Origin of the sequence: Bartonella rattimassiliensis 15908 (genome assembly GCF_000278215.1) — a bacterium.
Lineage (GTDB): Bacteria > Pseudomonadota > Alphaproteobacteria > Rhizobiales > Rhizobiaceae > Bartonella > Bartonella rattimassiliensis.
The window spans coordinates 416601-617574 of record NZ_JH725064.1 but is presented as its reverse complement, the minus strand read 5'-3'; the positions used below and the strand labels follow the sequence as shown (position 1 = coordinate 617574).

The window sequence follows — 200974 nt, the reverse complement described above, 5'->3', positions numbered from 1 at the left end:
TTTTTCACTAAATGAATTTAAAATTTTTTGTAAATTTTGTTTATAACACATTTGCAACTTAACAGCCTTTTATAGGGACCGTCTTTATAATCAATGATTTCATTTGTATTATGATTATAAAACCTTCTCTATAGCTGTTATATGCTTTATAACCGTGGCATTATGTTTCATTTTCATATTCATAAGAGGAATTGAAAAATGGTGAACAAAAAAAGTTTAAACAAAAAAGAAAATTTTGCTGTTTGTGCACATCATTATAATGCGTTAATACTAAAAAATGCCTCATTTAAATGCCCATCCCGGAACAAGAAAAAGAAATAATAAGTTTGGGAGAAGGTTTATATCTGTGTAAACATAGTGATGAGATATTATTCACTTGTTTGGAATGTATTATTTGGCTAATTTAAAAATTGTTTATAGTGTGTAGTATATCGTTTTAATAAAGATTTTACTGTAAAATTGGATTATCTAGCAGAGCTGATAAAAATAGTTGAATTATCTATAGCTTTTAGGTCTTCAAAGATTTTTCATTAAAGAATCCTCCTTAAAACTTCATTGATGGCTGTTGAGCAGGTGTATAATGATGTGTTGAATTTTTGTTGGTGTGGATTACAGATATCTACAGTTAAAATTCTTATTTAGAAGTGATGATATGAAAGATTCTTATAAACAAAAAGTTCTGGCATCGAGGATTGATGCGAGAATACGGCGTTTAGTAATTTTAGCTCTTGCAGTGGGGAGTTTTGCTATTGGTACTGCGGAGTTTGTTGCAATGGGGTTACTGCCAGAGATGGCACGAAGTTCGTATGTTGATATTCCTACTGCTGGTCGATATATTTCTGCTTATGCATTGGGAGTTGTGATTGGAGCACCTCTTTTGGCTGTTGTAACAGCTCCGGTATCACGTAAAACTGTTTTAATAGGGTTGATGTTTTTTTATGCATTAGCAAATATTGCCACTGCCTTTTTTTCTGATTTTAGCCTATTAGTCGTATTACGTTTTCTCAGTGGTCTTCCCCATGGAATCTATTTTGGACTTGCGGCTTTGATTGCTTCTTCAATGGTGGAAATAAATAAACGTTCTAAAGCTGTTGGATCTGTTATGCTTGGTTTAACAATTGCAACCGTTTTGGGAGCTCCAGGGGCTACTTGGATTGGCCAACTTATTGGTTGGAAGATTGCTTTTATCCTTGTGGGTATGATTGCTTTATTGTGTTGTTTGCTTCTTTGGAATTTTTTGCCTTGTGATTCAAGTACACCAAAAACAAGCCCTTTACGTGAAATGAGCGCATTAAAGCAAAAGCAGGTGTGGCTTCTTTTGGCAATGGTTTCGGTGGGAGCAGCAGGATTATTTTCTATTTTCACTTATATCAAATCAACATTAATGCATATTTCGGGTGTACCACTCGAATGGGTACCATTTATCATGCCATTGGTTGGATTGGGGATGGTGGGAGGAAATCTTTTGGGGCCTAAGTTGGCTGTTAAAATTGGCATTTCGCCGATGATATTTTTTTCTATGCTTTGGAGCGTTTTTGTTTTTTTTCTTTTTTTCTTTTTTTCTTATGCTTCGTTAACAGCAACAATAGGATGCTTTTTGGTTGGTACTTCTTTTGCTGCTATGCCTTCTATACAAACAAAAATTATGGATGTTGCAATACAGGGACAGATTTTGGCAGGAGCATTAATGCAGTCTGCTTTTAATATTGCCAATGCTCTTGGTGCGGAATCTGGAGCATTGGTTTTAAAATTTGGCTATAGTTATGAATATACAGCTATTTTAGGGAGTGTTTTAACTTTTTTAGGGTTAATGATTTTTTGTGTCTCATGGTCTATGGAGAAGCATGCTTAATATTTTTTTCTTTTGAATGAAGAAAGCATTTTTATGTTTATTTAATTATTAGAATGTCCTGTTGGATTTTTTAATATGCAGTAAGAAATGCGCAGCGCTAATGGGATAGCAAGAAAAAATAAAAGACCAATAAGTACTATAAGAAGAGTTTTGGCGGCTAAGATCATTCCTATTGTTCCTCCAGGATTAAAGAGACCGGCAAGATTGGTGACGATTCCTGCTAGAGTTGCACTTAATGCAGCTGAAAATAGTTGTACAGAAGTAAGGGATTCGCTAGCACGTAGTGCATCTTCGTTATTTGCACATTGTAAGATTCGTGTGAGCAAATGTGGCCATGCTAAACCTGCACTGATTCCAATAGAGAATAGTGCTAAGCAGATAATAAAAATATATTCAAGTGTGGAAACTTCTGTTGGAATCAGCCATAAAAGGGTAGCTATACCTAACAATTTTAATAGGGGGGAGTACACAATGATACTGCGAATTTTTTTGGCTGATACACCAGCACTTGAGAGGGCGCCACATGTCCATCCTAAGCTCATAAGTGCTGCTATATAACCAGAAATAAGTGGCGTTTGTCCATGAAGCTCTTGAAGAAAAAGAGGAAAATAAAATTCTATACTATATACGATTGCCGTCATAACAAGTATTAATGCGTAAACATGAAAAATTTCCGAAGAGAAAGAAAAAGATTTGCGTGGCAACATAGGATGAAGACTAGATGACTCGATTTTTGCTAGAGCAAAGAGAAGACTCAGTCCGATAATTAATCCACAAATTTTTGCCATTGTAGTGTCCATAGCTCCTCCAACGGAAATGATAAAAATCAATAAGGTGAGTGTGAGAAGCTGGAGAAGAGGGAGGGGGGGGACTGGAACATAGTTCTCATTCTTTTTGGGTAAAGTTTTAAAAGCTATGAGTGAGAAAAATATAGCTAATGCTCCAATGATCCAAAAAGATGCTCTCCATATGCCATAATATATAGAAACTCCTCCGATCGCTGGTCCTAACAAGGTTGATATTCCCCACATTCCAGAGATAATACTTAATGCGTGTGACCATAAAGATGGATTAAAAATAATACGTACCATGGAATAGGATAGAGACAACAAAGCACCACTTCCAAATCCTTGAATAAAACGTCCTATTAAAAATAATGGCATAGATGAAGAAATGCTGCACATGAAGGTACCTAGGGTAAAAATAAGTCCAAAGATAACATAAGTATTGCGAGGACCTAGTTTCCCTAATATTTTTGTTGCAAGTGAGGTACCAAGGAGTGAAGCTGTAATAAAGACAGTCGCTACCCAGGAATAATATATTTTATTGCCAATATGATTCATAAGAGAGGGTAAAATAGTAATAACACTATAAACATTGGTGGCGTGTAATACAACACCGCCTGTAAATGTCAAAAAGCAGAGACCATTTTTACCTAACAAGAGCGCAGACCAGTTTTGTTTTTTCACTGTTTTTGCTACTTAAAAAATTTTACTCTCTTCCCACTTATAAGACAGTTTTTTAAATTTGCCAAGAGAAATTCAAAGCTCTATTTAGAGCTTTGAATTTTATTTAAATAATAGTTTAATTGCTCATGGCTTTTTTGAGATTTTCATCAACTTTATCAAGGAAACCTGTTGTAGAAAGCCACTTTTGTTTAGGCCCAATTAAGAGCGCAAGATCTTTAGTCATAAAACCTTCTTCAACGGTTTTAATACAAATTTCTTCCAATGTCGTGGCAAAGTTTTTTAATTTCTCATTGTTATCCAGTTTGGCACGATGTGCCAATCCACGTGTCCACGCAAAAATAGAGGCAATAGAATTTGTTGATGTTTCGTCACCTTTTTGATGTTGACGGTAATGGCGTGTTACTGTTCCATGTGCTGCTTCTGCTTCAATAATTTTACCGTCAGGTGTCATAAGAACAGAGGTCATGAGACCAAGAGAACCAAAGCCTTGGGCAACAATATCAGATTGAACATCACCATCATAGTTTTTACATGCCCACACGTATCCACCTGACCATTTTAATGTAGAAGCAACCATATCATCAATGAGACGGTGTTCGTAATATAATTTACGATTTTTAAATTCATTTTTAAATTCTGTATCAAATATTTCTTGAAAGATATCTTTAAAACGACCATCGTAAATTTTTAGAATGGTATTTTTTGTTGAAAGATAAACGGGAACATCCCGCTGTAGTCCATAATTAAAGGATGCTCGGGCAAAATCGCGAATTGACTCATCAAGGTTATACATCGCCATGGCAACTCCTGCGCTTGGAGCATCAAAAACATCATGTTCAATAACTTGATTATCATCACCTACAAATTTAATACTTAATTTTCCTTTGCCTGGAAATTTAAAATCTGTTGCCTTATATTGATCACCAAAAGCGTGACGTCCGATAATAATTGGTTTTGACCAATTAGGAACAAGGCGAGGGACATTTTTACAGATAATGGGTTCGCGAAAAATCACTCCTCCTAGAATGTTGCGGATGGTGCCATTGGGTGATTTCCACATCTTTTTTAGGTTAAATTCTTTAACGCGTGCCTCATCAGGTGTGATGGTTGCACATTTTATACCAACCCCATATTTTTTGATAGCATTGGCAGAATCAATAGTTACCTGATCATTGGTTGTGTCTCGATTTTTGACGGAAAGATCATAATATTTGAGATCAATGTCGAGATATGGATGGATTAATTTATCTTTGATATATTTCCAAATGATGCGGGTCATTTCATCCCCATCAAGTTCAACAACGGGGTTTTCTACTCTGATCTTTACCATTAGAAGTCCTTTTTCTTTTAAGTGATATTACTTTATATCACTTAAAAGTTTATAATGAAAAGGGAAAACAAAGGAAAAGAGTATTCAAATATGGGCATATGATCAATAGAGTATAAAATTTTGTTGGAAAGGTTAATTTTTGAAAAGAAGTGATGTGGTTACAAACCTGTAGTTATTGTATGATTGATGAGAAGCTTGTTTGATAAAAATAAAATAAGTAGATTACTAGGTAACAAGTGTACATCTTTGTTATCAAAGTTTTATTTAATAAGTTAATCGTATTCTAAATTATGGTTTCTTGAGCTTTTGTGTTCGGTAAATAAGCATTTAATTTTTATATTGCTATTTCAACACTAAAACGACGGTCTGTTAAAACACACTTTAGATAAATTCCAGTTTTGAAGGTTGATAGAAATGTACAAATAACAACGCTGATATTAATTTAAAAATAACAGCAGATACATGAATATGATTTATATAAAAGAGAATTTTCTATTATTTATTAATCTCTATTTTATTAATTGTGCATAACAAAATACTCTCCTCGAAATGGAACAAAAAAACTAATCACATTACAATCCCTGTACCCCTTTTACGAAGAGATCCCTTTAAAAATCCTACTCCTGAACCTTTATCATTATCCCGCACCTTAAAAAAGGCCGATAAAATCAATAGATTACGTATGATAAAGAGATATATGGTACGCCCAAGGGGAATCGAACCCCTGTTTCCGCCGTGAAAGGGCGATGTCCTAACCGCTAGACGATGGGCGCAAACCAATGATGAAGCTTATAGAGAGGATCTTTTTACTTCGCAAGCCCTCTATGTCGTTTTTTTTGAAAAAATGTGTTTTGTTGAATAATTTTTGCGCGGCTCTTACTTTGGGTCATTTTGTTTTCTAAGATTTTTTGTAGAAAAAATATAGAATTATCATGGTTGATAAAAAATTTAATGTGAGCGTTATCTCAGTGAATAATATTTTTATTGATTTTTAGTTTGAGGAGTAGGCGAAACTAATCAAAACACCATTTAAATATGTTTATTTTTTGCATATTTTATCGTTTTGTTATTTTATGTTTACACATGAAATAAGAATATTATTTAACTTGTTGAAGAGAGGTTTATACAGAAGGCTATTCATTTGAGCTGATCAATAAAGCGAGAACTGTAGAATTTATGAAGCAAAAAGTCGATATTGATCATCAAATTAAAAAATAGCGCGAATCATATCAGAAGGAGCTTCCAAGCATAAGTTATAGGTTCTTTTCAGTTTAGCAAACTATAAAAGAGAGTCTCTGATAAATATGAAAAATATTAAAACGATATTAAAACAAGTGTCACAGGATATATTAAAAATTATTTTTTTTACATCCTTACTTTTAGATATCGGAAAATTTATAATTAAAAGCTTTTTATTTGTTCTTTCACTTATGTGACAAGGTTTTTTTATGCTGCGTCATTTTGACGTTGCTGTTTTGCTTGCTCGATGACATTCAAAAGATCCGATTGTAACCAACGAGATAAAAAACCAAATTTTAAAGGTTTTGGGAGAGAGCCATTGGTAACATGACGGCGGAAAGTTGAGACACTCATATGAAGCAATTTTGCACTTTCACGGTCAGTTAAAAGAATATCATTTTCGGTCATTTTAAAATCCTTTCATTCTCAAAAAATAGAACCAAATCATGCCTATTTATTAAGCACATTTTGGTTTGTTTTTGAAGGTATTTTATTTATAGAAAACAATATCTTATCATATAATTTGTGATGTGATAAATTATGCTTCTTATTGAGAGCGAATGAGAGAGAAGAGAGAGAAAGTTATCCACAGATCATGGGGTTATGCACCCCATATCTTAAGATTGACCAGTGATATAAGCGGCCCATTTATCCATATAGACACGGCGCTGTTCTAGATAGTCAGTCCGATGATAGGCACGCTCTACTTTGCCGCCTACCGTATGACTTAGAATAGTTTCAGCGACCTCATAGGGGGCATCGGTTGTTTCAGCAAGCCAATTGCGTAAACTAGAGCGAAAGCCATGGGGGCAGGCGTTCAGTCCAGTTTTTTGCATATCGTACATATATTGAGACATACACTTCTCACCAAGCGCCCCCCGACCTGTTGCAGAAAAAAAGAAATCATTGCGTGAAAGCGAGCGCGCTTGTTTCAAAATGTCTAATGCTTCAGAAGATAAAGGCACGCGAAATTCTGTTGTAGCATCACGCTTTCCTTTCATATTTTCAGCAGGAATAGTCCATATATCCCCATCAATTTGATCTTTATGAATATGGCGTATAGGATTTGTACGAACCCCTGTCAGAATAAGCAAACGCAAAGCCAGTTGTGTGGTTTTTGTTGTTTCGCAAAGTGTTTTATAAAAAGTCGGAACCTTTCTCCAATCCATAGCTGGAAAATTTTGCGTTTTATGGCGTTGTTTGCCTAAGAGCGCGCGTGCTTTTGTTGTTGCTTGTAAATCAACATCCAATCCCAGTGCAGCCGCATGTTTAAGACAAAGATTAAGACGTATCAATGCTGCTTGTGCTGCTCCAGCTTTTGTATGCCAAATAGGAGCGAGGGTATTGCGTATCTCTGTTTGGGTAATCTCTGAAACGGGTAAACAACCTAGTTTTGGTAAAATGTGAAGTTTTAAGGGTACAAACCAGTTCCCATTCTTACCATCTCCTTTTAATTCAGCTTTACGACTTTCAAAAGCATCTAGTGCAATATCTTTTAAATAATGGAGATTGCTTATTGCCTCACGCTTTTGTTTTTCACGTTCTTTAATGGGGTCACGACCCTCATGCAAAACAGAACGCCATTGATTTGCCAATTCACGGGCTTTTTTTAAAGAGACATGTCTTAATGCACCCAAACCCATTTCACAACGGCGCCCGTGAATGGTATACCGTAAAATCCATTGAGCACCACCATCTTTACGCTTGTGAAGAAGCAAGCCGGCGCTATCATTATATTTGCCAGCCCCCAATGTTGCGACAGATCTTGCATTAAGACGGTTCATAAGAGCCATTTTTAGTCCTTTCTTATATAAATTTGATCCACACATTCATCCCGCTTGTAACGTGCAAGCGAATGGTTTTGATTGATTCAAGATAAACCGCTTTGAAATGAGACAATCTTACGTTATTCGGGACTCTCATTCAATATGCAAAACAGTAAATTATCATTATAAATCAATATCTTGCTCTTATTGGGAGGGGGCCCTTTTATTTGAAAATAAATCAGCTTAGGTAAAGGCTTGATTTAAGTTCTTATTATTTCAATTCGATAGTTTTTTAGGGATGCTAATGTATTTATGTTAAGGTAAAATATTCGAATTTGTTCTGCATATTTATAATATTTTGGAATTATAATGTATACACATTAAGTTTTTATGTATGTTCTATCCTGATATATGAGAATGTTAAGATTTTTTCATTCTTTTTTGATAGAGTTCCGTTTTTGTAAAAAGATTTCTGTTTTTTGAAAACAAGATAATCTTTGTGGCAATTTGCATTTATCAGTTTTGCAGATTTTCATTCTGAATGAGATATTTTATAAAAGTCCTGAAATATTTGTATTATAAGGAATTTTGATTAAACAATTGGGGAGAGTTCTATTAGAGAAAATGGTGTGAATAGAGTAAGACATTTCTTTTGTTCGTATGGATATAAGTGCTCTTGGCCTTAATTGATATATCATTTCAAAGATTTTTTAATAAAGATAGGGATTAGTGATTCGATAATGGCAGAAACTTTAAGAGTTGGAGTGGCGGGACTTGGGACGGTTGGTACTTCAGTTGTGCGAGTTTTATGTGAAAAAGCCAATAGTTTAGCTTGTCAATGTGGGCGATTAATCAAAATCGTTGCTGTTAGTGCGCGCGATAAAGGCCGTAATCGTGGAATTGATCTGAGTGGTATAAAATGGTTTGATTCTCCTATCGAGATGGCAGTTTCTGATGAGATTGATGTTTTGGTGGAGTTAATTGGTGGTGAATTGGATGTTGTGTATATTGCTGTTAAGAAAGCGCTTGAGGTGGGACATCATGTTGTGACGGCCAATAAAGCTCTTCTTGCTCGATATGGAGTAGAGCTGGCTACAATTGCAGAAAAAAAAGGTGTTTTTCTTCATTTTGAAGCAGCCGTTGCAGGGGGAATTCCTGTTATTAAAGCGATGAGGGAATCACTTTCCGGTAATCACATATCGCGAATTTATGGTATTCTCAATGGAACTTGTAATTACATATTAACACGGATGTTCATGGAAGGTCTTTCATTTAAAGATTGTTTAGCAGATGCACAGAAACTTGGGTATGTTGAAGCAGATCCAACTTTTGATATTGAGGGAAATGATACGGCTCATAAATTAGCTTTGTTGACAAGTTTGGCATTTGGAACAGCTGTTTCGTTAGATGATGTTTATGTTGAAGGAATTCATAATATTTCGCAAATTGATATCCGAGCGGCTGATGAATTGGGATATCGGATTAAGCTTTTAGGGATTGCATTAAAAACGGATGCTGGAATAGAACAACGTGTTCATCCTACAATGGTTCCAACATCTTCAATGATTGCTCAGATAAATGGTGTAACCAATGCTCTTTCCATTCAAAGTGATTTATTAGGTGAATTACTATTTTCTGGTCCTGGTGCTGGAGGAATGGCAACAGCATCAGCCGTTATTGGTGATTTGACAGACATAGCAAAAGCACGTTCTGGTTTTCATTATGCACCTGTTTTAAGACGTCCAGCTTTAGAACTTGTTCCTCATAAAAAAGCACGTATTTCGCGTCATGCAGGCGGTTATTTTATCCGTTTAAATGTTCATGATCGCGCTGGTGTTTTTGCTGCGGTTGCAAAGCATATGGCTGATAATCACATTTCATTGGAGTCGATTGTTCAAAGACCTTTTGTAGAAGATCAGATTGAGAAAACAATTATTTTAATCACGCATGAAACAACAGAAGTGGATGTACGACAGGCACTTGCAGAAATCGAAAAAGATGGACATCTTATTGCAAAATCTCAATTCATTCGTATTGAACGTATGGCAGAGAATTGATAACCTGCTTTAATAATAACAAAAAAAGACAAGTCTGAATGCTTTTATCTCTTGTGAAAAGTTTGCATTTTTGCCAAACGCTTTATTCTTAGTGCTTTAATAAGGACATATATTTTTTCTGGTATTCATTCGGTAGGATTTTTTCATATGCCCATAACTCAAAAGATTTTAAATAAACTTGATCGTAGTTTAACGCTTGAATTGGTACGTGTTACTGAACGTGCTGCTGTTGCTGCTGCCCGCTGGCGCGGACGTGGTGATGAAAAGGCTGCAGATCAAGCTGCTGTAGATGCAATGCGGAAGGAACTTAATCAATTGCCTATTGAGGGTACTGTAGTGATTGGAGAAGGTGAGCGGGATGAAGCACCTATGCTCTATATTGGAGAAAAAGTAGGTTTGAAAAATGGGTTGGCGATTGATATTGCACTTGATCCACTGGAGGGAACAACACTCTGTGCTAAAAATCTTTCGAATTCTTTGGCGGTCGTTGCAATTGCTGAAAAGGGTAACCTTCTTTATGCTCCTGATGTTTATATGAAAAAAATTGCTATTGGTCCTGGTTATCCAGAGGGAATCGTCGATATAGATGCTTGTCCTGCTGATAATATTCATGCTTTTGCAAAGGCTAAAGGAGTGGCTGTTAATCAAATTACTGTTTGTATTATGGATAGATCGCGTCATGAAAAATTAGTTAATGAAGTACGAGCAACGGGAGCGTCGATTCGCTTGATTGGTGATGGAGATGTTGCCGCTGTTATTGATACAACTGATCCAGAAGAAACAGGGATTGATATGTATATGGGGATTGGTGGAGCGCCAGAAGGTGTTTTAGCTTCTGCTGCTTTACGCTGCATCGGGGGACAAATGCAAGGGCGTTTGCTGCTTGATACAGAAGAGAAAATTGCCCGTGCTGCTAAAATGGGAATTAGTGATCCTAATAAGGCTTATACAATGGAAGAAATGGCAAAGGGCGATGTTTTATTCTCAGCAACAGGGGTGACTGATGGTAATATGCTTTCTGGTGTTAAATTTACTCCTCACTATATTCAAACGGAAACTATCGTAATGCGTTCTCATACGGGAACAGTCCGTAAGATTAAAGCAAAGCATAAAGATCATTCAAAATTTAATTAATGTTTTCTTTTTGTTGCTACTAAAAATTACACGCTTCCATGAAGGCAGATACATTCATGGAAGTGTTTATAAATATAAGAATATTTTCATATTATGAGAGTTGGACGGAATGTACCCAGCCATTTTTATCTTCTATATCTCCTTTTTGGAGGCCGACTAACTGTATACAAAGCCGCTTTGTAATTTCTCCAATTATCTCATTTCCGATAATAAATTCTCCCTCTTTATATCTAAAACGGCCAATCGATGTAACAACGGCAGCTGTACCACAAGCAAAGACTTCTTTAAGATGTCCACTTTCAGCATCTTCTTGAAGAGATTTAAAAGAATAAGGACGCTCTTCTATCTCTAATCCCATTTCTTTTGCCAATGTTAAAAGAGAATGACGTGTTATTCCTGGAAGAATTGTTCCAGTAAGTGGAGGCGTTACGAGTGTATTATTGTTCATAATAAAGCAGACATTCATACCACCAAGTTCTTCAATCCATTTATGTTCAACCATATCAAGGAAGAGTACTTGGCTACAATCATTTTCAATTGCATTTTTTTGTGCAAGTAGGCTCGCTGCGTAGTTTCCACCACATTTGGCAGCACCTGTTCCTCCTGGACCAGCTCGACTATAATCTGTTTCAATCCAGACGCTGATAGATTTTTCTTCTCCTTTGAAATAGGATTCAACTGGAGAAGCTATAATACAAAAAAGATATTTCTGGGAAGGGCGAACTCCCAAAAAGTTTTCATTGCCAAACATAAATGGGCGTATATAGAGGCTAATATTAGGATGATCGGAAACCCATTTTTGATCAATCTTTACTAATTGATGCACGGAATCTACAAAAATATCTTTTGGTAATGCCGGCATAGCTAATCGTTGCGCTGACTCTATAAATCGTTGGGCATTGGCATCGGGACGGAAGAGCAAAATGCGCCCATCTTTTGCTCGGTATGCTTTTAGACCTTCAAAAATTTCTTGCCCGTAATGTAAGACGGTACTTGCAGGGTTAATTTCTAAATTTTTGTATTGAGAAATAATAGGATTGTGCCAACCTTTGTCTTCAGTCCACTGAATAGTACACATGTGGTCTGTAAAAAATTGACCAAAACCAGGACTTTTTAGAATATTTTCACGTTTTTCGTCTGACAGAGGAGATGGGTGTTTTTCTATTTTAAATGGAAGCGACGATACGGGAGATTTCATAAGAAAAACCTTTTGAATATGTTTTATTTTTATTAATAAGAATAATGAGATATTCTGATCATAACTTTATTATTAGCAAATCCTTTGTGTCAATGTTTTTATTATAGAATTCAAAGGTTAGGGTAGATATCTTTTATTCTTGGTTCTTTTTCTCAACTTTATGAATTAATCTGGAACCTTTATCTAGAATTATCGTTTTTTCAAAATAATATCTGAATAATTTCGTATATGCATATTTTCTAGAATTTTAAAGGTAAGGGAATTGAGAAAAGGAATCCACTATGATTGATAAAAATTATCACACATATGAAGAACAACGTATGGCTACAGAAAGAAAAGATCGTGAACAGCGTGTTGCAATCGCTAAGGGAATTTTTGCTATTCTTCTTGCACTCGTTATTATCTGGTTTATTTTTGGTTTTTTAGGATCTTTTTTTGCAAAATCTCCTGAACATATTTCACATTATAACACTCCAGAGACAAGTCAGACCATAACAACGCCCAAAAAAGATTTAAACCCACTCCCTCCTGCATCTTATATCTATAAGGATACGCAGTGATTTTTTTGTAAACACCATTTTTTAGATGATCTAAAAATCAACATAGCTTAAAAAATAAAGTCAGCGCAAACACATAAGCAAAAAAAATGAGACAATTTTCATTTTTGAAGTTTTTGATCAATAATTAACTAGTATTAAAATAAATCATGCAACGGTTTTAATAACCGTTGCATGATCGGTTTAGCGTGTGATGAAGCAACTTCCACCGGAATTTTTAATGCTTTCACAAAGGGTTATGGCTTCATTACGGTTATGTGTTTGAATACGAACACGGTAATAGGTTCCCTTTCCTGGTATAAAAGCCGGTTGAATATTAAAAGGACGGTCATTGATAAGGAAGCCAAATTTAGATTTCATATTTTTCAATGAATCTCTAGCCAACTCATGTGTTGGTTGAGATGAAAGTTGTACGTAATAATTTTCTGAATTTTTTGGTACAACTTTGTTTGGTGATGTGGTGTGAGACGTGGTATGTGTTTCGATTTGTGCATTTCTTTCTGCATGAGAAGGAATTGGGATAAATTTTTCCTCAATATCTAAGTTAGAAGTATTTTCAGCTATTATTTTATCAATGTTATTTTTGAGATCATGTTCTACTTCTTGATCGTTTATATCGGAATCATGCGATGATACAAGGGGTGAATCTTGAATCTCATCAGGAGTTTGATCAATGATTTGTTCAGATTGAACGATAGTTTTGCTCTCTGTTTGATTCACGGGCGCTAATGTAACTGTACCATCTTGATTTACAATAACAGTTTGTACTTCTTGCGTGGGAATAGTATGATTGATGGCTTCTGTAACAGCCTTTTCAACATCAGATTCATGTGGTGAAGATGATGAAAAGTTGGAAGATGCTTCAGAATTTAATCGCTCTAAATTTTCAGGTTGTTCAGAGTTATCAATAAGAAATTGTTGTGTATTTTCTTGTTTTTCATTTTGTTCAGTTGTTTGTTTATAGATATCTAAATTATGTGCAATATTATTTTGGGGTTCAGTTGTTTCTGGTTTGAATTTAAAAGGTGTATTATCAGCGTGAATAATAACCGTTTCCTCATTTTTTTGTGATGGCGTAAAAAAATGAGAATAACCAGAAAAACCAATTGCTATTAAAATAAGAAGAAAAATACCTCTGATAAAAGTTTTACCAAAAATAAAACTTTTAAAGGAAGATGGAGATGATGGATGCGTAGAGACTTCATCTGAGTTTGTGTATGGCGAATTTTTGGTCAAAGAGGGAGAATTATATTCCATATTGCCAGTAGAAAAATAGCCGGCATTTTGTTCCTTAGAGTTTATATAAACACTCTCTTTTGAATTTTGTATAGTTTGATGAAAAACTTCATCAAAAATCTTATTTTTCTGTTGTTTTTGAGAAAAATTGTCGGTTGGGACATTTCCTACATTGAGCACATCAGCAAATTCTTCTTCTAAACTACCATTGGTTGCTATATCATATTCTGGGGCTTCGTATGGAATTTCTGGAACCATAATAGGGCCAGTTTTTTCTACGGTTTCCTCTGAAAATCTATAAGTATCAACATTGGGAGGAGGAGTATCTCTGTGCGTATAGTTATGAACAAAAGAGTTATCTGTTTGTTTTACATTAAGAGAGGCTGATGAAGAAAGAAACTGATCTAAATTATTTTCATTATATGAAACTTCTTTACTTTGATTAGAGATATTTTCAGTATTATTGATGTATTGGGCTTGAGCATCATTATAGGTTGGAATTTTTTCGCTATAAATTTCTTGTTGTGAGGGATTTTCTTCAAAAAAATAGGGATAATTGGTTGTATGATTTTCTCGTACTTCCTGTTTTAAATAAGGCTGTTTGTCAACTTGCGTAGAATCCGAAACAGAAGAGAAGTCACTTGTTGTTTTATTTTGGGCAGTGTTTTGTCTTTCTGAGACAGGATTAAAAGATGAGAAAAATTCATTTTCCTGCATAGGAGAAGAAACATCAGTATAATTTTTTTGTATATTCTGAGCTTTTAGCTGTTGTAAGGTTGTTGGTGAAAAGCGATTGGTTTGTTCAACAGCTTCTGTTGCATTTCTCTTATTTTCACGTCTTTCAGATTTATCAAAAAAGAAATTTTCTGATTCTGATTGTGAAATAGGATTACTTTTCGCAAAAAAAGAATCAGCACTGCTTGTTGTCATTTTCTGTTGCGGTGATTGATTTTTGGGGATTGGTAATGGAGAAAGCGCATCTAAAATTTGTTCTTCATCATGATTTATAGATGAAGGATATTCCTCTTCAGATAAATTATTTTGTCTTACATGGTTGAAAGAAACAGTTTGTGCAATATCTGAGGTTGGTGCGTTACTGGTTGTGTATAGGTTACATTGTTTTTTTTGATCATCAAATGGTAAGTTATGTGTTAAATTATATTTAAGTTCCTCTTCTAAAAAGGACAGATCAAAATCATCGTCATGGGATGATGTTTCAGGATGAGGTGTTGATCGATCTGTCTGTAAAGAAGTTTGCTCATTTGGGTTTCCGAGTTGTTTGTTCGGATTAAAAATGCGCGTAAGTCTTTCTAAAGAATCATGGTGTTCATGATCGTGTTTTGTTTCGTGCGGATTTTTGCGATCGTTATCGCTCATAGCTTTTCTCACATGGTGACTTGCATTTTCGTGCAATCAATGGTTAATTTTGATTTGTTATTCAAATTCCCCCTCTCATGCAAAGATACATGAAAAAGTTGATCAATAAAGTATCTATTGTATGTATTTATAGAACTTTTTCAACGCATTTCTATGGGGGCTTCAACTCCTATGATGGTAAGTCCTGATGATAAAATATTGATAACAGCTTGTATCAAGCCCAATCTTGCGAGGGATAATTCTTTATCATCAGGTTGAATAAAGCGTAAATTAAGATCTTCACTTCCTTTATTCCAATGGGTATGAAAGATGGAGGCAAGGTCGTAAAGATAAAATGCTAATCGATGTGGTTCCTTATGAGTTACGGCTTGTTCAATGATACGTGGATATTCAGAAAGTTTGCGTATTAACAATATCTCATTGTCATCTGTTAGTCGATGAAGATGGGCGATCAATGTCTCATTTGAAAAGCTTTCAATATGAAGGGCTTCTTGTGCTTGACGAAAGACTGAGTGACAACGTGCACTTGCATATTGTACGTAAAATATGGGGTTATCTTTTGATTGTTCTGTTACTTTTGCAAAATCAAAATCAAGAGGTGCTTCACACTTACGGTATAGCATCATGAAACGTACTGGATCACGACCAACTTCCTCGACAACATCCCGTAGCGTAACAAATGATCCTGCTCTTTTTGACATGCGTATAGGTTGACCGTTGCGAAAGAGTTTTACCAGTTGACATAAGAAAACACTTAATTTGGCTTTATCACCAGAAATCGCTTTTGCCATTGCCTCTAGCCGCTTTACATAGCCTGCATGGTCTGCTCCTAGAATATAAATCATTTCATCAAAATGACGATTAAATTTATCTCGAAAGTAAGCAACATCAGCTGCAAAATAAGTGTAAGAGCCGTCAGATTTGACCAAAACACGATCTTGGTCATCACCGATATTTGTAGAACGGAATAAAGTTTGTTCGCTTGATTCCCAGTCTTCTATATTTTGTCCCTTGGGAGGGGGGAGTTTGCCTTTGTAGATATAACCATTTAAAGTGAGGTCGTTGATTGTGTGACGAATAGCGCGCGCATTATCTGCATAAAGCATTCGCTCAGAGAAAAAGATATCATGATAAATATTAAGAGTGGCTAAATCTTCACGAATCATGGACATCATTGCATGAATTGCACGTTCTTTCACGATAGATAAGGCTTCATCTTTATCCATTGTAAGTAGTTGGTCATCAAATTCTTGAGCAAGCGATTGACCCAATGGTATCAAATATTCTCCAGGATAAAGTCCTTCTGGAATTTCATTAATTTTTTGTCCAAGAGCCTCACGATAACGCAACAGCACAGAGTGAGCGAGGGCTTCAATTTGTTGACCAGCATCATTGATATAATATTCTTTTGTAATGTTATAGCCAGTAAATTGCAATAAATTGGAAAGAACATCTCCAACAACGGCTCCGCGGCAGTGGCCTACATGCATTGGTCCTGTCGGATTTGCTGAGACATATTCAACATTGATACGTTTGCCTTGTCCCATTGAGAGGCGACCATAAGAAGTGCCTAATTCAAGCATGGATTTTATAGTATCTTGCCAAAATAATTTTGTAAGCTTGATGTTGATAAAACCAGGACCAGCAATATCAATATTTTCGATGGAGAGATCATTTTTAAGGAGTCCTGTGATTTTATCTGCAAGTGCACGCGGATCAAGCCCAATAGATTTTGCAAGCACCATAGCAGCATTGGTTGATAAATGACCATGGGAGGAATCACGTGGAGGATCAACGGTGATTTTTGATAAATCTAAATCCTCTCCATTTTTTCCTTTTATATCAGATAATTCAATTGATCTTTTAATTTGTTTTTCGAAGCTTTTAAAGATATTCATATTTAACTTCCATGATGATACCAAAAACCATTAAACGAAATTATCTGTATGGTCAAATAAACGGTGATATTCACGTAGCGCATAGTGATCGGTCATACCTGAAAGAAAGTCAGCAATTAAACGCGCTAACTCTTGATTTTTTAAGTGCACTGTTTTGCTGTGCCAATTTTCAGGCATTGTATTCGGATTTTCATAATAACAATTGAATAATTTTTGTATAATGCATTTTGCTGCATTGCGGCGATAGAGAACTTGCTCATGGTAATAAAGATTTTTAAATAAAAAGTTTTTTAGTTCTTTTTCGTAAAAGGTCATTGTTGGTGAAAAGGTAACAATGGTTTGTTTTGCTTGGTGAATATCGTTTATGCTTGTTGGTTTGATACGTGCTAAATTTTTTTGTGATTGTTTTATAACATCTTCAACCATGGTTGTTATTTGTCTTCGTACAAGTGTGTAACCGCGGCGCGCTTGGTCAAGGTGGGGATGCTCATCTGTTATATTTTTTAATATTGCAGCTGTTAGTGAAACGTGTTCAAATTGATCGAGTGTTAAAAATTGCGACCGTAAACCATCATCAATATCATGGGCATTGTATGCGATATCATCTGCAATAGCAGCACATTGCGCTTCTAATCCTGCAAAACAATCGAGCGCAAGATCTTGCTTTGCATTGTATTGTAAAATATCGATAGGAATCTCTTTATTCTTTGCGTAAGGGCCTAAAAGAGGACCATTGTGCTTTACAAGGCCTTCAAGAGTTTCCCATGTGAGATTAAGTCCATCAAAATTTGCATAGCGCTGTTCTAGTTTTGTGACGATGCGTAATGCTTGTGCATTATGGTCAAAGCCGCCATAATGTGTCATGGCTTCATTAAGCGCGTCTTCTCCTGCATGGCCAAAGGGCGTGTGTCCAAAGTCGTGAACAAGGGCAATGGCTTCGGCAAGATCTTCATCAAGACATAGGGCACGGGCTAATGTTCGTGCAATTTGAGAAACCTCTATGGAATGGGTTAGGCGGGTACGGTAATGATCGCTTTCATCAGCAATAAATACTTGCGTTTTATGTTTAAGACGTCGAAATGCATTAGAATGGATAATACGATCTCTATCTCTTTGAAAAGGTGAGCGCATGCTGTTCATCGTTTCATGGAATAATCTGCCACGGCTTGTTTGCGGATTTGCACTATAGATCGCGCGAGATTGGTAACTGAAGTTGATATTGCCTATATCCATTGCAAGCTGTCCATTATTCTCTTAAAATCGAGAGCGGTTTATGAAAAATAAACTTCTCTTTATAAGACTGGGATACTCTTTCTTGATGGTTTAATGCAAGGATATATAAAAATGAGTGTAAAAATTTCAGATGTTGCTGCCAAGCAAATTGCACAGATACTTTTGCGTGAATCCGATAAAATAGCATTACGTATTTCTGTTGAAGGTGGTGGATGTTCTGGTTTTTCTTATAAATATGACTTGGTTTCTGAAATGTGTAAAGATGACCTCGTTTTCAAAAAAGATGGGGCAATTGTATTTATTGATTCACTATCGCTCCCTTTCATGAAAGGAGCGGAAATTGATTTTGTTGATGATCTTATGGGGCAGTCTTTTCAAATTCATAATCCCAATGCTGTTTCATCGTGTGGCTGTGGTGTGAGTTTTTCAATTTAGAATGGCGATTTTGTGATATTGTTTTTTGAAAAAAATATCATGTTGGTCAAGAGTATAAAAATGGGTATTCTTATAAAAATAGTGCACCGATGTGGGTGGTTATGCGTGGTGCTTACTTTATTGATTTGGAGCCATTGTGCTTTTTCTGAAGAAGAAGGCTCACAGCAGGACAAATCAAGGAGTTTTATTGTAAAGTCTCAAGAGCAGGAAAAAGAAAATTTAGTATCTCAGACACAGCTCCTTTTAAATGCTCGATTAACAAATAGTCATCAGGATATTGAAAAAGGACTTGTTTGGCGGGTTTATGCTCCTATTCTAGGGATTGATAATAAATTACCATTAGTGGCAACCTATAAGGGGGGAAGTGCACGTTTTGATCTAGAACCAGGAAGTTATCTTGTTCATGTCTCATTTGGTCATATGGGTGCTGTGCATCATATTCGTCTAGAAAATGGCCAGAGTCTTGTGAAAAACTTTAATCTTGAGGCTGGTGGTGTTATTTTAAATGCAACACTGCTCAATGGTATAATTAATGAAAAAGAATTACGTTTCACGATTTATGAGGATGAAAAAGAAAATGATGACACGGGGGTGGTTTTATCAAATGTTAAACCTCAATCAGTTGTTCGTTTAAAAGCTGGCCGCTACCATGTTGATTCCCATTACGGTTCCATTAATGCCACTGTTCGTTCGGATATCCAAGTAGAGGCTGGTAAAATGATGGCAATCACTTTGGAACATCAGGCAGCTCAAATTGTCTTAAAGTTGGTACGACAGGAAGGAGGAGAAGCTCTTGCAGATACAAGCTGGTCTCTTGCCAATGATTCTGGTGATATCGTTTATGAAACAGTTGGTGCTTATGTTTCTCTCGTGTTGGCGGAGGGAGAGTATATTGCAATTGCTAAAAATAAAGATAAAATTTACCAAAAGGTTTTTTCGGTCGTGTCTGGTCATGATGAGGATATAAGTGTGGTGGCAAATGAACAAAATATGCAACAAATTGAGGAAGACATGAATTGATCGTTGTTCCTGGGATTAAACTATGATGAGAGACGGGGTATGAGTTTTGATTGAAATTTCAAAAGTTGGTGTTTTTTTTGCTGGGGGGCTCTCTTTTTTGTCGCCGTGTGTTTTGCCGTTGGTTCCTCCTTATTTGTGCTATATGGCAGGGATTAGTATTGATGATTTTCGTTCAGAAAATCGTGATGAGAAAGTATTTATAAAGTGGGCTTTATTGTCTTCTGTTATTGCTTTCGTTCTTGGATTTACTACTGTTTTTGTGGCCTTAGGTGCTAGTGCAAGTACAATTGGTAAGTTTATTGGCTATTATCGTGATTGGTTTGCCTTTGCTTCTGGAATTATTATTATTATTTTTGGTTTAAATTTTTTGGGACTTTGCAAGATTACTTTTTTATTTCGTGAAGTGCGTTTTCAGACCCATAAAACACCTGCTGGTCCTTTAGGGGCGTATATTATGGGTTTAGCTTTTGCTTTTGGTTGGACACCGTGTATTGGCCCCATTTTAGGGCCTATTATAACACTTGCTGGAACAAAAGAAACTGTGGGCGAAGGAGCTGTTCTATTAGCGGTTTATGCATTAGGTCTTGCTATTCCTTTTGTGTTGGCAGCTTTATTTTCGAGCAGTTTTATGCGGTTTTTGGGAGCTTTTCGTATTCATTTAGGAAAAGTTGAAAAAATTATTGGTATTTTTCTTATTCTTACAGGGATTTTGTTTTTAACAGGCTCTATGCAGGATCTTTCATTTTGGATTTTAGAACATTATCCTTCGTTGAGTTATATTGAAGATATTTGTTGGCAGAATATTATGAATTTTTTTGGATTTTCTCGTTAGTCTTATGTGTTGTTATGGTTAGAAGTTGTCTTTCTATTGTTCTTGCTGCAGGTGAAGGGACGCGCATGAAATCGTCTCTGCCTAAGGTCCTGCATAAAATTGCTGGACTGCCTCTTATATGCCACGTTCTAAAGCAAATAGAATTAGTAGGTTCTTCACAATTAGCCGTCGTTGTGGGGTTTGGTGCTGAAGAGGTTGTACACGTTGTTCAGTCATTTGTAAAAGATGTGATGATTTTTGAACAAAAAGAGCGTTTAGGAACGGCTCATGCTGTTTTATCGGCTCGTTTAGCTTTGCAAAAAGGAGTGGACGATGTTCTCATTATTTTTGGTGATACCCCTCTCATTCAGAAAGAGTCGTTGTATCAAATGCGTGCGCAGCTTGCTGATGGAGCAGATGTTGTTTTTGCAGGCTTTCATACCCAAAATCCAACAGGTTATGGGCGTCTTCTCGAGAAAAATGGTCAATTGATCGCAATTATAGAAGAAAAAGACGCTAGTGATGAGGAAAAAAAGATTTCTTTTTGTAATGGTGGAATACTCGCTATGCATGGAAAATATGCACTTTCTCTTTTAGAGAAGGTTGATAATAACAATATGAAAAAAGAGTATTACTTAACAGATATTGCTTCGCTTGCAACGCATGAAGGATTAGATGTGCGTGTTGTAGAAATTCCTTTTGAAGATATTGTAGGAATTAATAACTGCTTTGAGCTCTCTGTGGCTGATACTTTGTGGCAAAAACGTAAAGCACACGATTTAATGTTATCCGGTGTTACACTTTTCAAACCAGAAACAATCTATTTTTCTTATGATACAGAGATTGAACCAGGTGTGGTGATAGAGCCAAATGTTTATTTTGGCTTAGGCGTAAAAATACAATCTGGTGCTGTTATTCACGCATTTAGTTATCTAGAAGGTGCGGTGGTTGGTATGGATGCACAAATTGGTCCCTATGCACGTTTGCGTCCTAGAACAGAATTGGCGGATTCTGTAAAGATTGGAAATTTTTGTGAAGTCAAACAAGCAAAAGTAGGAAAAGCTTCTAAAATTAATCATTTGAGTTATATCGGTGATGCTGAAATTGGTGCACATACCAATATTGGAGCCGGTACGATTACTTGCAATTATGATGGGTTTAACAAATATAAAACGATGATTGGTGATAATGCTTTTGTTGGATCTAATACAGCTCTCGTTTCTCCATTAGTGATAGGGACTGGTTCTTATGTTGCCTCAGGAAGTGTTATTACAGAAAATATTCCTATGAACAGTATGGCTTTTGGGCGTGCGCGACAAGTTATAAAAGAAGGTTATGCAACAAAATTTCGAGCACGTTTGTTAGAGCACAACTTATCGGAAAATAAACAGAAAAAATGATTATTTTCAGTCTATTCCTTTGTTTAGCGCTGATCTAACAATGTATAGGAGGTTTATTCTTAAAGATTGTTGTCCTTCAGGTTTAAATTATTTTATTATTTACAGTTTTAAATAAAGGCTGTTGAGTGTTTTATAGGATTTAAATCTTAAATGTGGGTTGGAGTTTTTTTAAATGTGTGGGATTATTGGAATTCTTGGAAAGAGATGTGTTGCATCCTCTTTGGTTGAGGGATTAAAACGTCTTGAATATAGAGGGTATGATTCATCTGGGGTGGCAACAGTTCATAATGGACATCTTTATCGTATGCGTGCTGAAGGAAAACTTGTTCATTTAGAAGAAAAATTAAAAAAAACTCCTTTAAAGGGGAATTTAGGGATTGGGCATACCCGTTGGGCTACGCATGGAATTGCTGTTGAACGCAATGCACATCCTCATGTAACTGAAAAGCTTGCAGTTGTTCATAATGGTATTATTGAAAATTTTGTAGAATTGCGAAGGGAGCTCATTGAGGATGGTTATATCTTTGAAACAGAGACCGATACGGAGGTTATTGCGCATTTAATAACACGTGCATTAAAAAGTGGTCTTTCTCCGCAAGATGCCATGCGTACAAGTTGGAAAAGATTGCAGGGGGCTTTTGCTATTGCTCTTATTTTTGAAGGTGAAGATAATCTTATGATTGCGGCTTGTTCTGGGCCGCCACTGGCAATTGGTTACGGAAAAGATGAATTTTTTGTGGGGTCAGATGCCATTGCTTTGGCGCCATTCGTCGATCATGTTAGTTATATGGAAGATGGAGATTGGGCTGTTCTCAAACGTGAAGGTGTCACAATTTACGATGGATACAATCAACCGGTCATGCGTCCCGTGACAACATTACTTGAGGGAGCTTTATTGATTTCTAAAGGTAATCATCGTCATTTTATGCACAAAGAGATGTTTGAACAACCTGAAGTGATTTCTCATAATTTGGCGCATTATCTGGATCTTGGAAATTATGCAGTTCGATCACTTGAGAATTTAATTGATTGGAAAAATATCAATCGGCTTCTTTTTGCGAGTTGTGGAACGGCTTATTATTCAACCTTAGTTGCGCGCTATTGGTTTGAGAAATTTGCTGCTTTAAGTGTTGATAATGATGTTGCTTCCGAGTTTCGTTATCGTGAACCTCCGATAACCTCTGATGTGTTATCGCTGTTTGTTTCTCAATCTGGTGAAACAGCTGATACATTGGCTTCTTTGCGTTATTGTCGTGAGCGAGGTATAAAAACAGCAGCGATTGTGAATGTTGATCAATCAACAATGGCAAGGGAAACTGATTTTATTCTCCCAACACTTGCTGGATTTGAAATTGGTGTTGCTTCAACAAAAGCTTTTACCTGTCAATTGGCAACGCTTGCTTCACTAGCACTTAGCGCTGGTAAACAACGTGGTTATCTCTCAGCTCAAATGGAACAGCAATTGGTTCAACAGTTGGCAGAAGTTCCACGTATTTTAAATGAAGTGCTCAAATTAGAGAGTAAAATTGAATCTGTTTGTCGTGGTTTGGTGAATGCAAAAAGTGTTCTTTATCTGGGACGTGGAACTTCTTATCCGATTGCTTTGGAGGGAGCCCTTAAACTGAAAGAGCTTTCTTATATTCATGCTGAAGGTTATGCAGCAGGTGAATTGAAGCATGGGCCAATTGCGTTGGTGGATGAGACAATACCTATTATTGTTGTGGCTCCTTATGATCGGTGGTTTGAAAAAACTTTTTCTAACATGCAAGAAGTGGTAGCGCGCAATGGTCATATTATTTTGATAACCGATAAAAAAGGCGCAGAAGTAACTTGTTTTAAGACTTTATCAACGATTATTTTGCCAGATGTTCCAGAATTTATTGCTCCTATTATTTATGCTCTCCCCATTCAGTTAATCGCTTATCATACGGCTGTTTTATTAGGAACAGATGTTGATCAACCTCGTAATTTAGCAAAATCAGTTACCGTTGAATAAAAATATATTTTTTATTTCAAATCTTTATGACAAAATAAAAAATATTTTCTTACTTGTCAAAAAATGGATCAGCTATGTGAATATAATGATAAAAAAACGCGATATTGCTTCTGTTGTTTTAGTATAAAAGTAATTGAGTTTTTTAATGCAAAATTAAATAGAGATTGAGAGAAAAAAGACAGCTGTTGGTTTATTATTCTTTCATGAAACATAACGATGATGCAGGGAATATGTTAGATCATTTATGGGTAATTGCAAGAAAGAAAATCATATTTGAATAGAAGAGTGTTTTTATTCTTTATAAAAAGTTCTTTTCTATTGTTATCCTGCTCGTAAGAGGCGTATAGCATTGTCGTGTCTGAAAAGATAAAGGAGCAACTGTAAAGCTTGTCCTTGCTGAGAAGAAAGATGAGGATCGTGTTGTAAAAATAAACGGGCATCTTTTCTTGCCATTGATAAAAGATCACTGTGAACGGCAAGGTTTGCTATATGAAACTCAGGTACACCAGATTGTTTTGTTCCTAGAAGTTCTCCTTCGCCTCGCAGGCGCCAATCTTCTTCAGCGATTGCAAAACCATCTTCTGTATTGCGTATAATATTAAGGCGTGCTGCTGCTGTTTTTGTTATTGGATCTTTGTAAAGCAGGATGCAGGAAGATTTTTTATTGCCTCGTCCTACACGTCCACGTAATTGGTGCAGTTGTGAAAGGCCAAAATGTTCCGCATGTTCAATAATAATAATCGAAGCATCCGTAATATCTACTCCGACTTCAATGACTGTGGTTGCAACTAAAATACGTGTATTTCCGCATTTAAAAGATGCCATAGCGGCTTCTTTTTCTGTTGTAGGCATTTTCCCGTGGATCATACCGACGCATGCTCCAAAGCGCTCATGGAGAAATGCAAAGCGATTTTCAATGGAAGTGAGATCAAGAGTTGTCGATTCTTCCACTAAAGGACAAATCCAATAGAGCTTTTCCCCTTTTTCTAATGCAATTGCAATTCGCTCTATAAGTTCATGAATACGTTTCAAAGAAAGTGTTGCTGTTGTAATGGGTTGTCGTCCAATTGGTTTTTCTGTAATTTTAGATATATCCATATCACCAAATGCTGTTAAGACAAGTGTGCGAGGAATGGGCGTGGCGGTCATGACCAACATATCAGGTTTATTGCCTTTTTCTGTAAGAGCAATTCGTTGATGTACGCCAAAACGGTGTTGTTCATCGATAATGGTTAAAGCGAGATTGTTATAAATAACGCTATTTTGTATGAGAGCATGGGTTCCGATGATAATAGAAACTTGACCTGATGAAATATCATTCAAGATATTTGTACGCAATTTTCCTTTTTCTCGTCCTGTTAGAAGCGTTGTTTGTAATCCGATTTTTTCGGCGAGAGGGGTAATGGTAGCAAAATGTTGCCGTGCAAGCACTTCAGTTGGTGTCATCAAAGCTGATTGTCCTGAATTTTCAGCAATTTGTGCCATTGCCATCAATGCAACGACAGTTTTTCCTGCGCCTACATCACCTTGAAGCAGTCTTAGCATTGGTTCCGGTGAAGCAAGATCATTCGCGATATCTTCTACTGCTTTTGCTTGTCCAGTTGTGAGTTGAAAGGGGAGGATATTGAGCAATTTTTTAGTATAAATTCCTGTTGATGGCCGAGAAGTGCCAACAAGAGATTTTGTTTTTAAACGCACGAGACCTAGCGCCAATTGACAAGCGAGCAATTCATCATAGGCAAGACGTTTACGTGCTGCACTTTCTAAGGATAGATCACCAGGATTAATAGGTGCATGGATACGGTGTAAAGCAACAGAAAAAGAAGAAAAATTTTGCTGCTTTTTTACATTTTCATCTATCCATTCTGGTAGAAGAGGAATAAAATCGAGAGCGTTTTGTATGGCGCGCCTTAGTATTTTTGCAGCTAATCCTGCGGTAGATGGATAAATAGGTTCGATGAGAGGTATCTGATTTAGTTGTTCGCTTGAGATGATATGGTCGGGATGCGCCATTGAAAGTTGTCCATTAAACCATTCAACTTTTCCTGATACAATGACCTTTTTTCCTTCAGGAAGTTGTTTCTTTAACCAAAGAGGTTGAGCATGAAAAAAGACTAAATTTATTTTTCCTGTTTGATCATGGGCAATAACGCGATAGGGGATTCGATTATGACCACGGGGTGGTGGTTGGTGTTGGTCGATGACAATTTCGAGCGTAACAGTATTTCCTTCTTTTGCACAGGCAATACTAGGACGCATTCTGCGGTCTATAACGGAATGGGGCATTAATTGCAGAAGATCAAAGAGGGTTGCTTCACGGTGTGTAGGATTAACATTTAAGAGTTTGGTCAGTAAGCCGTAGACTTTAGGTGTAACACCAGAAAGAGTTCGAATAGAATTAAAAAGAGGAATAAGAAGACTTGGAAGCATGATGAAATTTAACCTGCTCTTTTTGTTTTTTCTAGATCTTTAAAAGAGCTTTTTGGGGATAAAGTCATTAAAAAGGGAGGTATTTACACATTGAGTTTAAGGAAGGGAAATTAACTTTTAAAAGGGGAATACAACGAAAATAAAAGAGTGCAAAAATTACAGTACCTCTATATGAAATATATTTTTCTTATTTTTATTTTAGGTTTTTATTTGCTGTTAATAGAAGCATTTTCTTGATAGAACTCTCTTATAAACATCAATAAAATCGGAGCGTTTCTCTTATGTAGAATGAAAAATTTATAATTTTAAAATTATAATAAACTGAAGTTTTTTTATTTTATAAAGGGTGCTGTTTGGCATTTATTTTGTAGTGGGAAATCTATGAGAGTGGTAAAAGATAAAAATAAAATGCAAAATAAAAATTCTCTTCCTCGCTTTATTCATTTGAGAGTACATTCAGCTTATTCCTTGCTCGAAGGGGCTTTAAAAATTCCCCAAATTATTCAACAGGCAATTTCAGATCATGCACCAGCAGTTGCTATTACTGATACCAATAATTTATTTGGTGCTTTGGAATTTTCGCAGCATTGTCTTTCTCATGGGGTCCAACCTATTATTGGGTGTCAGCTTACTGTTGATTTTTATGATGAAAATGATCATTCGCGTTTGGTGAAATGGCGTAATCCTTCTGATTTCTGCTCTATCGTTCTGTTGGCTGCTAGCGAAACTGGTTATACTCATTTGGTTCGTCTTGTTAGCCGTGCTTATCTTGATAAATGTGATACTGATCCTCCTCATATTAAAGCTGATTGGTTGTCGGCGCATAGTGAAGGAATAATCGCTTTAACGGGAGGTAAGGGAGGACCTATTAATCTTTCTTTGGCAGAAGAGAAAAAAGAAAATGCTGTTGAGCGCTTAATCTATTTGAAAAAAGCTTTTGCTGATCGTCTTTATGTGGAATTACAACGGTATAGTTCTTATGATCGGAGAGTTGAAGCTGATCTTATTGAATTGGCTTATGCGTATGAAATTCCTCTTGTTGCAACAAATGAAGCCTTTTTTCTGAAGAGAGAAGGGTATGAAGCGCATGATGCGCTGATGGCTGTTTCAGAAGGACAAATCGTCTCTAATCCAGATCGTAAACGTGTGACACCAGATCATTATTTGAAGTCACAGGATGAAATGGTTGCAATGTTTTCTGATCTTCCAGAAGCTTTAGAAAATAGTGTTGAAATTGCTTTGCGTTGTCATGTTGCCACGCCCGTTCGACAACCAATATTGCCTCGCTTTATAGAACAATCTACTGATTCAAAAACTACTTTAGAAATAGAAGATAGTGAATTGTTAAATCAGGCTAAAAATGGTTTAAAAATGCGGTTTGAAACAATCGGATTGGCTGAAGGATATACGATTGAAGATTATGAGCAGCGGCTTGACTATGAAGTTTCAGTTATTACGCGTATGCAGTTTTCTGGCTACTTTCTTATCGTTTCAGATTTCATAAAATGGGCAAAGATTCATGATATTCCTGTTGGACCAGGGCGTGGTTCTGGCGCAGGATCACTTGTTGCTTATGCATTGACAATTACCGATGTCGATCCATTGCGTTTTTCTCTTCTTTTTGAACGTTTTCTCAATCCAGATCGTGTTTCAATGCCAGATTTTGATATCGATTTTTGTCAAGAAAGACGCGAAGAAGTTATTCAATATGTTCAAAAAAAATATGGGCGTGATCAAGTTGCTCAAATTATTACCTTTGGTAAGTTACAGGCACGTGCAGTTTTGCGTGATGTAGGGCGTGTTTTAGAAGTTCCTTATCGTCAGGTGGATTATCTGACAAAATTAGTTCCTGCCACGCCTGGAAGTCAGGTAGAGTTGGCTGATGCTATTAAGGATGAACCTAAATTTGAGGAGGAAAAGAAAAAAGATTCCGTCGTTGGACGCGTATTAGATATAGCACTTCAGTTGGAGGGGCTTTATCGTCATGCTTCAACTCATGCTGCTGGGATTGTTATTGGAGACCGACCGCTTTGGAATCTTGTGCCGATGTATCGTGATCCTCGTTCTGATATGCCTGTTACACAATTTAACATGAAATATGTTGAACAAGCCGGGTTGGTAAAATTTGATTTTCTTGGGTTAAAAACACTTACTGTGTTGAAGATGGCAGTCGATTTTGTTGCTAGAAAAGGGATCAAAATAGATTTGTCAAATATTCCTTTGAATGATGAAATAACCTACGATATGATGGCACGTGGTGAGACGGTTGGCGTGTTTCAGGTGGAAAGTTCTGGTATGCGCAAGGCGTTGATTGGAATGAAGCCAGATCGTATTGAAGATATTATTGCGCTGGTTGCGCTTTATCGTCCTGGCCCAATGGAGAATATTCCAACCTATAATGCACGAAAACATGGGGAAGAAGAGGTTGCTTCTATTCATCCGAAAATAGATCATCTGATTAAAGAAACACAAGGTGTTATTGTGTATCAAGAACAGGTGATGCAGATTGCTCAGGTGCTTGCTGGATATTCGCTTGGGGAAGCTGATTTATTACGTCGGGCTATGGGAAAAAAAATTCATGCAGAAATGCAAAAACAACGTATACGTTTTGTCAATGGAGCTGTTGCTGGAGGTGTGGATAAAGATCAAGCAGATATTATCTTTGATCTTTTAGCAAAATTTGCTGATTACGGTTTTAATAAATCACATGCTGCTGCTTATGCAATCGTTTCTTATCAAACAGCTTATATGAAAGCAAACTATCCCGTTGAGTTTTTAGCTGCTTCAATGACGTATGATATGACGAATACGGATAAGCTCAATGATTTTCGGTGTGAAGCATTAAGGCTGGGCATTGAAGTTATTGCACCTTCTATACAAACCTCTCATCGTGTTTTTGAGGTTGGTGATAACTGTATTTATTATTCTCTTGCTGCCATTAAAGGTGTAGGAGAATCGGTTGTCGATCACATCGTCTCTTGTCGTGGAAATAAGACTTTTAAAGATTTAGAAGACTTTTGTACGCGTGTTGATCTCCGTATCGTTAATAAGCGTGCGATGGAAAGTTTAATTTGTGCTGGCGCTTTTGATTGTTTTAACATTGCACGTGAGGTTTTACTAGAGAATCTTGGAACCATTCATGCGCGGGCACTTCGTATTCTCGATGACAATTCTAGCGGGCAGAGTGATATATTTGGAATGGTAGGTGGCTTAAAAGAGCCTTTGATCTTATCGCAAACATCTCCTTGGTTGCCGGCTGAGAAACTTTATAGAGAATTTCAAACTATAGGTTTTTACTTTTCAGCTCATCCATTGGATGAATATCAAGCTATTCTTACTAAAAAACGTGTTCAAACTTGGAGTAATTTTGCCAATGCCGTTAAAGGAGGCGCAACGGCTGCACGGCTTGCAGGAACTGTTGTGGCAAAAAACGTGCGTAAAACAAAATCTGGTAAAAAAATGGGAATTATTCATTTTTCTGATACAAGTGGACAATATGAGGCCGTTCTCTTTTCTGAGGTACTCTCGGATTATGAGGAGATGCTAGAACCTGGGAAATCTTTTATTATTACTGTGAGTGCAGAAAATCGCTCTGAAGGAGTTAGTTTGCGAATTGAGGCAGTTCAATCTTTGGAAAAGGAAGCATTACAGCAGCATAAAATGATGCGCCTTTTTATAAAAACAGTTGATATGCTTCCACAAATTGAGCAAAATTTAAATCTTGGGGGAAATGGAGAGGTTGGCCTTATTTTAATTCAAGAGAACGGCTTGCGAGAAGTCGAAATTGCACTTCCTAAGCGATATAAGGTAAATTCACATGTCGCAAATGCTATGAAATTAATTCAGGGCGTTGTTGATGTAGAATTAAGTTAAAGGAAGATTAAAAGTATTGATTATTTTGGATGAAATTTCTTCTTTTATTTTAGTAAGTTGTTATGATATTTTAATGTCATAAATTCAAAAAAGCTCTTTTCTGTTTCATGTTAAAAGCACTAAAAGAATTTTATAAGTTTTTATCATTATTTTTTATGGAATTCATAGCATCATACATATAAAGCCAATTGAGATTTGATATAATGCTCTCTGATGTGCGAATTTTCATCATGAGATTACGTGCAATTGCTATGGGACCCGTTGCATGATAGATTAGTCTGTTGAAATCTCCACGTTTTTTTATTGCTTCAATACGAGGGGTGCGTGTTTTTTCATAAAGCAAAAGGGCTTTCGTTAATGAAATATTTTTCAATGAAAGTGCTTCTGCTAATGTGGCGGCATCTTCGATGGCCATAGCAGCACCTTGTGCTGCAAAAGGTAAAGTTGCATGTGCACAATCACCAACGAAGACTTGTCTCTCCAAGCCTAAAAAACGATTTTGTTTCATTTGAAAGAGTGGCCAATATCTCCATTCATCAATATGATCAAAGATTTGTAAGATTTTTGAATTCCAAGTTTTAAAAAGAGATTTAAGTTTTTCTTTATCTCCTTTATGGGCCCATTCTTCTTTGGAATTTTCTCCGTGCGTAATAGCGACAAAATTTACAATTTTTTCTGATGATTGAATAGGATAGACAACAAGATGATTTTTGGGTCCCATCCAAGCCGTAATTGTTTTCATATTTTGCAACGAAGAACGAAAACTTTGAGGAAGGCTATCAAACGCTGTTGTTGCACGCCAAGCAATAAAACCACTAAAATTTGCTTTTTCATGAAAAGGAGATTGTTTCCGTAATGTTGACCAAACCCCATCACATCCGATCAGGAGGGGCGTTGAATAAAGTTGTTTGGTTGCTGTATCTGTTTTTATTGTTGTTATTTCAATTTTGGTGGCAGATTGGGTAGAAGATATAATCGTTTCGCCTGCTTTGTATTTGATTAAAGGATTTTCAATCACTGCATCATATAAAATTTTTTGTAAAGCCGCACGGTGAATCGTTATATAAGGTTTTTTCCAATATTTTTCTGTTAGATTGACAAGATGAACACGTAGTCGTATTTTTAAAGATATTCCATCTTTTAACTCAAGAAAATGTGGGATTGTACCAACTTCAGTGAGTTTATTGAGAATTTTCCAGTGTGCGAGAATAGATGTCGCATTTGGAGTCAGTTGAATACCAGCACCGATCGTTTCAGGTTGTTTACACTTTTCGATAATGGTGCTTGCAATTCCTTTATGAGCGAGCGCTAAAGCGGTACTTAAACCAGCAATTCCCCCTCCAACAATAATGGGTGATTGTCCCACAAATGATTTCATATTAAACCAGTAGAACTAAAAGAGTGGTAGAAGATCTTAGAACATATTCTCATAGTTTATCTGAATGATATAAACATCCTGTTGGGTTTGTTTGATCGTATGATAGTGAGGAAACATAACGATAAAGAGTTGAGCAATAAGGGCAAATTTTCTCATCAGCTGCTCCCATGTCGAGAAAGATATGAGGATGATCGAACGGTTGTGTTGCTCCTACACACATAAACTCTTTCACACCAATTTCGATTGTTTTGTATCCACGATCATTTTGAAAATGGGGAATATTGTGATCGGCCATAGTTTACAAACTCCAGAATATATTGTCTCATCAGCTATGATTGGATTTTTCTATTTTATAAGAATGAGTTTGTAATAAAGCTTATAATAATGCAAGATGCTTTTAAAGACACACCGCTCTTTTTTTATGCTATACGGAATAATTATTATGTTTTTAGCCCTTAGCACATGGAACTTGTTTTAAGTATTTTTAAATATTAAATGGAGACATATTATAAAAATATTATAAAATATGATGTGAGATATTGCTTCATAATAATTTTAGAAAAAATAAAAGAAAATTAGTTAAAATATATGGAAAAGAGGGTGGCCGATAAAATTTCTATATCAGATATAACAATGGAAAATCCGGTACGATTTATTAATCGAGAGTTTTCATGGTTACAATTTAATAATCGTGTTTTGATGGAAGCGGTTAATTCGAAACATCCTTTATTGGAACGTCTACAATTTATTTCAATTTCAGCAACAAATCTTGATGAGTTTGTTATGGTTCGTGTTGCAGGGCTTGCGGCTCAAGTTCGTGCTCATATTACAGCGTGCAGTGCAGATGGGCACACTCCACAGGAGCAACTTGATATTGTGCTTGCTGAGATTTCACAGTTGCAGGCTGATCAATTACGGAAATTGAATATTTTACGGGATGAATTAAAAAAGAATGATATTGAAATTATTTGTTCTGATGATCTTTCAGAAACCGAAAAATCATGGCTTGAAAAATATTTTCATAATAAAATCCTTCCTATTCTAAAACCTTTATCTGTTGATTCTATTCATTCTTTTCCATTTATTCCTAATTTAGGTCTTTCTCTTGCGCTTCAATTGTCTGGAGAGACGGAGCAACATTCACGCACAGTGTTGTTGCCTATTTCAATGCTTTTGAGGCGTTTTATTCTTCTTCCTCAAAAGGGTAATTGTTTTCGTTTTATTGCATCTGAAGATGTTATTTGCCTTTTTATTAAACAAGTATTTCCTAATTATGAGGTTGGTGAAATTGGTGCATTTAGAGTGATCCGAGATAGTGACATTGAAGTGGAAGAAGAAGCTGAGGATCTTGTTCATTTTTTTGAAAATGCTCTTAAAAGGCGGCGGCGTGGGCAAGTTATTCGAGTTGAATTTGATACAAAAATGCCAGAAAATTTACGCCAATTTATAGCGAATTGTCTTGCGGTTCCTGATAATTGCATTAGTGTTCTTGATGGATTTTTGGCGCTTAATATGGTATCAGAGATCATTTCTATTCCCCGTGATGATCTCAAATTTATTCCTTATATTCCTCGTGTTCCGGAATGTATTCGTGAACATAATGGAGATTGTTTTGCGGCTATTCGTGAAAATGATATCGTGATTCATCATCCTTATGAGACATTTGATGTTGTTATCCAATTTTTACGTCAAGCTGCTTGCGATCCTGATGTAGTAGAAATCAGACAAACTCTCTATCGTACATCAAATGATAGCCCAATTGTGAGTGCTTTGATTGAAGCAGCTGAACAGGGAAAATCTGTGACTGCTTTGGTAGAACTTAAGGCACGTTTTGATGAGGAGGCAAATATTCGCTGGGCACAGGATCTTGAACGTGCTGGGGTTCAAGTCATTTTTGGTTTTATTGCATTAAAAACACATGCTAAAATGTCACTTGTTGTGAGACGTGAGGAAAAACGTCTTTGCTCTTATGTTCATCTGGGAACAGGAAATTATCATCCCGTTAACGCTAAAACTTATACTGATCTTTCTTTTTTCTCCACGGATGATGATATCGCTCATGATGTTGTATTATTGTTCAATTATATTATGCGATATGAGCGTCCAAATAAAACAATGAAGATTGCTTTTTCGCCCTTAACATTGCGTGGTCGTATTTTGCAGCATATTGAAGGAGAAATTGCTCATGCACAACAGGGAAAGTTTGCCGCTATTTGGATGAAAGTTAATGCATTGGTTGATCCTGAAATTATTGATGCTTTATATCGCGCCAGTCAAGAAGGGGTGCAAATTGATTTGGTTGTGCGGGGGATATGCTGTTTACGTCCTCATATTCCAGGAATTTCGGATAATATTCGTGTAAAATCAATCGTAGGACGTTTTCTTGAACATAGTCGCATTTTTTGTTTTGGAAATGGTCAAGATTTGCCCAATGAAAATGCACTTGTTTATTTAGGCTCTGCTGATATGATGCCTCGTAATCTAGACTATCGTATTGAAATATTGGTTCCAGTTTTTAATAAAATGGTGCGTCAGCAGATTCTTTCACAAATTATGTTGGCTAATATCATTGATAATCAACAAAGCTTTGATATACTCAAAGACGGAACATCAAAACGCATCACACCGCAAGAAGGTGAAAGTCTGTTTAATGCGCAGGAGTATTTTATGGCCAATACAAGTTTTGCGGGGAAAAATGATTCTTTTGAATCTTCTATTTCGCGCTTAGTCGCGTTGCATCGGCAACAAGCTGCAATACATAAAGACTGAAATCCAATGACATATAGAGATGCTCAAGGTCGGCTAAAAGGACGTAAGCCTGTTGCTGTTATTGACATTGGATCAAATTCTGTTCGGTTGGTTATTTATGAGGGGCTGGTTCGCTCTCCAACGGTTTTATTTAATGAAAAGATTCTTTGTGGTCTTGGTCATGGTGTGGCAAAAACAGGATTTTTAGAAGAAAAATCAATGAAAATGGCGTTGCAAACACTGAAGCGTTTTCGTACGCTTTGTCGACAGATCGGGGCAGATGAGGTCTATACTTTAGCAACGGCGGCAGCACGAGATGCAAAAAATGGCATAGTATTTATTCAACATGCTGAAAATATTTTGCAAAATAAAATATATCTTCTTTCAGGAAGTGAAGAAGCTATGTATTCAGCATATGGAATTGTTTCTACTTTTTATCAACCAAAAGGCATTTCTGGAGATCTTGGTGGTGGAAGTCTTGAACTAATTGATATTGATCATTCTGATGTCGGTGAAGGAATAACACTTCCATTAGGTAGCCTACGGTTACAGTATATATCAAATAATGATAGTGCTGTAGCCAAAGAAATTGTGTATGAGCAATTTTGTAAATCTTCTGTTACATGTACACGTAAAGGTATGGTGCGTTATTTTTATGCCGTAGGGGGAACATGGCGTAATTTGGCAAAACTCCATATGGCAATGAAACATTATCGGCTCCCTGTTATGCATGGCTATGAAGTTGAAGCTGCTGAAATGGAGAACTTTTTACGTCTTGTAGCAAATGGCAATATTGATAATATGAAAGGGATTGCAGCAGTTTCACAGAATCGTCGGAAGCTTTTATCGTATGGCGCGATAGTTCTTATTGAACTCATTCAATGTATGAAATTTGAAAAGATAATTTTTTCTGGTGCTGGGGTTCGTGAAGGTTTTCTTTATTCACGATTGCCGCGGGAGATTCGACTTTCAGATCCTCTCATTGCGGCATGCACAGAAATGGCTATTTTACGGGCACGTTCACCAAAACAAGCAGAAGAACTTATTGATTTTACGACGAATGCCTTTGAAGTTTTTGGAATTTCAGAAACTGAAAATGAATACCGTTATCGGCAAGCTGCTTGTCTTCTTGCTGATATTGGTTGGCGTATACATCCAGATTATCGAGGCAATGAAGCGGCAAATCAGATAGCATTAGGATCTTATCCAGGAATTTCTCATGAAGGGCGTCTTTATGCGGCACTTGCCGTTTTTTTTCGCAATACGAGTTTACTGGTTGATAAGGAATCTCTTCCCATTTTTCAGTTAGCAACGCAAAATATAATTGAGAAAGCACGTATTTTGGGTGAAACGATGCGTATTGCTCATCTTTTTAGTGCTTCTGTTGGAGGGATTTTACCTCATTTATCGTGGTATAAAGAAGCAGATCGTATTACCCTGCAGATCCCAAAGAATTATGCTGGATTATTGGGAGAACGCCCTCTGGGACGATTAAAGAAGTTATCAAAAATAATAAAACGACCTCTCGCTTTTGAAATTTTTTGATTTTTCTCCCTAATTTATTCGCGTTTTATATCTTATAAAGGTATTATTATGAAAGTGTTTTAATTGCTACGCTGGCTCATTTTTGATTGTTAGATAGCAATTTCGATAAGAATTTTTATATGATAGAATGATGTAATACATCTTCTTTTCATGTTTTTCTATTACGCTAAGCTACTATTTTGGTATGAGGCACGCTTTTATTATAATATTTTTTTCTTTTTAAAATTTTTATGAGAAACTGTTTGTTTTTTTAGGTTTTTCTCAATTAAAATTGCTATTTTCTTGAGCAGACTTTATTTATCTTATTGCGTTTTCCTAGAGCGCATCCCAATTAATGTAGATAAGTAGCGTAATAGATTTTTTAAAATAAAAACGTTTTAAATTAACTCAGAGTTTCTTCGTGCTTATTTTCCCGTTGTTAAAGTAAAGACCTGTCTGGCCCTTGAGCAGTTGTTCGGCTTTTTGACCAAATATTTCATAGCGCCAGCCATTCATAGCAGGTATATTTTTCTTTACTTCTCCAGTGGCGATTTTTTCTAAATCATTTGATGTTGCTATAATTTTAGAAGCAATCCTGTTTTCATTTGCAACAAGTTTTAATAACACTTTGAGCAGATCAATAACAGCGACTGTCGTATCATTGAGTGGATAATGTTTAGGAATGAGGGGTAATGTCGAAAGATCTACTTCTAAGCCTTCGTGGACAGCTTTGATTAATGATTGTGCAATTGAAAGTTTATCCCAGTTCTTATGAAGACTGCGTAACCGTTTTAGTGCAGATTCATCTTTTGGTTGTTGAGTTGCTATTTCTATAAGACATTCATCTTTCATGATATGACGACGTGGCATATTGTGTTTACGTGCTTCACGTTCACGCCAAGCCGTGATTTTTTGTAGTACAGCAAGCTCACGCGGCTTTTTAACTTTTCCTTTCACTTTTTTCCATGCTTCATTTTCTGGTATATCATAGGTTTTTGGATTTAAAAGAATCGTTATTTCATCATCCATCCAGTGAGTACGTTGATTTTTTTCTAATTTTTTTTTCAATAATAGATAAACATCTCTTAGATAGGTTACATCGGCAAGTGCATAGAGCAGTTGTTTTTTAGACAGAGGACGACAACTCCAATCTGTAAAGCGGGAGGATTTATCAAGATGATGCCCCGTACAGTGCTGTACAATTTGATCATAGGAGATAGAATTACCGAAGCCACAAAATGATCCTGCTATTTGTGTGTCGAAGAGAGGGAAAGGAATAATTCCTCCAAGATGATAGATCATTTCAATATCTTGGCGGGCTGCATGAAAAACTTTTACAACTTTTTTGTCGATCATAAGGTCAAAAAATGGTTGCAAATCAATATCTGATGCTATCGGGTCAATCAGAACCGTAACATCTGGCGATGCAAGCTGGATTAAACACAGTTGAGGCCAAAAAGTTGTTTCGCGGATGAATTCAGTATCGACTGTTACAAAATCAGAGGTACGTAGAGCATTAAGTGCAATTTTAAGATCTGTTGTTTGTGTAATAAGATTCATCAAATTAAATTTGTCCTTTATTGATATTGACTTTATTTTCGAGTTTTTATTCTCATATCTTGACAAATGGTTCTTAAAAAGCGTTTTTAGCGCATGTGAATATTATAATCAAAGGTAAAAAACATGCACCGTTATCGCAGTCATCATTGTGCGGCTCTTCGTAAATGTGATGTAGGGACACAAGTCCGTCTTTCGGGATGGGTTCATCGTGTTCGTGATCATGGAGGAATTCTTTTTGTGGATTTACGTGATCATTTTGGAATCACACAAATTGTTGCGGATCCTGCTTCACCAGCTTTTAAAGTGATTGAAAAAGTGCGTTCTGAATGGGTTATTTGTGTGGATGGAGAAGTGTGTGCACGTTCTGATGAGGTTATTAATGCAACGCTTCCAACAGGTGAGATTGAAATTTTTGCACAAGAGGTGGAAATTCTTTCAAAATCTGATGAGCTTCCTTTACCAGTTTTTGGTGAGCCTGATTATCCAGAAGATATTCGACTGAAGTATCGTTTTCTTGATTTGCGTCGGGAGACTATGCACAAAAATATCATGCGTCGGACTGAAATTATTGCTGCTATGAGACGGGCTATGCAAAATAATGGTTTTACGGAATTTACGACGCCGCTTTTGACAGCTTCATCGCCTGAAGGTGCGCGTGACTTTTTGGTTCCAAGTCGTGTTCATCAGGGGAAGTTTTATGCATTACCGCAAGCACCACAGCAATATAAACAGTTATTGATGATGTCAGGTTTTGATCGTTATTTTCAAATTGCTCCATGTTTTAGAGATGAAGACCCGCGGGCAGACCGTCTTCCTGGTGAATTTTATCAATTAGATGTTGAAATGAGTTTTGTTGAGCAGGAAGATGTTTTAACAACTATGGAGCCCATTATGCGGTCTATTTTTGAAGAATTTGCAGATGGAAAAACTGTGACACAAAACTTTCCTCGCATTTCTTACGATGAAGCAATGCAGAAATATGGTTCTGATAAGCCTGATCTACGTAATCCGATCATTATGGAAGATGTTTCTCAGCATTTTTATAATTCTGGTTTCAAAGTTTTTGCTCAGATTTTAGCGAATGATGAAAATGCGAAAGTGTGGGCTATCCCTGCTAAAACGGGTGGAAGCCGTGCTTTTTGTGATCGTATGAATGTATGGGCACAAGATGAAGGGCAACCAGGACTCGGTTATATTTTCTGGCGTGAAGAAGAAGGAAAATTTGAGGGAGCTGGGCCTATCGCCAAAAATATTGGTAAGCAAAGAACTGAAGCGCTTCGTATACAACTTGGGCTTGAAGGTGGTGATGCCTGTTTTTTTGTGGCTGGAGATCCAAAAAAATTCGCATCTTTTGCTGGAGCAGCTCGTACAAGGGTAGGGGAGGAATTGGACCTTCTCGATAGAGAGAGTTTCTCTTTGGCGTGGATTGTTGATTTTCCATTTTTTGAATGGAATGAAAATGAGAAAAAGATTGATTTTGCACATAATCCTTTTTCCATGCCTCAAGGGGGAGAAAATGCTCTTGCTTGTCAAGATCCTCTTACTCTTAAAGCTTTTCAATATGATCTTGTTTGTAATGGTTATGAGATTGCATCAGGTGGAATTCGTAATCACTTACCAGAAATGATGCTTAAAGTTTTTGAACTGGTAGGACTTTCTAAAGACGTTGTGAAAGATCGTTTTGGTGGTCTTTATCGTGCATTCCATTATGGGGCTCCTCCCCATGGTGGTATGGCTGCGGGAATTGATCGTATCATTATGCTGTTGCAAGGTGTTAAAAATTTGCGTGAAGTTGCTTTGTTTCCTATGAATCAACAAGCGCTTGATCTTTTGATGAGTGCTCCATCTGATGTTTCTCCTATACAATTAAGTGATTTAGGAATCCGCATGACTTCTACTCAAAAAAATAGTTTATAAAGTTGATTGTAGATTATTGACATCTTTCTACTGAGAGTGAATTTTGGATATCCTTTCTCAGGGGTGTCAGAGTGTTTGTTGTCTAAAGTTTAGATAGGTTGGCAATCCTCTCGTGTTGGTTTTTCACAAAGCATTATTTTTTTAAGAAATATTTCTCCAATGTAGTCAATTTCATTTTATGATGCTAGCTTTAGTTTACGATGCTTAGTTTGTGTGAAACGGATAACTATAAAAGTCATTGTGTAAAATCATCTTTACTTAATACAGAGGAAGGCCACTATTCTACTTTCTATATTTCAATGTTGTCGATAGTTCTTGCATTCAAATGTCCATAAGAGTCCCTTTTATTTTTTTGAGAGTAGCTCTGCTTTTTGTGATAAGTAGGGAAATGTTTCTGATTGATTTATCATGAATGAATTGAAAATGAGAGAATTCTATAATATTCGAGAGTTTTTTTTAATTGTAAAAAATCAATTCTCTTTATACATCAATATATTATTTATTTTGAAAATGTTTATTGCTCTATTTAAAAATATTGTTTACTTCTTTGTTTTTTATCATTTAAAATTGCTTAGGATAAGAGGGAAGAACGTGTATAAATTTTTCAAATTGATATAATTTTCTGTTCATGTTTTAATTGTGGTATTTATTTTTTATGTAATTGACTTTTAATAAAAAATTAGAACCATAAAAAGTTGCTTTAAATAAATCCTATAAAATAATTGCTATTATTATGGGAATTATTGTTTTAATATTATGTCTGATAAAATGAATTTTCCTTTTGATAAAGAACATATTGAACCAATAGAATTACGTTCTGCTTTACAGGAACGTTATTTGGCTTATGCGCTTTCTACAATTACGCACCGTGCATTGCCTGATGTCCGTGATGGATTGAAACCTGTTCATCGGCGGATTGTTCACGCGATGCGTCTTCTCAAACTCAATCCTGGACAGTCTTATGCGAAATGTGCACGGATTGTCGGTGATGTTATGGGAAAATTTCATCCTCATGGGGATGCATCTATTTATGATGCTTTGGTACGTTTGGCTCAAAGTTTTGCAGTTCGTTATCCGTTGGTCGATGGACAAGGCAATTTTGGTAATATTGATGGTGATAATGCTGCTGCTATGCGTTATACGGAAGCACGCATGACTGAAGTGGCTGCATTATTGCTTGAAGGAATTAATGAAAATGCTATTGATTTTCGTTTGACCTATAATGAAGAAGATGAAGAGCCTGTTGTGTTACCAGCCGCTTTTCCTAATCTTTTAGCAAATGGTTCTTCTGGTATTGCTGTTGGTATGGCAACATCTATTCCTCCCCATAATGTTGCTGAACTCTGTGATGCAGCACTGCATTTGATTGAACATTCTGATACACGTGATGAGGATTTAAATCAATTTGTGCTGGGACCTGATTTCCCAACAGGTGGTATTTTAGTTGAACCTAAAAAGAGTATTGAGGAATCTTATCGTATAGGGCGGGGTTTTTTTCGATTGCGTTCGCGTTGGTATCAGGAAACCGGCAGCCGTGGTTCTTACGTGATCGTTGTGACTGAAATTCCCTACCAAGTTCAAAAATCACGCCTTATTGAAAAAACGGCAGAATTGTTGCTTGCGCGGCGTTTGCCAATGCTTGAGGATATTCAAGATGAGTCAGCAGAAGATATCCGCATTGTGCTTGTTCCCAAGAATCGTACCGTAGATCCTGAACTTCTTATGGAATCCCTTTTTAAATTAACGGATTTTGAAGTGAGGTTTCCTCTTAATCTTAATGTTTTATCTTCTGGAAGAATACCCAATGTTCTCTCTTTGCGCGAGAGTTTACAGCAATGGCTTGAACATCGGCAGGAAGTGCTTATTCGTCGCTCTCATTATCTGCTTGAGCAAATTGATGCTCGATTGGAAATACTCAATGGGTATCTTATTGCCTATTTAAATCTCGATGAGGTCATTCAGATTATTCGTGAAGAGGATGAGCCTAAAAAGCAGCTGATCCATCGTTTTGAATTAACAGAAAATCAAGCTGAAGCTATTCTTAATATGCGGTTGCGTTCTTTACGTAAGCTTGAGGAATTTGAAATTCGTAAGGAGTTTGAAACTCTTAAAGTTGAAAAAGAAAAATTACAGAATTTGTTAGACTCTCCTATAAAACAATGGAAAATAATTTCAGAAGAAATCAAAAAGGTTCGAAACATTTTTGGTCCTGAGACACTCTTAGGAAAAAGGCGTACAACATTTGAAGAGGCACCAAGACATGATATTGACGATATTCAACAAGCAATGATCGAAAAAGAACCGGTTACTATTGTTATTTCTGAAAAGGGATGGGTACGTGCTTTAAAGGGGCATTTGAACGATTATAAAACACTTTCTTTTAAAGAAGGAGACAGTTTAAAGTTAGCATTTCCAGCATTTACGACCGACAAGATTGTGTTGATAAGTACTGGTGGAAAGTTTTTTGCGATTAGTGCAAATAGTTTGCCTGGTGGGCGGGGACATGGTGAACCCATTCGTCTTTTAGTGGATATGGATGATGAGCATGATGTTCTTACAGCTTTTGTGCATCAGGCAGAGGAAAAATTGCTTTTGGTTTCATCTCATGGAAATGGCTTTATTGTACTTGCTACAGAAGTGATCGCCAATACACGAAAAGGAAAGCAAGTGATGAATGTGAAATCTCCTGATAGGGTAAAACTTTGTGTTCCGGTCAATGGTGATCATGTTGCAGTGGTTGGTGAAAACCGCAAAATGCTTATTTTTTCTATTGAACAAATACCAGAAATGAATCGCGGTAAAGGTGTTCGCTTACAGCGTTATAAAGATGGTGGTATTGTTGATGTCAAGACTTTTAATTTGTCAGAAGGCTTAAGTTGGCAAGATACAGCTGATCGAATCTTTAATCGTCGAGCTGATGATCTCATGGAATGGATAGGAACGCGTGCGGGTGTCGGGCGTTTTGTTCCAAAAGGATTTCCAAGATCAGGAAAATTTATCAATTAAATGGATTTTATCCGTGAGAAAATTCCGTATTGGTTCTATGATATACAAGACACTAATTTATAATAGATAATTCATTATTTTTATATTGAAAAAAACTAAGGTGTGAGTTTTTCTCTTATTTAGATCTTGTTTAGATTAAATCAGTCAAAACTGTTTTCTTGCATACCATCATGCTATAATGAGAGAGAGCGTGTGCATAAAAACTATTGAAGAAAAAAATAAAAATATTTCTTGTACACTGTTTCAAATACAAAAGTTTGTATAATAATAGGTGTGTTTGTTTTTTTAACATTATGTCATTCATCGGTACTGTCGGTGAAAAATGTGTTTTTTATGATAATATGCAGCTTCATTTAGGAAGAATGTAAAGACGTAAAGATAAAAAATAGTTTCCATCTTTATCATCATTCTTTCGTTCAACTTTGTGGCCTTCAAGAATTTTTAGAGCAATGTCTTTTTATGATGAAGTTACACATTGTTTTGTGTTTTTGTTTCTGACGTTCTTTAATGGGACTGCGTTTCTCGTGAAAAATAGAACGCTATTGTGTTGCTAATTCACGTGCTTTTTTAGAGATATGTTTTAAATCATCTTAATCCCATTTCACGATGGGTGGCTATGAATGGCATAACGATAATAAAGTTTCATGAATAAGATAAAATTTATAGAGAACCACCATCTTTACGTTTATGAAGTAAAAAACAACACCATCAATTATATTTACAGCTCTTGGGTAGATGCTACAGGCCTTGGCATTAAAGAGCCATTCATAAGAGGCATTTTTATTCCTTTCTTATACGATTTTTACCTACACGCTAGCCTCGCTTGTGATGTGCAAGCAAGTGATTTTAATTGATTCAACATAACCAAATTCGGAATAAGGGAACCTTACAATACTTAGGGGCTTAATTCAATATGCAAAATTACAAATTATTATTATAAATCAATATATTGACTTGATAAGTGCATCTTTAAAAAAAGATACGAATATTTAACACTAAAGTATTTGATGTGATAGGCATTTTCTTATTGTTCAAGAGAGATGTTACTGGTCTTTTGTGGCAATATTTATTTGTTAGGATTACTATGATATTGCCTAAAAAGATGACCTCGTTCAGCCCATAAAACAAGAAGTATAGCAATAAGACTTAGAAAGAAAAAACCTGCTGAGTTTGGAATGGTTGTTTCATCAAATCGTTGCGCAATAAAAAAACTTAATCCTGCACCGATAGATGTTTGGAGAAAGCCGGATACAGAAGAGGCTGTTCCAGCAATCTCCCCCATAGATTCTAGAGCGAGTGTATTGAAATTGGCCAAAATGCCACCGCAGGTAAACATTAATATACAATATAATGCCATATAAAAAGGAAAAGGGATAACTCCATCTGCTAAGATGGATCCAATAAACCAAATGCATGAAGTGGCACAAAAGAGCAAAAGCATAGCATGAGCAATACGCCGCATTCCAAGACGTCCGACAAATTGAGAGTTCATGAATGATGAGAAAGCCTGAAATGCAGCACCGATTGCAAATGCTATAGGAAACCAAAAGCCTAAGTTATAAATTCCTTCATAGATTTGTTGTGATGTATTAACAGCAATAAAAATACAGCCTAAAACGATTGAAGTTGCAAGTGTGTAGCAAAGTGTCGTACGGTTTGTTAAAATGACCCATAAGTTGTGTTTTACGGAAAAAAAAGAAAGAGGACGTCGCTCATAAAGTGTTTCAGGCAAGCGAAATTGAATCCAAATCATCAGCCCAAAACCAATCATTGCCATGAAAATAAAAATAAATTGCCAATGGCCAAGCAATAAAATGATCTGTCCTGTTGCAGGGCCAATCATTGGGGCAATAAGAAAAACCATCATAACAATAGACATGACTTCTGCCATTTTTCGATCACTATAGAGATCACGTACAACGGAAACCGTAAGAACGCGCATAGCTGCTCCTCCAATACCTTGTAAGATACGCAAAATGAGTAAGAGAGAAAAATCAGTTACAAAAGCACAGCCAATTGCCGTAAATGAATAAAAAGCAAGGCCAAGAAGAATAAGTTTACGTCGTCCATATCGATCACTTATTGGACCAAAAAATATTTGAGCAATACCATAGCTAATAAGATAACTCGAAATAATATAATGTTGATCATTTTCATTGAGAACATTTAAGCCATCCAAAATATTGGGCATAGCTGGTAGCATAATGTCAACAGCTATAGCGTTAACAGCCATAAGTGAAGCAATAAGAATAACAAATTCTTTATAGCCAATTTTTCTGCTAATTGTATCACTATGCGCTTGTTCATCAACTGAATGTGACATACGGTATCCTTGAAATAAAGATTTCTTCTGAAAAAACTCTTTTTTAAAGAGTTTGAATAAAGTGAAAGATACCTATGATCGGTTACAGGGAATATCTTTTTCTTTCAAAAGCTCCTGTAACTCATTGTTTTGAAACATTTCTCTAACAATATCACATCCCCCAACAAATTCACCTTTAACATAAAGCTGTGGAATTGTTGGCCAATTTGAGTAATCTTTGATCCCTTGTCGTAATTCATCAGAAGTTAAAATATTAATCCCTTTATAACTCAATCCCAAATAGTCAAGGATTTGAATAACTTGTCCTGAAAATCCACATTGTGGAGCTTCAGGTGTTCCCTTCATGAATAAAATGACATCGTTTGTTTTAATCTCGTTATCAATAAAATCATGAACAGTGGTCATTTTTATCCCTCGATATTTCAGATTTTTAAGTGTGTGATTTATACTCATACTATTTTTAATCGTATTGGGTAGATGAATGCAAGAAGAAATTTTAGATTATTTTGGGATATTAGTTTGCAACATTAAGGCGTGAAGATCATTTCCCATATTGCCTTTAAGAGTATCATAGACCATTTTATGTTGTTGAATACGGCTTTTACCACGAAAACTTTCAGAAATAACTTCTGCAGCATAATGTTCTCCATCGCCAGCAAGATCACGAATTCTTACAGTAGCATCGGGAATACCTTCACGAATAAGCATTTCAATTGCATGGGCACTCATTGCCATCATTATTCTCCTATGTTGTTCATTTTTTATAAGAGCTGTTTCACGAGAAAAAATAATTTTACTTTTCACCCATAAATTTTGGAAACCAGTTTTCATAGGCTTGCGTAAGTTTTTCTACTGACAGTGTTAATATCTCATCTATATTAAGACAATTTCCTTCAACTCTACCAAGTTCTGTTAAAGAAATAGCATTGATTTGTGCATGTTTTTTAAGACTGTTGAGAGAATGGGGCTTGACAGCTAAAAGATAACGTCCCTGGTCTTCTCCAAAAAGTTCTGCGTGGTGTGGTGATTTATTGCTTAATTTTACTTTGATTCCTTTCCTTGCTTTAATCACCATTTCGGCAAGTGCAATCGCTAGTCCCCCATCAGAAATGTCATGAGCGGCATGAACAAAACCGCTATTAATGACATTTCGAACAAATTGACCATGTTTTTTCTCAAGTTGTAAATCTACAGGAGGAGGGGCACCTGCATCAATATTTAAAATGTTACGCGCATAGATTGATTGTCCTAAATGAGAACCACAATCTCCTACTAAAATGATACTATCTCCATTTTCCATACCACTTATCGTTACCATTTTAGACCAATCACTAAGAATACCTACACCAGCAATTGTGGGGGTTGGAAGAATAGCTTCTCCATTTGTTTCATTGTAAAGGGAAACATTACCCGAAACAATAGGGAAGTCGAGGATTCTACAAGCTTCCCCTATACCTTTAATAGCAAAAACCAATTGTCCCATAATTTCAGGTTTTTCAGGATTACCAAAATTGAGATTATCTGTAGCAGCTAGTGGCGTTGCACCTGTCGTACTAATATTTCGCCAGCATTCTGCGACAGCTTGCTTTCCTCCCTCATAAGGGTCTGCTTCACAATAGCGAGGTGTTACATCAGAAGAAAAAGCAAGAGCACGTTTGCTATTATTACTCACACGGATAACGCCTGCATCACCTCCTGGACAAACAAGGCTATTTCCCTGAATAAGGGTATCATATTGCTCATAAACCCATCGCCGTGAACTTTGATTAGCAGAATCCAATAAGGTCAGAAGTGCATCACCAAGATTTTCGACCTGTTTAATTTCTTCTGCTTTCAAGGATGTCTTTTTTGCAGGTTCACTCCAAGGGCGATCATAAACAGGTGCTTCGTCACCAAGTTCTTTGATGGGCAAATTGACAACTTCTTCTCCTTGATGAAATACGCGGAAACGTAAATCATCGGTTGTTTTCCCAATAATGGAAAAATGTAGCCCCCACTTGTGAAAAATTGTTGCTGCTTGGCTTTCTAGTTCTGGTTTAAGGATCATGAGCATACGCTCTTGACTTTCAGAAAGCATCATTTCATAAGCTGTCATGTTTTCTTCACGAACTGGAACTGCGTCAAGATTAAGTTGTATTCCTAAATTTCCTTTTGCACCCATTTCAACGGCAGAAGAGGTGAGGCCTGCTGCACCCATATCTTGAATAGCAACAACAGCTCTAAGTTCCATAAGTTCTAAACATGCTTCGAGGAGACATTTTTCTGTAAAAGGATCACCTACTTGAACAGTTGGACGTTTTTCACTGACTGAATCATCAAATTCAGCAGAAGCCATTGTTGCTCCACCGACACCATCACGTCCTGTTTTTGCACCAAGATAAACAACAGGGAGCCCGATACCTTGTGCTTTAGAATAAAAAAGGGCATCTGTCTTGGCAATACCCGCTACAAAAGCGTTAACAAGGATATTGCCATTATAACGCTCATCAAAATTTACTTCTCCACCAACAGTTGGAACGCCAAAAGAATTGCTGTAACCACCAATTCCAGAAACAACACCAGAAACAAGATGGCGTGTTCGCGGATGATCAGGAGCACCAAATCGCAATGCATTCATAGCAGCAACAGGACGGGCCCCCATTGTAAAGACATCACGTAAAATCCCCCCAACACCTGTTGCTGCACCTTGATAAGGTTCAATATAAGAAGGGTGGTTATGGCTTTCCATTTTGAAAACAACACATTGCCCTTCACCAATATCCACAACACCGGCATTTTCACCAGGCCCTTGAATGACACATTTTCCTTCTGTTGGAAGAGTTTTTAGCCATTTTTTAGAGGATTTATAGGAACAATGTTCGTTCCACATTGCAGAAAAAATTCCCAGTTCAGTAAATGTTGGTTTTCTACCGATTAACGTTAGGATACGTTGATATTCATCCTCTTTTAGGCCGTGTTGTGCAATGAGCTCTGGTGTAATCGTGATGTTATTGCAAGGATTCATGAGTATTTATCCGTCAAATTAATCGAAATTTAGCATTTTTATTTTCTAAAGCTAGCAGCTTAATTATAAGAGATCATATTGTTTAATAATAAAGATATTCGCACAATATAAGCTTAAAGATTTTGTTTGGTGAGATTTAAGACCAAAAACGGTCTTAAATAATTATGTGTTTAAAAATAATATCCACTCTTGTTTGTGAAGAATACAGATTTATGATGTGAGATATAGATCTTTGTTTTTTTATCATTATGGAGCACGAGCATTTTTACGTCATTATACATTTACTAACTCTAAAGCACTTTGAAAAAGTAAACGGCCGTCACTGCCTCCATGAGCGGGTTCAATAAAGTTTTCGGGATGCGGCATCATACCAAGAATATTACCAGCTTCATTAACAATACCAGCAATATCTTTTATTGAGCCGTTAGGATTTGTATTTTCTGCATAGCGAAAAACAATTTGTTGATTGTCTTCCATTTGTTTTAATGTTTCACTGTCAACAAAATAGTTTCCATCATGATGAGCAACAGGACAACGAATAATTTGTCCTTTAGAGTAATATCGAGAAAATCTTGTCTTGGCGTTAACAACTTCAAGTTTGATTTCACGACAAACAAATTTTAAGGAAACGTTACGCATCAAAGTACCGGGTAATAATCCTGCTTCTAACAGAATTTGAAACCCATTACAGATACCTATGATTGTAGTTCCTTTTTGTGCTTTTTCACGAATGGCTTTTAAGATAGGGGTTCGTGCTCCAATAGCACCGCATCTTAAGTAGTCGCCATAAGAAAAACCACCAGGGATAATAATAATATCTACATCTGGAATTGCTGTTTCTGTTTGCCAAATTTTCAGTGGCTCGACTCCCGTTATATGATGTAATGCTGCAACCATATCTCGATCACGATTTAATCCAGGAAGTTGAATGACAGCAGTTTTCATGAGCTTTCCACTTAAAGAAGTTCGATTGTATAATTTTCAATGACAGTATTTGCAAGTAACTCTTCACACATTTTCTTAAGTTTTTTCTTTGCGGTTTCAGAAGGTTGATCATCAAGAACAATATCAAAAACCTTTCCTTGACGAACGGAGTGAATACCTTCGAAAGCTAAATTTTTTAAAGCACCAGCAATCGCTTTTCCTTGTGGATCAAGAACGCTTTCTTTTAAAGTAACTGTAATGCGTGCTTTCATTTTTTTGCTTCCTATTGTTAACAGAACTTCTCTTCTTGAAGAGGAGTATTCATATAAGGCGATATTATTTTACTTTTTTACTTTACGAGAACGGGACCACTTGGTCGTGTTGGTTCATTTTCATTCATAATACCAAGACGTTTGGCTACCTCTTGGTAGGCATTAATAAGCCCTCCCATATCACGACGAAAACGGTCTTTATCCATTTTTTCTTGTGTTTGCATATCCCATAATCGTGCAGAATCGGGTGAAATTTCATCGGCAAGAACGATGCGCATTGTTTCATCTTCCCACAGGCGACCAAATTCCATTTTAAAATCAATTAATTGGATATTAACACCGACAAAAAGCCCAGAAAGAAAATCATTAATACGAATTGAAAGTTGCATAATATCTTCTATCTCTTGTGGGACTGCCCATCCAAAAGCAGTGATATGTTCTTCCGTCACAATAGGATCATCGAGAGAATCATTTTTATAGTAGAACTCAATGATGGATTGTGGGAGTGGGGTTCCTTCTTCCAGTCCTAAACGTTTAGCAAGAGAGCCGGCGGCAACATTCCGAACAACAACTTCCAATGGAATGATTTCCACTGCTTTAATAAGTTGTTCACGCATATTTATGCGTTTGATAAAATGTGTTGGGATGCCCAAACGCCTAAGATGGCTAAAAATATGTTCCGAAATTCGGTTGTTTAAAACCCCTTTCCCATCAATAATTTCATGTTTTTTTGCATTAAAGGCAGTTGCATCATCTTTAAAAAACTGAATATAAGTCCCTGGTTCAGGTCCTTCATATAAGATTTTGGCCTTGCCTTCATAAATACGGTGACGACGATTCATTATAATTCTCTATTTATTTTAAGAGGCTTTTAATAACATTGATAAATAATACTAGCCTAGTTGATAAAAATTCTCAATGATATTGCTATGGTACTTTTATAATTTTTGTCATGATACGCCTTCTCAAAGATAGAGATATATAAGAGAATTACCTCTTTTGGATCAAATTTTTGCAAGAAAATGAGAGAGAACCATCAGCCCTTCAGGCCAAGGTCCGTGTCCAGATTCTACGTTAATATGGCCAGAATATCCAGCATCAACAAGGAATGCTCCCCAGTCATTAGCAATTTTTTCTGCTACTGAAAATTGACAAAATTCATCGTTACGACTGGCTATGACAACAGAGGGAAAAGGCAACTTTTTGCGATGATAAGGGCCAAATGTCATTAGATGTTTGGGACGTATTTTCTCATTGCTGACATCAGGAGGCGCAACAAAGAAAGCGCCACAAATTTTTGCTGCATTTTGTATAGTTGCATGAATAACGGTAGGAACTCCTAGTGAATGAGCAATAATCATAACAGGCTTTTGAGCTTGTATGATGGCAGTCTTAACTTCTTTAACCCACTCTTCACAAACAGGTTTTGACCAATGGGTTTGTTCAACGCGGCGGGCTGTCGATAATTTTTTTTCCCAGCGTGTTTGCCAATGATCTGGACCAGATCCTTTGTAGCCAGGAACAATAAGAATATCGAGTTGATTTGCTTTCATGAATTATTTTCTTTAATTATAGCAGTTTTTTGATCATAGGTGGGATAGATTTAGGTTTTCTATGTCATTCTAGTGTCTTTCAAAAACACGTTTAAAAATTGTATTGATATGTTTGGTATGGTAAGAAAGATCAAATTTTTCGCGAAGGTCTTTTTCACTTAAAACTTTGACAACATCTTTATCATTGAGCAATTCTTCTAAAAAATCTTTTCCTTGTTCCCAAACTTTCATCGCATTTCGTTGTACAATTCGATAAGAATCTTCACGACTGATTCCGGCTTGTGTGAGCGCTAAAAGTACTCGTTGTGAATGAACAAGACCGCGAAATTTATTCAGATTTTTTTGCATATTTTCTGGATAGACAATGAGATTTTCAATGACTGATGTGAGGCGAAAAAGAGCAAAATCAAGTGTAATCGTTGCATCAGGGCCAATATAACGCTCAACAGATGAATGAGAAATATCACGTTCATGCCAAAGTGCTACATTTTCCATGGCAGGGAGTGCAAATGCACGAACCATACGTGCTAATCCAGTTAAATTTTCTGTTAAAACTGGATTACGTTTATGAGGCATTGCCGAGGAACCTTTTTGCCCAGGTGAGAAATATTCCTCTGCTTCAAGAACTTCTGTTCGTTGTAAATGGCGTATTTCTATCGCTAGCCGTTCAATGGAGGAAGCAATAACACCAAGTGTTGCAAAAAACATAGCATGACGATCCCGTGGTATAACTTGGGTGGAAACAGGTTCTGCACGCATTCCTAAGGCTTTTGCTACGTGTTCTTCAACGCGTGGATCGATATTGGCAAAAGTTCCTACAGCTCCTGAAATCGCGCAAGTAGAAATTTCTTCCTGTGCTGCAAGAAGACGTTTGCGACAACGGGAAAATTCAGCGTATGCAAGAGCGAACTTGATGCCAAATGTTGTTGGTTCAGCATGAATGCCATGACTTCGTCCAATGGTAATTGTTTCTTTATGTTCAAAAGCACGTCTCTTTAATGCCTCAAGAAGTTGGTCTATATCCTTTAGCAATATATCACTTGCACGCATCAATTGAATGCTCAGCGTTGTATCGAGAATATCAGATGATGTCATGCCTTGGTGGATAAAACGTGCTTCTGGTCCAATGAATTCAGCGAGGTGGGTTAGAAACGCGATAACATCATGTTTGGTAATTGCTTCAATTTCATCAATACGATTGACATCAAATTCAGCAGAATCCCCTTTTTCCCAAATGACTTTTGCTGCTTCTTTAGGAATAATTCCTAGTTGAGCAAGGGCATCACAGGCATGTGCTTCAATTTCAAACCAAATACGATATTTCGTTTCAGGAGACCAAATTTTTACCATTTCAGGGCGGGAATAACGTGCGATCATTATTTTTTCCTTATTGTGAGAAGATTGCGGCTTGGCGCAAGGCATTTATGCGTGTTTTGTAAAGCTCTTTGTTTCCATTTTTATAAATTGCAGAGCCTGCGACAAATACATTTGCTCCTGCTTTTGCAGCTATCCCAATTGTATCAACAGTGATACCGCCATCAACTTCAAGATCAATAGGGCGGTTTGCAATCATGCTTTTAACACGCTTAATTTTATCTTTTATTGCCGGAATGAAACTTTGTCCACCAAAACCAGGATTGACTGTCATGATGAGGATGAGATCTAATTGATCAAGCAAATATTCAAGGATATGTTCAGGGGTGCTTGGATTGAGCGCAATTCCTGCTTTTTTTCCCATGGCTTTGATTGTTTGTAATGAACGATGAAGATGTGGATTTGCTTCAGCATGAATGGTTATAATATCTGCACCCACTTTTGCAAAAACTTCCAAATAAGGATCTACCGGTGCGATCATCAGGTGAACATCAAATATTGCTTTGGTTAATGGGCGCAGAGCTTTGATGACTTCAGGACCAAAGGTGATGTTAGGAACAAAGTGCCCATCCATGATATCAAGATGGAGCCAATCTGCACCAGCATCAACAACATCTAAAATTTCTTGTCCAAGTTTAGAAAAATCAGAAGCCAAAAGCGAAGGTGAAATGAGATGAGAATGGGGCATTAAAATCTCCTTGATTGGCGGTTTTTATATGTCGCTGTGTATACAAAAATATCTTTTATGTTATGACGAAAAAAAGAAAATATGTGTTATAGATCCTTTTATGGAAAGATTGCTTGAAATTTTAAAGCTTTATAAGTGAAAGATATGTCGAATCATAAAACATATTTGATGCCTAAACTTCAACATAATATTACAGTCTCTTCGCAAGAATATCGAGATGCTATGAGTCTTTTTGCAGGAGCTGTGCATATTGTGACGACAAATGGCATTAAGGGAAGACGTGGGATAACTGTTTCGGCATGTTGTTCTTTGTCGGATGATCCTCCAACCATTCTTGTTTGTCTCATGCGCCATAATTTGAAGAATAAGGTGTTTATGGAGAATGGGAATTTTTGTGTTAATAGCTTGGCAGGAAAACATCGTCCATTGGCAGATGTTTTTTCAAGGCGTTGTAATTCTACACAAAGTGAGCGTTTTGATGTTGCACAATGGGAGACTTTGCAAACAGGAGCACCTAGTCTTTCAGACGCTTTAGCGTCTTTTGATTGTCGATTGATTTGTTGGCACGAGCATGCAACTCATTGTATTTTAATTGGTGAGGTTGTTGCAATCAACTGTAATCAAGAAAAAGATGCTTTGATGTATTTAAAACGTGGATATCGCACTTTGCCTTTATAAAGATTTTATTTTTTAGGTATTTGTAAAATGATTTACTATTGCTTCATTTAAATTTCAGCCTAGTAAGGCAGGAGAGAAAAAGGCCTTGATATTTGAATTTTCTTCTTTTGAGCTTTCTTAAATAAACGAGAAAAATGATTTTGGGATGAGATTTGATCAAGTAACCATCTCCTCAAAAGAGCGATTAAGATCAAGCAGCGCATTGAGACATATTTGTAGATTGTTATGAAAAAACATTTTACTCTTGTGTTGATGAATATTGCACAATATATAGACCGCACAGAGCATATGTGGAGGTTTTTTATTGCATGAGTGAAGAGATTGATGATCAATATCACCCTAGTGAAGATGAGCCTTTTATGAATGAGCGGCAAAAGGCATATTTTAGGGCTAAATTGGTTTCTTGGAAAAATGATATCTTAAAAGAAGCGCGTGAGACTTTGGAAAATTTGCAAGAAGAGAATGCTGGTCAGCCTGATTTGACCGATAGGGCGTCTTGTGAAACTGATCGTACAATCGAATTACGTGCTCGTGATCGTCAGAGGAAACTTATTTCAAAAATAGATGCTGCTTTAGAGCGCATTGATAATGGGACATATGGTTTTTGTGAAGAAACTGGTGAACCCATTAGTATAAAGCGTCTTGAGGCACGGCCGATTGCCGTTTTGTCGTTGGAAGCACAAGAACGTCATGAAAGACGTGAAAGAGTTTATCGCGATGATTAAAACCATTAAAAATAATAAATAAACGAAGTTTGTGGTGATAAAATTGTCTATTTTTTATTTTTGAGAGGTAGGAATAAATAAAGATGGTTCTTGTCGCCCTTCGATTTCAGCCGTAATTGCTGAATCTTGTATGGGGTGATTCGTAAAGGGAGAGGGGCTTTTATCTGATGTTTCGTTTTTTTTTGAAAGGTAGGAGTTTGGATGGGTGTGTGTTTCTTTCCCTTGTTGGGCTGTATTGATAATATCGGATTCCACAACCACGTCTGTTAATCCGCCAATAAGGAGTAAATATTCTTTATTATCGCAGCGAACTAAAATAAGGCGACGTACTCTATCTATAGAAATTACTTCACATATTGCTAATCGTGATAGTCTTTTTTTCCTGTTAGTGCTAAATCTTCCTGTATTTAAACAGCGTAAAAACACGATAATTATGGTAAGAGCTACGGCTGTTATTATAAAAAGCAAAAAGCTAATTATTATGTTCGCAGCAAATACACCTATTTGGTCTGATAACCAGATATACATAAATTTTCTCCCATCTTGGCATGGAAATACTATTTTTTATTGAGATAAATTTATTAAACTTACCCTCAAAAGGTTTACTTAAATACAAGAAATAAACTTTTAAATATTAAGTGAGCTTTCTTAGATAGATAATATCATAATATATACTTTATAACAATGAATATAAAGGAACTTTCGTGACATGAGAAACAGCTGTGATCTAAGGTAAAGAGCGATGGATAATGGTTTTGAAAATAATAAAAGATCAGCGTCTACATCTTTTTTTCATCGGGGAGTTGTTATTTTTATCTTAGTTTTTCTTTTCATTATAGATATTTTAGGTTTTTTTTATCCACAAAGCTATTTGCAAAAGGCTACGTTGGTATCTTTTTTGATTCTAGCAATTATTGGTGTTGCAACACTCGTTTTGAGTGGAATGGGCATTTTAAGATACCATGAATTGTGGTTGCATGAAGATATTGATTTTAGCATCTTTAATAGTAGTGATGATGCAATTGTTATCTCTGATCTTTCTGGTATTGTTTATTATTCTAATCAAAACTATCGAAAAATCCTAACCTATAAGCCTGAAGCGTCTTGTTATATGGTTATTGCTGATCTTCCAGGGGCTGGTGCACTTTCGTATCGCTTAAAGGTTGCTGCCTGTAATAATCTTGCAGCGCAAGAGGAATTAAGAGTAGAGCGACCAATTTTTGCCGATTCTACATCCCAAAAATCTAGTTGGTACAATATCTCCGTGCAGCCTATCACAAAACAGAAAAAAAATCTTTTATTTTGGCGTATTGCTAATATATCGCATTTACAACAAACGCGAGAAATTTTTTTCTCAAACCTTCAAGAAGCTATCAATCATTTGGATCAAGCCCCTGTTGGTTTTGTATCCGTTAATACACAAGGAACTATTCTTTATGCCAATGCGGTTTTTGCCGAATGGTTTTCAATTGATTTAGCAAATTTCTCGGTTGGTCAATATAATTTTAATTCGTTATTTGATAGTATTGGCGCTAAGAGCTCGTGGCGTGATATTGGTTTGCAAATCAATAAATATCAAAATTCAGGTTACCCTTTACCCTATAGATTTTCGTTATGTTTAAATTCACAGACGACTTGTGAGAAAATATTCCATTGTTTTATATCTGTTTCTTCTCGCTTAGAGGAGGAGATCATTTATCGTATTGTGATCATTCCACAACAAATACAAAAAAAAGAGAATGATCAAGCAAAATTGCCTAGTATACTAAGTGAATATTTTGATGCGAGTCCTTTTGCAATAGCCGTAGTGGATCAGGAAGGGCAATTGGTTCATATGAATAATGCTTTTTCAGCACTTACGGGATGTATGGATAAAACGATCAGTTTTTATGATGTTATTTCTCATCGTGATCATGTGCTGTTAGAGCGTGCCTTTCAGAAAACTGCAACAAATAAAAATTATTTTGTTTCTCTCGAAACAGTTTTAGAAAAAAATGAAGAACGCCATTTACGTCTTCATGTTATGTCTGTATCGCCATATCATGGTGATGCATTGCAAGATTTGGTCATTATCTCTGTCATTGAAACAACAGAACAAAAAACACTTGAAGATAAAATGATGCAAAGTCAGAAAATGCAAGCTGTTGGACAATTGGCAGGCGGCATTGCTCATGATTTTAATAATGTTTTAACAGCAATTTTAATGTCATGTGATCTTCTTTTAAATACGCATCGTAGTTCTGATCCTGCTCATGCTGATCTTATCAATATTAAAAATAACGCTAATCGAGCTGCTGCTCTTGTACAGCAATTATTAGCTTTTTCTAGAAAGCAAACACTTCGACCTGAAGAAGTTGATTTTACAGAGTTTTTATCAGATATTCGTAATCTTCTTTTACCACTTTTGGGTAATAATATTCAGTTAAAAATTATCCATGGAAGAGACTTATGGAGTGTTGAAGTCGATCAAGCGTCTTTTCAGCGTGTTATTATGAACTTGGTTATTAATGCGCGGGACGCTATGTTAGATAGAGGTTTGATTACAATTGCGACAAACAATATTACAAAACAACAAAGTGCTGAATTTAATCATCTTGGCTTAGTAATGGGTGAGTATGTCCAATTGACTGTTTCAGATACAGGGAGTGGGATATCTGCTGCTATACAAGAAAAAATGTTTGAACCATTTTTTACAACAAAAGAAGTTGGAAAAGGAACAGGCCTTGGTTTATCAATGGTTTATGGAATTATCAAGCAGACAGGTGGGTACATTTATTGTGAAAGTAAAGAGGGAGAGGGGGCAACATTTCATATTTTTTTGCCTCGTTATATTCCTGATATAAAAGAAGAAACTGCTCAGAATATTGAAAAAGATGAGGAGAAAGACAAAAATATAGATTTAACAGGATCTGCGACTGTTTTATTGGTTGAGGATGAAGATTCTGTCAGAATGGGGGGGATAAGGGCTCTTCAAATGAGAGGATATACGGTTTTAGAGGCGGCAAGTGGGGTAGAAGCACTTTCTGTTCTTGAGGAAAAGAAAGGAGTTATTGATATTATTGTTTCCGATGTGGTGATGCCAGAAATGGATGGGCCTACTTTACTTAAAGAAGTCCGTAAAAAATATCCTGATATAAAATTTCTTTTCGTTTCTGGATATGCAAAAGATGCTTTTACTAAAAATCTTCCACAAGATGCTATTTTTGGTTTTTTATCTAAACCTTTTACGCTCAAACAGTTAGCTCAAACAGTTAAAGAAACACTTTCGTCATGATACAAAAATTTATGCAATAGAAAAATTGCGTATTTTAAGATTTTTTAGATGAAATATGAGAGTATTTTGATAAATAAAATTCATGGTAATGTTAGAAAACTGAACAAAGAAGAGAATTTTAGAAATTTAACTAAAATTCAAAAAAACATGTATTTTGCGAAACTTTATGAAAAAATAAAGTTGCTCATATCAATATTTCATAGGGCTTAACTTAGGGATGAGGAAGATAAGTTGTGTGCACAACGTTGGAGAATGCTGATTAATAGATTTATTGATACATTCAAAAAGATAAAAGTTGTTGTTGCGTATCGATCATTTTGCTATTTCCTTCAATAAATACTTTTAAGGCTTTCGGGTAAAGTTTATGCTCTGCTTTAAGAACTCGCTGTGCTAAACACTCTGCGGTATCATGAATACAGACTGGAACAGCTGCTTGAGCAAGAATTTTTCCTGCATCTATATCTTCTGTAACGATATGGACAGTGCACCCTGTGATTTTTACACCTGCGTGTAGAACTTTTTCATGTGTATTTAAACCTTTAAATGAAGGTAAAAGAGAAGGATGAATGTTTAAAATTCGTCCTTCGTAACGTTTGACGAAATGTGATGAGATAAGGCGCATAAACCCCGCAAAGCAGAGAAAATCTGGCTTATATTGATCTAAAATCGTAAAAATATCTTCTTCATGCTCTTCTCTTGTTCTGTAGATTTTGCGATCAACAATATGAATAGGTAAGTTATAGTTTTCTGCCTTTTCAATACCTTTTGCATGCGGATTATCACAAATAACAGCAACAATTTTAGCAGGGTATTCCTTTTGTTGACTTGCTTGAGCAAGAGCAACCATATTAGATCCATTTCCAGAAATGAAAACAACAATTTGCTTTTTCATAAATGCAGTTCTCCTTTATAAAATATGCCTTTATTTGGGTCTTGGCGTTTTGTTAAAATGCCAAGTGGAGTCACAATTTCTCCATTTCTTTCAAGAGCTTTCGTAATTGTTTCAGCTGCATGCTGCGTTACGATAATAATCATGCCAATACCACAATTGAATGTTCTTAACATTTCTGTTTTTTCTATTTCACCTTGTTTGTAAATCCATGAAAATATTTCTGGAACATTGATGGTAGAAAGATTAATTTCAGCACAGAGAGAAGATGGAATAACACGTGGAACATTTTCGGGAAAGCCGCCACCCGTAATATGAGCAAGGGCTTTGATTCCTTCATACTTGCGCATGATGGGAAGAAGAGGCTTCACATAAATGCGGGTTGGTGTAAGAAGTGCTGTCCCAAGACTGTTTTGGGGAGCAAATGGGGCAGGGTCGTTCCACTTTAGATGACTTTGATGGATGATTCGTCGAACAAGCGAAAATCCATTGGAATGAATTCCGGAGGCGCTTAGACCTAATATAATATCACCTTCTGTCAGGTTTTTTGAAGGGAGAAGCATGTTGCGTTCGCATGCTCCTACAGCAAAACCTGCTAGATCATAATCTCCTTCTGCATACATTCCTGGCATTTCTGCAGTTTCTCCTCCAATAAGAGCAGTACCAGCTTGTTTACATCCTTCTGCAATTCCAGAAATGATTGCAGCACCTTGTTCGGGATCAAGCCTTCCAGTTGCAAAATAATCCAGGAAAAAGAGAGGTTCAGCACCTTGTACAAGTAAATCATTGACACACATAGCTACGAGATCAATACCTACAGTGTTATGGTGACCTACTTCAATGGCAATTTTTAATTTTGTGCCCACACCATCATTGGCTGCTACTAGGATAGGATCTGTAAAGCCGGCTGCTTTTAAGTCAAAAAGGCCACCAAATCCACCAATTTCTGCATCTGCTCCAACTCGTTTTGTTGCGCGTATAAAGGGTTTAATCTTTTCTACCATGGCATTACCCGCATCGATATTTACACCGGCTTTTGCGTAGGTAAGACTAGCCTTGGATTTATTCTTTGTAAGGTCTTGATTACTCATTGGAGCCTTCCTTTAATGGAAAATCAGATTTTGATATTACGCAATGCCATGATAGAGTTTTCTCTGCAAGAGATCTTGATAAGAAAATAACTAACTTTTCTTGTAGCTTATTTTGAAGATGTTTATAACTTTTTGTGAAGAGTTTTTTTAGGATATTTTTAGGGTATTTTATGAATAAGATATCAGATGACCACAAACAGTCTTCTTGGCAATTTATGAAAAAAAAAGTAAGTGAAAATACATCCCGTGATTATTATAAAACTTATGTGCCAGCATATACTCAATTACCGTTACCGAATAATATGAAAAAGCAAATTCTTTTTTGGCTTAGTACACTGGTTTTTTTCATTATTTTTATGTTTGTTTTGGGATCAGTTTTGCTTCCTTTTGTGGCAGGGATTGTGTTGGCTTATTTTCTTAATCCCAGTGTTCAATTACTTGAAAGATTTGGTATTCGTCGTGTGTTTGGGACTGTCCTCATTACTTTATTTATTGTTATTATTTTTGTTGCTGCTTTAGTTATTTTGATTCCTATTATTAGTTCGCAAATACAGCAATTTGTGAGGGATGGTTTACCCGTTTATATTAATCGTATTCAAATCTTTTTTGTTAAGTATGATTTTGATTGGATTAGACGCTATTTTGGAAGTGATCCGAATGAATTACACAGTAATATTAAGGGATTTTTGGGGGAAGGCTCTGATTTTATTACATCTCTTTTGAATTCACTTTTAAAGTCAGGAAAATCTATCGTTAATATCGTTAGCCTATTTGTTGTGGCGCCTGTGGTGGCATTTTATATGTTATTAGATTGGCCACGTATGGTGGCAGCAATTGATTCGTTAATACCGCGTGATCATCTTGAAACTGTTCGTAGCATTTTTTATGAAATGGATAGAGCTGTCGCAGGCTTTGTTCGTGGACAAGGAACAGTTTGCCTGATATTGGGAGGCTATTATGCTATTGGTTTAACGATTGTAGGACTCAATTTTAGCCTTTTGATTGGTATGTTTATTGGCCTTATTAGCTTTATTCCTTATATTGGCACATTGAGTGGTTTGATACTTTCTGTTGGTATTGCATGGGTTCAGTTTTATCCCAATAATTGGGAGGGAATCATCGTTGTGATGGCACTTTTTTTGGTTGGTCAATTTATTGAAGGTTATATTCTTCAACCAAAACTTGTAGGGTCATCAGTGGGGTTACATCCTGTGTGGTTGATGTTTTCACTTTTTGCTTTTTCTTCACTCTTTGGTTTTACTGGTATGCTTGTTGCTGTTCCTTCAGCGGCTGCTGTCGGGGTTTTAGTTCGTTTTGCTCTTCATACTTATCTTAGTTCTCAGATGTATTCGCGAAGTGGAAATTCGGAGCCGCTAAAATGAATGGATATGAAACGCAATTATCTTTAAATTTTCCTCATAATCCGGTTTTTCAATTTGATGATTTAGTGGTAACAGATAGCAATCGTATGGCTTTTCAGCTTATTGATCATTGGCCAAACTGGAATTTACCTATTGCGGTTCTCGTAGGAAAAGAAGGATCTGGAAAAACGCACTTTTCGAGTATATGGCTTCAAAAAGCAAATGCATTCAAGATTGAGCGCAATAAAATTGATCAGGCTGTTGCTATGGCTTCTTTAGGGCGGTCATTTTTAATGGAGGATATTGATGCAGGGGAAATTAGTGAGATAGAACTTTTCCATTTAATTAACAGTATTAAGCAAGCAAATCTTGATGTACAACAAGCTACTTTATTGATAACGGCACGTACACTTCCTTCAGCTTGGAATTTAAAGTTAAATGATCTAAAAAGTCGTCTTAATTCGGTTATGTTAGTTGAAATTAATCAGCCTGATGATGCATTGTTAACAGCTATTGCCTTCAAGCTTTTTTCCGATCGGCAACTTATTGTACATCCAGATACGATTTATTATCTTGTAAGCCATTGTGAACGTTCTTTATTTTCATTGAAGTATGTTATTAAGTCCGTTGATCAATTGGCATTACAGAGAAAAAGAAAAATAACACGCGCTGTTATTGCTGAAGTTTTGAATAAAGAAATTCCGTAAACGCGTCCTTAATTATAGCTTCTTTGTTCTTTTCTTAGTTCAATATCTGAAAACACAAGCAGATTTTCTGCTTTTTTGATAGCCGCTAAAAGTGAAGAATAGTATTTTTCACTTTTGTAATGTATCTAAGTTAAGTGGTCTTGAGATTTTGTTGTACTCTTTTCATAGCATGTACAAAATCTTTATATATTTTTGCATTTGAAAATGATTCTAAAAAAGCTCTTTACTTTATTTATAATGAAACTTTGATGGTTTGAAGAATATTTGTTGTTTATGGAGAGATTATAGGAAAACTTAGAGTTTTTGAATAAGAGCCCTTGAGAGGATAGAAAAAAGAATCTTAGTTTCTCATGATACAGCTGGATTTTAGGTGAGCAGAGTGTAAATATTTAGCTTAACTTCCTTTTAAAAAAGTTTTTTGTGATATTTGGTTTTTTTTCTAAAAATTATATCTGTAGGATATGTTTTGATACAGTGAGAGCTTGCTTAGCCGTATAAATTATCAAATCTTTATCGAGATGTTCATTAATTTTTATAATATCGATTGGATTTTTATACGGATGTTGTTTTTTATTTCTGTCGATAAATATATTATTGAGTAAGAAAAAATTTTAAAATGTTCTTTTTTGTAAAGAAATGTAACAAAAATAAAAAAATGTGTTTTTTGCTCTTGCACTTCCGCTGTGAAAATTTTAGGAAGTGTGCATTAAATAAATGTGAGTGGCGGAGCGTAGCGCAGTCTGGTAGCGCACCTGATTTGGGATCAGGGGGTCGTAGGTTCGAATCCTATCGCTCCGACCATATTTTGAGGTGTGTGAGAGTGATCCAACTGGGTGAGTCTGGTGAAAACGATCATTCAAATATTCTGTAATATGAAGGGAAAAGGCATGATCGCACGTATTTATAGTCCTGCTAAGACAGCTATGCAGTCAGGTAAGAGGGGAAATACAGTTTTTTGGATTCTGCAGTACGAACCAATGAAAGCAAAAATGCTAGAACCTCTTATGGGATACACTGCGACATCTGATATGAATAATCAGATAAGCATCCGTTTTAATAGCAAGGAAGAAGCAATTGCTTTTGCATGCAAGAATGCTATCCCTTATCGCGTAGAAAAGACACATATGTCAATTCGACGTGCTGTTTCTTATTCTGATAATTTTCGCAGTGATCGGCAGCAAGCTTGGACACATTGAGTTAAAGATGCTATTTTGAATTGGGAAAATAATCATTTGGGTCCCGTAGCTCAGCTGGATAGAGCAACGGCCTTCTAAGCCGTGGGTCACAGGTTCGAATCCTGTCGGGATCGCCAAGTTTAAATAAAATCAATAGGTTATATAAAAGTTCGGGCATTTTGAGTCTATTGATTCTTTTGACTTATTTTTATGTCTATCCCGAACCTTTTTGTAGCTTTTTTATTGCTTCTATTGCTAATCGTTTTCTATCTGCTGTTTTAGTATAAAGGGATGCCATTTTATCTTCTGTCCAGCCAAAAAGCGCTTTCATTTGGGAAACTGTAGCACCAGCATTGGCGGCGCGTGTTGCTGCTAATTTTCGCAAGCCGTGAGCCGATTTTTTAATTCCTGCTGCATTACATGCTTCACGAAACAGATTCCCAAAACTTTCTTTTACGAGCTTATTTCCACCTTTTCCGCAAATGAATGTTTCATCACCTACGGGACCAATTTTAAGAGTTTCTGCGAGTTCAGGCAAAATAGGGAGAAAAACATCTGTTTTAAATTGGCTCTTTTCTGTTTTGAGATGAATGATATTATCTTTTACATCTTTCCAACCGATACGAACGGCATCTCCACGGCGCAAGCCCGTATAAAGAAGCACATCAACCCATACGCGTTCATGGGTACCAATAGCCCATTGTTTATAATATTTATCGATATCCTCTTCTAGCCATGGCGCTAATCCTTCGCTGTTAAGAGATTTTGGCGCTTTTATATTAAAAGCAGGATTTCTGTTTAAAAGAGCATTATCAACCGCCCAATTAAAGAGACCGTTTAAAGAAGTCAAAAAATGTTTTGCTGCTGCGGGAGTCTCACGTCTTCTATCTACGGCATCAAGAATATGATGTTTTCCTATGCTTTTATATGCGCGTTCACCGATATGTTTAGAAACATTGTTCAGAATTCTATACTTAACTTTTTTAGTAGATTCTGATTGATTATGCCATTGCATGCTTTGTAAATATTGATGCAACAACCAATCGAAAGAGCCCTCTACAAGTCTGGTTTGTTTTCTTTTCTTGGAGGTGCCATTTTGCGCTTGCTTAAGAGCAAGCGTATAATTATCGACAAACTCTTGCGTTCCATAGGTTCCTTCAATCCGAAATCGTGGTCCGTGACCAATACGTACATACCATATGATTTTACCATGGCGTGTGCGTTCACAAACAAGATATGGTGGACGACGTTTTGGCATGGCTAAAACTTTATACCGTCGACAGAACGACAAGTTTTGCTGGTATCGTAGTCTTCTTGTTCATTTTCAAGCGGTGGAAAATCATCAATGCTATAAGTATTATCTGTCGTTCTGGGTGTTACGATTTTATTGATATGAATTAATAATTCACCAGTAGGCTTGATTTCTACAACCTCTGCTCCTTGCTTTTTAGCTTCTCGTAAAGCACGTGCAATGGCTGGTTGCGTGATAGTAGGTGGACGGTGTGCCATATCTGTTCCCCTTGATTTTAGATGTAATTCACATGTGGCGTGAAACACGCATGTTCTGAAAGTTGTGGTAAGAGGGTGGGGGTGCTGGGAGGAGAGAGCACCCCCATAACGTCAAGCGGCTTTTGTCAAAATCTTTTGCATCTCTTGTTCTATTTCTGCTAAAAAAGCTTCGACCGCTTGATTAATCTGTTCAATGTGTTCTTCATCACGGTGAATGCGTTTGATTTTCATGCGCAAGTATGTTGATTGCCTCGTGAAACGCGGGTCGTAACTGATAAAATCACACCATTTTCGCCCCGTACAAGCCATTTGGAATTGCATTTGCGCACGATATTCAGGCTTTATATTGTCATCTATAAAGAAGCGTAAATGGTTTGGGGATTGTGGGCATTTGACTTCAACTAAACCGTCATCACCAACAAACCCATCAGGACTTGCACCAGCCATTTCTATTGTGGGATGTGGGATGAAACCACATGGAGTGACCTCTGTATCATAAATGAATGCATATTCTCTCAAGGCATCTTCTTCATGTTCAATGCCCCATTGCATAGCAGGTGTTAGATAAGATTGGCTTACTTCTCCTGTTAAACGCTCTGTAATGAGTTTAATTTTATAGTCTTCATATTTTTTTGTTGGGGTTCCTTTGGCTGTTTTACTCAGGACATTGTAAATATTTGATGCGGTGACTTTTCCCAAGCGGGCTTGAAACCATTCTGCTGTTCTTTGGTCCATTTCACACCACCGTTTGTTGGTCTTGTGATGGTAAAGAGTGTTCCGTTTCTATCTTTTTCTTGTTTTGTTTATTTTTCAAAAGATGTAACACCGTCTGTGCTTGTCTATCAGACATATCGTCAAGCTTTTCAACGTTTGCATAAGCAAGGATTTTTTCCTCTTCTGTTTGGGTTTGTGACATGAGGTTTCTGATTTCAGTGATCTGTTGTGGAAAAGCAGATTTGATAGGTATATTTCCATCTGTGTCATCTTCTTTGCTGGCTACATTAAGGAGCATGCTTAAAAGATATCTGCGTGCATAAGTGATGGTGGAGCCTACCGATTGGATGGTTGATTTGCATCCTTTAACATCATAAGGAAATTTCCCTTCTGTTGATATTTTGTTTCCTGATGGATGTGTCAACGTCATTTCTATAATCATAGTATCATGACCTTGTTCTTTAATACGAGAAAACAAAGCGAAGTGGTATTTTGACAAGGTTTCCTTTACAGCATCAATGTGTTGGTCAAGGGTTGCATATTGGCTATTTGTATGGGCATTCTTAGCGTTTTTTTGAATGTTTTGATATTCCATTTGCATAGCTGAAAGATCAGAAACAAAGTATTGGTAGTTTTGTCTTTCTATTTCTTTTTCTCGCAATGCAATGAGCCGCTCGAGACGATCCATATCGATGTCGTTTTCTAAGGCTCTGGTTAAAATGAGATCCATAGCCGTAGATTTGACTTCACAATCGTTTGTTTTGTTTACTGCTGTTAGGTTCGTGTTTGGTTCACTCATTTTGCTTTCCTCCATTGAAGCGCATTCCCCCGTGGCGTGAAGCACGCTTGTGTTAAAAAGGTTGGTTGTTGTTATGAAAAGCCTGTCTAGAAAGACATTATAATTTGATGAGTCAGTTCGTATTTTTTTTTCATAAGACGCCTCCCCTTAATGCATGCTTTGTTGTTTAAGTTCTTGAGACAACACACCAATGCCTTTTGCTGTAATTTTTGCGCAAGGAATGACTTTTTCTATTCCACTAGCGGTTTGAAGTGTGATGGTTGGACAATCCATCAGTTGCTTTTGGATTTTGTCTTGATACGGTAGCAAATTTCCACCCGCTGCACGTCTGTAAATCCACCCTTTTTGCCGTAAGAATTGAATGAATTGTTTTGGTTGCATCTCGAGTATTTTAGCGGCTTCTGTAAGACCAAAGAGCCCGTTGTGTCGTTGCAAGCTTTCAAGAGCAGCTGCTTTTGGTTTAAGGGTATTCACTTCGCTTTTTAAGGTCTCTAATTGTGTGACGCTTTCTAAAAGTAATTTCTTAACAAAGAGAGGGTCTTCTAAAGCATTTGCAAGATTTAATTGAGGGAATTGTTTTACACGCCGCTCGCATTCAATGAAATATTGACGGGCTTCTTTACCTTTTTCATTACGCTCGATCATGGAAAGTTCTTTTGCCATGTCTAAGGTGAGATGGTATTCCATGCTTGGTCGACCTCTTAAGGATTTCGCTAAAATTTTAGCGAAAATTATATTCTTTAATACGATTTTTAATCCAATCTCTAAAATTGGAATTAACTTCCAAAAATGCATGCAATTCACGAGCGTTGACCGTTTGAACGGTTTCGTGTTTGATTGTATTGTGTTGGATAGCAATAGGCTTTTCCATGACAGACCTCATACTGATGGAGTTGAAAGGGGCGTTTGAAAAAACGCCCTTTAGAATTTTTAAAGCACATCACAAGAACGCAAACGGTGTTGTTGTTCGTAAGAGCCATACATTACATCATCATATTCGCGCTGTTTTATATCATCTAAAAAAAAACCGTATGCAGTGCTGTGTAAAATAAAGTCGTGAGGTATGTTTCCGTTAAAACACTGTTCTTCACATTCTCTGAGATAAATTTCTGCGATATCTTCAGAAATATCTTCGCAACTTTTTTCAGAAGGATTTATGCGAAAGATTTGGATTGCATCATCTGCCTCGTCAACAATGCTTAGAATTTGGCTTGCATCAAGTGGTCCAGACTCTGCAATGTGTTGATCTTTATCGTAGGCAACTAATAAAATTTCATTGGAATGAATGAGAACTGGATTTTCCATAATTTCCCCTCCCTAACGCCTTTTGGCAACTGTTTGTGTTAATTTATAATATATTTATATAACTATAATTATAAATTATCAAGCAAAAAATTATAAAAAATTATATTTTTTGTAAAAATTATTATAACATCTTGTAAAATAAGAAGAGAAAAGTGCTTTTTAATATGGCTAATAATTAGCGATAAGAGCGAATCATTTTACTGTAAGAATCCATTGGCAATATAGCAAAAATTTCCCCAATCCATGCAATTTTAACATTTTTAATGGGGAGTGCATTCCAAGAAAGCAAATCTATTTCGCCATTCATTCCCCTGCTAATCTTCTTTATATATCTTTTATTATCATGTGTGAGAACAACGGCTTCTTTGCCAAAAAAGGATTCTATCGTTTTGATTTGGCGCCGTCTTACAATAACCATATCTCCATCTTTATAAGCTGGAAGCATGGAGTTCCCTTTAACTTCAAAAGCAATCATATCATCAGGTAAAGCAAAAGGAATTTCTACTTGTTCAAGACCATCTTCTGGGATTTGTTCAAAGCTTGGATCTATCTGCGTCCCTGCTCCAATATAGCCCATAAGAGGAACAAAAGTTGTTAAGTGATTATCCCCTGTTAGTTCTTTATATAATTCTAAAATAGCATCCCGATTAGAACCGCGCGGATCAGAATCTTTTAACCACTTAGACACTGAAGCCTGCGTTACATTTAGCCGTTTGGCTACATCTTCTTGTGTTAAGTTAAACTCAGTTAAAATTTTTTTTAATGTGCTTATGATATTAGATTTATTACTCATACTTTTGCTTACCTTATTTTTTTATCGTTGATAAAGATAAATTTCCTTGACTTTATATAACTATAATTATATGAATAAATTAAGGCAAAGCTATAATTGGAGCTTTTAAATGGATCAACGAGAAGATTTTAAGAATTTGACTAAGTCAATACGGGTCAAATTTAATTGGACACAATCAGAAATGGCTAAAATGCTTGGTGTAACTCAAGCCGCTGTTTGCAAGTGGGAAAAAAGGGGATCTATCTCCGTAATAAATTATCTCAAGCTGCAAAAGTTGAAAGATGGTTCTAGCTCTCTGTCTGCTTTTATTACTGCTCCTACGGATGATAACGAGCACCAGCAGCACAATTTTTAAAAGCTTAATTACAATACGCTTTGTCATAGCACACATATAGATATGTAGAGCTTAAGGGGGGATTATGATCACTAACGCACAAACCATTCTTTGTCTTGATCTAGGGACCAATACTGGCTGGGCGCTTCGTGATGCAAATGGTCACATAACAAGCGATACAGAATATTTTCAATCACGCCGTTTTGAAGGCGGGGGGATGCGTTATCTGCACTTTAAGAAATGGCTTTCTGAACTAAAGAGATCTGTTGATGAAATTGATGCGGTGTATTTTGAAGAGGTACGCCGGCATGTGGGTACAGATGCTTCTCATGTTTATGGGGGCTTTCTAGCAACATTAACGGCGTGGTGTGAACACCATCAGATACCCTATGAGGGCATTCCCGTTGGTACCATTAAAAAAGCAATGACAGGAAAAGGGAATGCCTCAAAAGCAGAAATGATAAAAGCGGTGTGTGCAAAAGGACATGCACCGCAAGATGATAATGAAGCAGATGCTTTAGCAATTTTATATTTAATGAAAGAAGGGAATCTGCATGTCTAATGCAATGCCATGGATAAGATTTTATTTGTATGACTGGATAAGTGGTACAAATGGAATGACATCTGAACAACGGGGGGTTTATATAACCCTTCTCGTTTGCATGTATGAAAAAAAAGAACCACTTAAAACAGACTTTCAAACGCTTGCACGTGTTTGTCATTGTTCGCAGAAAAAATTTGCAGCTATTGTCGAATATCTCATGAAGAATGATAAACTTGTTGAGACAGATAATGGTTTGTGGAATACACGTGTTGAAGAAGAGCTGAAAGATTTTGCTGATAAAAAGGACCACATATCACAAGTTCGTAGTGAGGCTGGCAAAAAAGGTGCACAAGCAAAAAACAATACAAAACAGCATGTTAATAATTTTGCTAAAGCAAATGACAAGCAAAACGTTTTTTTTGCTGAAGCAAACGATAAGCAAAATCAAGCTATAAAGAACCAGAATAAGAATATATATAAAAAAACTAAAACTATCGTTTTAGCAAAAAAAGAAATTAGTTCTGAAAATTTAGAAATGAACGATTTGGTTCACGAGCCAATCGAGGTTGATGCTGTTGAGAGTCAATCAGAGCAAATCGAAACGGTAGAAACCAACCAACTACCCATTCACGAGCAGACAAGCGTTCTCAAAAAAGCCAATCAGTCAAAAATTAATCGGGGTTGTCGATTGCCTGAAGATTTCGAACCCGATTACGATTTTGCAATCGAAGAGGGCTTGCCTCCAGAGCGCGTCAAAGTCGAAATCGCTAAATTTCAAGATTACTGGCGTTCAAAAGCTGGAGCAAATGCAACCAAAATCGATTGGCAAGCAACGTGGCGTAATTGGGTGCGAAAGGCGATCGAGGATTTAGAAAAAACAAAAAATACGAACAAAAATGGTGGAAACAATGGAAACTTTTCAAAAAATCAAAGAACTTGTGGTGGTACCGGAGAAACAATCCGTAATCTTATCCGTAAAGCAGGATTTAGTGAATCCGCTTCAAAACATTACAGATCAGATGATACGATGTGTAACAAGGGATTGTCCATGGACCTTGATCAGTGGCATGAAATTGACACCAGCACTAGAGGAGCAAGCTTTCGGAGTGTATCAGACAGTCCAAAACTTGCTTACCTTGAAAGCGTCTGTTGAAGATATTGCTGAGGCTCTTGATATGCTTGAAAGCGGTTTGACAATGCAAAAAGTTTCAAATCCAGAGGCACGTGCAAAGGCTTATATCACAGCTCTTGACGGCATTTCACTCTGGTCTTTGTTGCAAGCTGTTAAAAATCTTATACGGGGAGAAGCCAAAAGCATGTCAACAACCTTTGTCCCCTCTTGTGCTGATCTTGTGCAATATTGTCGCGATTTAGAAAGCAGGCTTTATGGCACTGCTGAGAAAGTTTTTATAGCTGTTGAAAATACGCGCAACAAAGCATTGGGAGGTAAACCCATCTCATTCATGAGAATAGGCAAGCCTAGTGAAGAGTATCATGACAGTAGCAGTTCCAAAGCAGCCTAAAAACAGCAAAATAGTGAAAAGTGCTGATGGTTTTGTAATTGGATATGCGTTTAAATCGATAAAAAGGTACCGTACAAAGCGATTTAAAGATTTTATGATTAATAACACATCTGTAATATAAAACGCTCTGTATGGTCAAATTTGAGATAAATTAACCTATTGGTAAAAAAATGGAATTAAAACATGGAAATTTTAAAACAACTGTTCTTAACACAACGTAAAAAACCAATGCAAAAAAAGTTTATCGCAACGGCTGTTGGGTATGTTCCCTGGGGAGACGGAGCGGCAGAGTATTTTTACAACCTCTACGAATATGAAGACGGCACAAGAGAGTGTGAAAAGTTTGACGGTGGTCAGTATTACACCATACCCAAAAAGGCAGATTTTAGCACCAAAGCGCAAGTAAAAGCATGGGTTTATGGGGGTGCTGTTCCTAAAAGCGTATTGAGTTATGAAGCGTTGATAGACAGTGCAAACAAGAAGAGAGCAAGGCGTGGTCAAGATACACTGATTTGTGAGATTACAGATGATGGTGAGAAGTGTTATTCACAAGTTTACGATATAGATAGAGAATTAGAAAAAGCGCTTGATATTCAATTGAGTAGATACAAAAGAAGCAAACAAACTATAAAGCCTTAACCAAAGAAGCAAACCCTTCCTTTGCTTTTTAGCGAAGGGAGTGATCAACGCATTGAACGAAGCATAGCATCACGTAAAATGGCGTTAATCCGCGTCTGGTAGCCTTTTCCTTGACTCTTAAGCCATGCTAGTACGTCTGAATCTACACGCACTGTTGTGACAGTTTTCGTTGGTTTATAGAATGGATTGCGAACAGCGTTTTTCCAGAATGCATCATCTAACGTTGGAATATCACTATGATCAATTGCACTGTCTGGCATTGCCGCTAGTTCATCAATTTCGACCCTTTGTTTATCTGTCAAAGGCGATAAGTGGACTATGTCCATCTCATAACGAATTTTCTTCTTCATAACATTTCCTCTCTTTCAAGTTAGCGCGCCGCGCTGAAATAATACGGATGACCCCTATATTCTCCGTTTTCGATACGGTCTTGTTTAACCATAGCGAATGGGTCGGCAAAAACACGTGCAGCTATTTCAAAACTTACACGGTGTTTTCTAAGATTACTTTTCGCTTTAGCTTCATCCCATTCAAATCTTATTTTCATATCTTATGTTAATACATTTATGTATGTATATCAAAAGTTTTAAATACAAGACTGAAGTAACTATATAACGCGTCTTCTTGATGAATAATTTATTAAATAAAATTATAAAGTAATGCTTTAAAAAATTGTTATTAATTAACTGAAATAATTGAAAAATAATAAAATTGTGCTAAGATTTTTCACATATTTAAATACAAACTTAAGGTAACTAAAACATGCTGAATAAAGTGATGTTAATTGGCTATTTAGGGGATGATCCCGAAAGTAAAACGATGACTTCTGGAGTAGAAATAGTCAATTTTCGTATGGCAACTTCTGAAAGCTATACTGATAAAAAGACTAATCAAAAAATAGATAAAACGGAATGGCATTCCATTGTGGTTTTCAATCCACATTTGGCAAAAATAGCACTTCAGTATCTCAGTAAAGGTTCAAAGGTTTACATAGAAGGTAAATTACAAACCCGTAAATGGCAAGATAAAAACGGTCATGATCGTTACACAACAGAGATTGTCTTGTCACAATATAAAGGCGAGTTGTATTTGCTTGATGCAAAGAGAGAGCAATCTGCACACTCCTCACCCACTACTTCTCAAAGTTATGCTATCGCTTCAGGTGCTGATGATTATGGCATATCTGCTCATGACAGCATGCCATTTTGATTAAAAAATAGAGCAAAAATAAGAATGTGGATTTCCACGGATAAGGGGGATGTATGAGAAAGAAAGATGCCTACATTTCACAAGTGAAAGTACGTCAAGATCCTCTTAATCAACTGGCAATTGAAATGCGTGCTAAACGCTTTGGTTTGACTATAGAAGAGGCTAAAAGTCCGCTTGCTGGGTCTTATGTTGGGCGGCTATGTTTGCAAGGCGTGCTTACTCAAGATCAGTATGATGCTGCGCAAAAATATCTTGAAGTGAGAAATGACTATTCGTGTGCAAAAGGTTTGCCAAGCGCTGTTTATGATGAAATGCCATCATCTTCTGATGACAAAGCAAGAAAGAAATGGGTTGAACGTGCAACAGAACAGTTTTGTAGCATGCAAGAGGTAATCAAAGAAACACAATGCCTCTATAAACAGTATAATCTTTATGCAGCTCTACAATATCTTGTTAGTGAGGATCAAACATTACCACATCTTATAAATTCATTGCAGATCGCTCTGAATGCGCTTCATAGACATTTTACGCAAAAGCGCAAAAAAGACTATTGAATAGTAGGCTTTAGAGTGTTATATTTTTATATAATACTGAAGGGAGCGTTTTATGCACACAACAAAATTACGTAAAGTTGGAGGATCAGTGATGCTCTCCATCCCACCTGCATTGCTTGAAGTTCTTCACTTGACTGAAAATACCGAAGTTGGTTTGGCTATTGATAATGGTCGTCTTGTCGTGGAACCATCAGTCCAGCCGCGATACACGATGGCTGAGTTATTAGCTGCCTCCGATTATTCGCAACCACAATCACCTGAAGACCGTGAGTGGGTTGATTCCTCTGCTGTAGGGGGCGAGCTTATATGAGGCGTGGTGATATCTATATGGTAGATTTGGAACCAATCCAAGGACGAGAGCAGCGTGGGTATCGTCCTGTCGTCATTGTTTCTCCTGATGATTTTAATCAAGCAACAGGTTTACCAGTTATTTTGCCGATCACAAGCGGTGGAAATTTTGTTCGCCGTATTGGATTTGCAGTGCCGCTTACGGGTACAAGAACGAGGGGTGTTATTCGTTGCGATCAGCCTCGTGTTCTCGATTTGGTGGTGCGCAATGGGCGTAAAGTAGAAAGTTTGCCAACAGCTATTATGAATGAAGTATTAGCGAAGGTTGTCACGATCTTTAGTTGATCAATTATATGTAGGATCCAGTCTTTCAGATAAGATATTACCACATGTTGTAAGTTCATTACGGATTGTTCTGAATGCTCTACAGAAATATTTTGACAAAAAACTAAATGGTAAATGTTTTATGCTGTTTCTTTCGCTTTGACGTGAAACGTTTTTCTGTACAATTCGTTGTATTTGTATTACAATGAATACAAAGGTGGGGACTGCGTTATGACGATATCTATTCGGTTGCCAAGTGATCTCGAAACACGTTTGAATAATTTAGCTGCTAAGACAGGACGTACAAAGTCTTTTTATTTACGCGAGATTATTGAACGTGGAATAGAGGAAGCGGAGGATTATTATTTAGCTTCACAAGTAAGAGAGCGTGTTCGAAGGGGAGAGGGTACTTTTTATAGCTCTGAAGAGGTGAGGAAAGAGCTTGGCTTGGACGATTAGATATGAAAAAAAAGCTCTTAGTTTTTTAAAAAAATGCGATAAAAAAGAAGCACGGAGGATTGTTGATTTTTTAGATCAATACGTTGCTCCTCTTGAAGATGTGCGTGTAATAGGTAAGCCCTTAAAAGGACAATTATCAGGTTTATGGAGATATCGTGTAGGAGATTACAGGATTTTGTGAACTCTATGATAAGGAGCTTGTCGTATTAGTTTTGGCTGTTGGACATAGAAAAAATATATATAAAGGTTAAGGTAAATCTTTTATAAAATATTTTGGTTCTTAATCAAGGACTAAAAGGAGTAATACCGCGCAACTAATTAGAGCGGTTGTTAATAAAAAGAAATAAGCAGGAATTTTCAATTTAAAACGCCAAAGTAAGTTAATGATGATGGACATTATACTAATAAATATGAGTACTGCTATTACAACTATGAAATCATCAAATGTTATGCGCCTCTGAGGTTTTTCATAATCAGAAACAGTAGAAAACGAAATGTTATATTGATTAATTCCACTATCTGACAAAATCTTTTTTGGGTGGTGTTCTACTACATATTGCTTTTGTAAAACTTTAATTCTTTCATATAAACTTTGATAAATATTAGCAGACTGATAATGAATAGGGAGTTCACTATTGGCATAATCAGAAAGAAAAAGCCCACTGATTACTATGATTAATAAGTAACTTATTTTTTTTGCTGATAAATAATTCATTATTTCTTTTATGGCTGGAGTTTAAGTATATATTAAAGATTAAGGGAAAATGCTTAGTAAATATTTTGATCGTTAGACAATTTTCCAAATAAATTTGATCAATGCTATAAACGCTATAAGACAAATTAATATCAGTGCTATAATCGCTACGATCCCTATAATTTCATCTAAATTTTGTATTATAGCAATAAAAATTAACACTCCTAAAAATGCTATTCCTAATACAGGATAAAATACAAAGGCTGCTGCCATAGCTGTATAGCATCCTGTTTGGAATTGGAGGGACAAGAGCTCATAAAATGCGCTGTCAATATTTTCATCTTTTAAACTTAGCTTTTTTTCTCTTGCACATGCACTTAGTATCAAAAAATACGATACAAATGCTACAAATATTGGTACGGCTAATTTTTCTACTTGTTGGTCATCTAATCCGAAGGGATTAAAAGCAAGTATCATAAGACTAATTATAGCAAAGAACGGTAAAAATAGAATTAGTGTAAATGTCTTTTTAATTCTATATGAAACTTCTTTTCTGAAAAATAACATTATTCCCCCCACTTTTGCTAATCAATAATTTAGTGCTTCCATATAATTGATTCGTTTAGAGGATACAATTGTGAGTGGTTGGTTGTTAAAGACACTATATTTAGGTAATAAAATAAAAAAATATACAATATCGTGATTTTTTTGTTGACATGATGTGAATAATAGTGTTTTATGACGCTGCTGTACTGGTCGAATTGCGTCTAAAATTACAGCAGAGAATTTTTCATTAACTCCTTTTATTAAATTGACATGATGATTTAGAGCCCTGCGTTTTGTGGGGTTTTTTGTTATTTGGAGAAAGTATTGGATGACAGCAGAAAATACAAAGCAGGCGTCACAATCCAAAAAAACGCCACCCAATGCTGGAAAAGGGCGAATAAAAGGCGTGCCAAATAAAACAACGAGCCTCTTAAAAGAGTCAGTCATTGAAGCGGCTGAACGAGCAGGCAGTAAATATGGTAAAGAGGGTTTGATCTCTTATCTTGAAAAGCAAGCACTTAAATGTCCTGCTGCTTATTTAGGTTTGCTTGGTAAGGTGTTGCCTTTGCAAGTGACAGGCGAGGATGGGGGCGCCATTAAGATGATAGGGCGTGTAGAAATAGCGCCTTTGGTTCATGACAACGAGACAGATTAAGATTGTACCAAAACTTATCCCTCTTTTTGCAGGGGATGCTTTGGTACGGGCGGCTTGGGGTGGACGAGGGTCTGGGAAGACAAGATCCTTTGCCTTGATGGCTGCTTTAAAAGGCTATCAATTTGGTCTGCAGGGGATATCAGGGACTATCCTTTGTGCACGGCAATTTCAAAATTCGCTTGCAGAAAGTTCATTAGAAGAGATTAAGCGCGTCATTGAAGCCCATGATTTTTTAAGGGACTATTACAAAGTTGGAGAGGCTTCGATTAAATCAAATGATGGTCGTATAGCTTTTCAGTTTTCTGGTCTGGACCGTAATATTGCTAGTATCAAATCCATGGGGCGCATTTTGCTTTGTTGGGTTGATGAGGCAGAGCCCGTTACAGAGACCGCTTGGCAGACGCTTATTCCAACGTTACGAGAAGAGGGAGAGGGGTGGCGTGCAGAGTTATGGGTGACATGGAACCCGTTACGAGAGAATGCACCGGTTGAAAGGCGGTTTCGTTTTTCAGACAATGAAGCCATTAAGCGTGTAGAGATCAATTGGTTAGACAATCCGAAGTTTCCCAAGATCTTGAATGAAGCGCGGCTTGATGATTTGAGAAACCGTCCAGAGACTTATAAGCATATATGGGAAGGGGCTTATCTTACCGCGGTTCAAGGTGCTTACTATCAGAGGGAAATGTTGGCAGCGGAGCAAGAGGGTCGGATAGGGCGTGTTGCGCGTGATCCTTTAATGCAGATACGCGCCTTTTGGGATATTGGGGGTACGGGTGCTAAGGCAGATGCGACAGCGATATGGATAGCGCAATTTGTAGGTAGAGAGATCAGAGTGCTTGATTATTACGAAGCGCAAGGGCAGCCGTTATCCGAACATATCGGTTGGTTGCGTCAAAATGGCTATGAGAAGGCACTAATGGTTCTCCCTCATGATGGTGCGACCAGAGACCGTGTGCACAATGTGAGTTTTGAGAGCGCTTTAAATGATGCGGGTTTTGAAACGCAAGTCATTCCTAATCAAGGGGCTGGTGCTGTCAAAATGCGTATCGAGGCAGTGCGACGGATTTTGCCTTCAGTATGGTTTAATGAAGAGACGACCGTAGCGGGTCGTAAGGCACTGAATTGGTACCATGAGAAATGGGATGAGAAGCGGGGTATTGGTTTGGGAGCAGAACATGATTGGTCCAGTCATGGTGCGGATGCCTTTGGATTGATGTGCATTGTTTATGAAGCACCACGCATTAAACCGCAACAAGAACGTTATCGCGCTATAGAAAGAGAAGCGGCATCATGGATGGCATTCTAAGTTATAATTCTAAAAAAACGGCAGATTTTGATGAAGATGAACTCTATAGGCGCTTAAAATCTTGGTATAAGGAAGATGTTGAACACGTCAATGAATGGCGTGAACAAGCGCGTGAAGATTTTGATTTTTATAATGGTCGTCAATGGGCTGAGGAAGATCTTGCGGTTTTGAAGGCACAACGCCGCCCTGTTATGACCTTTAATCGTATTGCACCCCTTGTCAACGCAATTGTTGGGGCAGAGCGTAATAACAAGCGTGAAGTGCAGTTTCAACCAAGGCAAGCAGGAGCCGCAATATCTAATGAATTGCTCACTGGAGCAGCAGAATGGTTTCGTGATGAGGCAGAGGCGGAATATGCCGATTCCGATGCTTTTCAAGATATGGTCATTTGCGGCATGGGCTGGACAGATACACGGCTTGATTATGAAATAGATCCTGAAGGAATTCCTGCTATTCAACGCTTAGATCCACTGAAAATGGTTTGGGATGCCAATGCTGTAAGACCCAATCTCATTGATGCGCAGCGTATGTGGTATGTTGATCGTAAACCCATTGAGGATGCTAAAAGTCTTTTTCCTGATGTAGCAGTTGAAGATCTCCATGCTGATTGGGCAACAGATAATACAACCGCTTGTGAGGAATATCATGTCTCACTCGATGCTTATAATGATCATGCCAATGCAGATTCTTTCTCACAGTCGGCTTCTGAAAAACGCTATGTTACGCTGGTTGAATGCCGTTGGTTTGAATATGAAGCTTATTACAAGGCACCTGATCTTCAAACTGGACAGATGCGCAGTTATAGTAAACAAGAGTTTGAACAGCTTCAAAGGGTTTCACCACAACTACAAGGGGTGCGTTTTAATAAAAAGGTGGTCAAGCGCGCTTTTCTGGGACGGCGTCTTTTAGCAAAGCCCGATAAACCCTTAGCACCAGATGGACAGCTTGGCTGGGAATGTATCACAGGCACACTGGATAAGCTTAAAAACCAGTTTTACGGGATTGTTCGCCCCGCAAAAGATCCGCAAAAATGGTCGAATAAATATTTTAGCCAAGTCATGTATATTTTAAACAGCCAAGCCAAAGGTGGTTTGATGGCAGAGCGTGACGCTTTTGATGATGAGCGCCAAGCATTAGAAAATTGGACACGAACCGATACGATTACGTGGGTTAAAAATGGGGCGCTTACAGGAGGAAAAATCCAACCAAAGCCAAGTGCACAGTTCCCTAATGGCTTCTTTCAGTTGTTTAATGAATCGCGTGAAGCGATAACACATGTCACAGGACTGTCGGCAGAGTTTATAGGCACAAGAGAGGTTAATCAAGCGAATGTATTGGAAAATACACGCCGGCAATCAACGCTTAATTTGCTTGCAGGTTTATTTGATAATCTTAAGCTCTATCGATGTCGACAGGGAAAGATTATCCTTTATCTGATTCAAAACTATCTTTCCGATGGGCGTTTGGTTCGGATTTCTGGACCAGAAAATGCACAGTATGTTCCCTTAACACGTGAAGCTGTCACAACGCTTGAATACGACATTATTGTTGATGATTCACCAACAAGCCCCAATGAAAAAGAGAGAACTTTTGCGGCAATTACGCAAATGTTGCCGTTGCTTGGTGGTTTCTTAACACCGGAGATGATTCCAGATCTTTTAAAGCTTTCTCCACTACCGGCAACATTGGTGGCAAATTTAACGGCAAAAGCACAGCAGGCACAACAAGAACAACAGCAGCAGCAAATGATGCAACAAAACCAAGGAGCACAATTAACTCCAGAGCAACAAGCAAAGATTGCTGCTCTCCAGCAAGAAGCACAAGCAAAGGGCACACTTTATCAACTTGATGCACAACAAAAGCAGGTAGCGTTGCAGCAGAAAAATATTGAACTTTTCTTGAAACAAGAACAAGCCCGCATGCAGCTAGAACTTCAACAGGCAAAAAATGAGATAGCGCAGCGCGACCTAGAGCGAAAGGCGTATCGAGCGCAGTTGGAACAGTATCGAGCAACAACAGCAAGAGCGCAAATCTATTAAAGGAGCAAAAGAGAATATGGAAGAAGAGTTTACACCTGAAGAACAAGCAATTTATGACGAACATTTTGCCAGTGATCATGCTGTTGAGTTAGTCGAGCCTGAGCAAGTTGAAGAGGTGTTTGAAGCAGAAGAAAGTTCTGAACAGCCCCCTGTCGAACCGGTTGGCGAAGAGCCCCATTCTGGTGTGATAGAGCAAGAACGACAAGCACGCCAAAAGGCAGAGCAAAAGGCTATGGAAGCGCGTGAACTTGCCATTGAGTTTGCGCAAAAATATGCACAAATGCAAGAAGAAGCGGTAAGACGCCGCGATGAAAATATCCCTACCCTAGAAGATGATCCAAAAGCACATGTTGCATGGCTTAGTCATAAAGTACAGGAACAACAGAAATTGCTTGATGAGTTTTCTCGCATAAGAGAAAGCCAAGAACGTTTGATCCAAGAGGAATATGAACGGCAGAAATTAGGGGATTATTTTGAGGAAGCCAAAGCGCAGGTACAAGATAAATATCCCGATTTAGACAGTATCACCGATTATCTCTATGAAAGGGCAGATAGTGTCTTACAAGCGCAGGCAGATCTTTATCCACAATGGAAAGATCCCGCAGCACGGCAACAGCAAATTGGTGCTGAATTGCGTCAAATATGTCAGCAGTGTCAGAAAGCCGGTATAAACCCAATAGAGGTGCTGGTGCAAAAAGCAAAGGCTTTTGGCTATAGTGGAGCACCAATAAAGGATGAAGTGGAACCCCTTCAAGAGCGCTCTCAAGCAGCGCGGACACTTACAGCGCGCAGTGGACAAGTTCCAACAGGTGGTATGGATGTGAGAACACTCTTTTCCATGCCAGAAGCTGAATTTGCTGTATGGGTGGAGAAAAATCCCGAAAAATTTGAACAAATTATGAGCAGAGCGTGAGATGTGCGTGGTGGCGCAACAGAGATAACCAAGTGATTGTTATCGTTTGGTTATGCCGCAAGGCGAGTTTTAAAAACCAAGAAAGGCATTAATTAAAATGGCAGTAACAGAAGTAAAGCTCAATGACCCATTAGCCGTTGGCGTTTGGGCTAAGATGCTAAACACAGAAACTTCAAAAGCGTTGCCCATTGCACCGCTGATGGGAAAAGGCAAAAACAGCATTATTCAAGTATTGGATATGCTAGGAAAATCCGCTGGTGACTCTGTGACGAGCGGATTAAGAGTCCAACTTATGGGGGATGGCGTTAGCGAGGGACAAACACTGGAGGGGAATGAAGAAGCACTCCAATTTATGAATGAAACGGTGCGTATTAACGAGCTTTCTCATGCTGTACGCGTAAAATATGAAGGCACCATTGATCAACAACGTGTCTTATTTAATTTACGAACAGAAGCAAAGGATGGACTTGTTGATTGGTATGCAGATCGCTTAAGTTTGATGTTCTTCATTCAGGCAGCAGGTTATACAGCACCATGGATTCACTTTGAAGGACGCACCATAACCCTTAAACCCGTACATTATGGTTTTAATGCTCCATTAGAGCCAAGCAAATTGCGCATTATTCGCCCAGCTAAGAAAAAGACAGATGAAGAACTTACAAAAGAGGATGTTTTTACATTAGATCTTATAGATCAAGCTGTTGAACGTGCTAAACTTGCTAATCCACGTTTGCGCCCTGTTCGTGTTGATGGAAAATCTGCTTATGTGATGTATCTCCACCCAACACAAGTGACCCAATTACGGACCAATACCAAGAGCGGGCAGTGGTTAGACATTACCAAAGCAGCTTATGATGGTTCACGGTCTCAGAACCCAATTTTTGATGGCTCTTTGGGGATGTATAACGGTGTCATCTTACGTGAAGCTGAACATGTTCCCAATGGTATCAATTCAAAGACACAAGAGCCTATAACATCTGTTCGCCGTGCTGTGTTGCTTGGTGCGCAAAGCGTTATCATGGCTTATGGGCGCGTTGGTAATGGAGCTACAGGAGGCGATGGGAAAGGGGGAACACGCTATAAACTTGTTGAAGAACTGTTTGATTATCAACGTGAATTTGGGGTTGCCGCAAAAACCATTATCGGCATGAAAAAGTCACGCTATACCTTGCCGCATTCTGATCAAGGGGGACAAGACTTTGGCACGATTGTTATCCCTTCTTTTGCTGAAGCAGGCTAATAATTTTAACTTCATTAAAGGATGATAATTATGGCAGAAAAACCGCCAATTACACAGAAACCTGTTGAAACTATTGAACCTATTGAAACTGTTGGCATGATAGATGAGGGATTGCCACCTCCTTTGCAAGGACGCAACAATTGTACACAGCAGGTTAGTTTTTTGCGGGCGCGTATTAAGTGTACAGATCAAGGGTTGATAACGAAAATTGGTGTTCTACCCCGAGGGGCTTTTATCAAAAGCATTAAAATTTACGCCGTGGAGTTTTTTGAAGATGTAACAGCTACATTTGGAAAAGAGCCTCATGGTAATGATTATGGACAGTTAAGTTTTTCGCAACCTTACAATAGCAATGTGGACATTCCTATGGAGGAACGAGATGTTCCGTTAGAAGCAGAAAATGCGATTTATGTGACACGAAACAAGAAAAGCAGCAAAGGTGATGTTGAGGTGATTGTTGAGTTTTACACAAATCGTTAAAGGCATAAGGGGGCGTTTGTTTTTTTGCGTCCCCTCTTCTCTCAAGATATTCTAAGACATTTGGAAGAGAGTCATATGACAATAATAGTACAGACAAGTGGTCCGATTGGAGACAAACAGACCATTGTTCCTCATGATAAAAATTTCATTCAGATGGTGAATGATATTCAGGATGAAATTGATGATCAAACAGATGAATATGTTGATCAAGTTCAAAAGGCGATATTTTCGGCACTTCGGTTTTGTGAACGATTGCCCTTTTATTTTAATGAAAGTCGCGAAGTTGTTTTGACCACTTTAAAGGGGAAAAGCCGTTATGGAGCTGAGGAAAATCCAGTTATTCCAGCTGCTGTTCGCATTGTTGATGCTTACATTTATGAAGATAATCACAGCAAATCAAAGCTTTTGCATACAGATCCGCTTGTTATTGAGAGTCTTGTGAATGATTGTAACCATAGCATGCCTACGCGATACAGTTATTTTGAACAAAAGCTTATTTTGTATCCAATCCCAGACCGAATTTATTCTATCAGGCTTATTCTTGATCCTATAAGAATAAAAGACATTGAGAGTGCGCAAGAAGCTTCAATATGGTTTTTGGAAGCCTATGAACTGATTAAAACCCGCGCTAAATATGAAATTTATACCAATATTATTAAAGAACCACAGATGGCTGCGGCAGCCTTTGCTATGTTTCAAGAGCAACTTGATGCGCTACAAATTGAGACTTCACGGCGCAAGAATTTGTTGAGAGTTCAACATACGGATTTCTGATGACCTTTATTCCTATTGCTGAGTTTAGACCAGATGTTGCATTTATTAATAGTGGTTATTCTTGCGAGATTGTGAACGTTTTACCAGCACCCAATTCCTATATTCCAGTTCCCAAAGTTGCACCGGTTTCAGAACCTTTTCCGGATGTTATTTTGGGGGTCTATGCAGTAAGGTCATTGAGTGGTGTGCGGATTATTGTAGGGACATCAACAAAGCTTTATGAATATGATAACAGCACACGCGGTTGGAAAGATATTAGCAAGCTTGGGGAACAATATCACGCCAATGAAACGGCACCTTGGTCTTTTGCGGTCTTTGGTGATTATATCATTGCCGTTAATAACAATGATACACCGCAAATATTTGCCTTAAAGACAGCAGAGAGATTTGAAGATTTGGGGGGGAATCCCCCGCGTGCTGGACTTGTTCGTATTTGGGGAGATTTTGTCTGTTTAATGAAATTAACAGATAAGCCAAATCGTGTTCATTGGTCAGGTCTCAATGATGCAACACACTGGAAGGTTGGTGAGAAAAGTTGTGATTATCAGGATTTTCCAGATGGAGAATATATACAAGGAGCAACGCAAGCAACCAATCCGCTTATTTTTATGCGTTCTGCTATTTATCATGCAACCTTCGTTCCAGGATCTAAAATAATATTTAGTTTTGTCAAAATAAAAGACAAAATAGGGGCAAAAAGTAGTACGGCGATTACAAGTCGTGGAGACTATACTTTCTTTGTTTCTGATGATGGTTTTTATCAAATCAACAATACCGGCGAGATGTTGCCTATTGGTTTTGGCAAAGTCGATAAAACAATCTTTACGCTTTACAATAACTTTGCCATTGATGAGATGAGAGCCTGGATTGATCCGGTCTATTCACGCGTTTATTTTTCTATAAATGACGATATGATGGGAATGAATATCTATGTTTATGATTGGCTTTTGCAAATATGGAGCGTCATCAAAGGTCAGAGACTTCTCTTATTTCCTCTCTTTGCGGCAGGTTATACATTAGAAGGTTTAGACGAAGTACAAGAATGCTTGAGAGATTTACGTGCTTCTCTTGATAGTAAAATGTGGCAAAATGGCGCGCCAATGTTGGGAGCGTTTACAGAAGACAATAGATTTGGTTTTTTTGCTGGTTCTCCTATGGAAGCTGTCATTGCTTCACAAACTGTAGGGGATACAGGCAGACAGATTAATCTGATGAGTGAGGCTTTTGTTCAAGCAGATACGACCAATGGTCTTTTAAGCGTTGGAGCTGCTTTTATCATTGATAATAGAAGTCAATTAAATTGGGCGAAAGAACGTTATGCGGGCTATAGCAGCGGGATGTACAATATTCGCTCTAGGGCACGTTATCACGCTTTGCGACTTAGGATACCAGAAGGCACACCATGGACTCATATAACAGGCTTTGATGTGACGCTAAAACCCGCAGGCATAAGATGAGTTTTAAAATTTATAACACCGAAAAATGGAGTGTTGAACAAATGGCGCCCTATTTGGATAAGGTTATAAAATCAATATCTTATTTTCATAAAAAATTCCCTGATGATTATACTCCAGAGATTATTTTAAAGGATATTTTAAAAGGGGAAAAACTTCTCTGGATTATTGTGGATGAGCAGGAAAATTTTATGGCACATGTCACAACAGAGTTACAAAAACTTGTCACTGGAGTGTTGCGAGCGGTTATTATTACGCTTGGGGGAAAAGGAGGAGCGCCCTTAACGAAGCTTATTCCCCAAATTGAAGCCTATTACAAAGAAAAAGGGGCGAAAGAACTTATCATTATCGGTCGGCGTGGGTGGGAAAAATCCCTTAAATCGCATGGCTATTTCGTTAATCTTTTAGAATATAGAAAGCAGCTTTAACATGGGAAAAAGTTCAAAACCAATTCAGACGACGCAAAATACCACGCAAACAAATGCACCACCTGAATGGGCAAAAGGCATCTTTGAACGTGCTGCTAAAGATGCCATGAATTTTTATAATCAAGGCAGCGGAAAAGCTGTCTATGATGGGCAGCGTGTTGCGGGTTTAAGTGATCAAACAAAGAATGCAATTAATGGACTTGCCAATAATACGCATAACTATGATAACAACACTTTAAATGGATTAGCCACAGGGCAAAATTCAACCAGCCAGAATTTAAAGAATATGGCTTCAGGGAAGCAAATAGGCAATAATCCTTATTTTAATGAAGCACTTCAAAACACCTTAAATAAAGCTTCAGACACGATTAACAGTTCATTGGCAGGGGCGGGGCGTTATGGTTCTGGTGCACATACGGGTGTTTTAGCAGATGAATTGGGCGGCATAGCAACCCAAGCTCTCTCACAGCAATATAACCAAGACGTCAACAATATGATGCAAGCCAATGGAATGATTGATCAAGCTAATCAAAATCAGTTGGCGGGCGCTAATAACTTTTTTCAAGGTCAAAGTCAGGCGAATATCAATGCATTGGCGGGAGGCGGTTTGCTTGATGCCAATCATCAACAGCAATTAGATGCAGAACGACAGAAATGGGAACAGCAGAATAATCTTGATTGGGAGCAGTTAAGTAAGTTGCTTGCAGCTGGTACGGCTTCTGCTGGAAATTACGGGATGCAAACGGGACAAGGGACACAGTTTACACCGCGGGCAAAACCAAATCCATGGGAAATTGTTGGAAATGTTGGAACCATACTTGGTACGTTTGCTGGACTTAGTGACATCAGAGCAAAAGAAAACATCAGAGAAGTTGGGCAGAGAAATGGCTATACACTCTATGAATACAACTACAAAGGTTATCCAGAGCGCTATCGCGGGGTGATGGCGCAGGATGTTTTGAAGACAAATCCTAAAGCTGTTTTCTTGCATAAGACGACAGGCTTTTTGCATGTGGATTATAGCAAGCTTGGCTTTGAAATGGAAAGGGTGCAGTGATGGAACAAAACAGCTTTAATACTTTATCACTATTTATGAATCCAAAAGTTTTGCGTCCTTTAATACATCAGGGTCTTTTTCAGTTACCTAAATATTTTTTTCAAAAACATTCCACGCCTTCAAACACACCGTTTGAAGGACGATACAAGCCTAGTTTTATAGAACGGGCTGCTTTTAGCACAAACCCTTTTGATGCGAGCAATGGGGCTGATACGCCACAAAAATTAAGTCCTACAGAGCTTATTCGCGGCTCTTATGGGGGAGGAGGAGAAGTTGGGAAAAAAACGCCAGCAGAATTGATTATGTCTACGGATGATTTAAAGCGCCAAATGCCCCCTTTGCCGGATGCTTCAAAGGATACTGTTAAGATACAAGAGGCGCCAGAGCAACAAAAGCATGACTTCTCAGAGCAGGGAGGTATTGCATCAATGATTCCTCAACCTCCACTTGTTGGGAACATTGATCAGTCTAGTGGGGATGAAGCTGGGCGACAGCAAAAAAATGTGATGGATTATATTGCTCAACTTAATGAGAAATCTATCGCGGAAAACTCTTTGAAAAACGATTCTGGAAATGATGAGGAAAAGCTTTTTGATGCACCTATAGGAGAAGAAAAACATTTGAATGCACACTTACCAGAAGAGGAACATTTAAAATCAAATGATATGCCAGAACAGGCAACAAATTATGTAAACGCCGTTGGGAACTTTATTCATAAAGACGCAAATCCAAGCAGCTTATGGGAGCGTTTTAGAAAATCAGAATTTTCCGAGCATCTCATGGATTTTTTTGCGGGGTTAGCATCAGGAAAAACACCGCAAGAAAGCTTTTCAAATGCGGCGCTTGTTATGCGGCAGGGCAATAATGTACGTGCTCAAAATAGACCAATTTTTGAGTTTTTACGCTCTAAAGGATACGATGATAAAGATGCACAAGCAATCATGCAATATCCAGATCTTGCCATGAAAGTGATTGGTAGCACGTTAAACTCTCAAGCTGGCTCTAGTCAACAAACTTTAGACTTCTTGCGTTCAAAAGGATACAGTGATGAAGATGCAAAAGCAGTTGCGCAATATCCAAATCTTGCTCAGAAAGTCATAGGCAGCATATTAAGCCCTCAAGAAGGCTATAGAACACTCACAGTAGAAGAAAAAGCAGAGCAGGGATTGCCTGAGGATATGGTTTTCCAAGTTTCAACAAGCACAGGGAAAATTATACCTGTCCAAGGGGGACAACGTTCTACTGCTTCTGGATTAGGAGGAAATACTGATAGCATGCTGTCAAAGCCTGAAGTGGGTTATATGTTTGTTAAGGATGAAAATGCACCTCATGGCATACGTGCGTTGCCAATTGCAGGAAGTGCTGCAGAACATAAATTAATCCAAGAGCAGAAGGAGGAGAAGCGTAAAGAACAGCAATTACAAATGCAAATTTTGGATTCAGAGGAGAGATTCAATCGTATACTCTCGGCATCTAAAGAATTGCTAAAAACTGTTGAGGAACACCCGCATGTTACTGGTTTCCTTGGTTATTGGGGGTCGTTAATACCTGGTTTTAAGGCAAAAGATTTTGGGCATATGCTTGATTCATTAAAGGCGAATATTGGGATTGATGCCTTGAGAAAAGCGAAAGCATTTTCACCAAATGGCGCATCTGGCTTTGGGAACTTGTCTAATATGGAGTTGCAAACCTTGCAAAACTCTGTAGCGGCATTGTATCAAAATCTTTCCGCAGAGCAAATGAAGAAATCTTTAAAAACCGTTATCGATACTTTCAATAAATCGAATGCGGCAACGCGCGCAATTCTTTTTGGTGGTGCAGAAGCAACAAGCGAACTCGTCCGAGCAGCCTATGGGGAAGATGCTTATAAGAAAAATAATACGCAGTCAGATGTTTCACTAGAAAAACAGATAGAAGCATTGCCGGAAGGTGTATTGTTTATTGATAGTGATGGACGCATTAAGGAGAAACAAACCAATGGCTGAATTAATTCCTCCTCTCATTCATAGAAAAAATACGAGAGTCATTGGGTATGTAAGTGACTATACACCAGAACAGCTTCAAGAGCTTTTTTCAAAAAATAAGGAAAAGTTGAGTGGTTCTTTTACAGAAAATAAAGGTACCACAAAAGAAACAGAAGAAGATGGTCCACATCCAAGTGCTGCGGGTGCTTTTGGATGGGGAGCTCTTCATGGGTTAACTATGGGCTATGATGATGAACTAGCTGGAATATTAGAAGCAGGGTTTTGGGATTATTGGAAGGGAGATGAAAAGGCGGTTAAAAAATATAATGAAGTGACAAAGCGATGGCGTGACTATCAAAGGGCGGCGAACAGAGATCAGTTTTATGCGTCTTTTGCGGGGAATTTAGCGGGTGCTGCGGCCCCCATAATTGCTTCTGCCCTCTTTCCACCCGCGGCAGGGGCTACTGCTGCTGCTCGTGCGGCAATGGGGGCTGATGTTGTGTTGGGAGGTAGAGCAGGTGTTGCAGGAGCACAAATAACCAGTAAAGCTTTAGCAGCAGGAGAAAGGGCGGTGCAATCTGCTTTGGCAGAAGGTGCAGAACGCACAGCAGCAAAAGCGGCAGGTGAAGCAGCAATAAAAGCCGCAGCAAGTAAAGAGGCGGCAAAGTTTAGTTTGGGGCGTGCAGCAAAAACTGGAGCTATTTATGGTGGAATAGCCGGCAGTGGTGAGGGAGAAGGGTTTGAAGATACTCTCATGTCTGCTGGGTTTGGTGCAGGGCTAGGTGGTGCAACGCCATTTGTTGCCAGTGGTGTGTCAAAAGTGACACCTTTTGTGACAAAATCACTCAAAGCAGCATTGAGAGGACCGATAAGTTCAGCTGAAATGGCGGCAAAAGCCGCGCAAATGGCAGAAAAAGAAGCATTTCAAATAAGCGATAGAGCGTTTAAGTATGTAAGCCGGACTTTAGGGGATGAAGGCGTTGATAAGCTTGAGAGGGCATTAAAACAGCGTGGTCCTGATTCAATGATTATTGATCTTCATGAGGGGCTTTCTGCGCGAGCTTTTGATGCAGCCAAAAAAGATTATGATACCTATTCAATCGTAAAAAACCGTTTAGGAGCTCGGCAAGATGAAATTGCTCGACGGGTTAACGACGGAATAACAAAAGTGCTTGGTCCGAAAGTTAATACAAATGATTTAAAGCAAGAGATTATTAACAAAGCACAAGAAAAGGCTGGTCCTCTGTATGAGAGAGCAAAGGCAATGCCAATTGCTAAGACTGCTCAAGAGAAATTATCGCTTTTACAAAAAAGACCTGCATTTCAAAAATCCTCCGGCAAAGCAATGGAAAGAGTGCTTAATGATGTAGATCCAAAGATCTTAGCAAGCAAGAGCAGTCCACAGTTGGATATGCGGCTTTTACACAAGGCGAAAGAAGTGCTGGATGATAAGATTAATTCTGCTGCTATAAAAGGAGAACGAGGATATTCTAGAGAGTTGATGAATGTTAAGCAAGAACTTCTTGATGTTTTGGAAACCTCTTCTCCAGAGTATGCTAAAGCGCGGAACCTTTATCGAAGCGAACTCGAAATTGGTGATGCATTTGATCTTGGGAAAAAAGCACTGGAGAAGACAGTTGATTTAGATATGATTAAAAGTCAGCTTGCAGGAATGGGTTCATTGGAACGAGATGCCTTTAGAAAAGGTGTTCGTGAACAGATAGAATATGCATCAAAAAATGCCAATAATCCAGAGCATAGTTTGTTAAGTTTATTTAATGCGCAAAATGCTCAAGAGAAACTACAGCATATTTATAGTAAGGATCAAGCGGATCAGCTGATGAAAATGTTGAGACCAGAGGTGGAGCGATCAAAGCTTTTTGCACAACTGCCAAAACATATGGGTGAAGTGGAAGAGAGGGGGGCACAACAGACTATGGGGATAGGAAAGATTGCTTTCATCAAGGCAGTTGTAAAAAATTTCTTAGGGAAATTTGGACGCAAACTCTTAGGCGTTCATAAAGAGACTGAAAGAGATATTGCGGCTCTCATAACAGCGCGGGAAAAAGGAGATTTTGGGTTAGCAAGAGAAAAAGCCGTTGAATTAATTAAGAAGTTTCACGAAGCAGAAAAGAAACGCTTAATAACCAAAGAAGATCACACAAAATTCATCAATTTTGTTGGCATTCTTTTGAATAGCAGTATTGATAGAACGGTTATAAACTAATGATCAATTTTCATCCCAATGTGAAGCGTGCTATTTCACAGGCAGCACAAAAATATGGTTTGCCAGAAAGCTTTCTTGAACGCGTGGCTATGATAGAAAGTAAGGGTAACCCAAATGCAAAAAATAAAAACAGTAGTGCAGGGGGACTGTATCAATTTATCGATTCAACAGCAAAGCAGTATCAACTGAATAATAAGTTTGATCCCTTTCAAGCAACCGATGCTATGGCGCGATTAACGAAGGACAATACGCGTTATTTAACCACAGCATTAGGTCGAGAGCCATCCCAAGCAGAACTTTATTTGGCACACCAACAAGGACCAGCAGGGGCTGTAAAACTTATCAAAAATCCCAATGTGCCAGCAAGCCAGCTTTTGGGGCGTCAAGCAGTTGTCCTTAACGGAGGAAATGCGGAGGCAACCGCAGGGGATTTTATGAATCATATTTATGGGCTTTACAATAAAACGGGAGATGCTTCGAAGGGTATGACACAATCCCCCCAAGGCAATTGGCTAAATGCACAAAATGAAGTGGTTCCATTGCGCGGCGTTGAGAGATTTCAAAAGGCGATTCAAAGTGATCAAGCAAGAGAGCCATTGATAGCATATGACACGACATTACCAAACAGAATGCATGCCTCTGAAAGTGGAGATACTCTCATAGGACGGTCTATGGGAAATATGCCATTGCAGAAAAATACATCATTGCAAGCGCAAGGGATTGATGCTGGTGCGCTTAAAAAGGGTGTGATGAATCTGGTTGATTTGATGAGACGGAATAAAGATACGCAAGATCAACAAATAGAGATGGCACATCAACAAATGATGCAACAACCAATGATGGCGGGGTTTTCACAATCAAGTGCACACCCGATAGATTTAACGCCTCTTATTGATCCTTCAAGGAGAAATTCTGTTCGCTCATATGGGCAGCAAAAAGAGCAACAATTACGGGAAGAATTATTAAGAAGAACGGGGGCTTATCATGTCTGATATTTATGATTGGTCGTTAACAGCTGATAAAAATGCGCATTCAGATAGCATGATTAATTGGGCAGAGGGACAACCACCTAGTTCTGTCAATGATAGTGCGCGGGTCATGATGCAGCGTATACGTGAATATCTTGCCGATAATGGTGGTTCTCTTGATACAAAATTTATGGTGAATGGGGAAGATAAAACAACATTCATAACGTTAACAACGGTTTCACCTCTAGAAAAATATAAAAATGATATCATTCTACGCTTTAAAGCGCGTGGTACAAATGTGGGACCTGCGACAATCAATGTGAATAATATAGGAGCAAAGTCACTCTATAAAGCAACCAATACGGGGATAGTGCCATTGATAGGCGGTGAGTTACAAACGGGGGGTATTTATGAAATAGTCTATAATGATGGTGTATCAACAAAAGATCTTGATGGTTGGTATCTTTTAAATCCTACCCCCATTCCACCACCAAAGGTCGAAACCTTTCCTTGCGGGTTTATTGCAACTTTTGCTATGCAAGAAGTACCAAATGGTTGGCTCTTGTGTGATGGTGCAAGCTATAAACGAAAAGATTATCCGCAATTATTCAAGACAATAGGGGATAAATGGGGAAAAGATAGCGATACAACATTTAAAGTTCCAGACTTTAGAGGAATGTTTTTACGGGGCTTTGATGATGGACGCGGTTTAGATAGGAATAGACAATTTGCCGATATACAGCAAGATTGCCTTAAATCGCATACGCATGTTGCCACCATTGAAGAAGCAGGGCAGCATACACACGGGTTTCAGTATAATGGAGTGGGATGGAGTGCCAATGATATTGGTAGAAGAAATCCCTCTTATCACTATGCCGTTCTTGGAGGAACAACACAACCTGCTGGAGTGCACACGCATAAGATAACGATTTCTTCAACAGGCGAGGCAGAAACACGCCCTGTTAATGTACCGGTTGTCTATGCCATAAAATCATGAAGTTTTCCAATGATCAATAATCCGTCTGCTATTGATGATATTGCGGACGCGGAGCAAATTCGCGTCCTTTTTTATGCAAGCAATAGAATGGTTCATGCACCCTTAAATAAGGTGCTTGATCTTGTCAAAAGCGACATACAGCATGATCTTTTAAGCGCTTTGGCAGAATATAAAGAAGCGACAGATAAACGCATAGAGACTATGCAAAAACTTATTGATGAATTGCAATCCTATCTCACACACAACAAGACAACGAACTGATTAAGGAATGAAACGCGATGCCATTACCCTATCACACGCATATATTTAAGCTTGAACCAGCAACAAAAGAAGAAGTCAAAGAAGGTGTTTTAGATAGTAAGGTTCTTGCACCGGTTTCAGTGGGGAGTGCAGCGGCTTATGAGGTAGAATACTTTGCGAGTGCTGCTCAGGGAAAAAAGGCTGATGATGCGGTTGCAAAGAGAGATATTGGAGCCCTTGCTTACAAAGATAAGGTAACTGTTCATGATATTGAAGCAAGTGGGAAAGCCCATGAAAATACGATTTTATCAGGGGATGGTTGGATAAAAATATCACCTTTAGGAATTGGCGATATGAAGGCTGCTACATATGACCCCGATAATGTGAGGTCAAATGTGTTTTCCATGGAAAATATGCATGAAGGTCCTACCAAAAAGATCTTAACTCCAGAGGAAAGATTGAAGTTGCAATGGTTGAGTCCTACTCAGCCAACAATGGAAAAGTGGCGTCTTGGAGATGAAGGTGTTCATTATCCTATCTCTCCCGTAGAACTAAAAAATACCATTAATTATTTTGTAGGCTCAAAGTCTTTTGGTATGTCAAAATCAGTCTATGATCCAGATAAAATAGAAAAAGATGTATTTGATATGGAGAATATGAAGGAGGGGCAAAAGCATCTTATCTTAACCCCTCCAGAACGTGCACAGATTGCAAAAATTGATCAAGTTGAAGATATTGCACAACAAGGGATTCATGTTGCAAGTGAGGCAAAGAACGTTGCAGATAGTGCATTAAGGACAGCAAATGATACAAAAGCTTATGCTGTAGATGCGAAAACAACGGCTGAGACAGCACAAAAAACGGGAGACAGTGCAAAAGCTGAGGCAAATATTGCACAAACAGAAGCCGATAAAGCGCAAGATATAGCGCGCAGTGTACAGAAAAAAGTTGATCTCATTCAACCTCTTGCAGAACAAGACTGGATTGATGGCACAAAAACAATAAATGCGCTTATTTCACCAGCTAATCTGATGGCTTCAATCAAAGCCAATAGTAGCAATAGCAATGGCGGTGGCAACAATGGTGGTGGGGTTAGCAAACCTGTTGAAATTCTCATGACAGAAAGTGGAGACATTCCTTGGCCAGAGGGTGTTACTGATGAGACAGAACTTGAAATATGGGCTTGGGGTGGCGGCGATGCTGGGAGTGATAGTGTTTATGGTGGCACTGGTGGCGAAGGTGGTTTTGGTGGTTGTTGTACGTACGTAAGAACAAGGAAAAAATTTCTTGGAAAGAATTCGGTCAGTATTGGAAAAGGCGGAAAAAATCCTAATAATCCTGGAGGCGGCCGCACAGTAGTTGGTCAATTTATTATAGCTTTTGGTGGACAGAATTCAATTAAACCTTATCAAAAAGGCGTGTTTAAAGGTGAGGACGCTACAGGCAAAGATGGCGATTATAATGGTAAAGATGGCTTTCTTGGTGGTCATGGTGGCCGGGGTGGTTATGGTGGTTATGACAACGGTCTTGGCAATGGTGGCATTGGCGGTCGTGGTGGTGATAATTTTTTATCCGATGGTGGTTGGGGCGGTTATGGTGGCGATGGTGTTGATTTTAAAGGCGGTAGAGGCGGTAAAGGTGGTAATGGTGGAAGTAGTGTTTATGGTTTAGGTGGTAGAGGCGGTAAAGGTGGCGATGGTGGCACTGGCGGTAAAGGCGGTAAAGGTGGCGATGGTGGCGATGGTGGAAGTAGTGTTTATGGCGGCGGAGGCGGTGGTGGCACTGGCGGTAAAGGCGGTAGAGGTGACATTGACAAACCTGTCGGCATGAGCGGTAAAGGTGGTGATGGTGGAAGTAGTGTTTATGGCGGTGGTGGCGGTGGTGGCGGTAGTTATTCTAATGGTCAAGTCGGTCATGGTGGCCATAGCATGTGGGGCGGTCATGGAGGTAAAGGCGCTTTAAGTCCTAAAGAGAGTAAGGTCCTTTATGGCGGTGGTGGTGGTGGTTATTTTCCCGGAAAAAATGCAACAGACTCATCAAGTGGTGATGGCGGTGACGGAGCAGTACTCATAAAGGTATATTTATAGGATGGAACAAAGCAATGGCACGGAGAATAAGTGAAGATTGTTTAGACTGTTTGAAAAAGTGGGAAGGTTTGCGCTTGCAGGCTTATCAAGATGTCTCTGGTGTTTGGACGATTGGTTATGGACATACAGGAAAGGCTGGCAAACCAATAGTTATTGAAGGGATGGTGATTACAGAAAAAAAAGCTGAAAACATGCTTTTGGCAGATTTGCGGCAATATGAACAAGCTGTAGAAAAAGCAGTTGATGTGATTTTAAGTGACGAGCAGTTTGGTGCGCTTGTTTCCTTTTGTTATAATGTAGGCATTTCAGCTTTTCAAAATTCTACATTACTTAAAAGACTCAACAAAGGCGATTATGAAGCAATACCTGCCGAATTACAAAAATGGACCAAAGCGGGTGGGAAGCGTTTACAAGGTCTCGTACATCGGCGTGCAGCAGAAGCAGGATTATGGGCAAAAGGTGCTTTTGTTTCCTCGAACTATCAAACGGTAGAAACAAAGGATTCAACAGTTTTTTTTAAAGCAGAAGCATTAGCACCCATTATTGGTTCTTTCTCAGGTCTTGGTGGTTTTTTAGCTGGCAATGGTCCCATTCAATGGGCTTTCGCTGTTATTATGGTTTTAGCAGCAGGCGCTGGTATTTTCTTTGTTGCTAAGCGCTTTAAGGAACACTGTTTATGATCTTATGGATGAAAAAAAATCTGATGCTAACAGGTGCGGCTTTAGCCGCTTTTTTTATAGTTTTAGCCAAAGCTTTCACTCTTGGAAAAAAGGCGGAACAGCAAAAGCAAACAGAAAATATTTTACAGACAGCAACAGCACGACTTGAGGTGGAAAATGAAGTTAACAAAAAAAGTGATGCTGATGTGCGTGCTGCTCTCTCTGACTGGTTGCGTGACCCATAAATATGCTTCTTCTTGTGTTGGTTGGTTGCCCATTTATTTAGACAAGAGAGATGTGAAGGTTATCAGTTCCAACCTAGCAAGAGATATATTGAAACATAATCAACAGGGAGCACGCTTATGTGGGTGGAAACATGGTAAGAAAAAAAGCTGAAAAACACACAGAGCTTACAGAAGCGGAAAAAGAAATGCTTCAAGAAATCATCATTACCTATCAAAGTGTGAAAGTGATGTCTCGTTTCATGAAGTGGATAGCCTTTTTTCTTTTTTTGCTTATCCTCGATTTTGCCCGCTTCATAGATGCGATAGATAATGTCATTGCACACTTAAAGCAGTGGTTTTCAAAAAATTGAAGAATTTTTATGGTGGAGAGAAAGGTTTTGCAAAGACTCCACCTCAAAAAATTATAGGTTCAATCATAAACGTAGTTCAGAGTGTGAACCAAGTCGTAAAAGCTCTAACGTTTTGGTATCTGGTTTTCGATAGATCAAAACCAAATCTGGTTTGATATGACAATCGCGGCAATTGCGCCATTGACCTGTTAGCGCATGATCTCGCCAATGCACCTTTAGTGGAGCATTCTCTGCTAATGCTTGAATCACAAGCAGCAAATCCTCTTCTAGTGAATTAGCGTATCTGCCTTTACTTTCACGTTTGAGATCACGTCTAAATGATCGAGTATAGACGATTTCACGCATAGCAAGCTCAGGTTCGTTTTTCAGATTTACATACCCTAGCTTTGTCATTGCGGATCATAGTTCGTAAGCCATCTAATGATGTATGCTTAACACGTCCCATATCAGCGTCCTCAATAGCTTGTAATGTTTCTGGGTTAGGTTGAAATAGATCAAGTGGTAGTGCTCTATCTCTAGCAATGCGGGTCATAAACATGCGTACCGCATCTGATACAGTCAAACCCGTTGAGTTAATAACTGTACTTGCAATTTCCTGAATTTCATCAGGTATGCGTGCTTGAATTTTTCCCATTTCTAAAATCTCCTTTTATTGTACTACAATGTACTACACATTGAATGGTGTCAAGAAATTTATTCAAAGATTTTGATTTTCTAGAAAATGAAAACATTTTTGGCTTCTTGTGTGACTGCGAAAAGCAATCTTGATTCGTAATTATTTAAAGAAATAGTTTTTAGATTCTGCTAGAATTGCAATGCACAGTCATTCTTCTAATAGGATTTTTTAGATGATCACACCTTTTGGCAAAACCTTACGCAAACTTCGTATTGATCATTCAGAACGCCTTTTAGATATGGCTAAAAAATTAGATATATCTTTAGCGTTTTTGTCTGCTGTTGAAATTGGCAAAAAATCTGTTCCTGTAGGAATGGAGGAAAAGATCATTGAACTCTATGCGTTAGATCAAGAAGCAGCAGAACGTTTGAGAAGAGAATCGGATGCTTGTCGTACGAGTTTTACAATAAAGCCTTCTGATTCATTTGAGCGTGAAGCTGTTGGTATGTTTTCTAGAATAATCAACACTGTTTCACAAGCAGACTTAGAATTACTCAAACAATTTTTAGAGAAAGTTGGCAAAAAAAAACGCTCTTTGCAAAGGCAAGTTTGAAAATCCTATTCCCGAACCTTTATTTAATTATCCCGAACCTTGAAAAAAGATATGTAGAATCAATAAGTTACACACTAGTAAAATTTGGATGGCAGAGCTGTCGGGATCACCATGTTTAAATAATATATAATTAGGCTATAAAAAAATACGGTTTTTTTTTGTTTTAATTCTATTGCTAAGTGTTGTATATTAGTTGCTTTAGTATAAAATCATGTATGATTCCTTTTGTATAGTCAACAAAATGCTTTAAAGTGCGATATACGGTAGTTCTTGCAGTTTAGCATGTGTCGCAGCTAACTTTCCTCACCTATTGCTGATTTTAGTGTTTCCTCCATAATATGCTTTATAAAACAGATTACCAAAACTCTCTTTTACGAGTTTTTTATTTTTCTGAAAATGAATGTTTTATCTCTTAGATGAAATTTAAGCATTGCGGCTAATTCCAATAAAATTGCAAAAACAACATTTCTTCTAAATTGATTCTTTTTCGTTTTTAGATGGATAATATTATTACGTTTTTCTGTAGGATTCTTGGTAAGATGGGTTTTCAAGGCATGATGAGGTTCATTTATAACTGTTGTATGGAACGTGATACTATATATCATAGATGGGAGTTGTTTACAGATGGTCCCCATAAAGGCATGAAGGATATTTTCTCGTATTGAAATCTGTGTTTTATAATGGGCTATGAATGCAGAATTTTTTGTATAAAAAAGCGCGGTATAGATAAAATTATTTTTTTCAATGAGATATATTTTCAGCTAATTTAATATAGTTATCACTATGAATTTTTCTCAGGTAGGGTTATAAATCTCAGCAACGCTGAGTCTAGAGACCTTTATGGGTTTGAGAATTTATTATGCTGGGTGCTCATAGGTTATTTGCACATAATTCTGTTTGAATTGTGAGTGAAGATGGATTGTTTTTTGGAGAGTTAAGTTTTTAAATCCCGATTTACATTTTCGAATAGTTTATTTATCTTATTCCTTATAGTTTGTACGTTATACTAGAGGTATTGTGGTATTGAACAACGACTTTTAGCGCCACACTAAAATGTTATGCGATAAGATTTGCTTCTTTTAAATTCGTACGACTTAGGGTAGTCATTGCTGTTTTTTATTTCAGTAGGAATGCAGTATGAGTGGAAAAAATCGTTTGTATTTTCCACCTTTTGGCAGATTTTATTACGAGCTGCAATTGGTAAACTTAAAATACTGAATTTGAAAAACTAAGTATTTTAGATATCGAAGCTACTGTAGTCGGAAATAAACGATATTTTTTAAAAAGCAAGAGATGTTTGTCGTAAGACTTTTTATAATAAAATTTTTTAGATTCATTGTTTGTTTGTTAAAAATGTGAATCATTTATTATATAAGAACTAAATAAATGAGATATTAAGATAAAAAAAACTAACAAAACATACATTTTTTAGAGTGCATGTTGGAAAACTCTATTTCTTCGCTTTTATTTTTATGTCCTTCATATAAAATCCAATGGTGGGCGTGACAGGGATTGAACCTGTGACCCCTACGATGTCAACGTAGTGCTCTCCCACTGAGCTACACGCCCATTCATTGATGTTGCATACACCATATAGAACAACAAACGTCAATACCTAATTTCATTTTATCCTTATATCAGATGCAAATAATTTAAAAAAGCGTTCTTTTAAGCAGCTATAAGGATCTTTTCAACCTCATTTACAAGCTCACGTAAGTGAAATGGTTTAGAGAGTACTTTTGCATCAGGAGGAGCATCATTATTTGAATTGAGTGCAACCGCTGCAAAACCTGTAATGAACATTACGCGTAAATCAGGATCAATTTCAGTAGCGCGTCGTGCGAGTTCGATTCCGTCCATCTCTGGCATTACAATGTCAGTAAGTAGAAGAGAAAATGGTTCTTCTTGTAAACGTTCATATGCGCTAATACCATTATCAAAATCGGCAACTTCGTAGCCTGCACGCTCTAAAGCTTTTACGAGAAAGCGACGCATATCGTTATCATCTTCTGCGAGAAGGATTCGTTTCATGATTATATTCCAATGGCTCCATTTGTCAAAGTTTCTGCCGCATCAATTATACAATATAGAGTATTTGTAAAAAAGATAGTAAAATGCTCATAATTGAAATGAATGGTAAAATGGTTAATTCTTACATTCTTATTCAGAATACACCATATTCGTTGTGAGTTGGTTAAATTCAAAATGATATGGTTTTGAAAAAGGATGGATTATCTAATATTTTAAGATGATTCTTTGCTATTTTTTTTCTTCTCAGAACTCCATTAAAAAATTTATGAGAATCATGATTGTAGAGATTACCTATATTAAAAATTTAGAAGAGTATTATGTTAATTTGTTGTTTTTAAAAAATATATGACAAACTGTATTTTTTATAGTTATTAGATATTTTAAATAAATATTATAAATATATTTATTTTTATAGTGTTTTACCTGAATATATAAGGGATATTATTTCCTTCATATCATATAAAACTACTGCTTAATAAACAATAAAAAATATTATTTTATATTTTTATGAATTTATAGTATTATATTAATGTAATTTTTTATATTTATGTTAATTATAAAAAAGATAAAATAGTATTTATATAAACGTTTTAATTAAATTTAAAGCTTATTATTAATAAAATATATAATTATTATTTTACTAAAGTTATATCATACTAAAATTATATTATTTAATATAATTTTAGTATGATATATTTTTGTTAGAATATGTGACGAATATTTAGGTAATGGCTTTCATAGCAGAGTCTATAAAACAAATTATTTGAGAGGTTAAAAGAGATAATCCATTATATAAGAAGTATTTATAGATTAACGTTGCTCGTAGAAATCTTCATTTTAGATGAGATGAAGCGGAAGGTGAAGTTTAGTGTTATTTTACAGATATATCGTTAGGAATAAATGCATCAAATGCGGCCCAAAACTGTTTTTTATGATCTTCTTTATACATAATTGTATCAAGTTCAGCACCTCTAATAGTAATATTTTCTGTCAGACGTATATTTTGGCATAATTGCCGCACTTCAATATTGTTCGCAATATTATTTTGATTGGCAAGAATAAATAGTGTTGGGATTTGTAAATGTCCGTGAAGTAGATTTTTCTTTACAGAATCAATCGCATTAAATGCTGATGCCATCCATCTGGATGTTGCAGATGAAATAGAAGGGGTGGGCACTTTATGAGTGTGTCTCAATTGTTTTATTTTTTTTCCATCTTTCACTGGTATGAAGCCAAGACCTATATCAGAAAAAAATTGTGTTAATTTATGTTGAAAACTATTCGTTTTATTGCCGAATGGAGCAAAAAGAGGAGAAACACAGAGCAATCTATTAAAATGACGGTTAATGAAATCTAATCCGCTAAGTGCTATCAATCCACCTATGCCATAGGCTAATATAGAGTAAGGTGGCGGACAATGAGGATAAACTATATTTTTAAAAAATTCATATAAGTCATTAATATCATTATTTATATCAAAATAATAATATCGGTTTTGTTTTCTTGTCTTGAAAGATGTTTTTTCTTTATCAAACCAATTAAATATTGCCGTATAAAAGCCGCGTTTAGAAATTTCATTGATTGGTAAAAAATATTTTTCTAAAGTATTTGCGCAGTTTTCAAGAATAATAATTGTTCCATTAGATTTTTCCGTTTCAGGATATGTGATCGCAAAACAAATTTTGCGATCCATTGTTGTTTTAAAGCTGCTATAATGAATATTAGAAGGTGTAGATTCCCAGTTTACTTGATGAAGAGGCGTTTCCAAGTGATATCCTTTACAGTGTATTTTGCAACTTAGGGCGATGTGAGATTATGAAAGGGCTTTGATATTTATGTAATGGGGAAAAAGGATTAAGAAAGAGGGATGCTTCAAATAGTTTTTATCAATTCAAATACAAAAAAGTTGAAATGAGAAAAAACGATTACCAAATAGTATATATGGTTGCCATTATGGGACCATGGTTTCACAAGTAAGTTTGCCATTTGGGAACTTTGTGAATTAATTATAAATTACAGTCGCTCTAGAGGAGGGCAATATTATGCGTCAAGTAGATTTTTCACCATTTTATCGTTCCACAGTAGGTTTTGATCACCTTTTTAACTGGTTTGATTCTAGAACACAACTAGATGAAGTTTCTTCTTATCCCCCTTATAATATTGAGCGTTTAACTGAGGATTCTTATAGAATTTCTATGGCTGTTGCTGGTTTTTCTCAAGATGAAATTGATATTGAAACGCATTGTAATCAGCTGATTGTTAAGGGAGACAGGAAGCATGAAAAGGATGACGAAGAACGAGAGTTTCTTTATCGAGGTATTGCTTCGCGTGCTTTTGAACGGCGTTTTCATTTGGCTGATCATGTTAAGGTTATTGGAGCAGAACTTGGAGATGGACTTCTTCATATTCAGCTTAAAAGGGAAATGCCAGCTGAATTAAAACCAAAAAAGATAACTGTGCAAATGTCATCATCCATTACAAAAAATGATAACAGCGATATTATCGCGTAAAGAAAGTTTAGAAAATATGAGAACCGAATAATTATAAATTTTTTTTAAGACAAAAAACGCGAGGCGAAAGTCTCGCGTTTTGTAAGTGTTTTTGTAAGAAAGAAGATTATTTTAATAAAAATAACTTACCTCAAACTTACAATAAAAAAATCACTATATTAGACTGCATTGAGAAAAAAATCATGAACCATGTATGTGCAATTAAAATTCATAATAATTCAACTTTTAAATAATCCTATTTTTTTATTTATAGCACTTTAAGGATGGTCGGAGCGGCGGGATTTGAACCCACGACCCCTTGACCCCCAGTCAAGTGCGCTACCAAGCTGCGCTACGCTCCGATCTGCGTAAAACGATTAAATGACTGTTCCTTTAAAGGCAAGAGAAAAAATAAACCGAATAAAATCTAAAAGTCTCTTACATTTAGAAATTTTGAAAATAAAAAATTTTGCACATCAATATTTTGTGGTTAATTTAAGATAAGTGAGAAATCTGGAAAGTTCTTTGTTATTGTTAAATTTTAGCTCTATAGTTCATCGATGTAGATATTTAACTACTTTTATAGATTATGAAAGGGTAAGATTTATGATTTTCGGATTATAGATTGAAAAATGGTGAACGCGAATAAGTGCCGGAAATATATTTTCTTTATCTAATCGATAGTTTGATAAAAATATTAATTTTCAAAATCTTAGTTGTTAGTCTATAGTATTGAAATGTTTTTTTGTAGAGTTTTTATAAAAGAGATATTTTACATTTTATGTGGACAAAAATTGTGTATTCTAAAAATTTTATATTCTAAATTGTACAATCATAAATTTCATTTTATGAGTATACGCTTTTATCCCAAGAAATTTTTATCTTAAGAAAAAGATCAGGATATTTTGATTTATATCTTGTTGTTTTTCTTCTAAAAGATCAAATAGAATATTGTAGGATAAAAATTTTTAAAGTGTTTATTGAGCCAAGAAAAGAGTAAATGATGAGCCGTTTTTCGGTAATAAATTTAACACAAGCAGCAGTGAATCGTGTTAAAGAGATTATGGATACAAAAGATGCACGAGGTATTCTTGTTGGTATCAAAAAAGGGGGGTGTGCAGGGATGGAATATACAATTACTCTTGTTAAAAAAGAGAGGATAGATGCGGATGTTGTTGAAGTGAATGGTGCTCGTGTTTTTATAGCACATGATGCGGTCTTGTTTTTATTAGGGACACAGATGGATTATGAAGTGACAACCCTTCGTTCTGGTTTTGTCTTTAAAAATCCTAATCAAGTTTCAGCATGTGGGTGTGGTGAATCGGTAGAGCTACGTCCTGCTACACAGAATCAATACAATACAAACTGAGCTTAGTGAAATTGTAATTGAGTGATTCTAGGCGGCTTGTTTTCTTGATATAAGAAACCTAATATCATTTATTTTTAGCTTGCTGCCAAAGTTCTTCCATTTCATTTAAGGATGCATCCATGAGTGTTTTAGATTGAGTGGATAGCTTTTCTTCAATATAAGTAAAACGATTTCGGAATTTTGTATTTGTCTTTTTTAGTGCTTTTTGTGAATCAATTGTTAAGTGGCGTGCCAAATCGAGGAAAACAAAGTAGAGATCTCCAAATTCTGCTTCTATCTCTGGGTTCTTTTTATTTTTGATGGCTTCTTTGAGCTCTTCGAGTTCTTCTTCTATTTTTTCAAAAACTTTATCACTTTCTTGCCAATCAAAACCCACTTTAGCTGCAGCTTCTTGTAAAGCAAGGGCCTCTTGGTGGGCTGGCTGAATTGGTTTTACTGTTGCAAGAATGCTTGAATTGTTATTTTTTTCTTTGCATAATTCCTTTTGATCAGTTTGTTCTCTTTTTTTTATATATTCCCACTCTTCTTTTATAAATTCTCGTTCTTTTTGCTTAGAATTTCCAAAAATGTGGGGATGGCGTCTGAGCATTTTTGCTGTGATTGCATAAACAACATCTTCAAAAGTAAAGCTGCCTTCTTCTTGTGCAATGGTAGCATGATAGACAATCTGTAAAAGAAGATCACCAAGTTCTTCACAGAGATCTTTTCGATTTTTTCGTTCAATGGCATCGATGACTTCATAAGTTTCTTCGAGTATATAGGGTATGAGGGATTCAGCAGTTTGTTCCTTATGCCAGGGATAACCATTATCAGGATTTCGTAATGCAGTAATAATTGCGGTGAGATCTTTGATATCTTTTGAAGCTAACATTTGTCCTTCCTCTGTAAGAAATAGAGCTTATGTTAGATATCCCAACGTCTATGTAACCACATCCATTGTCCGGGATATTCACGAACCCAATTTTCAACAATATCATTTAATTTTTGCGTAGAAGCAGCTATATCAATATCATTTTTTTCATCACGTGGGAGTTCTACATGTTCATATAATTCTAAACGATGTCGTCCTTCAGGCAGACGAATACAACGCGCTGGATAAATATCACAGTTATATTGTCGCGCAAGCTTTATAATTAAGGGATTTGTTTTAAGGGGTCTGTTAAAAAATATTCCCATGATACCGCGGCGAAATTTTTGATCGACAAGCATACCAACATTTTCACCTTCCGCTAATTTTCCTGCTAATGCCCATGCTGCACCGGCTTTGGAGGGAACAAGATGTCCCATATAAGTTTGTCGTGCTTTAAGAACGCGTTTGGCAATATAAGGATTGTTGGGTGGTCTAAATAATACCGTAATATTTAAATCAAAACTTTGTGCACAAATGGGGAGAAGTTCAAAATTTCCAGTATGTGCCGTGAAAAAAATATGTGGTTTTTTTTCATTTTTTAATCGTTCAAAAATTTCAGCTCCTTTAACTTCAATGAAACCTGGTTTGTCTGAATGAGAATCAAAGTCAAAAATTTTATCAAGAAAAATATATTCGGCTAGGAAGCGCCCTATGTTTTCCCACATTTCTATTGCAATCGCATGGAGTTCTTTCTCTGTTTTTTCTGGATATGCCTTTCTAAGGTTTGAAAGTGTAATTTGATGACGATGTAAAAGGGGACCGATTTTTTTCATTAACCAAGAAAAAAAAGAAATTCCTGTGTTGGCTGGAAAACATTTTAAAATAAATAAAAAACCAAAGAGCAGATATGCCCATAACCAATAAGATACTTTTTTTGCTGTAATTTTAATATGATATACAAAGTTTTTAAGAGAATATTTCATTAGAATTTAATCGATTTTAATAATAATTTTACCAAAAATATCACGGCTTTCCATTCGTTTTAAGGCCGTATCAATTTCATCAAGCCCAACAATTGTATCAATGACAGGATGGACAACTTTTTGTGCCATTTTTTGCATGGCATTTTTCATATTTTCCATACGGCAGCCAAATGAACCGAATATTTTAAGTTGTTGCTGGAATAATTGCATGAGATTTAATGGTGCTGAAACACCTGAAGTAGAACCGCAAGTAACTAAACGTGCTCCTTTTTTCATGCACAATAGAGAACCATTCCATGTATCGACACCAACATGCTCAAAAACAACGTCAACACCTTTTTTTTGGGTTAATTTACGCACGACACCTTCAAAACGATCTTGACGATAATTAATCACATGATCTGCTCCAAGAGAGTATGCTTTTGCCATTTTTTCATCTGAGCCTACAGTTGTGATAACTGTACATCCCATGTGTTTTGCAAGTTGAATAGCTGCAGAGCCAATACCTGAACCACCGGCTTGTATCAGAATTGTTTCTCCTGCTTGAAGTTTTGCGTTATCGAAAAGCATATGTTCTACAGTACCAAAAGTAATTGGAGCAACAGCTGCTTGCAATTCATCACATTGGGCAGGTGCTGGAACTAATAAACGTGCTGGCAAATTAACAAGCTCACAAGCGAATCCATCAAGATGAAAACCATAGACACCCTTTACATGACTGCACATATTATCCTGTCCCTCATGACAAGCTTGGCATACTCCGCAGGTTTGTGCACCATAAATTGAGACAATCTGTCCGAGTTGGAGATGTTTAACGCTATCCCCTACCTGTATAATCTCACCTGAGGCTTCTGCACCAATGATGAGTGGTATTTTTCTTTTCGCAAAGGCCATGCCACGCCATCCCCATACATCAATATGATTAAGTGCAACAGTTTTTATTCGTACAGTTACTTCATCAGGAGAAGGTGAAGAGGGCGGAGGAATATTGGTGATTTCAAGCCAACGATCATTGAAGAGTTGCAGTGCGCGCATTATTATTCCCCTTAAAATATGTGTTAGGTTAATCTTATAAAATTTTCTTATATTTTAAAGAATTATCCTTTATATGCTGTGATAACAAGACTCGTATTTTGACCACCAAATCCAAATGAGTTTGATAAAACTGCATTGACACAGGCTTTACGGCTATGATGAGGAACAACGTCTAAGGGGATAGCAGGGTCAGGATTATCGTAATTTATTGTAGGTGGAAGTATCCCTGATTGAATAGTTAAAAGCGAAAAAACAGTTTCTATGGCACCAGCAGCAGTTAAGGTATGCCCAACCATTGATTTATTAGAAGAGACTGGAATATGTTCTAAAAGATCACCGAAAACTGTTGATAAGGCAAGATATTCCATTTTCTCATTTTCAGGTGTTGAGGTTCCATGGGCATTAATATAATCAATTTCATTGATGGTTATTTTTGCATCATTTAAGGCTTTGCGAACGGATTCAATTGCGGGTGATGCATCGGGTTTTGAACGTGTACGGTGAAAATCATCGGCTGTTTCTCCACAACCAGCTAAAATTCCTAAAACTGGAGCATTACGGTTTAAGGCGCTTTGAAGCGATTCAAGAACAAGAGCACCTGAACCTTCTGCCATAACAAATCCATCTCGATCACGGCTAAAAGGTTTCGCTGCTTTTTCTGCAGGATCATTCTGAGTGGAAAGAGCCGATAGTAAAGAAAAACGGATGAGAGATTCTGCTGAAACTGAACCATCTGTCGCAACTGTGAGAGCACGATCTGTCTCTCCTCGTCGAATAGACTCAACACCTAATTGAATGGCTGTTGCACCAGATGCACAAGCAGTGGAAAGTGTCACAGGAAGTCCTTTTGTGCCAAATGCTTTTTGCAGTTTTTCTGCGATTGCACCAAATTGTGTGGTTTCAAAAAGTGCTTCATGGAGTTTATGCTTGCAGACTTTAAGAAGATGGGCATAAGAAGGCTCATTATTGAATTCTTCTTCTTGATCAAGACTAAAACGTGCTTTCCATTCTAGTTCAACAGGAGGAGCTGCTAGAAAGAGTGGTCCATTAAAATTTGTTTTATCAATAGCAGCTTGTTCTAAAGCTTCTTCAGCAGAAAGATGTGCAAGTTTTTCAGAGAGAGCTGAAGTACCAAGATTACTTTCTTTGAGGAAATCAATTGTTCCAGCAATATATGTATTTAATCCCTCAACGGGAAAACGTGTTATTTTATGGATGCCGCTTATACCTCTTGTTAATTTTTGCCAATTTTCATGTTTGCCTTGTCCTAGTGATGTGACAACGCCTGCTCCAGTTATTGCTACAAGTGGACGTCCAAAATGATCATGATATTTCACTATAGAAATTCCCCTTCAAACAGCTGTAAGATGTACAATACCTTCAGCTCTTTTTATGCCAATAGTTGTAACAAATATTTCATGTACTTTTTTAGAAAAAGGTTTTTCATGATGGCTTAATGCTGGAAAACAGTGCTTTTTTTTAATTGAAAGTGCCGCAATAGCAAGTGCTAGAGGAAATTGTGCTTCCCGCATATAACCAAATAATGTTGTAATACCGCGGTAAGATAGACCAGCATCAACAAGAGCATTTTGTTCTGCTTTTGTTGCTCCGTGAGCACCTGAGGCTGCTGAAATGGCTAAAGAAGATTTAGCGCCTACAACTTTTAGCATTGTTGTAATTGATTCTCTAAGTGGAGTTTTTGTTCTATCTATTTGGTCTGTAACAATTTGATTAATTTTAGCATAAACACGTGCGTTACGCTTTTTTGCATGTTTTTCACTTTCAAGAACCAAGAAGATACCACCAGAACCGGGTATAATACCACCGCCAGGATAAATTTCACGCTCCCATACCGAACTCCATCCATTATGAGTTAAAAGACCGCCAAGCTCATGCGCCAACAACATATCATAACTTTGTGCATTATAGGAACTTCCTACGAGAGCATGGGTACTTTGTCCAGACTTAATACGAGCTACAGCAACTTGAAGCGCAGAAAGCCCACTGCCTTCTTCTCCCATAAATGTGCGAGATGATCCAGTGACTTTATGAACAATTGAAATGTTTCCTGCTAGAAGGTTTGAAAGTTGCGACAAAAATAATGTTGGGCGAAGTTCGGTTGAAAGAGCAATATTTAACATAGAAGCATAATCGGTGATTGCGCGCGCTTTAGAAAGAATCTGTGTATCAACAGCGATATCACGTTCTCCTCCACTTGCTGCTACGATCATATCCATTGTTGAAGTGAATTTTTCATTATTTTTCATGCCGGCATCATCAAGAGCAAGACCAGCTGCATAGGTACCAAGACGTTGCCATGTTCCCATTTGTCGTTGATCACTTTTTTTAGGAATTTGTAAGCTCCAATCAACTTCAGGCAATTGATGAACCGTGTAGGGGAAAAAAGTTGTACAATCTAGGTTTGCTGTACGAATTGGAGCATTTAAGAGATTCCAATGCTGTTGAACTCCTTCCCCCAGGGAACTTATAAGGCCTATACCAGTGATGAATACAGATTGATCATGCATGGTGAAAAAAATCACTCCGCCTGTTTTAAGGCAACAAGATCATCAATTTTTGCACAAAGGTTTTTAAGAACAAAGTATTCTTCCGTTGTAACGGAACCTTCATTGACTTCTTGAGTCCATTGTTCTAGTGGAATTTTTACTCGGAAAGCTTTATCAATAGCGAAAACAATATCAAGAAAATCAAGACTGTCGATTCCCAAATCATCAATTGTATGACTTTCAGGTGTAATTATATTGCGATCAATTTCACTAATTTCTGCAATAATATCAGCAACTTTATCAAATGTAGAAGGCAATGTACAGATTCCTTATTATAGAGTTAGTCAGTTCAAAATACATTTAATACTATCCTTTTAGCCTTTTTTCTCTTTAAAAAAAAGACTTAATCCAAAATATAACTGTCTTTTCTATAGAGAAAAGAAGTTTACAGTACATGAAATACTATATCTCAATATTAAAAAAACTTTGAAATTGTACTGTACATTTATTTTATGAGTCTATTTTTTCTATTTGCAGCAAGAACGGCAAGGGCTGTTATATTAACAATTCCCCGTGAAGTTACTGAAGGTGTTAAGATATGAGCGGGACGTGCAGCACCGATCAAGATAGGACCAACATGGAGTGCGTTTGTGAGGCTTTTAACAGTGTTGAGTGTGATATTGGCTGAATCAAGTGTTGGAAAGACAAGCAAATTAGCTTCACTTTTAAGACGAGAATTGGGAAAAATACGATCACGAAAAACTTTGGAAAGGGCAACATCACCGTGCATTTCACCATCTGCTTCTAAATGAGGGTGTAATTTAGCAAGAATTTCTGTTGCACGTCGCATTTTACGTGCACTTTCTGTGTTTTTAGAACCAAAATTTGAGTGTGATAATAAAGCTGCTTTAGGGATTATTCCAAATGCTTCAACTTCATGAGCTGCTAAAATAGTCATTTCAGCGATTTCTTCTGCAGAAGGATTTTCATTAACATAAGTATCCGTAAGAAAAAGAGTACGCTGTTGAGAGATAAGTAAACTCATAGCAGAAAAACGGTGAACATGAGGATCAAGTCCGATAATTTGTTCAATTAATTCGAGTTGACGTTCAAAATGCCCTTCTAAGCCGCAAATCATTGCATCTGCTTCTTCACGCATGACAGCGAGGGCAGCAATAGCTGTTGTGGATGTTCTCACTATTGTTTTTGCCATTTCAGGCGTAACGCCACGTCTTCCTGTATAATGAAAAAATAAATTAACATAATCACGGAAACGGGGATCATCTTCAGGATTTGTTAATTCAAAATCTATACCAGGACGAATTCTTAAACCAAAGCGTTTTAATCTTGCTTCTACGACATGTGGACGGCCGATAAGAAGAGGTATTGCTGTTTGTTCTTCAATGACAACTTGTGCTGCACGAAGGACGCGTTCATCTTCACCATTGGCATAGATGACACGTTTACGTTTTGCTGTTTTTGCTGCAGCAAAAACAGGTTTCATTGTTAAACCAGAAAGAAAGACAAATCGATTGAGGATATCATAGTAGGCTTCCATGTCTTCAATGGGACGAATGGCGACATCCGTTGCCATTGCTGCTTTAGCAACAGCGGGAGCAATACGCAGTATTAGACGCGGATCAAAAGGAGAGGGGATTAGATAATCTGGTCCAAAACTAGGCGGTTCTTTTGAGTATGCACGTGCTACAACATCTGAAGTTTCTTCACGTGCAAGGGCAGCAATCGCATGAACAGCGGCCATTTTCATCTCTTCATTAATTGCAGTAGCGCCTACGTCTAATGCACCACGGAAGATATAAGGAAAACAGAGGACATTGTTAACTTGATTAGGATAATCAGATCGACCTGTGCAGATCATTGCATCGGGCCGTATAGAGTGTGCTTCTTCAGGCATAATCTCTGGTATTGGATTAGCCAGCGCTAAAATTAATGGATTGTGGGCCATTCTTTTAAGATATTCAGGCTTTAAAACACCACCTGCTGATAGGCCTAGAAAAATATCTGCATCATCAATAATATCGGATAAAGTTCGTGCGTCAGTTTTTTGTGCATAATTGACTTTCCAACGATCCATAAGAGTCTTGCGACCTTCATAAACAACGCCCTCTAAGTCACTAAGCCAAATATTTTCAACTTTTGCTCCAAGACGGACCAGAAGATTAAGACAAGCTAGGGCAGCCGCACCTGCACCTGAGGTAACTATTTTGGCATTTTCAATTTTTTTTCCTGAAAGATTTAAGGCGTTTAATACTGCTGCAGAAACAATAATGGCCGTTCCATGTTGGTCATCATGAAAAACTGGAATATTCATCTTAGCGCGCAGTTTTTCTTCGATTTCAAAACATTCAGGAGCCTTAATATCTTCAAGATTAATACCACCAAATGTCGGCTCTAAGGTCGCTACCGTTTGTACCATTTGTTCTATATCGGATGCATCAATTTCAATATCAAAAACATTAATATTCGCAAATTTTTTGAATAAAACAGCTTTGCCTTCCATAACTGGCTTTGAAGCGAGTGGGCCAATGTTGCCTAAACCAAGGACAGCTGTTCCATTTGATATAACAGCAACTAAATTAGAACGAGACGTATACTGAGCAGCAAGATTAGGATCTTCATGAATTGCAAGACATGGTGCTGCAACGCCTGGGGAATAAGCAAGAGCTAAATCACGTTGATTATCAAGAGGTTTTGTTGCTTGTATTTCCAATTTTCCAGGTTTGGGGTGTTGGTGATAAAAAAGTGACGCACTGTCAAGTTCAGCTATTAGTGAACTGAAATCATTATTTCGTTCTCTAGACATTTTTATGATATCCAAGTTAGTGTATATTTATATAAGTGTTCCATCTACGAATTTTATCCACTAATAGAGCTTCATTTCTCTGAATATCAAAATGCATGAGCGTGAGAATATCCTTCTGGATCATACAAACCAGTTGATGTTTCTTTTCGTGTGTGCGCATAATAATTTCATTGAATAGCAGCAGGGTTGTTTTTCTTTCTTTAGTAAAATGCGTAAAAATTGATTAGTCTACAAACAAATAAAATATTGACTAATGATTACATTACCAAGCCATTATTTTTTTTGCAATGCTTACAGAATAAAGAAACAACTGAAGAGTATTTATTGTTTATTTCATTCGTTTTTTATAGAATATAATATTTTATTAAAGTTCTATACGTAGGTAAAAGAAACTTTAAAATAACAATTTGAATATTATAAATAGTTTGTTTAGATATTTGAACGTTGAAAATGAAAATTGTGTTATGTATTTTTTAATTGAATTATTAATTATTTAGAGCTGTATTTTTTATACACTGACAATATGTATTTTCAATAAACGGATGTCACTGGAGAATTTATCATTGCGCATTTTAGACATGAAATCCATATATTCTGGATAATGCGTGACTTATAATTTGTAATAAAACCTCTCGTATGTTGAATGGGAAATTTAAATACAATAAGAATTCATTTATTTCAAATTCGCTTATAGAATATAAAAAATATTTACGGACATATGTCAAGAAAGAGTAATATAAAAGAAATAGAGATATTTCTTATAGATTGTTTTAATAAAAGGCACGAAAAATTTTGAGATTTAGCAACTAAAATAATATTATCGATTTTGTGCCTTTATGAAACCATAAAAAATAAAAGGATTAAGGGAAAAATAAAGAAGTAAGAAATAGCTTTATCATTTTTAGAATGATAGGCTGTTTGGTGAGTTACTATGCTTTCTTTAGGGTTATCGTTTAGGCTATATCGAAGAAAAACGCATGCTAATATCAATCTTTGAAGTATAAAGCTCTAGTTGATCGTAAAGCACTCTACGACAACTGGAGAAAGAAAAAGTGGAAAATATCTTTTTCCACTTTTCTTGTTTATTTATTGGATGCGGTCACTTGCATGAGCAAGCATGGTATAAACTTTTCCGGTATCTGATATCAGATATTTGCGAACTGAGTTGGATGAACTAGAACTGCGTGATACATCCCGTAAGAGCTTTTCGAAATCTGCAACATATTGATTTACTGAATGTTTAAACTCAAAATCGCTCATATATTTTCTTTTAATCATTTCAAATATTGTTTTTCCATTTAAGGTATAAAGACGTTCTGTTATAATATTCTTTTTTCCACGTTGATAATGATCCCATAACTCAACAATGGCATTATGATTAATAGCTTGTACTATACCTGATGCTAATGAGTTAAGGGAGCTATTTGTAGGACGTGGCTTTGTTTGCACTGACGTTAAAACAGCATCATCATTAGGGATTTCATCGTAAAACGTTTCTTCACGTGATGCTCTTTCTAAAAGATTTGACACCCATTTATTGGGTCTTTTTTTGCTTTGATCTTGTTGCAAAATAGGTTTAGGTGGTATGATCTTTTTAATTGTCTCAGAAGAATTATCACCTTTTTTATTAAGCATTGATGATGTAGGAAATGCAGATACTAACTGTTCTTTCGCGCTCTTTTGATCATTTTGTAGAACACTGATGAGATCTTTTAATGCTGCAATTTGTTCATTCAAAGCTGTGCGAATTGTTTGCGTTGTTTCCTTTGTCTTTTCTGGAAGTTTTTTAACGCTTTCATTAATATCATTATTAATCTTTGAAAGCTCGAAACGAACTTCATCAGCAGAGCGACGTATTTCTTCTGCTGCTCCTGAAAAGCGCGTCGATGCTTCACTAATAAGCCTATTAAGTGATTGTTGAAATGAATTTGTAGAGTTACGCGCATTCTTATCAGAGCGCTCAAGTGCTAAGTTGAAGATTTTTTCATAATGCTCAATCATTTGATTTATTTCATGAGATTTTGAAATAAGAGCATCACTTAATAGAGAAAGCGTATTATGTTTTTCTTCAAGGGTTGTGCTCAATGAATTTTCGGACTGTTCAAGAACGTGAATAGTTTGGGAAAGTGTTTTTGTATGTTCACCAAAACTGCTCATTATATGATTAATTTGTTCAAAGGTGTTCTTTGATAGCCCTTGCAGAATTTCAACATTATTATTGAGTGCTTGATTTGAGGACGATAAACGCTCTGCTACTTGATTAGTCTTGCGGAAAAAATCATTCGTAGTATCATTAAACTGACTATCAATATTTTGAACGGCTGATAATAAAACATTATTATTTTGGTGGAAGTTGTAAATTGATTGGTTCAGCTGTTTTAAAATGGAGGAGACATCGTTAACAAGCTCTTCTTTCATAGCCGTTACTGTTTGGAGAGTTTCAGAGTTAGCTTTGGTCAAGCTATTCACTAAAGATTCATTATGAGCATAAATTTTTTGTTCAGCATCTTGTGTGGAGAGAGAGAGCTGTTCGCCGATATGCTGCGTTAAAGAATCAATTGATTCTGTTGTATTTTTCGCTGCTTGATTTAAGTGATTTGTCAGCTCTGTTATTTTTCCAACATGTTCTGAAATTTGTGTTTCTGTTTGATTTCTTGCATCTTCCAGACGGCTTGTTACATCAGAGAGTTGATAGCCTAAATTATTTTTAAGATTTTGCATAGAGTGATGAAGAGTATCACAGCGTTCGTTAAGGACTTGCTCTATTGCTGTTGTTGATGTGTGGATAGTTTCATTCAATAATGCTTGTGCATTATGGCTCGCTGTTGTGAAAGCTTCAATAGTATGCACTGTTTGTTCAGAAAGAATCGATAGAACCGTTTCACTGGTATCATAAACTGTTTGTTTAACGTTTGATACAATGCGATTGCCTGACTCTGAGAGAATATTTTCTGCTTGTGCAGTAACATTTGTAACAGATGAAAGAATTTGTTCACTTGTAGAAGAAAGAATATCAGAAGCTTTTATAATCTGATTATGCAGGTTATCTACAACGGTATTAATAGAATCTTCTAAGGTAATACGCATATTGTCAACACTGCTTTCCAGCGCTTGTTGAATTATCTGATTTTGCTCATTATTAAGCATGAGCGATGTTTTTAATGTGTCAGAACGCTCTTCAATAACAGATGTTTGCACATCAATAGCTTCACATACTTGGTTAAACTTTTCAGATAATGTTTCTTCTAGTGTTATTGTGCGTTCAAAAATTTTGTGTGCGCGAACCTCTAGATTTGTATCGAATGATTCCATACGCGTTTCAAGGGTTTCAAAGAAAATACCACTCGATTGAGAGAGAGTATTCTTTAAAACTTCAGCATGGCTTTCAAGATTTTTGATATGATCTTGAACCGTTGCAGTAATATTTTTGTTATTAGCAGCAATTGCACTTTCAACTAAATCTATCTGTTGTTTCAATGCAACATCGACACGTATATCACTTTTTGCGATGAGATTATGGATTGTTTCCATGCGTTGCTCAAGTGTACGTGCTTGATCGGCAAGAACTTCATTGAGAGAAAAACTATTAATTGCCAAAGAATCACGGAGAGCATCGGCACGGATATCAATATTTCTCGCTTGTGCTTCTAAGGCATCTTGTGTTGTATTGCAGCTTTGTACAATGACTTCCTGTAGTTTTTCAGTGCATTGAAGGATATTTGCAATATGATCTTCAGCTTTTTTATCAGAGGCTTGAATATTATCAGTCAAAACTTTTTCAATATGAGAGGTATTTTGAGCTAAGAGATCAATCTGATTTTTTAATGTATCAGCAATTTTACTTTTCTCGTTATCGAGCATGTCTGCCATGAGAGCTCGTTGATCAGAAAGCTGTAATTTAAAATCTTGTGAACGTTCTTGTATGATATCAACAATGGTGTTGTCGATATCTTGAATTTCTTTTCTCAAATTTTCTTTACTTTCATCAATTGCAGAAAGAATAACTTCATGTCCATTTGTAAATGCGTGAGTAATGTCTGCTGTTCTTTCTTGGAGATTTTCATTTATTTTCAAAACATGACCTTCCAAGAAGTTACCAAGTTTTTCAGCATTATCCTCTAAAACTTTACTGCGTTCTATGAAGGACTCAATAATGGAGTTACTGTGTTTTTTAAGAGAAAGATCAATAGTTGCTAGACGTTGTTCAAAGGCTCCAATTGCTTGCGAAGTTACGTTATCAAATTTAGAAGAGAGTTTATAAGCTTGTTCGTCGAGTTTTAAGATCTTAGCATCAAAATTCTGTAAAGATTGATTATTACGATCAATAAGAGCCTTATCGATTGTTTTAAACTTCTCATCGACTGCGTGTAAAGTTTGATCCGTTACTGCTTGTATATGTGTTGCAATTTTACTAACATGCGCTTTCGCTTTGGCAGCTGTTTCATTAAAGGTTTTTTCTATTTGTTTCTCATTATAATCAAATCGTTCTGCAAAACCATCAAAGTTTTTTCCTAATTCATGGAAAAAATCTGTGTTTTTCTGCTGAATTTGTGTTGCTGTTTCATGGATTTTTTCAACAAGTTGATTTGTTACGCCATTACCGGCATAGGAAAGTTTTTCAACTAGGTCTTCGCCTTGTTTTTGTAAAGTTTGAGAAAGGGTTTGGGCAAGCTTTTCAACATTGGTGACAATTTTAGAAGTAACTAAGCCAAATTCATCGCTCAGCTGTTCTTGGGTTCCTTTAATTGTTGATTGTACACGTTCTGCGTGATTTAAAATAGCTATGCGTTCATTGCTCAATTCTTTGATTAATGTATGAATGCGTGATTCATTCTCAGCATAAGCTTGTTCTAGATTGTGAACTTCACCTTGTATGATTGCTTCAAGTTCGATAGCACGCCCGAGAGTACGTTCAATACCTTCGTTCATTGCCGCTACTTCTTCACGAATAGTTTGCCCGATAGCAATAGCTTGTTTTTCAGATAGGTGTTGTGGTTCACTAAGGCGCTGTGCAGCATTTGTCATAAGAAGAGCAATATTGTGCAATTCGTTTGAACGTTTGGTTAGTTGAGCAACACCCCACGATATAAGAATAGGAATAGCCGTTCCTGCTGCTACTGCAATCCCTGTTGGGGATGTAACAAAATTGCTAATGTTGGATAAGGAGCTGAGTCCGGTGGGGGCGAGCTTATGCGCAATGAAAGCTCCTCCTGTTGCCCATAAAGCACTAAGCGCTGTTGTGTACCAGTAGACTCGAAAGGAGGAATACTGCTTTAAGGGTCCAAAATTTACAGAGGGTGTTATATCATCATTTGCAGGAAGAGGTTTTGTAGACAACAAGGTATTATGAACAGTTCCGCCTGAAATATCAGGCGAAGGTTTTTGAGCAAAAAGCTGTTCAACAACAGATTTATCAATAACAGCGTCATCATGAATATTAGAGACAAAAGCTGAAGGATCGTTTTCAGCAAAAAACTCTTCTTCTGCTTTTGCGATTTTTTGAATCAAATCATCAACATTAACAACATTTTCAGAATTATTAGATGATATCTTTTCAAATCCCGTGTCATCAAAATCAAAGTTCATAGCTTTTGTGAGTGCTTCCTCAACTTCAACTTCAAATGTTTGCAATTTGGTCCTGCGTGCCATACTCGCCTCGTACTCTTACAGACGGAAAAGGAATACGTTCTCTTCCACATAACTTCCGCATACTAGCTGTTAATTATTTAGAAAGGAATATGCTTAGGAAAAAATTTTAAAAACTTATCAAGATAAAGTTAACGTGGTTTCTTATGCCTTGTTTAAAAAGGCTATAAAATATAACAAAAACAATTTATTAATTGAGTATAATAAAAATAAAAATATTGTTTACAACTTGTGCTCATAAAAAGCTCTATAAACCTATCGTCTGTGAGATAAGGATAATTCAATGGCGGTTATATATTCAGTGAGGTGCAAATGCCTTTCTGTTAATACTAATGGTTGTAAAAATATCGATAATTGTTAATAAATGTTGTGGTCCACTTAATTTTTATTGATTCTCAACGAAGGAGAATTCATATATCATACATATAGTCTGTAATAGCTTATATTATATATAATGGAGTTGTCCTTGAATTGTAAGTTCGTGAACAAAATAAACGTGGAAAATTTTGAATTTAATGATAGATTTTAGTAAATCGTACTTTAAATTGAACCGTTTTTTCTCTAATTTCAGTTGTTTGTTGCTAAATTTTGAAGCTTCTACGTTGACAATTGGATGTTTTTCAGTCGATATGCATGCAAGAATATTTTATGCAATCGATATGAAGGTGTAAGAATAATGGCAGAGCGATCACAACACCTACAAGATGTTTTTTTAAATACGGTACGTAAACAAAAGATTTCCCTTACAATTTTTCTTGTTAACGGCGTTAAACTCACAGGTATTGTAACTTCATTTGATAATTTTTGTGTCCTTTTGCGCCGTGATGGACATGTACAATTGGTTTATAAGCATGCTATTTCTACGATTATGCCTGGACAACCTGTACAGATGTTTGAAGATGAAAATTCTGAGTAAATGCGTCAAAGATAGTCCTCTTATCCCATTTTAAAAGTGTTTAAATTGCTATGGCAAATGAAAATGAGAGATTAGGAGGTGTATTTTCGCAGATTACAAAGCAGGTACGTGCACTTGTTTTAATACCGATTTTTCAAGAGAATAGAAATGAAAGCTCTTTAAGAGAATATTCGATATCTTCTCGTGTTAAAGAATCTTTGGGATTAGCGCGCGCTATAAGGTTAGAAGTTGTTAGTTATGAAACAATTAATATTGTAAAGCTTCGTTCTGCAACTCTCTTTGGAAAAGGTAGAGTGGATGCACTAGCCCATTATATAGATGAATATTCTATTGAGCTTGTGATTGTAGATCACCTTTTAACACCAATACAACAGCGTAATTTAGAAAAATTATGGAATTGCAAAGTTATTGATAGAACAGCCTTGATTCTTGAAATTTTTGGTGATCGTGCACGAACAAAAGAAGGAGTTTTGCAAGTACAGTTGGCACACTTATCCTATCAAAAAGGGCGGCTTGTGCGTAGTTGGACGCACTTGGAAAGACAACGAGGAGGACGTGGCTTCTTAGGTGGACCTGGTGAAACCCAAATTGAAGCAGACAGACGCCTTTTACAAGAAAAAATTGTTCGTATCCGCCGCGAATTGGAAACGGTTATTAAAACACGTGCACTTCATAGAGCCAAAAGAAAAAAAACATCTTATCCTGTTGTTGCTTTGGTAGGATATACGAATACAGGAAAATCAACTCTCTTTAATCGTTTAAGCGGAGCAGATATTTTAGCAAAGAATATGTTGTTTGCAACACTGGATCCGATTTTGCGCAAAGTTGTTCTTCCGCATGGAAAAACTGTTCTTTTGTCTGATACTGTAGGTTTTATCTCTAATTTGCCAACCAATTTGATTGCAGCTTTTAGAGCAACTCTTGAAGAAGTGGTTGAAGCAGATCTCATTCTTCATGTAAGAGATATGTCGGATCTTGATCATCGTGCACATGCCCAAGATGTCTTAGAAGTACTTTCAAGTCTTGATATCGATGTTGATGATACGGAGCATATCATAGAAGTTTGGAATAAGATTGATACGGTGGATGAGCAGGCATTAAATGTTTTACAAACGAGCGCGAAGACACGGTTGAATCCTGCTTTCATGGTATCTGCACTTAAGGGGGATGGACTAGATAAATTATTAAAAGTCATTGAAGAAAAAATTTTTGGAGAGGTGCAAAATATTGAATATCTTTTAAAACCTCATGAAATGTCACTTATTGATTGGTTTTATGAAAACTCTGCTGAAATAATGCAAGAAGGACATGATGATGGGTCTGTTACCATTAAAGCGATTGTTACTTCTGAAGCAAAACAACAACTAGAGAACATCAAAAAAACTTGAATTAAGCTCTTTAAAGCTATTGTTGAACATTTATGCTTAAATTTTATGTTTTTCTTATCGTAAAATAGTATAGCAGCAAGTTAAGATGATAGTTACTACTTTCTCTTAATACAACAATATAAAGAAGTATTTTGCTGGTTAAAATAAAAATGAGTATTAAATGTAATAAAAGGCTGTTCGTATGTACAGTATGGCAAAACATTTCGATTGTTTTGCTGCTACAAATGTTGTGCGTATCTTTTATTTGGTTGTATTATTTTATTCAGCCTCGTGGTTATCAAGCAACTTTAGTATTTTCATTATCTGATTCTGTAGAAAAGACATTACCGATTAAAAAACAAGACAATCTTATCGCTTTTTTATTTTCACAACCTATATTTTCAGATGATTCGCATTTTTCTTTAAGGACTTCTTATAAGAAAAAAAAACACGAAAATATCCGTTTATCGCGTCATGGTGATCTCATCAATCTTACTTTTGAAGCTGAGACACCTGAAGCAGCCCAACAGGGTTTGGAAACTTGGTTTTCCGCATTTTCACAAGTAATCATAAAACAGAAGCCATTTTTGCTAAATGATAAATCAGGAGATAAACAACATGATAATACTGCGATCATTAATATCGTCCAGGAGTTTCGTGCATCCGTTGATTCTTTTATTCAGCATGGTGTAAAACAAACAGAGCTTCATGAGCTTTCTATGCAATTAACGGAAGCAACTTTAAAGCGTCTTCATTTAACAAGTTTGAATTCAACGATTAATGTGATGCGTGAAAAGGGGCAGTCTTTACTATCTTTATCGTTTATCGCAGGCAATTCAGCAATTGTCGCTCTGGAATCTAAACGTGACATTTTGGAAACACAAAGAGCACATATGGTTGCACAATTGGGGTGGACACATCCTCAAATTAAGGCAATGACTGCGGAATTAGAGGCAGTTTCTGATCAATTAAAGAATAAAATTTTACAAATCATTGATCAAGTTCATTCAGATGAGATTATTGCAACGGAATTGGAAAAACAGCTCAAAAAAAGGGTGAGCTTTTTTGTAAAAGATCAATCCCAGTCTTTGAATCAATTATTTAACGAGTTTGAAAATAAAATAAAAATAGAAATCGATGCACAAAATAAAATGATGAGTAAGTCTGCTCAAGGGAGAGAAAAAGTTATTGGTTCATATCAGGGATTGAATGATAATTCTCTTCTCTTGCAAAATGTAAAGATTCACGTGGTTATGCCAACAACGTTAGCGCCAATTTCTTTTATGGCTCTTTATGGAAGAAATATTCTTGTGAGTGCATTGGCTAGCTTCCTTACTCTTTTGTTTGGAATAGTGTTATTTTATTTGTGTTTTAGAAGTAAAAAAAAGCAACTCTCAGAAGAGAATTTGAGATTAAAAGAAAATGTTCTTAAGAAAAATAAGAGTACTTTAGTCTCTCAAGAAATGAAAAATCTTGAAGCTTTTATTACGATAGAAGGATTATCTGATGTTTTGAAATGGCGTGCTTCAACAATTATTTCAATTATTGGACCAGAAGCAGCACGGACAGCGGCAAAACTTTCACTTCATCTTACAAAAGAGAACAAAACAATTCTGTTAGTTGATATCTCTGGGCAACAAATAGAGAAAGTCATTGGGCCACATCGGGGGCTGAGTGATATTTTAACGGGCAATGCTCAGTTGCATGATGTTATTTACCGTGATTATGATACGGGGGTTGATATTCTTCCTCAGGGGTTAACAAGTGCTGTTTGTGCACAAGATTTTTCAAATGATATTATTCATATATTACAAGAATTTAAAAAAGAGTATGATTTTATCATTTTAGAGATGACAAGCGAACCAAAATATGGATTCGAGCAATTTGCAGAACTAACAGATTATTATATTTGTAATACTGTTCTTAATGAACAGGGTTGGATAATGCAGATGGTTAGTTACTTTCCAAAAACTGTTTATCGCATTGTTGCATCATAAATTTCATAAAAGAGAAATATGTATCGCATGTTATAGTAGTACGCTTGTTTTTTGTTAAAGTTGTAGTACATACTAAAATATGAAGATTTAATGTTTAAATTTTTAAATGCATTGTAGTTGGAGAAAAGCGTGGGGCAATCAAAGATGGCAGTAAAGAGATTAAATAATAATATTTTAACGCCCGTTCAAAAGAAAAATAGAAAACAAATACAGATATGGCTTTATTTTATTTTATTGCTTTGCTTGGCAATTGTCTTAGTAGGGGGAGCCACTCGTTTGACAGGATCAGGATTATCGATAACGGAATGGAAGCCAATACACGGTATTATTCCACCGATAAGTATTAATCAATGGCAAGAGGAATTTTTAAAATATCAACAGATCGCACAATATAAATTGCTTAATCGTGATATGACCTTAAGTGCTTTTAAGATCATTTTTTGGTGGGAATGGGCGCATCGTGTTCTTGGCCGTCTTGTTGGTCTTGTCGCTTTATTCGGGTTAATTTGGTTTTGGGCAACTAAACGGATTGAAAAAAATATTTTACTCCAGCTGATCATTGTGCCGATCCTCATCGCATTTCAAGGTTTTATTGGTTGGTGGATGGTAGCTTCGGGGATTGGGCAAAGTAATCTAACAAGTGTGAGCCAATATCGTTTGGCATTTCATCTTATAACGGCATGTTTCGTTATTATTTTTGTTACTTATTTATCTCAAGGACTTACAGAATATTCGGAAAAACCAGCAAATAAAAAAGTGCAATATTTTGCAGCTTGGTTTGTTATTCTCGTTTTGATAGAGATTTATTTGGGTGCTTTGGTTGCAGGGCTTCATGCTGGAAAAGTCTATAATACATGGCCCCTTATGGATGGTCAGATTATTCCTGATGGTTTATTGCAGCATAGTCCTATTTGGCGCAATTTATTCGAAAATCCTTTAACGGTTCAATTTACACATCGTTTTTTTGCTTATTTTTTATTTATTGTTTCGGCTATTCATGCTTTCTACGTACAAAAAAATGCTCCACATTCAACCCATTCTCGTCGTGCATTTTTGATTTGTGTTATGATTATTATTCAAGCACTTTTGGGTATCTTGACACTGTTATATGAGGTTCCGATAAGTTTGGGGCTCATTCATCAAAGTATGGCATTAGTTGTGTTGTGGTTTGCGGTTACGCACTGGCGAGCAACAAAAGGAGCTTATCGTGTTGTTGAATAAAAGCTTGTATCCAGATGAAGTTTAGTTGCCTGAAAGCATTAAATCGAGATTTTGGACAACAGCGGCTGATGCGCCTTTTCCTAAATTATCGAATATGGCGCAGAGATTAAAAATGCCTTCGCGATCATTTCCAAATACGAACAGTTTCATACCATCTTTATTGGCTAAATATTCTGGATTAAGACTTTGAAGTGAAGCGGTTTCTTCTTGTGATGCAACTGAAATGATACTTTGTCCATCGTAATGGTTTGCAAGAATTTCGCGCAGATCAGAACAGTTCGCTGATTTTGTAAATAAATGGCGATGCAGTGGAAGATTGACAATCATCCCTTGAGGAAAACGACCAACACTCGGTACAAAAATAGGAGTTTGATTGATTTGTCCATGGATTTTAATTTCTGGAACATGTTTGTGTTCAAGATTAAGACCATAGATAAAGTAATTTTCCCGAATATGTTGTTGAGATTGATTTTCCATGTGAGCAATCAATTTTTTTCCACCTCCGGTATAACCGGAGATTGCATTAATCGAGATAGGGTAATAAGCGTCTAGTAGTCCTACTTCGCGAAGTGGGCGAATCAAGCTAATGGCGCCGGTAGGGTAACATCCGGGATTGGTTACATAATGTGCTGCTTGAATGCGCTTTTTTTGTCCTGCTGTCATTTCAGGAAAACCGTAGACCCAGTTTGATGTTACGCGGTGTGCTGTTGAGCTATCAATAATCCTAATATTTTTATTCTTTTTAAGCCAATGAACTGTTTCGCGTGCAGCATCATCTGGAAGACATAAAATAACAATATCGGTTTGATTAAGATAGTCTTGTCGCAGATGAACATCATGGCGATCTTTATGAGTAAGAGAGAGTAGTTTAAAATCTGTACGCTTCTTTAAGCGTTTTTGTATTTGCAGTCCGGTTGTTCCATGTTCACCATCAATAAAGACTTTTGTTGCCATTCTTATTTACCTTACCTTTCCCTGCTACATTCAATTTTTCATATTATAAATTATTTTAAATCATTACCAACTTAAATAGTAATCGTTAAGTTATTGAATTTATTTAAATAATAAATATTTTTGTAAAAGTTATAAACAAATAAGAACGTAAAAGAAAAAACTTAACCTCAGTTTTTGCCATTCTTGTGAGAGAAGTTTTGTGCTGTTTCTATGACAAGGAATAAGATAAATATTTGTGTCATTATTTTTGAATGTAAGTGGTTTAAAATGTTTGGTTTGCATTGTTTGCTGTGTTATCGTTTAGTAACTTTACTTTATTATGTTAGGAACGTATTTTATGACACAGCAAGAAATTGACGTACAAAAGCGCTTTTTTAATGATAATTTGCAAACTGTCGATAGTGCAATCTTTGAAGCAATTAAGGGCGAATTTGATCGGCAACAACATGAAATTGAGCTGATTGCTTCAGAGAATATTGTTTCAAGAGCGGTTCTTGAAGCACAGGGTTCTGTTTTAACCAATAAATATGCAGAAGGTTATCCAGGAAAACGCTATTATGGTGGGTGTCAATTTGTTGATGTCGTTGAAGATTTAGCCATTGAAAGAGCAAAACAGCTTTTTGGTGCAGCTTTTGCAAATGTGCAGCCTAATTCTGGTAGCCAAATGAATCAAGCTGTCTTTTTAGCTTTACTTCAGCCTGGTGATCCATTTATGGGATTGGATTTAAATGCTGGTGGTCACCTTACGCATGGTTCATCTGTCAATATGTCTGGGAAATGGTTTGATGTTGTTTCTTATGGGGTGCGTCAAGAAGATCAGATTATCGATATGAAAGAGGTTGAGCGGCTTGCAGAAGAGCGTAAACCAAAACTTATTATCGCAGGGGGATCGTCTTATCCTCGCTTCTGGGATTGGAAGCGTTTTCGTGAAATAGCCGATGAGATTGGTGCTTATCTACTTGTTGATATGTCTCATATTGCCGGTCTTGTTGCTGGTGGCGTACATCCTTCACCTGTGCCACATGCGCATATTGTAACGACAACAACACATAAATCGCTTCGAGGTCCTCGTGGTGGTTTGATATTGACAAACGATGAGGCTTTATCCAGAAAAATTAATTCTGCAATTTTCCCTGGTCTTCAAGGAGGAGCTTTAATGCATGTGATTGCGGCAAAGGCCGTTGCGTTTGAAGAGGCTCTGCGTCCATCTTTCAAGAGTTATAGTGCCAATGTGGTTGAAAATGCAAAAACTTTAGCAAAAACATTACAAAGTAATGGTTTTAATATTGTTTCTGGCGGTACAGACAATCATTTATTGTTAGTTGATTTACGTTCCAAAAATCTAACAGGAAAACGTGCTGAATTGGCTTTGGGACGCGCTCATATTACCTGCAATAAAAATGCTATTCCTTTTGATCCTGAAACGCCATCTATAACATCGGGAATTCGTTTGGGATCACCTGCTACCACAACGCGTGGTTTTTCAGAGAAAGAATTTATTCAAGTTGGTCATTTGATTTCAGAAGTTCTTGATGGTCTTCGGGATGCAAAAAGTGATGAAGACAATCATACTGTTGAAATAGCTGTGAAGAAAAAGGTGGAAGATATAACGAATCAATTCCCTCTTTACTCTTCTTTTAATACGCGTTAAGGGTACGAAAGAAATGCGCTGTCCTTATTGTCAATATGAGGATACACAGGTTAAAGATTCGCGTCCTGCAGAAGAGGGAGCGGTGATTCGTCGTCGTCGTGTATGTTCCGTTTGTGCAGGTCGTTTTACAACTTTTGAACGTGTTCAGTTACGCGAGCTTTTGGTTGCTAAAAAAAGTGGACGATGTGAGCCATTCGATCGTGATAAGTTAATGCGATCGGTTGATTTGGCTATACGTAAGCGCAATATTGATCCTGATCATATCGAACGAGCAGTTTCTGGCATTGTGCGACAACTTGAAAGTTTGGGGGAACCAGAGATTGCTTCAGAAAAAATTGGACATCTTGTGATGGAAGCATTGAAAAGAATTGATGACATTGCTTATATCCGTTTTGCTTCTGTGTATCGCGATTTTCGTAATGCAAGCGATTTTCACGATGTTATAGATGAGTTGTCAAAGGATATAGCGGATACAGAATCTCGTTTTGATGAATAAAAAAGTGCAAGATGAACGGTTTATGGCTGCAGCTATCCGTTTAGCAGAGCGTCATGTCGGTCTTACAGGTGGGAATCCTTCGGTTGGTACGTTGATTGTGCGAAACGATGACGGTGTGGGCACGTTTATTGTTGGTTATGGCGTAACAGCTATTCATGGCAGGCCTCATGCAGAAGTGCAAGCTTTACGCATGGCTGGTTCTTTAGCTCAAGGAGCCACTGCCTATGTGACTTTAGAACCCTGTGCACATTATGGAAAAACTTCTCCATGTGTGAATGCACTTATTGATTCGGGTATTTCTCGCGTTGTTGTTGCTCTTAATGATTGTGACGAACGCGTTGATGGTCGTGGTATTGCTCTTTTACGTGCGGCCGGTATTGAAGTAATTGAGGGCATTTTAGCTGAAGAAGCTTTTGAATCTTTATATACGCACTGGTGTATCAGGAAGATGCAACGCTGTGCTGTTACTTTTAAAATGGCAATTTCTGCCGATAATGGTGTGGGAAAAAGAGAAAAGCGGGGAATGAAAATTAGTGGAATTATTTCTCATACCCATACCCATATTTTACGTGCCCAAAATAATGCTATCATGGTTGGTATTGGCACTATATTAACAGATGATCCGCAATTAAATTGCCGCTTACCAGGATTGGAGATGCGTTCACCTACACGTATTATTTTGGATGCAGATTTATCTATCCCACTTGAGGCAAAAGTTGTTCAAACGGCAACAACAGTTCCTACTTGGGTTATTTGTGATGCAAATCGTTTAAATAAAGACAAAAAAAATGCGCTGAAACAGTATGGTGTATCTGTGTATTCGATAAAAATGAGCAATGGTCACTTGCAGCCACTTGCTATTTTGCAGCTGCTTTATAAACATGGAATCAATAGCGTTTTACTTGAGGGAGGTGCAAAAACAGGGGAAACGTTTTTAAATGCTGGTTGTGTGGATCGTCTGATATGTTTTTATGCACCCGTTGTTTTAGGAAAAGGTCGTGTTGAAGCTCCTCATTTTGGAAATTATCTTTCGCAATTTCATGAAGTTGAGGCAAGAATGTTTGGAAATGACCGTTTTTATAAATGGAGGCATAAGGCATTATGTTTACAGGAATTATAACAGACATCGGTTGTGTTGAAGATATTCAATCTTTAAAGCAGGGTGTCCGTTTAAAGATTTCTACACGCTATGCTATAGAAAGCTTAGCAATTGGCGCATCAATTGCGTGTTCAGGAATTTGTCTGACAATTGTAGAGCGAGGATTAAAACAAAAAAACTCCAATTGGTTTATCGTCGAAGCGTGGGAAGAAACATTGCGTTTGACGAATCTTGTACAATGGACAAAAGGAACTTTTGTTAATTTAGAGCGTTCGCTTCGATTGGGTGATGAAATGGGAGGACATTTGGTCTCTGGTCATATTGATGGTCTGGCTGAAATCATTGATCAAAAAAATGAAGGAGATGCGATTCGTTTTTATCTAAAAGTTTCAAGACAATTTATACCTTTCATTGTTAATAAAGGATCTCTTGCACTTAATGGGACATCTTTGACTGTTAATGTTGTTGAGGATTGTATTTTTGATGTTCTTATTATTCGCCATACACTTGAAATGACAACTTGGAGACAAGCTAAAATTGGAGATTTGGTTAATTTGGAAATTGATCAATTTGCTCGTTATTCTGCTAAGCTTCTTACTTTAAAAATGAAAGATGAATAAATCAAAAATCTATTGATCGCTTTTAGAATTTTACACTTTATAACCTTGATTTTTTTTGATTCGTTTTTGTGGAATTCCATTATGATGAAAGAGATACATAAAAAGCCTCATGTATTGATTGTTGAAGCACGTTTTTATGAGGAAATTTCTGATTCACTTTTAAAAGGTGCTGTGACTGCTTTGCAAAAAGCTGAAGCGAGTTATGACATTGTAACGGTTCCTGGAGCATTAGAAATTCCAAGCGCTATCGCTTTTGCTGAACTAAATAAGATATCTTATGACGGTTATGTTGCACTTGGTTGTGTTATTCGGGGTGAAACATATCACTTTGAAATTGTTGCTAATGATTCTTGTCGTGCATTGATGGATTTAACTGTTCATAAGCATTTGGCTATTGGAAATGGCATTTTGACTGTTGAAAATGAAAAACAAGCTTGGATACGTGCAAAACAAGAGGACAAAAATAAAGGTGGTTTTGCAGCTGAAGCGGCTTTATGTATGATCGCTCTAAAAAAGAGATTTGGAGATAATCGTTAACTATGCCTGATATAAAAAACAGACATTTTCCGCGTTCAGCCAATAAACGTGGAGCAGCAAGACTTGCTGCAGTTCAAGCACTCTATCAAATGGATATTGTGGGTTCAGGGGTGATGGAAACGGCAGCTGAATATGAGGCTTATCGTCTAGGAAAAGATATTGATGGGGATCAGTATCTTGAAGCTGATTTTCAATGGTTCTTGGCTATTATAACAGGTGTTGTAAAAGATCAAAAGAGGCTTGATCCTTTGCTTCATAAACAGCTTTCTGCAGAGTGGTCTCTTTCACGTCTTGATTCTATATTACGAGCAATTTTACGAGCAGGTTTATGGGAGTTAATCAACCGTAAAGATGTTCCTATTGCGGTTGTTATGAGTGAATATGTTGATATAGCAAAGGCATTTTTTGAAGGTGATGAGCCAAAACTTGTTAATGCGATTCTTGACAATATGGCAAAAAAAGTCCGCCTCTAAGAATCATAATTTCTTATACTGTTAGACTTGATAAGATCAAGTCTAACAGTATTGGAACGATATGCAGACTATATAATTCAGTTATGGGGTGGTGGATTTGCAGGACCTTTTATAATTTGCATTAAGAAAGGGTGTTCTTTTGTTGCAGTTGGTGTTGTTCTAGAAATAAAATCAAACACTTGACCGTCTTGTAAGCCGTAGTTAGCAACTTTTGTAACTTGATTATTTTCATTGAAGTAAATGGCTAAAACTTTGCGGTCAATAATCTTTGTTTTCATAAACTGCATCCCACGGTAACGTGTTTGCGAGATGTAATAAAAAACTTCATTATCATATTTTGTTTTTAATGAAGGGGTCCCTAAAGTTAAAAGAACCTGCTCTTGACTGGATCCAATAGAGATAGAACTCAGAGCATTTTTATCAAGAATATAGCCCTCTCTATAAATTTGGCTTGAACCTGAAGAATCAAGAAGACTACAACCCGCAAGTACTATGATGTTTGCTATTGCTAGACAAACCAATAATTTACGTTTGATTAAGACTATTATGTGAGACATATAAAACAATGATAACTCCTTTTTATACTTAGATGTACGACAAGAAGGCAACCTCAAGTTTTTTCTAATTTTAGCTTAATCTACTGTAGCTTACACTGAGTTTCCCTATTATAAAGAAAATTATGCCATATAGAATTTCTTTAGAAAAGTAAAAAATGTATCAAATGTACTTGAGGTAAATAAAAGTACTGTGCTTTATATGTTTTTGTGGTTGGGAGTTTTCAATGAATGTTCAGAATTTTTCTCAAATGATATTTGCTTTGACTTATCCAATATCCGTACGTTCTTTACCTGCGAAAGGTATCAAAGCTCATCTTTATGCAAATAAAAAAGAATGTGCATGTTTAGCTCAGAACCATGATTTAATTGAAGTAAAATCTTGTGAGGGAAAATTCCATATTTTTCCGTGGAAAAAACGAGGAGTACGGATAAAAGGACTGTTGCAAGCGCGTATATTACAGTTATGTGTTATCACATTAGAACCATTAGAAAATATTCTCTGTGAAAATATTGATACTGTTTTTGTTCCTGAAGATTCAAATTTGATAAAGCCTCAAAGATCAGAGGATACGAGAGAATTATTTTTAGATGTGGAGGGACTTGATACTCCAGAAGTGTTTTATGATGATAAAATTGATATTGGTGCAATCATGGAAGAGTTTTTTGAGTTGTCTATTAATCACTATCCACGTAAGGAGGAGGTAAAGATGCATGCAGTTGAAAATTTAGAAGAAGAAGAGCAAAAACTTTCGCCATTTTCTGTTTTGAAAAATTGGAAGTTATTGTAAAAACGTAAAAAAATTATCTATTGTATACTATGATAAAAACGGTTTTTTCTGCGGAGCTATTTTCGCAAGATGTGTTTTGTGAGTGTTCAGAAGCCGAAAATCATAATATGCGTTTAAGGATGTAAATAAGAAGATGTGGGATATGCAAGCGTGATTAGAGTTTCCATAGATGTCATGGGTGGTGATTATGGTCCAGAAGCAGCTATTGCAGGAGCAGCAATTGTACAAAAATATTTGTCAAATATTTATTTTCTGTTTTATGGGATGGAGGAGGTTGTCAAGCCAGTTCTAAAAAAGTATCCCTGTTTGGATTCTGTATCGTGCTTTTGTTCTACAGAAACTTATACACGCATGGATGAAAAGCCAAGCCAAGCACTTCGCAATGGACGTGGTAAATCATCAATGTGGTGTGCTATTGAAGCGGTAAAAAATGGTGAAGCTGATGCTTGTGTTTCTGCTGGTAATACAGGGGCACTCATGACCATGTCTTATTTTTGTTTAAAAATGCTAGCAGAGGCTGAACGTCCTGGTATTGCAGGTATCTGGCCAACACTTCGCAGTGAAAGTATCGTTTTAGATATTGGAGCAACAATTGGTGCATCTGCTAGTCAATTGGTTGATTTGGCGGTTATGGGAGCGGGGATGTTTCGCGCTTTATATCATACTGAAAAACCAAGCGTGGGGCTTTTGAATGTGGGAGTAGAAGAGGTTAAAGGGCTTTATGAAATAAAAAAAGCAGGAATGATATTACGTAAAGTGCAATTAGAAGGATTAGAATATAAAGGATTCGTTGAGGGCAATGATATTGGAAAAGGAACTGTTGATGTTGTTGTAACAGAAGGATTTTCTGGTAATATTGCTTTAAAAACCGCAGAAGGGACAGCGCGACAGATAGGAGAGATTTTAAACTCTGCACTGCGCAGTTCTTTTTTAACATCTCTTGGTTATTTTTTATCACGGGGAGCTTTTCGTACACTGAAACATAAAATGGATCCCGATAGGGTGAATGGAGGAGTGCTTTTAGGTTTGAATGGTGTTGTCATAAAAAGTCATGGTGGTGCTAATGCTAATGGTTTTGCTTCTGCTATCCGTGTTGGTTATGAAGTGGTTAATAATGGTCTTTTACAAAAAATAACTGCAGATTTGCGGCGGTTTCATGAGAATAAAGAAGCGCTTTTTGATCAGGAAGATGAATCGGTGATGAATGGGGAGGCCTTATGATAAGCTCTTACAATAGAAATGAGAAGTTTGAAGAAAAGGTGAGAGCTGAATGATTCGATCAATTATACGTGGTGTAGGAAGTGCTTTGCCGAAAAAAAGTTTATCAAATGATGAGATTGCAAAGTTTGTTGAAACGTCAGATTCATGGATTGTTCAACGTACAGGAATACATCAACGTTATATTGCCAATGAAAATGAAACAACGGTTTCTTTAGGTGTGGAAGCTGCGCAAGCAGCCCTTATAAATGCTGGTCTTACAATAAAGGATATTGATTGTATTATTTTAGCAACCTCAACACCAAATCGTACTTTTCCTGCTTCTGCTGTTGAAATTCAGTATGCTTTGGGAATGAGCCATGGATTTGCTTTTGATATTCAAGCCGTTTGCTCTGGTTTTATTTTTGCTTTAGTAACAGGAGATTCTTATTTACGCTGTGGAGCAATTAAAAGAATTTTAGTTATTGGATCTGATACATTTTCTCGAATTTTAGATTGGGAAGATCGTACAACATGTGTTTTGTTTGGTGATGGTGCGGGGGCTGCTATTTTGGAAGCACAAGAAATTGAAAAGAATGTTGTTTTTAAGCGTGGTATATTGTCTGCAAAACTGCGTTCTGATGGTGCTTATATAGATAAACTATATGTTGATGGTGGACCTTCAACAACCCAAACGACAGGCTATTTGCGTATGGAAGGACGAGAGGTTTTTAAGTATGCTGTTGGTATGATAACCGATGTAGTTGATGATTGTTTTGCAGCTGTGGGTATGGATTCTTCACAACTAGATTGGTTTATACCTCATCAGGCTAATAGGCGCATTATTGAAGCATCTGCTAAAAAATTGGGAATTTCACCAGAGAAAGTTGTGATTACTGTTGATCAACATGGTAATACGTCAGCAGCATCAGTTCCTTTGGCATTAACAGCAGCTATTAGCGATGGAAGAATAAAAAAAGGAGATCTTATTATGTTAGAAGCTATGGGAGGTGGATTTACATGGGGAGCAATTCTTATTCGTTGGTAAATTATGGTGACTTGACCATATTTGAATAGATGTATAAGTCATTTTGTAATTTTTAATATTTTAATAGGTGGTTATAATGGCAAGTAAGACAGTAACGCGTGCAGATTTAGCGAGCGTAGTTTGTAAAAGAGTGGGCTTGTCACATACTGAATCAGCAGCTTTGGTCGAGTTGATTTTGGATGAGATTTGCAGCTCACTTGTAAAAGGTGAAGCTGTTAAATTATCTTCTTTTGCAACTTTTCAAGTCCGCAGTAAAAATGAACGTATTGGGCGCAATCCAAAAACAGGTGTGGAAGCACCTATTTCTCCGCGACGTGTTGTAACATTTAAGGCTGCAAATGTACTTAAACAAAGAATTCTAGATTCGCATCGTGCAAGACAGAAAAATGATGTCTCATAAATAAACGCATGATAATGTTTAGTATTTATTAAAAAGTATCTAAAATAAAGTTCTGTGTTTTTTTTTAACTGTTTAATAAGTAGTCAATTATAGTCCTATTTTTGACTAATCTTGTTGCGAGATTGAGATGTAATGAATCATTATCAAATCATTTATCGTATCTTAGATAAGGTGTTGAAAAATGGATAAAAGCTCTGATGCTTTTCGCACAATTAGCGAAGTAGCCGAGTTGTTGGAGCTGCCGCAGCATGTCTTGAGATTCTGGGAAACACGTTTTAGGCAGATTAAGCCAATGAAACGTGGAGGAGGAAGGCGCTATTATCGTCCGATTGATATTGATTTACTTAATGGTATTAAGCAGTTATTGTATGATCAGGGATATACAATAAAAGGTGTGCAGCGTCTTTTGAAAGAAAATGGTGTTGCTTTTGTGACTGCATTTGGTAGCGGTAATCTTGATGCTATGAATGTTGTCATAGAGAAAAAACATGCAGGACAAACTTCTGAAAATGTTAGCAATAAGCCTAAAAAATCTTCTTTTGGACTTTTGAGTTTCATGAGGAGTGAGGGAGAGGCATCTATTGGTTCTGTGAATCTCTATAAGGAGAAAACTGATAAAGTATTGTTGCAAGAAATATTGTTTGAACTCATTGAATGTAAGCGTGTTCTTGATAGAGCACGGTAACAATTATGTTTTTTATTTTATATTGTGCTTATTTTTTAGCAAAAAATGTGTTTTGAAATTTTTTCGTAAATGAACATAGTATCTAGCATGGTAATTATGTTTTGTAGATATTTAGATACTTTATAAGTGTACTTCGAACTTTTATATTAAATTAGCTGCTAACGTATCATATGTATATATTATATTTGACTCGTTTTTTAATAAGAGTTTTTAAGAAGAGGGGAAAAAATTAACGTTGAATTTTGCTATTTTCCTTTGATTTAGTTTTATAATTCTCAGAAAAGTTAAAACGATATCTAGCGAGTCGAAATTCCGTAAGGGAGGTAGAATGCTCGTGGGTTGCTAATTGGCTGCGCTTATTTTAAAGAAATAAAACACCTAACCCCATTTTGCGTTGGGAATCGTAAATGGTATAGTAGTAAATTCATTAAGGCTACCATTTTTATGTTTGTGTGAAGAGGCTAGTTGAGTGTTACTATCATAATTTTAGCCCACTCATAATGTTTTCGGCAATCTTTGGTTCTTGAGGTGATTTTATTATAGGCATTGTTAGTTCTTTCTAGATAGTACATTCATCTCGCTTGTCGCGTGCAAGAGAATGATACTGATTGATTCAATATAAAATGATAGAATCCTATTATATTCGAGACGCCCATTTTAGATGAATAACGGTGGATTATTTATTATAAATCAATATATTATCATTGTTTTGATAAAAACTTATCTTACAAATAAGATATATGATTGTTCAGCTAATTTACATATTTATTCATAAATATAATCTTGTTTTCAGTTTTTCTTTTGGATGTTTTTATAATTATCGTAATGATTCACCTATGATAGAATAGCACAATCTTCTTGTTATAAAGGTTAAGAGAGCTATTAATTGGTATTTATTAGATGTATAACTCCTCAAATACTCCAATATTAAACTATTTAATTTTGTAAAATTGAGAATTTATAGTAAAAAAAATTAAGATCTTATCATCTTTTGTGATGTTATGCATTTATTACACGCTGTAAATCTGGAGGTGTTGCCTCATTTGACAGCTGTTTAATCACGTCTTCTACAGGTAAAAAAGTCTGATTCGTACTTCCTAAGCGGCGCATATTTACGCTGTTTGTTTGAGCTTCACGTTTGCCACATACCAAAATTACAGGGACTTTTTGTAAAGAATGTTCTCGTATTTTATAGTTAATTTTTTCATTACGGAGATCTGTTGTTACAGAAAGCCCAATAGCTCTAAGTTTTGCTGTTATTTTTTGGGCATATTCATTCGCTTCAGATGTAATTGTTGCAACAACAACTTGTTCAGGAGCAAGCCAAAGTGGTATATGCCCAGCAAAATTTTCGATTAATATACCAAGAAAACGCTCCATTGATCCAAAAATGGCGCGATGAATCATAACAGGTTGGCGTTTTTCTGAATCTTTATCGATATAGAATGCACCAAAACGTTCAGGGAGATTAAAATCTACTTGTGTTGTTCCACATTGCCATTCACGACCAATAGCATCCTTTAATGTATATTCAAATTTTGGACCATAAAACGCTCCCTCACCTGGAAGGATGCTTGTTTTGATCCGTCCTGAAAATTTTATTTCAATCGTTTTAAGAATAGATTCCATGATATTTTCCGCATGATCCCATAACACGTCAGATCCAACTCGTTTTTCCGGACGTGTTGAAAGCTTAAGACTGATTTCTTTAAAACCAAAATCAGCATAAGTTGATAAAATAAGATCATTAATACTGAGACATTCATCAGCTAATTGTTCATCAGTACAAAAAATATGCGCATCATCTTGTGTAAAACCACGCGCACGCATAAGACCATGTAAAGAGCCTGAAGGTTCATAACGATGAACAAGACCAAATTCAGCAAGTCTAATGGGCAAATCACGATAAGATTTTAAACCATGTTTAAAAATTTGTACATGACCAGGGCAATTCATTGGTTTAAGAGCATACATATTTCTATGATCTGAATCTTCTTCTGCTGGAATTGTTTTGAACATGTTCTCTTTATACCAGCTCCAATGGCCAGATATTTCCCAAAGCGACTTATCGAGAACTTGTGGTGCATTAACTTCAGCATATTGATGATCATCAAGGCGTCTACGCATATAGTTGATTAAATTTTGGAACATTTTCCAGCCTTTTTTGTGCCAAAAAATCATTCCTGGTCCTTCTTCTTGAAAATGAAATAAATCCATTTCACGTCCTAAGCGGCGATGATCACGTTTTTCAGCTTCCTCTAGCATATGTAGATAGGCTTTTAAGTCATTTTCATTAGCAAATGCTGTTCCATAAATTCTCGTAAGCATTGGATTATTAACATCACCACGCCAATAAGCTCCTGCGACTTTCATTAATTTGAAAGCATTTCCAATTTGTCCTGTAGATTGCATGTGCGGGCCGCGGCACAGGTCGAACCACTCGCCTTGATAATAGATTTTTAAATCTTGGTTTTCAGGAATGCTATCGATAAGTTCAACTTTATAAAATTCCTTTTTTTCATAAAAAACTTTTCTTGCTCTTTCACGAGACCAAATTTCTTTTCTAAAAGGTTTATTGCGTTGGATAATTTCACGCATTTTCTTTTCGATGATGGCGAGATCATCTAATGTAAAAGGTTGTTGGCGTGCAAAATCATAATAGAACCCATTTTCAATGACAGGGCCTATTGTCACTTGCGTTTCAGGAAAAAGTTCTTGCACAGCTTCAGCAAGGACATGCGCACAATCATGTCTTATGAGCTCAAGAGCACGTGAATCATCACGGGTAATAATCTCCACTTGACCAGATTGTCCTAATGGATCCGAGAGATCTCGTATGATGCCATCAAGACTATAGGCAACAGCTTTTTTTGCTAGTGATTTAGAAATCAATTCTGCTAATTCTAAGCCTGTCATTTCAGCCGAGTAATTACGTTCTGAGCCATCGGGAAAAGAAAGAGAAACAGAGCAAGACATAAAAACACCCTTTTAATCCAATTCCGCCAACGATTGCGGATGGTTTCGTGAAAACTGAGTAAAAAGCTTATAGGCTGTTTTTTTATCAATATATATAAAAAAAGGAAAGGATTATTTGTTGTGCTTGTTAGAAACTTTCCAGTAACGCCAAGGTTTATAAAAACAGCAAGAGTTTCCAAGCGATGTAGGCACTGGATCAAAGCCATCTGTTCCAAAGGGGCCACAACGTATGATACGAAAGAGTCCCATCCATGCACCAGCCCAAAGTCCATGGCGTGCAATTGCTTCATACGTATATTCTGAACAAGTTGGGGCATGGCGACATTGATTGCCTATAAGACTTGAAAATGTTATTTGATAAAAACGTATTAAAAAAGTGCCCAATAATCGTCCGGGTGTTTTTTGCCAAGCACCTGTATAATTCCGAGTTATTTTTTTTTGTTGAAACTGTAATTTGAACATTTATTTCTCTTCAATTTTTTGAATGCAGTCTATCGTTGCATCAAAAGGCAATAGTGTTGCCGCGTGGCGCACTTTATAGTCTTTAATGGGCTGTAAGCAAGAAAAATCCTCAAATGGAGCTTGAGGAGAAGGACCATCCTGTGTTAGCATTTGATAGATAACGTCACGCAACATTTTAAAATCTTGCGTTGTTTGCCCGATGATATGAGATGCTAAAAGTGAAGCCGAAGCTTGTCCTAGCACACATGCATATATTTCATGAGCAAAATCTGTAATGATATTATTTTTTACTTTTAAATCTACAGTAATTGTTGAACCACAAAGATGTGAATGTTTGCTTGATCTGGCATCAGGATTATTAAGACGCCCAATTTTGCTTATATGTGCTGCATATTCAAGTATTTTATCATTATAGATATTATCAATCATGCGCTACTGCCTGAAATTTTGAGAGTCGTGATTGTTTAAGCTTTTAATTTGCTTATATTAAGGATTATACAAAATGAAATAGGTGTTTAGCAAATGTTTTGTGTAGAGAAAGTTTGGAGTTTTTGAATGCGTAATGTTGTTAAAGAAGGCGCAAAGGATTCTTTGTTGTTCGAAGAGAAGCGGCCAAGTATTGAAGAGGTGGAAGATGCGATTCGTACATTACTTTTATGGGTAGGGGAAAATCCAAATAGAGAAGGGCTTTTAGATACTCCAAGACGTATAGCTAAGGCATATCGCGAGCTTTTTAATGGTTATACTCAATCGGTTGAAGAAACCTTAGGCACAGTTTTTGAAGAAGTTTCAGGGTACAATGAATCGGTAATCGTAAAAAATATACCTTTTTATTCACATTGTGAGCATCATATGATTCCAATTATTGGAAAAGCGCATATAGCATATCTTCCTAAAGCAAAAATTGTTGGCCTTTCAAAAATTGCACGTGTTGTTGATATCTTTTCTCGTCGTTTACAAACGCAAGAATCTATGACAGCGCAAGTGGCTAATGCTTTAAAAATGTATCTGAAACCTCGTGGGGTAGCAGTATTAATTGAGGCTGAGCACATGTGTATGGCTATGAGAGGAATCCAAAAACAGGGCGTTACAACAATTACAAAAAATTTTCATGGTTATTATGAAAAAGATCAGGCTGCACAAACGCATTTTATGATGACGGTTCAAAGATCATAGTAAAACCCATATTTTTTAGTATTTTCTATTAAGTTATATATCATCCGAATAAAATAAATTATGAGAAAGAGAAAATTGGCTTGTACCTTTCTTTATGATTTGTTAAAGGCTAGGAATCAGAATGTTTTGCTTAACCACGTGCGGTCGTGGCGGAATTGGTAGACGCGCAGCGTTGAGGTCGCTGTGGGGTGACCTGTGGAAGTTCGAGTCTTCTCGACCGCACCACTTATAGATTTTCTACAATATCACTAGGTATTGTCGTTTATCTTATTTCCTTTATAACTCATTGTTTTTATTTCTAAAATTGTATTTTTTATACGATCTTGATATCTGGTGAATCCGTCAAAAGTGCAATTCAAAAGGTGGTTTAAAAAGTGATTAGGAAAACAAGAACGCGTGATAGATTATCCACCTTATCTATAAAAAATTTGCCTAAAGGTAAATATGCGGATGGGGCTGGATTATGGCTTATCAAAACAGCACAGAATCAAGGGCGTTGGGTTTTTCGATTCGATTTCAATAAAAAACGTCCTGAAATAGGGTTAGGCTCTTGTAGCGTTGTATCTTTGAAAGAAGCAAGGCTTAAGGCTACAGCTTGCCGTAATTTTTTGCAACAAGGTATTGACCAGATTCGTAAAAGGAAAAATGAAAAATTATGACAGGCGGTTGATAGTATTTCTTTAAGAGAAATAGTTTTAAATGCTTTTGAAGCTAAAAAAAGCGAATTGAAAAATGAAGGAACCGCAGCAAGGTGGTTAACACCTCTCACATTGCATGTTTTTCCTAAACTTGGAGATATAGCAATTACTGAATTGACGCAGATTGATATAAAAGAATGCTTATCCCCTATTTGGAAAACCAAAAACGAAACAACAAGCAAGGCTTTATCGCGTTTGAATATTGCTATAAAACATGCCGCAGCGCGTGGTATAGATGTGGACATGCAATTGGTACCAAAAGCAAAAGCTTTATTGGGAAAATTTATTCAAAATATTCCAGCAATGCCATGGAAAGAAGTTCCAGCATTTTATCAGAGCTTGGATGATAATTATTTATTAGGTGATGTTGAGACTTGCATTTTTATCAGCAAAGTTTTGCAGTAGGAGATCATCTAGGCTTTGACGACAGCATCAACAAAACTCACCTTGAGCGGGCAATAGCTTTAGCGCAAAAAGTAGCAAAGGTGAAGCAAGTTAGCTACGCTTTGATTGAAGGGGTAGCAAAGGATTTTGACAATCACTCAGAGCTTTCTAGAGAGGAATAACTTCGCTCTCTTGGCAGGAGAGTTTGTTAAGCTTATTTAGAACAAAGAATACATTGATTATTTTGAAAAAATCCAAGGAGCTTATGAATCATGAAATAGATCAAGAAAAATATTATGGAGGCAATTGAGCCTAAAACAGTTTCTTCTTGGAAAGAAAAGGGACAGATAGTAACAGGTGTAAATGTGGAAAGAATGGTGTCAGGAAGAGCTCCTATTGGAGTCGATTGTAGACCTATTATATTATATCCTATGACACAAGAACAAGATAGTCCTCTCGCTGAGGTTCTCTACTCATTTTATCAAATAAAGGTTTTGTTGCTCATATGAAGCCAAAGATAAATTTTATCAGAAAAGCTATTTGTTGGATTTCAAAACAAATTTCTAAGTAGGAAAAAAGAAAAAATAATTATTGCAAATATTGGAGTGATGCCACTAAAAGGCGTTCTCTAAGCTTTAATAATCATCCTTTTTAATTGCATCATATATTGTAAATGCAAGATGATTTTACAGATATAGCTGAGAAAAGAGCTCCCTAAAGAAAATATCCCTTATGCTTCTATTAATGTAATCCCAATTCCATTGGCTGTAATAGAGAAATATTGATCAGTAGAAACACTCATTATTAGTAAAAATATGCTGTGATTTATGGAGAAAAATGTTAAGAAACGCTTGAAAAACCTGTTTTGTAAAAAATATAAGACTGCGCCTGAATGTGTGCCTCTTTTGTTGATGGAGTGCACAATCGTTTTTCTTTACGCTTGTTTAAAATGGTTGGATTGTTTTCTCAACCAATCTTTTTAATGCTATTGACCTGTGGGATTTTAAAATGTGGGTGTAACAATTTATAAAAATATCTATTTCAGCTGGAAGCAAACTATTGAAATTCATTGATACGCATAACGTTGATAGAAATATGATTTTAGTAGTAATTTTACTGTATTATGATACTGATGGTATAGTCATCGAAAAGAGATAAAATAAAGGTTAAGTGTTTATCATTGTTGTGAAAATGAAAAAATAGCATGTAAAATAATTTATGGTTGTTTCATAATATCGAAATTATTTGAGGATAGGAAAATGAAGCAGATTTTAAAATTATTAAGCGGGATAGCTTTGTTTGTTATGGCTGGATGTGCCTTAGAACAACCTTCTCAAACGGCAGTAGATGCATGGGAAAAGTTTGGTGCAGATCAAATTGAGATAAAAAAAGCTCTGTTGGAATGCGGAATACAGCATCTTGATGGTCGCTTTGATCCAGAAAAAAGTGCTGATGAGAGATTTAATGCAGAGGAGTCTGTGAATGCATGCATGATACAAGCGGGCTTTCAAGATAAATTGGGAAGAGTGAAGTGGTGTGAGAAATATGAAAATCTTCCAATTTGTCAGCCTGATGCTGTTATTCCTCAGCGAAGTGTAGAGAGACGCTTGAATAGTCTTCATTGTGAGGAGCACAAAAAACAGCCTGAATGTCAACCTTAGATATTAAGATTAAGTATTAATGATGGTATAATCAGTCATCCTCTTATTTTTGCAGCGGGGGGAGATTGCTTTTTAATATATTAAGCATCTTAGATGCAAAAAATACAAAATATTAGCAGGTTTATAAGTTTTTTTTACTGTAAATATTATTACTGTAAATATTAAAGGAGAGGGAAATGAAAAAATAATGCAATGATTGAGTGCTATTTTTATTAAGCTCTGCGGTATATGTTTTATGCTGTTGTTTTTTATGAAAGAATGCCATTCATAACGTTATCGTAGGTCAGTCGCCTTGAGAGTTATTTTCCACTGATATTCATCAAAGAAGTTGAACAGGTTTAAAAAATGTGATTGTAAGCTTTCTGAGTGCGTACCTCCTTTTGCTTCTCTATGAAGATGCTCTAACCATTCATAAAACTTCACTTGTGCTTTAGGAGAAAAACGCATGATCATGGGGTGTTCAGGAGATCCTAAGCGTTTATCACGAAAAGAGCGAAACACCCCTTCATACTTTTGCCATGCCTCTTGATTGGGCGGTCTATCAATCACTTGCCACTCTTTATTGTCATCGGGCCAGATAATCATTTGAAAGCGTTGCAATAAACCATCATCGTTTATTCCACGCTGTATGGCTTGAATGAGGGGAATAATGCGTGAAGGTTGAATGCCTCCAATCATGGATAAAGTAACATGAGGGATAAAAATGGTTCCACGCTCTATACGGTCATAGGTAAATTGATCATCTCCATTAAAAGCTGTGAGATAAAAGGAACGATCTGTTTGATATTCCTTTCTTTCTAGATTGGCTAAAAAGCCAGCCAGTTCATCACGCACCATCAAGAGACCACGGGGATTTTCTTTTAAGAGTTCTCCAAACTTTTCCACGGTCACATCATTGACAATAAACCGAGAGACATCATCATCATGCGCCTTGTCTTTAGAGAGGGTTTCATACAACAGAGCACGAGCTATTTCACATTCTCCTTTTCTTATCGCTTTATTGGCTTGTCTTTCCTTTTCTCGTTTGTCTAAAGTTTCAAGTTTCTCTTCAATTTCTTGTTTTTCTTTTTGCTTTAACCAGTCTTTATACCATTCCTTTTGAAGGCAAGAGATAGGAGCTAAAGCGGCTTTCATGGCTGGTGTTTTGAAAGTTGACGATTGCCCAATCAGAGCGCCCCAGAGATTAGGGACCACAATCCAATCATCATGTTGTTTTGGAGCAATATGCACGCCATTGCCAATGACGGTAACCAAGACATATAAAGCAGCGACAACCACAAAATCGAGAGGCGATTGTTGACAATCAGCAATATCATAAACATAGTGACTTAAAGTTAAAGGCATTTGCGCAGCATGAAAAGACTCGACGGGTAAGAGAGTATATTCAAGTCAAGCAGACGCTTTTAATTCTGATATAAATGAAACATCGAATTTACAAGATATCATATTATGTAATACAGATTTATCTATATTAACATCTGAAAAGTAAAAAATTTCTGCTATCGCTTGGGATATGATTAAAGAGAATGATATTTACCAAGTTCTCAAATGCTTTGTTTTGCACCCATACAGGAAAGAATTAGCAATAAAATTATGAGCGCTATGCCGTTAGCACAAAAGTTTCTTGTATCAAAAAGTTGTTACAATTTTGACAAAACAATTAGCAGAATTGATGATAGATATTCCCAATATTGTACTCATACCTTCGCTTGAGATTACTTATGTTTTTTCTAATTTTGATTTTAAAAATTTAGAAAGCTTAAATTCGCAACCTATTAGTAAAAAAAACTTTTAATTTGAGAATTGCTTATCCACAAAAGCATTTTTCTCACTTCTAAGAATGAAGGTATCAAAGAGCTTCATCTTGAAAATTATATCATTCGTGATTTAATTGATAATGACTTTATCTATTAATGATAGGCATATACTTTTATTACGAAAATTAGCTGATCAAATGGTAAAGCATTTCCAATTTTATTTACCCAATGATATATAGCTGTTGAGAATATATTAATTCACGATTAGCATAAGCTTAATACTTTTATTGTTGCGCAATTAAGAGAGCAACACATAAGCAAGTAATTGTAATGAATTCAATATGAGAGGGGAAAAAGAAAAGCTTACAGGATTTTAAGTTAGGTTCAAGCTAGAAATGACAATTGATCATGATAAATCAATGTATGATCAATAAAAAACGAAAAAAGTTTTTTTGCTTTTCATACTTTAAAATGTAAAACTTGATCTATGAGGAAGATAAAATCTTTTCTTGAATTATAAATAATTTTTCAATTTGCAGAAATAAAAAAGTTTTTTCCTATATAGTTGATTCTTTATGTTGATCTTTGGATGGGAGGAGCGGCTATGTATACAGCTTTAAGGATCTTACTAATCTTATGGGGGGTATCGGCATTTGATACGTGGGGGAGGGCGCAAGAATTTCAAACTTCTGCATCACAATTATTGTTACTCGATGATGATACAGAGACAATACTCTATGAAAAACAAAGTACTATTCCTTTTTTTCCTGCATCATTAGCAAAATTAATGACGGCAGAAGTCGTATTTCACCAATTAAAAGAAGGATTGTTAAGAAGTACGCAAAAATTCAAAGTTAGTGAAAATGCTTGGCGAAAGGGTGGAGCACCTTCCGGTACAACTACTATGTTTGCAAAGATAAAGACAGAAATCAGCGTTTCTGATCTTTTACGTGGTTTAATTATTGTCAATGGAAATGATGCTGCTATTATTCTTGCTGAAGGAATCTCAGGAAATGAAGCCGATTTTGCACACCTGATGAATCAGCGTGCTAAAATAATTGGATTATCTCAAAGCCATTTTGTTAATGCAACAGGACTTCCCGAAGAGGGACAATTTGTAACAGTGCGTGATATGATTATATTAGCCCGTCATATTACCCAGGAATATCCGGATTATTATACGCTTTATCATGAGCCTCATTTTATGTGGAATAATATTTTTCAACGGAATAAGAATCCTCTTATTTTAAAGGAAATTGGTGTAGAAGGATTTGGTTTGGGCTACAGTGAGAAAGAAGGGTGGGCAATGGTTGCTACCATTTATAAAAATCATCGGCGTCTTTTTTTAGCAATCAATGGTTTACAAGATGGTAAAAAAAAACATACACAAGAAGTAGAACGCATTCTTCAATGGGGAATAACAGCTTTTGATCTCAAAAAGATTTTCACAAAAGGGGAAACGGTTGGTTGTGCTTCTATTTATGGTGGAAGAAAAAAATTTGTTCCACTTATTGTTAAAAATCCGATAAATTTTATGCTTTCAAATGAAAAAGAAGTCAATGTTAAAGCCAAAATTAAATATCATGGTCCGTTGAAAGCTCCTATCGTTTCAGGACAATCAGTTGGGGTTATTCAAATTTTAGAAGATAAAAAGGTTCTTCTGGAAAAACCAATTTTTGCTGGGATGGATGTTCAAGAAGGAAGTTTCTTTACAAAAGTAAAAGATGCCTTCTATGAGGTAACAATTGGATGGTTACGGAAATATTTGTAAATACGCGCTAAATAAGGTTAGGGTTCGTACGTGTCAGGTTATTTTATTACATTTGAAGGAGGGGACGGAGTAGGAAAAACAGTGCAGATTTCTTTACTTGCTGAATATCTCACTCTCAAAGGTTATGATGTTGTGACGACACGAGAACCAGGAGGAACAGCAGGAGCAGAAGCAATCCGACATATTTTACTGTCGGGGCAAACACAACAATATGGACCATTGATTGAAGCTGTTTTGTTTACAGCTGCACGTGCCGACCATGTTCATGAAATTATCGCACCTTCTTTACAAAAAGGTAAAATCGTTTTATGCGATCGCTTTATTGATTCTACACGTGTTTATCAAGGACACAGTGATAGAGTCAATTTCTCTCTTCTTTCTGTTTTAGAGTGTGTTGCGCTTAATGGTATCATGCCACATTTGACATTTTTGTTAGACATGCCAGCAATATATGCTATGAAGCGTGCGAATTTGCGAAGAAAAAAAACAGAAGCAATTGATTATTTTGAAAAAGATCAGTTGGAAATTCAAGAACAAAGGCGTCAAGCTTTTCTTCAATTAGCTAAACAAGAGCCACAGAGGTTTCGAGTCATTGATGCCACTGGCTCAGTAGAAGCCATTGCTCATAAAATAAAGAATATTTGTCACCAGGTATTGTGGGATTAGCTTCCATGAGTAATATAAATACCTTACGCCAATATGATGATATTGATACAATTTTATCTCCATCTCAGAATACCGTTATCTTTGGTCATGAAGATGTTTGTTCTTTTTTGACACAAATGCTTAAAGAGAAGCGTTTGCATCACGCATTATTATTTAAAGGCGAACATGGAATTGGGAAGGCTACATTAGCGTTTCATCTTGCTTGGAATATTTTAAGTTCTCAAAAGGGCAATTTCCTAAATCCTGACCCTCATTCTATTCTATGGTCTCAAATTACACAAGGCAGTCACCCTGGTCTTTTGTATATTTCACGTCGACTTGATGTAAAAACGCAAAAATTTAAAACAGGAATACTTATTGATGATATTCGCGATATTATGCATTTTTTAAGCAAAACATCGCAAGATAATGGATGGCGTGTTATCATCATTGATTCTGCAGATGATATGAATAGAAATGCAGCAAATGCAATTCTTAAACTACTTGAAGAGCCACCTGCAAAGACGTTGTTTATTATTATCGCACATTCTTCTGGAAAATTACTTCCAACAATTCATTCACGGTGTCAAAAAATTTCTTTTCGTCCATTGAATAATGATGAGATGAAAAAAGTCATTACACATATTTTCTCCAATCAGGACTTATCTGATAAGAAGATAATTGAAATGATTATAAAAAAATCCAAAGGAAGTCCTCGAAAAGCAGCTTTGCTTATTTGCCATGGTGGTCTTGAAATTATTAAAACGATCGATGCTCTCTTAGAACAGCCTATTTGCAATACAACTACTGTACACACTCTTGCTCAAACAGTTTCATCTGCTTCTTCTGTATTCCAATTTCAACAGTTTTGTGATGAAATTCTTGAAAAATTTCAACAAAAAGCTATTATATTCGCTGAAAAGGGAAATTTATTTGTCTCAAAAAAATATGCGCAAAAGTGGCAAGAGATTCATCAAGAAATAGAGGAAATACAAGTTTTTAATCTTGATAAGAAGCAGTTTGTTATTAACTTGCTTTTTAGAATTCATAAGATTATCCATGAAGATTAGTTTTTCCGTGACAATATGATTAACAGGCGTTATGTCATTGTATCTTTATATTTATGGCGTTTTACAACGAGTATGACATGCGTGACACATATTACATAACAACTCCCATTTTTTATCCTAATGGTACTCCACATATTGGGCATGCCTATAGTGCTATTGCTAGCGATGTTTTAGCCCGCTATCAACGATTAAACGGAAAAAATGTATTTTTTCTTTCTGGTACAGATGAGCATGGTCTAAAGATGCAACAAACCGCAGCAGCATTAGGGATAACACCTCAGCAACTTGCAGATCGTAATAGTGCTGTGTTTCAGAAAATGCTTGCGGCATTAAATTGTTCTAACGATGATTTCATTCGTACAACAGAAGAGCGCCATTCTCAAGCTTGTCAAGAAATTTGGAAAAAGATAGAAGCTAATGGCGATATTTATCTTGGCCATTATACAGGTTGGTATTCGGTTCGTCAAGAAGCGTATTATGAAGAGAAAGACACGGAAGTTGGACCAGATAACATCCGTCGCGAAAAGGAATTAGGGTCTCCAGTTGAATGGAATGAAGAAGAAAGTTATTTTTTTAAACTTTCTCGTTATGAAAAAGCTCTTCTTGAATATTATGAAAAACACCCTGATTTTATTGCTCCACTTGAACGACGTAATGAAATTATCAGTTTTATCAAATCTGGTTTAAAAGATATCTCTATTTCACGTGCAAGTTTTAATTGGGGCATTGCTGTTCCTGAAAACCCAAAGCATGTAATGTATGTCTGGATTGATGCGCTTACGAATTATCTATCAGCCATTGGTTTTTTCAATAAAAATTCAAAAAAACGTGATTTTTGGCCTGCAAATACACATATTATTGGTAAGGATATTATCCGTTTTCATGCAATCTACTGGCCGGCATTTTTAATGTCTGCTGGAATTGAATTGCCTAAGAATATTTTTGCACATGGTTTTTTACTTAATCGTGGTGCAAAAATGTCAAAATCTATTGGAAATGTTGTTGATCCTTTTGAAATGATTGAGCATTATGGCCTGGATCAGGTTCGTTATTTTCTTCTCCGTGAAGTGCCGTTTGGACAAGATGGCAGTTATAATCATGAAAATCTTGTGAACCGTATTAATGCTGATCTTGCAAATGATCTTGGTAATTTAGCACAGCGATCCTTGTCTATGATTGCCAAGAATTGTGATGCAAAAGTTCCATTTCCTGCTTCATTTTCAATTCAAGATAAACAGCTTTTAGAACAATCTCTTCACGTGCTTGAAACTGTAAACAAAGCGATGTCTTCTTATAGTATGCATTTAGCGCTTTCAGCTATTTTTTCAATTGTAGCAGATGCTAATCGCTATTTTGCAAATGAACAACCTTGGAGTTTACGTAAAAATAATCCAGAAAGATTTTCTACAGTTCTTTATATAACTGTAGAAATCTTACGGCGAATAGGAATAATGCTTTTGCCTTTTATACCCCAATCAGCAGCGAAACTTCTTGATAGCCTTGCGATTGCTGAAGATGATCGGTCATTGTATCATATAAGCCATTCAAAAATTCAAGAAGGACTTGATCTTCCATCGCCAAAACCGATTTTCCCTCGTTATATTTCAAAGAAAGAAGATCCTGATCATGTTGATTGATACACATTGTCATCTTGATTTTGAAGATTTTTCACAAAATTTGGATGATGTTATCCAACGAGCTTTAGATGCTGACGTTAAACGTATGATAACAATTTCAACTCATGTTCGTAAGTTAGATAATCTATTAGCCATTGCACAAAACTATGATCAAGTTTTCTGTTCTGTTGGTACCCACCCCAATTATGCCCATGAAGAACAAGATATTACAGCTGAAGAGCTTATACAGCTCTCAAATCACCCTAAAATTGTTGCGTTTGGGGAAGGGGGGCTTGATTATTATTATGATTATTCTACACCAGAAGAGCAAAAGAAAGTTTTTCAAGAACATATCATTGCTTCTCGAGAAACACAGATTCCTCTTGTTATACATTCACGCAATGCCGATAGTGACATGGAGAAAATACTATGCGAACAGATAAAAGAAGGGGCTTTTCCCTTTATTCTTCATTGTTATTCTTCTGGAATACAACTTGCTCGTGCAAGTATTGAACTTGGCGGTTATATTTCTTTTTCAGGTATTCTTACTTTTAAAAACGCACTTGAAATCCGTGAAATAGCAAAAATTGTACCATATGAGCGTTTGTTAGTGGAAACAGATGCACCATTTTTAGCGCCTAGTCCTCATCGAGGAAAAATAAATGAACCATCCTTTGTATGCTATATAGCAGCTGTGTTAGCTGAAACAATTGGCTTAAATATTGAAGAAATAGCTCAAATAACAACCCGTAATGCTTTTCGTTTATTTAGCAAAATGAAATAAGGCAAAAGCTATGTGTGATCAGTACCGATTTACAATATTAGGCTGTGGTTCCTCTCCAGGAGTGCCACGCCCCAATGGCGACTGGGGAACATGCGATCCTAATAATCCTAAAAATAAACGCTATAGAAGTTCTTTATTAGTCGAACGCATTAAACCATCAGGAAAAAAAACAACTATTATTATTGATACAGGTCCAGATTTTCGCTCACAAATGATTGATGCAGGCGTGGACCATCTTGATGCTGCTCTTTACACGCATGCTCATGCAGATCATATCCACGGTATTGATGATTTACGCAGTTATGCACTTGCACAACAATGTTTAATCGATATCTATGCAGATATATTCACGCTAAATCATTTAAATAATGCTTTTGGATATTGTTTTCAAACACTAAAAGGTTCTTCTTACTCACCCATTCTAAAAGCACAACTCATTAACGAAGATAGTCAATTTATTATTCAGGGGCAGGGTGGTGCAATAAGCGTCAATACGCATTTACAATATCATGGAAATATTCATTCTTTAGGTTTTCGTATTGGAAATGTTGCCTATTGCACAGATGTTAGTGAATTTCCTGAACAAACATTATCCAAATTAATGGATTTGGATGTTCTCATAATTGAAGCTCTTCAATTTAAATCTCATCCAAGTCATTTTTCTGTTGATCAAGCATTACAATGGATAGAATATTTAAAACCCAAACAGGCAATACTCACACATATGGATAGATCCCTGGATTACAATGTGGTTGTAAATTACGTCCCATCTTATGTAAAACCTGCATATCAAGGTCTTACTTTTAAAACAGATGCGTGAACTTATTATATATTGTTGATAGGGTATTTGTTAAGATTTTAATCTTAATTTTGCTCTTTAAATCTCATTAGAGACATTTTGTGTTAAAAGTGAGGTTTTTATGTATAAAGAAAATTTTAAGCGGAGTTGTATATATTGCCGTTTGATGCTACCATAGCAGAACGTTCTAAAGCAAGAAACAAAAATGTAGCTTTAGCAGCGGCAAGTCTTGTATTTGTACCTGCTTTGTTTTTTATAGATGTAAAATCAAGCTAAAGTAATGAAATTAATGAAATTTCAGCTTTAAATAATCGTAATGCTGTTTTGAGTGATCTTGCGCGTATGAAACGTTGTAAAATAGCACAATAATTTTTCTTATTTATACTACATCATTCCATGATAAATATTTTGGTCTTTAAGGAATGTACTTTGTAGCATATTAGAGGTTTTATTTTTTGCATCAAATTATCGCATAATATATATTATGGAACTTTTAATGAACTGATTACTTTTTACTTTTTTATTTTTTTACTCTTAAAAAAATCACCATAATTTGTAGTATCATAAAAGCCAAAAATAACATCCCATGAAATAATGGTATAAATGGCTGATAAATAAAATCAGAATAATATATCGTTATTGTTTCAATTAATGCTGCAATGCCCCATAAAACAATACCCCATAATGAGTACATCCAAAGTCCAATTAAAGCAATAGGATAGAGAATAGCTAATATAGCTGATGCAAATTGCCACTGCCAAGGCATAAGATCAAAACGCCATAGAATACCTGGAAAGACACCGACAAGGCGTATCCAGTAAAAAATACCTAAGATTAAGCAAATAAGTGCTAAAAACCGTAAATAACAGTTATAAATTAAATTAATTTTTGAAATCCGTTTGTAAGAATTATTTTTCACAATAGTATACCTTCACGAAAATCATGTGAATTAACCAATTCTTTGGAATTGCTCGCTCGTTTAAAGCTAAAATAGGATATCCTTGATCAATAATAGCTTTTCTAATCAGATCGAGGTCAATTTCAGGAATGGCATGTGTTGCTAACCCTAAAATTTAAGCAATCTCCCCACTTTATGCGTGTCCCAGTTAATGCAAGATAGATGCCAAAATGATTAGGAAGAGAGGGTAAGAAAAAACTGGCACCCACATCTGGAGAAAATCCAATCGCACCTTCTGGCATAGCAAAAACCGTATTTTCTGTAACAATTCGATGTGAACCATAGAGGGAAATACCAACCCCTCCTCCCATCCAAATACTGTTTAAGAAAGAAATATAGGGTTTTGAAAAACGTTTTATATATAAGCATTTAAACTATATTCATCACTAAAATATTAATCAGCAGAAACACTTTTTCCCATATGATAGATTTCTAGTACATCTCCACCAGCACAAAAAACACGTCCCTTCCCTTCAATTAAAACACAAGAAATATCATTATCTTTTTCCCATATCTTGAGCGCTTTTTTTAAAGCAAAAACCATGCGTTGATTAAGAGCATTTAATGTTGAAGGACGCGTGAGCTTTATAATACCAGCACACCCTTCTTTAGTAAAAAAAATATCATCACCTGCTCCAAAATCAATTTGCATTGTTTTTTATATTCTTTTACCAAGTTGAGGAAATATTTGCATGATTGCACCAATACAATATATATAAATTCCTGTTATCGAAATTCCTATTTTAACCCAATATGGAGCTTCTAGTTGATAAAAGAATGCAAAAATACCAAAAATACACCATAAGAGAAAAATTGGAAAATTAATTCTGCGTAAACGAAGGACTCTTATGGGATGTATAAAATAAATTGGTAAAAAAGATATAATTGCCGATAAAACAATAATGATAAAAGTAATCCACTCTCCTGGTCTTACAACAAAAAGCGTAAAAACCATCATATTCCAAACAACGGGAAAGCCTTTAAAAAAATTTTCTTTGGTTTTCATACCAGTATCTGCATAATAAATAGCGGATGAAATAACAATGATTGCACTCAATGAAAATGATAATCCTACCCCCATAAAACCACTTTGATAGAGTGCAAAAGCAGGAATTAAGACATAAGTCACGTAATCAATGATATTATCTAAGAGTTCGCCAGACCATGTTGGAAGGACGTATTTTACATCCAGTTTGCGTGCAATTGGTCCATCGATACCATCAACGAGAAGTGCAAGCCCAAGCCAACAAAACATAGCTGTCCATTCTTTTTGAGAAGCCGATATAAGAGAAAGAAACGCTAAAAACGATCCTGAAGCTGTTAGTAAATGAACAGAAAAAGCCTTTGCCTGTGGCATTGTTACTTTTTTATGGTGTAATAATTTAGCATTTGTTTTGATTTTTTTTGTTAATTTACGTTTCAAGGTTTTTTTATCCTCGTTTTTAAAGTCTTCATCCATCTATCAATACATTATTTTATCCATGATATGATTCTACCTAAAAAAATCACAAAAAGATTACTTTTTTATATCGCATTATCTATTACATAATATAATAGAAAAACTTCGTACAATAAAAAGAGAGTGTTTATTTAGAAATGTTAAAATATTTATTCAATGGGGAAAGGATCAAATTATTGTGACCTTTGAAAAGAAAGAGCATAAAGATATTACTGTTATTGGTGCAGGTCCTGTTGGGATGTTAGCCGCACTGAGGCTTGCGCATAAGGGTTTTTCTGTTTCGCTTGTTGGTCCCCCTGCTCATACAGATGAGTTGCGGACAACTACTCTTATGATGCCTGCAATACGCGCGCTTCAAAAACTCAATATTTGGAATAGTCTCCAAAAACATGCTGCAGCTTTAACGTGCATGAGAATTATAGATATAACCTCCAGAATTGTGCGTGCTCCTACACTGCATTTCTCTTCTGCTGAAATTGATGAAAAAGCCTTTGGCTATAACATACCTAATGTAAAATTGAACAGTGCTTTAGCTGATGCTGTTACACGTACGACCAATATTACAAGATTCGTTTCTACAACTAAATCTTTTCATCATACAAAAAGCCATGTATATATCACTCTTTCTAACGATAAAGTCATCCAAGCACCACTTGTTATTGCAGCTGATGGGCGTCATTCTCTTACACGTACTGCAGCAGGAATAACTGTCAAAGAGTGGAATTACCCACAAAAAGCGCTTGTTTTCAACTTTTCTCATGAATTTTCTCATCAAAATACATCCACTGAGTTTCATACAGAACATGGTCCATTTACACAGGTTCCATTACCAGGACGAAGATCCAGTCTTGTATGGGTCGTTCATCCTTCTCGTGCTGAAGAACTATTGAATACGGAACCAAAAACAATTGCAAAAATAATCCAAAACCAAATGCAATCGATGCTTGGAATACTAACTTTAGAAACATCAATTCAAGCATGGCCGCTTTCAGGACTTCTCTCTCATCATTTTGCTGCTAATCGAACGATTTTAGTGGGTGAATCTGCTCATGTTTTTCCCCCTATTGGGGCACAGGGATTAAATTTAGGATTCCGTGATGTTCAAACTTTAATTGATATTTTACCCAATGAAATATCCGATTCTAATTCTGAAATGATTGTTTCACGCTATAATAAATGCCGCAAACCAGATATCTTAATCCGAAGTGGAGCTGTTCATATACTTAACTCTACTTTACTTTCCCACATGTTGCCTGTTCATATCATGAGAAGTGTTGGATTTGGTCTATTACATAATTGCTTACCATTACGTAATTTATTTATGCGTGAAGGAATGTATCCCGGTTACGGATTTAAGGAAATTATGCATATATTTCCAACAAAATCGTTTAAACAGAGCTATGGATAAATAATAGATAATAACGTAAAATAAATACTAACTTTGTATCTAGCTTGTTAATGAAAGTTAAAAAATAGTAATAAATGCATAAGATATAAAAAACCAAAGAAATAATTATTTCTAATACTGCATTTTGAAGGTAAATTTATTCATTAAAAATACTATATTCTATTCTACCACAAGGTTTCTGGTGTAAATATTTAAAAGTGTTTTAGAATTTTAGCTTATGCATAATCAAAAAATTGTTTAGTTCTTTAAAAGTTAATATAATTTTGAATATCTCCAATAGTTTTTGTAAAAAGCTCATAGTAGAATGCTCATTCTATTAATTCACGCGTTTGTTTTAAAGAAAACATCTAATACCTAATCCCATTTATAATGATATTCCCCGTTAATGGTACAAAATGGGAAATTATTGAACACTACCACTTTTACACTTATTGCAGAAACAAGCCGATACCATTATTATGACTTACTATCCTCTAATATTTCTTCCCCATTTATATTTGAGAGGCTTCCTAAGAGATATTATTTTTCCTTTATAGCTTTTTTACTCATATGCCAAACTTCTATTTTGAAATGAGAAGATTCATATGATATTTCTAGCAACTTATTTAAGATACAAAACAATGCATTATCATTATAAATTTATCTGTTATTAATGAACAATAATAAGTGATATAATCACTCTATTATTTAGTATTGTATTTTTAATAATATACATTAATGATGTAAAAGATATTTTTTATTTTATTTAAAATACTTAAATTGAAGTGATTTTTTATTATTTATAATAATAAATAATCTTAAGTATTATAAATAATATTTATTATATATAAAAACAATAAATATAACAATAAATTAAATCTAAAATTCGACTTAAATGGTAAAATATTTTTTAAATTATATATTCTATAGTATTCTCTATAAAATAAATAATACGAAAAGTTTTATTTAATCAATAAATTCTCGTTTTTTATTGTTAAGTATAATATTAAAAATAAAATCATCTTTGGAACCTGTTAGCAATACAAAAGTTAATGGAGTGTTGTTTCAACAGATGGTGACAAGATGAAACTAAATAAAATTTTGAATTTAACTATTTTTTTGATGGTGATTGTATGCGTCTCGTTAATCGTTACTACTTCAATCAGTGGAGTTTTAAATTTTCCTTATTGTCAAGGCCTTAACTATACCTCTACTAAAGATATCACTAAAATAGGTCAAAATTCATTTACTGCTTCACAAGTTAAAAATTGTCTTATGCAAAATGGTTTCGAGAATATTAAACGATTGCGTTTAGATGACAAAGGCATTTGGCGTGCTTTAGTAAAATTTAAAAGATCTCATTTTCTCGTATCGGTTGACTATTCAGGAACAGTTAGCATTCAAAATAAAAGAAAAAGATATGATTGATTTAAGAACTTACAACAAGGTTTCTGTTCATAGTTATGGGAAAAGTTTTTTCAAAAAGTGCTATCATTCCATTAAAGAATTTTCTTTCATTGGAGGTTTAAATGGTAGCATATCAGGAACAATCGCAGCAACTCTTGCGACTTATGGTTATATTTCTCTTCCAGGGTTTGGTCCATTTATTGCAATGGGAACAGGAGTAGCACTTTCTGTCGGAATGATAATAGGAGCTCTGCTAGGATCAGGAATGGGGGGAAGTGTCGGTATATGCTGTGCTTTATGGGAAGTTTATATGAATCATAACAGTTTTCTCTCCTATAAACTTCATAATGAATAGAAATTCTTCATCATTTTTTATGTACAAAAAATTAAAATCATTAACGAATTATATGTTTTAGTTTCTTTATGAAATGATCATCATATTATAAACGATAATAATAGCTAACTTATTAAAATTTCATACTTAATTTCTATTATACCTAAAAAGTAGATTTTTTTAAAAATATCTCTTGAAGAAATGTAAGTGAGATATAATTACCCTTCTATAAAAACTACATTTTTTATAGATAGAAAAACGAAAGTTATGTCCAGAAATAATAATATAAGCATTAATATTTATATATAAATTATTTTCTTAAATTTTAATTTAATATAATTTTATATATTTAATAAATATATTATTATAAAATATTTAATAATGATTATTTTTTTGGATAACTTTATTTAAAATTAAGTATAAAAGTATTTATGAAACAAATATTATTATTATTAGTTTTTATGACATTTTTAATGCATAAAAGCTGTGCATTAGCACTATCAACAAAAGTAAATATTTATAAACTAGAAGATAATAATTCCAAAAAGGCTATTGGTAGCATTAAAATCGAGGAAAATACATATGGTTTAGTTTTCATCCCTAATTTATCTACGTTACCAGAAGGGATGCATGGTTTTCATGTACATGTAAATCCTTCATGTGATACAAAAGATGGTGTGATTGGTGGAAGCGCAGGTGGCCATTATGATCCGGAGCATACTAAGAAACACTTAGGACCTTATAATATCAATGGTCATTTTGGTGATTTACCAGCACTTTATGTTGATAAGCAAGGAGATGCTGTGATGGGAGTTCTTGCTCCACGATTAAAAAAAATCTCTGAAATTACAGGGCGCTCATTAATAATTCATTTAGGTGCTGATAATCAATCAGATAAACCATTACCGCTTGGCGGAGGTGGTGCACGTTTGGCATGCGGTATTATTGAAAAATAAATGGAGTATTATGGTAAACTGCGATAGTGCACACTCTTTTTTATCTATTTTAATAAGTTAAGTAAACTAGGTGAATATTCGATAAAATTGATATTTTTTGAATATTTAATGCAGATAACAAAGAACGTAATGATATCAGAATGAACAGCAAGTGGAATTAAGGAAGTAGCAAGATAAATTCTCCATGAAAATGATAAAATAATATTTTCAATTTTTTCTTCAAATAGAAGCAAATAAAATTTAATTTCGTTCTCTACAACAACAAATGTGTAATGAGTTATAATCATTAAATCTAGGATCTAATGAAATCACACCTCGCGCACAAAGTAAAATGCATCAAAACAGAACTTTTACTCATCACTGCTTGATGCGTATACGAAATTTTTATTGATTCAATATAATATAAAATGGCTTGAAACGATTGAAGACTACAATATCTTAATCTCTAATTTAAATTAAAAAAGACTAAGTATTATTATAAATCAATATAATCATAGTTAGAGTAATTTTTTATTATTCTGAATAATAGAGAGTTTTTTAATACTTTTCATGGACACATATGATTCCAATCTGATGGACGCATCTCACCGGTTTGATAAAATTGACGAATGAGCTTGATATAATAAAGAAAGTCTTTATTTTCCTCCACTAATCTATTAGCAGTATTCCAATCAATATCACTACGTTTTTTAGCTGGAATTATGATCTCACTCTCAGAAGCGTTTTCCTTGGTGAGTCTTATAAATCCAATTCCATGCAAACTTGAAAGTATCCGAAGCTCTTTTAATGTAATCAACACCTTCAATTTCACTAGCAACTAAATAACTAAAATTAGCCCATGAAGAATTGCTAACTGTTTGAAAAAATGCTTTTCTTAAATTTGAACGATTGATGAGAATTTTGACTTCAAAAAACCAAAGATGCGTCTTTTTATCAAAATATTGTAAAACACAGTCTTTGATTTCACGATTCCATTCCCTGCTCAAATCTTGTATCCCTACGAGATCTGAATAAAGCCATTTATTCCTGCCTGCACCATGTTTATTACGAGAACATTTCTCATTAATGTGTTTGCTGTAAACTGCAAGCTCTGACCATAAAAACTTAGATAATAATGGATAAAGTTCATATTCTTTAACAAAGCCATCTCCTGTTCTACTTTCTTCATTATCCTCTACTGCATCAATTTCAGCACTATCTGTTTGTTGAGTAAAATAATATTGCCGTGGTCGTCCTTCAGTGGTTTTAATTTCTGGATGACGCTTTTGTAATTGAGGGCGCTTAGCCCCTATTTCAGCGACAATTTGCTGAATAAGAGCTGCATCACTATTAAGGGGAGAGATTGTTGCCGTTGAATGCTTTTGTTTTTAACGACATTTTTCTGGATAATTTTCAAATATCCATTGCGCAATTTCTCGAGCTGTAAATTTTTTTGTCGGGTTTTTCTTTAAAAAATTAAAAACAGTGTTTATTAAATTCAAAGTCATATGTAACATAATTTACTTTTATCTTCTGGATCTTTCATTATATTCAGATGTTTCAAAAGAAGAAACAATAAACTGTTTATTTTTTTGAAAAAAGCCGTCTATAGAATTTAAAACATTTTTTCTGAATTTGCGATTATAAACTCAAGTTTTTCATATAAAGAAAGTAGGATTATATTTTTATCAAAAATTGTAAATGACAGATTGAAAATGATATATCTGAACAATCCCTACTGAAAATACGAAAGAAAAACGTGATGCCACAACAGAATCTCACATATCCTTATCATCAGAGGCAATAAAAGTATTTAAATACCCCCCCTGCATCTCTAAAAGTGATTTCATCTTTTCACTTATCCGGTCGTGCTCCTCTTTCATATACGATACCGGATTAAAGAAATGCACCGATTTTTATAAGAACACTCTTTCCTTTTTAAAATAATCTGCTTTAAAAGATGAAAGCTCTATAACAAATTTGCAACTTTTTGTCATTTTTATTTAAAACTACATGATTAAAAATCAACGTATTTTCTCTTAAAACAGTTGTAGTAAATTTATTTTTGTTTTTTTATTCTCCTTATTTATAGAAGCAACTTGCTGGAATGGCACCGGTTTATCAATCATGATAGGACCAACTTCTGGCAATTTTACTGTGATAGTTTTACTACGTTGTCTCGGCTCAACAGCAGCTGTTTTAGCTAATGCTTCTTTGTTTCCTGTATTGCGCTGCTCCTTTAACAAAACAGTTTTTCTTTCTTTCGAAACGCTTTCTGACTCTAATGAATATGATGCAGCGTTTCCAGGAGTATACGAAGCCATTAAATATGTACTATCATAATAGCCAACGGGCGCTTCAGCAATATATTCCACTTTAACATTAGTTACCCCCATAGCTACATAACCAAGGATTGCAGCAGCTTGCTTTGATAAATCAATGATTCTGTCTTTCATAAAAGGTCCGCGGTCATTTACTCTAACAATGATTGAAGACCCATTTTTCAAATTAGTAACACGAGCATAGCTAGGTAAAGGCATTGTAGGATGAGCAGCAGTCAAAAGATTCATGTCATAAATCTCACCATTGGCCGTTAAACGTCCATGAAAGTCTGAACCATACCATGACGCTTCGCCAATCCGTTTATAAGTTGGATCATTTTGAGGATAATACCACTTGCCTTTTATTTGATAAGGTTTACCAACAACCGCTCGTCCACGCTTTTTTCCTTCCAATTGATTTTTCTTATTGGATACTTGTTTAGGTAGAACAGAAGCATTTACGTCGACCGGTTTATTATGATAGGAATCTTTTATTGAGAGAGGTGTAGTTTGGCTTGCGCAACAAGACACTAATAACTGGGAAATAACTATCATAGAAAATAATTGAAGTATTGATTTAATAATAGAATTAAATTTCTTTTGGCTATTTAAAGGCATCTATTCAGTCCACTTATTCTGTTAAGTATTACTGTAAAAACCACATCACGCTTTTCCGTACGCGATAGGAGAATTCACGTTTTTAAATGATCCCTCGCGGATATACCAACCCTGAACTCGGGCCTTTTATCAAAGAATTAACACATTGTTAACCTTTTTATGATTTTTATGAAAAATAAATGTTTTATAGTCGATGTTAAAAATAATAAATATAACTAAATCAATACATTATTTAAAAATAATCCCATAATATATATTGTGAATAAGTATGATATTTTAGTAGTTTGTTTTGTGAATCATGTCATGTAATGTGACAGAATTAAAATATCAGCTCATGATATTATGAAGATTAGTGGCTACACGTGCTACAAACACAAGTGCAATCGTATCATAAACTTAAAGCACTTTTGGGGTGGATAGGAGATAGCATGGTATCATTCTAACATTAAAACAGCCAGTAAAAAACGATAGTCCCCTCCCCCTCTAAAGAACTATGTTCGTCAAAGAAGAAATAGAAATTACCAAACTCTTTTTTATTGATTATTTAAAGTTGGTGAGCGCGCAGGGATTCGAACCCTGGACCTACTGATTAAAAGTCAGTTGCTCTACCAACTGAGCTACGCGCTCCCATACAATCTATATTAGTTTTCAGAAACTATATTAGTTTGCAGAAAGTGAGAGGAACATAAGGTTGACTTTTCATTTGGTCAACACCTTTTGAAACAAATATTATTATTTTTTCCAGTTATCAATAATTTTTTCTTTTCCTCTTTTCCCATCGTTGTATAAGTACTCTTTCATCTTCTTTTTGAATCCTCAATAAAGGGATAATTTGATTATAAAAATATTTTACAGATTTGAAGCACTAAAACTATGAGAAATCAGCAACCTCCTACCTTACACAATACAATATGGGTTGTTGATCGTAATGAATAGAACGAAAAACATATCTATCGTTATAGATAGCATATCATTTTTATACTTTATTATATTTTAGTTTTTAATTTTCAAATTATGAATAAAGTTATTTAAAATAAGATATTGATTTATAATAATTTATAGTTTTATCTCTCGAATGAGATATTTGAATATCGTAAGTTTATCTTATCTCCCTCATATTGAATTGATTAAAGTTATACCCTGATACATCACAAGTGGGGTTGGTGTGTGGAAAAAAAACTGTAGATGAAAGAAGTAAAAACGCCTCTTATATCTTTTCAATAACCCCTAATTATAGCAACATTAGAGTTCAGTAAAAGAGTATGATAGGTCAACACATTAGATATGAAAATGGAGGAGCTCTATAAGATTTTATGCGATTCATGCAAGCATCTTGATGGAAGAAAACACATTGAAAGATAATCTTTATTGTATCAATGATCGATACTTGCATTCTGGCGATGTACTTTTATTCATGCACAATAACTCTATAATAAAAGTCAATTTTTTAATAAAATAAAGCAGATATGAAGCAAAACTTTAGTCGCATTGAAAATATCTCGAATAACTATAAATTATGCTCACTGCTGTAGCTGTAAGTAATTTTATTAAGAGTAAAAAAGTAAAAATAATATGCAAAGTAATTCTAAAGACACGTTAAGTGACCAATCTCATTATCGTAATTAACTTTTCTGTAGCAGAAATTATAAGATACATAGATATATTTTTAAAAAAGAAAGATAACATTGATCAGAAAATTTAAGCGTCGGATAATTCAGATTATTTCAGATCTATAAAATATTTTTATCTATGATTTAATATTAATATATTTATACAGTATATAAAGAATGTTTTAATGACGTTATTAAAGTAAGATTTTATATTTATAATATATTAATATGAATATAGATAAATATATTACATTATTAAATTTATTTATAAACGAAAAAGTAAAGAAAATAATTTTTATTTATAGAAAAATTTTAAATTATTATGCATACACGTGTTTTTTACTGTACTCCTTTTTTATTATTTTGATTGGAACATTGAATGCTGACATGTAAACAATATGAGTTACTCTTGTTTATTCACAATCATATAAAAGAAATTGGTGTTACTCCTTCTTTTGAAGAAATGAAAAATGCATTAGAACTTTCTTCCAAATCTGGTATCCATAAGCTCATTATAGCTCTAGAACAACGAGGTTTTATACGTCGTCTGCCCAATCGTGCACGTGCAATGGAGGTGATTCGACTTCCTGAAAAAATCACATTTAACCTTTCTTTAGCACGTAAAATTTCTCCCAGTATGATAGAAAAAAATAAAAGAGAAATATCAAAAAACTTGAGTGATCTTGGTAACGTTGAGGCAGAAGAAAAAAAAAATGTCGCTATTCCCATTATGGGGCGTATTTCTGCGAGTGTGCCTGTTTCTGCTATACTACAACAAACAAGCACACTTTCTCTTCCACACGACATGATTAATACAGGTGAGTATTATGCATTAGAAGTTAAAGATGATTCTATGGTGGAAGCTGGTATCCTTGATAAAGATACAATCATTGTGAAACGTCAAAATACAGCGATATCAGGTGAAATTATTGTCGCATTTATTGATAAAAAAGAGGCAACATTGAAACGTTATCGACGCAAAGGATCCTCTATTGCTTTAGAAGCCGCAAATCCTCATTATGAAGTACGTACATATAAATCCGAGCGTGTAGAAATACAAGGAAAGCTTACTGGACTTATTCGTAAATATTAAAAAAATTATTTTATAACACACTATACATAGGGTAATAAAATGCGGTAAGCTAAATATTTTTTGATGTTGTGTCTCATACAATCAACTTTCCCCTTACGCATCAAAGATGCATTCCCCAATCTGATCTTTATGAATATAACGCAAAGGGTATGGGACGAACGCAGATCAAGATAAGCAAGCACAAAGCCAATTGTGTTATGGTTGTTGTTTGGCAAAGTGTTTTATAAAAAGCCAAAATATCTCTCCAATCCATCACAGGTATGTTTTTAACTTTATAGCGTTATTTTCCTAAGAGGGCTCGTGCTTTTGTTGCTGCTTATTAAGTCAACATCCAATCCCAAGACAGCTGCATGTTTGAGACAAAGATTGAGACAGTTTAGTGCTTTACGGGCTATATTATCTTCTGTTTGCGTAATTTCTGAAACAGGAATGCACCCTAATTTAAGGAGAATTTAAAGACGCAAAATAAAAAATAGCTTCCATTTTTATCCTTCTTTTAATTCGGTTTTACAACTTTCAAAAGCTTTTTAAGCAATATCTTTTAATAATGAAAATTGCTCATTGTTTCACGCTTTTGTTTCTGATGTTCTTTAACATGATAAATAATCATTTTCGATTTTCTTTCTTCTATTAAGTTCTGTAAAAAAATACATCTAATATAATGATATCATTATAAAAATTATGTCTTTTATGATTAGTCTCCATATTTTTAATTGTATCATCACTAAACAAAGTAATTTGGCAAACTCCTGTATTAACCAACAAACGATATGGCTGGTGCACCCTATGCAAGCTGGTTCGAATCTCGTTGGAATCAATCAATAAAATATCAATGTTTCTAGAAGGTTGATAAGAACAATAAAGCATGAGAAAACATCCGAAAATACTGATCCTTAGAGGGCCAATGTCCAAAATAGCTCCTGTAGCATAAGGCATATTGTCACCACCCTATTAGAAGAACTCAAACTTCATACAATATTTCAAAAATGGTTTGATAAATTTTCTCGGCTTTTAGTAGAATCTGTAATTTATTAAATGTCAACCATCTTCTTACAAAGACAATGATAACCAATTCCAGCAGCGATAAAGAGTGCTACGGCACCACAAATAACTGAAAATATGACAATATATGAACCAAATTGCATAAGACTCGTTAATAAAGATCCCAGTATTTGGTCAAAGTCATAAATTAAAGTCATAACCCCAAATAGATTTATGCCATTCGACTTACGCAAACGCTTGACTAACGGCATAACAAAAGAGGATCGTCCCCATAAAAGTAAATCCCCAAACCCTAGACAACCGAGGACCACCAAAACAGGAAATTGACTGAAGAGCGTTATAATACATATTCATTACCCAAAAGAATAGCATCTTCTCCACCTGCATAAAGCGAAGTAATAACCCACCCGTTATGATTATTATGCTGCATGACCATAATAGAATCAAAACCATCATTAAGGCATTCATAATACCAGCAGCAAAATAAATTAAAACGACTAAATAAAAACTTGTCGTTAATGCCATGGAAATCATAAGTGCACTGGTTACTATAGTTGCACCAAACAGTATGCTAGAAGCAAAAGTATATTCCCCCATTTTGCCAAACGTAAAGAACATACTCCCAACTAAATAATCACCATAATTAGCACTCATTATATAAGAAAGTTGATAAAGGTAAACAATCCCTCATCCAACATAACTGGCAATCTGAAGACAGCGATTTTGAAATAATTCAAATCCTGATGATTATTTTTTCCCCCATTATTATTCTTTTAACATTGCTCATCTGGATTCCATCTCCTCATCACAGCCTTTATCTCCAAGAATAAAAGCAGATTTAGCCATCTATTTTAATATTCAGGACAATATATTTAGCGATCTACTCTCAATATCACTTAATCAATATCGCATTAACATATTTAATTAAATATATTTTTATGTTAATGTTTATGCTCAAGCTGAGAACCTATTTAAATAAGCTTGCTTTTTTGTCCCAATATTAAAAAATAAATTGACCAGAAAAATATAGATACAGCCGTAAATTTTACTTCTCTTAAAATAATTGCTTATTCGCTACACAACTTAAATAAACAACTCAAATTATCATTTTTATAAAGAAGAAATCCACTTCTTTTTAGGGAATGTTGTTATTTAGACTGATATGAAGTTTAAAAAACTGGTGCACCCGACAGAATTCGAATCTGTGACCTCTGCCTTCGGAGGGCAGCGCTCTATCCAGCTGAGCTACGGGTGCTTTAAAATGATTATTAAAATTAGTTATGTTTTTTTAACTAATCATACTCTTAGCTTCAATGATAAATTATCATTCTAATAAAAAAATTACTTGTTTGTAAATTATCTAACAACACACCTCTCTTACTTTTCTACAATGATACTTTATTTTGAAATAGCTTTCCTTTTTGTATTCAATATCCTTTTTATTATAAAAAGAGCTTTTATTACAACTTCAAAATTCTTAAAAAATAAGTTACAACATAAATTATTAAGTATCAGGACAGTTTTTAAATGACTACATTACCAAGTCGCTTTCATTTTATTTCCGCAGAAACTGAGGAAGCTATCAGAGCTACCCATAAATTAATTTCCATTTATGGTCATTCTTCTTTGGAAGAAACTGATATTGTTGTTGCAATCGGTGGTGATGGGACAATGTTACAAACCGTACGAGATGTTATGAATACAGGTAAACCTATTTATGGTATGAATCAAGGTTCTGTAGGATTTCTTATGAATGAATTTCATGAAAAAAAGTTGCCCAATCGTATTGCTGTCGCCCATAAAAAAGAAATCCATCCTTTACGCATGATTGCAAAAGCCGAATGCCAAGAATCTATTGAGGCCCTTGCAATTAATGAAGTATCCCTCTTTCGACAATCTTATCAAGCAGCAAAAGTTCGTATCACCATTGATAATGACGTGCGCATGGAACAATTAAGTTGTGATGGTGTCCTTGTTGCTACCCCAGCAGGATCAACTGCCTATAATTTATCAGCACAAGGACCTATTTTACCCCTTATGGCCCCTCTTATGGCTCTCACTCCCGTTAGCCCTTTCCGCCCCCGACGTTGGCATGGAGCATTACTTCCCAATACAGTAACGGTGCATTTTGATATGCTTGAACCTGACAAACGCCCTGTTAACGCTGCTGCTGATAATGTTGAAGTTAAATCTGTTCATTCAGTGACTATTTCAATGGCAACAGAAGTAACAGCTTCAATCCTTTTTGACTCAAATCATTCATGGGATGAGCGTATTTTATCAGAACAATTTCGCTATTAATGATTGTATTATGTGTTTTATATGTATATGATTGTTATAGTTAGCTTTTTTTGCAGCATCTTAATACTCTTTAAAAATATAGAATATTAATGAAAATCATTATTGAGATAGCGAAGTTAAAATCATAGAGCAATTGATAAAAAATGATACCATCTTTAAAAAATTTTGATGATTTAGGTCTTTCCGAAAAGGTTATTAATGCAGTAAAATCAGCGGGATATACAACTCCAACACCTATTCAAAGTGAAACAATACCTCATGTCCTTCAAAGAAAAGACGTTCTGGGAATTGCTCAAACGGGAACAGGTAAAACCGCCTCTTTCGTATTGCCTATGCTCACTCTCCTTGAAAAAGGTCGTGCAAGAGCACGCATGCCTCGTACCCTTATCTTAGAACCAACACGAGAAATTGCAGCTCAAGTTGAAGAAAATTTTGATAAATACGGAATAAACCATCGTTTAAATGTTGCTCTTTTGATTGGGGGTGTTTCTTTTGAACTCCAAGATCGCAAACTTGAACGGGGAGCTGATGTTCTTATAGCAACACCAGGACGCCTTCTTGATCATTTCGAGCGCGGTAAACTGCTCCTGATGGGTGTTGAAATCCTTGTGATTGATGAAGCTGATCGCATGTTGGATATGGGCTTTATTCCTGATATTGAGCAAATCTGTAAACTAACCCCTTTTACGCGTCAAACTTTATTCTTTTCTGCAACAATGGCGCCAGAAATTACAAAACTAACGAAACAATTTTTACATTCTCCTGTATCTGTTGAAGTTACAAAAGCTTCCTCCACAGCTGCTACAATTACACAATGGCTTGTTAAATCTGGACATAAGGCATGGGATAAAAGAGCGGTTTTACGAGAACTTATCCAAAATGAAGGTGATGAACTTCAAAATGCGATTATTTTCTGTAATCGAAAGAAAGATATCTCTGAACTTTTAAAATCGCTCATCAAATATAACTTTAATGTAGCGGCTCTTCATGGAGATATGGACCAATATTCACGCATGAGCACCCTAGCCGATTTTAAAAATAATAAACTTACACTTTTGGTTGCTTCTGATGTTGCAGCTCGTGGACTCGATATTCCAGCTGTAAGCCATGTATTTAACTATGATGTTCCTACACATGCTGAAGACTATATCCATCGAATTGGTCGTACAGGGCGAGCTAATCGTAGCGGAAAAGCTTTTACAATCGTCACAAAGGCTGATAAGAAATATATTAATGCCATTGAAGAAATAAGCAATGAAAAACTTGAATGGCTCAATGGAGATCTCTCGACTTTAATAACCGACGATCAAACAAAAGATATTATTTTAAAGAAAAAAACTGCAAAATCATCAAAGAAAACTGCTCCCAAAGAGTTTGGAGCTCAAACTAAAAAATCTGTAAAAGAAAATAAAAAAAATTATATTAAAAACGTGAATCATAAAGAATATCCATCTGAACAAGAACGTCCACGGAGAAATAAAAATTGCACGCCGCTTGGATTTGGCGATGAGATTCCTGCATTCATGCTTATAAAAGTGCGCAAATAAACCCGTACCCTACTCTCTTTAAGAGCAAAATAAATAAAAATGCTTTAAAAAAATTTCTCTTATTTCTCAGATAATCTTTCTATTACCTTCTCACGCCCTAAAAGCTGTAAAATCTTTCCCATTTCAGGTCCATGATCTAGCCCCGTAAGCGCTTGACGTAATGGTCTAAATAGAGCTTTTCCTTTTCGACCTGTTTTTTCTTTTAATGCTGTCGTCCAAACTTTCCAACTTTCATCCTTCAAGATACCTTCAGGTAAAAAGTCGAGTGACTGTTGCACGAATGTACGATCTTCTAATGCCACTGTATCAAAATTCTGTTCATCATGAATGATTTTCCACCAAAAAACAGCTTCATTGACTTTATCAATATTGCCTCTTATCGTATTCCAGAAATACTCTACCTTTTCTCCTTCAATAGAAAGATTTTTAAGACGCGTTTTAACGTCTTCATAATTTAACTCATGAACAAGATGACTATTCAAAGTACAAAGATCTGCAATATCAAATTTTGCAACAGATTTTGATGTATCTTGTAAATTAAAATGCTCTAAAAGCGCTGCTTGATGGGGATAGGGATGCACATTTTGTGATGTCCCAATCAAAACAGCAAGACATTGGATAGCTATAGATTCAAATCCTTCTTCCCGTAGAGAACGAATAGAAAGGTCATTGTTACGTTTTGAAAATCCTTTTCCTAAAACTGTTGCCAATAAATTGATATGGGCAAAAACAGGTAATTCTGCATCGAGAGCTTTAAAAAGAGCAATCTGAACACCTGTATTTGTAATATGATCATCACCACGAATAATATGTGTAATGGCCATATCTACATCATCTATAACAGACGGTAATGTATAAAGATAGGTTCCATCTTTACGAATAAGAACAGGATCTGAAAGAGAAGCCAAATCAATCGTCTGCTTTCCTTTTACGGCATCATTCCAGCAAATTTCTGTCCTTTTTGTTTGTAGAGGATCATTTTCAAAATTAGGAAGAAGGAAACGCCAATGGGGTTTACGACCTTGTGATTCAAATTTTTTTTTCTCTTCTGCTGTCAACTTCAATGCTGCACGGTCATAAATGGGAGGCAATTTGCGTGAAAGCTGGATTTTACGACGCCGCTCTAATTCTTCCGTTGTCTCATAACAAGGATAAAGAAGACCACGTTGTTTGAGAATTTCTGCCACTGCATCATATCGATTAAATCGCTTAGATTGGTAATAAATTGCATCTGGTTGAATACCAAGCCATTCAAGGTCAACAGTAATAGCATCGATATATTCTTGTTTAGAACGCTCAACGTCTGTATCATCATAGCGCAAAATAAATTCTCCTTTATGCGCTTGCGCATAAAGCCAGTTGAAAAGAGCACTACGAATATTGCCAATATGAATATAACCTGTTGGAGAGGGAGCAAAACGAACTTTAACCATAAAATAATACTCAATTTTTATCGCGAAAATGATTGACTATAGGATAGCGACGATCGCGTCCGAAATTCTTGTAACTGATTTTTACACCGGGTGCTGATTGTCGCCTTTTATATTCAGCAGCATAAAGAAGCTGTTCAATTTTCTCAACAGTTTCCCGCGAATACCCACGTTGAACAATATCACAAACACTCATATCATTTTCTACAAGATATTGCAAAATATCATCTAGAATCGGGTAAGGAGGAAGAGAATCTTCATCTTTTTGGTTTTCGCGCAATTCTGCAGAAGGTGCTTTTTCTATAATATTGGATGGAATGACAATACCTTCAGGTCCTCTCAAAGAGTACAAATGATTTTTATTGCGCCACTCAGCTAATGCATAAACCTGCATTTTATAAATATCTTTAAGAGGATTAAATCCGCCATTCATATCACCATACAGTGTTGCATATCCCACAGCCATTTCTGACTTGTTACCTGTTGTTATTACCATTGAACCGAATTTATTCGAAAGAGCCATTAAAAGTGTACCGCGTATACGACTTTGAAGGTTTTCTTCCGTTATATCAGGAGATAACCCTAAAAAAATAGATGCCATTGTATTCAAAAAAGCTTCAACAAGTTTTGCAATCGGAATGATTTCATAGCGACATCCCAAAAGATCAGCACATTCTTTAGAATCCTTTAATGATTCTTGCGAAGTATAATGATAGGGCATCATAATCGTGCGGACCCTCTCAGCACCAAGAGCATCCACCGCCATTGCTGCGCAAAGTGCTGAATCAATTCCTCCTGAAAGACCAAGAATAACATCCTTAAAGCCGTTTTTATTAACGTAATCCTTCAAACCCAAAACACAAGCTTGGTAATCGGCAGCTAATCCATTGAGAACACTTTCATTAGGACCTGAAAGGCAGTTCCATCCTATCGTTGTCCGCTGCCAATGGCTCAAAGAAATATGTTTTTCAAAGTGTTTCATTTGAAACACCTTCTTTCCTTGCCCATTTAATGCAAAAGAGCCACCGTCAAAAACAAGCTCATCTTGACCACCAACTTGATTAGCATAGATAATTGGCACCCCAGATCGTAGAGCTTGCTTATGAACAACATCTATACGCTGTAATGTTTTATTGCGATAGTAGGGAGATCCATTAAGAACAAGAATAATCTCAACCCCGTTATTTTTAAGTTCGGTACTAAGAGAGAGATCATTCCAAATATCCTCACAAATAACGATTCCTAAATTGATACCACGATAAATAATAGGCTTAGGACGTGGACCGGAAGAAAATAGACGCTTTTCATCAAACTCAGCATAATTAGGTAAATCAAACTTCAAGCTTTCAGCAATGGCTCGCCCTTCATCAAGAAGCATGGCACCGTTGTAAATATTGCCATTACGTCTTAAGGGAAGTCCAATGACAATGCCTGGTCCGCCTACAGTTATTTTTGCTAATTTGTCAACAGCCTCTTCACATTTTTTTGTAAAAGCAGGTTTTAAAACAAGATCTTCTGGCGGATAAGCACTTATAAAAAGCTCCGTGAATAAAACAAGGTCAGCTCCCTCTTTTTTGGCCTTTTGATGTGCCATGATGGCTAGAGAAAAATTCCTTTCAATATTACCGACAATAGGATTTAATTGAGCAATTACTACCCGAAAATTATCTTTCATAAGCCTTTGTATCACTTCATCAGTTTGGCAACCACAACTTTATTTTTCATCATCAAAAATATCGCTTTTGTAAACATTCTCTTCTGCCATAATGACCTAAAATAAAAAAATACTCAGAAAATTTTTGTTTACCCACTAGTAGCGATTGCGAACGAATCAGTTACACGGTTTTTTTTAAGGAGTTCAGCAACAAGAAAAGCCAATTCTAACGCTTGATCTGCATTTAACCGGGGATCACATTGTGTGTGATAACGATCAGACAAATCATCTATAGAAATAGCATGCGCTCCCCCCGTACATTCAGTTACATCACGACCTGTCATCTCAATATGAATGCCTCCTGGATAAGTTCCTTCTCCACGATGCACAGCAAAAAAATTGTCGACCTCCTTTAAAACATAATCAAAGGGACGCGTCTTATAACCATTGGCAGTAATTGTATTGCCATGCATTGGATCACACGACCATATAACCGCACGCTTCTCGCGTTCAACTGCACGGATGAGTTTAGGCAAATAACTTTCAACCTTATCATAACCAAAACGCGTAATAAGCGTAAGCCGCCCAAGTTCGTTTTCAGGATTTAGAAGATCAATTAATCTTAAAAGCTCATCAGACTTAATGGAAGGGCCACACTTTAATCCTATAGGATTTTTAATGCCGCGACAATATTCAACATGAGCATGATCAATCTGACGTGTACGGTCACCAATCCATAACATATGGCCAGATGTTGCATACCAGTTTCCTGAAGTTGAATCAATTCGAGTTAATGCCTCTTCATAACAGAGTAAAAGCGCCTCATGACTGGTATAAAAAGATGTTTCACGCAATGAAGAATGCGTTTTAGATGTAATCCCGATAGAACGCATGAAATTAATTGCTTCAGAAATACGCTCTGCCAATAATTCATAACGTTCTCCCTGCGGACTGTTAGAAACAAAACTCAACATCCATGTATGAACATTTTCTAAATTAGCATAGCCACCTTGTGAAAAAGCACGCAATAAATTAAGTGTTGCTGCCGATTGGCGATAAGCCATAGACATCCGTTGCGGATTTGGAACACGAGAATCAGATTCAAATTCAATGCCATTAATAATATCTCCCCGATAAACAGGGAGTTCAACTCCTTCTTTGCTTTCGATAGCAGAAGAACGCGGCTTTGCAAATTGACCAGCAATACGACCAACTTTAACAACTGGTTTCGAGCTACCAAAAGTCAAAACAATCGCCATTTGCAAAAACACACGAAAAAAATCACGTATATTATCAGCTTCATGTTCTGCAAAGCTTTCGGCACAATCCCCACCTTGTAATAAAAAAGCTTGTCCTTTTGCAACTGCTGCTAATTCATTTTTTAAATCACGTGCTTCACCGGCAAAAACCAAAGGAGGATAGCTTCTCAGTTTTCGTTCAACATCTTCTAACATAGACTTATTCGGATAAATCGGAACTTGTTTAATTGGCTTTTCTCTCCAAGAGCCAGGCGCCCATTCTTTTGTCATTACACTCTCTCTAAAGATTAAATTATAGCTTGGCACATCAAAAACTTTTTACCATAATTATACGCTGCTTAACCTTCTATTTTTTTCCCGTTTTCATATATATAACTTGGTTTATACATGGTTACCAATTCTTCTGCCATCGTTGGATGCACCGCCATCGTTTCATCAAAGATATCCTTCGTCAACTTGCCCTTGAGAGATATTCCAATAAGTTGTGCCATCTCCCCAGCGTTTTCTCCTAAAATATGAGCACCTACAACAATACGGCTTTCACCATCAACAATGAGCTTCATAAATATTTTTTCTGAATTATCGGAAAAAACATTGCGCATAGGACGAAAGACTGTACGATAAATTTCAAGGCGGTTATAACGTTGTACTGCTTCTTTTTCTGAAAGACCTACCGTTCCAATTTCAGGTTGTGAAAAAACTGCTGTTGTAATTAAATCATAATCAGGTTTTGTGGGAATATTCTCAAATGCTGTCCTAATGAAACACATTGCATCATGTATCGCAACAGGTGTTAATTGAATATGGCCCGTTACATCACCTACAGCCCAAATGTGGGGGATATTTGTTGTCATTTTCTCATCAACAATAATAGCACCAAACTCATTAACTTTAACACCTGCTCTCTCAAGTCCTAAACCAACAGTATTGGGTATACGCCCTGTAGCTAACATCACTTTATCAGTGCTAATCATTTGCCCATTTGATAAAACAACATCATAACAGTTTTCGGCAGCCTGCACTTTAGAAATTGTTACGCCATAGAGAATAGAAACTCCTTTTTCAATCATTGCATTGCTGAGCAATTGCCGCAAATCATGATCAAAATCACGAAGAATTAAATCACCACGATGAAGAAGTGTCGTTTTTACACCTAACTCATGAAAAATATTAGCGAATTCAACACCAATATATCCTCCACCGACAATGACTATTGATTTCGGGAGTTCATCAAGGTCAAAAATCTCATCAGAAACAAGGCAATAATCACTACCTTCTATGGCTGTATTTGGTGCAATTTTCGCGCCCGTTGCAATCAAAATTTTTTCTGCACTTATTCGTTCACCCGTAGAAGAAAGTTCTAATGTGTGGTCATCTATAAAAGTAGCACGACTTTCATAAATATGCACATTGTTATTTTCTAGTCCCCTACGATACAGCCCTTCTAATCTTGATATTTCTTTATTTTTAGCAGTAACTAACTTTTCCCAGCTAAAAATCGGATCCGTATATTTCCATCCAAAACCAACGCTTTTTTTAAATTCTTTTGCATATTGTGATGCATAAACATAAAGTTTTTTGGGAATGCACCCACGAATAACACAAGTTCCCCCGATACGATATTCCTCAGCTATAGCAACATGTTTACCAAGCCCTCCGGCAAGACGTGCTGCACGCACTCCACCAGAACCGCCTCCAATAACAAATAAATCAAAATCAAAAGAGCCCACGAACTATTCCTTCTCATATATCTGAAACAATAGGCTAAGATCATTTACCGTCAAATGAAAGTCTTTTTTTCTTTGGAAGGAGTATTTTTTATAAAGAAAATATTCTCAAAGAACTTACTCTCATTAAAATATTAAAAACGGCGGAAAACCACCGCTCTAAAAAATCAGAAATTGCCTATTGTTGCCATGATATCAAGCAAGTTATTTTTTATTTTCTGAAGATCCTGATTTTGTAGCTACAGTAGAATTATTCAAATTAAGCGTTTCAGACATCTCTTTTTTCACATTTTCTACAAGATCCTGCATAAGAGCAGAACGCCACACATCAAATACAGAATAGGAATCACGTGCAATATTGGGTACTTCTGTCAAAAATTTTTTACCGGTGTCAGAATTATAAAATGCTGTGATTGCATCAAGCTCTTTTTGAGTAAAATATTTTGCATAAACATGAGCAATCTCTCTTTCCAAATCAGAGCGCCTTTTAACTAAAGAAAGTGCCTGCTTATCAACAATATCAGAAATAGCTGTTGCCAAATTTGGATCGTCACTGATCAGTTCATTTTTGAAATCATGAGATGCACTTGGTAAAAAACTATCAAATTGATCCGTTGCGCGAATAGCTCTGATCGCCTTGCGCGCTGAATCTAAATGCTGATCACTCACCCCTTGTGCAGAAACCATTTCAATATTCATAAAAAAAACAGTAATTGCACAAAAATATATGACAAAACATTGAAAAAAAAATATTATTCTCATTTAATGATTACCCCGATAACTAATTATAACTCTACCCAAAATCTTTATCTTTAATACACTTTATTTTGTGCTAACATATCACCATGTAAATGTTTTTTCTAAAAATCAAATGGTTCTAAAACTTTTATTTGACCATTAGCCATAGCAACAATTGCACGTGAAGCCAACCCCAAAAAAAGGCCATGCTCAACAACGCCAGGAATGGCAAGAAGCGCATCCGATAATAATTTAGGCTGTAAAATGCATCCCCAAAACGCATCAAAAATAAAATGACCACCATCTGTTTCAAAAGGTTTCTCTCCACTCATTCGCAATGCAATTTCTCCAGAAAGCCCTAAATTATCAGCAACTTCTTCAATGGCTTTACGCGTTGCATGCACACCAAATGGATTAACTTCAATCGGTAGTGCAAAAGCACCAAGTCTTTTCACCATCTTCGTTTCATCCGCAATGACAAGCATTCTACGAGATGCTGATGCCACAATTTTTTCATATAATAATGCCCCACCTCCCCCTTTAATGAGCATCATCTGAGGACCAATTTCATCCGCCCCATCAATAGCAAGATCCAATTCAGGCATTTGTTCTAAAGTGCTAACAGGTACTCCAAACTTACAACAAAGCTGTGCAGAGTACTGTGAGGTAGCAACACCAGTCACACGTAAACCATCCGCAACTTTCTCCCCAAGAAGACGAATAAATTCATTAACTGTCGAACCAGACCCAATACCAAGTTGCATACCATCTTCAATAAAATCAAGCGCTCTAACAGCTGCCATTTTTTTTAACTGCTGGATATCCATGAATGACTTTACCTTTTATCCGTAAACAACATTTATCACCATTGTTATAAACAATGATAACAAAAGGCAACCGCTTGACTCAAGCTATCTAAACTTACCATTATCTTTTATTTGAAAAAATGTTACTCATTATAGAAACGTATGATAAGAATAAAATAAAATAATCAACAATTATCTTTTTATTTATTTAAAAAAATTTATTCGTATTTTTCTCTAACATAAAATTGATAAATTTACCGATTGAAAAAATGCAATACTTGATCAGAATAATCTCTATTATTTTTGCTCTATCATTGTCCAGATGTGAAGAAAAATACAATTAAATATATGTTTTTTATGAAACTTGTCTGTGTATATTCCATGGTCTATAAAACCCTAGTGAAGACCAAATAATATCTCCACTTTTAGTCATCATAACGCTTCCTCGTGATAATAATTGTTGGGGAGTAAATATTATTTTTGCCTTCTTGTGACATGTTGGTTTATACATTGGAATTGCAAATATCTGAATGAGAATATCTGCCTCTACACATTGATCTGTTTCTTTATGTAAAACAATAACTTTTAATCCATTATCCAATAAAGATGCACATACATGATGATCACAAATAAATTGCTCATGAAACGAAGGACCATATTTTGTTGGTTTAATCGTTTCATTCACACGAAATGACTTTTTCCATATGGATGTCGTGAACTTAGAAATATGATAACGATCAATATATAATTTTTTATCATGGACAACACCCACGAGACGCATATTATCTGCTATTATCAATTGCACAGGCGAGTGCATTACACAAATAAAAATACCAGCCAAAATAAAAAAACTAAAAAAGAGCCTGATGGATGTTTTGCAAAAAGTCAGCCCAACCAAGCCTATACTCAATAAAACCAACGCAGATAACGGCATAAAACCAGGGCTCAAATCAGGAGAAATAGCCTTGATAGCGTGTGCAACTTTTATCACAAGGCCAATACCAAATCCCATAATTTGAAGTGGAAGCCATTCAAATCCTCCTAACATTGCAAGAACTGCAATTAATCCAAAAGGAATAATGAAGATGGAGATAACAGGCAAAACAAAAGCATTACTGATAATGCTCAAAGATGCGGTATTAGAAAAATGATAAGCAGCATAAATTCCACTTGCACTCCCTGCTACAAGAGAAGATGCACATGTTGAAAGTATTGATAAGAAAATAAAATTTATCACTCCTCCTCCAACATAAGAGGGTGTTGTTTTTCTTTTACGAAAAAATGATTTTTCGCTCCACCAATCAAAAAAAGCAATTAATGCAGCTGTCGCAGAAAAGGACATTTGAAAGCTAGGGCCTAATATTTCATGAGGAGTTATCGCCAAAGTTATCAACCCCGAAATAGAAAAATTACGCATTGTTATAGCGGAACGATTACACAATATAGCAACTAACATAACTGCAATCATCACAAAACTTCTTTGCGCTGATATTGCTAAGCCCGACAATAACAAATAAAAAGCTGTTATCATAAATGCAACGATAGCAGCAAATTTTTTACTGGAATAATAGGAAGAAAAAATAGGAAAAAATGCTAAAAAACTACGGATGCTTAAAAGAACGATGCCGCTCAACAAAGCCATATGTAAACCTGATATTGACAAAATATGTGCTAATCCAGCTATCCGTAATGCTTCATTTGTTTCATTTGAAATACCTGCACGTTGCCCTGTTATGAGAGCTGCCGCAACACCTCCTTTTTCTCCTTCAAGTGCTATCCGGATTTTTTGTGTCATCTTCGTGCGTAATTTTTCAATTTTCTGTAGAACTATAGCTAATATTCCATTAGGCTGCGGAACTAATATTTTTCTTGGCTTTCCTAAAAAAACACCTTGAGCCCCAATTCCTTTAAAATAATTATGAAAACTAAAATCGTAGCCTCCTGGACGCACCGGCCCAGAGAATGCACGAATCTTAACTTTCCCATATAGGCCATCACCAATTGCTAATCCAAGTGGTAAATATTTTGCCGATAAACGAACACGATGAAGACTGTGGTGTAATCTGGGATTTTCTGTACTCAAAACATCCAAGACTAAACGAAATCCCCCTTTGGGACCTGATTCAATCGAAATAATTCTTCCCCTCAATATGGTCACAACGTTACTGCTTAACATGGGTGCTGCAATGCGCCACGTTTCTATTTTTGCCGCCAAAGCCCCCAATACGATACAAAGCAAAAATCCCGTCGGAATCCATATTTTTCGATAAAAATATGCAATATAGAATATTCCCAGAAAGACACTGACCAATGCCCCCAATTGTCCCCAACTTGGCTCATGTTCTAAATAAAAATAAAAAATGATTCCTAGGGAAAAAAAGACTAAAATCAATGAAAAAAGGATCCCAAAAGAAACTTCTTTATTGATACAATCTGCTAACCATTTTCTAACAAAAATGATTGCTTCTTTTAAAAGCATCAATAAAAAAAGTCTTTGTTGGTTATAACCGCCATTTTTTATTTTATCACACCTAGAAAAAACATTCAGCTCTATTTGACATGCGTTTTTTCTTTTTGTAATAGATCTTATGAGTAAATCCTCTTTAACTTTACTGTGATTAAACATCTGCAAATCCCCACTTAAACTTTGCAATGCAGCTATTGCACCCCCTACCGTCTATGCTAACATAACCTTTCTATAATAAATTTCCATAAGTAATATCTCAATTTAAAGGAAAATATTCGTGTCTGTTATTACTCGTTTTGCCCCATCACCTACAGGCTTCCTTCATATTGGTGGTGCCCGTACTGCTCTTTTTAATTGGCTTTATGCAAAACATACCGGTGGGAAAATGCTTCTACGCATTGAAGATACAGACCGAGAACGTTCAACAGAATCAGCTGTAAAAGCCATTATAGATGGCTTACACTGGATGGGGCTTAGTTATGATGGCCCCCCTATTTCGCAATTCGAACGTGCAGAACGTCACCGTCAAATCGCCGAACAATTGGTCGAGAATGGTAAAGCATATTATTGTTATGCCTCACCTGAAGAGTTAGCTGAAATGCGTGAAAAAGCCCGTGTAGAAGGGCGCCCACCACGTTATGATGGACGTTGGCGTAACCGTGATCGTTCTGAAGCTCCGCCAGATATCAAACCTGTTATTCGCATAAAAGCTCCTGAAGATGGAGAAACGATTGTACATGATCGTGTTCAAGGTGATGTTCGTTTTCCGAATAAAGATTTAGATGACTTTATTATTTTGCGTTCTGATGGCTCGCCTACCTATATGCATGCTGTTGTCGTTGATGATCATGATATGGGAGTCACACATATCATACGTGGTGATGATCATCTAACCAATGCAGCTCGACAAACGATCATCTTTAAAGCTATGGGATGGGATATTCCTGTTATGGCCCATATTCCTCTTATCCATGGTGAAAATGGTGCAAAATTATCAAAGCGGCATGGTGCACTCGGTGTTGATGCCTATCGAACGATGGGATATCTTCCTGCTGCTTTGCGCAATTATCTTGTGCGTTTAGGATGGAGTCATGGTGATGATGAACTCATGTCACTTAAAGATATGATTTCTTGGTTTGATATTGAAGATATTAACAAAGGAGCTGCGCGTTTTGATCTTAAAAAACTCGATTCCATCAACGGACACTATATGCGCATGAGCAATGATCAAGAACTCTTTAATGCCGTTCTTGATATTTTACCAGAAATCGATGGGGGAGCGCAAATTATTGAAATACTTGATAAAAAGCGTCGTAGCCAATTTTTAAAAGCAATCCCACATTTGAAAGAACGGTCAAAAACGCTATGCGAACTGATTGACAATGCCTCCTTCATTTTTACGCAACGACCATTACAGCTTGATGAAAAAGTACAAACTCTCTTAGATAAAAATGGACGAACCATTTTAAACGATCTTTATCTTGCCCTAAAAGCCTGCCCCATTTGGGATACAAAAGTCCTCGATGAAGCTCTTCGCTCTTATATCCAAACACAGGATCTTAAATTCGGATCTATTGCCCAACCTCTGCGAGCAGCTCTTACAGGTCGTGCAACATCGCCAGGTATCTTGGATATTCTTATTTTATTAGGACGTGATGAATCCCTTCATCGCATTAATGACCAGCTTATCACAACAATACACTCATGAGTATATCTTCTCAAATGGGTATCTATACAGATAGCTTAATGCGATCTAGAAAAGTTTTTTTATGTTATATCATTGAAATACAGTTTTTATTGAGTAATAATGGTTAATGAGGACGTATTTTTGGATTGCATGTACTCACCTTTTAAAGTGCAATCTACCCTTAAAATAAGCAAGAAGAGCTTCAGTTATACATTTCCCATTCTGAATAAAAATGAAATAGAATCTTAATTTTTAGAAACGAAGGATCTGAAAGGAAGACCGAATGTCTGAGAATAGCGCACATATTATTGTGAATAATAAAAAAATAGAACTTCCCTTGCGTAAAGGCACCAGTGGACCTGAAGTCATTGAAATTGCTTCACTCTATAAAAAAACAAATATTTTTACTTACGATCCTGGTTTTATTTCAACAGCTTCTTGTGAATCAAAAATTACTTATATTGATGGCGATAAAGGTATATTGCTTTATCGTGGTTATCCTATCGACCAATTAGCTGAAAAGGGAGATTTTCTCGAAAGTTGTTATCTTCTACTTTATGGAGAACTCCCAACACAGCAAGAAAAAAGCGACTTTGATCAATGTATTATGCAACATACCATGGTCCACGAACAGTTCGCACGTTTTTTTCATGGTTTTCGCCGTGACTCTCATCCGATGGCCGTCATGGTTTCTTGCCTTGGCGCTATGTCTGCATTCTATCACGACTCTATTGATATTACAGATCCTCAACAAAGAATGATTGCTTCTATTCGTCTTATCTCAAAAGTTCCAACGCTTGCTGCTATGGCCTATAAATACAGTATCGGACAACCATTTGTTTATCCACGCAATGATCTTAGTTATGCTGCAAATTTCCTCCGTATGTGCTTTGCTGTTCCTTGTGAAGAATATAAAACAAACCCTGTACTTGCTCGAGCGATGGATCAAATCTTTATCCTTCATGCTGATCATGAGCAAAATGCTTCTACATCTACGGTACGTCTTGCTGGATCTTCGGGTGCTAATCCGTTTGCATGTATCGCAGCAGGTGTTGCATGCCTTTGGGGGCCAGCACATGGTGGTGCCAATGAAGCATGTCTAAAGATGCTACAAGAAATAGGTTCTATTAAAAGAATTCCTGAATTTATTGCACGCGCAAAAGATAAAAATGATCCTTTCCGCCTTATAGGCTTTGGCCATCGTGTCTATAAAAATTATGACCCACGTGCAAAAATCATGCAAAAAACCTGTCACAAGGTTTTAAAAGAGCTCAATATTCAAGATGACCCGCTGCTTGATATTGCAATAGAACTTGAAAAAATTGCCTTAAGTGATGAATATTTTATTGAAAAAAAGCTTTATCCCAATGTTGATTTTTATTCCGGCATTATATTAAAAGCTCTAGGTTTTCCAACTGAAATGTTTACTGTTCTGTTTGCATTAGCACGCAGTGTCGGATGGGTGGCACAGTGGAAAGAAATGATTGAAGATCCTGCACAAAAAATTGGTCGCCCTCGACAACTCTACACAGGTTATACTATGCGTAACTATGTTCCTATTGATAAGCGTGTAAATTAAAGCAATAAATTAATCAATAAAGCTTCAACTTCCTGAAGCTTTATTGAGAGTAATCAAAAGGCTATACTTTCAGGGTTTTTATAAAGCCTGACTTTTAAACTCCTTCTACAGAGGTAACACCATCATAAAGATTTATGAAAACATTCTAAGTTTTGGCTTTGTAAATAAATTAGGAATATTTTGGGGGAAATTGCCAAAATATTTAGCAAACAAAAATTAAAAATTTTTACCTTTAATTCTCATTATTTTCAATGAAAGCGTATTCCCTATCAATTCCCTCATGTTTAAAAGGCTTATTACATATTAAAACTGAATAATGTTAGAATTTCACTCGCTATCTTCTCCAAACAAAGATGAAAATGAAATTTTTTCTTAAAACTTGCTACGCAAAACAATACTTGGTATTAGGAATAGTTATAGAAATTACTTTAATTATAATGATTATCGAGAGCATTTATCTTAGCATCATCGGTTAATCATGCTTCTTTTTATAAGAAAAATCTCCACAATTTTCGGAAAACAAATTCATTCTGATATTTTTTGATATCTAGGCATTTTATATAACAGGTGAAAATAATAACATTTTATCCTGCCAAAAGCTGAAACTCTCTTTTTTAAATTAACAGTTTTCCTTTTAAAGATAACTTGTTTTTTTTTAAAATAAAATTATGTATAGAATCAATAAAAACTTTACTTCTTTTCTGTATTTTTATGTTCCCATACTTGAAAAATAAACCATTTTTTTGATAACAATATCCAGCATAATGATAGAAAACGAACACACATAAATTTTTTACATTGCTCCAGAAAAGCTTGCATATTATAAAATGCATAATGGTTTCATATTTGCCAGCTTATCTCATAGGAGAACATAATGAAATTATTAGCAGGAGCTCTTATAATAAGTGCAACACTGTTTACTCTATCTGCCAATTCTCAAACGCTGAAAATTGCCAGTGATGCTTCTTATCCTCCATTTAGTTATATTGACTCAAATAACGAACTTCAAGGGTTTGATATTGATATATCTTACGCACTTTGTAAAAAAATGAATGTTGAGTGTACAATTGTCACGCAAGATTTCGAGGGAATGATTCCTGGCCTTCTTGCAAAAAAATACGATGCTATTGTTTCTTCTCTTTCTCCTACAAAAGAGCGCTTACAAAAAATTGATTTTACGGATCCTTACTACAATACAGTACTTGCTGTCATTGTTAGCAAAACTTCAGGAATTAAGGAAATTTCTACACAGGCTTTTAAAGATAAAAATCTTGGTGTACAATCGAATACAACACAAGCTGCATATGCAGAAGATCATTATACCTCTGAAGGGGTGAATATCAAACTTTATCCTACAGCAATAGAAGTTAATCGTGATCTTTTAAGTCATCGGCTTGATATAATCATTCTTGATAAATTAAAAGCATTAAATTGGCTTGAAAATGAAGGAAAAGAGTGCTGTAAGCTGCTAGGAACTTTAGCAGAAACAAAATTTCCTATTGCAATTGCTCTGCGTCAAAATAATAATGATCTTAAAAATAAGTTCAATGAAGCAATAAAAGAAATCCGTGCAGATGGAACCTATGATAGAATTATGAGAAAATATTTTGCATTCGATATTGATTAAATATCAGTGTGAATTATAGTTGGATTTTTACATTTAAGAAATATTTTTAAACTCTTTGTTAAACATGTAAGTGTAATTGCACATTCAGCATTTTTATAAGAAAAATGCGTACTTATTTAAAAGTTAACTTTTAATTACTCCTTGAGATTTAAAGTTTATAGAATCTAATGACAAGAATGAGGATGTCGTTTTATTTCTTCAAAATATAACTTTTTTCTATGTTTAAATTGAATAACATTGTTTTTAAAGAAAAATTCTCGATTTTTACTCCTGAAATGATGTGAATTAATCATTTCAGGAAAATTAAGCTGTCATAGCTATTATATAATTAAGATGTTCATTCTTCTTTAAATCAATAAAAAAGATAATTTTTGATAATAATTTCCAACATAATGATCTAAAATAAACATCGATAAATTTTTTGCATTGCTCCAGAAAAGCTTACAGATTATAAAAATGTGACAATTTCATATTTGCCCGCTTATCCAATAGGAGAACATCATGAAACTATTAGCTAGAGCTCTTATAATAAGCGCTGCGCTATGCATCCAATTGGCTGATGCGAAAACATTAAGAATTGCAAGTGAAGGCACTTACCCTCCCTTTAGTTATATTGATTCAAATAACAAACTGCAGGGATTTGATGTTGATATATCTTACGCACTTTGTAAAAAAATGAATGTTGAATGTACGATTGTCACGCAAGACTTCGAGGGAATGATCCCTGGACTTATTGCCAAAAAATATGATGCGATCGTTGCTTCCCTCTCTTATACACAAGAGCGTTCACAAAAAATTGATTTCACAGATCCTTACTATGACACAGCACTCGCTGTTATTGTGAACAAAGCTTCGGGAATTAAGGAAATTTCTACACAAAGTTTTAAAGGTAAAAATCTGGGTGTGCAATCAAATACAACACAAGCTGCATATGCAGAAGATCATTATGCCTTAGAAGAGGTAAGAATCAAACTCTATCCTTCCACAATAGAAGTGAATCGTGATCTTTTAAACCATCGACTTGATGTGATTATTGTTGATAAATTACAAGCATTAAATTGGCTTAAGAATGAAGGAAGAGATTGCTGTCTCTTCCTAGGAACTCTGGAAGAAACAAAATTTCCTGTTGCAATTGCTTTGCGTCAAAATAATAATGATCTTAAAAATAAGTTCAATGAAGCAATAAAAGAAATCCGTTTAGATGGAACTTATGAGAAAATTATGAGAAAATATTTTACAGGTGCTGTTGATTAAATATCAATATGATATTTAAATGAGATCCACTATTTACTTCTAAAAAATATTATCTAACTCTTCATGAGGAACACAAGAATGATTGAAAATTTAGCATTGCTATCATTTAGCAATGGTGGATGGGGAGCGGTTATACTTTCTAGTGCAGGAATAACATTGTCATTAGCGTTATGTTGTGGCCTTTTAGGGTTTCCCTTAGGTCTTCTAAATGCAGTAATGATTCGATCCGATATTAAGATAGCTAAAGCTATAGCACGTCTTTTTTCAACGGTGTTTCGTGGGCTACCAGAGCTTTTAACCTTGTTTTTAGTTTATTATGGGTTACAAAGCCTTATTCAAAATACCTTTGACTATTTTAATCTTGAAGTCATATTCAGTATCAATGCTTTTGTTGCTGGTGTTTTTGCACTCAGTTTGATTCTTGCCGCTTTCTCTTGTGAAGTTTGGCTTGGAGCATTTAATGTTTTTGATAAAGGTCAATATGAAGCCGCTAAAGCTTTAGATCTTTCACAATCAACCACATTTTTTCGTATTGTTTTTCCTCAGCTAATTCGAAATGCTTTGCCAGGACTTTCTAATAATTGGCTCACTTTACTGAAAGATACATCCCTCGTTTCAACCATCGCGCTTGTTGACCTCATGCGACAAACAAATTTAGCTGTCGCTGCTACCAATAAACCCATGCTGTTTTACCTTGTCGCATGCTTACTCTATTTATTATTTTCAGCTTTTTTTTCTGCAATCTTACGCTATTTGGAAACATGCACTCAAATAGGCTATAAAAAGGTGATCGGTCAATGATTCCTGAATGGCTTTATTTCCTTTTTAATCCAGATATTTTAAGCCGTTATGGACCAAAATTTATTAGTGGCTTTATCGTTACTATTAAGCTTGTTTCTATTTCTTGTTCTCTTGGTTTTTGCCTTGGTATACTTATCGCTTTTGCACGTTTATCCAGAAATACGTTTTTACAATACTTTGCAAATGCTTATGTCTATTTTTTCCGCGGCTCTCCTTTATTAGCCCAACTTTTTCTTTTTTATTATGGGCTTGGTTCAATGAATAATTTTTGGCAACAGATTGGTCTATGGTGGTTTTTTCAAAACGCATGGTATTGTTGTCTTTTTATTTTCACACTCAATTCTGCTGCTTATCAATCTGAGATCTTTAAAGGAAGTTTTTTATCCATAACAACTGGACAACATGAAGCATCAAAAACTTTAGGTCTAAGTAACTCTGTCGCTTTTTTTAAAGTTATTCTTCCACAAGCAATGATTATAGCATTACGTCCCCTAGGAAATGAGTTGATTTTAATGATTAAATCCAGTGCCATTGCCTCACTTATTACTGTTTATGATTTAATGGGAATTGCCAAACTCACTTATTCACGTACATTTGATTTTCAAGTTTACGTTTGGGCCGCTCTTATCTATCTTTTTATTGTTGAAATCATTCATCGTTTTATTGTTTTTATCGAACATCATCTCACTCGATATTTACGGTAAATATAAAGGGTCATAAAAAAAACTTTACCAAACCAAAATGTTGAATTAATCAATTTATTCATCAATGAAAGAATAAAACAAGATGAATTTAAAAAATAATCAATCGATCTCTACCAGTGCCCCCCCTGTAATCTCCATTCAAAACCTCAATAAGTGGTATGGAAACTTTCAGGTCCTACATGATATCAGCTTTGATGTTAAAACTGGTGAACATATCGTTATTTGTGGTCCATCCGGGTCAGGAAAATCAACATTAATTCGTTGTATTAATCAATTAGAACGAGCACAAAAAGGTTCAATCTGTATCCATAACGTTGATATCTATACTGCGCCTGTACAACAGCAAAAAAATGTTCTCCGTAAGATAGGAATGGTCTTTCAAAACTTTAATTTATTTCCTCACATGACTGTCATACAAAATTGCATTTTAGCACCGATGACAGTTCAAGGACTTTCCAAACAACAAGCAAAAGAACGGGCAATTCGTTACTTAACGCATGTTGGTATTGAAAAACATTGTGAAAAATATCCTTTACAACTCTCTGGTGGTCAACAACAGCGTGTTGCAATTGCCCGTGCACTTTGTATGGAGCCTGAAGTAATGCTTTTTGATGAACCAACTTCTGCTCTTGATCCAGAAAGTGTGGGAGAAGTTTTGCAAGTAATGGCTCAATTAGCGAATACAGGGATCACGATGCTCTGTGTTACCCATGAAATGGGTTTTGCACGTAAAGTCTCAGAAAGAATAGTTTTTCTAGAAAATGGAAAAATTATTGAAGATACATCCTCTGAAAATTTTTTTACCAATCCTAAAAGCCAACGCGTTTGTGATTTTCTTGCTAAAATTAAACATTAATCATTAAAATTTTGTTTTATTTATACAATTTTATTTCTGTCTTTTAAAAGAGTAATAATTTTTTGGGCGCTAATAATTTCCGATGGTATTTCAGTTTTCATTTTCTGTTCCATCTCCTCAAAAGCATCAAGCTGTGCTTGTCGCAATAAAGGGTTATACAAAAGTTGTTCTAGCTGTCTTGCTAACAGGCCAGGACGCAAAAATTCATCCAAATATTCTGGAACAATAGGCTTATCAGCAATAATATTTGGAAGAGCTGCGCTCCATAACGTTATTTTAGGAAAAATGAATAATTTAGCAAAACAATCAAGTTTATAGCAAAGTACCATAGGAATTTTTGCTAAAGATAATTCAAGTGAAACCGTTCCATGGGCAGCCAGAGCAACATCTGCTTGTGCAAAGGCATGCCATTTTTCATCTTCACCAACAACAATTTCTACTTTGCTTTTCCAGTTCTGTACAAAATCACGGATTCTATTCACTAAATGGGATAAGGTTGGCAAAATAATATGTAAATGTGGAATACGTTGTACAAGAATCTCTACTGTCTCTTGAAAAATAGGCATTAAAGAATGAATCTCTAAATTGCGTGATCCTGGCAAAAGAACTAATGTAGGCGATGATGTTTGTTGACCCCACAAATTTTTTTGTTCTACTTGGCGCTTTTTTTCTGACTGAACGTTCAAAAGGGGAGGATATGTCAAAAGATGATGTCCAACATAAGTCGTAGTAGGACCTTCCAAATCCTGCATAACCTTTTTTTCAAAAGGAAAAACTGCTAAAACATGATCAATAAATCCGCACATAGCTTTTGCACGCTCTGGTCTCCATGCCCAAACGGTTGGTGCGACATATTTAATGATAGGGATAGAAGGCTCTAAAGCACGTACTTTTTTTGCAACACGATGCGTGAAATCAGGACTATCAATAATAATTAAACAATCGGGTTGTTCTTGTGCAATAAACTGGGATAAATTGCGAATATGCAGCAACAACAATGGTAATTTTTTCAACACCTCCTTTAAACCTATTAAAGCAATATCCTGGGAATCAAAAAAGCTTTTTAAACCTAATGCCTTTAAATGCCGTCCCCCAACACCAATCAAATGAATGTTGCATCCTATTTGTTGTGATAAACAAGAAATTAAATCCGCTCCAAGCAAATCACCAGATTCTTCACCTGAAACGATAGCAATCTTTAAGAAACAATTATTCATGTCCAAATCTTTCAAATGTTTCTATAAATAGAGAATATTTGTTTGCTTTTTCTATTGTTGTTTTCACCGATAATATTAGACTTCTATTTGCCTCCACGGCAATACCAGATAAACCACTCTTTGCAATATTCTTTATGGTCATGGGCCCAATTGAAGGTAAATCAACGCGATTATCCTGTTGTGGTTTTGCACACTTTACAAGAATACCACCCTTAGGGGGAATTTGCCCTCTTTCTCGCATTTCACAAACACGCCATAACATATTATCAGTTCCTTCAGCACCCTCCAAAGCAACCACCCTTCCCTGGACAACGACAACGGCTTGCCCAATATCCAATTGACCTAAAAGTTTTGCTGCTTCTGCTGCTAAAAAAATATCCTTTTTCTCTTTTGGTGTAGCACGCCGTACAGTTAAATTAAATTCTATGGGAGCTAAAAGATCTGGTACTATTTCGTGGGCACCAATAACACAAAAACCGTGCGATTCAATAACCCGTATAAAAGCTTTTAATAACGCATCATCTCCTCTTCTTAAAGCTCCGATTAACTTAGGAAGAGCTAAAAATGTCGTCCAGTCCAATCGTAATTGTTTAAGAAGTGGTCGTTTTTTCACACCACCTGCTAAAACGATATTATAAACTCCAGCCTCTTTTAAGATTTTAACGAGTCGCGCTAACTCCACAATTGACAGCTCGCAATGCTCATAGCGATAAAGAACAGAATCTGCTTCACCATGCAAAAGCACAAGAAAAGGATTCTCCCCATTTTTCTCAAGAGCCTGTGCAACAGCAATGGGTAGAACACCATTTCCTGCTATAATAGCAGTACGACCGGAAAGAAAATTTCTGGCACCCCAAATTGGCACTGTTAATCCTTATGTTCTTTTATTCTATCACCTTCAAATTTTGGTGTACAATAAAAACGCTTTCCTTCCTCTTTGATAAAATTAATAACGTCAGTAACAGACTGAAAAGAAGAATAAAAAGAAGCAATATCACTCGCACGCTCTTTAAATGGTTTGCTATGATCAAAAAGCATCGTAACCGCATGACGGAGTGCATGAATATCTTGACGCTCAAGACCTGCACGCTTCATACCAATAATATTGAGACCGGCAAGTTTTGCTTGCACACCAACAGCTGTTCCATAAGGAATCAGATCTCCAACCAGTGCAGATACCCCGCCGATAAATGCATGATGTCCAACACGAACAAATTGATGAACAGCAGCACCACCACCAATAATCACATAATCGCCAATAGTAACATGACCAGCAATCATCGCGTTATTGGCAAATGTTACATGATTACCGACCTGACAATCATGAGCAATATGCGCATAACAAAAAAATTGGCAATTATCACCAACAATCGTCATCCCCACACTCGAATCGGAACCTCTATGCATTGTTACGCCTTCACGAATCGTACAATTCTTACCAATAGAAAGAGTCGTAGCCCCTCCTTTATGTTTATTATTTTGCGGCTCTGCTCCCAAAACTGCATGAGAAAACACTTTACTCTTGGCTCCTAATGTTGTCTTTCCCATGATCACAACATGACTTGTCAAATTACATTCATCGCCAATAACAGCCTCTGAACTAATATGGCAAAATGGTCCAACGTGTACATTCTCACCAAGCTGTGCTCCCTTTTCCACAAGAGCAGTTGGATGGATTTTCGTACCGGACATTTTCAAATTCCCATCAAATATCATTTATTTTTCTTCAACAATCATTGCAGCAATTTCCGCTTCAGCGACGCGAACATCTTCCACTTTTGCAAGACATAAAAAACGCCTCATACTAGCCCTTTTTTTCAAAAGCTGAACATGAATTTTTAGCTGATCACCAGGCACAACCGGCTTACGAAATTTCGCATTATCAACCGTCATAAGGTAGACTAAATTTGCCTGCTTATTACCTAAATTTAAAAGTGCTATTGCTCCTGCCGTTTGTGCCATAGCTTCTAAAATCAAAACTCCAGGCATAACTGGTTTTACCGGAAAATGTCCCGTAAAATGCGGCTCATTAATCGTTATATTTTTAATACCAATAGCTTCTTGTTCACCATCAATACCAACGATACGATCGATTAATAGAAACGGATAACGATGCGGTAATATTGATAATAATTTTTCAATATCAACAGCCTCTAAGTTTTTAGTCTCTTCAGAGCTGATCATATCAGCGTTTCTCCTTTTTAGCTTTCCCCATACTACGCAACGTCGCTACTTCACGGAACCACTGTTTAAACGGTCGCGCTGGACTCCCTCCCCATTTTTCGCCATCAGGAATATCATTCATAACACCACTACGAGCAGCAATTTGAACACATTTACCTATTACAATATGATCCGCAACTCCAACACTCCCGCCAAGCTGAGACATATCACCTATAGATGTACTTCCGGCAATTCCACATTGAGCAGCAATAAGGCAATAACGGCCAATTTTTACATTGTGGGCAATTTGTACAAGATTATCAATCTTGCTTCCTTTACCAATAACAGTATCTCGAAATGTTCCACGATCAATTGTAGTATTTGCACCAATTTCTACGTCATCCTCAATAATAACACGTCCAAGTTGTGGAATTTTCTCAATTCCATCCCCTCCCCCAACATAACCAAAACCATCTTGCCCAATGCAAACGCCTGGATAAAGCTGGACCTTATCACCTATGATAGAATACTGAACTGTTACCTTAGGAGCAATATAGCAGTCACATCCAATACGGCAATTTTCACCGATGATAGCCGTAGATGAAACAAGAGTTCCTGCACCAATTTCAACATTTTTACCAATAACAGCTCCTGCTTCAATACACACATCATGTGCAAATTTAGCCGTTGGATGAATATGCGCATGTGATGAAATACCCTTCTGCCCCAACCAAGGTACTGGCTTGACAGAATTAGGAAATAAAATACGACCAATATGAGCAAAGGCACGTTGCGGTGTGGACGTCACCAAAATTGCCATAGTTTCAGGAACTTTAAAAATAATCTCATTCGTGCAAAAAACAGCAGAAGCAGAACTATCTCGTAAAGCATCAGAAAACTTCCGATGCTCCACAAAAACAAGAGAACCTTCCACACCGCTCTCAAGTGAAGAAAGAGTATTGATAACTTTATGAGAAAACTCCGGGTTAAGAAGCTTTGCACCCGTCAACTCAGCAACATTTGCAACTGTCAATTGCCGGGACGGCGTAAAAAAAAATGTATGCGCCATCAAAACACTTTCTCTCCCAGCTTAAGCTATTCTCTGCAAATTTTTCCTTCCTAAAACCACTCAAATCAGAACTTCGTCGAAATACCAAAATTCAATTGCTGCAAACGATCACCCTCCTGCTTCGTTATTGGCCAAGCATAGTCAAAACGCAAAGGACCAAATGGAGAATCCCACATCAAACTTACACCTGCAGATGAGCGCCAAGCAATTTTGGTATTGGTAACAGGCGGCTCACCCTGAAAAACTGCTTTATAATTATTGCCATAGAGTGTAGCAATATCCGCAAATAAAGCACCGCGCAATCCAAACCCTTCAGGAACAACAGGTATAGGAAACTGTACTTCAGCAGTCGCATTCATATATGTCGTTCCCCCTAAGAAATAAACTTCACCCTTATTGGAAACCTGACGTGGACCTATCCCATTGTATTTAAATCCTCGGATCATATCAGTATTTCCTTTAAACATATCGAAAATACGAACACCCTCTTTGCCTATTTCGTGGATATAACCACTCCCCAAGGAAAGCAAACCAACAATATCTTTCTGCTCTGAAAGTGTTTTGTACATCATCGCCTTACCTGTGGTCTTCAAGAATTTTGCACTCCCACCAAGTCCTGCATATTCCTGAAGAAGATGCATGTACCATCCATCATGAGGATTTCTCATATCGTCAATCGTATTATAGGTTAAACCGTAACTAATTGATGAACGTTTCCAAGGGCTTTGCTTTGCTGCTTGAACAATCGCACCAGAATATTTCCCATATAATTCTATTATATCACTCTCTTTGTTGAAATCATACTCTCCACCAAAATCATATTCTTCCTGTACATAAGAATAAGCGACATTTGCAGATAATTTATTATTAATAGGTAGCGAAAACCGTAATGATCCCCCTGTCTGTCGTACATCATAAGCTTTATCAGCACGGTAAGTACTGCGAAAAACATCAATGCCAGCAGATAAACGATATCCCAAGAAATAAGGTTCAACAAATGACAAGTTATAATTACGGGATTTTTCTTGCCCCGCTCCTAATCCTAAACGAACATACTGACCACGTCCTCCAAGATTACGCTCAGTAACAGAGACTTCAAGTGACATACCAGGACTTGTTCCACCTGTTGTATATCCTCCAGAAAGAGAAAGATCCCCTGTTGATGATTCAACGACATCTATCACCAAAACAACCTGATCAGACTGATCAGTGGGAACCATTGAAATATTAACGGCCTTGAAAAAACCTAAACTTTCTAAACGACGTTTTGCTCGTTGCAATAAAGTTTGATTGTAAGCATCTCCTTCGTTCAAATCAATTTCACGGCGTATAACGTAATCACGCGTCTTCTCATTTCCACGTATATCAATACGCTGAATATAAGCACGTGTACCTTGCTCAATATTATATAAAATTGAAATTGTATGATTTGCTAAATCACGGTTTCCGCGTGGTTCAACTTTAGCAAAAGCATATCCTGAATCAGCAACCTTATTATTAATAATTGCAATAGATTGTTCAATATCTTCCGCACTATAAATATCACCTGGCTGGGTTTTAAGCATTCTTTTTACAGATTGAACGTCAATTCCAGTAACATCACTTTCAACCTGAATATCACTAATTTTATAGCGCGCACCTTCATCAAGAACGAAAGAAATCTTATATGTATTGCTTGCCGCATCAAAAGTCGCTTTAGAAGAAACTACACGAAAATCTGCATAACCATGATTATAATAAAAGCGACGCAAAGCTTCTTCATCAGCAGCGAGACGTTCTTCACTGTAAACATCCCCCCCTAACAATTTCGAAAAGAATCCTGAAGACTTTGTTGAAATCACATCACGCAAACGACGACTTCCAAAGACATTATTTCCTCTAAAAGTGATATCACTAATCTTTGTCTTTTGCCCTTCAACAACATTAAATACCACATTTACACGCCCTTTTCCAAGATTAATTGTTTGAACGTTCACAGTGATATTATTACGACCAAGAGTTTTATAGGCTTCACGAATTGTATTTATATCATTAGAAAGCTTAGCAGTGTTAAAAGGCTCATTTGGTTTTAAAGAAATAAACCGTTTAAGATCTGGATCCTTAAAAGATTTATTTCCCTGAAACAATATTTGATTGACAACCTCATATTCTTTTACGAATACAATCAATTTACCACCTACCTGATTTATTTTAACATCATAAAATAAACCTAATTCAAAAAGGTTCTTCACAGCATTATCAACATCACCACTGGAGATTCCTTGTCCAGCTCTAATACCCATGTTATCTCGGATCGCCTGAGAACTTACAAACTTATTTCCACGAACCTCTATAGAATGGACTACAGATGCTTGTATTTCTCCAACCGCAGCAATTGACATAAAAACCGTTGCTGGGGCAATCATTCCCATCTTTAACACCAACACAGATGCTGCATTTAAAAACTTTGAATTCATAGTCATTGGCTTTTTTTACCTTACTCTTGTTCTTTGGACACGATGACTTAAAAAGCTAACTGCCATAACAACCCTTTTACAGCGAGACTTTTCATCTCTTAATTACTCATTATAATGTACGACGCCACAATATTTTGCAGACATGGTAAACAACCTTCAATTTATTCTCGCTATTATTACCCAATTTACAAAGCGTTTTCCATAATTTAATTAGCTAAACCAACAAAAATAATCATTAAAAAAGACAAAAAACATAAAAAGGAGAAGAAGAGAAAAACCTAACCGAAAAAAAACTCCCTGAATTTTAGCGGGTATTCTTCTGCCAGTAATGACCTCAATGACATGAAATAAAAGATGCCCACCATCAAGTGGTAGAATCGGAAAAAGATTAACAAGCCCAACACTTATTGAGAGAAAAGCAGCCAAATTTAACAAAGAGATAAAGCCTGTCTCACTCACTTTCCAAGCAATTTTAACGGTTTTAGAAGGTCCACTAAGCCGACAGCGATCTTCTTTGCCTCCAATTAAACGACTCATAAAAAGAACAGTTTGAGTGGTAATAAACATAGTACGGTTTAACGCTTCTCTTATAGCTGTTACAAAACCATAGCGAATATGTTTTATATAAGTTGGATCTAAACGTGCAGGATGATTTAAATCAACAGGAACACCTACACCGATTATAGTACTTTGTGTTCGATTACCAAATCCATCATCTCGCTCAATGACTTTCGGGATAATAACTGTTGTAAATACTCGCCCCATGCGTTCTATTTTAAACTCTATCGGTTCTCTTCCATGAAAAGCTACGTAATTCATTAAATCTTCAAAACTTTCAACCCGACGACCGTCCATTTCAATAAAACGGTCCCCTAATTCCAAACCGGACTGAACAGCAGGACTGTCTTTTACCAAAGATCCAATAACGGGTTCAATGGCAACACGACCATAAATAAAGAAAAAAAATGTTAGAATAACAACAGTAAAAAGAGCATTGAAAAAGGGACCAGCAAAAACAGTTGCTGCTTTTTTCCAAGCATGAGCACTGGCAAACGAACCATCAACAATCGGAGATGATGGGGATGATAGCGTATCGTTTTTTTCCTCATCCCCAAAAAATTTCACGTAACCCCCTAAAGGGATAAGTGCTAAACGCCACTTTGTGCCATGCTTATCTGTATAACTGGCGATCTGTGGTCCAAATCCAAGTGAAAAAACTAACGCCTTAATACCACACCACCGACCAATGAGATAATGCCCAAGTTCGTGTACAAAAATAATAATTATAATGATAAAAAGAATACTCAAACTTCTTAAAAGAAAATCACCCATAGTGACAATATGATTTAAAAGTCCCAAACTATCTTCTCCAAATTAAATCATACTAAAAAGATTAAAAGGTGCATCCATATCAGATATAATTGCACCAATTAAATAAAGGAAGAAAGCTGCCCCTACCAATCCGTCCATACGATCCATAAAGCCTCCATGTCCAGGCAATAAAGAACTAGAATCTTTAACGGAAAAACACCTTTTTAGCCATGATTGTCCTAAATCACTCAATTGTGAAACAATTGATAAAACAAGTGTAAGGAGTAGCACAAAAAAATTTGCTAAATTTATATCAAAAAATCCAAAAGCAACCCATATACCACTGAAAACTCCAATAAATGTCCCCCCTAACGCTCCTGACCACGTTTTATTAGGAGAAAGCTGTGGTGCTAATTTAGCTCCCCCCAATGCACGTCCGATAAAGTATCCACCAATATCTGTTCCCCATACTATCGCAAATAAGAAAATAATAACTTGGAATCCCAATATCTCATGCCCCCGTAAAAAGCATAAAGCAACAACAGGGAAAGAGGCATATAAAAAACCACAAAAAACCCAACCACTCTTTTTTATGGCTATGATAGCCAACACTGCAGCCCAAACCATTAAAACACAAAAATTCGATGAAGCAGATACTCTCAACACTAAAAACAAACCAAAAAGTAAATAAAAAACACTTGCTAATATTTTTTGTAGAACACACCATTTCTCTTTAGTAATATTCATCCACTCATAAAGAATAAAACCACCAATACACCATACAAACAAAAAAAATAAGGTTCCTCCCAACCACGTTAAATACAATGCAATAATACCAAAAACAAAAGCAGTCAGAACACGATAAGCCAAATTAGACAAAACAACATCCAAACAATAAAAATAGAAAATACAAGCATCAAAATTGATGCAAAAAACTTCTCTACGCAGTATTCTTATTTCACACTGATACAAATTCCTCTTATATTTTTTATAAATAAAATAGTCCACCAAAATAACGCTTATAAGACGAATAATCAATGAAAACAGCTTCAAAAATCTCCCCTATAATGAAAAAGAGATCATCTCTGTCCTATAAAATAAATTAACTAATCTAGATTTTGTATAAAAATACTTTATCTATCAACTATCTATCATTTAAAAACGAATTATACTACATAACGTCTACTTGATTGATTCCACTAAAATATTTTATAGTGGAAAGTGAGAGAAAGATTAAAGCTTATATTTTGCGTTATACTCTTTCTCCAATGCCTATCTTAGAATATTTGGATAACCTCTAATAATGCTTTTTTATTATGCAATTTAACCAAGACACGCTGAACACAAACCTTTATCATGGCTATTAAAGAATATTTTACAGCAAAAAACACGACGCACCACACAAATTTAAAGAATATTAGGCCTTTCCAATTAATCTCTCCCATATTAAGATAATAAAACGATGAAATATCTTCTTGTCTCACACTTTGCCAGTATAGAGAAGATATTGATTCATAGCGATAATTAAGCGTTTTTATCAAGATAAATTAGATTTCTAAATATCCTAAAACTCTCTCATTTTAAACCTATTTTAGATTGAATCAGTTAAAATTACTTGCTTAGACATCAACACGCGGAGCAGACGTGTGGATAAAACTATACAAAAACGCCTTTTATGAAAGCTCTCAAGCATTAAAAACTATAGGCTCTCCCAAAAGCTGGCAAATCGTCTAATGGCACCTACTTAATTTCGTGTATTATGTATAAAAATGGGAGTATTTTATAAATTTTATATTATTCATGAAAGCTTTATCGTTACACTCTTTACAGATGATATCACTAAATAATTGTGAATCACTTTAAGACATGTGTTAAAAAGTACGCAAATGTGCAATACGGCGGTATTTTGTTTTACGTGAAGAATGTAATCCTATTACAGCGCACATCACTTCCTATTATTCATCTACAGAGACAATGAATATGCTGCGAATATAACATCTTTTTTAGCAACAAAATCTTCTTAAACGTGCATAATTTCAGATTCTTTTATGGCTAAAATCTTATCGATATTAGCAATCGTTTCATCCGTGAGTTTTTGAATTTTCTCAGATAAACTATGGGCTTCATCTTGTCCAAATTCACCATCTTTTTCTAACTTTTTTAAATTATCCATGCCATCTCGACGAACATGACGTGTAGCAACGCGCGCTTGCTCTGCATATTGATGCGCAATTTTTACAAGCTCTTTACGGCGCTCTTCATTCAACTCAGGCAAAGGAATACGTAAATTTGTACCATCAGTTATGGGATTTAAACCAAGACCAGAATCACGAATAGCACGCTCTACGGCTCCTACCATCGTTTTATCCCATACAGAAACAAAAAGCATCCGAGGTTCTGGAACAGAAATATTCGCAACCTGATTGATGTGCACGATAGAACCATAAGATTCAACGGTCAACGATTCTAATAAACTGGCTGATGCTCGTCCAGTCCGCAAACCACCTAATTCATGTTTAAAAGCCGTAATAGCACCATCCATGCGACGTTTAAGATCATCCATAATTGATGTAACATTCATATTTCTTGTCTCCTTCAATTGTCCTTTAAAGCTTATCCTTATTCCGATACTATTGTAAAGCGTCCTGTTCCATTCAATACCTTAGCTAAGCCGCCTTTTTCATGAATGGAATACACAATAATCGGCACATTGTTCTCACGGGCTAAAGTAACCGCTGTTGAATCCATAACAGATAATCCCCATTGCAAAATTTCAACATGTGTTAATTGATCAAAACGCTTAGCAGTGGGATCAATCTTTGGATCAGCCGAATAAATACCATCGACTTGTGTTCCTTTAAGAAGGACGTCCGCACCAATTTCTGCTGCACGTAAAGTAGCCGCAGAATCAGTAGTAAAAAATGGATTTCCTGTACCGCCCGCAAAAATAACAACTTTTCCTTGATTCATATAAGCTATTGCTTTACGCTGCGAAAAACTTTCACAAATTTGTGGCATAGTGATCGCAGAAAGTACAACAGTTTCAACCCCTAATTTTGTCAACGATGTTCGTAGTGCTAAAGAGTTAATAGCGGTTGCAAGCATTCCCATATGATCGCCTGTCACTCGATCCCCACCATGCGAAGCAACAGCAACACCACGAAAAATATTTCCCCCACCGATAACAATCGCAACTTCTATTCCCATTGCGCGAACTTCCGCAATATCAGCGGCAATGCGGTCTACAACAGAAACATCAATGCCAAAATTCTGCCCCCCCATAAGAGATTCACCAGAAGCCTTTAACAGAATACGTTTATACGGAAGTGATAATGCCATTAATAATCTCCCCAAAAAGGATCTTTATTTTTTGCTTTTGACACCACGAAGGGCACCACTTTTTTACGTGACGCCCTCTCAACAGTTATATTATTTTTCTCTGAGATTCTACAACCAACAATATGATTTTAAATCTCTGATCAAGAGTTCTTAATAACTAGCCTCTAGCAGCAGCAACCTCTGAAGCAAAATCAGATTCCTCTTTTTCTACACCTTCACCTAGGGCGAAACGAATAAAACCCGTAATTTTTGCTGGAGCACCTATTGATTTCTCAGCATCCTTTAAAGCTGCCTCAACAGTTATATCCGGATTCATAACAAAAGCCTGAGAAAGCAAAACAACCTCTTCAAAAAATTTACGCATACGCCCTTCTACCATTTTTTCAATGATATTTTCAGGCTTTCCAGACTGACGTGCCTGATCTGAAAAAATTGCCTTTTCTCGTTCAACAGCACCAACATCCACATCTTGTGCTGTAAGTGCTAACGGATTGGTTGCCGCAATATGCATTGCAACCTGCCGACCAAAAGCAAGAGCAGCTTCTTTATTTCCTGTCGTTTTAATTGCAACTAAGACACCAAGCTTACCAAGACCATCAGCCACACTATTATGTATATAAGTTGCAATAACACCATTCTCAACCGACAATTTAGCAGAACGACGAAGCGTCATATTTTCACCAATTGTACCAATTGCATCTTTAATTGTAAGCTCTACAGTCTTCTCAGAACCAGGATAAAGAGAAATAGAGACAGATTCAACATCACCTGGCGTATCCAAGGCAGCAGTTGCTACATTGCGCACAATATCTTGAAATCCATCATTGCGTGCAACAAAATCTGTTTCAGAATTAATCTCAACCAAAACTGCATTTAAATCTTTTGATACGACTCCGATTAATCCTTCAGCTGCCGTACGACCAGCCTTTTTATCTGCTTTAGCTATCCCTTTTTTACGAAGCCAATCAACAGCAGCTTTCATATCACCATTAGTTTCTGCTAAAGCGACTTTACAGTCCATCATACCAGCGCCAGATAGTTCTCTAAGTTTTTTTACTTGTGCAGCAGTAATGCTCATATTTGCCTCTTTATTCGATAACTGTGAAAACGCGCAAATTTTCTCTGCACGCCCATAATCTCTTCTTTAGAAAATATAAAGTACCTTAATTAGGCATTTTATATTACTCAGAAACTGGTGGAACCGTATTTTCCAAAATAGGCTCCACAGGCGCATCGACTTGAGCCCCCAAATCGATATCCATCGCACCTTGCTGGCGTGCGATACCATCAAGAGCAGCACGAGCAAAAAGATCGCAATAAAGAGAAATTGCACGTGAAGCATCATCATTACCTGGTATCGGATGGGTGACATCATCAGGATCACAATTGGTATCAATAATAGCAATTACAGGAATACCTAAACGCTTTGCTTCTTGGAGTGCAATCTTTTCTTTATTTGTATCGATCACAAATATAAGATCTGGAATAGATCCCATATCTTTAATACCACCAAGCGCACGATTAAGCTTTTCACGATCACGTTCAAGATTTAAACGTTCTTTTTTGGTAAAGCCTTGCGCTTCAGCAGCAAGAATTTTGTCAAGCTTACGCAAACGATGTATTGAATTAGAAATCGTCTTCCAGTTCGTAAGCATGCCGCCAAGCCAACGCGCATTCACATAATATTGAGCCGAACGATTCGCTGCATCAGCAATAATATCAGATGCTTGCCGTTTCGTACCAACAAAGAGAATACGTCCCCCACGTGCAACAGTATCTGAAACAAGCTTAAGTGCTTGGTGTAAAAGCGGAACGGTCTGAGAAAGGTCAATAATATGAATATTATTACGCTGACCATAAATATAGGGAGTCATTTTTGGATTCCAGCGATGCGTCTGATGACCAAAATGCACACCTGCTTCTAAAAGTTGGTGCATAGTAAAATCGGGTAGTGCCATAATCTTATCCTTTCCGGTTCAACCTCCGCGGAAAAAGCAGGAAAACCTACTACCGGCGGATGTTTGCTAGTTTCACCTCACAAATTATTCGCAAACACCCAAACTCCGCGTGTGGAATAGCGCAAACATACTAATATTTGATTCTTTTTCAAGTCATTTTCTTCAATCATTTAATATTTTGTATTTTCACATCGACCAAGATCCTTTCCAAGTTCAAGGAATTCGAGACTGCTCAATTTTGCACGCACTGAAAAAGTTCCATAATCTATATGAAGATCACGCATAACACCATTCTCATGTAAGAGAAAACTGCTGCGATAAATCGGCAAACCATCTTTATTTTCTCCATCATCAAAATAAGAGATTATAACAGGCCAATATTCTTCTTCATCCAACTTTCTCATTTCTTCTGTTTCGCTATCGGATAAAAGTGTTTTCTTTTCTCCTATGACGATACTTTCTTTTATAACTTTATCCGCTTTATTTGTCCCATCAAATACGGTAACATTATAGAAGTGATGCCCTGCTTTTGCATTACGAATAATATTTTTTAGTTGCATCATTGGAAACTCAGCCATTGCAAGCTTATACGTTTTTTCCTTTGGCTTTTTCAATATAACTGTAAGGCCATCTTGAGTACGCTCAGCGATACCTTCGGCACGATGCGCAATCTCTTCTCCCTCTTGATCTGTAATATTAAAATGAAATGTCCGCCCATCCCCCGTTTCATAACTTGTCGTTTGTTGATCCGTTAAACGTACTGGCATATCTTCAATGTGAATACGGCTAATAAAACGAAAACGTGTGCTATATCCTTGGCATGCTGAACCAGTAAGTTCATAAACCATTCGCCCTGACATCCCAGAAATTGTCATTTCATGAGAAACACTATCCAGATGAAAATCATAAATTGCTCGATGAGGTACAATAAAAATAGGCTCTTCAGCTTTCACAGTACATAAAAAAACACTATATAAAATTACTATAAATAATGATCTAATCATGCCCAACTTCCAAATTTTACCCTGTTGCATAACATCATAAAATAAAGCAAAAAAGGCTAATTGCTCAATTAACCACACATTTCCTTAAATCAAAAAATAGGTTATGCAATAAATATATTATAGAACAGCTATGGAGTTTAAATTATGACCAATGTGATTGAAAAAAACTTAGAAAAGTTCGGTATCATTCTTCCTGAAGCAACAACCCCACTTGCCAATTACATCACCACTTCACAAAGTGGCAATCAACTTTTTATTTCTGGACAGCTCCCTCTTATTGATGGAAAACCAGTAGCTATCGGTAAAGTTGGCGCAATCGTAAATACTGAACAAGCCAAAAAAGCATCCGAAACTTGTGCTATCAGTATTCTCGCTCAACTTAAAGCAATTTTGGGAGACTTAAATAAAATAAAACGCGTAGTAAAAATTACTGTTTTTGTAGCTGTAAATTCTGATTTTACCGATATCCCTTTTGTTGCCGATGGAGCTTCCGATTTATTTGTCAATATTCTTGGGGAAATTGGGAAACACGCCCGTTCTGCTGTTGGTGTTGCCTCTCTTCCTATGGATGTTCCTGTAGAAGTTGAAGCCATCGTAGAAATCTAGATCTTTATATTAAAGGCAATGCATCGCCCTAAATATAATTTAGATCAAAATACCTCTTTATCTTAAACTCTAATAAACTTTGTATTTTTCCGTTTTGAAATTAAAATTCTAAACCTAATAATAAGGAAATATTTATATGAAACAAACCTATGACAATAATAATATTTTTGCTAAATTGATTCGCAATGAAATTCCTTCTATTCGTGTCTACGAAGATAATGATGTTATCGGTTTCATGGATATCATGCCACAAGCACCAGGTCATACGTTGGTCATTCCTAAAAAAGGCTCTAGAAACTTACTTGATGCAGATACTGAAACATTATTTCCTGTTATTACAGCTGTTCAAAAAATTGCAATTGCTGTCAAAAAAGCCTTTCACGCAGATGGCATAACCATCATGCAATTTAATGAAGCAGCTAGTCAACAAACCGTTTATCATCTCCATTTCCATATTATACCACGTACGGAAGGAATAGAACTTACTCCTCACAATGAGATGGTAACACCTACAGAAATACTTGAAGAAAATGCAAAAAGAATCCGCGCTGCTTTGTAACATGCTTTTAAGATGTTGTGCTTTTCTTTCCTACACGTTTTTTTGTAAAATTTTTCATTTTATTTTTCTTTGCGCTAACAGCTATATCGGGAGAGGAAATTTTTAACTGTAATTTTTCTTTTTCGCCATCTGACTTTTGCGTCAATACGTGAACAATGCCACCATTGCGTAATTTTCCAAATAAAATTTCATCAGCTAATGGCTTTTTAATGTATTCTTGTATAACACGTCCTAATGTGCGTGCTCCCATATGGAAATCATATCCCTTATTAGAAAGCCATAAAGTTGCAGAAGGGCTTAATTCAAACGAAATCCCCCGATCAGCTAATTGTGCTTCAAGTTGAAAAATAAATTTTTGCACTATCTGATTAATGATTAATGGAGATAAAGGTGCAAACGGAATAATTGCATCTAATCGATTACGAAATTCTGGTGTAAATAGTCGATTGATTGCTTCGACATCCTCACTATCACGCTGTATTTTTCCAAATCCAATAGCTGATTTTGCCATATCTGAAGCACCAGCATTGGTTGTCATAATCAAAATAATATTGCGAAAATCAATTTTCTTACCATTATTGTCTGTTAATCTACCATAATCCATGATCTGCAATAAAATATTAAGTAACTCTGGATGCGCTTTCTCAATCTCATCGAGCAATAGGACTGCGTGAGGTTTTTGATCAACTGCATCTGTAAGGAGACCTCCTTGGTCAAACCCTATATAACCTGGAGGTGCTCCGATTAAGCGTGCTACCGTATGCCGCTCCATATATTCTGACATATCAAAACGCAATAGCTTAATGCCTAAAGACGATGCAAGCTGTTTTGCAACTTCAGTTTTTCCTACACCTGTTGGCCCTGAAAATAAATAACTTCCTATTGGTTTATCTGGTTCACGTAAACCTGCTCGCGACAACTTAATTGATGACACTAATACGGAAATTGCCTGATCTTGCCCATAAATAACATGCTTGAGCTCTCTTTCAAGCTTACTCAGTATCTTCTGATCATTCCGCGAAACTGTTTTTGGTGGAATCCTTGCAATTGTAGCAACAGTAGCTTCAATTTCTTTAATCCCTATACTCTTTTTGCGCTGTTTTTGTGGTAAAAGCTTTTGTGCTGCGCCACTTTCATCAATAATATCAATTGCTTTGTCAGGTAATCTACGATCAATCATATAACGTGAAGATAGTTCTACAGATGCCTTCATCGCTTGATTTGTATATTTAATCTGATGAAAATCTTCAAAGTAAGGCTTCATCCCCTGTAAAATTTTAATGGTATCGGTAACAGAAGGTTCATTAATATCAATCTTTTGAAAACGGCGCTCTAAAGCACGATCTTGTTCAAAGAATTTGCGATATTCTCTGTAAGTTGTTGAACCAATACACCGCACAGTTCCAGAAGATAATGCTGGTTTTAAAAGATTTGCTGCATCCATATTTCCTCCTAATGTCGCCCCTGCTCCAATTAAGGTATGAATTTCATCAATAAATAAAATAGCATCTGGATACAGCTCAAACTCTTTAATAACTTGCTTTAATCGTTCTTCAAAATCACCGCGATAACGTGTACCAGCAACAAGCCCCCCCATATCAAGAGAAAATATCGTTGCATTTGATAAAGCTTCAGGCACCTGTCCATCAACAATGCGCTTTGCCAATCCCTCAATTATAGCGGTTTTTCCTACGCCAGGATCACCAACCAAAAGCGGATTGTTCTTTGACCTCCGACATAAAATCTGAACTATGCGTGAAATTTCGATTTCACGGCCGATTAATAAATCAATTTTTCCATTACGTGCTTTACAATTGAGATTAACACAATAGCTCGTTAGAACACTTGTTACCCTTTCGCCATTGTCCAAAATCTGCTGATCTAATTGCTCTTCAAGTCCTTCAAGCAACATGGATAATCCATCCTCATGCGTGATACCATGTGAAATAAAACGTACAGCATCATAACGCGTCATTCCCATTTCTTGAAGAAAATATGCTGCATGGCTTTCATGTTCAGAAAAAATCGCAACAAGAACATTTGCCCCTGATACTTCATCTTTTCCAACAGATTGTGCATGAATCATCGCACGTTGAATAACACGTTGGAAAAAAGCTGTAGGTTTTGTATCCTCATCAGCTTTAATCTGCTCATCTAACTCTGA

Annotated in this window: 174 protein-coding genes, 8 tRNA genes and 8 pseudogenes (1 of these 190 running past the window's edge); 102 read left to right on the top strand and 88 right to left on the bottom strand. The window is 36.2% G+C overall.

All coding sequences use genetic code 11. The features are described from left to right. The first annotated feature begins 652 nt into the window (after nucleotides 1-652). The gene (locus MCY_RS02680) at nucleotides 653-1852 is read left to right on the top strand and encodes an MFS transporter (protein ID WP_007346828.1); all 1200 of its coding nucleotides are present in this window, start codon (nucleotides 653-655) and stop codon (nucleotides 1850-1852) included. Nucleotides 1853-1893: 41 nt separating this feature from the next. Here the strand turns inward: MCY_RS02680 and MCY_RS02675 are convergent, their stop codons facing one another. From MCY_RS02675 to MCY_RS02655, 5 genes are all read right to left on the bottom strand, one after another. Then, nucleotides 1894-3321 carry an MFS transporter gene (locus MCY_RS02675; protein WP_007346827.1) on the bottom strand — a complete coding sequence of 476 codons (1428 nt, stop codon included), beginning with the start codon at nucleotides 3319-3321 and terminating at the stop codon, nucleotides 1894-1896. A gap of 115 nt (nucleotides 3322-3436) precedes the next feature. Further along, entirely contained in the window at nucleotides 3437-4651 is a 1215-nt protein-coding gene (locus tag MCY_RS02670) for an NADP-dependent isocitrate dehydrogenase (protein WP_007346826.1), read from the bottom strand. Between the two features lie 698 nt (nucleotides 4652-5349). Continuing rightward, a tRNA-Glu gene (locus MCY_RS02665) sits at nucleotides 5350-5424 on the bottom strand. A 673-nt stretch (nucleotides 5425-6097) separates the two neighbouring features. Continuing rightward, nucleotides 6098-6298, bottom strand: coding sequence for a helix-turn-helix transcriptional regulator (locus MCY_RS02660; protein ID WP_007346825.1), 201 nt, complete (start codon nucleotides 6296-6298; stop codon nucleotides 6098-6100). A gap of 209 nt (nucleotides 6299-6507) precedes the next feature. Next, nucleotides 6508-7683, bottom strand: coding sequence for a tyrosine-type recombinase/integrase (locus tag MCY_RS02655; protein ID WP_007346824.1), 1176 nt, complete (start codon nucleotides 7681-7683; stop codon nucleotides 6508-6510). Nucleotides 7684-8396: 713 nt separating this feature from the next. On the opposite strand from MCY_RS02655, the gene MCY_RS02650 reads away from it, so the two are divergent. Both MCY_RS02650 and glpX read left to right on the top strand, forming a co-directional pair. After that, nucleotides 8397-9713, top strand: a complete 1317-nt coding sequence (locus MCY_RS02650) for a homoserine dehydrogenase (RefSeq protein ID WP_007346823.1) — start codon at nucleotides 8397-8399, stop codon at nucleotides 9711-9713. A gap of 147 nt (nucleotides 9714-9860) precedes the next feature. Beyond that, nucleotides 9861-10847: a class II fructose-bisphosphatase gene (glpX, locus tag MCY_RS02645; RefSeq protein ID WP_007346822.1), complete on the top strand. Its 987-nt coding sequence runs from the start codon at nucleotides 9861-9863 to the stop codon at nucleotides 10845-10847. A 91-nt stretch (nucleotides 10848-10938) separates the two neighbouring features. Here glpX and MCY_RS02640 read toward each other — a convergent pair whose 3' ends face one another. Continuing rightward, nucleotides 10939-12045, bottom strand: coding sequence for a branched-chain amino acid aminotransferase (locus MCY_RS02640; protein WP_007346821.1), 1107 nt, complete (start codon nucleotides 12043-12045; stop codon nucleotides 10939-10941). Between the two features lie 281 nt (nucleotides 12046-12326). Between MCY_RS02640 and MCY_RS02635 the strand changes: the two genes are divergently transcribed. Then, nucleotides 12327-12605 carry a hypothetical protein gene (locus tag MCY_RS02635; protein ID WP_007346820.1) on the top strand — a complete coding sequence of 93 codons (279 nt, stop codon included), beginning with the start codon at nucleotides 12327-12329 and terminating at the stop codon, nucleotides 12603-12605. A gap of 180 nt (nucleotides 12606-12785) precedes the next feature. On the opposite strand, the gene MCY_RS02630 is transcribed toward MCY_RS02635, so the two are convergent. From MCY_RS02630 to MCY_RS02620, 3 genes are all read right to left on the bottom strand, one after another. After that, a complete protein-coding gene (locus MCY_RS02630; protein ID WP_007346819.1) occupies nucleotides 12786-15215 on the bottom strand; it encodes an SPOR domain-containing protein in 2430 nt (809 codons plus the stop codon). A 140-nt stretch (nucleotides 15216-15355) separates the two neighbouring features. Next, nucleotides 15356-17113 carry an arginine--tRNA ligase gene (gene argS, locus MCY_RS02625; RefSeq protein WP_007346818.1) on the bottom strand — a complete coding sequence of 586 codons (1758 nt, stop codon included), beginning with the start codon at nucleotides 17111-17113 and terminating at the stop codon, nucleotides 15356-15358. Nucleotides 17114-17143: 30 nt separating this feature from the next. Further along, a complete protein-coding gene (locus MCY_RS02620; RefSeq protein WP_007346817.1) occupies nucleotides 17144-18346 on the bottom strand; it encodes a deoxyguanosinetriphosphate triphosphohydrolase in 1203 nt (400 codons plus the stop codon). Between the two features lie 111 nt (nucleotides 18347-18457). Between MCY_RS02620 and MCY_RS02615 the strand changes: the two genes are divergently transcribed. From MCY_RS02615 to glmS, 5 genes are all read left to right on the top strand, one after another. Next, nucleotides 18458-18781: a HesB/IscA family protein gene (locus tag MCY_RS02615; RefSeq protein ID WP_007346816.1), complete on the top strand. Its 324-nt coding sequence runs from the start codon at nucleotides 18458-18460 to the stop codon at nucleotides 18779-18781. A gap of 39 nt (nucleotides 18782-18820) precedes the next feature. Beyond that, nucleotides 18821-19801, top strand: a complete 981-nt coding sequence (locus tag MCY_RS02610; protein ID WP_193352230.1) for a carboxypeptidase regulatory-like domain-containing protein — start codon at nucleotides 18821-18823, stop codon at nucleotides 19799-19801. Between the two features lie 46 nt (nucleotides 19802-19847). Beyond that, the gene (locus MCY_RS02605) at nucleotides 19848-20633 is read left to right on the top strand and encodes a cytochrome c biogenesis CcdA family protein (protein ID WP_007346814.1); all 786 of its coding nucleotides are present in this window, start codon (nucleotides 19848-19850) and stop codon (nucleotides 20631-20633) included. A 14-nt stretch (nucleotides 20634-20647) separates the two neighbouring features. Continuing rightward, on the top strand, nucleotides 20648-22012 hold the full coding sequence (glmU, locus tag MCY_RS02600) for a bifunctional UDP-N-acetylglucosamine diphosphorylase/glucosamine-1-phosphate N-acetyltransferase GlmU (RefSeq protein ID WP_007346813.1): 1365 nt from the start codon (nucleotides 20648-20650) through the stop codon (nucleotides 22010-22012). Between the two features lie 172 nt (nucleotides 22013-22184). Then, nucleotides 22185-24008: a glutamine--fructose-6-phosphate transaminase (isomerizing) gene (gene glmS / locus MCY_RS02595; RefSeq protein WP_007346812.1), complete on the top strand. Its 1824-nt coding sequence runs from the start codon at nucleotides 22185-22187 to the stop codon at nucleotides 24006-24008. Between the two features lie 321 nt (nucleotides 24009-24329). Here glmS and recG read toward each other — a convergent pair whose 3' ends face one another. Continuing rightward, nucleotides 24330-26438 carry an ATP-dependent DNA helicase RecG gene (recG, locus tag MCY_RS02590; protein ID WP_007346811.1) on the bottom strand — a complete coding sequence of 703 codons (2109 nt, stop codon included), beginning with the start codon at nucleotides 26436-26438 and terminating at the stop codon, nucleotides 24330-24332. Between the two features lie 387 nt (nucleotides 26439-26825). On the opposite strand from recG, the gene dnaE reads away from it, so the two are divergent. Then, nucleotides 26826-30311 carry a DNA polymerase III subunit alpha gene (gene dnaE / locus MCY_RS02585; RefSeq protein ID WP_026088049.1) on the top strand — a complete coding sequence of 1162 codons (3486 nt, stop codon included), beginning with the start codon at nucleotides 26826-26828 and terminating at the stop codon, nucleotides 30309-30311. Between the two features lie 130 nt (nucleotides 30312-30441). Here the strand turns inward: dnaE and MCY_RS02580 are convergent, their stop codons facing one another. Together MCY_RS02580 and MCY_RS02575 are read right to left on the bottom strand one after the other, a co-directional pair. Next, nucleotides 30442-31689, bottom strand: a complete 1248-nt coding sequence (locus MCY_RS02580; RefSeq protein WP_007346809.1) for an FAD-binding protein — start codon at nucleotides 31687-31689, stop codon at nucleotides 30442-30444. A gap of 49 nt (nucleotides 31690-31738) precedes the next feature. After that, nucleotides 31739-31984 (bottom strand): zinc-finger domain-containing protein, encoded by a 246-nt coding sequence (locus MCY_RS02575; RefSeq protein WP_007346808.1) that lies wholly within the window; start codon nucleotides 31982-31984, stop codon nucleotides 31739-31741. Between the two features lie 293 nt (nucleotides 31985-32277). On the opposite strand from MCY_RS02575, the gene MCY_RS02570 reads away from it, so the two are divergent. Further along, a complete protein-coding gene (locus MCY_RS02570) occupies nucleotides 32278-34458 on the top strand; it encodes an RNA degradosome polyphosphate kinase (protein ID WP_026088048.1) in 2181 nt (726 codons plus the stop codon). Between the two features lie 6 nt (nucleotides 34459-34464). Beyond that, complete coding sequence (gene ppx / locus MCY_RS02565; protein WP_007346806.1) at nucleotides 34465-35982, top strand: exopolyphosphatase; 1518 nt, start codon at nucleotides 34465-34467, stop codon at nucleotides 35980-35982. A gap of 387 nt (nucleotides 35983-36369) precedes the next feature. Here the strand turns inward: ppx and rnd are convergent, their stop codons facing one another. Next, entirely contained in the window at nucleotides 36370-37524 is a 1155-nt protein-coding gene (gene rnd / locus MCY_RS02560; protein WP_026088047.1) for a ribonuclease D, read from the bottom strand. 120 nt (nucleotides 37525-37644) lie between these two features. Between rnd and aspS the strand changes: the two genes are divergently transcribed. Both aspS and parC read left to right on the top strand, forming a co-directional pair. Next, nucleotides 37645-39438 carry an aspartate--tRNA ligase gene (aspS, locus tag MCY_RS02555; RefSeq protein WP_007346804.1) on the top strand — a complete coding sequence of 598 codons (1794 nt, stop codon included), beginning with the start codon at nucleotides 37645-37647 and terminating at the stop codon, nucleotides 39436-39438. A gap of 756 nt (nucleotides 39439-40194) precedes the next feature. Then, entirely contained in the window at nucleotides 40195-42444 is a 2250-nt protein-coding gene (gene parC, locus MCY_RS02550) for a DNA topoisomerase IV subunit A (RefSeq protein ID WP_007346803.1), read from the top strand. Between the two features lie 1066 nt (nucleotides 42445-43510). Here the strand turns inward: parC and MCY_RS02540 are convergent. From MCY_RS02540 to rpe, 10 genes are all read right to left on the bottom strand, one after another. Beyond that, nucleotides 43511-44767: a multidrug effflux MFS transporter gene (locus MCY_RS02540; RefSeq protein ID WP_007346802.1), complete on the bottom strand. Its 1257-nt coding sequence runs from the start codon at nucleotides 44765-44767 to the stop codon at nucleotides 43511-43513. A 72-nt stretch (nucleotides 44768-44839) separates the two neighbouring features. Next, nucleotides 44840-45172, bottom strand: a complete 333-nt coding sequence (gene grxD / locus MCY_RS02535; protein WP_007346801.1) for a Grx4 family monothiol glutaredoxin — start codon at nucleotides 45170-45172, stop codon at nucleotides 44840-44842. Between the two features lie 96 nt (nucleotides 45173-45268). Then, complete coding sequence (locus tag MCY_RS02530) at nucleotides 45269-45502, bottom strand: BolA/IbaG family iron-sulfur metabolism protein (RefSeq protein ID WP_026088046.1); 234 nt, start codon at nucleotides 45500-45502, stop codon at nucleotides 45269-45271. Between the two features lie 58 nt (nucleotides 45503-45560). After that, on the bottom strand, nucleotides 45561-47771 hold the full coding sequence (purL, locus tag MCY_RS02525) for a phosphoribosylformylglycinamidine synthase subunit PurL (RefSeq protein WP_007346799.1): 2211 nt from the start codon (nucleotides 47769-47771) through the stop codon (nucleotides 45561-45563). Between the two features lie 273 nt (nucleotides 47772-48044). Then, the gene (gene purQ / locus MCY_RS02520) at nucleotides 48045-48716 is read right to left on the bottom strand and encodes a phosphoribosylformylglycinamidine synthase subunit PurQ (RefSeq protein WP_007346798.1); all 672 of its coding nucleotides are present in this window, start codon (nucleotides 48714-48716) and stop codon (nucleotides 48045-48047) included. Between the two features lie 11 nt (nucleotides 48717-48727). Beyond that, on the bottom strand, nucleotides 48728-48967 hold the full coding sequence (purS, locus tag MCY_RS02515) for a phosphoribosylformylglycinamidine synthase subunit PurS (RefSeq protein WP_007346797.1): 240 nt from the start codon (nucleotides 48965-48967) through the stop codon (nucleotides 48728-48730). 77 nt (nucleotides 48968-49044) lie between these two features. Continuing rightward, nucleotides 49045-49809 (bottom strand): phosphoribosylaminoimidazolesuccinocarboxamide synthase, encoded by a 765-nt coding sequence (gene purC / locus MCY_RS02510; protein ID WP_007346796.1) that lies wholly within the window; start codon nucleotides 49807-49809, stop codon nucleotides 49045-49047. A 162-nt stretch (nucleotides 49810-49971) separates the two neighbouring features. Beyond that, entirely contained in the window at nucleotides 49972-50520 is a 549-nt protein-coding gene (locus MCY_RS02505) for an alpha/beta hydrolase (RefSeq protein ID WP_007346795.1), read from the bottom strand. A gap of 69 nt (nucleotides 50521-50589) precedes the next feature. Continuing rightward, on the bottom strand, nucleotides 50590-51897 hold the full coding sequence (gene purB / locus MCY_RS02500; protein WP_007346794.1) for an adenylosuccinate lyase: 1308 nt from the start codon (nucleotides 51895-51897) through the stop codon (nucleotides 50590-50592). A 10-nt stretch (nucleotides 51898-51907) separates the two neighbouring features. Then, complete coding sequence (gene rpe / locus MCY_RS02495) at nucleotides 51908-52582, bottom strand: ribulose-phosphate 3-epimerase (protein ID WP_007346793.1); 675 nt, start codon at nucleotides 52580-52582, stop codon at nucleotides 51908-51910. 144 nt (nucleotides 52583-52726) lie between these two features. Between rpe and MCY_RS02490 the strand changes: the two genes are divergently transcribed. Beyond that, a complete protein-coding gene (locus MCY_RS02490) occupies nucleotides 52727-53260 on the top strand; it encodes a flavin reductase (protein ID WP_007346792.1) in 534 nt (177 codons plus the stop codon). A 308-nt stretch (nucleotides 53261-53568) separates the two neighbouring features. Next, nucleotides 53569-53985 (top strand): RNA polymerase-binding protein DksA, encoded by a 417-nt coding sequence (gene dksA / locus MCY_RS02485; protein WP_007346791.1) that lies wholly within the window; start codon nucleotides 53569-53571, stop codon nucleotides 53983-53985. Between the two features lie 54 nt (nucleotides 53986-54039). Here the strand turns inward: dksA and MCY_RS02480 are convergent, their stop codons facing one another. Beyond that, nucleotides 54040-54513, bottom strand: a complete 474-nt coding sequence (locus MCY_RS02480) for a flagellar biosynthetic protein FliO (RefSeq protein ID WP_007346790.1) — start codon at nucleotides 54511-54513, stop codon at nucleotides 54040-54042. Between the two features lie 214 nt (nucleotides 54514-54727). Between MCY_RS02480 and MCY_RS02475 the strand changes: the two genes are divergently transcribed. Then, entirely contained in the window at nucleotides 54728-57259 is a 2532-nt protein-coding gene (locus MCY_RS02475) for a response regulator (protein WP_007346789.1), read from the top strand. 280 nt (nucleotides 57260-57539) lie between these two features. On the opposite strand, the gene purN is transcribed toward MCY_RS02475, so the two are convergent. Together purN and purM are read right to left on the bottom strand one after the other, a co-directional pair. Beyond that, nucleotides 57540-58151 carry a phosphoribosylglycinamide formyltransferase gene (gene purN, locus MCY_RS02470; RefSeq protein WP_007346788.1) on the bottom strand — a complete coding sequence of 204 codons (612 nt, stop codon included), beginning with the start codon at nucleotides 58149-58151 and terminating at the stop codon, nucleotides 57540-57542. Beyond that, nucleotides 58148-59239, bottom strand: a complete 1092-nt coding sequence (purM, locus tag MCY_RS02465) for a phosphoribosylformylglycinamidine cyclo-ligase (protein ID WP_007346787.1) — start codon at nucleotides 59237-59239, stop codon at nucleotides 58148-58150. The genes purN and purM overlap by 4 nt, the downstream gene beginning before the upstream one ends. Nucleotides 59240-59409: 170 nt before the next feature. On the opposite strand from purM, the gene MCY_RS02460 reads away from it, so the two are divergent. From MCY_RS02460 to MCY_RS02440, 5 genes are all read left to right on the top strand, one after another. Continuing rightward, nucleotides 59410-60621 carry an AI-2E family transporter gene (locus tag MCY_RS02460; protein ID WP_007346786.1) on the top strand — a complete coding sequence of 404 codons (1212 nt, stop codon included), beginning with the start codon at nucleotides 59410-59412 and terminating at the stop codon, nucleotides 60619-60621. Next, entirely contained in the window at nucleotides 60618-61307 is a 690-nt protein-coding gene (gene hdaA, locus MCY_RS02455) for a DnaA regulatory inactivator HdaA (RefSeq protein WP_007346785.1), read from the top strand. The genes MCY_RS02460 and hdaA overlap by 4 nt, the downstream gene beginning before the upstream one ends. 724 nt (nucleotides 61308-62031) lie before the next feature. Continuing rightward, nucleotides 62032-62108, top strand: a tRNA-Pro gene (locus tag MCY_RS02450). An 86-nt stretch (nucleotides 62109-62194) separates the two neighbouring features. Then, on the top strand, nucleotides 62195-62503 hold the full coding sequence (locus MCY_RS02445) for an ETC complex I subunit (protein WP_007346784.1): 309 nt from the start codon (nucleotides 62195-62197) through the stop codon (nucleotides 62501-62503). 39 nt (nucleotides 62504-62542) lie between these two features. Further along, a tRNA-Arg gene (locus MCY_RS02440) sits at nucleotides 62543-62619 on the top strand. A gap of 77 nt (nucleotides 62620-62696) precedes the next feature. On the opposite strand, the gene MCY_RS02435 is transcribed toward MCY_RS02440, so the two are convergent. From MCY_RS02435 to MCY_RS02405, 7 genes and pseudogenes are all read right to left on the bottom strand, one after another. Continuing rightward, nucleotides 62697-63740, bottom strand: a complete 1044-nt coding sequence (locus tag MCY_RS02435; protein ID WP_007346783.1) for a tyrosine-type recombinase/integrase — start codon at nucleotides 63738-63740, stop codon at nucleotides 62697-62699. Between the two features lie 2 nt (nucleotides 63741-63742). Next, entirely contained in the window at nucleotides 63743-63991 is a 249-nt protein-coding gene (locus MCY_RS02430; RefSeq protein WP_007346782.1) for a hypothetical protein, read from the bottom strand. Nucleotides 63992-64102: 111 nt separating this feature from the next. Beyond that, nucleotides 64103-64726, bottom strand: a complete 624-nt coding sequence (locus MCY_RS02425; protein WP_007346781.1) for a lambda exonuclease family protein — start codon at nucleotides 64724-64726, stop codon at nucleotides 64103-64105. A gap of 1 nt (nucleotide 64727) precedes the next feature. Continuing rightward, on the bottom strand, nucleotides 64728-65504 hold the full coding sequence (locus MCY_RS02420; protein WP_007346780.1) for an ERF family protein: 777 nt from the start codon (nucleotides 65502-65504) through the stop codon (nucleotides 64728-64730). A 147-nt stretch (nucleotides 65505-65651) separates the two neighbouring features. Further along, nucleotides 65652-66375 (bottom strand): annotated as a pseudogene (locus MCY_RS02415) (phage antirepressor KilAC domain-containing protein). Between the two features lie 59 nt (nucleotides 66376-66434). Next, complete coding sequence (locus MCY_RS02410; RefSeq protein ID WP_007346777.1) at nucleotides 66435-66809, bottom strand: hypothetical protein; 375 nt, start codon at nucleotides 66807-66809, stop codon at nucleotides 66435-66437. 175 nt (nucleotides 66810-66984) lie between these two features. Further along, nucleotides 66985-67602 (bottom strand): LexA family transcriptional regulator, encoded by a 618-nt coding sequence (locus MCY_RS02405; protein ID WP_007346776.1) that lies wholly within the window; start codon nucleotides 67600-67602, stop codon nucleotides 66985-66987. Between the two features lie 109 nt (nucleotides 67603-67711). Here MCY_RS02405 and MCY_RS02400 point away from each other — a divergent pair, with 109 nt between their 5' ends. The 5 genes from MCY_RS02400 (at nucleotide 67712) to MCY_RS02380 (ending at nucleotide 70642) form a co-directional block, all read left to right on the top strand. Further along, complete coding sequence (locus tag MCY_RS02400; protein ID WP_007346775.1) at nucleotides 67712-67957, top strand: helix-turn-helix transcriptional regulator; 246 nt, start codon at nucleotides 67712-67714, stop codon at nucleotides 67955-67957. Between the two features lie 64 nt (nucleotides 67958-68021). Then, nucleotides 68022-68498: a crossover junction endodeoxyribonuclease RuvC gene (locus MCY_RS02395; RefSeq protein WP_007346774.1), complete on the top strand. Its 477-nt coding sequence runs from the start codon at nucleotides 68022-68024 to the stop codon at nucleotides 68496-68498. Further along, nucleotides 68491-69633, top strand: a complete 1143-nt coding sequence (locus MCY_RS02390; RefSeq protein ID WP_007346773.1) for a YdaU family protein — start codon at nucleotides 68491-68493, stop codon at nucleotides 69631-69633. Before MCY_RS02395 ends, MCY_RS02390 begins: the two co-directional genes overlap by 8 nt. Beyond that, on the top strand, nucleotides 69587-70003 hold the full coding sequence (locus tag MCY_RS02385; RefSeq protein WP_007346772.1) for a hypothetical protein: 417 nt from the start codon (nucleotides 69587-69589) through the stop codon (nucleotides 70001-70003). The genes MCY_RS02390 and MCY_RS02385 overlap by 47 nt, the downstream gene beginning before the upstream one ends. 183 nt (nucleotides 70004-70186) lie before the next feature. Beyond that, nucleotides 70187-70642: a hypothetical protein gene (locus MCY_RS02380; protein WP_007346771.1), complete on the top strand. Its 456-nt coding sequence runs from the start codon at nucleotides 70187-70189 to the stop codon at nucleotides 70640-70642. A gap of 44 nt (nucleotides 70643-70686) precedes the next feature. Here MCY_RS02380 and MCY_RS02375 read toward each other — a convergent pair whose 3' ends face one another. Then, nucleotides 70687-70992 carry a BrnA antitoxin family protein gene (locus MCY_RS02375; RefSeq protein ID WP_007346770.1) on the bottom strand — a complete coding sequence of 102 codons (306 nt, stop codon included), beginning with the start codon at nucleotides 70990-70992 and terminating at the stop codon, nucleotides 70687-70689. 20 nt (nucleotides 70993-71012) lie between these two features. Continuing rightward, nucleotides 71013-71189 (bottom strand): BrnT family toxin, encoded by a 177-nt coding sequence (locus tag MCY_RS09030; RefSeq protein ID WP_007346769.1) that lies wholly within the window; start codon nucleotides 71187-71189, stop codon nucleotides 71013-71015. A gap of 215 nt (nucleotides 71190-71404) precedes the next feature. Between MCY_RS09030 and ssb the strand changes: the two genes are divergently transcribed. The 6 genes from ssb to MCY_RS02340 all read left to right on the top strand — a co-directional run bounded on the left by ssb (nucleotide 71405) and on the right by MCY_RS02340 (nucleotide 73657). Next, nucleotides 71405-71851, top strand: a complete 447-nt coding sequence (gene ssb, locus MCY_RS02365) for a single-stranded DNA-binding protein (RefSeq protein WP_007346768.1) — start codon at nucleotides 71405-71407, stop codon at nucleotides 71849-71851. A gap of 53 nt (nucleotides 71852-71904) precedes the next feature. Further along, nucleotides 71905-72405: a hypothetical protein gene (locus tag MCY_RS02360; RefSeq protein WP_007346767.1), complete on the top strand. Its 501-nt coding sequence runs from the start codon at nucleotides 71905-71907 to the stop codon at nucleotides 72403-72405. A gap of 52 nt (nucleotides 72406-72457) precedes the next feature. Beyond that, on the top strand, nucleotides 72458-72715 hold the full coding sequence (locus MCY_RS02355; RefSeq protein ID WP_007346766.1) for an AbrB/MazE/SpoVT family DNA-binding domain-containing protein: 258 nt from the start codon (nucleotides 72458-72460) through the stop codon (nucleotides 72713-72715). Then, nucleotides 72712-73038, top strand: coding sequence for a type II toxin-antitoxin system PemK/MazF family toxin (locus MCY_RS02350; protein WP_007346765.1), 327 nt, complete (start codon nucleotides 72712-72714; stop codon nucleotides 73036-73038). Before MCY_RS02355 ends, MCY_RS02350 begins: the two co-directional genes overlap by 4 nt. Before the next feature lie 210 nt (nucleotides 73039-73248). Then, nucleotides 73249-73476 (top strand): type II toxin-antitoxin system RelB family antitoxin, encoded by a 228-nt coding sequence (relB, locus tag MCY_RS02345; RefSeq protein WP_007346764.1) that lies wholly within the window; start codon nucleotides 73249-73251, stop codon nucleotides 73474-73476. Next, nucleotides 73460-73657, top strand: coding sequence for a type II toxin-antitoxin system RelE family toxin (locus tag MCY_RS02340; protein WP_007346763.1), 198 nt, complete (start codon nucleotides 73460-73462; stop codon nucleotides 73655-73657). The genes relB and MCY_RS02340 overlap by 17 nt, the downstream gene beginning before the upstream one ends. A gap of 99 nt (nucleotides 73658-73756) precedes the next feature. On the opposite strand, the gene MCY_RS02335 is transcribed toward MCY_RS02340, so the two are convergent. Both MCY_RS02335 and MCY_RS02330 read right to left on the bottom strand, forming a co-directional pair. Then, the gene (locus MCY_RS02335; RefSeq protein WP_007346762.1) at nucleotides 73757-74191 is read right to left on the bottom strand and encodes a hypothetical protein; all 435 of its coding nucleotides are present in this window, start codon (nucleotides 74189-74191) and stop codon (nucleotides 73757-73759) included. Nucleotides 74192-74263: 72 nt separating this feature from the next. Continuing rightward, a complete protein-coding gene (locus MCY_RS02330; protein ID WP_007346761.1) occupies nucleotides 74264-74737 on the bottom strand; it encodes a hypothetical protein in 474 nt (157 codons plus the stop codon). A 307-nt stretch (nucleotides 74738-75044) separates the two neighbouring features. On the opposite strand from MCY_RS02330, the gene MCY_RS02325 reads away from it, so the two are divergent. The 20 genes from MCY_RS02325 (at nucleotide 75045) to MCY_RS02230 (ending at nucleotide 94799) form a co-directional block, all read left to right on the top strand. After that, complete coding sequence (locus tag MCY_RS02325) at nucleotides 75045-75371, top strand: hypothetical protein (RefSeq protein ID WP_007346760.1); 327 nt, start codon at nucleotides 75045-75047, stop codon at nucleotides 75369-75371. Next, on the top strand, nucleotides 75352-76677 hold the full coding sequence (locus tag MCY_RS02320; RefSeq protein ID WP_007346759.1) for a PBSX family phage terminase large subunit: 1326 nt from the start codon (nucleotides 75352-75354) through the stop codon (nucleotides 76675-76677). Before MCY_RS02325 ends, MCY_RS02320 begins: the two co-directional genes overlap by 20 nt. Next, nucleotides 76662-78716, top strand: coding sequence for a portal protein (locus MCY_RS02315; protein ID WP_007346758.1), 2055 nt, complete (start codon nucleotides 76662-76664; stop codon nucleotides 78714-78716). The genes MCY_RS02320 and MCY_RS02315 overlap by 16 nt, the downstream gene beginning before the upstream one ends. Nucleotides 78717-78732: 16 nt before the next feature. Beyond that, complete coding sequence (locus MCY_RS02310; RefSeq protein WP_007346757.1) at nucleotides 78733-79629, top strand: hypothetical protein; 897 nt, start codon at nucleotides 78733-78735, stop codon at nucleotides 79627-79629. Between the two features lie 97 nt (nucleotides 79630-79726). Beyond that, entirely contained in the window at nucleotides 79727-80869 is a 1143-nt protein-coding gene (locus MCY_RS02305) for a N4-gp56 family major capsid protein (RefSeq protein WP_007346756.1), read from the top strand. A 30-nt stretch (nucleotides 80870-80899) separates the two neighbouring features. Continuing rightward, nucleotides 80900-81349 (top strand): hypothetical protein, encoded by a 450-nt coding sequence (locus MCY_RS02300; RefSeq protein ID WP_007346755.1) that lies wholly within the window; start codon nucleotides 80900-80902, stop codon nucleotides 81347-81349. Nucleotides 81350-81424: 75 nt separating this feature from the next. Next, on the top strand, nucleotides 81425-82123 hold the full coding sequence (locus MCY_RS02295; RefSeq protein ID WP_019224397.1) for a phage adaptor protein: 699 nt from the start codon (nucleotides 81425-81427) through the stop codon (nucleotides 82121-82123). Next, complete coding sequence (locus MCY_RS02290; protein ID WP_007346753.1) at nucleotides 82123-83580, top strand: hypothetical protein; 1458 nt, start codon at nucleotides 82123-82125, stop codon at nucleotides 83578-83580. The genes MCY_RS02295 and MCY_RS02290 overlap by 1 nt, the downstream gene beginning before the upstream one ends. A gap of 41 nt (nucleotides 83581-83621) precedes the next feature. Then, the gene (locus tag MCY_RS02285) at nucleotides 83622-84005 is read left to right on the top strand and encodes a hypothetical protein (RefSeq protein WP_019224396.1); all 384 of its coding nucleotides are present in this window, start codon (nucleotides 83622-83624) and stop codon (nucleotides 84003-84005) included. Nucleotide 84006: 1 nt separating this feature from the next. Continuing rightward, nucleotides 84007-85062 (top strand): tail fiber domain-containing protein, encoded by a 1056-nt coding sequence (locus MCY_RS02280; protein WP_007346751.1) that lies wholly within the window; start codon nucleotides 84007-84009, stop codon nucleotides 85060-85062. Continuing rightward, nucleotides 85062-87047 (top strand): hypothetical protein, encoded by a 1986-nt coding sequence (locus MCY_RS02275; protein WP_007346750.1) that lies wholly within the window; start codon nucleotides 85062-85064, stop codon nucleotides 87045-87047. Before MCY_RS02280 ends, MCY_RS02275 begins: the two co-directional genes overlap by 1 nt. Continuing rightward, a complete protein-coding gene (locus MCY_RS02270; protein ID WP_007346749.1) occupies nucleotides 87040-89253 on the top strand; it encodes a hypothetical protein in 2214 nt (737 codons plus the stop codon). The genes MCY_RS02275 and MCY_RS02270 overlap by 8 nt, the downstream gene beginning before the upstream one ends. Then, entirely contained in the window at nucleotides 89253-90245 is a 993-nt protein-coding gene (locus MCY_RS02265) for a transglycosylase SLT domain-containing protein (protein WP_007346748.1), read from the top strand. Before MCY_RS02270 ends, MCY_RS02265 begins: the two co-directional genes overlap by 1 nt. Next, nucleotides 90238-91218: a tail fiber protein gene (locus MCY_RS02260; RefSeq protein ID WP_007346747.1), complete on the top strand. Its 981-nt coding sequence runs from the start codon at nucleotides 90238-90240 to the stop codon at nucleotides 91216-91218. The genes MCY_RS02265 and MCY_RS02260 overlap by 8 nt, the downstream gene beginning before the upstream one ends. 9 nt (nucleotides 91219-91227) lie before the next feature. Beyond that, nucleotides 91228-91479, top strand: coding sequence for a hypothetical protein (locus MCY_RS02255; protein ID WP_007346746.1), 252 nt, complete (start codon nucleotides 91228-91230; stop codon nucleotides 91477-91479). Nucleotides 91480-91496: 17 nt separating this feature from the next. Further along, a complete protein-coding gene (locus tag MCY_RS02250) occupies nucleotides 91497-93545 on the top strand; it encodes a hypothetical protein (protein WP_007346745.1) in 2049 nt (682 codons plus the stop codon). 14 nt (nucleotides 93546-93559) lie between these two features. Beyond that, the gene (locus MCY_RS02245) at nucleotides 93560-94225 is read left to right on the top strand and encodes a lysozyme (RefSeq protein WP_007346744.1); all 666 of its coding nucleotides are present in this window, start codon (nucleotides 93560-93562) and stop codon (nucleotides 94223-94225) included. Beyond that, nucleotides 94222-94449: a hypothetical protein gene (locus MCY_RS02240; protein WP_007346743.1), complete on the top strand. Its 228-nt coding sequence runs from the start codon at nucleotides 94222-94224 to the stop codon at nucleotides 94447-94449. The genes MCY_RS02245 and MCY_RS02240 overlap by 4 nt, the downstream gene beginning before the upstream one ends. Next, the gene (locus MCY_RS09910; RefSeq protein ID WP_026088024.1) at nucleotides 94382-94600 is read left to right on the top strand and encodes a hypothetical protein; all 219 of its coding nucleotides are present in this window, start codon (nucleotides 94382-94384) and stop codon (nucleotides 94598-94600) included. Before MCY_RS02240 ends, MCY_RS09910 begins: the two co-directional genes overlap by 68 nt. Next, the gene (locus tag MCY_RS02230) at nucleotides 94581-94799 is read left to right on the top strand and encodes a hypothetical protein (RefSeq protein ID WP_007346742.1); all 219 of its coding nucleotides are present in this window, start codon (nucleotides 94581-94583) and stop codon (nucleotides 94797-94799) included. The genes MCY_RS09910 and MCY_RS02230 overlap by 20 nt, the downstream gene beginning before the upstream one ends. Nucleotides 94800-94862: 63 nt before the next feature. On the opposite strand, the gene MCY_RS02225 is transcribed toward MCY_RS02230, so the two are convergent. Then, a complete protein-coding gene (locus MCY_RS02225) occupies nucleotides 94863-95144 on the bottom strand; it encodes a type II toxin-antitoxin system YafQ family toxin (RefSeq protein ID WP_019224394.1) in 282 nt (93 codons plus the stop codon). Nucleotides 95145-95151: 7 nt separating this feature from the next. Beyond that, entirely contained in the window at nucleotides 95152-95433 is a 282-nt protein-coding gene (locus MCY_RS02220; RefSeq protein WP_007346740.1) for a type II toxin-antitoxin system RelB/DinJ family antitoxin, read from the bottom strand. Nucleotides 95434-95647: 214 nt separating this feature from the next. Here MCY_RS02220 and MCY_RS02215 point away from each other — a divergent pair, with 214 nt between their 5' ends. Next, nucleotides 95648-96028, top strand: a complete 381-nt coding sequence (locus tag MCY_RS02215) for a helix-turn-helix domain-containing protein (protein WP_007346739.1) — start codon at nucleotides 95648-95650, stop codon at nucleotides 96026-96028. A gap of 1494 nt (nucleotides 96029-97522) precedes the next feature. Here the strand turns inward: MCY_RS02215 and MCY_RS02205 are convergent. From MCY_RS02205 to MCY_RS02195, 3 genes are all read right to left on the bottom strand, one after another. Continuing rightward, a tRNA-Val gene (locus MCY_RS02205) sits at nucleotides 97523-97597 on the bottom strand. A gap of 99 nt (nucleotides 97598-97696) precedes the next feature. Then, nucleotides 97697-98059: a cell cycle two-component system response regulator CpdR gene (gene cpdR / locus MCY_RS02200; RefSeq protein ID WP_007346738.1), complete on the bottom strand. Its 363-nt coding sequence runs from the start codon at nucleotides 98057-98059 to the stop codon at nucleotides 97697-97699. 871 nt (nucleotides 98060-98930) lie between these two features. Then, entirely contained in the window at nucleotides 98931-99827 is an 897-nt protein-coding gene (locus tag MCY_RS02195) for a serine aminopeptidase domain-containing protein (RefSeq protein WP_007346737.1), read from the bottom strand. A 274-nt stretch (nucleotides 99828-100101) separates the two neighbouring features. Here MCY_RS02195 and MCY_RS02190 point away from each other — a divergent pair, with 274 nt between their 5' ends. Beyond that, entirely contained in the window at nucleotides 100102-100569 is a 468-nt protein-coding gene (locus MCY_RS02190; RefSeq protein WP_007346736.1) for an Hsp20 family protein, read from the top strand. A gap of 264 nt (nucleotides 100570-100833) precedes the next feature. Here the strand turns inward: MCY_RS02190 and MCY_RS02185 are convergent. Beyond that, nucleotides 100834-100910, bottom strand: a tRNA-Pro gene (locus MCY_RS02185). Nucleotides 100911-101551: 641 nt separating this feature from the next. Here MCY_RS02185 and MCY_RS02180 point away from each other — a divergent pair. Further along, nucleotides 101552-101917, top strand: a complete 366-nt coding sequence (locus MCY_RS02180) for an iron-sulfur cluster assembly accessory protein (RefSeq protein WP_007346735.1) — start codon at nucleotides 101552-101554, stop codon at nucleotides 101915-101917. Between the two features lie 64 nt (nucleotides 101918-101981). Here MCY_RS02180 and mazG read toward each other — a convergent pair whose 3' ends face one another. From mazG to MCY_RS02140, 8 genes are all read right to left on the bottom strand, one after another. Continuing rightward, complete coding sequence (mazG, locus tag MCY_RS02175; RefSeq protein ID WP_007346734.1) at nucleotides 101982-102788, bottom strand: nucleoside triphosphate pyrophosphohydrolase; 807 nt, start codon at nucleotides 102786-102788, stop codon at nucleotides 101982-101984. 32 nt (nucleotides 102789-102820) lie between these two features. Continuing rightward, nucleotides 102821-103750: a lipid A biosynthesis lauroyl acyltransferase gene (locus MCY_RS02170; RefSeq protein ID WP_007346733.1), complete on the bottom strand. Its 930-nt coding sequence runs from the start codon at nucleotides 103748-103750 to the stop codon at nucleotides 102821-102823. A 6-nt stretch (nucleotides 103751-103756) separates the two neighbouring features. Next, nucleotides 103757-104785, bottom strand: a complete 1029-nt coding sequence (locus MCY_RS02165) for a zinc-binding dehydrogenase (RefSeq protein WP_007346732.1) — start codon at nucleotides 104783-104785, stop codon at nucleotides 103757-103759. Between the two features lie 62 nt (nucleotides 104786-104847). Beyond that, on the bottom strand, nucleotides 104848-106122 hold the full coding sequence (locus MCY_RS02160; RefSeq protein WP_007346731.1) for a beta-ketoacyl-ACP synthase: 1275 nt from the start codon (nucleotides 106120-106122) through the stop codon (nucleotides 104848-104850). 15 nt (nucleotides 106123-106137) lie between these two features. Beyond that, complete coding sequence (locus tag MCY_RS02155) at nucleotides 106138-107313, bottom strand: beta-ketoacyl-ACP synthase (RefSeq protein WP_007346730.1); 1176 nt, start codon at nucleotides 107311-107313, stop codon at nucleotides 106138-106140. 11 nt (nucleotides 107314-107324) lie between these two features. Continuing rightward, nucleotides 107325-107609 (bottom strand): acyl carrier protein, encoded by a 285-nt coding sequence (locus tag MCY_RS02150; RefSeq protein ID WP_007346729.1) that lies wholly within the window; start codon nucleotides 107607-107609, stop codon nucleotides 107325-107327. Between the two features lie 188 nt (nucleotides 107610-107797). Continuing rightward, the gene (locus MCY_RS02145; protein WP_007346728.1) at nucleotides 107798-110116 is read right to left on the bottom strand and encodes an NADP-dependent malic enzyme; all 2319 of its coding nucleotides are present in this window, start codon (nucleotides 110114-110116) and stop codon (nucleotides 107798-107800) included. Nucleotides 110117-111202: 1086 nt separating this feature from the next. Further along, the gene (locus tag MCY_RS02140) at nucleotides 111203-115765 is read right to left on the bottom strand and encodes a hypothetical protein (RefSeq protein WP_007346727.1); all 4563 of its coding nucleotides are present in this window, start codon (nucleotides 115763-115765) and stop codon (nucleotides 111203-111205) included. 673 nt (nucleotides 115766-116438) lie between these two features. Between MCY_RS02140 and hfq the strand changes: the two genes are divergently transcribed. The 4 genes from hfq (at nucleotide 116439) to MCY_RS02120 (ending at nucleotide 121263) form a co-directional block, all read left to right on the top strand. Further along, nucleotides 116439-116678, top strand: coding sequence for an RNA chaperone Hfq (hfq, locus tag MCY_RS02135; protein ID WP_007346726.1), 240 nt, complete (start codon nucleotides 116439-116441; stop codon nucleotides 116676-116678). 50 nt (nucleotides 116679-116728) lie between these two features. Further along, nucleotides 116729-118066: a GTPase HflX gene (gene hflX, locus MCY_RS02130; protein ID WP_007346725.1), complete on the top strand. Its 1338-nt coding sequence runs from the start codon at nucleotides 116729-116731 to the stop codon at nucleotides 118064-118066. Between the two features lie 149 nt (nucleotides 118067-118215). Further along, nucleotides 118216-120042 carry a hypothetical protein gene (locus MCY_RS02125; RefSeq protein WP_026088023.1) on the top strand — a complete coding sequence of 609 codons (1827 nt, stop codon included), beginning with the start codon at nucleotides 118216-118218 and terminating at the stop codon, nucleotides 120040-120042. A 129-nt stretch (nucleotides 120043-120171) separates the two neighbouring features. After that, nucleotides 120172-121263: a COX15/CtaA family protein gene (locus MCY_RS02120; RefSeq protein WP_007346723.1), complete on the top strand. Its 1092-nt coding sequence runs from the start codon at nucleotides 120172-120174 to the stop codon at nucleotides 121261-121263. Between the two features lie 21 nt (nucleotides 121264-121284). Here MCY_RS02120 and argC read toward each other — a convergent pair whose 3' ends face one another. Further along, nucleotides 121285-122217 (bottom strand): N-acetyl-gamma-glutamyl-phosphate reductase, encoded by a 933-nt coding sequence (gene argC, locus MCY_RS02115; RefSeq protein WP_007346722.1) that lies wholly within the window; start codon nucleotides 122215-122217, stop codon nucleotides 121285-121287. Between the two features lie 337 nt (nucleotides 122218-122554). Between argC and glyA the strand changes: the two genes are divergently transcribed. From glyA to nusB, 6 genes are all read left to right on the top strand, one after another. Then, complete coding sequence (glyA, locus tag MCY_RS02110) at nucleotides 122555-123868, top strand: serine hydroxymethyltransferase (protein WP_007346721.1); 1314 nt, start codon at nucleotides 122555-122557, stop codon at nucleotides 123866-123868. Between the two features lie 13 nt (nucleotides 123869-123881). Further along, nucleotides 123882-124364, top strand: a complete 483-nt coding sequence (gene nrdR / locus MCY_RS02105) for a transcriptional regulator NrdR (RefSeq protein ID WP_007346720.1) — start codon at nucleotides 123882-123884, stop codon at nucleotides 124362-124364. After that, nucleotides 124357-125484, top strand: a complete 1128-nt coding sequence (gene ribD, locus MCY_RS02100; protein ID WP_007346719.1) for a bifunctional diaminohydroxyphosphoribosylaminopyrimidine deaminase/5-amino-6-(5-phosphoribosylamino)uracil reductase RibD — start codon at nucleotides 124357-124359, stop codon at nucleotides 125482-125484. The genes nrdR and ribD overlap by 8 nt, the downstream gene beginning before the upstream one ends. Further along, nucleotides 125466-126083 carry a riboflavin synthase gene (locus MCY_RS02095; protein WP_007346718.1) on the top strand — a complete coding sequence of 206 codons (618 nt, stop codon included), beginning with the start codon at nucleotides 125466-125468 and terminating at the stop codon, nucleotides 126081-126083. Before ribD ends, MCY_RS02095 begins: the two co-directional genes overlap by 19 nt. A gap of 81 nt (nucleotides 126084-126164) precedes the next feature. Beyond that, the gene (locus tag MCY_RS02090) at nucleotides 126165-126620 is read left to right on the top strand and encodes a 6,7-dimethyl-8-ribityllumazine synthase (protein ID WP_007346717.1); all 456 of its coding nucleotides are present in this window, start codon (nucleotides 126165-126167) and stop codon (nucleotides 126618-126620) included. 2 nt (nucleotides 126621-126622) lie between these two features. After that, a complete protein-coding gene (gene nusB / locus MCY_RS02085) occupies nucleotides 126623-127093 on the top strand; it encodes a transcription antitermination factor NusB (RefSeq protein ID WP_007346716.1) in 471 nt (156 codons plus the stop codon). Nucleotides 127094-127170: 77 nt separating this feature from the next. Here the strand turns inward: nusB and MCY_RS02080 are convergent, their stop codons facing one another. After that, nucleotides 127171-127650 carry an outer membrane protein assembly factor BamE gene (locus MCY_RS02080; RefSeq protein ID WP_007346715.1) on the bottom strand — a complete coding sequence of 160 codons (480 nt, stop codon included), beginning with the start codon at nucleotides 127648-127650 and terminating at the stop codon, nucleotides 127171-127173. A 224-nt stretch (nucleotides 127651-127874) separates the two neighbouring features. On the opposite strand from MCY_RS02080, the gene MCY_RS02075 reads away from it, so the two are divergent. The 5 genes from MCY_RS02075 (at nucleotide 127875) to MCY_RS02055 (ending at nucleotide 131768) form a co-directional block, all read left to right on the top strand. Then, on the top strand, nucleotides 127875-128438 hold the full coding sequence (locus MCY_RS02075; RefSeq protein WP_007346714.1) for a YceD family protein: 564 nt from the start codon (nucleotides 127875-127877) through the stop codon (nucleotides 128436-128438). Between the two features lie 150 nt (nucleotides 128439-128588). Beyond that, nucleotides 128589-129659, top strand: coding sequence for a phosphate acyltransferase PlsX (gene plsX / locus MCY_RS02070; protein ID WP_007346713.1), 1071 nt, complete (start codon nucleotides 128589-128591; stop codon nucleotides 129657-129659). A 49-nt stretch (nucleotides 129660-129708) separates the two neighbouring features. Further along, a complete protein-coding gene (locus MCY_RS02065) occupies nucleotides 129709-130683 on the top strand; it encodes a beta-ketoacyl-ACP synthase III (RefSeq protein WP_007346712.1) in 975 nt (324 codons plus the stop codon). Nucleotides 130684-130759: 76 nt separating this feature from the next. Continuing rightward, nucleotides 130760-131083 (top strand): integration host factor subunit alpha, encoded by a 324-nt coding sequence (locus MCY_RS02060; RefSeq protein ID WP_007346711.1) that lies wholly within the window; start codon nucleotides 130760-130762, stop codon nucleotides 131081-131083. Between the two features lie 181 nt (nucleotides 131084-131264). Beyond that, nucleotides 131265-131768 carry a MerR family transcriptional regulator gene (locus MCY_RS02055; RefSeq protein WP_007346710.1) on the top strand — a complete coding sequence of 168 codons (504 nt, stop codon included), beginning with the start codon at nucleotides 131265-131267 and terminating at the stop codon, nucleotides 131766-131768. Between the two features lie 999 nt (nucleotides 131769-132767). Here MCY_RS02055 and thrS read toward each other — a convergent pair. The 3 genes from thrS to MCY_RS02040 all read right to left on the bottom strand — a co-directional run bounded on the left by thrS (nucleotide 132768) and on the right by MCY_RS02040 (nucleotide 135635). Beyond that, the gene (gene thrS / locus MCY_RS02050; RefSeq protein ID WP_007346709.1) at nucleotides 132768-134744 is read right to left on the bottom strand and encodes a threonine--tRNA ligase; all 1977 of its coding nucleotides are present in this window, start codon (nucleotides 134742-134744) and stop codon (nucleotides 132768-132770) included. Nucleotides 134745-134855: 111 nt separating this feature from the next. Next, complete coding sequence (yidD, locus tag MCY_RS02045; protein WP_007346708.1) at nucleotides 134856-135206, bottom strand: membrane protein insertion efficiency factor YidD; 351 nt, start codon at nucleotides 135204-135206, stop codon at nucleotides 134856-134858. After that, complete coding sequence (locus MCY_RS02040) at nucleotides 135207-135635, bottom strand: iron-sulfur cluster assembly scaffold protein (protein WP_007346707.1); 429 nt, start codon at nucleotides 135633-135635, stop codon at nucleotides 135207-135209. A gap of 126 nt (nucleotides 135636-135761) precedes the next feature. Here MCY_RS02040 and folE point away from each other — a divergent pair, with 126 nt between their 5' ends. From folE to MCY_RS02010, 7 genes and pseudogenes are all read left to right on the top strand, one after another. Then, nucleotides 135762-136382 (top strand): GTP cyclohydrolase I FolE, encoded by a 621-nt coding sequence (gene folE, locus MCY_RS02035; protein ID WP_007346706.1) that lies wholly within the window; start codon nucleotides 135762-135764, stop codon nucleotides 136380-136382. A gap of 140 nt (nucleotides 136383-136522) precedes the next feature. Continuing rightward, nucleotides 136523-136607, top strand: a tRNA-Leu gene (locus MCY_RS02030). 149 nt (nucleotides 136608-136756) lie between these two features. Next, nucleotides 136757-137041: an Arm DNA-binding domain-containing protein gene (locus MCY_RS02025; protein WP_007346705.1), complete on the top strand. Its 285-nt coding sequence runs from the start codon at nucleotides 136757-136759 to the stop codon at nucleotides 137039-137041. 15 nt (nucleotides 137042-137056) lie between these two features. Further along, nucleotides 137057-137302: pseudogene (locus MCY_RS10290) on the top strand (phage integrase central domain-containing protein); the annotation flags it as partial. 132 nt (nucleotides 137303-137434) lie between these two features. Beyond that, nucleotides 137435-137646 (top strand): annotated as a pseudogene (locus MCY_RS09015) (DUF6990 domain-containing protein); the annotation flags it as partial. A gap of 114 nt (nucleotides 137647-137760) precedes the next feature. Next, the gene (locus MCY_RS02015; RefSeq protein ID WP_007346703.1) at nucleotides 137761-137973 is read left to right on the top strand and encodes an HNH/ENDO VII family nuclease; all 213 of its coding nucleotides are present in this window, start codon (nucleotides 137761-137763) and stop codon (nucleotides 137971-137973) included. Nucleotides 137974-138723: 750 nt separating this feature from the next. Then, a complete protein-coding gene (locus MCY_RS02010) occupies nucleotides 138724-139125 on the top strand; it encodes a hypothetical protein (RefSeq protein ID WP_007346702.1) in 402 nt (133 codons plus the stop codon). Nucleotides 139126-139458: 333 nt separating this feature from the next. Here the strand turns inward: MCY_RS02010 and MCY_RS02005 are convergent. Continuing rightward, nucleotides 139459-140502 (bottom strand): annotated as a pseudogene (locus MCY_RS02005) (DUF3987 domain-containing protein); the annotation flags it as partial. 28 nt (nucleotides 140503-140530) lie between these two features. Here MCY_RS02005 and MCY_RS10355 point away from each other — a divergent pair. The 8 genes and pseudogenes from MCY_RS10355 to MCY_RS09900 all read left to right on the top strand — a co-directional run. Continuing rightward, nucleotides 140531-141147, top strand: a pseudogene (locus MCY_RS10355) (restriction endonuclease subunit R); the annotation flags it as partial. 339 nt (nucleotides 141148-141486) lie between these two features. After that, on the top strand, nucleotides 141487-142653 hold the full coding sequence (locus MCY_RS02000; RefSeq protein WP_007346700.1) for a D-alanyl-D-alanine carboxypeptidase family protein: 1167 nt from the start codon (nucleotides 141487-141489) through the stop codon (nucleotides 142651-142653). Nucleotides 142654-142683: 30 nt separating this feature from the next. After that, entirely contained in the window at nucleotides 142684-143319 is a 636-nt protein-coding gene (gene tmk / locus MCY_RS01995; protein ID WP_007346699.1) for a dTMP kinase, read from the top strand. A 5-nt stretch (nucleotides 143320-143324) separates the two neighbouring features. Then, nucleotides 143325-144368 (top strand): DNA polymerase III subunit delta', encoded by a 1044-nt coding sequence (locus MCY_RS01990; RefSeq protein WP_007346698.1) that lies wholly within the window; start codon nucleotides 143325-143327, stop codon nucleotides 144366-144368. Between the two features lie 77 nt (nucleotides 144369-144445). Continuing rightward, nucleotides 144446-146005: a methionine--tRNA ligase gene (metG, locus tag MCY_RS01985; RefSeq protein WP_007346697.1), complete on the top strand. Its 1560-nt coding sequence runs from the start codon at nucleotides 144446-144448 to the stop codon at nucleotides 146003-146005. Further along, nucleotides 145995-146768: a TatD family hydrolase gene (locus MCY_RS01980; RefSeq protein ID WP_007346696.1), complete on the top strand. Its 774-nt coding sequence runs from the start codon at nucleotides 145995-145997 to the stop codon at nucleotides 146766-146768. The genes metG and MCY_RS01980 overlap by 11 nt, the downstream gene beginning before the upstream one ends. A gap of 10 nt (nucleotides 146769-146778) precedes the next feature. Beyond that, nucleotides 146779-147588 carry an MBL fold metallo-hydrolase gene (locus MCY_RS01975; protein ID WP_007346695.1) on the top strand — a complete coding sequence of 270 codons (810 nt, stop codon included), beginning with the start codon at nucleotides 146779-146781 and terminating at the stop codon, nucleotides 147586-147588. A gap of 150 nt (nucleotides 147589-147738) precedes the next feature. Continuing rightward, a pseudogene (locus MCY_RS09900) lies at nucleotides 147739-147936 on the top strand (hypothetical protein); the annotation flags it as partial. Between the two features lie 151 nt (nucleotides 147937-148087). Here the strand turns inward: MCY_RS09900 and MCY_RS01965 are convergent. The 3 genes and pseudogenes from MCY_RS01965 to pcsA all read right to left on the bottom strand — a co-directional run bounded on the left by MCY_RS01965 (nucleotide 148088) and on the right by pcsA (nucleotide 149984). After that, on the bottom strand, nucleotides 148088-148486 hold the full coding sequence (locus tag MCY_RS01965) for a DUF6163 family protein (RefSeq protein ID WP_007346694.1): 399 nt from the start codon (nucleotides 148484-148486) through the stop codon (nucleotides 148088-148090). 34 nt (nucleotides 148487-148520) lie between these two features. Continuing rightward, nucleotides 148521-149177: pseudogene (locus MCY_RS01960) on the bottom strand (enoyl-CoA hydratase/isomerase family protein); the annotation flags it as partial. Nucleotides 149178-149183: 6 nt separating this feature from the next. After that, nucleotides 149184-149984: a phosphatidylcholine synthase gene (gene pcsA, locus MCY_RS01955; protein WP_007346691.1), complete on the bottom strand. Its 801-nt coding sequence runs from the start codon at nucleotides 149982-149984 to the stop codon at nucleotides 149184-149186. Between the two features lie 178 nt (nucleotides 149985-150162). Between pcsA and MCY_RS01950 the strand changes: the two genes are divergently transcribed. From MCY_RS01950 to sodC, 4 genes are all read left to right on the top strand, one after another. Further along, nucleotides 150163-151392, top strand: a complete 1230-nt coding sequence (locus MCY_RS01950; protein WP_007346690.1) for a UbiH/UbiF family hydroxylase — start codon at nucleotides 150163-150165, stop codon at nucleotides 151390-151392. A gap of 1062 nt (nucleotides 151393-152454) precedes the next feature. Next, nucleotides 152455-152799, top strand: a complete 345-nt coding sequence (locus MCY_RS01945) for a hypothetical protein (RefSeq protein ID WP_007346689.1) — start codon at nucleotides 152455-152457, stop codon at nucleotides 152797-152799. Continuing rightward, a complete protein-coding gene (locus MCY_RS01940) occupies nucleotides 152792-153133 on the top strand; it encodes a hypothetical protein (RefSeq protein WP_007346688.1) in 342 nt (113 codons plus the stop codon). The genes MCY_RS01945 and MCY_RS01940 overlap by 8 nt, the downstream gene beginning before the upstream one ends. A gap of 410 nt (nucleotides 153134-153543) precedes the next feature. Continuing rightward, on the top strand, nucleotides 153544-154068 hold the full coding sequence (sodC, locus tag MCY_RS01935) for a superoxide dismutase family protein (RefSeq protein WP_007346687.1): 525 nt from the start codon (nucleotides 153544-153546) through the stop codon (nucleotides 154066-154068). A gap of 547 nt (nucleotides 154069-154615) precedes the next feature. On the opposite strand, the gene MCY_RS09895 is transcribed toward sodC, so the two are convergent. The 3 genes from MCY_RS09895 to MCY_RS01920 form a co-directional block, all read right to left on the bottom strand. Then, nucleotides 154616-154867, bottom strand: a complete 252-nt coding sequence (locus tag MCY_RS09895) for an HrgA protein (RefSeq protein ID WP_425303914.1) — start codon at nucleotides 154865-154867, stop codon at nucleotides 154616-154618. A 1219-nt stretch (nucleotides 154868-156086) separates the two neighbouring features. Further along, the gene (locus MCY_RS01925) at nucleotides 156087-156986 is read right to left on the bottom strand and encodes a septal ring lytic transglycosylase RlpA family protein (protein WP_007346684.1); all 900 of its coding nucleotides are present in this window, start codon (nucleotides 156984-156986) and stop codon (nucleotides 156087-156089) included. A gap of 551 nt (nucleotides 156987-157537) precedes the next feature. Then, a tRNA-Lys gene (locus MCY_RS01920) sits at nucleotides 157538-157613 on the bottom strand. A gap of 1362 nt (nucleotides 157614-158975) precedes the next feature. Between MCY_RS01920 and lexA the strand changes: the two genes are divergently transcribed. After that, entirely contained in the window at nucleotides 158976-159689 is a 714-nt protein-coding gene (gene lexA, locus MCY_RS01915; RefSeq protein ID WP_007346683.1) for a transcriptional repressor LexA, read from the top strand. Between the two features lie 117 nt (nucleotides 159690-159806). On the opposite strand, the pseudogene MCY_RS09890 reads toward lexA, so the two are convergent. From MCY_RS09890 to MCY_RS01900, 4 genes and pseudogenes are all read right to left on the bottom strand, one after another. Continuing rightward, nucleotides 159807-160284, bottom strand: a pseudogene (locus MCY_RS09890) (integrase); the annotation flags it as partial. Between the two features lie 436 nt (nucleotides 160285-160720). Continuing rightward, entirely contained in the window at nucleotides 160721-161002 is a 282-nt protein-coding gene (locus tag MCY_RS09885; protein ID WP_244427322.1) for a YbfB/YjiJ family MFS transporter, read from the bottom strand. Further along, on the bottom strand, nucleotides 160917-161309 hold the full coding sequence (locus MCY_RS09880) for a hypothetical protein (protein WP_244427319.1): 393 nt from the start codon (nucleotides 161307-161309) through the stop codon (nucleotides 160917-160919). Before MCY_RS09880 ends, MCY_RS09885 begins: the two co-directional genes overlap by 86 nt. A 560-nt stretch (nucleotides 161310-161869) precedes the next feature. Further along, nucleotides 161870-161946: transfer RNA gene (locus MCY_RS01900), tRNA-Arg, on the bottom strand. 272 nt (nucleotides 161947-162218) lie between these two features. Between MCY_RS01900 and MCY_RS01895 the strand changes: the two genes are divergently transcribed. Together MCY_RS01895 and MCY_RS01890 are read left to right on the top strand one after the other, a co-directional pair. Next, the gene (locus tag MCY_RS01895) at nucleotides 162219-162992 is read left to right on the top strand and encodes an NAD kinase (protein ID WP_007346679.1); all 774 of its coding nucleotides are present in this window, start codon (nucleotides 162219-162221) and stop codon (nucleotides 162990-162992) included. 143 nt (nucleotides 162993-163135) lie between these two features. Further along, nucleotides 163136-164539 (top strand): DEAD/DEAH box helicase, encoded by a 1404-nt coding sequence (locus MCY_RS01890; RefSeq protein WP_007346678.1) that lies wholly within the window; start codon nucleotides 163136-163138, stop codon nucleotides 164537-164539. 59 nt (nucleotides 164540-164598) lie between these two features. On the opposite strand, the gene gltX (MCY_RS01885) is transcribed toward MCY_RS01890, so the two are convergent. The 7 genes from gltX (MCY_RS01885) to MCY_RS01855 all read right to left on the bottom strand — a co-directional run bounded on the left by gltX (MCY_RS01885) (nucleotide 164599) and on the right by MCY_RS01855 (nucleotide 174779). Then, nucleotides 164599-165972 (bottom strand): glutamate--tRNA ligase, encoded by a 1374-nt coding sequence (gltX, locus tag MCY_RS01885; RefSeq protein ID WP_007346677.1) that lies wholly within the window; start codon nucleotides 165970-165972, stop codon nucleotides 164599-164601. Nucleotides 165973-165982: 10 nt separating this feature from the next. Then, nucleotides 165983-167644 carry an NAD+ synthase gene (locus MCY_RS01880; RefSeq protein WP_007346676.1) on the bottom strand — a complete coding sequence of 554 codons (1662 nt, stop codon included), beginning with the start codon at nucleotides 167642-167644 and terminating at the stop codon, nucleotides 165983-165985. A gap of 128 nt (nucleotides 167645-167772) precedes the next feature. Continuing rightward, the gene (locus tag MCY_RS01875; protein WP_007346675.1) at nucleotides 167773-169152 is read right to left on the bottom strand and encodes a class II 3-deoxy-7-phosphoheptulonate synthase; all 1380 of its coding nucleotides are present in this window, start codon (nucleotides 169150-169152) and stop codon (nucleotides 167773-167775) included. 68 nt (nucleotides 169153-169220) lie between these two features. Next, nucleotides 169221-170612: a glutathione-disulfide reductase gene (gene gor / locus MCY_RS01870; RefSeq protein ID WP_007346674.1), complete on the bottom strand. Its 1392-nt coding sequence runs from the start codon at nucleotides 170610-170612 to the stop codon at nucleotides 169221-169223. 201 nt (nucleotides 170613-170813) lie between these two features. Continuing rightward, complete coding sequence (locus tag MCY_RS01865; protein ID WP_019224381.1) at nucleotides 170814-171371, bottom strand: DUF2059 domain-containing protein; 558 nt, start codon at nucleotides 171369-171371, stop codon at nucleotides 170814-170816. Nucleotides 171372-171469: 98 nt separating this feature from the next. Continuing rightward, complete coding sequence (gene rpiA / locus MCY_RS01860) at nucleotides 171470-172174, bottom strand: ribose-5-phosphate isomerase RpiA (protein WP_007346672.1); 705 nt, start codon at nucleotides 172172-172174, stop codon at nucleotides 171470-171472. Nucleotides 172175-172508: 334 nt separating this feature from the next. Beyond that, nucleotides 172509-174779: a ComEC/Rec2 family competence protein gene (locus MCY_RS01855; protein ID WP_007346671.1), complete on the bottom strand. Its 2271-nt coding sequence runs from the start codon at nucleotides 174777-174779 to the stop codon at nucleotides 172509-172511. Between the two features lie 118 nt (nucleotides 174780-174897). Between MCY_RS01855 and gltX (MCY_RS01850) the strand changes: the two genes are divergently transcribed. From gltX (MCY_RS01850) to MCY_RS01815, 7 genes are all read left to right on the top strand, one after another. Continuing rightward, nucleotides 174898-176328 carry a glutamate--tRNA ligase gene (gene gltX / locus MCY_RS01850; protein ID WP_007346670.1) on the top strand — a complete coding sequence of 477 codons (1431 nt, stop codon included), beginning with the start codon at nucleotides 174898-174900 and terminating at the stop codon, nucleotides 176326-176328. Between the two features lie 262 nt (nucleotides 176329-176590). Further along, complete coding sequence (gene gltA / locus MCY_RS01845) at nucleotides 176591-177886, top strand: citrate synthase (protein ID WP_007346669.1); 1296 nt, start codon at nucleotides 176591-176593, stop codon at nucleotides 177884-177886. 874 nt (nucleotides 177887-178760) lie between these two features. After that, on the top strand, nucleotides 178761-179513 hold the full coding sequence (locus MCY_RS01835; protein ID WP_007346668.1) for a transporter substrate-binding domain-containing protein: 753 nt from the start codon (nucleotides 178761-178763) through the stop codon (nucleotides 179511-179513). Between the two features lie 501 nt (nucleotides 179514-180014). After that, entirely contained in the window at nucleotides 180015-180767 is a 753-nt protein-coding gene (locus tag MCY_RS01830) for a transporter substrate-binding domain-containing protein (protein WP_007346667.1), read from the top strand. Between the two features lie 78 nt (nucleotides 180768-180845). After that, nucleotides 180846-181568, top strand: a complete 723-nt coding sequence (locus MCY_RS01825) for an ABC transporter permease (RefSeq protein WP_007346666.1) — start codon at nucleotides 180846-180848, stop codon at nucleotides 181566-181568. Beyond that, nucleotides 181565-182272 (top strand): ABC transporter permease, encoded by a 708-nt coding sequence (locus tag MCY_RS01820; RefSeq protein WP_007346665.1) that lies wholly within the window; start codon nucleotides 181565-181567, stop codon nucleotides 182270-182272. The genes MCY_RS01825 and MCY_RS01820 overlap by 4 nt, the downstream gene beginning before the upstream one ends. A gap of 82 nt (nucleotides 182273-182354) precedes the next feature. Further along, the gene (locus tag MCY_RS01815) at nucleotides 182355-183128 is read left to right on the top strand and encodes an amino acid ABC transporter ATP-binding protein (protein ID WP_007346664.1); all 774 of its coding nucleotides are present in this window, start codon (nucleotides 182355-182357) and stop codon (nucleotides 183126-183128) included. Between the two features lie 20 nt (nucleotides 183129-183148). Here the strand turns inward: MCY_RS01815 and lpxB are convergent, their stop codons facing one another. The 13 genes from lpxB to MCY_RS01750 form a co-directional block, all read right to left on the bottom strand. Further along, nucleotides 183149-184345 (bottom strand): lipid-A-disaccharide synthase, encoded by a 1197-nt coding sequence (gene lpxB, locus MCY_RS01810; protein ID WP_007346663.1) that lies wholly within the window; start codon nucleotides 184343-184345, stop codon nucleotides 183149-183151. Further along, complete coding sequence (locus tag MCY_RS01805; RefSeq protein ID WP_007346662.1) at nucleotides 184338-185210, bottom strand: LpxI family protein; 873 nt, start codon at nucleotides 185208-185210, stop codon at nucleotides 184338-184340. The genes lpxB and MCY_RS01805 overlap by 8 nt, the downstream gene beginning before the upstream one ends. A gap of 2 nt (nucleotides 185211-185212) precedes the next feature. Further along, entirely contained in the window at nucleotides 185213-186037 is an 825-nt protein-coding gene (gene lpxA / locus MCY_RS01800) for an acyl-ACP--UDP-N-acetylglucosamine O-acyltransferase (protein WP_007346661.1), read from the bottom strand. A gap of 24 nt (nucleotides 186038-186061) precedes the next feature. Further along, nucleotides 186062-186529 (bottom strand): 3-hydroxyacyl-ACP dehydratase FabZ, encoded by a 468-nt coding sequence (gene fabZ, locus MCY_RS01795; protein WP_007346660.1) that lies wholly within the window; start codon nucleotides 186527-186529, stop codon nucleotides 186062-186064. 1 nt (nucleotide 186530) lies between these two features. Further along, a complete protein-coding gene (lpxD, locus tag MCY_RS01790; RefSeq protein WP_007346659.1) occupies nucleotides 186531-187577 on the bottom strand; it encodes a UDP-3-O-(3-hydroxymyristoyl)glucosamine N-acyltransferase in 1047 nt (348 codons plus the stop codon). Nucleotides 187578-187642: 65 nt separating this feature from the next. Beyond that, the gene (bamA, locus tag MCY_RS01785) at nucleotides 187643-190039 is read right to left on the bottom strand and encodes an outer membrane protein assembly factor BamA (RefSeq protein WP_007346658.1); all 2397 of its coding nucleotides are present in this window, start codon (nucleotides 190037-190039) and stop codon (nucleotides 187643-187645) included. 204 nt (nucleotides 190040-190243) lie between these two features. After that, nucleotides 190244-191392, bottom strand: a complete 1149-nt coding sequence (gene rseP / locus MCY_RS01780) for an RIP metalloprotease RseP (protein WP_007346657.1) — start codon at nucleotides 191390-191392, stop codon at nucleotides 190244-190246. A gap of 15 nt (nucleotides 191393-191407) precedes the next feature. Beyond that, nucleotides 191408-192223: a phosphatidate cytidylyltransferase gene (locus MCY_RS01775; protein WP_026088017.1), complete on the bottom strand. Its 816-nt coding sequence runs from the start codon at nucleotides 192221-192223 to the stop codon at nucleotides 191408-191410. A 1141-nt stretch (nucleotides 192224-193364) separates the two neighbouring features. After that, the gene (frr, locus tag MCY_RS01770) at nucleotides 193365-193925 is read right to left on the bottom strand and encodes a ribosome recycling factor (protein ID WP_007346655.1); all 561 of its coding nucleotides are present in this window, start codon (nucleotides 193923-193925) and stop codon (nucleotides 193365-193367) included. A 38-nt stretch (nucleotides 193926-193963) separates the two neighbouring features. Then, a complete protein-coding gene (gene pyrH, locus MCY_RS01765) occupies nucleotides 193964-194683 on the bottom strand; it encodes a UMP kinase (RefSeq protein WP_007346654.1) in 720 nt (239 codons plus the stop codon). A 157-nt stretch (nucleotides 194684-194840) separates the two neighbouring features. Then, nucleotides 194841-195761, bottom strand: coding sequence for a translation elongation factor Ts (gene tsf, locus MCY_RS01760; protein WP_007346653.1), 921 nt, complete (start codon nucleotides 195759-195761; stop codon nucleotides 194841-194843). A 103-nt stretch (nucleotides 195762-195864) separates the two neighbouring features. Continuing rightward, nucleotides 195865-196641, bottom strand: a complete 777-nt coding sequence (gene rpsB / locus MCY_RS01755; RefSeq protein ID WP_007346652.1) for a 30S ribosomal protein S2 — start codon at nucleotides 196639-196641, stop codon at nucleotides 195865-195867. Between the two features lie 170 nt (nucleotides 196642-196811). Beyond that, complete coding sequence (locus tag MCY_RS01750) at nucleotides 196812-197645, bottom strand: cell envelope integrity EipB family protein (protein WP_026088016.1); 834 nt, start codon at nucleotides 197643-197645, stop codon at nucleotides 196812-196814. A gap of 144 nt (nucleotides 197646-197789) precedes the next feature. On the opposite strand from MCY_RS01750, the gene MCY_RS01745 reads away from it, so the two are divergent. Both MCY_RS01745 and MCY_RS01740 read left to right on the top strand, forming a co-directional pair. After that, nucleotides 197790-198251, top strand: coding sequence for a RidA family protein (locus MCY_RS01745; RefSeq protein ID WP_007346650.1), 462 nt, complete (start codon nucleotides 197790-197792; stop codon nucleotides 198249-198251). 136 nt (nucleotides 198252-198387) lie between these two features. After that, nucleotides 198388-198810 carry an HIT family protein gene (locus tag MCY_RS01740; RefSeq protein ID WP_007346649.1) on the top strand — a complete coding sequence of 141 codons (423 nt, stop codon included), beginning with the start codon at nucleotides 198388-198390 and terminating at the stop codon, nucleotides 198808-198810. 7 nt (nucleotides 198811-198817) lie between these two features. On the opposite strand, the gene clpA is transcribed toward MCY_RS01740, so the two are convergent. Beyond that, nucleotides 198818-200974 carry the 3' portion of an ATP-dependent Clp protease ATP-binding subunit ClpA gene (clpA, locus tag MCY_RS01735; protein WP_007346648.1) on the bottom strand. The gene runs 195 nt beyond the window's last position, so only the last 2157 of its 2352 coding nucleotides appear in the window; its start codon lies off the right edge, out of view — the gene reads right to left on this strand; it ends in the stop codon at nucleotides 198818-198820.

Excerpts from the sequence above, each read along its gene's own strand:
- tsf (WP_007346653.1), bottom strand. The coding sequence starts at position 195,761 with ATGAGCATTACTGCTGCACAAGTAAAAAAACTTAGAGAACTATCTGGC.
- MCY_RS02460 (WP_007346786.1), top strand. The coding sequence starts at position 59,410 with ATGAATAAGATATCAGATGACCACAAACAGTCTTCTTGGCAATTTATG.
- grxD (WP_007346801.1), bottom strand. The coding sequence starts at position 45,172 with ATGACCACTGTTCATGATTTTATTGATAACGAGATTAAAACAAACGAT.
- MCY_RS01940 (WP_007346688.1), top strand. The coding sequence starts at position 152,792 with ATGATTGATTTAAGAACTTACAACAAGGTTTCTGTTCATAGTTATGGG.
- MCY_RS01815 (WP_007346664.1), top strand. The coding sequence starts at position 182,355 with ATGAATTTAAAAAATAATCAATCGATCTCTACCAGTGCCCCCCCTGTA.
- MCY_RS02275 (WP_007346750.1), top strand. The coding sequence starts at position 85,062 with ATGGAACAAAACAGCTTTAATACTTTATCACTATTTATGAATCCAAAA.
- gltA (WP_007346669.1), top strand. The coding sequence starts at position 176,591 with ATGTCTGAGAATAGCGCACATATTATTGTGAATAATAAAAAAATAGAA.
- glmU (WP_007346813.1), top strand. The coding sequence starts at position 20,648 with ATGGTTAGAAGTTGTCTTTCTATTGTTCTTGCTGCAGGTGAAGGGACG.
- MCY_RS01990 (WP_007346698.1), top strand. The coding sequence starts at position 143,325 with ATGAGTAATATAAATACCTTACGCCAATATGATGATATTGATACAATT.
- lexA (WP_007346683.1), top strand. The coding sequence starts at position 158,976 with ATGCTGACATGTAAACAATATGAGTTACTCTTGTTTATTCACAATCAT.
- MCY_RS02325 (WP_007346760.1), top strand. The coding sequence starts at position 75,045 with ATGACAGCAGAAAATACAAAGCAGGCGTCACAATCCAAAAAAACGCCA.
- MCY_RS02350 (WP_007346765.1), top strand. The coding sequence starts at position 72,712 with ATGAGGCGTGGTGATATCTATATGGTAGATTTGGAACCAATCCAAGGA.
- MCY_RS02320 (WP_007346759.1), top strand. The coding sequence starts at position 75,352 with ATGACAACGAGACAGATTAAGATTGTACCAAAACTTATCCCTCTTTTT.
- MCY_RS02435 (WP_007346783.1), bottom strand. The coding sequence starts at position 63,740 with ATGCCAAAACGTCGTCCACCATATCTTGTTTGTGAACGCACACGCCAT.
- purB (WP_007346794.1), bottom strand. The coding sequence starts at position 51,897 with ATGATCGCACGTTATTCCCGCCCTGAAATGGTAAAAATTTGGTCTCCT.
- MCY_RS02065 (WP_007346712.1), top strand. The coding sequence starts at position 129,709 with ATGATTCGATCAATTATACGTGGTGTAGGAAGTGCTTTGCCGAAAAAA.
- MCY_RS01880 (WP_007346676.1), bottom strand. The coding sequence starts at position 167,644 with ATGAAAGATAATTTTCGGGTAGTAATTGCTCAATTAAATCCTATTGTC.
- MCY_RS02620 (WP_007346817.1), bottom strand. The coding sequence starts at position 18,346 with ATGGATATAGGCAATATCAACTTCAGTTACCAATCTCGCGCGATCTAT.
- MCY_RS02260 (WP_007346747.1), top strand. The coding sequence starts at position 90,238 with ATGTCTGATATTTATGATTGGTCGTTAACAGCTGATAAAAATGCGCAT.
- MCY_RS02000 (WP_007346700.1), top strand. The coding sequence starts at position 141,487 with ATGTATACAGCTTTAAGGATCTTACTAATCTTATGGGGGGTATCGGCA.
- cpdR (WP_007346738.1), bottom strand. The coding sequence starts at position 98,059 with ATGAAACGAATCCTTCTCGCAGAAGATGATAACGATATGCGTCGCTTT.
- MCY_RS02010 (WP_007346702.1), top strand. The coding sequence starts at position 138,724 with ATGAAGCAGATTTTAAAATTATTAAGCGGGATAGCTTTGTTTGTTATG.
- MCY_RS02215 (WP_007346739.1), top strand. The coding sequence starts at position 95,648 with ATGATCACACCTTTTGGCAAAACCTTACGCAAACTTCGTATTGATCAT.
- aspS (WP_007346804.1), top strand. The coding sequence starts at position 37,645 with ATGCACCGTTATCGCAGTCATCATTGTGCGGCTCTTCGTAAATGTGAT.
- MCY_RS02080 (WP_007346715.1), bottom strand. The coding sequence starts at position 127,650 with ATGTCTCACATAATAGTCTTAATCAAACGTAAATTATTGGTTTGTCTA.
- MCY_RS02395 (WP_007346774.1), top strand. The coding sequence starts at position 68,022 with ATGATCACTAACGCACAAACCATTCTTTGTCTTGATCTAGGGACCAAT.
- MCY_RS01835 (WP_007346668.1), top strand. The coding sequence starts at position 178,761 with ATGAAATTATTAGCAGGAGCTCTTATAATAAGTGCAACACTGTTTACT.
- MCY_RS02315 (WP_007346758.1), top strand. The coding sequence starts at position 76,662 with ATGGATGGCATTCTAAGTTATAATTCTAAAAAAACGGCAGATTTTGAT.
- MCY_RS02650 (WP_007346823.1), top strand. The coding sequence starts at position 8,397 with ATGGCAGAAACTTTAAGAGTTGGAGTGGCGGGACTTGGGACGGTTGGT.
- MCY_RS02570 (WP_026088048.1), top strand. The coding sequence starts at position 32,278 with ATGGAAAAGAGGGTGGCCGATAAAATTTCTATATCAGATATAACAATG.
- MCY_RS09880 (WP_244427319.1), bottom strand. The coding sequence starts at position 161,309 with ATGTTCTTTACGTTTGGCAAAATGGGGGAATATACTTTTGCTTCTAGC.
- MCY_RS02490 (WP_007346792.1), top strand. The coding sequence starts at position 52,727 with ATGTCGAATCATAAAACATATTTGATGCCTAAACTTCAACATAATATT.
- MCY_RS02095 (WP_007346718.1), top strand. The coding sequence starts at position 125,466 with ATGTTTACAGGAATTATAACAGACATCGGTTGTGTTGAAGATATTCAA.
- MCY_RS02660 (WP_007346825.1), bottom strand. The coding sequence starts at position 6,298 with ATGACCGAAAATGATATTCTTTTAACTGACCGTGAAAGTGCAAAATTG.
- MCY_RS02305 (WP_007346756.1), top strand. The coding sequence starts at position 79,727 with ATGGCAGTAACAGAAGTAAAGCTCAATGACCCATTAGCCGTTGGCGTT.
- gltX (WP_007346677.1), bottom strand. The coding sequence starts at position 165,972 with ATGGTTAAAGTTCGTTTTGCTCCCTCTCCAACAGGTTATATTCATATT.
- sodC (WP_007346687.1), top strand. The coding sequence starts at position 153,544 with ATGAAACAAATATTATTATTATTAGTTTTTATGACATTTTTAATGCAT.
- MCY_RS01980 (WP_007346696.1), top strand. The coding sequence starts at position 145,995 with ATGTTGATTGATACACATTGTCATCTTGATTTTGAAGATTTTTCACAA.
- MCY_RS02270 (WP_007346749.1), top strand. The coding sequence starts at position 87,040 with ATGGCTGAATTAATTCCTCCTCTCATTCATAGAAAAAATACGAGAGTC.
- glpX (WP_007346822.1), top strand. The coding sequence starts at position 9,861 with ATGCCCATAACTCAAAAGATTTTAAATAAACTTGATCGTAGTTTAACG.
- purQ (WP_007346798.1), bottom strand. The coding sequence starts at position 48,716 with ATGAAAACTGCTGTCATTCAACTTCCTGGATTAAATCGTGATCGAGAT.
- MCY_RS02335 (WP_007346762.1), bottom strand. The coding sequence starts at position 74,191 with ATGAATTATTTATCAGCAAAAAAAATAAGTTACTTATTAATCATAGTA.
- MCY_RS02390 (WP_007346773.1), top strand. The coding sequence starts at position 68,491 with ATGTCTAATGCAATGCCATGGATAAGATTTTATTTGTATGACTGGATA.
- MCY_RS02430 (WP_007346782.1), bottom strand. The coding sequence starts at position 63,991 with ATGGCACACCGTCCACCTACTATCACGCAACCAGCCATTGCACGTGCT.
- thrS (WP_007346709.1), bottom strand. The coding sequence starts at position 134,744 with ATGTCTTGCTCTGTTTCTCTTTCTTTTCCCGATGGCTCAGAACGTAAT.
- MCY_RS02285 (WP_019224396.1), top strand. The coding sequence starts at position 83,622 with ATGGCGCCCTATTTGGATAAGGTTATAAAATCAATATCTTATTTTCAT.
- MCY_RS02635 (WP_007346820.1), top strand. The coding sequence starts at position 12,327 with ATGATTGATAAAAATTATCACACATATGAAGAACAACGTATGGCTACA.
- MCY_RS02310 (WP_007346757.1), top strand. The coding sequence starts at position 78,733 with ATGGAAGAAGAGTTTACACCTGAAGAACAAGCAATTTATGACGAACAT.
- rpe (WP_007346793.1), bottom strand. The coding sequence starts at position 52,582 with ATGCCCCATTCTCATCTCATTTCACCTTCGCTTTTGGCTTCTGATTTT.
- MCY_RS02225 (WP_019224394.1), bottom strand. The coding sequence starts at position 95,144 with ATGCGTGAAATCGTCTATACTCGATCATTTAGACGTGATCTCAAACGT.
- MCY_RS02400 (WP_007346775.1), top strand. The coding sequence starts at position 67,712 with ATGGATCAACGAGAAGATTTTAAGAATTTGACTAAGTCAATACGGGTC.
- MCY_RS02155 (WP_007346730.1), bottom strand. The coding sequence starts at position 107,313 with ATGCATGATCAATCTGTATTCATCACTGGTATAGGCCTTATAAGTTCC.
- MCY_RS02575 (WP_007346808.1), bottom strand. The coding sequence starts at position 31,984 with ATGGCCGATCACAATATTCCCCATTTTCAAAATGATCGTGGATACAAA.
- MCY_RS02445 (WP_007346784.1), top strand. The coding sequence starts at position 62,195 with ATGATCGCACGTATTTATAGTCCTGCTAAGACAGCTATGCAGTCAGGT.
- MCY_RS02190 (WP_007346736.1), top strand. The coding sequence starts at position 100,102 with ATGCGTCAAGTAGATTTTTCACCATTTTATCGTTCCACAGTAGGTTTT.
- MCY_RS02280 (WP_007346751.1), top strand. The coding sequence starts at position 84,007 with ATGGGAAAAAGTTCAAAACCAATTCAGACGACGCAAAATACCACGCAA.
- MCY_RS01820 (WP_007346665.1), top strand. The coding sequence starts at position 181,565 with ATGATTCCTGAATGGCTTTATTTCCTTTTTAATCCAGATATTTTAAGC.
- MCY_RS01890 (WP_007346678.1), top strand. The coding sequence starts at position 163,136 with ATGATACCATCTTTAAAAAATTTTGATGATTTAGGTCTTTCCGAAAAG.
- purM (WP_007346787.1), bottom strand. The coding sequence starts at position 59,239 with ATGAGTAATCAAGACCTTACAAAGAATAAATCCAAGGCTAGTCTTACC.
- ppx (WP_007346806.1), top strand. The coding sequence starts at position 34,465 with ATGACATATAGAGATGCTCAAGGTCGGCTAAAAGGACGTAAGCCTGTT.
- hdaA (WP_007346785.1), top strand. The coding sequence starts at position 60,618 with ATGAATGGATATGAAACGCAATTATCTTTAAATTTTCCTCATAATCCG.
- bamA (WP_007346658.1), bottom strand. The coding sequence starts at position 190,039 with ATGACTATGAATTCAAAGTTTTTAAATGCAGCATCTGTGTTGGTGTTA.
- MCY_RS02360 (WP_007346767.1), top strand. The coding sequence starts at position 71,905 with ATGAGAAAGAAAGATGCCTACATTTCACAAGTGAAAGTACGTCAAGAT.
- MCY_RS01895 (WP_007346679.1), top strand. The coding sequence starts at position 162,219 with ATGACTACATTACCAAGTCGCTTTCATTTTATTTCCGCAGAAACTGAG.
- MCY_RS01925 (WP_007346684.1), bottom strand. The coding sequence starts at position 156,986 with ATGCCTTTAAATAGCCAAAAGAAATTTAATTCTATTATTAAATCAATA.
- ssb (WP_007346768.1), top strand. The coding sequence starts at position 71,405 with ATGCTGAATAAAGTGATGTTAATTGGCTATTTAGGGGATGATCCCGAA.
- MCY_RS02425 (WP_007346781.1), bottom strand. The coding sequence starts at position 64,726 with ATGGACCAAAGAACAGCAGAATGGTTTCAAGCCCGCTTGGGAAAAGTC.
- MCY_RS02075 (WP_007346714.1), top strand. The coding sequence starts at position 127,875 with ATGAATGTTCAGAATTTTTCTCAAATGATATTTGCTTTGACTTATCCA.
- recG (WP_007346811.1), bottom strand. The coding sequence starts at position 26,438 with ATGCTTCCAAGTCTTCTTATTCCTCTTTTTAATTCTATTCGAACTCTT.
- MCY_RS02405 (WP_007346776.1), bottom strand. The coding sequence starts at position 67,602 with ATGAGTAATAAATCTAATATCATAAGCACATTAAAAAAAATTTTAACT.
- MCY_RS02220 (WP_007346740.1), bottom strand. The coding sequence starts at position 95,433 with ATGGGAAAAATTCAAGCACGCATACCTGATGAAATTCAGGAAATTGCA.
- MCY_RS09030 (WP_007346769.1), bottom strand. The coding sequence starts at position 71,189 with ATGAAAATAAGATTTGAATGGGATGAAGCTAAAGCGAAAAGTAATCTT.
- nusB (WP_007346716.1), top strand. The coding sequence starts at position 126,623 with ATGCCTGATATAAAAAACAGACATTTTCCGCGTTCAGCCAATAAACGT.
- MCY_RS02145 (WP_007346728.1), bottom strand. The coding sequence starts at position 110,116 with ATGTCTAGAGAACGAAATAATGATTTCAGTTCACTAATAGCTGAACTT.
- rpiA (WP_007346672.1), bottom strand. The coding sequence starts at position 172,174 with ATGGATATCCAGCAGTTAAAAAAAATGGCAGCTGTTAGAGCGCTTGAT.
- frr (WP_007346655.1), bottom strand. The coding sequence starts at position 193,925 with ATGAATGTTACATCAATTATGGATGATCTTAAACGTCGCATGGATGGT.
- MCY_RS01750 (WP_026088016.1), bottom strand. The coding sequence starts at position 197,645 with ATGATTAGATCATTATTTATAGTAATTTTATATAGTGTTTTTTTATGT.
- MCY_RS02250 (WP_007346745.1), top strand. The coding sequence starts at position 91,497 with ATGCCATTACCCTATCACACGCATATATTTAAGCTTGAACCAGCAACA.
- purS (WP_007346797.1), bottom strand. The coding sequence starts at position 48,967 with ATGAAAGCACGCATTACAGTTACTTTAAAAGAAAGCGTTCTTGATCCA.
- MCY_RS01865 (WP_019224381.1), bottom strand. The coding sequence starts at position 171,371 with ATGAGAATAATATTTTTTTTTCAATGTTTTGTCATATATTTTTGTGCA.
- MCY_RS01830 (WP_007346667.1), top strand. The coding sequence starts at position 180,015 with ATGAAACTATTAGCTAGAGCTCTTATAATAAGCGCTGCGCTATGCATC.
- purL (WP_007346799.1), bottom strand. The coding sequence starts at position 47,771 with ATGAATCCTTGCAATAACATCACGATTACACCAGAGCTCATTGCACAA.
- MCY_RS02090 (WP_007346717.1), top strand. The coding sequence starts at position 126,165 with ATGATGAAAGAGATACATAAAAAGCCTCATGTATTGATTGTTGAAGCA.
- MCY_RS01855 (WP_007346671.1), bottom strand. The coding sequence starts at position 174,779 with ATGTTTAATCACAGTAAAGTTAAAGAGGATTTACTCATAAGATCTATT.
- fabZ (WP_007346660.1), bottom strand. The coding sequence starts at position 186,529 with ATGATCAGCTCTGAAGAGACTAAAAACTTAGAGGCTGTTGATATTGAA.
- MCY_RS02530 (WP_026088046.1), bottom strand. The coding sequence starts at position 45,502 with ATGGCAATGAGTGCCCATGCAATTGAAATGCTTATTCGTGAAGGTATT.
- MCY_RS02505 (WP_007346795.1), bottom strand. The coding sequence starts at position 50,520 with ATGAAAGCAAATCAACTCGATATTCTTATTGTTCCTGGCTACAAAGGA.
- MCY_RS02680 (WP_007346828.1), top strand. The coding sequence starts at position 653 with ATGAAAGATTCTTATAAACAAAAAGTTCTGGCATCGAGGATTGATGCG.
- MCY_RS01745 (WP_007346650.1), top strand. The coding sequence starts at position 197,790 with ATGACCAATGTGATTGAAAAAAACTTAGAAAAGTTCGGTATCATTCTT.
- yidD (WP_007346708.1), bottom strand. The coding sequence starts at position 135,206 with ATGTTCAAATTACAGTTTCAACAAAAAAAAATAACTCGGAATTATACA.
- MCY_RS02355 (WP_007346766.1), top strand. The coding sequence starts at position 72,458 with ATGCACACAACAAAATTACGTAAAGTTGGAGGATCAGTGATGCTCTCC.
- MCY_RS02040 (WP_007346707.1), bottom strand. The coding sequence starts at position 135,635 with ATGATTGATAATATCTATAATGATAAAATACTTGAATATGCAGCACAT.
- MCY_RS02230 (WP_007346742.1), top strand. The coding sequence starts at position 94,581 with ATGGTAAGAAAAAAAGCTGAAAAACACACAGAGCTTACAGAAGCGGAA.
- ribD (WP_007346719.1), top strand. The coding sequence starts at position 124,357 with ATGAATAAAAAAGTGCAAGATGAACGGTTTATGGCTGCAGCTATCCGT.
- MCY_RS02060 (WP_007346711.1), top strand. The coding sequence starts at position 130,760 with ATGGCAAGTAAGACAGTAACGCGTGCAGATTTAGCGAGCGTAGTTTGT.
- MCY_RS02180 (WP_007346735.1), top strand. The coding sequence starts at position 101,552 with ATGAGCCGTTTTTCGGTAATAAATTTAACACAAGCAGCAGTGAATCGT.
- hfq (WP_007346726.1), top strand. The coding sequence starts at position 116,439 with ATGGCAGAGCGATCACAACACCTACAAGATGTTTTTTTAAATACGGTA.
- MCY_RS09910 (WP_026088024.1), top strand. The coding sequence starts at position 94,382 with ATGAAGTTAACAAAAAAAGTGATGCTGATGTGCGTGCTGCTCTCTCTG.
- MCY_RS02540 (WP_007346802.1), bottom strand. The coding sequence starts at position 44,767 with ATGTCACATTCAGTTGATGAACAAGCGCATAGTGATACAATTAGCAGA.
- nrdR (WP_007346720.1), top strand. The coding sequence starts at position 123,882 with ATGCGCTGTCCTTATTGTCAATATGAGGATACACAGGTTAAAGATTCG.
- mazG (WP_007346734.1), bottom strand. The coding sequence starts at position 102,788 with ATGTTAGCTTCAAAAGATATCAAAGATCTCACCGCAATTATTACTGCA.
- MCY_RS02375 (WP_007346770.1), bottom strand. The coding sequence starts at position 70,992 with ATGAAGAAGAAAATTCGTTATGAGATGGACATAGTCCACTTATCGCCT.
- MCY_RS02240 (WP_007346743.1), top strand. The coding sequence starts at position 94,222 with ATGATCTTATGGATGAAAAAAAATCTGATGCTAACAGGTGCGGCTTTA.
- MCY_RS02015 (WP_007346703.1), top strand. The coding sequence starts at position 137,761 with ATGGAGGCAATTGAGCCTAAAACAGTTTCTTCTTGGAAAGAAAAGGGA.
- MCY_RS02290 (WP_007346753.1), top strand. The coding sequence starts at position 82,123 with ATGACCTTTATTCCTATTGCTGAGTTTAGACCAGATGTTGCATTTATT.
- glmS (WP_007346812.1), top strand. The coding sequence starts at position 22,185 with ATGTGTGGGATTATTGGAATTCTTGGAAAGAGATGTGTTGCATCCTCT.
- MCY_RS02420 (WP_007346780.1), bottom strand. The coding sequence starts at position 65,504 with ATGAGTGAACCAAACACGAACCTAACAGCAGTAAACAAAACAAACGAT.
- MCY_RS02630 (WP_007346819.1), bottom strand. The coding sequence starts at position 15,215 with ATGAGCGATAACGATCGCAAAAATCCGCACGAAACAAAACACGATCAT.
- MCY_RS02410 (WP_007346777.1), bottom strand. The coding sequence starts at position 66,809 with ATGGAAAATCCAGTTCTCATTCATTCCAATGAAATTTTATTAGTTGCC.
- glyA (WP_007346721.1), top strand. The coding sequence starts at position 122,555 with ATGACACAGCAAGAAATTGACGTACAAAAGCGCTTTTTTAATGATAAT.
- dksA (WP_007346791.1), top strand. The coding sequence starts at position 53,569 with ATGAGTGAAGAGATTGATGATCAATATCACCCTAGTGAAGATGAGCCT.
- MCY_RS01975 (WP_007346695.1), top strand. The coding sequence starts at position 146,779 with ATGTGTGATCAGTACCGATTTACAATATTAGGCTGTGGTTCCTCTCCA.
- MCY_RS02300 (WP_007346755.1), top strand. The coding sequence starts at position 80,900 with ATGGCAGAAAAACCGCCAATTACACAGAAACCTGTTGAAACTATTGAA.
- argS (WP_007346818.1), bottom strand. The coding sequence starts at position 17,113 with ATGAATATCTTTAAAAGCTTCGAAAAACAAATTAAAAGATCAATTGAA.
- MCY_RS02580 (WP_007346809.1), bottom strand. The coding sequence starts at position 31,689 with ATGAAATCATTTGTGGGACAATCACCCATTATTGTTGGAGGGGGAATT.
- folE (WP_007346706.1), top strand. The coding sequence starts at position 135,762 with ATGCGTAATGTTGTTAAAGAAGGCGCAAAGGATTCTTTGTTGTTCGAA.
- MCY_RS02380 (WP_007346771.1), top strand. The coding sequence starts at position 70,187 with ATGGAAATTTTAAAACAACTGTTCTTAACACAACGTAAAAAACCAATG.
- purN (WP_007346788.1), bottom strand. The coding sequence starts at position 58,151 with ATGAAAAAGCAAATTGTTGTTTTCATTTCTGGAAATGGATCTAATATG.
- MCY_RS02480 (WP_007346790.1), bottom strand. The coding sequence starts at position 54,513 with ATGTATATCTGGTTATCAGACCAAATAGGTGTATTTGCTGCGAACATA.
- rpsB (WP_007346652.1), bottom strand. The coding sequence starts at position 196,641 with ATGGCACTACCCGATTTTACTATGCACCAACTTTTAGAAGCAGGTGTG.
- MCY_RS02140 (WP_007346727.1), bottom strand. The coding sequence starts at position 115,765 with ATGGCACGCAGGACCAAATTGCAAACATTTGAAGTTGAAGTTGAGGAA.
- purC (WP_007346796.1), bottom strand. The coding sequence starts at position 49,809 with ATGAATCGTCGTCACCGTATTTATGAAGGCAAGGCCAAAATCTTATAT.
- MCY_RS02295 (WP_019224397.1), top strand. The coding sequence starts at position 81,425 with ATGACAATAATAGTACAGACAAGTGGTCCGATTGGAGACAAACAGACC.
- MCY_RS02255 (WP_007346746.1), top strand. The coding sequence starts at position 91,228 with ATGATCAATAATCCGTCTGCTATTGATGATATTGCGGACGCGGAGCAA.
- MCY_RS02615 (WP_007346816.1), top strand. The coding sequence starts at position 18,458 with ATGAGTGTAAAAATTTCAGATGTTGCTGCCAAGCAAATTGCACAGATA.
- pyrH (WP_007346654.1), bottom strand. The coding sequence starts at position 194,683 with ATGGCATTATCACTTCCGTATAAACGTATTCTGTTAAAGGCTTCTGGT.
- MCY_RS02670 (WP_007346826.1), bottom strand. The coding sequence starts at position 4,651 with ATGGTAAAGATCAGAGTAGAAAACCCCGTTGTTGAACTTGATGGGGAT.
- MCY_RS02610 (WP_193352230.1), top strand. The coding sequence starts at position 18,821 with ATGTTGGTCAAGAGTATAAAAATGGGTATTCTTATAAAAATAGTGCAC.
- pcsA (WP_007346691.1), bottom strand. The coding sequence starts at position 149,984 with ATGGATGAAGACTTTAAAAACGAGGATAAAAAAACCTTGAAACGTAAA.
- MCY_RS01825 (WP_007346666.1), top strand. The coding sequence starts at position 180,846 with ATGATTGAAAATTTAGCATTGCTATCATTTAGCAATGGTGGATGGGGA.
- MCY_RS01875 (WP_007346675.1), bottom strand. The coding sequence starts at position 169,152 with ATGACAAAAGAATGGGCGCCTGGCTCTTGGAGAGAAAAGCCAATTAAA.
- MCY_RS01945 (WP_007346689.1), top strand. The coding sequence starts at position 152,455 with ATGAAACTAAATAAAATTTTGAATTTAACTATTTTTTTGATGGTGATT.
- MCY_RS02055 (WP_007346710.1), top strand. The coding sequence starts at position 131,265 with ATGGATAAAAGCTCTGATGCTTTTCGCACAATTAGCGAAGTAGCCGAG.
- relB (WP_007346764.1), top strand. The coding sequence starts at position 73,249 with ATGACGATATCTATTCGGTTGCCAAGTGATCTCGAAACACGTTTGAAT.
- MCY_RS01740 (WP_007346649.1), top strand. The coding sequence starts at position 198,388 with ATGAAACAAACCTATGACAATAATAATATTTTTGCTAAATTGATTCGC.
- MCY_RS02165 (WP_007346732.1), bottom strand. The coding sequence starts at position 104,785 with ATGCGCGCACTGCAACTCTTCAATGATCGTTGGCTTGAAATCACCAAT.
- MCY_RS02245 (WP_007346744.1), top strand. The coding sequence starts at position 93,560 with ATGGCACGGAGAATAAGTGAAGATTGTTTAGACTGTTTGAAAAAGTGG.
- MCY_RS02655 (WP_007346824.1), bottom strand. The coding sequence starts at position 7,683 with ATGGCTCTTATGAACCGTCTTAATGCAAGATCTGTCGCAACATTGGGG.
- lpxB (WP_007346663.1), bottom strand. The coding sequence starts at position 184,345 with ATGAATAATTGTTTCTTAAAGATTGCTATCGTTTCAGGTGAAGAATCT.
- MCY_RS02330 (WP_007346761.1), bottom strand. The coding sequence starts at position 74,737 with ATGTTATTTTTCAGAAAAGAAGTTTCATATAGAATTAAAAAGACATTT.
- MCY_RS02640 (WP_007346821.1), bottom strand. The coding sequence starts at position 12,045 with ATGAAATCTCCCGTATCGTCGCTTCCATTTAAAATAGAAAAACACCCA.
- argC (WP_007346722.1), bottom strand. The coding sequence starts at position 122,217 with ATGGCAACAAAAGTCTTTATTGATGGTGAACATGGAACAACCGGACTG.
- lpxD (WP_007346659.1), bottom strand. The coding sequence starts at position 187,577 with ATGGCGCATACATTTTTTTTTACGCCGTCCCGGCAATTGACAGTTGCA.
- MCY_RS02170 (WP_007346733.1), bottom strand. The coding sequence starts at position 103,750 with ATGAAATATTCTCTTAAAAACTTTGTATATCATATTAAAATTACAGCA.
- MCY_RS02125 (WP_026088023.1), top strand. The coding sequence starts at position 118,216 with ATGAGTATTAAATGTAATAAAAGGCTGTTCGTATGTACAGTATGGCAA.
- lpxA (WP_007346661.1), bottom strand. The coding sequence starts at position 186,037 with ATGTCCGGTACGAAAATCCATCCAACTGCTCTTGTGGAAAAGGGAGCA.
- hflX (WP_007346725.1), top strand. The coding sequence starts at position 116,729 with ATGGCAAATGAAAATGAGAGATTAGGAGGTGTATTTTCGCAGATTACA.
- metG (WP_007346697.1), top strand. The coding sequence starts at position 144,446 with ATGCGTGACACATATTACATAACAACTCCCATTTTTTATCCTAATGGT.
- MCY_RS02265 (WP_007346748.1), top strand. The coding sequence starts at position 89,253 with ATGATCAATTTTCATCCCAATGTGAAGCGTGCTATTTCACAGGCAGCA.
- parC (WP_007346803.1), top strand. The coding sequence starts at position 40,195 with ATGTCTGATAAAATGAATTTTCCTTTTGATAAAGAACATATTGAACCA.
- MCY_RS02475 (WP_007346789.1), top strand. The coding sequence starts at position 54,728 with ATGGATAATGGTTTTGAAAATAATAAAAGATCAGCGTCTACATCTTTT.